This window comes from Bradyrhizobium sp. USDA 3240 (genome assembly GCF_054063295.1).
On sequence record NZ_JBSSGD010000002.1, the window covers coordinates 165,294 to 388,653 of the forward strand.

223 protein-coding genes, 4 tRNA genes and 7 pseudogenes (1 of these 234 running past the window's edge) are annotated in these 223,360 nt (G+C 64.4%); 101 read left to right on the forward strand and 133 right to left on the reverse strand.

All coding sequences use genetic code 11. The features are described 5' to 3' along the window. The 5 genes and pseudogenes from ACVIGA_RS01205 to ACVIGA_RS01225 form a co-directional block, all read left to right on the forward strand. Positions 1-467: the 3' portion of a fimbrial biogenesis chaperone gene (locus ACVIGA_RS01205; RefSeq protein ID WP_456664999.1), read on the forward strand. Its footprint begins 262 nt before the window's first position; only the last 467 of its 729 coding nucleotides appear in the window; its start codon lies off the left edge, out of view; its stop codon occupies positions 465-467. Then, positions 436-2,853 (forward strand): fimbria/pilus outer membrane usher protein, encoded by a 2,418-nt coding sequence (locus tag ACVIGA_RS01210; protein WP_456665000.1) that lies wholly within the window; start codon positions 436-438, stop codon positions 2,851-2,853. The genes ACVIGA_RS01205 and ACVIGA_RS01210 overlap by 32 nt, the downstream gene beginning before the upstream one ends. Continuing rightward, the gene (locus tag ACVIGA_RS01215; RefSeq protein ID WP_456665001.1) at positions 2,850-3,806 is read left to right on the forward strand and encodes a Csu type fimbrial protein; all 957 of its coding nucleotides are present in this window, start codon (positions 2,850-2,852) and stop codon (positions 3,804-3,806) included. Before ACVIGA_RS01210 ends, ACVIGA_RS01215 begins: the two co-directional genes overlap by 4 nt. A 201-nt stretch (positions 3,807-4,007) precedes the next feature. Further along, a pseudogene (locus tag ACVIGA_RS01220) lies at positions 4,008-4,289 on the forward strand (SOS response-associated peptidase); the annotation flags it as partial. A 98-nt stretch (positions 4,290-4,387) separates the two neighbouring features. Further along, a complete protein-coding gene (locus ACVIGA_RS01225) occupies positions 4,388-5,137 on the forward strand; it encodes a fatty acid desaturase CarF family protein (protein WP_456665002.1) in 750 nt (249 codons plus the stop codon). A gap of 5 nt (positions 5,138-5,142) precedes the next feature. On the opposite strand, the gene ACVIGA_RS01230 is transcribed toward ACVIGA_RS01225, so the two are convergent. Both ACVIGA_RS01230 and ACVIGA_RS01235 read right to left on the reverse strand, forming a co-directional pair. After that, a complete protein-coding gene (locus ACVIGA_RS01230) occupies positions 5,143-5,634 on the reverse strand; it encodes a DUF4442 domain-containing protein (protein ID WP_456665003.1) in 492 nt (163 codons plus the stop codon). Between the two features lie 586 nt (positions 5,635-6,220). Then, a pseudogene (locus ACVIGA_RS01235) lies at positions 6,221-6,448 on the reverse strand (IS256 family transposase); the annotation flags it as partial. A gap of 267 nt (positions 6,449-6,715) precedes the next feature. On the opposite strand from ACVIGA_RS01235, the pseudogene ACVIGA_RS01240 reads away from it, so the two are divergent. After that, positions 6,716-7,934: pseudogene (locus ACVIGA_RS01240) on the forward strand (IS110 family RNA-guided transposase). A 273-nt stretch (positions 7,935-8,207) separates the two neighbouring features. Here the strand turns inward: ACVIGA_RS01240 and ACVIGA_RS01245 are convergent. From ACVIGA_RS01245 to ACVIGA_RS01255, 3 genes and pseudogenes are all read right to left on the reverse strand, one after another. Next, positions 8,208-9,304 (reverse strand): annotated as a pseudogene (locus tag ACVIGA_RS01245) (IS256 family transposase); the annotation flags it as partial. A 559-nt stretch (positions 9,305-9,863) separates the two neighbouring features. Beyond that, a complete protein-coding gene (locus tag ACVIGA_RS01250; protein ID WP_456665004.1) occupies positions 9,864-10,094 on the reverse strand; it encodes a hypothetical protein in 231 nt (76 codons plus the stop codon). Between the two features lie 13 nt (positions 10,095-10,107). Next, on the reverse strand, positions 10,108-10,497 hold the full coding sequence (locus ACVIGA_RS01255) for a hypothetical protein (protein ID WP_456665005.1): 390 nt from the start codon (positions 10,495-10,497) through the stop codon (positions 10,108-10,110). Positions 10,498-10,534: 37 nt separating this feature from the next. On the opposite strand from ACVIGA_RS01255, the gene ACVIGA_RS01260 reads away from it, so the two are divergent. Then, positions 10,535-10,732, forward strand: a complete 198-nt coding sequence (locus tag ACVIGA_RS01260; protein WP_456665006.1) for a hypothetical protein — start codon at positions 10,535-10,537, stop codon at positions 10,730-10,732. Positions 10,733-10,764: 32 nt separating this feature from the next. Here the strand turns inward: ACVIGA_RS01260 and ACVIGA_RS01265 are convergent, their stop codons facing one another. From ACVIGA_RS01265 to istA (ACVIGA_RS01290), 6 genes are all read right to left on the reverse strand, one after another. Then, positions 10,765-11,289: a hypothetical protein gene (locus ACVIGA_RS01265; protein WP_456665007.1), complete on the reverse strand. Its 525-nt coding sequence runs from the start codon at positions 11,287-11,289 to the stop codon at positions 10,765-10,767. A 2-nt stretch (positions 11,290-11,291) separates the two neighbouring features. Then, on the reverse strand, positions 11,292-11,531 hold the full coding sequence (locus tag ACVIGA_RS01270) for a hypothetical protein (RefSeq protein WP_456665008.1): 240 nt from the start codon (positions 11,529-11,531) through the stop codon (positions 11,292-11,294). Beyond that, positions 11,528-11,794, reverse strand: coding sequence for a hypothetical protein (locus tag ACVIGA_RS01275; RefSeq protein ID WP_092114372.1), 267 nt, complete (start codon positions 11,792-11,794; stop codon positions 11,528-11,530). The genes ACVIGA_RS01270 and ACVIGA_RS01275 overlap by 4 nt, the downstream gene beginning before the upstream one ends. 9 nt (positions 11,795-11,803) lie before the next feature. Beyond that, complete coding sequence (locus ACVIGA_RS01280; protein ID WP_456665009.1) at positions 11,804-12,493, reverse strand: hypothetical protein; 690 nt, start codon at positions 12,491-12,493, stop codon at positions 11,804-11,806. Between the two features lie 80 nt (positions 12,494-12,573). Further along, positions 12,574-13,437 carry an IS21-like element helper ATPase IstB gene (gene istB / locus ACVIGA_RS01285; protein ID WP_166107168.1) on the reverse strand — a complete coding sequence of 288 codons (864 nt, stop codon included), beginning with the start codon at positions 13,435-13,437 and terminating at the stop codon, positions 12,574-12,576. Further along, entirely contained in the window at positions 13,437-14,936 is a 1,500-nt protein-coding gene (gene istA / locus ACVIGA_RS01290) for an IS21 family transposase (protein WP_166309211.1), read from the reverse strand. The genes istB (ACVIGA_RS01285) and istA (ACVIGA_RS01290) overlap by 1 nt, the downstream gene beginning before the upstream one ends. Before the next feature lie 210 nt (positions 14,937-15,146). Here istA (ACVIGA_RS01290) and ACVIGA_RS01295 point away from each other — a divergent pair, with 210 nt between their 5' ends. Genes ACVIGA_RS01295 through ACVIGA_RS01335 form a run of 9 tightly spaced genes read left to right on the forward strand, consistent with a single transcriptional unit; the run spans position 15,147 to position 21,741 of the window. Continuing rightward, positions 15,147-15,644: a zinc-finger-containing protein gene (locus tag ACVIGA_RS01295; RefSeq protein ID WP_456665010.1), complete on the forward strand. Its 498-nt coding sequence runs from the start codon at positions 15,147-15,149 to the stop codon at positions 15,642-15,644. Beyond that, a complete protein-coding gene (locus ACVIGA_RS01300; protein WP_456665011.1) occupies positions 15,637-16,038 on the forward strand; it encodes a hypothetical protein in 402 nt (133 codons plus the stop codon). Before ACVIGA_RS01295 ends, ACVIGA_RS01300 begins: the two co-directional genes overlap by 8 nt. Before the next feature lie 16 nt (positions 16,039-16,054). Further along, the gene (locus ACVIGA_RS01305; protein WP_456665012.1) at positions 16,055-16,885 is read left to right on the forward strand and encodes a hypothetical protein; all 831 of its coding nucleotides are present in this window, start codon (positions 16,055-16,057) and stop codon (positions 16,883-16,885) included. Next, positions 16,882-17,250, forward strand: coding sequence for a hypothetical protein (locus tag ACVIGA_RS01310; protein ID WP_456665013.1), 369 nt, complete (start codon positions 16,882-16,884; stop codon positions 17,248-17,250). The genes ACVIGA_RS01305 and ACVIGA_RS01310 overlap by 4 nt, the downstream gene beginning before the upstream one ends. Next, positions 17,243-17,986, forward strand: a complete 744-nt coding sequence (locus tag ACVIGA_RS01315) for a DNA N-6-adenine-methyltransferase (RefSeq protein ID WP_456665014.1) — start codon at positions 17,243-17,245, stop codon at positions 17,984-17,986. The genes ACVIGA_RS01310 and ACVIGA_RS01315 overlap by 8 nt, the downstream gene beginning before the upstream one ends. Then, on the forward strand, positions 17,983-18,555 hold the full coding sequence (locus tag ACVIGA_RS01320; protein ID WP_456665015.1) for an NUMOD4 motif-containing HNH endonuclease: 573 nt from the start codon (positions 17,983-17,985) through the stop codon (positions 18,553-18,555). The genes ACVIGA_RS01315 and ACVIGA_RS01320 overlap by 4 nt, the downstream gene beginning before the upstream one ends. Beyond that, positions 18,552-19,460, forward strand: a complete 909-nt coding sequence (locus ACVIGA_RS01325) for an exonuclease domain-containing protein (RefSeq protein WP_456665016.1) — start codon at positions 18,552-18,554, stop codon at positions 19,458-19,460. Before ACVIGA_RS01320 ends, ACVIGA_RS01325 begins: the two co-directional genes overlap by 4 nt. Further along, complete coding sequence (locus ACVIGA_RS01330; RefSeq protein ID WP_456665017.1) at positions 19,457-20,035, forward strand: DUF1643 domain-containing protein; 579 nt, start codon at positions 19,457-19,459, stop codon at positions 20,033-20,035. The genes ACVIGA_RS01325 and ACVIGA_RS01330 overlap by 4 nt, the downstream gene beginning before the upstream one ends. Beyond that, entirely contained in the window at positions 20,032-21,741 is a 1,710-nt protein-coding gene (locus tag ACVIGA_RS01335) for an ATP-binding protein (RefSeq protein WP_456665018.1), read from the forward strand. Before ACVIGA_RS01330 ends, ACVIGA_RS01335 begins: the two co-directional genes overlap by 4 nt. Positions 21,742-22,385: 644 nt before the next feature. Here ACVIGA_RS01335 and ACVIGA_RS01340 read toward each other — a convergent pair. The 4 genes from ACVIGA_RS01340 to ACVIGA_RS01355 form a co-directional block, all read right to left on the reverse strand. Then, on the reverse strand, positions 22,386-22,715 hold the full coding sequence (locus ACVIGA_RS01340) for a hypothetical protein (RefSeq protein WP_456665019.1): 330 nt from the start codon (positions 22,713-22,715) through the stop codon (positions 22,386-22,388). Next, positions 22,716-23,129: a hypothetical protein gene (locus ACVIGA_RS01345; RefSeq protein ID WP_176396289.1), complete on the reverse strand. Its 414-nt coding sequence runs from the start codon at positions 23,127-23,129 to the stop codon at positions 22,716-22,718. It abuts the gene before it with no gap. A gap of 287 nt (positions 23,130-23,416) precedes the next feature. Beyond that, positions 23,417-23,493, reverse strand: a tRNA-Val gene (locus ACVIGA_RS01350). 92 nt (positions 23,494-23,585) lie between these two features. Beyond that, a complete protein-coding gene (locus ACVIGA_RS01355) occupies positions 23,586-23,990 on the reverse strand; it encodes a GFA family protein (RefSeq protein WP_456665020.1) in 405 nt (134 codons plus the stop codon). Between the two features lie 201 nt (positions 23,991-24,191). Between ACVIGA_RS01355 and ACVIGA_RS01360 the strand changes: the two genes are divergently transcribed. Then, positions 24,192-24,860 carry a GntR family transcriptional regulator gene (locus tag ACVIGA_RS01360; RefSeq protein ID WP_097673524.1) on the forward strand — a complete coding sequence of 223 codons (669 nt, stop codon included), beginning with the start codon at positions 24,192-24,194 and terminating at the stop codon, positions 24,858-24,860. A 1-nt stretch (position 24,861) separates the two neighbouring features. Then, positions 24,862-26,073, forward strand: a complete 1,212-nt coding sequence (locus ACVIGA_RS01365) for an MFS transporter (protein WP_456665021.1) — start codon at positions 24,862-24,864, stop codon at positions 26,071-26,073. A gap of 95 nt (positions 26,074-26,168) precedes the next feature. Here ACVIGA_RS01365 and ACVIGA_RS01370 read toward each other — a convergent pair whose 3' ends face one another. From ACVIGA_RS01370 to ACVIGA_RS01395, 6 genes are all read right to left on the reverse strand, one after another. Continuing rightward, on the reverse strand, positions 26,169-26,693 hold the full coding sequence (locus tag ACVIGA_RS01370; RefSeq protein ID WP_456665022.1) for a cupin domain-containing protein: 525 nt from the start codon (positions 26,691-26,693) through the stop codon (positions 26,169-26,171). Between the two features lie 222 nt (positions 26,694-26,915). Then, the gene (gene lon / locus ACVIGA_RS01375) at positions 26,916-29,345 is read right to left on the reverse strand and encodes an endopeptidase La (RefSeq protein WP_375774986.1); all 2,430 of its coding nucleotides are present in this window, start codon (positions 29,343-29,345) and stop codon (positions 26,916-26,918) included. Positions 29,346-29,664: 319 nt separating this feature from the next. Next, positions 29,665-30,939: an ATP-dependent Clp protease ATP-binding subunit ClpX gene (clpX, locus tag ACVIGA_RS01380; protein ID WP_024583449.1), complete on the reverse strand. Its 1,275-nt coding sequence runs from the start codon at positions 30,937-30,939 to the stop codon at positions 29,665-29,667. Between the two features lie 454 nt (positions 30,940-31,393). After that, a complete protein-coding gene (locus ACVIGA_RS01385) occupies positions 31,394-32,029 on the reverse strand; it encodes an ATP-dependent Clp protease proteolytic subunit (RefSeq protein WP_223967219.1) in 636 nt (211 codons plus the stop codon). Between the two features lie 197 nt (positions 32,030-32,226). Beyond that, positions 32,227-33,585 carry a trigger factor gene (gene tig / locus ACVIGA_RS01390; protein ID WP_456665023.1) on the reverse strand — a complete coding sequence of 453 codons (1,359 nt, stop codon included), beginning with the start codon at positions 33,583-33,585 and terminating at the stop codon, positions 32,227-32,229. A 166-nt stretch (positions 33,586-33,751) separates the two neighbouring features. Next, a tRNA-Leu gene (locus tag ACVIGA_RS01395) sits at positions 33,752-33,836 on the reverse strand. A gap of 135 nt (positions 33,837-33,971) precedes the next feature. Between ACVIGA_RS01395 and ACVIGA_RS01400 the strand changes: the two genes are divergently transcribed. The 4 genes from ACVIGA_RS01400 to ACVIGA_RS01415 all read left to right on the forward strand — a co-directional run bounded on the left by ACVIGA_RS01400 (position 33,972) and on the right by ACVIGA_RS01415 (position 37,299). Then, positions 33,972-35,303, forward strand: a complete 1,332-nt coding sequence (locus tag ACVIGA_RS01400; RefSeq protein ID WP_456670714.1) for a multicopper oxidase family protein — start codon at positions 33,972-33,974, stop codon at positions 35,301-35,303. 31 nt (positions 35,304-35,334) lie between these two features. Beyond that, positions 35,335-35,730, forward strand: a complete 396-nt coding sequence (locus tag ACVIGA_RS01405; protein WP_456665024.1) for a hypothetical protein — start codon at positions 35,335-35,337, stop codon at positions 35,728-35,730. A 63-nt stretch (positions 35,731-35,793) separates the two neighbouring features. Then, entirely contained in the window at positions 35,794-36,420 is a 627-nt protein-coding gene (locus tag ACVIGA_RS01410) for an enolase C-terminal domain-like protein (RefSeq protein WP_456670715.1), read from the forward strand. Positions 36,421-36,588: 168 nt separating this feature from the next. Then, positions 36,589-37,299 carry a hypothetical protein gene (locus tag ACVIGA_RS01415; protein ID WP_456665025.1) on the forward strand — a complete coding sequence of 237 codons (711 nt, stop codon included), beginning with the start codon at positions 36,589-36,591 and terminating at the stop codon, positions 37,297-37,299. Positions 37,300-37,326: 27 nt separating this feature from the next. Here ACVIGA_RS01415 and ACVIGA_RS01420 read toward each other — a convergent pair whose 3' ends face one another. Then, entirely contained in the window at positions 37,327-38,109 is a 783-nt protein-coding gene (locus tag ACVIGA_RS01420) for a tetratricopeptide repeat protein (RefSeq protein WP_456670716.1), read from the reverse strand. 327 nt (positions 38,110-38,436) lie between these two features. On the opposite strand from ACVIGA_RS01420, the gene ACVIGA_RS01425 reads away from it, so the two are divergent. Continuing rightward, the gene (locus tag ACVIGA_RS01425; RefSeq protein WP_456665026.1) at positions 38,437-38,838 is read left to right on the forward strand and encodes a hypothetical protein; all 402 of its coding nucleotides are present in this window, start codon (positions 38,437-38,439) and stop codon (positions 38,836-38,838) included. 37 nt (positions 38,839-38,875) lie between these two features. Here the strand turns inward: ACVIGA_RS01425 and ACVIGA_RS01430 are convergent, their stop codons facing one another. Beyond that, entirely contained in the window at positions 38,876-39,841 is a 966-nt protein-coding gene (locus ACVIGA_RS01430) for a LysR family transcriptional regulator (protein ID WP_456665027.1), read from the reverse strand. A gap of 100 nt (positions 39,842-39,941) precedes the next feature. Between ACVIGA_RS01430 and ACVIGA_RS01435 the strand changes: the two genes are divergently transcribed. Continuing rightward, positions 39,942-40,769: an oxidoreductase gene (locus tag ACVIGA_RS01435; RefSeq protein ID WP_456665028.1), complete on the forward strand. Its 828-nt coding sequence runs from the start codon at positions 39,942-39,944 to the stop codon at positions 40,767-40,769. A 54-nt stretch (positions 40,770-40,823) separates the two neighbouring features. Here ACVIGA_RS01435 and ACVIGA_RS01440 read toward each other — a convergent pair whose 3' ends face one another. From ACVIGA_RS01440 to ACVIGA_RS01455, 4 genes and pseudogenes are all read right to left on the reverse strand, one after another. Continuing rightward, the gene (locus ACVIGA_RS01440) at positions 40,824-41,114 is read right to left on the reverse strand and encodes a DUF1330 domain-containing protein (RefSeq protein WP_375774994.1); all 291 of its coding nucleotides are present in this window, start codon (positions 41,112-41,114) and stop codon (positions 40,824-40,826) included. A 198-nt stretch (positions 41,115-41,312) separates the two neighbouring features. Then, the gene (locus ACVIGA_RS01445) at positions 41,313-42,929 is read right to left on the reverse strand and encodes a B12-binding domain-containing radical SAM protein (RefSeq protein ID WP_456665029.1); all 1,617 of its coding nucleotides are present in this window, start codon (positions 42,927-42,929) and stop codon (positions 41,313-41,315) included. A gap of 168 nt (positions 42,930-43,097) precedes the next feature. Beyond that, positions 43,098-43,561 (reverse strand): annotated as a pseudogene (locus tag ACVIGA_RS01450) (GNAT family N-acetyltransferase). After that, complete coding sequence (locus ACVIGA_RS01455) at positions 43,536-45,035, reverse strand: NAD(P)H-hydrate dehydratase (protein ID WP_456665030.1); 1,500 nt, start codon at positions 45,033-45,035, stop codon at positions 43,536-43,538. The pseudogene ACVIGA_RS01450 and the gene ACVIGA_RS01455 overlap by 26 nt, the downstream one beginning before the upstream one ends. Positions 45,036-45,389: 354 nt before the next feature. Here ACVIGA_RS01455 and ACVIGA_RS01460 point away from each other — a divergent pair, with 354 nt between their 5' ends. From ACVIGA_RS01460 to ACVIGA_RS01470, 3 genes are all read left to right on the forward strand, one after another. Further along, positions 45,390-45,728: a P-II family nitrogen regulator gene (locus ACVIGA_RS01460; protein ID WP_011441447.1), complete on the forward strand. Its 339-nt coding sequence runs from the start codon at positions 45,390-45,392 to the stop codon at positions 45,726-45,728. A 150-nt stretch (positions 45,729-45,878) separates the two neighbouring features. Then, the gene (gene glnA, locus ACVIGA_RS01465) at positions 45,879-47,288 is read left to right on the forward strand and encodes a type I glutamate--ammonia ligase (protein WP_223967647.1); all 1,410 of its coding nucleotides are present in this window, start codon (positions 45,879-45,881) and stop codon (positions 47,286-47,288) included. Between the two features lie 196 nt (positions 47,289-47,484). Next, the gene (locus tag ACVIGA_RS01470; protein ID WP_456665031.1) at positions 47,485-47,934 is read left to right on the forward strand and encodes a GNAT family N-acetyltransferase; all 450 of its coding nucleotides are present in this window, start codon (positions 47,485-47,487) and stop codon (positions 47,932-47,934) included. A 204-nt stretch (positions 47,935-48,138) separates the two neighbouring features. On the opposite strand, the gene ACVIGA_RS01475 is transcribed toward ACVIGA_RS01470, so the two are convergent. Further along, complete coding sequence (locus tag ACVIGA_RS01475; protein WP_456665032.1) at positions 48,139-48,402, reverse strand: tautomerase family protein; 264 nt, start codon at positions 48,400-48,402, stop codon at positions 48,139-48,141. 151 nt (positions 48,403-48,553) lie between these two features. Between ACVIGA_RS01475 and ACVIGA_RS01480 the strand changes: the two genes are divergently transcribed. Further along, positions 48,554-49,531, forward strand: a complete 978-nt coding sequence (locus ACVIGA_RS01480; protein ID WP_456665033.1) for a GlxA family transcriptional regulator — start codon at positions 48,554-48,556, stop codon at positions 49,529-49,531. A 65-nt stretch (positions 49,532-49,596) separates the two neighbouring features. On the opposite strand, the gene ACVIGA_RS01485 is transcribed toward ACVIGA_RS01480, so the two are convergent. The 4 genes from ACVIGA_RS01485 to ACVIGA_RS01500 form a co-directional block, all read right to left on the reverse strand. Further along, on the reverse strand, positions 49,597-50,493 hold the full coding sequence (locus ACVIGA_RS01485) for a haloalkane dehalogenase (RefSeq protein ID WP_456665034.1): 897 nt from the start codon (positions 50,491-50,493) through the stop codon (positions 49,597-49,599). A gap of 57 nt (positions 50,494-50,550) precedes the next feature. Continuing rightward, on the reverse strand, positions 50,551-51,618 hold the full coding sequence (locus ACVIGA_RS01490; protein WP_456665035.1) for an ABC transporter substrate-binding protein: 1,068 nt from the start codon (positions 51,616-51,618) through the stop codon (positions 50,551-50,553). 90 nt (positions 51,619-51,708) lie between these two features. Beyond that, positions 51,709-52,767: a dipeptidase gene (locus ACVIGA_RS01495; protein ID WP_456665036.1), complete on the reverse strand. Its 1,059-nt coding sequence runs from the start codon at positions 52,765-52,767 to the stop codon at positions 51,709-51,711. A 152-nt stretch (positions 52,768-52,919) separates the two neighbouring features. Then, positions 52,920-55,193 (reverse strand): PAS domain S-box protein, encoded by a 2,274-nt coding sequence (locus tag ACVIGA_RS01500; protein WP_456665037.1) that lies wholly within the window; start codon positions 55,191-55,193, stop codon positions 52,920-52,922. A 343-nt stretch (positions 55,194-55,536) separates the two neighbouring features. Between ACVIGA_RS01500 and ACVIGA_RS01505 the strand changes: the two genes are divergently transcribed. Continuing rightward, a complete protein-coding gene (locus tag ACVIGA_RS01505) occupies positions 55,537-56,595 on the forward strand; it encodes an NF038122 family metalloprotease (protein ID WP_456665038.1) in 1,059 nt (352 codons plus the stop codon). Positions 56,596-57,886: 1,291 nt separating this feature from the next. On the opposite strand, the gene ACVIGA_RS01510 is transcribed toward ACVIGA_RS01505, so the two are convergent. Continuing rightward, positions 57,887-58,657 carry a gamma-glutamyl-gamma-aminobutyrate hydrolase family protein gene (locus tag ACVIGA_RS01510; protein ID WP_456665039.1) on the reverse strand — a complete coding sequence of 257 codons (771 nt, stop codon included), beginning with the start codon at positions 58,655-58,657 and terminating at the stop codon, positions 57,887-57,889. Positions 58,658-58,935: 278 nt separating this feature from the next. Here ACVIGA_RS01510 and ACVIGA_RS01515 point away from each other — a divergent pair, with 278 nt between their 5' ends. Further along, positions 58,936-60,081, forward strand: a complete 1,146-nt coding sequence (locus ACVIGA_RS01515; protein ID WP_456665040.1) for an AI-2E family transporter — start codon at positions 58,936-58,938, stop codon at positions 60,079-60,081. 7 nt (positions 60,082-60,088) lie between these two features. Here ACVIGA_RS01515 and ACVIGA_RS01520 read toward each other — a convergent pair whose 3' ends face one another. The 6 genes from ACVIGA_RS01520 to ACVIGA_RS01545 all read right to left on the reverse strand — a co-directional run bounded on the left by ACVIGA_RS01520 (position 60,089) and on the right by ACVIGA_RS01545 (position 63,765). Beyond that, positions 60,089-60,385 (reverse strand): antibiotic biosynthesis monooxygenase family protein, encoded by a 297-nt coding sequence (locus tag ACVIGA_RS01520; protein ID WP_456665041.1) that lies wholly within the window; start codon positions 60,383-60,385, stop codon positions 60,089-60,091. Between the two features lie 110 nt (positions 60,386-60,495). After that, positions 60,496-60,732, reverse strand: coding sequence for a hypothetical protein (locus ACVIGA_RS01525; protein ID WP_223967636.1), 237 nt, complete (start codon positions 60,730-60,732; stop codon positions 60,496-60,498). Positions 60,733-60,778: 46 nt separating this feature from the next. Then, positions 60,779-61,996, reverse strand: coding sequence for a diguanylate cyclase (locus tag ACVIGA_RS01530; protein WP_456665042.1), 1,218 nt, complete (start codon positions 61,994-61,996; stop codon positions 60,779-60,781). A gap of 246 nt (positions 61,997-62,242) precedes the next feature. Next, positions 62,243-62,719, reverse strand: coding sequence for a 30S ribosomal protein S9 (gene rpsI / locus ACVIGA_RS01535; RefSeq protein ID WP_223967634.1), 477 nt, complete (start codon positions 62,717-62,719; stop codon positions 62,243-62,245). After that, positions 62,719-63,183, reverse strand: coding sequence for a 50S ribosomal protein L13 (gene rplM, locus ACVIGA_RS01540; RefSeq protein ID WP_050405657.1), 465 nt, complete (start codon positions 63,181-63,183; stop codon positions 62,719-62,721). Before rplM ends, rpsI begins: the two co-directional genes overlap by 1 nt. Positions 63,184-63,336: 153 nt before the next feature. Next, entirely contained in the window at positions 63,337-63,765 is a 429-nt protein-coding gene (locus ACVIGA_RS01545) for a PaaI family thioesterase (protein ID WP_097673498.1), read from the reverse strand. 71 nt (positions 63,766-63,836) lie between these two features. Between ACVIGA_RS01545 and ACVIGA_RS01550 the strand changes: the two genes are divergently transcribed. The 8 genes from ACVIGA_RS01550 to nadC all read left to right on the forward strand — a co-directional run bounded on the left by ACVIGA_RS01550 (position 63,837) and on the right by nadC (position 71,755). Continuing rightward, positions 63,837-64,664: an enoyl-CoA hydratase gene (locus tag ACVIGA_RS01550; RefSeq protein WP_456665043.1), complete on the forward strand. Its 828-nt coding sequence runs from the start codon at positions 63,837-63,839 to the stop codon at positions 64,662-64,664. Between the two features lie 106 nt (positions 64,665-64,770). Further along, positions 64,771-65,355 (forward strand): CoA-binding protein, encoded by a 585-nt coding sequence (locus tag ACVIGA_RS01555; protein ID WP_456665044.1) that lies wholly within the window; start codon positions 64,771-64,773, stop codon positions 65,353-65,355. A 147-nt stretch (positions 65,356-65,502) separates the two neighbouring features. Further along, positions 65,503-66,783 (forward strand): O-acetylhomoserine aminocarboxypropyltransferase, encoded by a 1,281-nt coding sequence (locus ACVIGA_RS01560; protein WP_375775010.1) that lies wholly within the window; start codon positions 65,503-65,505, stop codon positions 66,781-66,783. Positions 66,784-66,940: 157 nt separating this feature from the next. Further along, positions 66,941-67,345 carry a hypothetical protein gene (locus ACVIGA_RS01565; protein ID WP_456665045.1) on the forward strand — a complete coding sequence of 135 codons (405 nt, stop codon included), beginning with the start codon at positions 66,941-66,943 and terminating at the stop codon, positions 67,343-67,345. 14 nt (positions 67,346-67,359) lie between these two features. Further along, positions 67,360-68,319 (forward strand): NUDIX hydrolase, encoded by a 960-nt coding sequence (locus ACVIGA_RS01570; RefSeq protein ID WP_456665046.1) that lies wholly within the window; start codon positions 67,360-67,362, stop codon positions 68,317-68,319. 54 nt (positions 68,320-68,373) lie between these two features. Next, a complete protein-coding gene (gene nadA, locus ACVIGA_RS01575) occupies positions 68,374-69,360 on the forward strand; it encodes a quinolinate synthase NadA (protein WP_456665047.1) in 987 nt (328 codons plus the stop codon). Beyond that, on the forward strand, positions 69,357-70,907 hold the full coding sequence (locus tag ACVIGA_RS01580; protein ID WP_456665048.1) for an L-aspartate oxidase: 1,551 nt from the start codon (positions 69,357-69,359) through the stop codon (positions 70,905-70,907). Before nadA ends, ACVIGA_RS01580 begins: the two co-directional genes overlap by 4 nt. Beyond that, a complete protein-coding gene (nadC, locus tag ACVIGA_RS01585) occupies positions 70,904-71,755 on the forward strand; it encodes a carboxylating nicotinate-nucleotide diphosphorylase (protein ID WP_456665049.1) in 852 nt (283 codons plus the stop codon). Before ACVIGA_RS01580 ends, nadC begins: the two co-directional genes overlap by 4 nt. Before the next feature lie 4 nt (positions 71,756-71,759). On the opposite strand, the gene ACVIGA_RS01590 is transcribed toward nadC, so the two are convergent. Then, positions 71,760-72,845: a COX15/CtaA family protein gene (locus ACVIGA_RS01590; RefSeq protein WP_456665050.1), complete on the reverse strand. Its 1,086-nt coding sequence runs from the start codon at positions 72,843-72,845 to the stop codon at positions 71,760-71,762. Between the two features lie 188 nt (positions 72,846-73,033). Here ACVIGA_RS01590 and ACVIGA_RS01595 point away from each other — a divergent pair, with 188 nt between their 5' ends. Then, positions 73,034-73,243 (forward strand): DUF2842 domain-containing protein, encoded by a 210-nt coding sequence (locus ACVIGA_RS01595; protein WP_050422561.1) that lies wholly within the window; start codon positions 73,034-73,036, stop codon positions 73,241-73,243. On the opposite strand, the gene ACVIGA_RS01600 is transcribed toward ACVIGA_RS01595, so the two are convergent. After that, positions 73,240-74,268, reverse strand: coding sequence for a polysaccharide deacetylase family protein (locus ACVIGA_RS01600; protein WP_456665051.1), 1,029 nt, complete (start codon positions 74,266-74,268; stop codon positions 73,240-73,242). The two genes, ACVIGA_RS01595 and ACVIGA_RS01600, sit on opposite strands and share 4 nt — an antisense overlap. A 182-nt stretch (positions 74,269-74,450) precedes the next feature. Between ACVIGA_RS01600 and ACVIGA_RS01605 the strand changes: the two genes are divergently transcribed. Further along, a complete protein-coding gene (locus ACVIGA_RS01605; RefSeq protein ID WP_456665052.1) occupies positions 74,451-75,644 on the forward strand; it encodes a GNAT family N-acetyltransferase in 1,194 nt (397 codons plus the stop codon). A gap of 19 nt (positions 75,645-75,663) precedes the next feature. Here ACVIGA_RS01605 and ACVIGA_RS01610 read toward each other — a convergent pair whose 3' ends face one another. Then, the gene (locus ACVIGA_RS01610) at positions 75,664-76,599 is read right to left on the reverse strand and encodes a LysR family transcriptional regulator (RefSeq protein WP_456665053.1); all 936 of its coding nucleotides are present in this window, start codon (positions 76,597-76,599) and stop codon (positions 75,664-75,666) included. 285 nt (positions 76,600-76,884) lie between these two features. Between ACVIGA_RS01610 and ACVIGA_RS01615 the strand changes: the two genes are divergently transcribed. Then, positions 76,885-78,222, forward strand: a complete 1,338-nt coding sequence (locus tag ACVIGA_RS01615) for an MFS transporter (protein ID WP_374707966.1) — start codon at positions 76,885-76,887, stop codon at positions 78,220-78,222. An 84-nt stretch (positions 78,223-78,306) separates the two neighbouring features. Here ACVIGA_RS01615 and ACVIGA_RS01620 read toward each other — a convergent pair whose 3' ends face one another. After that, positions 78,307-80,643, reverse strand: coding sequence for a GumC family protein (locus ACVIGA_RS01620; protein ID WP_456665054.1), 2,337 nt, complete (start codon positions 80,641-80,643; stop codon positions 78,307-78,309). Between the two features lie 174 nt (positions 80,644-80,817). On the opposite strand from ACVIGA_RS01620, the gene ACVIGA_RS01625 reads away from it, so the two are divergent. The 4 genes from ACVIGA_RS01625 (at position 80,818) to ACVIGA_RS01640 (ending at position 85,662) form a co-directional block, all read left to right on the forward strand. Then, positions 80,818-81,456 (forward strand): polysaccharide biosynthesis/export family protein, encoded by a 639-nt coding sequence (locus ACVIGA_RS01625; protein WP_456665055.1) that lies wholly within the window; start codon positions 80,818-80,820, stop codon positions 81,454-81,456. Positions 81,457-81,459: 3 nt separating this feature from the next. Beyond that, entirely contained in the window at positions 81,460-82,599 is a 1,140-nt protein-coding gene (locus ACVIGA_RS01630; RefSeq protein WP_456665056.1) for a glycosyltransferase family 4 protein, read from the forward strand. A 115-nt stretch (positions 82,600-82,714) separates the two neighbouring features. Continuing rightward, positions 82,715-84,250: an undecaprenyl-phosphate glucose phosphotransferase gene (locus ACVIGA_RS01635; RefSeq protein WP_456665057.1), complete on the forward strand. Its 1,536-nt coding sequence runs from the start codon at positions 82,715-82,717 to the stop codon at positions 84,248-84,250. A gap of 143 nt (positions 84,251-84,393) precedes the next feature. Then, positions 84,394-85,662: an O-antigen ligase family protein gene (locus ACVIGA_RS01640; RefSeq protein ID WP_456665058.1), complete on the forward strand. Its 1,269-nt coding sequence runs from the start codon at positions 84,394-84,396 to the stop codon at positions 85,660-85,662. Here ACVIGA_RS01640 and ACVIGA_RS01645 read toward each other — a convergent pair. Then, on the reverse strand, positions 85,634-86,128 hold the full coding sequence (locus tag ACVIGA_RS01645; protein WP_171948162.1) for a MarR family transcriptional regulator: 495 nt from the start codon (positions 86,126-86,128) through the stop codon (positions 85,634-85,636). The genes ACVIGA_RS01640 and ACVIGA_RS01645 overlap by 29 nt on opposite strands. A gap of 123 nt (positions 86,129-86,251) precedes the next feature. Here ACVIGA_RS01645 and ACVIGA_RS01650 point away from each other — a divergent pair, with 123 nt between their 5' ends. Then, positions 86,252-87,451 carry an FAD-dependent monooxygenase gene (locus ACVIGA_RS01650; RefSeq protein ID WP_375775022.1) on the forward strand — a complete coding sequence of 400 codons (1,200 nt, stop codon included), beginning with the start codon at positions 86,252-86,254 and terminating at the stop codon, positions 87,449-87,451. 101 nt (positions 87,452-87,552) lie between these two features. Here the strand turns inward: ACVIGA_RS01650 and ACVIGA_RS01655 are convergent. The 4 genes and pseudogenes from ACVIGA_RS01655 to ACVIGA_RS01670 all read right to left on the reverse strand — a co-directional run bounded on the left by ACVIGA_RS01655 (position 87,553) and on the right by ACVIGA_RS01670 (position 91,768). Continuing rightward, positions 87,553-88,723: pseudogene (locus tag ACVIGA_RS01655) on the reverse strand (IS481 family transposase). A gap of 128 nt (positions 88,724-88,851) precedes the next feature. After that, positions 88,852-90,027 (reverse strand): saccharopine dehydrogenase family protein, encoded by a 1,176-nt coding sequence (locus ACVIGA_RS01660; RefSeq protein ID WP_456665059.1) that lies wholly within the window; start codon positions 90,025-90,027, stop codon positions 88,852-88,854. A 67-nt stretch (positions 90,028-90,094) separates the two neighbouring features. Next, the gene (locus ACVIGA_RS01665) at positions 90,095-90,880 is read right to left on the reverse strand and encodes a DUF169 domain-containing protein (RefSeq protein ID WP_342728746.1); all 786 of its coding nucleotides are present in this window, start codon (positions 90,878-90,880) and stop codon (positions 90,095-90,097) included. Positions 90,881-90,973: 93 nt separating this feature from the next. After that, the gene (locus tag ACVIGA_RS01670; protein ID WP_456665060.1) at positions 90,974-91,768 is read right to left on the reverse strand and encodes a YdcF family protein; all 795 of its coding nucleotides are present in this window, start codon (positions 91,766-91,768) and stop codon (positions 90,974-90,976) included. Positions 91,769-91,834: 66 nt separating this feature from the next. Here ACVIGA_RS01670 and ACVIGA_RS01675 point away from each other — a divergent pair, with 66 nt between their 5' ends. The 4 genes from ACVIGA_RS01675 (at position 91,835) to ACVIGA_RS01690 (ending at position 95,578) form a co-directional block, all read left to right on the forward strand. After that, a complete protein-coding gene (locus ACVIGA_RS01675) occupies positions 91,835-92,776 on the forward strand; it encodes an acetamidase/formamidase family protein (RefSeq protein ID WP_456665061.1) in 942 nt (313 codons plus the stop codon). 86 nt (positions 92,777-92,862) lie between these two features. Next, complete coding sequence (locus ACVIGA_RS01680) at positions 92,863-94,689, forward strand: AMP-binding protein (protein ID WP_456665062.1); 1,827 nt, start codon at positions 92,863-92,865, stop codon at positions 94,687-94,689. Between the two features lie 173 nt (positions 94,690-94,862). After that, positions 94,863-95,063, forward strand: a complete 201-nt coding sequence (locus tag ACVIGA_RS01685) for a hypothetical protein (RefSeq protein WP_016844973.1) — start codon at positions 94,863-94,865, stop codon at positions 95,061-95,063. A gap of 47 nt (positions 95,064-95,110) precedes the next feature. Then, positions 95,111-95,578 (forward strand): GcrA family cell cycle regulator, encoded by a 468-nt coding sequence (locus tag ACVIGA_RS01690; RefSeq protein WP_456665063.1) that lies wholly within the window; start codon positions 95,111-95,113, stop codon positions 95,576-95,578. A gap of 73 nt (positions 95,579-95,651) precedes the next feature. On the opposite strand, the gene ACVIGA_RS01695 is transcribed toward ACVIGA_RS01690, so the two are convergent. The 11 genes from ACVIGA_RS01695 to ACVIGA_RS01745 all read right to left on the reverse strand — a co-directional run bounded on the left by ACVIGA_RS01695 (position 95,652) and on the right by ACVIGA_RS01745 (position 105,023). Then, on the reverse strand, positions 95,652-96,614 hold the full coding sequence (locus ACVIGA_RS01695) for an SDR family oxidoreductase (protein WP_223967610.1): 963 nt from the start codon (positions 96,612-96,614) through the stop codon (positions 95,652-95,654). Positions 96,615-96,953: 339 nt separating this feature from the next. Further along, positions 96,954-97,133 carry a hypothetical protein gene (locus ACVIGA_RS01700; protein WP_456670717.1) on the reverse strand — a complete coding sequence of 60 codons (180 nt, stop codon included), beginning with the start codon at positions 97,131-97,133 and terminating at the stop codon, positions 96,954-96,956. Positions 97,134-97,496: 363 nt separating this feature from the next. Next, positions 97,497-98,360, reverse strand: a complete 864-nt coding sequence (istB, locus tag ACVIGA_RS01705; RefSeq protein WP_166107168.1) for an IS21-like element helper ATPase IstB — start codon at positions 98,358-98,360, stop codon at positions 97,497-97,499. Continuing rightward, positions 98,360-99,859, reverse strand: coding sequence for an IS21 family transposase (gene istA / locus ACVIGA_RS01710; RefSeq protein WP_166309211.1), 1,500 nt, complete (start codon positions 99,857-99,859; stop codon positions 98,360-98,362). The genes istB (ACVIGA_RS01705) and istA (ACVIGA_RS01710) overlap by 1 nt, the downstream gene beginning before the upstream one ends. A gap of 313 nt (positions 99,860-100,172) precedes the next feature. Then, positions 100,173-100,250, reverse strand: a tRNA-Pro gene (locus tag ACVIGA_RS01715). A 99-nt stretch (positions 100,251-100,349) separates the two neighbouring features. Continuing rightward, entirely contained in the window at positions 100,350-100,946 is a 597-nt protein-coding gene (locus ACVIGA_RS01720; RefSeq protein WP_223967607.1) for a MerR family transcriptional regulator, read from the reverse strand. 128 nt (positions 100,947-101,074) lie between these two features. Beyond that, positions 101,075-101,410: an integration host factor subunit alpha gene (locus tag ACVIGA_RS01725; protein WP_223967606.1), complete on the reverse strand. Its 336-nt coding sequence runs from the start codon at positions 101,408-101,410 to the stop codon at positions 101,075-101,077. A gap of 130 nt (positions 101,411-101,540) precedes the next feature. Then, positions 101,541-102,518, reverse strand: coding sequence for a beta-ketoacyl-ACP synthase III (locus tag ACVIGA_RS01730; RefSeq protein ID WP_223967605.1), 978 nt, complete (start codon positions 102,516-102,518; stop codon positions 101,541-101,543). Further along, entirely contained in the window at positions 102,515-103,576 is a 1,062-nt protein-coding gene (plsX, locus tag ACVIGA_RS01735) for a phosphate acyltransferase PlsX (protein WP_375775031.1), read from the reverse strand. Before plsX ends, ACVIGA_RS01730 begins: the two co-directional genes overlap by 4 nt. Before the next feature lie 311 nt (positions 103,577-103,887). Then, on the reverse strand, positions 103,888-104,475 hold the full coding sequence (locus tag ACVIGA_RS01740) for a YceD family protein (protein WP_456665064.1): 588 nt from the start codon (positions 104,473-104,475) through the stop codon (positions 103,888-103,890). After that, complete coding sequence (locus ACVIGA_RS01745; RefSeq protein WP_456665065.1) at positions 104,472-105,023, reverse strand: ubiquinol-cytochrome C chaperone family protein; 552 nt, start codon at positions 105,021-105,023, stop codon at positions 104,472-104,474. The genes ACVIGA_RS01740 and ACVIGA_RS01745 overlap by 4 nt, the downstream gene beginning before the upstream one ends. A gap of 137 nt (positions 105,024-105,160) precedes the next feature. Here ACVIGA_RS01745 and ACVIGA_RS01750 point away from each other — a divergent pair, with 137 nt between their 5' ends. Together ACVIGA_RS01750 and ACVIGA_RS01755 are read left to right on the forward strand one after the other, a co-directional pair. After that, complete coding sequence (locus ACVIGA_RS01750; protein ID WP_092125664.1) at positions 105,161-105,640, forward strand: outer membrane protein assembly factor BamE; 480 nt, start codon at positions 105,161-105,163, stop codon at positions 105,638-105,640. A 94-nt stretch (positions 105,641-105,734) separates the two neighbouring features. Next, positions 105,735-106,742: a Bug family tripartite tricarboxylate transporter substrate binding protein gene (locus ACVIGA_RS01755; RefSeq protein ID WP_456665066.1), complete on the forward strand. Its 1,008-nt coding sequence runs from the start codon at positions 105,735-105,737 to the stop codon at positions 106,740-106,742. Positions 106,743-106,816: 74 nt separating this feature from the next. Here ACVIGA_RS01755 and ACVIGA_RS01760 read toward each other — a convergent pair whose 3' ends face one another. The 9 genes and pseudogenes from ACVIGA_RS01760 to glyA all read right to left on the reverse strand — a co-directional run bounded on the left by ACVIGA_RS01760 (position 106,817) and on the right by glyA (position 115,403). Continuing rightward, positions 106,817-106,972 (reverse strand): hypothetical protein, encoded by a 156-nt coding sequence (locus ACVIGA_RS01760; protein ID WP_223967599.1) that lies wholly within the window; start codon positions 106,970-106,972, stop codon positions 106,817-106,819. Between the two features lie 167 nt (positions 106,973-107,139). After that, the gene (locus ACVIGA_RS01765; RefSeq protein ID WP_223967598.1) at positions 107,140-109,260 is read right to left on the reverse strand and encodes a sodium-translocating pyrophosphatase; all 2,121 of its coding nucleotides are present in this window, start codon (positions 109,258-109,260) and stop codon (positions 107,140-107,142) included. Positions 109,261-109,483: 223 nt separating this feature from the next. Further along, positions 109,484-110,485 carry a thiamine-phosphate kinase gene (gene thiL / locus ACVIGA_RS01770; protein WP_456665067.1) on the reverse strand — a complete coding sequence of 334 codons (1,002 nt, stop codon included), beginning with the start codon at positions 110,483-110,485 and terminating at the stop codon, positions 109,484-109,486. Between the two features lie 138 nt (positions 110,486-110,623). Further along, positions 110,624-111,118 (reverse strand): transcription antitermination factor NusB, encoded by a 495-nt coding sequence (nusB, locus tag ACVIGA_RS01775; RefSeq protein WP_097673462.1) that lies wholly within the window; start codon positions 111,116-111,118, stop codon positions 110,624-110,626. A gap of 2 nt (positions 111,119-111,120) precedes the next feature. After that, complete coding sequence (gene ribH, locus ACVIGA_RS01780; protein ID WP_456665068.1) at positions 111,121-111,612, reverse strand: 6,7-dimethyl-8-ribityllumazine synthase; 492 nt, start codon at positions 111,610-111,612, stop codon at positions 111,121-111,123. 202 nt (positions 111,613-111,814) lie between these two features. Continuing rightward, positions 111,815-112,423 carry a riboflavin synthase gene (locus tag ACVIGA_RS01785; protein WP_456665069.1) on the reverse strand — a complete coding sequence of 203 codons (609 nt, stop codon included), beginning with the start codon at positions 112,421-112,423 and terminating at the stop codon, positions 111,815-111,817. Then, positions 112,423-113,596: pseudogene (ribD, locus tag ACVIGA_RS01790) on the reverse strand (bifunctional diaminohydroxyphosphoribosylaminopyrimidine deaminase/5-amino-6-(5-phosphoribosylamino)uracil reductase RibD). Before ribD ends, ACVIGA_RS01785 begins: the two are co-directional and overlap by 1 nt. Next, a complete protein-coding gene (nrdR, locus tag ACVIGA_RS01795; RefSeq protein WP_176530931.1) occupies positions 113,593-114,075 on the reverse strand; it encodes a transcriptional regulator NrdR in 483 nt (160 codons plus the stop codon). The pseudogene ribD and the gene nrdR overlap by 4 nt, the downstream one beginning before the upstream one ends. A 26-nt stretch (positions 114,076-114,101) precedes the next feature. Next, positions 114,102-115,403, reverse strand: coding sequence for a serine hydroxymethyltransferase (gene glyA, locus ACVIGA_RS01800; protein WP_456665070.1), 1,302 nt, complete (start codon positions 115,401-115,403; stop codon positions 114,102-114,104). A 624-nt stretch (positions 115,404-116,027) separates the two neighbouring features. On the opposite strand from glyA, the gene ACVIGA_RS01805 reads away from it, so the two are divergent. Further along, positions 116,028-118,307 carry a TonB-dependent siderophore receptor gene (locus ACVIGA_RS01805; RefSeq protein WP_456665071.1) on the forward strand — a complete coding sequence of 760 codons (2,280 nt, stop codon included), beginning with the start codon at positions 116,028-116,030 and terminating at the stop codon, positions 118,305-118,307. Between the two features lie 254 nt (positions 118,308-118,561). Here ACVIGA_RS01805 and ACVIGA_RS01810 read toward each other — a convergent pair whose 3' ends face one another. The 4 genes from ACVIGA_RS01810 to ACVIGA_RS01825 all read right to left on the reverse strand — a co-directional run bounded on the left by ACVIGA_RS01810 (position 118,562) and on the right by ACVIGA_RS01825 (position 121,947). After that, on the reverse strand, positions 118,562-118,843 hold the full coding sequence (locus tag ACVIGA_RS01810; RefSeq protein WP_456665072.1) for a hypothetical protein: 282 nt from the start codon (positions 118,841-118,843) through the stop codon (positions 118,562-118,564). A 139-nt stretch (positions 118,844-118,982) separates the two neighbouring features. Then, positions 118,983-120,482, reverse strand: coding sequence for a tripartite tricarboxylate transporter permease (locus tag ACVIGA_RS01815; protein ID WP_456665073.1), 1,500 nt, complete (start codon positions 120,480-120,482; stop codon positions 118,983-118,985). Then, positions 120,482-120,982, reverse strand: a complete 501-nt coding sequence (locus tag ACVIGA_RS01820) for a tripartite tricarboxylate transporter TctB family protein (RefSeq protein ID WP_456665074.1) — start codon at positions 120,980-120,982, stop codon at positions 120,482-120,484. The genes ACVIGA_RS01815 and ACVIGA_RS01820 overlap by 1 nt, the downstream gene beginning before the upstream one ends. Next, the gene (locus ACVIGA_RS01825; protein ID WP_456665075.1) at positions 120,979-121,947 is read right to left on the reverse strand and encodes a Bug family tripartite tricarboxylate transporter substrate binding protein; all 969 of its coding nucleotides are present in this window, start codon (positions 121,945-121,947) and stop codon (positions 120,979-120,981) included. Before ACVIGA_RS01825 ends, ACVIGA_RS01820 begins: the two co-directional genes overlap by 4 nt. Positions 121,948-122,356: 409 nt before the next feature. On the opposite strand from ACVIGA_RS01825, the gene ACVIGA_RS01830 reads away from it, so the two are divergent. The 5 genes from ACVIGA_RS01830 (at position 122,357) to ACVIGA_RS01850 (ending at position 124,798) form a co-directional block, all read left to right on the forward strand. Beyond that, positions 122,357-122,590: a hypothetical protein gene (locus ACVIGA_RS01830; RefSeq protein ID WP_456665076.1), complete on the forward strand. Its 234-nt coding sequence runs from the start codon at positions 122,357-122,359 to the stop codon at positions 122,588-122,590. Positions 122,591-122,701: 111 nt separating this feature from the next. After that, positions 122,702-123,091, forward strand: coding sequence for a PRC-barrel domain-containing protein (locus ACVIGA_RS01835; protein ID WP_456665077.1), 390 nt, complete (start codon positions 122,702-122,704; stop codon positions 123,089-123,091). 670 nt (positions 123,092-123,761) lie between these two features. Then, the gene (locus ACVIGA_RS01840) at positions 123,762-124,142 is read left to right on the forward strand and encodes a hypothetical protein (protein ID WP_456665078.1); all 381 of its coding nucleotides are present in this window, start codon (positions 123,762-123,764) and stop codon (positions 124,140-124,142) included. A 319-nt stretch (positions 124,143-124,461) separates the two neighbouring features. Further along, on the forward strand, positions 124,462-124,665 hold the full coding sequence (locus ACVIGA_RS01845; RefSeq protein WP_456665079.1) for a hypothetical protein: 204 nt from the start codon (positions 124,462-124,464) through the stop codon (positions 124,663-124,665). 10 nt (positions 124,666-124,675) lie between these two features. After that, the gene (locus ACVIGA_RS01850) at positions 124,676-124,798 is read left to right on the forward strand and encodes a hypothetical protein (RefSeq protein ID WP_456665080.1); all 123 of its coding nucleotides are present in this window, start codon (positions 124,676-124,678) and stop codon (positions 124,796-124,798) included. A 319-nt stretch (positions 124,799-125,117) separates the two neighbouring features. Here the strand turns inward: ACVIGA_RS01850 and ACVIGA_RS01855 are convergent, their stop codons facing one another. The 4 genes from ACVIGA_RS01855 to ACVIGA_RS01870 all read right to left on the reverse strand — a co-directional run bounded on the left by ACVIGA_RS01855 (position 125,118) and on the right by ACVIGA_RS01870 (position 127,434). Continuing rightward, entirely contained in the window at positions 125,118-125,339 is a 222-nt protein-coding gene (locus ACVIGA_RS01855) for a hypothetical protein (RefSeq protein ID WP_092114742.1), read from the reverse strand. A gap of 20 nt (positions 125,340-125,359) precedes the next feature. Beyond that, on the reverse strand, positions 125,360-125,590 hold the full coding sequence (locus tag ACVIGA_RS01860) for a hypothetical protein (RefSeq protein WP_223967582.1): 231 nt from the start codon (positions 125,588-125,590) through the stop codon (positions 125,360-125,362). 200 nt (positions 125,591-125,790) lie between these two features. Next, positions 125,791-126,309 (reverse strand): transcriptional regulator LdtR, encoded by a 519-nt coding sequence (ldtR, locus tag ACVIGA_RS01865; protein ID WP_018271925.1) that lies wholly within the window; start codon positions 126,307-126,309, stop codon positions 125,791-125,793. A 663-nt stretch (positions 126,310-126,972) separates the two neighbouring features. Beyond that, entirely contained in the window at positions 126,973-127,434 is a 462-nt protein-coding gene (locus ACVIGA_RS01870) for a DUF6163 family protein (protein ID WP_050422596.1), read from the reverse strand. A gap of 197 nt (positions 127,435-127,631) precedes the next feature. Between ACVIGA_RS01870 and hemB the strand changes: the two genes are divergently transcribed. Further along, a complete protein-coding gene (hemB, locus tag ACVIGA_RS01875; RefSeq protein ID WP_456665081.1) occupies positions 127,632-128,696 on the forward strand; it encodes a porphobilinogen synthase in 1,065 nt (354 codons plus the stop codon). 5 nt (positions 128,697-128,701) lie between these two features. On the opposite strand, the gene ACVIGA_RS01880 is transcribed toward hemB, so the two are convergent. Further along, positions 128,702-129,340 carry a DUF6151 family protein gene (locus ACVIGA_RS01880; RefSeq protein ID WP_456665082.1) on the reverse strand — a complete coding sequence of 213 codons (639 nt, stop codon included), beginning with the start codon at positions 129,338-129,340 and terminating at the stop codon, positions 128,702-128,704. A gap of 157 nt (positions 129,341-129,497) precedes the next feature. On the opposite strand from ACVIGA_RS01880, the gene ACVIGA_RS01885 reads away from it, so the two are divergent. Further along, a complete protein-coding gene (locus ACVIGA_RS01885) occupies positions 129,498-130,040 on the forward strand; it encodes an RDD family protein (protein WP_223967579.1) in 543 nt (180 codons plus the stop codon). An 86-nt stretch (positions 130,041-130,126) separates the two neighbouring features. Then, on the forward strand, positions 130,127-130,903 hold the full coding sequence (locus ACVIGA_RS01890; RefSeq protein WP_212013383.1) for an arginyltransferase: 777 nt from the start codon (positions 130,127-130,129) through the stop codon (positions 130,901-130,903). 18 nt (positions 130,904-130,921) lie between these two features. Here ACVIGA_RS01890 and ACVIGA_RS01895 read toward each other — a convergent pair whose 3' ends face one another. After that, positions 130,922-132,295: an Nramp family divalent metal transporter gene (locus ACVIGA_RS01895; RefSeq protein ID WP_456665083.1), complete on the reverse strand. Its 1,374-nt coding sequence runs from the start codon at positions 132,293-132,295 to the stop codon at positions 130,922-130,924. Between the two features lie 657 nt (positions 132,296-132,952). Between ACVIGA_RS01895 and ACVIGA_RS01900 the strand changes: the two genes are divergently transcribed. Further along, complete coding sequence (locus ACVIGA_RS01900) at positions 132,953-134,194, forward strand: MFS transporter (RefSeq protein ID WP_456665084.1); 1,242 nt, start codon at positions 132,953-132,955, stop codon at positions 134,192-134,194. Between the two features lie 53 nt (positions 134,195-134,247). On the opposite strand, the gene ACVIGA_RS01905 is transcribed toward ACVIGA_RS01900, so the two are convergent. The 3 genes from ACVIGA_RS01905 to ACVIGA_RS01915 form a co-directional block, all read right to left on the reverse strand. Then, positions 134,248-134,757: a hypothetical protein gene (locus tag ACVIGA_RS01905; protein WP_456670718.1), complete on the reverse strand. Its 510-nt coding sequence runs from the start codon at positions 134,755-134,757 to the stop codon at positions 134,248-134,250. A 5-nt stretch (positions 134,758-134,762) separates the two neighbouring features. Beyond that, positions 134,763-135,569 carry a phytanoyl-CoA dioxygenase gene (locus ACVIGA_RS01910; RefSeq protein WP_456665085.1) on the reverse strand — a complete coding sequence of 269 codons (807 nt, stop codon included), beginning with the start codon at positions 135,567-135,569 and terminating at the stop codon, positions 134,763-134,765. Between the two features lie 264 nt (positions 135,570-135,833). Beyond that, positions 135,834-137,087 (reverse strand): adenylate/guanylate cyclase domain-containing protein, encoded by a 1,254-nt coding sequence (locus tag ACVIGA_RS01915; RefSeq protein ID WP_456665086.1) that lies wholly within the window; start codon positions 137,085-137,087, stop codon positions 135,834-135,836. 126 nt (positions 137,088-137,213) lie between these two features. On the opposite strand from ACVIGA_RS01915, the gene ACVIGA_RS01920 reads away from it, so the two are divergent. Next, positions 137,214-137,456 (forward strand): hypothetical protein, encoded by a 243-nt coding sequence (locus ACVIGA_RS01920; protein ID WP_456665087.1) that lies wholly within the window; start codon positions 137,214-137,216, stop codon positions 137,454-137,456. On the opposite strand, the gene ACVIGA_RS01925 is transcribed toward ACVIGA_RS01920, so the two are convergent. Then, positions 137,457-138,335: a DMT family transporter gene (locus ACVIGA_RS01925; RefSeq protein WP_456665088.1), complete on the reverse strand. Its 879-nt coding sequence runs from the start codon at positions 138,333-138,335 to the stop codon at positions 137,457-137,459. It abuts the gene before it with no gap. 79 nt (positions 138,336-138,414) lie between these two features. Here ACVIGA_RS01925 and ACVIGA_RS01930 point away from each other — a divergent pair, with 79 nt between their 5' ends. Beyond that, the gene (locus ACVIGA_RS01930; protein WP_456665089.1) at positions 138,415-139,236 is read left to right on the forward strand and encodes a helix-turn-helix domain-containing protein; all 822 of its coding nucleotides are present in this window, start codon (positions 138,415-138,417) and stop codon (positions 139,234-139,236) included. Here ACVIGA_RS01930 and ACVIGA_RS01935 read toward each other — a convergent pair. The 12 genes from ACVIGA_RS01935 to rpoZ form a co-directional block, all read right to left on the reverse strand. Beyond that, positions 139,227-140,030, reverse strand: a complete 804-nt coding sequence (locus ACVIGA_RS01935) for an N-acyl homoserine lactonase family protein (RefSeq protein ID WP_456670719.1) — start codon at positions 140,028-140,030, stop codon at positions 139,227-139,229. The genes ACVIGA_RS01930 and ACVIGA_RS01935 overlap by 10 nt on opposite strands. A 150-nt stretch (positions 140,031-140,180) precedes the next feature. Continuing rightward, positions 140,181-141,173 carry a cation diffusion facilitator family transporter gene (locus tag ACVIGA_RS01940; protein WP_456665090.1) on the reverse strand — a complete coding sequence of 331 codons (993 nt, stop codon included), beginning with the start codon at positions 141,171-141,173 and terminating at the stop codon, positions 140,181-140,183. A 115-nt stretch (positions 141,174-141,288) separates the two neighbouring features. Beyond that, positions 141,289-143,544, reverse strand: a complete 2,256-nt coding sequence (parC, locus tag ACVIGA_RS01945) for a DNA topoisomerase IV subunit A (protein ID WP_456665091.1) — start codon at positions 143,542-143,544, stop codon at positions 141,289-141,291. Between the two features lie 72 nt (positions 143,545-143,616). Then, positions 143,617-144,366 carry a DNA repair protein RecO gene (gene recO / locus ACVIGA_RS01950; RefSeq protein ID WP_456665092.1) on the reverse strand — a complete coding sequence of 250 codons (750 nt, stop codon included), beginning with the start codon at positions 144,364-144,366 and terminating at the stop codon, positions 143,617-143,619. A gap of 157 nt (positions 144,367-144,523) precedes the next feature. Next, the gene (locus ACVIGA_RS01955) at positions 144,524-144,904 is read right to left on the reverse strand and encodes a hypothetical protein (RefSeq protein ID WP_176530905.1); all 381 of its coding nucleotides are present in this window, start codon (positions 144,902-144,904) and stop codon (positions 144,524-144,526) included. Positions 144,905-144,948: 44 nt separating this feature from the next. After that, the gene (gene era / locus ACVIGA_RS01960; RefSeq protein WP_092114759.1) at positions 144,949-145,872 is read right to left on the reverse strand and encodes a GTPase Era; all 924 of its coding nucleotides are present in this window, start codon (positions 145,870-145,872) and stop codon (positions 144,949-144,951) included. Next, entirely contained in the window at positions 145,865-146,686 is an 822-nt protein-coding gene (gene rnc, locus ACVIGA_RS01965; RefSeq protein WP_456665093.1) for a ribonuclease III, read from the reverse strand. The genes era and rnc overlap by 8 nt, the downstream gene beginning before the upstream one ends. Further along, positions 146,683-147,444 (reverse strand): signal peptidase I, encoded by a 762-nt coding sequence (gene lepB, locus ACVIGA_RS01970; RefSeq protein WP_092114761.1) that lies wholly within the window; start codon positions 147,442-147,444, stop codon positions 146,683-146,685. The genes rnc and lepB overlap by 4 nt, the downstream gene beginning before the upstream one ends. Positions 147,445-147,727: 283 nt before the next feature. Beyond that, a complete protein-coding gene (gene acpS / locus ACVIGA_RS01975) occupies positions 147,728-148,144 on the reverse strand; it encodes a holo-ACP synthase (RefSeq protein ID WP_223967569.1) in 417 nt (138 codons plus the stop codon). Further along, complete coding sequence (locus ACVIGA_RS01980) at positions 148,141-148,914, reverse strand: pyridoxine 5'-phosphate synthase (protein ID WP_456665094.1); 774 nt, start codon at positions 148,912-148,914, stop codon at positions 148,141-148,143. Before ACVIGA_RS01980 ends, acpS begins: the two co-directional genes overlap by 4 nt. Positions 148,915-149,007: 93 nt before the next feature. Continuing rightward, positions 149,008-151,296 (reverse strand): RelA/SpoT family protein, encoded by a 2,289-nt coding sequence (locus ACVIGA_RS01985; protein WP_456665095.1) that lies wholly within the window; start codon positions 151,294-151,296, stop codon positions 149,008-149,010. Positions 151,297-151,513: 217 nt separating this feature from the next. Then, positions 151,514-151,906, reverse strand: a complete 393-nt coding sequence (gene rpoZ / locus ACVIGA_RS01990; protein WP_016844003.1) for a DNA-directed RNA polymerase subunit omega — start codon at positions 151,904-151,906, stop codon at positions 151,514-151,516. Between the two features lie 360 nt (positions 151,907-152,266). Here rpoZ and ACVIGA_RS01995 point away from each other — a divergent pair, with 360 nt between their 5' ends. Continuing rightward, a complete protein-coding gene (locus ACVIGA_RS01995; RefSeq protein ID WP_028340981.1) occupies positions 152,267-152,899 on the forward strand; it encodes a LabA-like NYN domain-containing protein in 633 nt (210 codons plus the stop codon). Further along, the gene (locus tag ACVIGA_RS02000) at positions 152,880-153,539 is read left to right on the forward strand and encodes a uracil-DNA glycosylase (RefSeq protein WP_375781168.1); all 660 of its coding nucleotides are present in this window, start codon (positions 152,880-152,882) and stop codon (positions 153,537-153,539) included. Before ACVIGA_RS01995 ends, ACVIGA_RS02000 begins: the two co-directional genes overlap by 20 nt. Positions 153,540-153,594: 55 nt before the next feature. Here the strand turns inward: ACVIGA_RS02000 and ACVIGA_RS02005 are convergent, their stop codons facing one another. From ACVIGA_RS02005 to dapA, 4 genes are read right to left on the reverse strand one after another with little or no spacing between them, the layout of a single operon-like run. Next, a complete protein-coding gene (locus ACVIGA_RS02005; RefSeq protein WP_456665096.1) occupies positions 153,595-154,176 on the reverse strand; it encodes a peroxiredoxin in 582 nt (193 codons plus the stop codon). A 49-nt stretch (positions 154,177-154,225) separates the two neighbouring features. Then, positions 154,226-154,699 carry an SsrA-binding protein SmpB gene (gene smpB / locus ACVIGA_RS02010; RefSeq protein ID WP_456665097.1) on the reverse strand — a complete coding sequence of 158 codons (474 nt, stop codon included), beginning with the start codon at positions 154,697-154,699 and terminating at the stop codon, positions 154,226-154,228. 1 nt (position 154,700) lies between these two features. Continuing rightward, the gene (gene mscL / locus ACVIGA_RS02015) at positions 154,701-155,117 is read right to left on the reverse strand and encodes a large conductance mechanosensitive channel protein MscL (protein WP_456665098.1); all 417 of its coding nucleotides are present in this window, start codon (positions 155,115-155,117) and stop codon (positions 154,701-154,703) included. Between the two features lie 59 nt (positions 155,118-155,176). Further along, on the reverse strand, positions 155,177-156,067 hold the full coding sequence (gene dapA / locus ACVIGA_RS02020; protein WP_456665099.1) for a 4-hydroxy-tetrahydrodipicolinate synthase: 891 nt from the start codon (positions 156,065-156,067) through the stop codon (positions 155,177-155,179). A gap of 309 nt (positions 156,068-156,376) precedes the next feature. On the opposite strand from dapA, the gene ACVIGA_RS02025 reads away from it, so the two are divergent. The 6 genes from ACVIGA_RS02025 (at position 156,377) to ACVIGA_RS02050 (ending at position 161,431) form a co-directional block, all read left to right on the forward strand. Further along, positions 156,377-158,863: a transglycosylase SLT domain-containing protein gene (locus tag ACVIGA_RS02025; protein ID WP_456670720.1), complete on the forward strand. Its 2,487-nt coding sequence runs from the start codon at positions 156,377-156,379 to the stop codon at positions 158,861-158,863. Positions 158,864-159,111: 248 nt separating this feature from the next. Further along, positions 159,112-159,204: transfer RNA gene (locus ACVIGA_RS02030), tRNA-Ser, on the forward strand. A gap of 234 nt (positions 159,205-159,438) precedes the next feature. Next, the gene (locus ACVIGA_RS02035; RefSeq protein ID WP_456665100.1) at positions 159,439-159,720 is read left to right on the forward strand and encodes a hypothetical protein; all 282 of its coding nucleotides are present in this window, start codon (positions 159,439-159,441) and stop codon (positions 159,718-159,720) included. Between the two features lie 157 nt (positions 159,721-159,877). After that, complete coding sequence (locus ACVIGA_RS02040; protein WP_456665101.1) at positions 159,878-160,048, forward strand: DUF3606 domain-containing protein; 171 nt, start codon at positions 159,878-159,880, stop codon at positions 160,046-160,048. Positions 160,049-160,294: 246 nt separating this feature from the next. Further along, the gene (locus ACVIGA_RS02045) at positions 160,295-161,032 is read left to right on the forward strand and encodes a hypothetical protein (RefSeq protein ID WP_456665102.1); all 738 of its coding nucleotides are present in this window, start codon (positions 160,295-160,297) and stop codon (positions 161,030-161,032) included. Between the two features lie 135 nt (positions 161,033-161,167). Continuing rightward, positions 161,168-161,431, forward strand: a complete 264-nt coding sequence (locus ACVIGA_RS02050; RefSeq protein WP_456665103.1) for a hypothetical protein — start codon at positions 161,168-161,170, stop codon at positions 161,429-161,431. Between the two features lie 144 nt (positions 161,432-161,575). Here the strand turns inward: ACVIGA_RS02050 and ACVIGA_RS02055 are convergent, their stop codons facing one another. The 3 genes from ACVIGA_RS02055 to ACVIGA_RS02065 all read right to left on the reverse strand — a co-directional run bounded on the left by ACVIGA_RS02055 (position 161,576) and on the right by ACVIGA_RS02065 (position 165,227). Then, the gene (locus tag ACVIGA_RS02055; RefSeq protein WP_456665104.1) at positions 161,576-161,800 is read right to left on the reverse strand and encodes a hypothetical protein; all 225 of its coding nucleotides are present in this window, start codon (positions 161,798-161,800) and stop codon (positions 161,576-161,578) included. A 471-nt stretch (positions 161,801-162,271) separates the two neighbouring features. After that, positions 162,272-163,999 (reverse strand): hypothetical protein, encoded by a 1,728-nt coding sequence (locus ACVIGA_RS02060; RefSeq protein ID WP_456665105.1) that lies wholly within the window; start codon positions 163,997-163,999, stop codon positions 162,272-162,274. A gap of 292 nt (positions 164,000-164,291) precedes the next feature. Further along, positions 164,292-165,227, reverse strand: coding sequence for a DMT family transporter (locus ACVIGA_RS02065; RefSeq protein ID WP_456665106.1), 936 nt, complete (start codon positions 165,225-165,227; stop codon positions 164,292-164,294). 67 nt (positions 165,228-165,294) lie between these two features. On the opposite strand from ACVIGA_RS02065, the gene ACVIGA_RS02070 reads away from it, so the two are divergent. Next, positions 165,295-166,083, forward strand: a complete 789-nt coding sequence (locus ACVIGA_RS02070; RefSeq protein ID WP_375775065.1) for an AraC family transcriptional regulator — start codon at positions 165,295-165,297, stop codon at positions 166,081-166,083. Between the two features lie 18 nt (positions 166,084-166,101). Here ACVIGA_RS02070 and gcvA read toward each other — a convergent pair whose 3' ends face one another. Then, positions 166,102-167,004: a transcriptional regulator GcvA gene (gene gcvA, locus ACVIGA_RS02075; RefSeq protein ID WP_456665107.1), complete on the reverse strand. Its 903-nt coding sequence runs from the start codon at positions 167,002-167,004 to the stop codon at positions 166,102-166,104. 195 nt (positions 167,005-167,199) lie between these two features. On the opposite strand from gcvA, the gene ACVIGA_RS02080 reads away from it, so the two are divergent. The 4 genes from ACVIGA_RS02080 (at position 167,200) to ACVIGA_RS02095 (ending at position 170,585) form a co-directional block, all read left to right on the forward strand. Next, positions 167,200-167,706, forward strand: coding sequence for a PaaI family thioesterase (locus ACVIGA_RS02080; protein WP_456665108.1), 507 nt, complete (start codon positions 167,200-167,202; stop codon positions 167,704-167,706). Then, positions 167,703-168,965, forward strand: coding sequence for an MFS transporter (locus ACVIGA_RS02085; RefSeq protein ID WP_456665109.1), 1,263 nt, complete (start codon positions 167,703-167,705; stop codon positions 168,963-168,965). The genes ACVIGA_RS02080 and ACVIGA_RS02085 overlap by 4 nt, the downstream gene beginning before the upstream one ends. A 59-nt stretch (positions 168,966-169,024) precedes the next feature. After that, positions 169,025-169,747 carry a helix-turn-helix domain-containing protein gene (locus ACVIGA_RS02090; protein WP_456665110.1) on the forward strand — a complete coding sequence of 241 codons (723 nt, stop codon included), beginning with the start codon at positions 169,025-169,027 and terminating at the stop codon, positions 169,745-169,747. A gap of 73 nt (positions 169,748-169,820) precedes the next feature. Then, positions 169,821-170,585 carry a sulfite exporter TauE/SafE family protein gene (locus ACVIGA_RS02095; RefSeq protein ID WP_456665111.1) on the forward strand — a complete coding sequence of 255 codons (765 nt, stop codon included), beginning with the start codon at positions 169,821-169,823 and terminating at the stop codon, positions 170,583-170,585. Between the two features lie 93 nt (positions 170,586-170,678). Here the strand turns inward: ACVIGA_RS02095 and ACVIGA_RS02100 are convergent, their stop codons facing one another. From ACVIGA_RS02100 to gatC, 7 genes are all read right to left on the reverse strand, one after another. Next, a complete protein-coding gene (locus tag ACVIGA_RS02100) occupies positions 170,679-170,945 on the reverse strand; it encodes a hypothetical protein (RefSeq protein ID WP_223967548.1) in 267 nt (88 codons plus the stop codon). 1,502 nt (positions 170,946-172,447) lie between these two features. After that, positions 172,448-173,935 (reverse strand): Asp-tRNA(Asn)/Glu-tRNA(Gln) amidotransferase subunit GatB, encoded by a 1,488-nt coding sequence (gatB, locus tag ACVIGA_RS02105; protein ID WP_456665112.1) that lies wholly within the window; start codon positions 173,933-173,935, stop codon positions 172,448-172,450. Positions 173,936-174,052: 117 nt separating this feature from the next. Beyond that, positions 174,053-175,414, reverse strand: a complete 1,362-nt coding sequence (locus ACVIGA_RS02110; RefSeq protein ID WP_456670721.1) for a patatin-like phospholipase family protein — start codon at positions 175,412-175,414, stop codon at positions 174,053-174,055. 165 nt (positions 175,415-175,579) lie between these two features. Continuing rightward, on the reverse strand, positions 175,580-175,861 hold the full coding sequence (locus tag ACVIGA_RS02115; protein WP_456665113.1) for a hypothetical protein: 282 nt from the start codon (positions 175,859-175,861) through the stop codon (positions 175,580-175,582). A gap of 3 nt (positions 175,862-175,864) precedes the next feature. Next, positions 175,865-177,340: an Asp-tRNA(Asn)/Glu-tRNA(Gln) amidotransferase subunit GatA gene (gene gatA / locus ACVIGA_RS02120; RefSeq protein ID WP_456665114.1), complete on the reverse strand. Its 1,476-nt coding sequence runs from the start codon at positions 177,338-177,340 to the stop codon at positions 175,865-175,867. Further along, positions 177,337-177,579, reverse strand: coding sequence for a hypothetical protein (locus ACVIGA_RS02125; protein WP_223967544.1), 243 nt, complete (start codon positions 177,577-177,579; stop codon positions 177,337-177,339). The genes gatA and ACVIGA_RS02125 overlap by 4 nt, the downstream gene beginning before the upstream one ends. Before the next feature lie 24 nt (positions 177,580-177,603). Then, positions 177,604-177,891, reverse strand: a complete 288-nt coding sequence (gene gatC, locus ACVIGA_RS02130) for an Asp-tRNA(Asn)/Glu-tRNA(Gln) amidotransferase subunit GatC (protein ID WP_207829947.1) — start codon at positions 177,889-177,891, stop codon at positions 177,604-177,606. A gap of 375 nt (positions 177,892-178,266) precedes the next feature. Here gatC and ACVIGA_RS02135 point away from each other — a divergent pair, with 375 nt between their 5' ends. Further along, positions 178,267-178,443 (forward strand): hypothetical protein, encoded by a 177-nt coding sequence (locus ACVIGA_RS02135; RefSeq protein WP_456665115.1) that lies wholly within the window; start codon positions 178,267-178,269, stop codon positions 178,441-178,443. A gap of 27 nt (positions 178,444-178,470) precedes the next feature. Here the strand turns inward: ACVIGA_RS02135 and ACVIGA_RS02140 are convergent, their stop codons facing one another. The 3 genes from ACVIGA_RS02140 to ACVIGA_RS02150 all read right to left on the reverse strand — a co-directional run bounded on the left by ACVIGA_RS02140 (position 178,471) and on the right by ACVIGA_RS02150 (position 181,090). Next, positions 178,471-178,785, reverse strand: a complete 315-nt coding sequence (locus tag ACVIGA_RS02140) for an NIPSNAP family protein (RefSeq protein ID WP_375775076.1) — start codon at positions 178,783-178,785, stop codon at positions 178,471-178,473. Between the two features lie 102 nt (positions 178,786-178,887). Then, the gene (locus tag ACVIGA_RS02145; RefSeq protein WP_456665116.1) at positions 178,888-179,964 is read right to left on the reverse strand and encodes an NAD(P)H-dependent flavin oxidoreductase; all 1,077 of its coding nucleotides are present in this window, start codon (positions 179,962-179,964) and stop codon (positions 178,888-178,890) included. A gap of 109 nt (positions 179,965-180,073) precedes the next feature. Then, positions 180,074-181,090 (reverse strand): NAD(P)H-dependent flavin oxidoreductase, encoded by a 1,017-nt coding sequence (locus tag ACVIGA_RS02150; RefSeq protein WP_456665117.1) that lies wholly within the window; start codon positions 181,088-181,090, stop codon positions 180,074-180,076. Positions 181,091-181,206: 116 nt separating this feature from the next. On the opposite strand from ACVIGA_RS02150, the gene ACVIGA_RS02155 reads away from it, so the two are divergent. From ACVIGA_RS02155 to ACVIGA_RS02165, 3 genes are all read left to right on the forward strand, one after another. Further along, entirely contained in the window at positions 181,207-182,097 is an 891-nt protein-coding gene (locus tag ACVIGA_RS02155; protein WP_456665118.1) for a LysR substrate-binding domain-containing protein, read from the forward strand. A gap of 75 nt (positions 182,098-182,172) precedes the next feature. Beyond that, on the forward strand, positions 182,173-182,655 hold the full coding sequence (ruvX, locus tag ACVIGA_RS02160) for a Holliday junction resolvase RuvX (RefSeq protein WP_456665119.1): 483 nt from the start codon (positions 182,173-182,175) through the stop codon (positions 182,653-182,655). Between the two features lie 2 nt (positions 182,656-182,657). Further along, positions 182,658-183,584 carry an AEC family transporter gene (locus tag ACVIGA_RS02165; protein WP_456665120.1) on the forward strand — a complete coding sequence of 309 codons (927 nt, stop codon included), beginning with the start codon at positions 182,658-182,660 and terminating at the stop codon, positions 183,582-183,584. A 47-nt stretch (positions 183,585-183,631) separates the two neighbouring features. Here ACVIGA_RS02165 and ACVIGA_RS02170 read toward each other — a convergent pair whose 3' ends face one another. The 7 genes from ACVIGA_RS02170 to ACVIGA_RS02200 all read right to left on the reverse strand — a co-directional run bounded on the left by ACVIGA_RS02170 (position 183,632) and on the right by ACVIGA_RS02200 (position 189,849). After that, positions 183,632-184,843 (reverse strand): ABC transporter substrate-binding protein, encoded by a 1,212-nt coding sequence (locus ACVIGA_RS02170; protein ID WP_456665121.1) that lies wholly within the window; start codon positions 184,841-184,843, stop codon positions 183,632-183,634. Between the two features lie 228 nt (positions 184,844-185,071). Continuing rightward, positions 185,072-185,443 (reverse strand): Imm1 family immunity protein, encoded by a 372-nt coding sequence (locus ACVIGA_RS02175; protein WP_456665122.1) that lies wholly within the window; start codon positions 185,441-185,443, stop codon positions 185,072-185,074. Positions 185,444-185,518: 75 nt separating this feature from the next. Further along, positions 185,519-186,289, reverse strand: a complete 771-nt coding sequence (locus ACVIGA_RS02180) for a CPBP family intramembrane glutamic endopeptidase (RefSeq protein ID WP_456665123.1) — start codon at positions 186,287-186,289, stop codon at positions 185,519-185,521. Between the two features lie 10 nt (positions 186,290-186,299). Beyond that, entirely contained in the window at positions 186,300-187,943 is a 1,644-nt protein-coding gene (locus tag ACVIGA_RS02185) for an isovaleryl-CoA dehydrogenase (protein WP_456665124.1), read from the reverse strand. A gap of 134 nt (positions 187,944-188,077) precedes the next feature. Beyond that, the gene (locus ACVIGA_RS02190; RefSeq protein ID WP_456665125.1) at positions 188,078-188,530 is read right to left on the reverse strand and encodes a hypothetical protein; all 453 of its coding nucleotides are present in this window, start codon (positions 188,528-188,530) and stop codon (positions 188,078-188,080) included. Positions 188,531-188,556: 26 nt separating this feature from the next. Continuing rightward, positions 188,557-188,967, reverse strand: coding sequence for a hypothetical protein (locus tag ACVIGA_RS02195; protein WP_223967532.1), 411 nt, complete (start codon positions 188,965-188,967; stop codon positions 188,557-188,559). Positions 188,968-189,096: 129 nt separating this feature from the next. Further along, a complete protein-coding gene (locus ACVIGA_RS02200; protein WP_456670722.1) occupies positions 189,097-189,849 on the reverse strand; it encodes a M15 family metallopeptidase in 753 nt (250 codons plus the stop codon). A gap of 247 nt (positions 189,850-190,096) precedes the next feature. Here ACVIGA_RS02200 and ACVIGA_RS02205 point away from each other — a divergent pair, with 247 nt between their 5' ends. The 3 genes from ACVIGA_RS02205 (at position 190,097) to plsY (ending at position 193,179) form a co-directional block, all read left to right on the forward strand. Then, positions 190,097-191,050 carry an aspartate carbamoyltransferase catalytic subunit gene (locus ACVIGA_RS02205; RefSeq protein WP_456665126.1) on the forward strand — a complete coding sequence of 318 codons (954 nt, stop codon included), beginning with the start codon at positions 190,097-190,099 and terminating at the stop codon, positions 191,048-191,050. 4 nt (positions 191,051-191,054) lie between these two features. After that, on the forward strand, positions 191,055-192,356 hold the full coding sequence (locus ACVIGA_RS02210; RefSeq protein WP_456665127.1) for a dihydroorotase: 1,302 nt from the start codon (positions 191,055-191,057) through the stop codon (positions 192,354-192,356). Positions 192,357-192,582: 226 nt separating this feature from the next. Then, entirely contained in the window at positions 192,583-193,179 is a 597-nt protein-coding gene (plsY, locus tag ACVIGA_RS02215) for a glycerol-3-phosphate 1-O-acyltransferase PlsY (protein ID WP_456665128.1), read from the forward strand. Between the two features lie 115 nt (positions 193,180-193,294). Here the strand turns inward: plsY and ACVIGA_RS02220 are convergent, their stop codons facing one another. Next, complete coding sequence (locus tag ACVIGA_RS02220) at positions 193,295-194,533, reverse strand: amidase (protein WP_456665129.1); 1,239 nt, start codon at positions 194,531-194,533, stop codon at positions 193,295-193,297. A gap of 115 nt (positions 194,534-194,648) precedes the next feature. On the opposite strand from ACVIGA_RS02220, the gene dprA reads away from it, so the two are divergent. Beyond that, on the forward strand, positions 194,649-195,764 hold the full coding sequence (gene dprA / locus ACVIGA_RS02225; RefSeq protein ID WP_456665130.1) for a DNA-processing protein DprA: 1,116 nt from the start codon (positions 194,649-194,651) through the stop codon (positions 195,762-195,764). 153 nt (positions 195,765-195,917) lie between these two features. Here dprA and ACVIGA_RS02230 read toward each other — a convergent pair whose 3' ends face one another. Continuing rightward, entirely contained in the window at positions 195,918-196,313 is a 396-nt protein-coding gene (locus tag ACVIGA_RS02230; RefSeq protein WP_342711596.1) for a winged helix-turn-helix transcriptional regulator, read from the reverse strand. A gap of 99 nt (positions 196,314-196,412) precedes the next feature. Between ACVIGA_RS02230 and ACVIGA_RS02235 the strand changes: the two genes are divergently transcribed. Then, positions 196,413-197,021, forward strand: coding sequence for an FMN-dependent NADH-azoreductase (locus tag ACVIGA_RS02235; protein ID WP_456665131.1), 609 nt, complete (start codon positions 196,413-196,415; stop codon positions 197,019-197,021). A gap of 57 nt (positions 197,022-197,078) precedes the next feature. Here ACVIGA_RS02235 and ACVIGA_RS02240 read toward each other — a convergent pair whose 3' ends face one another. Together ACVIGA_RS02240 and ACVIGA_RS02245 are read right to left on the reverse strand one after the other, a co-directional pair. Continuing rightward, entirely contained in the window at positions 197,079-197,243 is a 165-nt protein-coding gene (locus ACVIGA_RS02240) for a hypothetical protein (protein ID WP_456665132.1), read from the reverse strand. Between the two features lie 156 nt (positions 197,244-197,399). Further along, entirely contained in the window at positions 197,400-198,173 is a 774-nt protein-coding gene (locus ACVIGA_RS02245) for an SDR family NAD(P)-dependent oxidoreductase (RefSeq protein ID WP_375775093.1), read from the reverse strand. 109 nt (positions 198,174-198,282) lie between these two features. Here ACVIGA_RS02245 and ACVIGA_RS02250 point away from each other — a divergent pair, with 109 nt between their 5' ends. After that, positions 198,283-198,756 carry a winged helix-turn-helix transcriptional regulator gene (locus ACVIGA_RS02250; protein WP_223967523.1) on the forward strand — a complete coding sequence of 158 codons (474 nt, stop codon included), beginning with the start codon at positions 198,283-198,285 and terminating at the stop codon, positions 198,754-198,756. A gap of 286 nt (positions 198,757-199,042) precedes the next feature. Here the strand turns inward: ACVIGA_RS02250 and ACVIGA_RS02255 are convergent, their stop codons facing one another. After that, positions 199,043-199,294: a hypothetical protein gene (locus ACVIGA_RS02255; protein WP_456665133.1), complete on the reverse strand. Its 252-nt coding sequence runs from the start codon at positions 199,292-199,294 to the stop codon at positions 199,043-199,045. A gap of 229 nt (positions 199,295-199,523) precedes the next feature. Here ACVIGA_RS02255 and topA point away from each other — a divergent pair, with 229 nt between their 5' ends. From topA to ACVIGA_RS02275, 4 genes are read left to right on the forward strand one after another with little or no spacing between them, the layout of a single operon-like run. Beyond that, positions 199,524-202,304, forward strand: coding sequence for a type I DNA topoisomerase (topA, locus tag ACVIGA_RS02260; protein ID WP_456665134.1), 2,781 nt, complete (start codon positions 199,524-199,526; stop codon positions 202,302-202,304). Further along, positions 202,305-204,677, forward strand: a complete 2,373-nt coding sequence (gene rnr / locus ACVIGA_RS02265) for a ribonuclease R (protein ID WP_456665135.1) — start codon at positions 202,305-202,307, stop codon at positions 204,675-204,677. Further along, on the forward strand, positions 204,668-205,105 hold the full coding sequence (locus tag ACVIGA_RS02270) for a DUF983 domain-containing protein (protein ID WP_456665136.1): 438 nt from the start codon (positions 204,668-204,670) through the stop codon (positions 205,103-205,105). The genes rnr and ACVIGA_RS02270 overlap by 10 nt, the downstream gene beginning before the upstream one ends. A 36-nt stretch (positions 205,106-205,141) precedes the next feature. After that, positions 205,142-205,891: an NUDIX hydrolase gene (locus tag ACVIGA_RS02275; RefSeq protein WP_456665137.1), complete on the forward strand. Its 750-nt coding sequence runs from the start codon at positions 205,142-205,144 to the stop codon at positions 205,889-205,891. A gap of 28 nt (positions 205,892-205,919) precedes the next feature. Here the strand turns inward: ACVIGA_RS02275 and ACVIGA_RS02280 are convergent, their stop codons facing one another. Next, a complete protein-coding gene (locus ACVIGA_RS02280) occupies positions 205,920-206,435 on the reverse strand; it encodes an SGNH/GDSL hydrolase family protein (protein WP_223967517.1) in 516 nt (171 codons plus the stop codon). A gap of 147 nt (positions 206,436-206,582) precedes the next feature. On the opposite strand from ACVIGA_RS02280, the gene ACVIGA_RS02285 reads away from it, so the two are divergent. The 3 genes from ACVIGA_RS02285 to ACVIGA_RS02295 all read left to right on the forward strand — a co-directional run bounded on the left by ACVIGA_RS02285 (position 206,583) and on the right by ACVIGA_RS02295 (position 208,845). Continuing rightward, positions 206,583-207,908, forward strand: a complete 1,326-nt coding sequence (locus ACVIGA_RS02285; RefSeq protein WP_456665138.1) for an LLM class flavin-dependent oxidoreductase — start codon at positions 206,583-206,585, stop codon at positions 207,906-207,908. A gap of 128 nt (positions 207,909-208,036) precedes the next feature. Further along, positions 208,037-208,204 carry a 50S ribosomal protein L33 gene (rpmG, locus tag ACVIGA_RS02290; RefSeq protein ID WP_018271988.1) on the forward strand — a complete coding sequence of 56 codons (168 nt, stop codon included), beginning with the start codon at positions 208,037-208,039 and terminating at the stop codon, positions 208,202-208,204. A gap of 110 nt (positions 208,205-208,314) precedes the next feature. After that, entirely contained in the window at positions 208,315-208,845 is a 531-nt protein-coding gene (locus tag ACVIGA_RS02295; protein ID WP_456665139.1) for a hypothetical protein, read from the forward strand. Here the strand turns inward: ACVIGA_RS02295 and ACVIGA_RS02300 are convergent. The 3 genes from ACVIGA_RS02300 to ACVIGA_RS02310 form a co-directional block, all read right to left on the reverse strand. Next, positions 208,842-208,970: a hypothetical protein gene (locus ACVIGA_RS02300; RefSeq protein ID WP_256520374.1), complete on the reverse strand. Its 129-nt coding sequence runs from the start codon at positions 208,968-208,970 to the stop codon at positions 208,842-208,844. The two genes, ACVIGA_RS02295 and ACVIGA_RS02300, sit on opposite strands and share 4 nt — an antisense overlap. A gap of 69 nt (positions 208,971-209,039) precedes the next feature. After that, positions 209,040-210,437, reverse strand: a complete 1,398-nt coding sequence (locus ACVIGA_RS02305) for an ammonium transporter (RefSeq protein ID WP_456665140.1) — start codon at positions 210,435-210,437, stop codon at positions 209,040-209,042. 432 nt (positions 210,438-210,869) lie between these two features. After that, positions 210,870-212,102: an MFS transporter gene (locus ACVIGA_RS02310; protein ID WP_223967514.1), complete on the reverse strand. Its 1,233-nt coding sequence runs from the start codon at positions 212,100-212,102 to the stop codon at positions 210,870-210,872. A 133-nt stretch (positions 212,103-212,235) separates the two neighbouring features. Between ACVIGA_RS02310 and ACVIGA_RS02315 the strand changes: the two genes are divergently transcribed. Beyond that, on the forward strand, positions 212,236-212,838 hold the full coding sequence (locus ACVIGA_RS02315; RefSeq protein WP_456665141.1) for a TetR/AcrR family transcriptional regulator: 603 nt from the start codon (positions 212,236-212,238) through the stop codon (positions 212,836-212,838). 128 nt (positions 212,839-212,966) lie between these two features. Further along, a complete protein-coding gene (locus ACVIGA_RS02320; RefSeq protein ID WP_456665142.1) occupies positions 212,967-214,172 on the forward strand; it encodes a serine hydrolase domain-containing protein in 1,206 nt (401 codons plus the stop codon). Positions 214,173-214,266: 94 nt separating this feature from the next. Here the strand turns inward: ACVIGA_RS02320 and ACVIGA_RS02325 are convergent, their stop codons facing one another. Then, positions 214,267-215,682, reverse strand: a complete 1,416-nt coding sequence (locus ACVIGA_RS02325; protein WP_456665143.1) for a sulfatase family protein — start codon at positions 215,680-215,682, stop codon at positions 214,267-214,269. Between the two features lie 134 nt (positions 215,683-215,816). On the opposite strand from ACVIGA_RS02325, the gene ACVIGA_RS02330 reads away from it, so the two are divergent. After that, positions 215,817-216,596, forward strand: coding sequence for a helix-turn-helix domain-containing protein (locus ACVIGA_RS02330; protein ID WP_456665144.1), 780 nt, complete (start codon positions 215,817-215,819; stop codon positions 216,594-216,596). 37 nt (positions 216,597-216,633) lie between these two features. Here ACVIGA_RS02330 and ACVIGA_RS02335 read toward each other — a convergent pair whose 3' ends face one another. Continuing rightward, entirely contained in the window at positions 216,634-218,007 is a 1,374-nt protein-coding gene (locus ACVIGA_RS02335) for a PleD family two-component system response regulator (RefSeq protein ID WP_212318641.1), read from the reverse strand. Between the two features lie 15 nt (positions 218,008-218,022). Next, positions 218,023-218,388 carry a response regulator gene (locus ACVIGA_RS02340; protein WP_016845968.1) on the reverse strand — a complete coding sequence of 122 codons (366 nt, stop codon included), beginning with the start codon at positions 218,386-218,388 and terminating at the stop codon, positions 218,023-218,025. Positions 218,389-218,616: 228 nt separating this feature from the next. On the opposite strand from ACVIGA_RS02340, the gene ACVIGA_RS02345 reads away from it, so the two are divergent. Both ACVIGA_RS02345 and ACVIGA_RS02350 read left to right on the forward strand, forming a co-directional pair. Further along, a complete protein-coding gene (locus ACVIGA_RS02345; RefSeq protein ID WP_050425563.1) occupies positions 218,617-218,916 on the forward strand; it encodes a DUF3572 domain-containing protein in 300 nt (99 codons plus the stop codon). Next, a complete protein-coding gene (locus ACVIGA_RS02350) occupies positions 218,895-220,211 on the forward strand; it encodes a DNA polymerase IV (RefSeq protein WP_456665145.1) in 1,317 nt (438 codons plus the stop codon). Before ACVIGA_RS02345 ends, ACVIGA_RS02350 begins: the two co-directional genes overlap by 22 nt. 97 nt (positions 220,212-220,308) lie before the next feature. On the opposite strand, the gene ACVIGA_RS02355 is transcribed toward ACVIGA_RS02350, so the two are convergent. Together ACVIGA_RS02355 and ACVIGA_RS02360 are read right to left on the reverse strand one after the other, a co-directional pair. Beyond that, entirely contained in the window at positions 220,309-220,710 is a 402-nt protein-coding gene (locus tag ACVIGA_RS02355; RefSeq protein WP_375775108.1) for a RidA family protein, read from the reverse strand. Positions 220,711-220,936: 226 nt separating this feature from the next. Next, positions 220,937-221,800: a cell envelope integrity EipB family protein gene (locus ACVIGA_RS02360; RefSeq protein ID WP_375775109.1), complete on the reverse strand. Its 864-nt coding sequence runs from the start codon at positions 221,798-221,800 to the stop codon at positions 220,937-220,939. A gap of 262 nt (positions 221,801-222,062) precedes the next feature. Here ACVIGA_RS02360 and ACVIGA_RS02365 point away from each other — a divergent pair, with 262 nt between their 5' ends. After that, positions 222,063-222,530, forward strand: a complete 468-nt coding sequence (locus tag ACVIGA_RS02365) for a RidA family protein (protein ID WP_021078295.1) — start codon at positions 222,063-222,065, stop codon at positions 222,528-222,530. 3 nt (positions 222,531-222,533) lie between these two features. After that, complete coding sequence (locus tag ACVIGA_RS02370) at positions 222,534-223,286, forward strand: glycerophosphodiester phosphodiesterase (protein ID WP_456665146.1); 753 nt, start codon at positions 222,534-222,536, stop codon at positions 223,284-223,286. Positions 223,287-223,360 lie beyond the last annotated feature (74 nt).

A 223,360-nucleotide genomic window follows, 5' to 3' on the forward strand; every position in this document is an offset into this window, starting at 1 on the left:
GACCCAACGCCGATTACGTTGTCCGCATCGTTCGTGTCAGCAAGCAACCTGTCGAGGGCGAGGAGAGCTACCGTGTTGTGGTCGACGAGCTTCCCGATCCGGCGCGGCGACGGCATGGCGTGGTCAATCTCGCACTGCGCTATTCCGTGCCGGTCTTCTTTCGTGCTCCTGATCTGCGTCAGGCGCAGATATCTTGGACCGTTGGGCGAAGCGGCAACGGGCTCGCGGTAACGGCGAGGAATGCCGGTCAGCAACGGCTTAAGATCGCAGACCTCAAGCTGATCGATGGCACGGGGCAAAACATCATACTCGGCAAAGGGCTTGTCGGCTATGTGCTTGGCAACGCCACGATACAATGGTCATTTGCCGCGCACGGCGCCAACCTGTCGGGTCGCTCCGTGACCCTCTCCGCCCAGAGCGATACCGGACAGGTCAATGCGACGGCTGCGGTTCAACCCGGCCGTTGAGATGGCCATCCTGTTGGTTGGTCTCGCTGCGCCGGCAACGAGCGCGCAGGCTGAAGGACTGATGGATATTCCGAAACCGACCGATAGGGTAGCCGTGACAGCGGAGCGCAGCCTGCAGCTCAACGTCGTGATCAACGAGAGCCCTGTCAACCTCATCGGATCGTTTCAGCTACGGCCCGACGGTTCGCTGGCGGCGACACCACAAGAACTTCGGGAAATCGGGCTGATTCCTACCGACGAAGCAATCGGTTCAGACAGTCTCGTGCGTCTGGATCGCTTGCCCGGCGTATCCTACCGAGTTGACGAAGCCAAGCAGACGGTCCGGATCACTGCGCCTGATGCGGCCCGGGCTCCGCACATCGTCAATGTGCGTCCGAAGGCCGATGGGCACATCGGGCCGCAGAGGAGTTACGGTGGAGTGCTGAACTATACGCTTTTTGCTAGTTCCGACGGCGCGTTCTGGCGTGACCTGAAGAGTTTTCAGGGATTGTCAGGAGCCTTCGATGGCCGGGTGTTCAGCCCATACGGGACGTTCAGCCAATCGGCCATCGCGAGCACGGTATCGCCGGAGTTTGGCGGTCTGACGCGCCTCGACTCCACGTGGACGTATTCGGATACGGAGAGCCTTATTACCTATCGTGGAGGCGATACGATCTCGGGCGGCTTGTCATGGACGCGATCAGTGCGGCTTGGCGGCGTGCAAATGCAAACCAATTTCGCGCTTCGTCCCGATCTCGTGACCCTGCCGATACCAGCCCTGTCCGGCAGTGCGGCGGTGCCCTCTACCCTCGACGTCTATACACAGAATGTGAAGACCTACACCGGCTCAGTGCCGGCGGGACCATTCCAAGTCACCAATCTCCCGATTGCCACCGGCGCAGGGACGGCAAGCGTGGTGCTGAACGATGCACTCGGCCGACAGATTGTTACGACGCTGCCATTCTACGTTTCCAGTCAACTGCTCAGGGTAGGCCTCTATGATTTCTCGGCCGAGCTCGGCTTCGCGCGCCGGTTCTACGGGATCGAATCGCACAACTATGACGCTCGCCCGGTCGGATCAGCGAGCGTGCGTTACGGCTTAACCAATTCGCTGACGCTCGAAGGCCATGCCGAAGGCGGGGCCGGCCTAGTTAACGGAGGTCTGGGTGCGGCATTCTCGCTGGGGGCTTTCGGCGCAGCCTCTTTTGCCGTAGCCGGCAGTCAGGTTGGCGACCGGGCTGGTGGTCTGTTCAATGCTTCCCTTGAGACGAGCTTCTGGGGGCTATCGCTCTATGCCCGCACGCAACGGACGTTTGGCAATTACGGCGACATCGCGTCGGTGACCGCGCCGATCCTCGATCCGAAATTCGGTAACTCTTCTTTCTTCAGCGCCCTGGTACCGAAGGCTCTAGACCAAGTCACCTTCAGCATGCGGCTGCCGTTCGATCGCTCGAATCTCGGTCTCAGTTATACGCAGCTCGAAAGTGCTTTGGGAGACCGCAACCGCATCGTTGGACTGTCATTCAGCCGCACCTTCTTTCGTGACAGCACGATCTTTGCCACCGCGTTCAAGGATATCGATGCCCCCAGGAGTTTCGGTATTTTCGCCGGAATTTCGGTGCCATTCAGAAATGACGTCACGGTATCGACCGGCGTGCAGAGCGGTCCGACCGGAACTTCGGTGGTGACCGACGCGATGAAGTCCGAGAGGCTTGAAACGGGAAGCTACGGGGCGCGCGTGCGCGACGCCGAGGGCTCCATTCCCGATCGCTCCGCGAGGGCGAGCTATCGCGCATCGTTCGGCCGCATCGAAGCCGGCGTGCAGCAATACGGCAACGCCACACGCGCTACCGCGCAGATCGATGGCTCCATCGCATTTGCTGGAGGTGGGGTCTTTTTCGGCAACCGCATCGATGATGCATTTGCGGTCGTGAACGCCGGCGCGCCCAACGTCGCGGTGCAATACGAGAACCGGCCGGTCGGCGTGACCGATAGCCGTGGGTTGCTCCTCGTTCCCTATCTGAACTCGTACCAGAAGAACAAGATTTCGATCGATCCGAAGAACTTGCCCGTTGATGCCGACGTGCCGAGCACCCATGAAGCGGTGGTGCCGGCCGACCGCAGCGGCGTGGTGGTCAATTTTGGGATATTGGAAACGCCGAGGGCGGCGCTCGTCACGTTCACCGACGGCAAAGGTAAGCCGCTCGCGGTGGGAGCGCAGGGCCATCTGGAGAGCGGCCAGCAGACGTTCGTCATCGGTTACGACGGGCAAGGTTATGTCCAGGGCTTGACCGATCAGAACATCGTCGCGATTGACCTTCCGGACAGCGGTTCGTGCCGCGCGGCGTTCGGCTACGCGCCGAAGCCCGGTGAACAGGTTGCGCTCAAGGATGTAGTTTGCCAATGAGACGGACCGCCCCATCGCGATGGCTGATTGCTGCATTTCTGGTGGTCGCTCCGTCAGCCGCCAAGGCACTCACTTGCAGTTACAACGTGTCGAACGTGAGTTTCGGCTCGGTCGATGTGCTTGCAGGCAGCGCTGTCGACACGACCGCGACGATCGGCATCAACTGCAGTGGCTTGTTGTTGGAGCGAGTTCGGCTCTGTCCCAACCTTGGAGCCGGCAGCGGCGGCGCGACGGCGTCGGCACGACAAATGGCAAGCGGCGCCCCCCAGCTCAACTTTCAGCTTTATCAGGACTCCGCCCGAACGACGGTGTGGGGTTCATATCTTTGGTCCTTCTCGGCCCGACCGCCGACCCTCACGTTGGACCTGAACGTCCTCGGCAACGGCTCGCTTACTCCAACTATCTATGCCCGCGTGCTCAGTGGGCAGTCGACCGCTGCCACCGGATCTTATCTGTCGTCGTTCTCTGGAACTGACGCACAACTGCGCTATGAGACCTGTCCTCTGGGTGTCTGTCCGGCCTGCAGCGCTTCCTTGGCGGGATCAACCAATGCAAGCTTCACGGCCAATGCAACGGTGCTGAACAACTGCCTGGTCTCGGCTCAGAACATCAACTTCGGCGCAACCGGTGTCTTGAGTACCAACGTCGATGCGACAGGTCAGCTCACCGTCACCTGTACGCCGACGACGAGTTATACTGTTGCCCTAAATGGGGGCACTACGGGTTCCCCACCTGCCAGCCGCAAGATGTCCAAGGGATCGGAGACTGTAACCTACGGCCTCTACAAAGACGCCGTGCGTACGCAGGTATGGGGTGACACAACGGGCAACAACGTGCCCGGAACGGGCACGGGCCTCGCTCAGAATCTCATCGTGTACGGCCGCGCGCCGCCGCAGGCCACGCCGTCACCAGGGGTGTACTCTGATACGGTTGTTGTAACTGTCACTTACTGAATCGGCAGAGGTACCGAATGTGCGAGCGTGATGCCTTCTTGAGCGCGACACCAGCATCTTCGCCTGTAGCAGGAAAAATTGGCTCTTCAGCGATACCGTTGATGGAGCCAGGGCCAGTGCCGTTGTCTATAGCCTAGCTAGAGGAGGTCCATGAGAGCGGCTTTCGCGGATGACCCAAGCCGGCAAGGATCTGTTCGCCTGATGTGCAACCTCTATTCGATCACGACCAACCAGGCGGCGATCGCCGACCTCTTTCGGCTCGTCAACCGCTATGTCGGCAACCTGCCCGCGATGCCGAGCGTATTCCCAGACTATCCGGCACCGGTCATCCGCGCCGGCGGCCGCGAGATGACGTTGATGCGCTGGGGCATGCCCTCACCGCCGCAATATGGCGGTCCGCCGGTGACCAACATCCGCAACGTGAAGTCGCCTCATTGGAAGCGCTGGTTGAAGCCGGAAAGCCGCTGCCTAGCTCGCTGTAATATTTCTCAGTCTGGAAGGTGCGCTCTGGACACAATACACGCTCCACGATAATATTGCCGTTGATACTGGTGGTATCAACGGTAAACGGGAGGGGCGTGATGTCGACGCTAGAACTTCCTAGATCTTCTAAGACCCTGGTTGCTGTTTCCGCATTCTCTATCGTGGCGGCAGGCGTTCAAGTTGCTCATCACGAAGGTGCGAGTTTGCTTCTGGTCGGGCTGGCTTTTTTCTTAAGCGGGTTCGTTGCAGACGCATTTACTGGCCTAGCCCATTTCGGGTTCGATTACGTCTTTCCCGACAGGATGCCGATACTGGGCCCCATAGCGCGGGAATTTCGCGAGCACCACGAATATCCGACACTAGACCCCTCAAATTATGCAGAGAATCTGACGAAGGGTTCCTATTGCAGCTTGCCGCTTTCAATCGTCGTGTTTTATTTGGCCGGTGCGCACTCATTAGGTGGCACATGGTTCGCCGTTATTGCCACCCTCTTCGGAATGAGCGTGTGGGCTTTCTTCTTTCACCAGATCCACTCGTATGCCCACATGGGCTCAATCCTTCCGCCGGAAGAATTGCATGGGTGCATCGCTCGCATCCGTCTGCTTTCATCCACGGAGCAGCAAGTTACCGAATTTTCAAAGCTATTCGAAACTGTACCGATTCCAGTTCCTATAAGGATCCTTCAGCGAAGTCGGATCATCTTGAATCCAGCAACGCACAATCTTCATCATGTTCTTTTTGAATCTGATTTTTCCAGCGTGAACGGCTGGTCTGATCCATTACTAAATCTCGTTTTGGGGCCAATTGCTCGCCGTAAGAAAGCAGCGTTTGCTGCAATTCAGAGGTAAGAAAACTACTTCTTGTTACTCACATGCCATGACACGGTGACCTGTCCAACATCCGTACCCGCAGCGTCGCGCAAATTCACGGCAACATTGAACACAACCTTACCATCTCGCTCGAGTGTTTCTCTCAGCTCCTTCGAGCCCAAACTTGTTTTTGCGAACGCGGCGAGGTCTGTCCGGGCAATTTTGGAGAACTCCACGGTTGCACTCGCAGCTACCGGTCGTATCGAAGTCGCCACCGGTGCAAAAGCGCCAGACATGGCGCCTCCTGACGCTGCCTCAGCTAGGCCAAAGATCGCCGTCGCGTGAACCGACCCGATATGGTTTGTGATCTCGGGTCTGAAAGGTAGTCGCGCCTCAGCGATACCGTCGCCAATCGAAACTATCTCAATGCCCACAAGGCTATTGAAAGGAATGATGTCTGACATACGGGATTTTATCACGCCATAGACCAGAGAGGGCTTCACCGCAAAAGCTATCGAAAGTGCGTATTTAAGCATAGAAAATCCTCACTCAGCAAGAATGTCGGAGAGTGAGTGCGCAATCAAACCACTTGCTCTCTCAACATGCATATTTGCGTCCAAGCTTCTCGCGCCGCAGCCGCCCACGCAAACCAGGTTCATGGACTATACAGGAGTTGGACTCCTGTTTTCCCATCAAACTTACGGTATAGCTCTGATGGTCACATTCTTTTGCAAAGTGTGTTTCGAACAGGATGGCATCGTCTCAGATACTGTCATCGAATGAAGGTGGCAATGACATCACGGTGACACGTTCGGGTAGTGGTGTTCGTGGGGTAGATGCTGGCTGCAACACCTTCACCGACTCCGAATCCGGGCGGGCTAACGGAAAGCGTCAGGGTTCCGCTGCTGCTTTTGCTTAATTGTCCTCCGGCACCCACTCCCAATCCAACGTTAACACTGGCGGTACCTGACAAATTCGCCAGATCATTCGCGGTATTTGGATTAGTGACGCCAAACAATATCCCTGCACCCACCCCCCTACAATAACTCCCCCTTGAGACAAAGTGCCAACGGGATTGGTCGGGTCTGAGTGAGCTATGCGGGATTTTGGGTGACGAGGCGATCAGGCGGCGTGGTTTGCCGGCATGCGGATGACCTCGATGCCGTCGTTGAATCTGACACCTGCAATCACCTTGGGCAACTGATTTGTGCCTTTGAGCCGCCGCCAGGTTTTTGATGCGGCGATGACCAGCTTGAACACCATCAGCCTGGCGGTCGTTGACGACAGCGATCCTTTCGTGCGCACGGTTCTGTGCCGCACGGTCGCGAACACGCTTTCGATGGGGTTGGTAACCGGTATGAGATTTCTCGGTGCCGATGTTCCGCTGCGATATTCAAGATCGTAGCGTATGGTGCGACCATCGGGACAGAGGCACCGGGAGCACGAAGGTGCGGGCAGGCCGATGCATACGATGAGCCGCGAGCTCGAGTTAGTAGCTGGCCGCCTCTGCGACTCGCCCGGTTGCGCTGAGAGCGCGACTCCGTAGTTGTCGTGTCGCCCGTAGCTCCCGTCATGTATTCTGATTGGCAGGAGGTGCGAATGCGACGGGTGATTGGCATCGACGTCCGCCGAACTTTCGGGGAGATGGTGGTTTGGGAGGACGGCAGGCTCCGACATGCGGGCCGCATTGATATGACGCGGACTGCGTTGGAGGGATTTGACAAGACCCTGCTGGCCAGTGATGAGGTGGTAGTCGAAGCGACCGCCAACAGCATGGGGGTGTCGCGGGTTCTGGCGCCGTTCGTGGCACGGGTGATTGTCGCCAATCCGCTGCAAGTGAAGGCGATCGCCCAGGCTCACGTCAAGACCGACAAGATCGATGCCGGCACGCTCGCCAGTCTGCAGGCGGCCGGGTACGTGCCGCAGATCTGGACGCCTGACGCGGAGACCGAACGCAAGCGTCGGCTGGTGGCGCGGCGCTATCAGGTCGTGCGGCATCGCACGCGGCTCAAGAACGAGGTGCATTCGATCCTGCACGCGCACCTGATCCCAAAGTGCCCGCATGCCGATCTTTTCAACGGCCGCGGCCGGGCGTGGTTGGCCGCTCAACCGTTGCCAGACGATGAGCGCGCGGCGATCGATCGGCACGTCCGCGAGCTTGACCGGCTGGCGGAAGATCTGGCCCTGCTCGACCGCGAGATCGCGCAGGACGCCATCGACGATTCCGCGGTCAACAGATTGATGACGATCACCGGCGTCAACTTGGCGGTCGCCGCCGGCATCGTGGCGGCGATTGGCGACATCAGCCGGTTCAACGGCCCGCAGAAGCTGGTGAGCTATTTCGGGCTGAACCCGCGGGTCCGGCAGTCCGGACTGGGCGCCGCCCATCACGGCCGCATCAGCAAGATCGGCCGCAGTCACGCGCGCGCCATGCTGGTCGAGGCGGCATGGGCAGCGGCCAAGGCGCCCGGTCCGCTGCATGCGTTTTTCGTGCTTCATCCGCGCCCGGCGCGGCCATCAGATCGCCGCGGTGGCCGAGGCCCGGAAGCTCACCGTGCTTTGCTGGCATTTGTTGACGAAGGGCGAGGATTACCTGTGGGCGCGACCGGCACTGGTCGCCATCAAGACCCGCGCGATGCAGCTTCAAGCCGGACATCCGCAACAGAAAGGCAGCCGGCGTGGGCCAGCGTATGCCTACAACATCAAGGCATTGCGCGACCGCGAGATGTTGATTGCCGCCCAGGCAGAGCAAAGCTACGAGCGCTTGGTGACGCAATGGAAACCACGGCGGCCAAAAACCGGCGCGCGGGCGCCTCAGCTCGGCAGGACAAAATAGGGCAACCTGGTGGCGCTTGCAGCCGATGCGCCACGCTTCGCCACGAGGTCGCCCGCGCCCGCCAAGGATAATCCCGCCTGACGGCAAGTGCCAGCCAGGAATGCAGTCCCGTTCCACGCCAGCATGCCGCCGTGCTCGGGCCGGTCAAGGCCAAGCCTTGCGGTGGCCGCAAACGCGGCCAGCCTTGACCGCCCCTGCGCGCGGCGGCTGCGAGATCGGTGGCCGGGACGGAAGAATGGCCCGCGGCGCAGCCGAGCAAAAGAATGGACGTACGCGATTTCTGCAATCGTCATCTCGGTCATTAAAAAATCGCTTGTCCATCTCATCCGTCGTGCGCAAGTGATCCCAATGCTCGGCAGGGAAGTCGTAGAAGGCCAGCAGCGCGTCGCGGTCCTTGGCGAGGCATTCGACCGCCCGGCCGTACTTGGCGCGGTATTTCTCGGCGAAGACGTCGATCGCCGCTTCGGCGGCCGCCCGGTTCGGCGCCCAATAGACCTCGCGCAGGTCCTTCTTCATGGTGGCCTGGACCGAGAGCGGGACCTTGTCCAGACGTTGACGGTCTTGTGCCACCAGCAGCGCTGGTGCCGCGTGCCGGGAAAGACCTCGTCAAGAGCCTTCCAGAAGCCGAGCGCGCCGTCACGAACGGCAATTTCCGGGGCGATTTGCAACCCGCGCTGCTTCACGTCGATCAGGAGCTCACGCCAGCTCTGCGCGCTCTCCCGGACGCCGACCTGAAAGCCAATCAGTTCCTTCTTCCCTTCCGGCGTCGCGCCGATCAGCACCAGCATGCATTCGCCGTGGTCTTCCATGCGCGCCTGCAGGAAGACGCCATCGGCCCACACATACACGTAGCGTCGCGCCGACAGATCGCGCTTCTGCCAACGCTCGTACTCGCCCTGCCACTCGGCCGTCAGCCGGGAGATGACCGCCGGCGACAAGTTCGGCGCGTCCTTGCCCAGCAGGGCCGTCAACGCCTCCTGGAAATCGCCGGTCGAGATGCCGCGCAGATACAGCACCGGCAACAGCGCATCCAGGCTCCGGGTGCGCCGCGCCCACAGCGGCAGGATCGCCGAGCTGAACCGGATCCGCTCGCTATCGCCGGCCGCCCCGCGGTCCCGAATCTTTGCCCGCGCGACCTCGACCGGTCCGATGCCGGTCGCAATCGTTCGCGCCGGGCCGTAACCATGTCGCACGACACGGGCGCGCCCGTCGGCCAGCTTCAAATCCTTCACCGTGGCAAGAAACGTCTCGACTTCGATCTCCACGGCCTGCGCCAGAAGCTCCCGAGCACCAGCTCGCAGAATATTGGTCAGTGGATCGTCGCTATCGTCGGGCTGACGAAGGGCAACAATATTGCTAGTCTCGTTCATGGCGTATCGCTCTCCTTGAGAGGTTCTGGCAGGCTCGACACCCGCCTCGATACGCCGCCTATCTCATTCCGTCATCACCCACTTTCCCGCATAGCTCACCGGTAGTTCGATAGACCTCAGCCCCTCGAAGGCTGAGAACCCAGCTACCGCAAGACGGCGAGACCTCAACCCATGGCCCCCAGCGGCCGAGCTCTCGCGTCGGCGTAGTCAGCGCGGGCCGCTCGCTATTGCGCGATGAGAGCGCCGACCTCGTAGGCGAGCGCGAGCAGGCTGATGCCAACCAGCAAAATCATTGCGGCCGGAAACAGTGATGTGGACTTGGAAATCACGACATCGCTCATGCAACCAGACATAGTCTCGGCCGGTCGCCGATCATATCCGGACTGATACGGAGAGCGTCCAGAAACGCAAAAAGCCCGGTCATCCCTCTCGGGACAGCCGGGCAAGGTTGCAGTTTGGGTCGCAGGTTCGGGAAGCGTATCGCTACGCGACGCCCCTTGGTTTCCGTCACAACTTGGAGGGCAACGACGGATTCATCGCGGCGCGGGCATGAACCGGATCAGTTCTCCCTATGCGTCGAGGGTGCACCGGAGTCGCAGGCGCCGTCACAGGCCGATGCCTTTGTCACGCTGGCGAGCACAAGACACAGCGCGAGGATGAGCACGCCAAGCAACGCTGAGCCAAAGCCGAGATTGACGTCATCGGCCGACGTCGAAACGTTCACGACCACGAAGCCGACTGCGATCGCCGCGGATCCAAGCAAGACGAGTCCCCACAGAACGAGGTCCATCGCGGCAAATCCATCAGATGTAGAAGAATGCCGCGGCAAGACCCGCCGCGATCAGAGACGAGATCAACCAGACGTTCCGCCCCCAACTGTCCGGAGCGAACACTCTGATGACGCAGACTATGCCGAGGATCTCGCCGGCCGCGCTCACGATGAGGATCGACCGGAGTTCGTCCCAGTTCACCGCAACGCCAGCGCTCTCGATGTGGCACATCCACCAGACCGGACCGAAGATCAGCGCTTGAAAGAAGAGCAGCACAAAGATCGAGATCGCGGCTTGGAGCCTGGTCCGGTGAAACCCGCTTTGCAGGATCTCACGCGTCATGTAAGCCACGAACATCGTGCAAGCGAACACCAACAGGAAGAAGAGCGTTCCGCTCAATCCCTCGATCAACCTGGACGTCATTTCAATTCCTGTGAGGTTGGCCCGACGACCTCATGTCGTGGACGAGTTGGGCGATTGGGTCCGACTGCCTCACGCTCGAGGTTCGGGAAAACTCGATGGAATCACGCAACTTGCCTTGCGCTTCACCGATGTTCCGATCTGCGGCATCGAGCCGACGCATCGTGACGTTATGATCGTGGAGCGCATTCTCCGCGGACGCTTTCTCAATCTCGTCATGATCAAACGGATCGATTAGATACAATTGACGTAAAATGGTCTGCAGAAGGTTCATCGCCCCCTCCGCGATACCATTCCATCCAGTTTCACAGCGAGCTGCGCCAGCATCGCCTTCATTTCGACTACAGTATTGAAGGAGGACTGCACCCCATTCCTGGCGTCGGTGACCATGCCGGTGTTCACCCTCACCGCCTCGGCCTGCGCCCCAATCGCTAGCGCAACGTCCTTCAGCTTTTCGATGTTGCCGTTGTGGTAGAATTCGATCCGCTGGTTGACCATCTCGAAAGCCGTGGCCTGCACTCTGATTGCTTCGGCGAGCGCTTCGGTGACCTTGTTTCGCTCTTCGGTCGACTCTGCGACCTTGGTCAGTGCCGCGTTGTTGGCCTCGACCAGCTTGCTGAATGTGGCGAGCTCCGTCTTCCGCTCGGCGTGCAGCCTGTTGTTGATCCGGAAAAGGACGACAAGGCCTGTGACAAGCGCTGCGATCGTGCTCAGAAGCACGGTAATGACGGCACCAGCGAAGCCCATGCCGGCAAGCGTCTGGGTCACAATCTCCGGCGTGCCGGCGGCGCCCATCATCACTTCCCCGCCTTCTTGCGCCCAGCGCAGGCCCGGGCGATATCGCGGTCACCGATCGCCTGCACCGCGACCGCGGCGAGCGCGCTGTTCGGCGCCGCCCGGAGCTCGGTGGCAACCAGTTTCTGGAAGTCCTGGGACCAAGCGCGGACCGGCGGACAAACGACCGCCGGCGCCGTGTCTGGCATCGTGCAGGTAAGCTGGACAGCGATGAAGGCCCAGCCCGTACAGGTGAATGTCACGCTGAGCCCTCCTCGAGCCGCTTGATGGCGTCGTCGACCGATTTCGGGGCGTTGGCTTGCGCCTCGAGCTCGGCTTGTTGCGCATCAATGGTGGCGTTCTGCTGCTGGACCGTGGCCTGAGCCGCGCCGAGATCCTTGGCGTTCTGGTCGGCACGCTGCCGCGCCAAGTAATCGTTGAGCGAGCTCCCGAAGGCGTTGAAGAACGCCTCCAGGAGCGGCTGCAGGGCGGTCAGGACGGCGGCTAACGTTGCCCCGCTGAACATGACGCGCCCTTACGTTTTGGAGACGCTCGAGACCGCGGCGGTGACGTCCGGGACGGCATCCGGCGCCAGGTTCAGGCGGGCGATGATCTTCTGGGCGATGGCATCCGGACCACCCATCCAGGAGGTCAGCCGGTCCGGCGAGTGGTCAAGGACGTACTGCAGAGCCTGTGCCAGCACCTGGTTGTGCACGTCGACGGTCAGTGCCTTATCCTTCGTGGCGTCCTTCACCATGTTGATGGCGTAGTCGATCCCCTTCGAGATGAGCTGATCGGCGCGCATGGAGACGATGACGGCGTAGATCTGCGCCGGGAGCTTCCGGAGCAGCCAGGTCACGAAGGCGAGGATCAGCGTCCCGATGGCGCTGGCCCACTGCGAGATCGCGGCTCCATATGCCCACGTCACCTTGGTGGTGTCGCTGGTTGCCTGAGCGACGGTCTCGGGAGCCGCGGCATCGGCCGCGAAGGCGACGTCGATCGCAAGGGATGCGCCGACAAGCACGGCAAACACGAGCGCGAACGGCCGCACACTCCGCGGCAGGACGACGGCGGCCAGCACCAGGCCGAGCAGCACGACGATCAGGGTGCCGGTCGGATAGAAGGCTTGCCCCACGGCAGCGAAGGGCGACTTGGAGCCTGCCAGCGCCAAGCTCGGCGCAAGCAAAAGCGGCGCGGCAAAAGCCGCGCTGTAGATGCGGTTCATATTTCACCTTTTTGGATGTGGAAATGCGCGAGGTCCGTCGCGCGGCGGGCTATGCGACCTCAAACGGATCGGCGAGATTGTCAATCGGCGTTCGACTGGGACCCCCTATCGGCATCCAAAAGGGACCCCTTTGATCGGCGTGCTCTGCTGGTAGCGCTCGGGTCGTCGGAGCTGGTCGGGGTTGCGGAGACGGCGCGAGCGCGGGTTGTTTGAACATCGTCGCGGCTTTTGAATCGCCAGCTGTCGTTGCCGGTCTCGACGATGTCGCAGTGATGGGTCAATCGGTCGAGTAGCGCGGTGGTCATTTTGGCATCACCGAACACACTGGGCCATTCGCCGAACGCAAGATTGGTGGTGACAATGATGGAGGTGCGCTCGTAGAGCCGGCTGATGAGATGGAACAGGAGCTGACCGCCGGATTGCGCGAACGGCAGATAGCCCAGCTCGTCGAGAACGATGAAGTCCATGCGGGTCAGATGCTCGGCGAGCCGTCCCTGCCGACCGTTGCGGGTCTCGGTCTCGAGCCGGTTGACGAGGTCGACGACGTTGTAGAAGCGTCCTCTGGCGCCATCGCGGATGCAACTTCTGGCGATGGCAATCGCCAGGTGGGTTTTGCCTGTACCGGTGCCGCCAACCAGCACGACGTTGCGTTGTTGGGCGATGAAGCCGCCGCCAGCGAGATCATTGACGAGAGTCTGATTGATCGGCGTGCCGTCGAACTGGAAGTCGGCGATGTCCTTGGCGAGCGGCAGCTTTGCAATGGTGAGCTGGTATTTGATCGACCTGGCTTGCTTCTCGTTGATCTCGGCGTTGAGCAGGTCGCCGACAATGCGTTGAGGCTCGTGCTGGCGCTTGACGGCAGTTGCCATGATCTCGTCGAAGGCAGCCTTCATGCCGTAGAGCTTAAGTTCGCCCATGAGGTCGAAGATTTGGGTTCGTTCCATCAGATGGTCCTCCGGAGGTTGTCGTAGCGGGCACAATCGGCGATCGGTGCATGACGGAGCGTCAGTGCGGCCGGCGTCATGATGTTGGCCGGTGGGGCGGGTTCACGTTGACGGGCCAGGATATTGAGAACGACATCGGCGGAATGGACGCTGTGACTGAGCGCTTCGGCACAAGCCGCTTCCACCGCGGACAGACCGTCAGTCAGCACCGCGGTGAGGATGTCGACCATCTGCCGATTGCCATCGTCGGTGCTGGCCAGCTTGCGCCGGATCCGCTCGATCGCGGCCGGCAGCACCCAGTCTTTGAAGGGAGCACCGTTGCGCAAGGCGCCGGGTTTGCGGGCGAGCACCGGCACATAATGCCAGGGGTCGTAGACGGTATCGCCGCGGCCAAAGGATCGCGGGTGCTCGGCAACGATACGTCCATCCTGACGGATCACGATGCGATCGGCATAGGCTTGAACCTCGACCGGTCGTCCGACTGCACTGGCTGCGACCGAGTACTTGTTGTTGTCGAAGCGCACCAGGCAGGTCTTCGAGACCGATGCTGTCACCGCATGGAAGCCGTCGAAGCGGCCGGCATAGGGAACGAGTTTGGGGCGTTCGGCTTCGAACACGTCCCAGATCGTCTGATCGACCAGCTCCGGATGGCGATGAGCCTTGGCGTAGGCGATGCACTTGTCGAGCAGCCAGGCGTTTAACTCGTCGAGGTTTTTGAACCGCAGCCGCGGCGTGAAGAAGCGCTCCCGGACCAGCCCGACCTGGTTCTCGACCTGCCCCTTCTCCCAGCCCGACGCTGGCGTACAGGCGACCGGATCGACCAGATAGTGGCTGCACATCTGCAGGAAGCGGCGATTGTAGAGACGGCCTTTACCGACAAAGATCGTCTCCACCGCGGTCTTCATGTTGTCGTAGATGCCGCGGGTGCAGGTGCCTTTGAACAGGGCGAATGCCCGGTCGTGGGCGTCGAACACCATCTCCTGCGTCTCCCGCGGATAGGCCCGCACGAACAGCATGCGACTGTGACAGAGCCGAACATGAGCAGCCTTCACCATCACCGTGGTGCCGCTCAGCAGGACCACCTCGTGGCTCCAGTCGAACTGGTAGGCTTCGCCTGGTGCAAAGCTCAGCGGCACATAAGCCGACGCTGTCGAGGTGCCGCGTTCCTTGGTCCACCGTCGGGCGTATCGACGAACCGCATCATAGCCGCCGGCATAACCCAGGCCGCGGAGTTCCTCGAATAGCCGGATCAGCGTCAGCCGTTCCCGCGCCGCCTTGCTCTCATTCCCTGCCAGCAACCGATCAAGCTCGGCACTCCAGGCACCCATCTTCGGGAGCGGCTGCGTCTCGCGCTCGTACCGGAACTCCGTCGCTTGAGAACGAATGACCTTGCGAACCACCTTCCGCGATACGCCAAGTTCTCGGCAGATCGCCTTGATCGGACGACCATCAACAAAGTAGGCGCGACGGATCTTACCAATCGTCTCCACCACCAGCATCCCAACCTCGGCTTCCATGACTCGATGGAAGCCACTGTGGACCCTTATCCCGGGGTCCCGATTGGATGCCGATCACCCCGAAACGGGGTCCTTATTCCATGCCGAAACACACCTCCACCGCAAAGGCTCTTGGGACGAAAACCCCGAGGTCGTCGCCCTCACCTTCCAAGTCATCATGGCGAACATCGATGAGCCGGAGGCACGCGCAGCATGACCGAGACCGCTCCAATCTGTTGCGGAGTCGCCACTCGTCTGACGACCGGCACCGAGATCTATCCGCACCGCCGCCGCGACCTTCACTGGAAGCACTTCTATAAGTGCGATCGCTGCGGCGCCTACTGCGGCTGCCACCCCGGCACCACGAAAAGCCTCGGCACGCCGGCGAACGCTACCACACGCGCTGCGCGATCGAACTTGCACGACAACGTCTTCGATCCGATCTGGAAGAGCGCGCTTGAAACCGGCCATTACTCACCGGAGGACCACCGGGCCGAGAACCGGATCAAGAAGGCCGCACGATCGCGGCTTTACCGCTACCTGGCGCACCACCTCGGGATCGATCGCGATGACTGCCATTTCGGCATGTTCACGCTGGAACAGTGCCAGCGCGCGACCGAGATCTTGACCGGGCTGACCTATCGAGCGGTCCGGGATTGGCATTACGCACAGGTCAAGCAGAACAGCAAGGCGGAGACCGCCCATGGCTGACGTCACAGGGCCTATCTCCACCCTTCCCGGCTCCGGGCACCGTCTGCCGGACGGCACTATGTGCGACCGGCACTCAGACCGGCCGGCTGTCGCTCGCATTCAAGGCGAGACCGACTCCTTCGGCTCGGAGATGAATGATCTCTGCCAAGAATGCCTTGAGGCGCACCGCTCTTATGCACGATCGCCGGAGGCGCGGTCCGGCCGGTGTGACTGGTGCAAGCAGAGCGCAACGGACCTGCGCAACGCCCGCGACATCGACGAGGGCTCCGCAGGACCGGTCTATCGCATCTGCGGCGCCTGCCACCAGAAGCAGCACGAGGCAATCCAGGAAGAATTGCGCCAGCACGAACACGACTTCCCTTGGGACGACGGCGACTACGATGAATACGACTGAAAGCAGATCGACATTGGTGCCGAGCGAGGTCGTCACGGCCCTGAGCCTGCTCAACTGCCACGCCCGCGACCACGGCTGCGGGCGCGACGCGATCTACCATTACAAGGGCCTCGTGGCGATGATCTACGCTGCGGTGGGCCAAGCTAATGCGCGGCCGGTCGGCGTGATGGCGAAGTGCCACAATTGCTTCGGAACCAGAAAATTCTATTGCCAGTACAACGGCCAGACCGAGGAGTGGTGCCGGACCTGCGCGCGCACCGGATACGTATTCCTGCGATTCACGGAGACGACGATCCAAGGCCACGGCTGGCACCATCCGTGGATCACGGTAGGCGAAGAGATCTATCGCAAGTCCAGCGCGGCGACGGCCACGCAATACGATGCCGCGCCCCGATCGTTGTGGGTGACGAAGCCGGACCAACAGCCCGAGAACATCGCCTTTGGCTCCGTCGGCGATTGGAAACCGAACATCCCTGGCGAGAAGCTTGTCGGCGAGCGCGCCGCCGAACTGCTCAACTTAGTCGAGGACTGGCTGTTTTTGGACGAACTACGGGTCGAGCCGGCTCTTCGCTGGCGGCTCGAGCAGGCCCAACGCGCCGCGGTTGAATACAGCCTCGCCCTCGGCTCGCTCGGCGATCGCTGCCACTATTGCGACGATCAATCTCGATCTGGCCAGGGTCACTACAAGAAGCCGTTCCAATGGACGGTCCGGTGCTGCGAGGTCCATCAGAAGATGGACGTTGCGACATGGGATTGCGCCGTCCCGTCTACAGCGCTCACGCCGGCCGTCTTGAAATGGGCTGAGCGCCGCTGCTGGTCGGTGGAGCGGTCTGGAGCGTCGCCATGAGCAGGTCTCGCTCGCAGGAGCCTGATTACGACCGCGACCGGTTCGTTAGCGACCCATCGTATCGCGACGGCGTGAGCGACGGCGTCATTTTCATGGCCGCATCGGAGGAAAGAGAAAGAGCGCGGAGAGCAAAGGAGAACTGGGCTCGGTGGGAGGAAATGCTTCGCTCCCGACTGTTCGGTTGGGATGGCGAAAGCTGGGTCTGCTACTTCTGGCGCACCGGTTGGGACCATTTCTCTTTCGGGCTCCCCATCTGTTTCGGAGCGCCGAACATCGAGATCCATCTCCCGTTCGGCTTTCTCAGGATCGGCCGGCGGACTGATCGACGCGAGCGGCGAGCAGTGAAGGAGGCGGCGGATGCATAGCGCCCCTCTCTTTGCCGGCATCGGCGGCCACCAAACTCCGCGGCGCGGCCGCACGGACAACTGGCTGACTCCGCCTTGGCTGCTGCGCATGTTCGGCGGCTGGGAATCCTTCGACTTGGATCCGAGTGCGATGGTCGACCAGCCGTGGCCGACTGCCCGCCGCCACTACACGATTGCCGACAACGGGCTGCTCCTGCCTTGGGAAGGCGACGTCTGGCTCAACCCGCCCTATCTGCGCGGGCTGCTCGGCCGCTTCATGGCGCGAATGGCGGCGCACGGCCGCGGCGTCGCGTTGATCTTCGCCAGGACGGAGACATCGACATTCTTTCGTTACGTCTGGGATCGCGCCACCGCGGTCCTGTTCCCCCGCGGCCGGATCGACTTCTGCACGCCAGACGGCGGCGCCGCCGGCGACTCCGGCGCGCCGTCGGTTCTGTGCGCCTATGGCGATCGACATGCCGAGGTGCTGGCTTCCGTCGATCGCAACTTCGGCCAGTTCGTGCCGCTGCGCCTGCCTCGGAGCGTCGTTGTCCTCGCGCTGGCCAAAACCTGGCGCGACGCGATCACGGATTGGCTGCGCGCGCAGCGCGGTCCCGTCGCCCTCTCCGACATTTACCGCGCCTTCGCGTCCCATCCAAAGGCGGCGGCCAACCCGAATTACCAAGCCAAGATCCGGCAGGTGCTCCAGCTGGGCGCCGGCGTGCGGGTCGGCCGTGGACAATGGAGCGCAGCTTGACCGAACGCTGGCTTCCAGTTGTCGGCTTCGAAGGGAAGTATGAGGTCTCTGAGCTCGGCCGTGTCCGAAGCCTCGACCGCATCGAGACCTATGTCCGGCGCGACCAATACAGCGGCCGCGATCTAACAATCCGGCGAAAGCATCGTGGCCGGATACTTCAGCCTGGCCCGCAAGTGAGCGGCCATCTCACCGTTGTGCTCGGGCGAGAGGAAGGCTCTCGGCTCGTCCACCACCTCGTGCTTGAGGCTTTCGTCGGGCCGCGCCCGGCCGGACATGAAGGGTGCCACCGCAACGACCTTCCCGACGACAATCGTCTCAGCAACCTGACCTGGGGAACGCGCTCGCAAAACGTGAAGGACGCTGTTCGGAACGGGAAGCGCCAATCAGGCGGTAGGTACAAGGCGAAACTGCTCCCAGAACAGGTTTCGGAAATCCGGCTGACGATCGGCATCCGACCCAAGGGGGCGAAGGGGAAACCTTCCATCGCATCCGTGGCGGCAAGTTACGGCGCAGGCGAGTCCTGCATCCGGAAAATCATCAACCGTCAGCACTGGAGAAGCCTTCAATGATTATTCGCTCGACGGATCTGGAAACGACCGGATTGGACGAACGAGCCGAAGTGATCGAGATCGGCGCGCACGACATCCGCGACGGCAAGCTCTATTCGCTGCCGCGACGTACCTTCGTGAAGCCGGCGGCGCCCATTCCGCCGAGCTCGTCTGGCATTCACCACATCATGGACGCCGACGTCGCGGATGCGCCAGCGTGGAACACCGCCTGGCGGATCCTCGTCGAGATGGAGGATGATGGCGAGGAGCTGCAATTCGCGGCGCATATGGCGTCCTACGAGAGGCAATTCCTCGACCCGCTCATCAAGGCGCACTGGATCTGCACATGGAAGTGCAGCTTGCGACAGTGGCCCGATCTCGACAGCCACTCTCTCCAAGCGCTGCGCCATGCGCTCAAGCTGGAGCCCGCCGACCCGACGCTTGCGATGCCGCCGCACCGTGCCGCGCCGGACGCCTATGTCTGCGGGCTCCTGGTGCTCGAACTCCTGAAACATCAGACCGTGGAAACGCTGGTGCAGTGGAGCAACGAACCGGCTGTCTTCACGAAATTCGACTTCGGGCAGTTCGACGGCAAGCCACTGTCGGCTGCCGATGACGGCTACATGGATTGGCTCGCCAACAAAGACCACAAGATGGGAGAGGATTGGCGCTGGAACGCTCGCCGCGAGATCGAGCGGCGCGGTACCGTCAAGCGGAAACAAGCGCTGGATCTCCTGCTGCCCGCGATCGCCGGCGCCGCCACCGTCGCCGATCTCGAGAACTGGTACCACGGGTCGGGCCCCTATCTGGCCAAGCATGCCATCCTGATCGGCTCGCCCGAGTACGACACGCTGATCCAAGCCTGCGCGGCCCGGAAGAAGGCCCTGATCGAAGGCGGCCAGCCGCAATTCGGGACGACGTCATGAACGCGGCGCTCCACAATCCGGGCGGCAAGGTCAAGCTGCGGCTCGCCGATGGCGTCGCCGGTGACGCCATGTTCTGGGGCGAGAACGATTGCTATCGGCCGATGCTGACCCGCAAGTGGGTGAACCTGTTTACTGCTGGCACTAGGCTGCCGAACAACTTCGTCCTTTGGATTGGCATGAACCCGTCGGTCGCCGATGCCAACGTCGACGACCCCACCATGAACAAGGTGATCGACTTCTCGATGGAGTGGGGTTTCGACGGCCTCGCCATGATGAACGTCTGCGACTACCGCGCAACCGAACCCGCCGCGCTTCTCAAGCCCGGCGTAGCACCGCGGAGCAAGGGCAATCTGCCGCTTATCCGCGACACCGCGAAGCAAGCCGCCAGGATCGTCTGCGCCTGGGGCAACCTTCACCGCAACCTCGTGCATTTCGCGGTGGATGCCGAAGACGCTTTGCTTCGTGACGGACACGAAATGTGGTGTCTGGGCCTTAACAAAGGCGGCACGCCGAAACACCCGCTCTACGTCAGAGGCTACACGCCCCTCATTCGTTTTAAGGAGGTTCCTCTATGACTTTCGTATTCCCGCGCACCGTTTTGGAGCAGCACACTGCATTCCTAGGCAAGACGGGCTCGGGCAAGACATCCACGGCGAAGCTCGCGGTCGAGCAGATCCTCACCGCCAACCCGGCCGCTCGAGTCTGCGTCCTCGACCCGATCAAGTCGGATTGGTGGGGCATGACATCGAGCGCCGACGGTCAGCGGCCCGGCCTGCCGTTCTACATTCTCGGCGGTCCGCGCGGTCATGTCCCACTGCATGACTCTGCCGGCAAGGCGATCGGCGAGCTCGTCGCCACCGGCGATCTTCCGCTGTCAATCATCGACATGGCGGACTTCAACGCTGGCGGCCTCCAGAAATTCTTCAATGACTTCGCCCCCCCTGCCCTGATGAAGCGGATGCGCGGCGTCGTCTATCTCGTGATCGAGGAAGCGCATGAATTCGCACCGAAGGAGCGCGCCGGCATCGGTGCCGAGAACCTCGCGATCCACAACGCCAAGAAGCTGGCGACCGCGGGCCGGTCGAAGGGTATCCGCCTGATGGTGGTGACCCAGCGCACCCAGGCGCTGCACAACGCCGTGCTCGGCAGCTGCGACACCATGATCGCGCACCGCCTAACGGCGCCGGCCGATCAGGATCCGGTCAAGAAGTGGCTGAAAGCGAACGTCGACAAGGTGACCTTTGAGCGGGTTTCGTCATCCCTCGCCTCGCTGAAGACGGGCACCGGCTGGATTTGCTCCGGTGAGGCGCAGGTCGCCGACATGGTGCAGTTTCCGAAGATCTCGAGCTTCGACAATTCCGCGACACCGACGGACGGCGACGCCGAATTGCAGGTGAAGACCGCGGCGGTCGATCGCGATCGGCTGCGCGCCATCATCGGAGACGCTGTCAGGCTGGCGGAGGAGAATGATGTGCCGCGGCTGCGGGCCGAGATCGCGCGGCTCGAGTCCCAACTCGGCACGGCCGCTGGGGCTGCGCCGCAGGCGATCGCTGCGGCGCGCCAGGAAGGCTTCGAGCGCGCGTGTCGAGAGGCGCGCGCAGATCTCGCCGCCCGTATCAGCCATCTGGGCATGGAATTTCGAGCCGCGCTGCACGAGCTCGAGGGCCGCTTCATCACTTCGCTCAGCACGATCCGGATCGAAGTCGTGGACACCTTCGCTAAGAAGACTGATACGCCCGTCAGCCCGGTGTCGCCCGCGCGCGCTTCACCGCCCGCGCAGAAGCCGCAGACCCCCAACGCAACCGGCAACCTTCCGGGCCCCCAGCAGCGCATCCTGAATTCGCTGGCGACCTGGGCCAAGATGGGCCACGACGCGCCGGCCAACGCGCAGGTGGCATGGCTCGCGGGATACAGCCCGACTTCTTCATCATATGCGAACCCGCGAAGCGCGCTGAAGACTGCAGGCCTAATCGATTATCCGCGCCCCGATTGCCTGACGATCACGCCGGCCGGTCGCGCCGCGGCCAATCCGATCAAGCTGACCGGCTCGCTGCTCGATTTTGTCCTTGGCAACCTGGGCGGCCCGGAAAGCAGGATCTTGGGCGCGATCGCCGCGCATCATCCGAAAGCGATCCCGAACGCGAAGGCCGCGGAAGGCGCGCAATACTCGGCGACCTCGAGCAGCTACGCCAATCCGCGGAGCGCGCTGCGCACCAAGGATCTCATCACCTATCCCGAGAAGGACCACGTCCGCGCCGCGGACTGGCTCTTTGCGTCTTGAAGGCACCTCCATGTCTCGCGCCCTCACCATCCTCAACGAAACCGGCGACGTCACCAAGCGCCCCGGGATCGACCCGGTCGCGCGCGGCGTCGAGACGGTGTCGCCATGACCACGCGCGTAATCACACCAGAGAACTACCTGACTGAGGATGAAGTTCTCGCGCAATGGCCGATGCTGAAAGCCAGCGAACTCCGAAAAGCCCGGAGGACAAAGGCGGTCGACTTCTATGCGTTCCGCTCGGGCCCCTGCTACACTGCCGAGCAGGTGCAGGCCTACATCGACAAGACTTACCTACGGAAAGGCGATCAATGCGAGACAACCAGCACCATGGCGCCGGCACCGGAAACGTCCAGCCCACCGACGGCGCCGAAGAGGCCTTCAGTCTCGATGGATGGTACCTCGACCGCCCGTACCCACAGCGCGGTAACGGCGTCTATGCCTGCCGGTATGACGCCGGAACTGGCGTCGTCCGCCGCCGCTCTCTTAGAACAACAGATTGGGAAGTCGCCAAAGTCAGACTCGCCGCGCTCATCCTCTCGGCGCCGGCCACCGCAGGGGCCACCATCCCTGGCCCTGATCAGGTAATGACCACGGCCGCACTCGCGAGCTACATCAAGGGACACGCCACGACCATCAGGTCGGAGTCAGATGCGATCCGGGCCGGCGAACTTGCAAAGCAATATTTGAACGACCAAGCCAAGGCGCCCATGGCGCCCGTTTCGTTCTGGACTCCGGCGCGCCAACTCGACTTCGCGAAATGGCTGCACACGAAGTTCGGTCACACGCCCGCGTCGATCGAGCGGCGGCTTGATGTGCTGTGCTCCGCCTTCAATGAAATGACCGAGGTTAAGCTGCGCAAAGATCCGTTCGACCAGGACGTCGAAACCGCGCTGATGACCCACGCGCCGAAGTTCGTTTACAAGCGCGACCGGATCGCGAAGGAATTGAAGATCCCGCCGTCGAAGCCGCGGCATTCAACCAGCACTATCGAAGATATCGCGCGCGTCCTCGACGCGATCGAGCACGAACATCTCTTCCGTTACGCGATCCTCGCCCTCAACACTTGGGCGCGGCCCGAGGCAATCTTCGACTTCTCGCCGCGCGTGCAGCGAGAGCATGGTCTGATCTATCTCAACCCGCCGGACCGCTTCCAGACCAACAAGCGCCGTGCGACGATCCTCGAGACGCGGTGTCTCGGCGGCTGGCTGGACCTTTGGGCTGCGATCGACGCAAGGGCGCGTCGCGAAGCGGTGCTGGCGGGCGAGCCGCCGCCCCCTGAGGCGTTGCTGGTCTTCCAGGGTGAGCGAGTGCGGGCAGTGAAGAAGTCGCTCAAGAGCGCCGTGAAGGCCGCTGGCGTGACCAAATTCAGCCCGGGCTCGTTCCGCCATTTCATGGCCAGCAAGATCCGACCGATGTGCCGCGGCGTCACTCGCGAACAGCGCTCGATCTGGCTGGGCCACTCCCTGAAGGAAGGGTCACGGACAACCGACAACTATGAGGCCTTCGATCCGGAATTCCTTTCCGACGTCGCTCTCGGCATCGACTTCATCATGCAGCAGATCCAGAACCACTGCCGACGGGACCTGTTTGCTGTTGAAGTTCGGTTGAATGCGCGCGAGCTCGCTCGCATCGGCGCCAAGCCAGAGAAGAAAATCAAGGCAAATCAGGAAGGTAGTGGTGGGCGGCGAGAGATTCGAACTCCCGACCCTCTCGGTGTAAACGAGATGCTCTAACCAGCTGAGCTAGCCGCCCTTACCTGCGCGCCTCTTTAGCCTCGCCCGCCCCTCGGGCGCAAGGTCGCGAGGGCCGCAAGGCCCCAATCCGTAGGCTTCAATCCTTGGGTTTCAATCCTTGGGCCGCGCCGGCAATCCCTTGAGATCATTGATCCAGGGCGCGGCGGAGCGGCACCAGACCTGGCGTCGCGGGGTCAATTCGCCGCGCTGGCGAATGCTGCCCCAGCGGATGCCCCAATCGTCGGGACCGCCATCCTCGCCGCTGGTGAACAACGGGGAACCGCAATCGCCACAAAAATGCTGGAAGCGGATCCGGCCGTTATCGCCCCGCTTGCCATAGATCTTCGGAGCACCTCCGGTCAGCCGGACCTGCTCGGCGGCGCAGATCACCGTGACGCGATAGGGCGAGCCGGTCAGCGCCTGGCAGTCCGTGCAATGGCAGATCGACACCCGTTCGGGATTGATCTCGGCTTGATAGGTCACGGCGCCGCAATGGCATTGCCCGTCGATCTGCATCCGCGCTCTCCCAATTCGGCGCCGCGCAACAAGGCGGTCGCCCAAGAGGTCGTTCCCGAGGATGCGGCCCGCAAGGCATCCGCGACACGGTGTGGTGCCCGTTGGGACAATGCTGGTATCCCAAAATGGGATTGTTTGGGATACCAATTCGGGATACGTCGACAGGGTTCTAAAACTATACTCCCACACCGGCAGACCGCCTTGTCGCAGATGCTTCAGATCCACGACCAGCTCCGGGAGATGATCCTCTCCCTCGACCTCGGCCCGGGCGAGCGGCTGACGGAGCGCTGGCTCGAGAGCCGGTTCGAGGGATCGCGCACGCCGATCCGCGCCGCGCTGGTGCGGCTCGAAGGTGAAGAGCTGGTCCGCCGCGACGGCCGCAACTGGATCGTCGCACCGATCGACCTCGGTGAGCTGGAGGCGCTGGCGGAGTTCAGGATCCCGCTGGAGACGACGGCCGTCCGCCTCGCCTGTGCGCGGGCGAGCGCGGCCGACATCGCCGGCGTCGAGGAGATGCTGGATGCCTGCCAGTCCGGCGCGCCGCGCGAGGAATGGCACCGGGTCGGCACCGACTTCCATGTCGAGATCGCTCGCCTCTCCGGCAACCCCTTCATCGTCAAGGCGATCGCGGGCGCCATGACCCGGCTGTCGCGGGCGCGCTGGCTCGAGGTGTGGACCGAACCTTCGCGCGAGCAGGCCTGGCGCGAGCACCGGCGCATTCTCGGCTTCATCAAGGCCAACGATCCGGATTCCGCTGCGCGCGAGGCCGCCGATCACATCACCGACACCCGGGATCGCCTGCTGCGTTCGCTCAACGAGGACCGTCGCGGCCTACGGGCGCGTGGCTTCGCCGTGATCGGGCTGCGCTGACATGAACATGGAGATCGATCGCGAGGCGGCCCTCGACGCCGGCCCCTGGAGGCGCAACCTCGTCGCCTGCGTGATCGGATCCTTCACGACCATCGTGGGGATGACGCTGCTGTTGCCGTTCCTGCCGCTTTATGTCGAGCAGCTCGGCGTGACCGACCATGCCGCCATCGTGCAATGGTCGGGCGTAGCCTACGGCGCGACCTTCTTCAGCGCGGCGCTGACGGCGCCGCTGTGGGGACGGCTTGCGGACCGCTATGGCCGCAAGCTGATGCTGATCCGCGCCAGCCTCGGCATGGCAGTCGCCATGTCGCTGATCGGCATGGCGCACAATGTCTATGAGCTGGTCGGCTTGCGGCTGTTGACCGGCCTGCTCGGCGGCTACGCCTCGGGCTCGACCGTGCTGATCGCGTCGCAGACACCGAAGGCGCGCTCCGGCTGGGCGATCGGCGTGCTGTCGGCCGGCATCATGGCCGGCAGCCTAGTCGGCCCCTTGGTCGGCGGCGTGCTACCGGGCCTGATCGGCATCCGCGCGACCTTCTTCCTGATCGGCGGCGTCATCTTCATCACCTTCCTCGGCACCACCTTCCTGATCCGCGAGGAGGCGCGTCCGAAGACAGCGAAAGGCGCCAAGGCGCGTGGCAGCTGGTCGCTGGTTCCGGACAAGCGTCCTGTCGTCGCGATGTGGGGCACCGGCCTGCTGCTGATGATCGCCAACATGTCGATCGAACCGATCATCACGGTCTATGTCGCGCAGCTGGTCGAGACGCCGCAGGTGACGTTCGTCGCCGGCCTCGTGATGTCGGCAGCGGCGTTCGGCAGCCTGCTGTCGTCGTCGCATCTCGGCAAGCTCGCCGATCGCGTCGGCCATTGGCGGATCATCACCATCTGCCTAGCCGCATCCGCACTGCTGCTGATCCCGCAGGCTTTCGTAGTCAGCGGCTGGCAGCTGATCCTGCTCCGCTTCCTGATGGGGCTCGCGCTCGGGGGCCTGCTGCCCTGCATCGCAAGCGTGATCCGGCACAGCGTACCCGACACGGTCACCGGCAGCATGCTGGGCTACTCGATCTCGGCGCAATATGCCGGCCAAGTGATCGGCCCGCTCGCCGGCGGATTCATCGGCGGCCATATCGGCATGCGCGCGGTGTTCCTCGGCACCAGCGTGCTGATGGCGCTCGGGGCGATCGGCAATTTCCTCGTCGAGAAAAAGGAGTAGTTGCGCACGGTGGTGCATTGGCAACCCTGCGCACCTCGCGGCGCACAGGGCAACCCGCTAGCCTGATCTGGCGGCCCGCGGCGAGACCAGATGCCTCATGCCAATAGTTCGGTCCGGTATTTCGCGGACAGTGCCTTTGCTCTTTCAATGCGTTCAGCTCGCTCGGCCTGACTGAGGGTTGGCGGCGGCGCAGTACGACTCGCGACCGGATCGCCCACTGCCAAGAATAACTCCTCCTGGCCTGCCGGCGTGCACATGCAGAGCATGCGGACCGGCTTGTCGGACCTGTTCTTGAACGCGTGAGGCGCGTTGGCAGGGATGTTCACGGTCGAGCCGGCGCCTGCCCGATATGGTTGCCCCCGGAAGATCAACTCAACCTCGCCGTCCAGAATGGTGAACATCTCCTCGAACTCGTGACGGTGCGGCGGCGGGCCGCCGCCGGGCGGCACCAGCATGTCGATCAGACAGTAGCGGCCGCCGGTCTGCTCGCCGGACACGAGGATGGTGTAGGTACCGCCGACGATCGAGACATGGCGAAGCATCGGATCGTCGAAATGCGCCAGCGTAAGGTTCCGGTTGATATCGTCAGGAGGCAGTGGCGCTCCAGGCTGCGTGGTCATCTGATCGCTTCCTTCTGATCTGGGATCGGCTTCAGAAACGCTTCTTGTCGAAGGCCAGACCGCATCAAACGATTTCGTCCGCGATGTGACGCCCTGACCGCCAGACGGCATTTATTGTCAATGCATGGTCTCGTGCGCGAGATCGGCCCCCCCTTCCGCACCAGAGCCAAAACAAAAACGGCGCCCGAAGGCGCCGTTTCATTATTTCGATTGGAGTTTCGCTCAGTGCGCCGTCAGGCCACCGGACGCCTCATCCGAAGCGTCGGGCTTGACGTCGACCTTGCTGGTCTCCTCTTCCCAGACGATCGGCACGGGCACGCGGGTCAGCGCCTTGGCAACGACCTCATCCAGCCGCGAGACCGGAATGATCTCCATGCCGCCCTTGATCGCATCGGAAATCTCCGTGAGATCCTTGGCGTTGTCCTCGGGGATTAGCACCGTCTTGATGCCACCGCGCGCGGCAGCCAAGAGCTTCTCCTTCAGACCGCCGATCGGCAGCACGCGGCCGCGCAGCGTGATCTCGCCGGTCATCGCGACATCGTGGCGGACCGGAATGCCGGTCATGACCGAGATGATCGCGGTGGCCATCGCCACGCCGGCGGACGGACCGTCCTTCGGCGTTGCGCCCTCCGGCACGTGAACGTGGATGTCGCGGCGATCGAACATCGGCGGTTCGATGCCGTAGACGATCGCGCGCGAGCGGACGTAGGACGCCGCCGCCGAGATCGACTCCTTCATCACGTCGCGCAGATTGCCCGTGACGGTCATCTTGCCCTTGCCGGGCATCATGACGCCTTCAATGGTCAGCAGCTCGCCGCCGACATCGGTCCACGCCAGACCGGTGACGATACCGACCTGATCCTCGTCGTCGATCTCTCCGAAGCGATACTTCGGAACGCCGAGGAACTCTTCGATGTTCGCCTCGGTGACCTTCACCGACTTCTTCTTGGAGATCATCAGCTCCTTCACCGCCTTGCGGGCGAGTGTGGAGAGCTCACGCTCAAGGTTACGCACGCCCGCTTCGCGGGTGTAGCGGCGGATCATCAAGAGCAAGGCCGCGTCGTCGATCGACCATTCCTTGGAGTCCAGACCGTGCTTGGAGATCGCGCTCGGGATCAGATGCTTGCGCGCAATCTCGACCTTCTCGTTCTCGGTGTAGCCGGCGATCCGGATGATCTCCATGCGGTCCATCAGCGGTCCCGGAATATTCAGCGTATTCGCGGTCGTGATGAACATCACGTTGGACAGGTCGTAGTCGACCTCCAGGTAATGGTCGTTGAAGGTCGAGTTCTGCTCGGGGTCCAGGACCTCCAGCAGCGCCGACGACGGATCGCCGCGGAAATCGGCGCCCATCTTGTCGATCTCGTCCAGCAGGAACAGCGGGTTCGAGGTCTTCGCCTTCCGCATCGACTGGATGATCTTGCCGGGCATCGAGCCGATATAGGTGCGGCGGTGACCGCGGATCTCGGCCTCGTCACGCACGCCGCCGAGCGACACGCGCACGAACTCGCGGCCGGTCGCCTTCGCGATCGACTTGCCGAGCGAGGTCTTGCCGACGCCGGGAGGCCCGACCAGGCACAGGATCGGTCCGGTCAGCTTGTTGGCGCGCGACTGCACCGCGAGATACTCGACGATACGGTCCTTGACCTTCTCCAGCCCGTAGTGATCGGAGTCCAGCACCGCCTGCGCGGCCTCGAGGTCCTTCTTGACCTTGGACTTCTTGCCCCACGGAATCGACAGCAGCCAATCCAGATAATTGCGCACGACGGTCGCTTCCGCGGACATCGGCGACATCTGACGCAGCTTCTTCAGCTCGTGCTGGGCCTTCTCGCGCGCTTCCTTGGAGAGCTTGGTCTTGGAGATCTTCTCCTCCAGATCGGCCAGCTCGTCGCGACCTTCGTCGTCGCCGAGTTCCTTCTGGATCGCCTTCATCTGCTCGTTCAGATAATACTCGCGCTGAGTCTTCTCCATCTGGCGCTTGACGCGCGAGCGGATGCGCTTCTCGACCTGCAACACCGAGATCTCGCTCTCCATCAGGCCGAGCACCTTCTCCAGGCGCTGGGTGACGGACAACGTCTCCAGGATCGCTTGCCGATCGGCAATCTTGACCGCGAGATGCGAGGCAACGGTGTCGCCGAGCTTGGCGAAATCGGTGATCGCCTGAACCACGCCGACGACTTCGGCGGAGATCTTCTTGTTCAGCTTCACATAGCTTTCGAAGTCGGACACGACTGAACGCGCCAAGGCCTCGGCCTCGACCGAGGTGGCGTCCGCGTCGGCGAGTGCGACCGCGGTCGCTTCGTAATACTCGCTGCGGTCGGAATACTTCTCGACACGCGCGCGCTCGAGGCCCTCGACCAGCACCTTCACGGTGCCGTCGGGCAGCTTCAGGAGCTGCAGCACGCTGGCGAGCGTACCGGTCTCGTAAATTGAATCGGGAGCCGGATCGTCATCGGACGCGTTCTTCTGCGTCGCGAGCATGATCAGCGCGTCGTTCTTCATCACCTCTTCGAGCGCGCGGATCGATTTCTCGCGGCCGACGAAGAGCGGCACGATCATGTGCGGGAAGACGACGATGTCGCGGAGCGGCAGCACCGGATAGGAGTGGCTTTCGCCGTGGACGATCGTTGGCCGGGGTTTTGATGTCGTCATGGCCTTATCCTTTTGTTTTGCCCCCTTGCACGCAGTCCGCCTGCTTGCGCAACCGCCACAAGGTGCCTTGGTGATCCGGAATTAGATTGCCGTCAGCAGCCGCATATTCCGCATCGTAAAGCGACGAATCTCAGCACATGAGATCCCTCACCGATAGCATTAGGTGGCTATCAGGCGGGGGGGTGTCAAGTCTGAGAAGTGCCGGGAAATATAGGCTAAACAGGCATTTACTGCGACGCGAAAATGGCCTGCTGCTGCGCCACAACGGCCGCCGGATCGCCCGGCAGCCGCATGAATTGCGACGACAGAAAGTTGCGCCTTAGGCGCTCGCGCTGCTCTCGACGGCGCGGTCGGAACGATCAGCATAGATGTAGAGCGGACGCGCCGTGCCCTCGACGACCTCGCGCGAGATCACAACTTCCTCGACACCTTCGAGGCCCGGAAGGTCGAACATGGTCTCGAGCAGGATGCTCTCCAGGATCGACCGCAGGCCGCGCGCACCGGTCTTGCGCTCGATCGCCTTGCGGGCGACCGCGCCAAGCGCCTCGTCGGCGAAGGTGAGCTCGATGTTCTCCATCTCGAACAGCCGCTGGTACTGCTTCACCAGCGCGTTCTTCGGATCGGTCAGGATCTTCTTCAATGAGGCCTCGTCGAGGTCTTCCAGCGTCGCGACGACGGGCAGACGGCCGACGAATTCCGGGATCAGGCCATACTTCAGCAGATCCTCCGGCTCCACGTGACGGAAGATCTCGCCGGTACGGCGATCCTCCGGCGCGAGCACCTGCGCCGCGAAGCCGATCGAGGTCGAACGGCCGCGCGCGGAGATGATCTTCTCGAGGCCCGAGAAGGCACCGCCGCAGATGAACAGGATATTGGTGGTATCCACCTGCAGGAACTCCTGCTGCGGATGCTTGCGGCCGCCCTGCGGCGGGACCGAGGCCACCGTGCCTTCCATGATCTTCAGCAGCGCCTGCTGGACGCCCTCGCCCGACACGTCGCGGGTGATCGAGGGATTGTCGGACTTGCGGCTGATCTTGTCGATTTCGTCGATATAGACGATGCCGCGCTGCGCCCGCTCGACGTTGTAGTCGGCGGCCTGCAGCAGCTTCAGGATGATGTTCTCGACGTCCTCACCGACATAGCCGGCCTCGGTCAGCGTCGTGGCGTCAGCCATGGTGAAGGGCACGTCGAGGATGCGGGCCAGCGTCTGCGCGAGCAGCGTCTTGCCCGAACCGGTCGGACCGATCAGCAGGATGTTCGACTTCGCTAGCTCGACGTCGTTGTGCTTGGTCTGATGGTTAAGCCGCTTGTAGTGATTGTGGACGGCGACCGACAGCACCTTCTTGGCATGGCTCTGGCCGATCACGTAGTCGTCCAGGACCTTGCAGATTTCCTTCGGTGTCGGGATGCCGTCGCGCGACTTCACCAGCGAGGACTTGTTCTCCTCGCGAATGATGTCCATGCAGAGTTCGACACACTCGTCACAAATGAAGACAGTCGGTCCGGCAATCAGCTTGCGAACTTCATGCTGGCTCTTGCCGCAGAACGAGCAATATAGCGTGTTCTTGGCGTCGCTCGTGCCGACCTTACTCATTCATTATCTCCGTCCGCCGTTCGACCTCGTTTGCCAGATCGACCCAATCCGGCACAAAACCGGAGTATTGGGTAGATAGAGCAAATTCCGTACCAAAAAAGACCCTACGCAATACTGACCGTGTGGATCACGGTTTATTCGAATCTCCGCGATCATAGCCGATGCATTACAGCCAACCATGCTGGCACCCGACTATCAAGAATTCGCTAATCGGGGGGCAGGCTCAAGACCGTGACAATACCGTGATTTTCCACGATCGTACGTGGAATACGCGTCGAAATCCATGGAACGTTGCGGGATTACCACGCCGGGCCATGAGCACGAAAGCGGAACTTTCTGGCCCCGCGTATGCGCTTGCGAGGTACTCCGCCGTCCTGCTTTGCCGACTATGTGAGGCGTCAATGTGGAGATCACACCGACGCCCCGGGTCGCCTGTCCAGATCAGCCGGCGTCGTCAGGCAGCTTTGGCCGCCGACGGGTCTTCCGGCCGCTTGTCGATGACCTTGTCGACGAGACCGAACGTCTTGGCATCCTCGGCAGTAAGGAATTTGTCGCGCTCGAGCGCGTCCTCGATCGCCTTGTAGGTCTGGCCGGTGTGCTTCACGTAGATCTCGTTGAGGCGCTTCTTGAGATTCAGGATCTCCTGAGCGTGCAGCATGATGTCGGTGGCCTGGCCCTGGAAGCCGCCGGACGGCTGGTGCACCATGATGCGCGAGTTCGGCAGCGAGAAGCGCATGTCCTTTTCGCCGGCAGCCAGCAGCAGTGATCCCATCGAGGCCGCCTGCCCCGTGCACAGCGTCGATACCGGCGGACGGATGAACTGCATGGTGTCGTAGATCGCAAGGCCCGACGTCACCACGCCACCCGGCGAGTTGATGTACATCGAGATTTCCTTCTTCGGATTCTCGGCCTCAAGGAACAACAGCTGCGCGACGGTCAGCGTCGACATGCCGTCCTCCACCGGACCGGTGACGAAGATGATGCGCTCTTTCAGCAGGCGCGAGAAAATGTCGTAGGCGCGTTCGCCGCGATTGGTCTGCTCGACGACCATCGGCACGAGGTTCATGTAGGTTTCAACGGGATCGCGCATGAAAGAACCCAAGGGTTAGGGGTGATGCAGAACGTTAAGGCTTAACCCAGATATGGGCCAATTTCCGGCCGACAAGACCGGCACTAGCCAACTGGGCAGGTCGCAGAAGTTCAAGCCGATTCGCGTCGGCGCGCCTAGCGACGGAGGCCCGTCGCAGGCGTGCTTTCACGGTTCATCATTAACGCGAGGTGCCGCAATTAAGCGGCAGTTTTCTCGGCGTCTTCATCCTTGAACAGCTCATCCTTCGAGACCTTCTTCTCGGTCACGTTGGCGAGCTCCAGGACGAAGTCGACGACCTTGTCCTCGTAGATCGGGGCGCGGAGCTGGGCCAGCGCCTGGGCGTTGCTGCGGTAGTAATCCCAGACTTCCTTCTCGCGGCCCGGCATCTGGCGCGCGCGCTCGATGACAGCGCGCGAGACCTCGTCGTCGGTCACGGTGATCTTGTTCTTCTCGCCGATCTCCGAGAGCACGAGGCCGAGGCGGACGCGGCGGTCGGCGATCTTCTGGTACTCGTCCTTGGCCGCATCCTCGGTGGTGTTCTCGTCGGCGAAGGTCTTGCCGGTCGAGTCCATCTCGGCCTTGATCGAGTTCCACATCAAGTTGAACTCTTCCGCGACAAGCGACGGCGGGGCCTCGAACTTGTGGCTCTCGTCGAGCCGATCGAGCAGCGCGCGCTTGACCTTCTGGCGGGTCGCACCGGCGAACTCGGCGGTCAGGCGCTCGCGCATCAGCTCCTTTAGCTTGTCGAGCGACTCGAGGCCGAGCGTCTTGGCGAATTCGTCGTCGACCGTGACCTCACCGGGCGCCTCGATCAGCGTCGCCGTGGTCTCGAACTCGGCCGGCTGGCCGGCGAGCTTTTCATTGAGGTAGTTCTTCGGGAACGGGACCTTCAGCGTGCGGGTCTCGCCCGTGCCGATGCCGATCAGCTGCTCCTCGAAGCCCGGAATGAACTGACCGGCGCCGATCACGACCTGGATGCCCTCGCCGGTGCCGCCCTCGAAGGCTTCACCGTTGATGGTGCCCTTGAAGCTGATGGTGACGCGGTCGCCCTTCTCCGCCGCCCCTTCGGCCTTGGCATTGTACGGACGGCTGCCCTCGGAGACGCGCTTGATGGCATCGTCGACGTCGGCGTCGGAGACATCGACCACCGGCTTCTCGACCGAGAACGACTTGAAATCGGCGAGCTGGATCTGCGGCACGACCTCGATCGCGACCGTGTAGGTCAGGTCGGTCTTGCCCGACAGCAATTCCTCGACCTGGTCCTTCTCGGTCGGCATCGTGATCTTCGGCTCGCCGGCGAGGCGGAAGCCGCGATCTTCGAAAATCTGCCGGTTGGTGTCGCTGATGGTCTGGTCGATGGTCTCGGCCATGACCGAGCGGCCGTAGATCTTCTTCAGGTGCGCAACCGGCACCTTGCCGGGACGGAAGCCGTTGAGACGGACCTTGTCCTTGAGGTCGACCAGCTTGGCGCCCGCCTTGGCATCGAGATCGGATGCCGGAACGCTGATCTTGAATTCGTGCTTCAGTCCCTCGTTGAGGGTCTCGGTGACCTGCATGGTATCAATCTTCTTCCGCTTTTGCCGCGGCCCGAGCGGCCGTGGCAGTGTCCAGTCTGTTCGACGGTGAGCCTTGCGGCCTAACGTCTGTGGGTTCGGCGAACCCTCGTCCCCTTCGGGGGCCCAAGGTTCTCCAAGAATTCGTCATGCAAACGCTGTAAGCGCTTGGTGCGGGCGGAGGGACTCGAACCCCCACAACTTTCGTCACTGGAACCTAAATCCAGCGCGTCTACCAGTTCCGCCACGCCCGCGCGAAAAGCATCCAGTCCGGCCGCGATGCCGCGGGCGGCCGGGCTTATAACATGCGCCCACCGGTTCGCAGCAAAAAAATGGCCGCTGGAGAGCCCGCCCTGCGACCGATCGCGACTGGACAGGTACACTTGAAAATGGTCCGCATCGGCCGGATGGCAAGCCCTGCAGCAAGTCCCGAATTTTCCCTCACCCGACGCGACCTGATCGCCGGCCTCGGCGCCGCGGCGCTTTGCCCCGCTTGGCCGAGCCCCGGCTGGGCACAGGGCCGGACGGCAGTCGCGTTGCAGGCCAAAACCGACCGCATCCTGCTTCGTCCGGGCACCCCGGAGACCCCGGTCTGGTCGCTCGGCAGTGGCGACCTCCGCTTCAAGCGCGGCGAGGTCCTCGACGTGACGTTCGGCAACGAGCTGCCGGTTGCAGCCGCACTTGATTGCCGCGGGCTCGATGGCGTCCCGGCCGCGGAGCCGCTGGCCTCCCGGGCGCCCCTTGCCGCCGGGGCAAAGGATACCTTTCAGCTGCCGCTTCTGCATGCCGGCACGTTCTTGTGCGAGCCGCTGTTCGGGGATGGCACGGCGCCGGCACGACCGCGCCCGCTGATCGTGACCGGCACCTCGCCGGTGGCGGTCGATCGCGACGAGGTCCTGCTGATCGAGGAGTGGCGCCTGCAGTCCGATGGAACCGCGGTCCCGCCCGGAAGGGATCCGAAAGATTCGACGCAAATTCATACAATTAACGGCAAGACCTCATACGATATCTCGGCACCGGCCAATGCCCGTCTCAGACTCCGCTTTATCAATGGCAGCCAACGCAGTGTGCTGGCGGTCAAGCTGGAGAACCTCGACGTCCGCGTGATGGCGATCGACGGCCAGCCGGCCGAACCGTTCCCGGCCCGCAACGGTGCGCTGATCCTGGCTCCGGGCGGCCGTACGGACGTCTTTGTCGATGCGACCGGTCCGGCCGGAACCAGATTCCCGATCCTGCTGCACGACGGCAAGCAGGCCCGCCCGGTCGGCAAGCTGGTTGTCTCGGACGAACCGCCGATCCGAACGGCGCCGTTCCCGCCGGCCCCGCCGCTGCCGGGTAATGACATGCCCGCCCAGCTCGATCTCAAGAGTGCAGCGAGATTCGATCTGGCGCTCGGCACGCCAACCGATTGGTTCCGCCCGGCGGAGTTCAAGCCCTCCACCGCCCCGGCTTTTCAGGCAAAGGCAGGCCGAACCGTCGTGCTGGCCCTGACCAACCCGAGCGCAATCGCCAGCGCCTTTCATCTGCACGGCCATCACTTCCGTCTGCTCGACCGGCTCGACGATGGCTGGAAGCCGTTCTGGCTCGACACGCTCGCGGTCGAACCGGGCCAGACCCAGCGCATCGCCTTCCTCGCCGAATATCCGGGCCGCTATTTGATCGAGCAGGTCGCGACCGATTGGGCCGCGCCGCGGCTGCTGCGATGGTACAGTGTCCAATAACAAGAAGTGGAAACCGCCAAAGGAAGCACCGATGAGCCAGACAGTTGCAGCGATTCGCGGAGTGAAGGCACGAAGCGTCGTGGTGCCGCTCAAGCGTCCTGTGAAGACCGCGTTTGGCGTGATCGATTCCGGTCCGCTGGTGCTGATCGATGTCGAAACCGATCAAGGAGTTATCGGCCGCACCTACATCTTCGCCTACAGCAAGCTCACACTTCACCCTCTCTGCTATCTGATCGAGGAGATCGGTCGCGAGCTGATCGGCAGGCCGGTCGCCCCGTTTGATCTGATGAAGGCGATGGATGCCAAGTTCCGGCTGCTCGGCGCGCAGGGTCTGGTCGGTATGGCCGTGTCGGGCCTCGACATGGCCTATTGGGATGTGCTCGGTCAGCTCGGCGGCCGGCCGCTGGTCGCGCTGCTCGGCGGCTAGGCGAGGCCGATCAAGGCCTATGACAGCTATGGCGCGGTCGATCCCGTAGCGGACGAGCGCGCGCTGCGCCGCTCGCTCGACCAAGGCTTCAAGGGCATCAAGATCAAGGGCGGCGACGGCGATGCCGCCAATGACGAGCGCGTCGTGAAGGGCGTGCGCGCCCTGCTCGGCCCCGACATCGCGCTGATGATCGATTTCAACCAGTCGCTCGATCCGGCGGAAGCCACCCGCCGCATCGCCCGCCTTGCGCCCTACGATCTGCACTGGATCGAGGAGCCGGTACCGCAGGAAAGCCTGTCCGGCCACGCCAGGGTCCGCGAGACCTCGCCGACGCCGATCCAGGCCGGCGAGAACTGGTGGTTTCCCCGCGGTTTCGCCGAGGCGATCGCGGCCGGCGCATCCGACTTCATCATGCCCGACGTGATGAAGGTCGGCGGCGTCACCGGCTGGATGCAGGTCGCGGGACAGGCCGATGCCGCATCGATCCCGATGTCGAGCCATCTGTTCGCGGAAGTCAGCGCGCATCTGCTGGCGGTGGCGCCGACCGCGCACTGGCTCGAGTTCCTCGACTTCGCCGGCGCGATCCTCGCAAGGCCCGCCGAGATCATAGACGGCGCAGTGACGGCCCGCGGTCCCGGGCTCGGCATCGAATGGAACGAGCCGGCGGTGGCGAAGTATCTCGTGAGCTAGCGCGTGCGGCGTTTCCCGTTTGCTTCAGATTGTGTGTGCCCCTGCTTCCGATGAGGGCGGCAACGGATTGGCGTTTGTCTGACGCATGGCTGAGGTCGCCATCAATCGATCGTGAGCGAGAATTCACGACATCATCATGTAGGTCGATCGGGCGCACTGGAGCGCCCAATGACGAACAACAACAAGCTGACGCTCAAATTTCGCTGTCCGAAACAGCTCGAAGGACTGATCCCGCGACCGGTCCCGGCAGCGCAGGGCGTTCCCGACTGGCTCAAGACCATGCCGGCGACGGCCTTCTCCTCGATCAACCTGCACGACGAGGACACCATCAAGCGCTGCCCGCCGTTCGTTGACGCGATGACCTGCGGGTACCTGCTGCCACTGGTCTGCGATCTCAAGGTCGAGGACGGCGAAATCACCTGGGATCACGACCTGCCGCCGGGAGGCACACCCGAATTTCCGCGCTCGCCGATCGGATTTCACGACCCGGGTCAGGTCAGCGGCACGCCGTTGTTCGAAGCGGGCCGCTTCTTTCTCAAATTCCACAATCTATGGACCGTCGAGGCGCCCGACGGCTACGCAATCTACTTCACGCATCCCGTCAACCGCTTCGACCTGCCGTTCACCACGCTCAGCGGCCTGGTCAATTCCGACCTCTATGCCGACAACTGGGTGCACTTCCCGGCGTACTGGCACGACCGGAATTTCCGAGGTGTCCTCCCCAAAGGCACCCCCATCGCGCAATGCATTCCGGTCAAGCGCGACGACTGGACTGCGCAGGCATCGTCATTCACCGCGGAAGAGGCCAAGCGCGTCGGCGAGTTCAGGGGTGAGCTCAAGCGACAGCCCAACCTCTACCGGAGAAACTTCAGGGCCTGAGGCGCGACGAGATTACGTCCGATCCGCTCAGCCTGCTTCCCCGCCGAGGAATCGCGCAGCGTCGCTCCGCGCGAAGAAGAAGCGGCCACGCGATCCTGCGGCCATAACGAACGCCGCGCGTCCCAGAAGCTGGGGCTGACCACGAATGACGGAGCGCAGCGCCGCCTCGGCAGCGTCGCGCTCACCCTGCTCGAAGAGCGATGTGGCAAGGTAGGCGCGGGTCGAGCGATCGTCAGGGTACTGGGCGAGCACGCGGCGGAAAGCATCCGCGGCCGCGGCGTAGTCGCCATGCAGGACCAGGACCCGCCCGAACTGGTTGAGAATATCGGGGCGTCCCGGCGCAGCATCGCGCGCGGCGGTCAGGACATGCGCAGCCCGCGCGAAGTCATCGGTATCATGCAGCAGCCGCCCGAGATCAAGCTTCAGATCGACGCTGTCGGGGGCCAGCGCGAGGCCGGCCTCGACCGTGCTGATCGCCTCGTCGTATTGACCGGCCTTGGCAAGCTGCCCGGCGAGTTCCTGAAATGAAGGGAGATATGGCGGGCGGCGTGCAACCGTGTGCCGAAGCTGTGCCAAGCCGTCCGTGGCCCGCCCCGCACCACACAACAATGCGCCAAGCAAGGTCTCGACCTCGCCATCGTCGCCGCGGCGCGCAACCCGCTCGAGCGGCGCAATCGCCTCGGCTTCCCGCTTCTGTCCCCTCAAAGCATGGGCGAGCAGAAGCGCTGCGTTCCTGTCTGTGCGGCTGGATTTCAGGATGTTGGCCGCAATCTGCTCCGCCTGAGCGAACTGCTGCGTTCGGAGCGCCATTGCGCCCTGTTGCAGCGCCTGAGCGAGGAAATCGTTTTGCCTGCCACTCACGGGACAGTTTCCGGATGATACGAGAGAGAATGTCGTTGGGCCTTAGCCCGCGCCTCTCCGCGCGTCCATCAACAGTCTCGTGAAAACACGGCGCGTTTCATTTTGTTTCCAGCCGATCAATGCCGGCTCTTCTCATGCGAGAGACGCGGCATTTCCGATTCGTCTCTGGCAACAATCTTGGGCAATAAAACGTAACGTGCCGTTCGCCGGGAAGTGTTCCAGTATGGCCGAGCCCGATGCGGGCACCGAATAGCCCTTGCAGGCAAGATCCTTCTGATGTCTCGAACCTCGATCGTCATTTTCTACGTTGCGTTGCTGATCCTGTCGGTGTTGGCGACCGGCATGGCCAACGCGAGAGGAGGCTTCAACGCGAATTGCCGCGTCCCAAGGATCAGCCTCTGCCCGGACTGTACCGTCGCCGTCAAAATTATCGTGCTGCAAGATCACGTTTGCCGGATCAACTATGGTTCGATGGGGCCGATGCGCCCGCAGAAGATTCTCGTCAGCCCCAAGCGCGGAAAATATTGGGCCGACAATGAGACCAGCACCGCCTACAGCCCGAACAAGGGCTTTCTCGGCGGCGACTATTTTGAGACGCGATTTTCCTACGAGCTGATGAACGGCACACCGGCTTCAGCACTCCTCAAGGCGAACGTCGAAGTGGTGCCACATCTGTAGATGGCCTCATGTTGGCCCGATCTCTGAGTTCGACGACTCAAGCCCGCCTGCGATGATCGCCCGATCGCTTGGCCGGAGGTGAACGGACCACCCCACCCCTGGCGGCCGACTTCGTATCTTCCCGTATCATGTCGACGAAAGCACGAAGCCCCGCCGTCATGTGCCGGTGTCTCGGATAGTAGAGGCGCAAGCCGGGAAAGGGCGGCGTCCAGTCGTCCAGCACGGCTCGCAGGGTACTGGCGGCGAGATGCTCCATCACCCAGAAATCGCTGACGAACGCCAGTCCCAGGCCGTCGAGTGCGGCTTCAACCATCAGGCTGTCACTGTCGAGGGTCAGCCTGCCCCGGACATCCACCACCATCTGCTCGCCGCCGCGCTTTTCGAACTCCCAGTGATAGAGCTTGCCGCTCGGCATCCGCCTGCGAATGCATTCATGGGCGAGCAGATCAAGCGGAGACCGCGGCACGGAAGCGCGTGCGAAATAGTCGGGCGCGCCAACGACGATGAAGCGCGTGTCCGGGCCGCAGGGGATCGCGACCATGTCCTGCGGCACGGCTTCGGCCAGCCGGATGCCGGCATCGAAACCTTCCGCGACAATATCGATGGGACGTCCCTCCAGTGTCAGTTCGACGTTCATGTCGGGATAGCGCCGAAGAAACTTTGCAACGACCGGACGGAGGATCTGGTGCGCGGCGCGCTCCTTCAAATTGATGCGCAGCGTTCCTGCGGGCGTATCCCGGAACTCGTTCACATCCTCCATCGCGCCGGCAATCTCGCGCAACGCGGGGCTGACCCTGGCGAGGAAGCGCTCTCCGGCTTCCGACAGCGCGACGCTGCGCGTCGTCCGGTTGATGAGGCGCACGCCAAGCCGCTTTTCCAGGGCGGCGATCGCATGGCTCAACGCCGAGGGCGAGATGCCGAGTTCAGTCGCGGCCGCACGAAAGCTGCGATGCGTTGAAATCGCGACGACGGCGTTCAGCTCGAAAAGGCCAGCGTGCTGCATTGTTCGATTATCTGCATCAGGTCATGCCATTCTATGCCGATTATTGCACTAATCAAGTCGCCTATATCGAGCCTGCAATCTCGATCTGAAGGACATCTCCATGGCAAAGACTTTCCTCATCACGGGCGTTTCGTCCGGCTTCGGCCGCGCGTTGGCCGAGGCAGCATTGGCCGACGGCCATACCGTCGCCGGCACCGTGCGCAACGAGAACGACAAGCGGAAATTCGAAGCGCTCGGCGCAGGTGCGCGCCCGGTGGTTCTTGACGTCACCAACACCGAGGCCATCGCGCCCGCGGTCGCCGATGTCGAGCGCAGGATCGGCGCGATCGACGTTCTCGTGAACAATGCCGGCTATGGCCACGAGGGCATCTTGGAGGAATCATCGATCGACGATCTGCGACGCCAGTTCGAGGTCAACGTCTTCGGCGCGGTCGCGATGATCCAGGCGGTGCTGCCCTTCATGCGCAAGCGGCGCGCCGGGCACATCCTCAACATCACGTCGATGGGCGGGATCATCACGATGCCCGGCCTCAGCTACTACCATGGCAGCAAGTTCGCGCTGGAAGGGATATCGGAAACCCTCGGCAAGGAAGTCAAGGACCTCGGCATCAAGGTCACCGCCGTCGAGCCGGGCGGCTTTCGCACCGACTGGGCCGGACGATCGATGGTACGAGCCGAAAGGTCGATCGCAGACTATGACGCCGTCATCGACCCGATCCGCAAACGCCGCATGGAACTGAGCGGCTGGCAGGTCGGCGATCCCCAAAAGGCCGCGCACGCGATGTTGAAACTCGCACTGTCGGCCGATCCGCCGGCGCATCTGCTGCTCGGCAGCGACGCCGTGCGGCTGGTCGAGGACAAAATGAAGCTGCTGCAAGCCGAATTCGATGCGTGGAAGAGCGTCTCGCTTTCCACCGACGTTGCCTGAGTCGAAGCAGCGCCACCCACGCGCCGGTGTGGCCCTCGTCCTTGCTCACAGCGGCTACGGCAGCCCCTTCACCAGCAGTGACAGCACGGTCGCGCCAGCGATGCGATCCCTGGATATTTCCTGATAGGCCGGCGAGTCGAGAAAGCGGGTCGCCTCCGTCTCATCGGGAAATTCCATGATCACGACCTTGTCGCGGGTCCACTCGCCGTCGAGAACCTTCGGCCTCTCATCGGCCGCCAGCAGGCGGCCGTTGAAGGCCTTGAACACGCCGGCAAAGCGGGACTGATAACGGCGGTAGTATTCCTCCTGCGTGAACTTCACCAGTGCGATCACATAGACGGTCATTCGCGGTCCTCATTCTTGAAATGGCGTGGATTGGCGCAATCGATACCGTCCGGACGGCGGCGGCGCGCTGATGCGATGAAATCGGCGAGACGCACGGGCTGCTCAATCGTGATCCTGCTGCGCCGCTTGGAGATCAGCGACAGCTCGCGGGCTGGCGCATGCAGATCCCGCGGCCCCGCCGGCGAACTTTGCCGTCCATCAAACGGCGTCCAGCCGAGCTCGCGGCACAAGCTCCGCGACCCTTACCGGAGGCTTGGCATCCAGTTCGGCAATCCGGCGGTCAATCTCACCGATCACGTGCTTCGAGAACGGCCCGAAATGCAGGTACAGCGCCATCAGCATCACAATGTAGCGCAGTGCGCCTGGGTTGGACTTGGCGACCTCGACGAAGGTCTTCCAGAACGGCTCGCGAACCTCCGGCAGGGTCCGCATGATCCTGTGTACGCCCTCGATGCCGCCAAGCTTCGTGCGCACGTCGCCATCGGGCAGATCGCGGCGCCGATCGGACCGGTCGAGCATGACGGAAAGCCGCGACAGCCGCCCTGCATATGCCGCCGGGCTGAACACGTGCCCGAGCACAGCCTTGTAGTCCACAAGGATGTCACGAAGCGGACGCTTGGTTTCGAAATTGCAGCCGAGCGTGCATTGGTCGCCCGCCTGTTCGACCTTCATGAGATCATGGCCTTCGTGCAGGCGGCCTTCTTGGGCCAGCCGCCGAGTCAGCTGTGTGCCAGGCAGCGCATAGAGCAGTCCAACCATGCAGACTGGAATGCTCGCCTCCTCGATGAAGTCGATCATCGCCTGCGCCATCGAGACCTTCTCGGTATCGAACCCGACGATGAAACCCGCGGTGACGAACATGCCATAGTCGTAAATCTTGTGAACGCTCTCGGCGATGTTGCGCCTGGTGTTCTGCTTTTTCTTCATCTGCACGAGGGTCTCTGGATCCGGGCTCTCGATGCCGACGAAAATTCCAAAGAAGTTCGCGTCCTTCATTGCCTGCAACAGCTCGCTGTCATCGGCGATGTTGATCGAGGCTTCGGTCGAGAACTCGAACGGATAGTCTCGCTCTTCCAGCCAGGCTTTGAGCCGCGGCAGTAAGATGCGGAGGTTTTTCTTGTTGCCGATGAAATTGTCGTCGACGAAATCAACATGCCCACGATAACCATGATCGTAGAGCGCTTGCAGCTCAGCAAGAATCTGATCGGGGGTCTTGGTGCGCGGTACGCGCCCGTACAGCTCGATAATATCGCAGAACTCGCAGGTGAACGGGCAGCCACGCGAATATTGCACGCCAATAAAGAGATAATGATCGAACTTGATCAGATCGTAGCGGGGCATCGGGCTTAGCGTGACGTCGATCTTGAATTTCTCGGCGGTGAACACGCCCTTGCGCTCACCGCGTTCCCAGGCGGCGATGAATTCCTTGATGATGTGTTCGGCCTCGCCGATCACCTGGAAGTCCGCATCCGCGTAAAGGTGCGGGCTCGAGGAGACATCAGGCCCACCGACACATACCAGCTTGCCGTGCCGGTGGGCGAGATCGATCAGGTGGAGAAAATCAGGCTGCTGGTTGAGCATGCCGCCGATCATGACGAGGTCGGCCCAGTCAAGGTCCGCGTCGGTCGAAGGCTCGGTGTTACGGTTGACGAGCCGAACCTCCCAATGCTTCGGCAGCATGGCGGCGACGGTGATCAGTCCGAGTGGCGCCGCCGGATACTTCGCGCCGACGAGTTCGCAAGCTTCCGTATAGTTCCAGAACGAGTCTGGAACGAACTTCGGATAGATCATTAGAACGCGGCAGGGACTCGTCATGTTGCTCCGGTCCGTACCACGCAGCCTCGAGGCTCAAGGGTACATTCGCTCGTCGATACAGGCATTAAGTGCTCAAATGGTGGCCGATTGCCAGATGATCTTTCGCCCCGCCGTGAGCCCCGTCCTGTTCCCCGGATCCGCCTGGGGTCAGTCAATCCGATCAATATGTCATCCGCCGGCCCTGCGCGCCCAGAGATAGCGCACGTCCGGCTCCCTCTCCTCGTTGCGGCTGCCGTCGGTTTGCTCGACCGCGGCAAAGCCGCGCGCCTCGTAGAAGCGGCGCGCCCGCGCGTTGCGCTGGAAGGTCCAGAGTTGCAGCCGGTCCGCACCCTGCTCTGCGATCTCGAGCAGCGTGCCGCCGATGCCGCGGCCCTGCGCGGCCGGCAACACGTAGAGCTGCTCGATCCAGTCGTCGTGGAACGCGATCACGCCGCTCATCGCCCCGCCGTCGAATGCGCCCCACACCGTGCAGGTGGCAAACATCCGCTCGCGATAGAACCAGCGGTCTTCGTCGGGCGTATGCAGCCCGCGAGCGAGGGCAGCGCATTGTCGAACGCCGCGCGGTGCACACGCGCGGCGGCGTCCATTTCGGCAAGCGTGAGCCGCTTAATACTCAATCCCGAACTCGTCATAGAGGCGGCGGAACACGGCCGGCAGCACCTCGGTCAGATCCTCGGCGATCAGGCCGGGCCCCGCCTCGCTGGCGCTTTCGCCGTGCAACCACACACCGATGCTGGCGGCCTCGAATGCCGCGACACCCTGCGCCAGGAAGCCCGCGATGAAGCCTGCCAGCACGTCGCCGGCGCCGGCGGTGGCAAGCCAGGGCGGCGCGTTGCCGGCGACGGTGGCGCGGCCGTCCGGAGATGCGATCACCGTATCGGCGCCCTTCAACAGCACCACCGCACCGGAGCGCTCGGCCGCCGCGCGGACGCGTTCGAGCTTGGAGCGGCCGGGATGCTTGTTGGAGATATCGCTGAACAGGCGCGGGAACTCGCCCTCATGCGGGGTGAGCACCACGCCAAGACCGTCGGAGGCCTTGATCGCCTCGAACAGCCGGTCCGGCGAACCGGCAAAGCTGGTCAGCGCGTCGGCGTCGAGCACCAGGTGTCGCCGCGCCGACAGCGTGGTGTGAACGAAGTCGCGGGTGCGCGCGCTGACCCCGGCACCGGGCCCGATCACGCAGGCATTGAGGCGCTTGTCGTCGAGCAGTTCGGCGAACTGGATCGGGTTATCGACCGCGCGCACCATCACCGCGGTCAGCGCCGCCGCGTTGACGGCAAGCGCATCGCGCGGCGAGGCCAGCGTCACGAGGCCGGCGCCTGCGCGCAGCGCCGCGCGCGCGGCGAGCCGCGCCGCTCCGGTCGAAGCGATGTCGCCGGAGACCACGACGGCGTGGCCCCTTGCGTATTTGTGGCCATCGATCCGGGGCACCGGAAACGACCAGCGCCAGGCCTGCGGCACGTTCTCCGCGGTCAGCGGCTTGATCTCGTCGAGCACCTGCGGATCGATGCCGATGTCGGCGACGCGCACCCGGCCGCAATACATCCGGCCGGGCAGCAGCAGATGCGCCGGCTTCTTGCGGAAAAAGGTGACGGTCTCGGTCGCCTGCACGGCCGCGCCCATGACAGCGCCCGATGTGCCGTTGATACCGCTCGGCAGGTCGACCGCCAGCACCGGCGTACCGTTGGCGTTGATGGCCGCGATCATCTCCAGCGGGTCGCCCTTGACCGGGCGATTGAGCCCAGCGCCGAACAGCGCGTCGATGATCAGTGCCGGCTTGCCGATCGCCTGCGGGTTGAACGGCAGCACGGGATATTTCCAGCCCTTCGCTGCCAGCGCCGCGTCGCCCTGCAGGCTGTCGCGCTCGCAAAGCAGGATCACCGACACCTCGCGACCGCGCGCGGCGAGCTCGGCGGCGGCGACAAAGCCGTCGCCGCCATTGTTGCCGCGGCCGGCGACCACGACGATGGGCCCCTCCTCGACCAGGTCCATCGCGGCTTCGGCGACGGCCTGGCCGGCGCTCATCATCAGCGCAAAGCCCGGCGTGCCGGCTGCGATGGTCAGCCGATCGGCGCGCTCCATCTCGGTGGTGGTCAGAACGTCCATGCCGAATCCTCAATCGCTTCGCCTTTTCGAGAGGCAATTCCTGTGACGTTCGCGCGGTTTCTACTGGCCGACTGCATACGGATTGATCTATTTGCCTATTTGTTAGGCTTGGATATCATAGCCCATGTGGTTCGATATCAGCCGACTGCCTGTTAAAAGGCTGATAACATTCCGAAATCGGGGGCGTTAACAACTTGGCATAGACCCTGCTTTTGAGGAAGCCGCGCACAATGCCGCCCGATGCGACCATTGCGCGTGTTTCCGGCCACCCGCCGGAAGGCTTAAGACCAACCAGACTGCGCCCCACGCGCATCGAAATCGACCCTGCAATCTGCAATGCCCGGGAGGCGCTCAGTGAAGAAGATTGAAGCCATCATCAAGCCCTTCAAGCTCGACGAGGTGAAGGAAGCGCTCCAGGAAGTCGGACTGCAAGGCATCACCGTGACCGAGGCCAAGGGATTTGGCCGCCAGAAGGGCCATGCCGAGCTCTATCGCGGTGCGGAATACATCGTCGACTTCCTGCCCAAGGTGAAGATCGAGATCGTGATCGGTGACGACCTGGTCGAGAAGGCGATCGACGCGATCCGCCGCGCAGCCCAGACCGGGCGGATCGGCGACGGCAAGATCTTCGTCTCCAACATCGAGGAAGCCATCCGCATCCGGACCGGCGAATCCGGGCTGGACGCTATTTAAGGGCGGTGCTATCCGGATTTTCTGACGGCAAAAGAGAAAAAAGGCTGCTTCGGCAGCCTCATTTCGTTTCGGCAGTCACACGAACTCGCCAAAAGCGGGAATAACGTCGCTCTCCGCTGGAAACCACCCGCACATCCATAAGGGGTATTCATGAAGACCGCCAAAGACGTCCTGAAATCGATCAAGGACAACGACGTCAAATACGTCGACCTGCGCTTCACCGATCCGCGCGGCAAGTGGCAGCACGTCACCTTCGACGTCAGCATGATCGACGATGACATCTTCGCCGAGGGAACGATGTTCGACGGATCGTCGATCGCCGGCTGGAAGGCGATCAACGAATCCGACATGTGCCTGATGCCCGACCCGGTCACCGCGACGATCGACCCGTTCTTCGCCGAGACCACCATGGTCATCACCTGCGACGTGCTCGAGCCGACCACCGGCGAGCCCTACAACCGCGACCCCCGCGGCATCGCCAAGAAGGCCGAGGCCATGGTGAAGTCGATGGGCGTGGGAGACACCGTGTTCGTCGGCCCCGAGGCCGAGTTCTTCGTGTTCGACGACGTGCGCTATTCGGCTGACCCCTACAACACCGGCTTTCGCCTCGACTCCTCCGAGCTGCCGATCAACTCGGCGACCGAGTATGAAGGCGGCAACCTCGGCCACCGCATCCGCACCAAGGCCGGCTACTTCCCGGTCCCGCCGCAGGACTCGGTGCAGGACATGCGCTCCGAGATGCTCGGCGCGATGGCCAAGATGGGCGTCAAGGTCGAGAAGCACCACCATGAAGTCGCTTCGGCCCAGCACGAGCTCGGTATGAAGTTCGATACGCTGACGCTGATGGCCGACCATATGCAGATTTACAAGTACTGCATCCACCAGGTCGCGCACATCTACGGCAAGACCGCCACCTTCATGCCGAAGCCGGTTTATGGCGACAACGGCTCGGGCATGCACGTCCATCAGTCGATCTGGAAGGACGGCAAGCCGACCTTCGCCGGCAACAAGTATGCCGATCTGTCGGAAACCTGCCTGCACTACATCGGCGGCATCATCAAGCACGCCAAGGCGATCAACGCCTTCACCAACCCGTCGACCAACTCCTACAAGCGTCTGGTCCCGGGGTACGAGGCGCCGGTGCTGCTCGCCTACTCCGCGCGCAACCGTTCGGCGTCCTGCCGCATCCCCTATACGGCGAACCCGAAGGCCAAGCGCGTCGAGGTGCGTTTCCCCGATCCGATGGCCAATCCCTATCTCGGCTTCGCCGCGATGCTGATGGCCGGCCTCGACGGCATCAAGAACAAGATCGATCCGGGTCCGGCGATGGACAAGGACCTCTACGATCTGCCGAAGGAAGAGCTGAAGCAGATCCCGACCGTGTGCGGCTCGCTGCGCGAGGCGCTCGAGAGCCTCGACAAGGATCGCGCGTTCCTCAAGAACGGCAGCGTGTTCGACGACGACTTCATCGACGCCTATATCGAGCTGAAGATGACCGAGGTCGCCCGTTTCGAAATGACCCCGCACCCGGTCGAGTTCGAGATGTACTACTCGCTGTAAGCTTTACGGCACGTCACGAATGCAAAAGGCGCTTCCACCGGAAGCGCCTTTTATTTTTGGTTGAACGATGCGTAGGATGGGTAGAGCCAACGGGTCCGCGCAACGCGCGGCCCGATGATAAACTCCGCGAAACCCATCATCTCAAGGCTTGCACTGGCGCGATGGGTTGCGAAGCCATGATCCCTGGAATCAGTCCATGACCGAAGCGATCGTCCGATCTGCGGCAGCGCACGAACTGCCCGAGCTGTTGGAGCTTTACCGACACCTTCACCCGCACGATCCTGAGCTGAAGACAGCCGCTGCCGAGCGTGTCTGGTCGAATTTGCTTGCATCCAGCTTCATGACCGTGATCGTGGCGCAAGCAGCGGAGCTGCTTGTCTCCTCGTGCACGCTCGCGATCGTGCCCAACCTGTCGCGAGGCGGCAGATCATATGCCGTGATCGAGAACGTCGTCACTCACGCCGACTACCGTCGGCAGGGGCTCGGCGGACGGGTTCTTGCGCACGCGCTCGATGTTGCCTGGCAGGCCGACTGCTACAAGGTTCTGTTGGCGACGGGCTCGAAGCGGGAGACCACCCTGCGCTTCTATGAGGAAGCGGGCTTTGAGCGTGGGGGCAAGACCTACTTCGAAGTGCGCCGTCCATAGCTACCGTCTCGAACAGATCGTGCCGCGTGCAAAAGGCGCCTCCACCGGAAGCGCCTTTTGTCTTTCAGCGATCTTGTAGGATGGGTAGAGCCAAGCGAAACCCATCATCTCGAAGCTTGCACCGGCGCGATGGGTTTGGCGGAGTTTATCATCGGGCCGCGCATTGCGCGGACCCGTTGACTCTACCCATCCTACGAACTGCCGCTAGGCTTTCGCCTTCGCGACCCGCCGTCCGCCGGCGTCGAGCGCCCCGAAATTGCCCGCGATCATGTCGGGCGTCGGGATCATGCCGCCGAGCGACCAGCTCGCCGGCTCGCCCTCCTCGATCTTGACCCAGACGTTGCGGCGGAAGTTCGGGTTACCCTGCCCCTCGACCTCGACCATGAGATCGGTAACGCGCTGCAGCAGCGCCTGCTTCTGCGCGACATCGAAAATGCCGCGGACGGTGGAAATGGTGACGTAAGGCATGGTCTCTCTCCATTGCTGAGGTTGTGACAACGCAACGAAGATGGACCGGCGCGCTACGATCAGGCAGTGTCCGATCGGACAGAGATCGGGCAATATCTGCCACGGCCGCCTGCGCCAATCGGTTAGGATGACGGCAAATTTCGGAGGTCCCATGAAGCTCGCGATCCTCGCGCTGGAAGGCTGCATGCAATCGGCGGTCGCCGGCATCGCCGACATCCTCACGCTCGGCAACCATGTGATGCAGTTGCGCGGCGGCAAGGCACGGTTCACCTGGCAGACGCTCTCGCTCGACGGCAAGGCGGTGCGCGCCGGCGGCGGCAAGTTGCTCGCCGTCGACGGCGCGGTCAGCAAGCGCGCGGCATTCGACGCGATCATCGTGCCGGGCAGCCTGGTCGATCATCTCACCGCCGAGCGCCTGCAACCGCAATATGACCGCGCCGGCGCCTGGCTGCGCCAGCAACATGCGAGCGGCCGCCTGATCGGCGCCTTCTGCAGCGGCGTGCTGCTGCTCGCCAACGCCGGCCTGCTCGACGGCCGCCGCGCCACCATCACCTGGTGGCTGCAAAGTGAACTCCGCCGCCGCCATCACAGGATCGATCTCGCGAGCGATGCCGTGCTCACCCAGGCGGATCGCCTGGTCTGCGCCGCCGGCCCGATGTCGTGGGTCGATCTGTTGCTGCGGCTGATCGAGCTCCTCGAGGGCCCGGAGGTCGCAAAGGTCTGCGCCGACTATGCGGTGATCGACACCGCGCAGCGCACGCAGGCGATCTTCATGCCGCTCGGCTACATGCTCGCCCAGGACCCGCTGCTGATGAAGGCCGACATGCTGGTGCGCCGCACCGGCAAAGCGCCGATCACGGTACGCAGCCTTGCGCAGGCGCTGGGGTTGAGCGAGCGGACGCTGAACCGCCGCTTCCGCGAACTGACCCACGAGCCGCCGCAGGCCTTCATCATGCGCCGCCGCGTTGAGCACGCCCGAACGCTGCTGGAGACGACGGCGCAACCGATCAAGGCGATCGCCCGCGCCTCCGGCTACGAGGACGAGAGCAGCTTTCGCAAGGCCTTCCGCAAGCTGACGCTGCTGTCGCCGCAGGCCTATCGCGCACAGCGGACGATGCGTGCGGCCTGAGATTACCGATCAGTTCAAGCTTTGCAGCGCGGCTGCGATTGCCCGTCTCTGCCCATCCTCCGTGGTCAGGACAGCAGCGGCAGCGCGCCCTTCAGGACATCCTCACCCCATTCCTGCACGAAGTGTCCGGCTGCGGTGAGCGTGACCGGCTCGGGGCAATTGCGGACCGTTTGCCGCATCTTCGCCATCACGGCCGGCCCGAGCACCGGGTCGGTCATGCCGATCACCATCGCGGTCTTGCCGCCGTATTCGCTTCGCCACCATTCGCGCGCCTTGCGCGAGATGGCCGCGCCGCCGGCATCGGGCTGGTCCGGCACGAGATTCGGGAAGCGGCGCACACCGGATTTGTAGCTGGCGTCAGGGAAAGGCGCGTCATAGGCCGCAGCCTCCGCGGACGAGAGATGCGGGCAGGCGCGCGCCATCAGCTTGCCGACCGCCATGTCGGGATTCGCGTTGCTCCACGCGCGCCAATCCATGAAGCCCTTCGTCAGCGGCCGATCACCGGTCGCGAGCATGGTGTTCATGACCAGCAGCGCTTCGAAGCGATCGGCCATGTCCATCGGGATGGTAAGGCCGAGCAGACCGCCCCAGTCCTGGCAAACCAACGTGATGCGGCCGAGATCGAGCGCACGGATCAGGGAGATCAGGCTCTCGCGATGGAAGTCGAAGGTGTACACGGACTCCTCGACAGGCTTGTCGGAGCGACCGAACCCGAACATATCGGGCGCGATCACCCGATAGCCGGAGGCGACGAGGCCGGGAATCATCTTGCGATAAAGGTAGCTCCAGGTCGGCTGGCCATGAAGGCACAGCGCTACACGGGCATTGCCCCGTCCCTCGTCGAGATAGTGCATGCGCAAACCGGCATAGCCGGGAAGATCGTCACGATAGTTGGGCGCGAACGCATAGCCGGGCAGGCCATCAAAGCATACATCCGCGGTCCGCAAAGCTCCGATCGCCATTGTCCAATGCTCCTCGTCGTTGACCTCGCTCGCAGGATGGGAGGCGAGGACCGGCTGTCACACCCGGAACAGCTTCGCGTAGCGCGCCTTGATCTCCTCGCTCTGCGCCTGCACCTGAGCCGGATCGGCCTTGAGCATCTTCAGCTTATCGAGCGGCACGTGCCCGGCCTTTTCCTTCACCTTGGCGTGGAACGAACGGTGCGCGAATTCGTCAGCCAGCATCTGCTGGGTTTCGGCGCTAAAGAAATAGCTCTGGAACAGCCGTGCCGCGTTCGGGTTCGGCGCGCTCTTGAAGATACCGCTGGGCACGATGATCAGCGGCGCGCCCTCAGTCGGGTAGACCACCTCGACCGGCTTGCCCTGATCCTTGGCCAGCACAAGGTTGTAGTCGTTGCCGTCGGCCATGACCGCGCGCTCGCCGAGCAGGATCTTCTTCGGTGGATCGGCCGCCGACTGCACCTGCATCACCCGCTGCTGCGAAAGCTTCTCCAGATACGGCCAGCCGAGATCGCGCGCCAGCACGAAGGTCGCGGTCATGATCGCGCCGGAGTAACCCGGGTGTCCCTTGACGATCTTGCCGCGCCATTTTGGGTCGAGCAGATCGGCGTAGCTCTTCGGCGCCTCCTCGCGCTTCACCTGCTCGGTGTTGTAGCCGATCACCTCGAACCAGGCGCAGGATGTCGCCGACGTACCGTCGGGATCGATCTGATCGGCGGGAAAATGCCTGGCGACCTCTTCGGGCAGATAGGCCGCGAGCCAATCGTTCTTCTTCCAGTCGAGGTAATGCGCGGGATCGGTCGAGTTGGCGACGTCGACGGCGTGGATGCCGCTGCCCTGCTCCTGCGCGATGCGCTGGAAGATGCGCTCGGCGCCGGAGCGCTCGACGCGGACGCTGATGCCGGGAAATTTCTGCTCGAAGTCGCGCGCGAGACGCTCCGCCGTGTTCAGTTCGAGCGCGCTGTAGAACGAGATCTTGCCTTCCTTCTTGGCGGCTGCGATCAGCTCCGGCGTCACGGCCTCAGTCGGCGGCGGCGCCGCCCGCAGCGGTTCGGCGAACACCATGCCTGCAGCCGTCGCCGCCATCGCCTTGAGCCAATCGCGTCTCGACCGTTTGCGGTCCTGCATTTCGCGCTCCCCGAATCGGGCCGTTGACCGGCCGCGCCGTTGTTGTGCAGCTACAATAGATCACGATCGATCGAAAGCGTGCAGCTGTTTTCACCGCCAGCTTTGACGGAACACCCGCATCCAATTGTCGAATGCGATCTTGCGCAACGTGGCCTCATCGAAGCCGTGCGCGCGCAGGCCCTGGATCAGGTTCGGGAGGTGGCTTGCGTCCTTCAACGGAGCGGGCATCAGCGCGCCGTCGAAATCTGACCCCAGCGCAACGTGGTCGTCACCCATCCGTTCGACCACGTAGCTGAGATGGTGGACGACGGCCTCGATCGGGATGTCCGGATCGCGGTGCCCGTCCGGGCGGACCTCGGACACACTGAAATTGAAGCCGACGACGCCGCCCGTTGCTCTGACCGCGTCGAACTGCCGGTCGGTCAGGTTGCGGGTCGCGGGGCAGACCGCATGCGCACAGGCGTGGGTCGCCACGATGGGAGCGGTGCTGACCGCTGCCAGATCCCAGAAGCCGCGCTCGTTGAGGTGAGCCGCGTCCAGCATGACGCCGAGCTCGTTGCAGGCCTTCACCAGCGCCTTCCCCGCGTCAGTCAGACCGGGGCCGGTATCCGGCGAGCGCGGATAGGCGAACGGCACGCCATGGCCGAAGATGTTGGGCCGGCTCCAGACCAGGCCAAGCGAACGCAGGCCGCGGGAATAAAGCTGCGCCAGCCCGTCCAGATCGGCGTCGATCGCTTCGGCGCCCTCGATGTGCAGCACAATTGAAAGCGCTGCGTCCCGGCGTGCCGCCTCGATTTCATCCACGGTCGTCGTGCAGCGGATTTTTCCGTCGGCGCGGGCCACCATGGTCTCGAGTGCGCTCAGCTGGGCATCGATGGTACGGCGCGCATAGGCAGCATCGAGCGGCTCCGCAAGGCGCACCTCGTACCCGTCGGCGGTTCGGGTGAAATCGCCTTGGCGCGGGTGTTCTGCCTTGGCATACATCGCAAACAGGCCGCCGACCATGCCGCCTTCCCGGGCACGCGGCAGATCGAGATGACCATCCTCGGAGCGCACGAGAAAATCCCGCCCGCCTTCCCGGTATTCTGCCAGGTGCTGAGCTGCGTCGTTGTGGCCGTCGAAGATTGCGATCTTGCTGTGATCCTGCACCGCACTGTTCTCCTGCGCCTAGCCTGCGTCGAGCAGCGTAGCGCGCAGGATGGGTTGAGCCAACGGGTCCGCGCAACGAGCGGCCCGATGATCAACTCCGCGATATCCATCGCGTGTCGGGGCTTGCGAAAGTGATCAGTCCGCGCTGCGGACTAATTCTTCTCAGGCGGGTTCTCACGCAGGAAGCGTTCGAGATCGGGCTGCACGGAGTAAGGCTGCGGAACCGGATCGCCCTGAAAATCGACCTGAAGATCGAGGCAGCGCCGCAGCATCCGCGCCAGCTCGCTGCGCCGGTAGGGCTTGGTCAGCAGCGGAATGCCGTGGCCGCCACGGCCCTGTTGCGCCGGCAGCGCGCCGTCGCTGTAGCCCGAGGTGAACAGCACCCGCAGCGCCGGTCGCCCGGCCATCAGCGTCTCCGCCAATTGCCGGCCGTTCATGCTGCCGGGCATCACGATGTCGGTGAACAAAAGATCGAACGCGGTACCGCGGCTGACGATCTCGAGCGCGGCATCTGCGTTCGCCGCAACCAGCACGCTGTAGCCGAGGCTTTCGAGCTGGCCGGTCACGTAGTCGCGGATCGTGGGGTCGTCCTCGACGCACAGGATGGTCTCGTTGCCGCCCCTGACCGGCAGCTCTTCCTCCTCGACCGCGCGCTGCGCGGTGCCGTCCGCCTTGGGCAGATAGATCCTGAAGATGGTGCCGCGCCCCTGCTCGCTCTTGACCTCGATTCCGCCGCCGCTCTGCTTGACGAAACCGAACACCATGCTGAGCCCGAGCCCGGTGCCCTGCCCGACCTCCTTGGTGGAAAAGAACGGATCGAAGATCTTCTCCAGATGCGACGGCGAAATTCCGGTACCGGTATCGCTCACCTCGATCACCAGATGATCGCCGGCGCGCTCCACGCCGTGCGCCACGGCATCGGGAATCCCGAGTTGCATGTTGCGGCTCGCAAAGGTCAGCGTACCGCCCTCAGGCATCGCATCGCGCGCATTGATGGCGAGATTGACCAGCGCCGCGCCGAGCTGGCTGCGGTCGACAAAGGCGAACCAGGCGTCGCGGCCAAGCTCCGTCCTGATCTCGGTCTGCGACCCCAGCGTCTGCGACAGCAGCCGGACCACTTCGCCGATCAGGTCGTTGACGTTGGTCTCGGCCGGCTGCAATGGCTGCTTGCGCGCGAATGCCAGCAGGCTCGAGGTGAGTTGCGCACCGCGATCGGCGGCGTCGCTGATCAGCTTGGCGATCGCGGCAAGCTGCGGGTTATCCCTGACGCCGTCGGCGAGGATCTCGATCGTGCCGGTGATCACGGTCAGCATGTTGTTGAAGTCGTGCGCGATGCCGCCGGTCAACCGCCCGAGCGATTCCGTCTTCTGCGCCTGGATCAATTGCTCTTCGGCGCGCCGCCGCTGGGTGACGTCCCTGACAAAGGAATTGATGATCCAGCCATCGCCACGGCGCAGCGCATTGAGCGACACCTCGACATAGAACCGGTGGCCGTCGCGGTGCATGGATGCGGTTTCATAGCGCATGCCCATGCCGCCGGTCGCGGTCTCCTGCAGGAAGCGGGTGATCCGCTGCCGGTGTGCAACCCGCAGCTCTTCCGGAAAGACCAGTTCGACCACGCGCCGGCCGACCGCCTCGGAGCGCGTCCAGCCGGTCAGCGCTTCGGACTGCGGGCTCCAGTCGAGCACGATGCCGTCCTGGTCGGTCTGGACGAAGGCGTCGAGCGCGGTCCTGACGATGGCCTGCGCCATCTGCTCGCTCTCCACCAGCGCCCGATGCGCCTGACGCTCCGCGGTGACATCGCGCAGCACGATGACCGCGCCGCGCAAATTGCCGGCATCGTCGCGCAGCGGCCTGGCGTTGGCGACAAGGCAGACAGCCGGTTCCGGCCGCAGCGGTTTGACGATCAGTTCGCAATCGTCGATATCCTCGCCGCGCAGCGCACGCGCCATCGGCGTCTCTGCGATCGGCATCACGGTCGTGCCGTCGGCATAATAGTTCTGGAAGGTGCGAACCCCGGTCAGGGTGTCAAAACCGGGTTCGACACGGTACAGCCGCCGCGCCGCAGCGTTGACGATCACGATCATCGCATGCTCGTCGGCGACCACCACCGGATCGCGGATGCTCTCGACGGTCTTCTCCAGCAGATGCTGCCGGCTGCCCAATTGCGCGGACAGTTCGGCAAGCGTCGCAGCGAGCTGAGCGGCCTCGTCGTCGCCACTCGGGCGTATCGAGAGCTGCTCGCCGCGCGACAGGGCCTCCGCCGCCCGTACCAATTGGGCGGGCGTTCTGGACTGCGACCTCGCAATCATCTCAGCCGTCATCAACACCACCGAAACCACACCACCGGCGAGCAGAATGCCCGGCCAGGTGATGCCATGGATGAAACCCAGCGCCAGCAGGAGTGTGACGACGGGAAGCATCATCCCGGCCGCCAGTCGGCCCGACAAATTCATCCCGACCAACTCATCGTGAGCAGCTGCACCGGAAAATGGAAAAGCAAAATAATATCGGAAAGGATCGTCGGCGCCGGGGCAATATCGGGTGGCTTGCGCCTTCTTGCTTAGCCGAGTCCGGCCCTGCAATCCGCCACTTTCGTATCCGTATAAGTACGGAGAAGACCCGCGCCGGCACCCGCCGATGCCGGTTGAACCACCTCCAGCGCCGGGGAGTCCAAGCCGGCGGTTGCGATTCGGGGCATCTTGGCCGCAGGCGTGCACGAGCCGCCGGCGCTCCGCAAAGTCGCTCGCCGTCTCCCGGGAGGCATCGGTGCAGATCAACGTCATCTACGACCCGAGCGTCGCATCCGCGCCGTCAGGCTTCAAGACCGCGGTCGCCTATGTCGTCAACCTGCTCGACACCGCCTTCACCAATAACGTCAGCCTCAACATTCATGTCGGCTGGGGCGAGGTCGGCGGCTTGGCAATCTCGTCCGGTTTCCTTGGTGAAAGCGAGGAGGCAAAGGCGCCGGCCTATGACTACACCACGATCAGGGATGCCTTGATCGCGGACGGCACCTCCAGCGCCCAACTCGCGGCCTTCGCGACCTTGCCCACATCGGATCCGACCGTCGGTGAAACGTTCGATATCGGGCGCGCGGAAGCCAAGGCGCTCGGTCTGATCGGCGCCAACGATCCGGCCAATGACGGCTGGGTCGGCTTCGACGCCACGGCAAACTGGTCCTACGGACCGACCGCCACGCCGGGAAGCAATCAATACTATCTGGTCGGCTCGATCGAGCACGAGATCACCGAAGTGTTGGGTCGTGACTCGCTGCTCGGCGTCAATGGCGAGCACTATGCCAATGGTTGGGGCGTCCCCGACCTGTTCCGCTTCTCGGCGCCCGGCGTCCGCGAGCTCGCGCCCGGCGCCGTCCACTCCACCGGCTATTTCTCGATCGACAATGGCGTAACCAGCCTCGCAAGCTGGAACAACCATGTTGCCAAGGGCGATCTCGGCGACTGGGATTCCGGCTTCGGCTCCGGCGGGGGTCCGGGCCCGTTCGGCGACGACGCCTTCAACAATGAGAGCAATTCCGGCGTCATCAACGGCTTTACCCAGACCGATTTCATCCAGATGCAGACGCTCGGATGGCGGCGCCGGACAATTTCGTGTTCAACGGCGAGATCTATTTCGTCGCGGCGAGCCATACCGCCAGCAACCTCGTCGTGCAGGCCGGCGGCACGCTCGACGTCGCGGGTACCGCAACCGCCGTTGCGCTTGATGGCGGCAATGCCGAGATTGACAACGGCGGTGCGATCCACGGCATCATCGTCGATGCCGGCAGCACGCTCACCGTCGATTCCAGAGGCACGGCCGACGACGTGACCATCGCGGGCGGGCTGGTCGATATCGCGAGCGGCGCCCTGACTGGCGGCACACCGATCGTGTTCCAGGGCACCGGCGGCACACTCGAGATCGACGGGCACACGCCGCCGCCCAACATTATCAGCGGCTTTGCAATCGGCGACACCATCGATTTCTATGGCGTCAGCATCGGCAGCAATGCCACGGTCACGCTGCTGCCCGGCAATTTGCTCGAGCTCACCGAGCACAACAAGACCTTCGACTTCCAGCTCGATCCGAACGACAATTTCGCCGGCCGGACTTTTGGTGTCGGCGGCGACGGCTTTGGCGGCACCGCGATCTTCCTGCTGCCGTCGGTGCTGTCGGTTGCGACCAGCGGCGCCGGCATCTCAAATGGCAGTGGCGACCTCAGCGCCGGCCACGCCGTCACCTTTACGCTCAACATGAGCGACGCCGTCACCGTGGACACCATCCATGGCGCGCCGACCTTGCTGCTCAACGACGGCGGTGTCGCGACGTTTACGGGCGGCAGCGGCAGCGATGCCCTGACCTTCAGCTACACGGTCGCTGCCGGCGACAACACGGCCGATCTCGCGGTATCAGGTCTCCTGCTGCACGGCGCGTCGCTGACGGACAGCTACGGCCATCATGCGAGCCTCGTCGGTGCGGTGACCAATCCTGGCGGCATCCTGCAAATCGACACCACCGCGCCGGAAGCCTCCGGGATCAGCGCGGCGCCGGCGACCGGCATCGAGACCGCGGGCGCGTCCGTCACCTTGGCGCTGGCTTTCAACGAAGCCGTCACGGTGTCCGGCGGCACGCCGGCGCTGGCGCTCAACAACGGCGCGAACGCGATCTTTGATGCGGCAGCGACCGCGGCGCTGCACGATCCAACCAAGCTCGCCTTCGACTATCTCGTCTCGGGGACCGACAATCCCACCACGACGCTTGCCGTCACGGGCCTCAACGCGAACGGCGCCACGATCGCCGACCTTGCCGGCAACGCCGCCGACTTTTCGCATCTGAATGCGAGCTTTACCGGCCTTTCCATCAATGACGCGCCGGCCTTCTCGGCCGACGGCCTGAGCCGCCCCGAGCTGCATTTCGGCACCGCAGGCAACATCGTCCTCGACGCCAATGCGTCCAGCTTCGCGGCGACCTACGGCCTCGAATATCTCTATCTCGGCCTGCCGGCCGGCACGCCCTACCCGCCGGTGCCCGACACAAGCAGCGGGTTTCATCTGGTCTAGGCTCGCTTGAAACGTTTGCGGCTGACGATACCGCAGCCCAAACTGTGCGGTGAGCGGGCCAGCTACGCTGCCCGCCGCCGCCCGCGCAGGGCGTCGCCGAAGGCCTCGAACAGCGCGCGGTTGATCGGGTTGCGCTGCGGATCATATTCGGCGTGCCATTGCACGCCGAGCGCAAAGCCGGGAGCATCGGCGATGCGGATCGCCTCGATGGTGCCGTCCTCGGCGATGCCCTCGATCACGACGCGCTTGCCGGGCTGGAGGATGCCCTGGCCGTGCAGCGAATTGACCCGAATGGTCTCGCAGCCGAGGATCTTCGCGAAGGCGCCACCCGGCGTCAGCGCGACGTCGTGACGGTCGGCGAACACCACGGTGGGATCGGGATGGATATCGCCGTTCTCCAGCCGCGGCATCCGGTGATTCATGCGGCCCGGGATCTCGCGGATCTCCGGATGCAGCGAGCCCCCGAAGGCGACGTTCATCTCCTGCAGGCCGCGGCAGATGCCGAAGATCGGCACGCCGCGCGCGACGCAGGCCTCCGACAGCGCCAGCGCGACGTCGTCGCGGTGGATGTCGTAGGGCTCGTGAGCCGCGCAGGGTTCGGTGTTGAAGCGGGTCGGATGAACGTTGGCGCGGGCCCCGGTCAGCACCACGCCGTCGACCACGTCGAGCAAGGCGGCGACCTCGGTGATCTCGGGGCTGCCAGCGAACATCAAGGGCACGGCGCCCGACACCTCGGCAACCGCGCGAAGGTTGCGCTCTCCGACCATCTGGACTGTGAAACGATTTTCGATGCGATGGGCGTTTCCGATCACGCCGACCACGGGCCGTCTCATTATTGAAGTCTCGCGCAATGATTCTTCTAAGTTTGCGACTTTGCGGAGACGATCATGCCTTCGAGTTTCCCCCGGATCAACTGTCTATATCTGCACAGGGGGGCTTGCGATCCTGCACAGATTCGCAGCCCTCGGGGGCCCAAACCCGGCCTGGCGCCCAACGGTCGCGGCAGGACCACGGCACGTCAGCGGCAAACCGGCACGGTCCGCCCAGCTTGATCCCGGCGGGATTTTCGCCAAAGACTGCTCCAGACACTGTCGCGAAGGGGGAATCACCCGTGACTGACCCGGCTGACAATCGCCTGCAGGCCCGCAACGACATGGCGTGGGCGATCGCCGTCGGCGGCATCGGCATAGTGCTGTTCGCCGCCCTGCTGACGTTCGCCTGGCAGTTCGCCGCGACCCTGTTCCTGCTGTTCGCGGGCATGCTGCTCGGGGTCGCCCTCAATGCCATGGCCACCCTGCTCGGCCGGCTGACCGGGCTGCCTCACGCGTTGCGGCTTGCGATCGTCTGCCTGGCGATGGCTGGGCTATTGTCCGGCATCGTGTTCCTCGGCGGCACCACGATCGCACAGCAGGCCACGGTGCTGAGCAACACGATCAAATCGCAGCTCGGCAACGTCAAGGAGTTCCTCGAGCAGCGCGGCGTCGATACCAGCTATCTCGACTTCACCAATGCCGCCGGCGAGGCGAAGGGCGAAGGCTCCGCTGTGACGACGCCGACGACAACGACGCCGCCAGCGTCGCAGTCGCACGGCATCCCCGGCGCCGGCGCGCTGGCCTCCAGCGGCGGCGCGATCATCAGTCAGACGCTGAAGGTGCTGCTCGGCACTGTGAGCGTCGTCGGCAACTTCTTCATCGTGCTGTTCCTCGGCCTCGCCTTCGCGGCCCAGCCGAGCATTTACCGCGCCGGATTGCTGTTCATTGCACCGGCCAAATACCGCGCGCAGGCGACCGTCATCGTCGACCGCATCGGCGAGACGCTGGAACGCTGGCTGATCGCGCAGATCATCACCATGACCGCGGTGTTCCTCGTCACCTGGATCGGGCTCGCCATCATCGGCATTCCGAGCTCGTTCATCCTTGGCATCCAGGCCGGCCTGCTCGCCTTCATCCCGACGGTCGGCGCGATCTTGGGCGGGCTGATCGTGGTGCTGGCGAGCCTGGCGAGCGGGTGGATCGCGGCGCTGTCGGCCTTCATCCTGTTCCTCGGCGTGCATGCGCTGGAAAGCTACGTGCTGACGCCGATCATCCAGCGCCAGGCGCTCGATATCCCGCCGGCAACACTGTTCGCGTTCCAGATCCTGCTCGGCGTCGTGTTCGGCATCTGGGGGCTGGCGCTGGCGCTGCCGCTGATGGCGATTGCCAAGGTGATGATCGACCACTTCAAGGCGGAGGATCAAGCGCCGGCGCAGGCAGCGTAAATCCTCCTTAGGTGGTCAAGACGGTCTCGGTGTGCTCGACCTCGGGCGCGGCGGCAAAATAGGGACCGACCAGCGCGCGCCAGGCGGTGAAATCCTCGGAGCCGCGGAAATCGACGGTGTGGTTCTCCAGCGCCTCCCATTTGGCCACGAGGCGATAGCGCGACGGCTTCTCGATCGAACGGTGCAGTTCGAACCCCTTGCCGCCCTTGGCACGCAGGAACAGCGGGCGCGCCTTGGCCACCGCCGCCTCGAAATCCTTCTCGCTACCGGGCTTGACGTCGATCTGTGCGATTTCCGTGATCATCGAGCTCTGGCCTCCCTTGTTGGTTTCCCTTGAGGCCCGTCTCTAGCCCAGCCCGCCCAAAAGCAAAAGGCGCCCGCGTTGGGCGCCCGATCCGGCAATCACGCGGCGGTTCAGTTGAACAGCAGCACCGTACCGACGACCATCAGCATCGCGCCGAGCAGCATCACGATCGGCCAGCGGCTCCTCGGTGGCTGGTATCGTCCCTGCGCGCGGCGTTCGGCGATCAGCGCGGTCTCGTATTCACCGGAGTCCGAGAACAGGCAAGCGAAGCCCCTGCGCGCCGAAGCCGCGTCGGCTTCGAGCGACATCAGGGCTGAATGGGGGTTGCGTGTTCGGATCGATTCCATGCCCGAAAGCATGGGATCGAACGGCTAACCAGTCGTTACCGCGCACTCACGCGCGGGCGGGCGTGGGCTTTTGCCGCGCCGATGCCGGCAGGCCCGCGGTCTTGCGCCGCCAATTCTCCAGCGACAGCGGCAATTCCTCCGCCGCCTCGACACGGTTGCGGCCGCTGCGCTTGGCCTGGTAGAGCGCCGTGTCGGCCGAGGCCAGCAGCACCTCGAGTTCGGTCCCGGCAGGTCCACCGGCCACGCCGATGCTGACCGTGGTATCGACCGAACCTTCCTCGCAACTGATGTTGCTGTTCTCGAAGGCTTCGCGGACGCGCTCGGCGACCAGGACGCCCTCCTCCAGCGAGCACGGCAGCAGCGCCGCGAACTCCTCGCCGCCGATCCGGCCCGACAGATCGCTGATCCTGAGGCTGTTGACCACCACGGCGGAGAACAGTTTCAGGATCTCGTCGCCCGCGGGATGGCCGAACCGGTCGTTGATCGACTTGAAGTGATCAAGGTCGAAGATCATCACGGTGACCGGCCGGCCGGCCGTGGCCTCCCGCTCGATCACCCGCGCGCAGGCTTCGGTAAATCCGCGGCGGTTGAGCATGCCGCTCAAGGGATCGATCGACGCAGCGGTCTTGTGCACGGCCACCGCGCGGTCCGACACCATCATGAAGATCACGAACACCGTGCCGATCGCGTACAGCACGAGCTCGATCGAGAATAGCGTGACCCAGAAGCTGCTGACGAAGTTCTGGCCGTTCAGCCGCAGCAGGTCGCCGACCAGGATCGGCAGCATCAGGACGCAGCCATGTGCGACCGGGATCGCGATCGCAATCCAGCGACGTTGCATCGCTCGGCGGCGCTCGCTCCAGAGTTCGGAGGCGGTCAGCGCGGCGTAGATCGCAACGATCCCTGCGCCGATGGTCAGGCGCAGCGCCGGATCCGCGATTGACGTCACGGCACCGATCCACACGATCGGGCCGAGCACGAGACCCGGCAGGTTGGCCTTGCGGCCGTGGAAGATACGCGCAGCATTCCAGACCATGCCGCAGGCGGCGAAGCCGATCGCATTGAGGCCCAGCAGGACCATCGGATCGAGCGTCGAACTGCCGACCGTCCACAGCGCGACAGAGGCCGCACCGAGCAGATAGGCGGTGCCCCACCACTTCAGCGCGGGAATGTTCTCCTGCCTGCCGAACAACCAGAGCATGGCGCCGAGCATGCCCGCGACCATGGTGGCGAACAGATAAAGCGTCGATGGATCGAACGACATAGTGTCACCCCAGCCCGGTGATGCAACGTTCGCAGGCGCAAATAATACGGTGATGCAGCGCCAGTGCGAGCCCGCAAGCTAGAAGGCCCGAGTTCCAATTTCGTTTGCACGCACACGCAAGTTTTCATGAAAAACTGCGTTAATTCGCGTCGAAGCACGCGCTGTTGGGCGCAGCAAAAAGGGCGCCTCGCGGCGCCCTTTGCAACTCGATGCACGCGGCAATTGCCGCGAATTTGAGAACTCGAATTAGCGCTTCGAGAACTGGAAGGACTTGCGGGCCTTGGCCTTGCCGTACTTCTTGCGCTCGACCGTGCGGCTATCGCGGGTCAGGAAGCCGCCCTTCTTGAGGACGCCGCGCAGTTCGGGCTCGAAGTTGGTCAGCGCCTTCGAGATACCGTGGCGGACCGCACCGGCCTGGCCGGACAGACCGCCGCCGGCGACGGTGCAGATCACGTCGTACTGGCCGTTACGGGCGGCAGCGACCAGCGGCTGCTGGATCATCATGCGCAGCACCGGGCGGGCGAAGTAGACTTCGATGTCGCGGGTGTTGACCGAGATCTTGCCGGCGCCCGGCTTGATCCAGACGCGGGCGACCGCGTCCTTGCGCTTGCCGGTGGCGTAGGCGCGGTTGAACTTGTCGATCTTCTTGACGTACTTCGGCGCGTCGGGAGCCGCCGGCTTGACCTGCGAGAGCTGGTCGAGGGACTGCAAAGTATCGGACATTATGCGGCCCTCGTGTTCTTGCGATTCAGGGAAGCGATATCGACCTTCTCGGGGCTCTGGGCCTCATGCGGATGCTCGGCACCTGGATAGACGCGCAGATTGCCCATCTGCATGCGGCCGAGCGGACCGCGCGGGATCATGCGCTCGATCGCCTTCTCGACGACGCGCTCGGGGAAGCGACCCTCGAGGATCTGCTTCGCGGTGCGCTCCTTGATGCCACCGATGAAGCCGGTGTGCTTGTAGTAGACCTTCTGGTCGCGCTTGCGACCGGTCAGCACCACATGCGCGGCGTTGACGATGATGACGTTGTCGCCGCAATCGACATGCGGGGTGTAGGTGGGCAGGTGTTTGCCGCGCAGGCGCATCGCGACGAGCGTGGCGAGACGACCGACGACCAGACCCTTGGCGTCGATCACAACCCACTTCTTCGTCACTTCGGCGGGCTTGGCCGAGAACGTGCTCATGTGTGAAATCCGTGAAAAGGAAATCGGCGCCGAATGCGCCGAACTGCGTGGGTTTCTAGAGAAGCCGCGGGCGCGCGTCAACGCCAATACGCGCAATTTATATCAGCAAAAACAATCGCTTGTAAATATGGTGCAATAATACCGTAGAGAAGACTATTGATTTGGAATGGAATAGGTCGCCGTGACATGGGCGATCGGATCGGGTGAAGTGCCGGACAGCAGGTTCACCTCGCCGACCGCAAGCCGTTTGCCGAGCTTCAGCAGCTTGGCCACCGCGAGCACGTCCTGCCCCGGCTGGCCCTTCCGCAGGAAGTTGATGTTGAGGTTGGTGGTGACAGCAAGGCCGATCGGCCCGATCGCGGACAGCAGCACCACATACATCGCGAAATCCGCCAGCCCCATCAGGGTCGGTCCGGACACCGTGCCGCCCGGCCGCAGCATGCGCTCGCTGAAGCGCTGGCGCAGCAGGGCAGTCTCGCCGTCTGCGCTCTCGATCCGGATGTCGTCGTGGGTGAACGCCTGCGGAAATTCCTTGCGCAGGAACTCCTCCAGATCAGCCACGCTCATTTTCGCAATCGCCATGCGGTCCCTGCCCTCGCTTCAGCCTGCCTGTTACATTAAGTTGTCATAGAGACCAAAGTGGAATTTTTGCCATGTCCGCCCAAGCCGCCCGCGCCGAAGCGCCGCAACAGCAGCCGATCCTGCTGCGCGAGACCGCGGGCAGTATCGCGCTACTGACGCTCAACCGCGTCGCGGCGCGCAACAGCCTTTCCGAGGGCCTGATCGGCGAGTTGCACGCTGCGCTGGACGATATCGGCGCTGACAAGAGCATCCGTGCGGTCGTGCTCGCCGCCAACGGCCCGGCCTTCTGCGCGGGCCACGACCTCAAGGAGCTCACCGCGCGCCGCACCGACGCCGACCGCGGCCGCGCCTATTTCGCAGAGATCATGAACGCCTGCAGCGCAATGATGCAGGCGATCGTGCACCTGCCGAAACCGGTCGTGGCGTCCGTCCAGGGCATCGCAACCGCGGCGGGCTGCCAGCTCGTCGCGAGCTGCGACCTCGCGGTTGCCTCCGAGGCCGCGGCGTTTGCGACGCCAGGCGTCGACATCGGGCTGTTCTGCTCGACGCCGATGGTGGCGCTGTCGCGCAACGTGCCGCGCAAGCAGGCGATGGAGATGCTGCTGACCGGTGAACCGGTCTCCGCAGCAACGGCGCAGAGCATTGGCCTCGTCAACCGCGTGGTGCCGGCAGGTACCGAACGCGACGCCGCGATCGCGCTGGCCGAGAAGGTCGCACTGAAATCGGCCTACACCGTCAAGCTCGGCAAGGAGGCGTTCTATCGCCAGGCCGAGATGAGCCTCACTGAGGCCTATCGCTTCGCGGCCGAGGTGATGACTGAGAACATGATGGCGCGCGATGCCGAGGAAGGCATCGGCGCCTTCATCGAGAAGCGCGACCCGAAGTGGCAGGATAAATGACGCCCTCTTAGGCGTCATTCCGGGGCGATGCGCAGCATCGAACCCGGAATCTCGAGATTCCGGGTTCTCGCTTCGCGAGCCCCGGAATGACAAACCCGGAAGACAGATGAATCACGACGCGTACGACGACAACTACATCCGCAGCATCCTGAACAACGTGAAATCGATCGCAATGGTCGGCGCGTCGCCGGTCAATGTGCGGCCGAGCTATTTCGCGTTCAAATATCTGGCGCAGCGCGGCTACGACATGATCCCGGTCAACCCGGGCCATGTCGGCAAGGCGCTGATGGACAAGCCGTTCGTCGCATCGCTCGCGGACATCGACCGCCCGATCGACATGATCGACATCTTCCGCAATTCGAGCCACATCATGCCCGTCGTCGAGGAGGCGTTGAAGTTGTCGCCGCTGCCGAAGGTGATCTGGATGCAGCTCGGCGCACGCGACGATGCCGCCGCCGAAAAGGCGGAGGCCGCAGGCCTCAAAGTGGTGATGAACCGCTGTCCGAAGATCGAGTACGGCCGGCTGTCGTCGGAGATCTCCTGGATGGGCGTCAACTCGCGCACGCTGAGTTCCAAGCGCGCGCCGATCCCGACCCAGGGCATGCGGCTGTCGCTCAACCGCACGAGTTTTGGCGGCGGCCAGACTGCGGCATCCGACCGCGCGGCAAAAAACAAGACCGAGACGACCTGACATCGCAGCGGAATAATCGCTCCGATCATCCGGTATAGCCCGGGATGCCCCTCCCAAAACCGGCGGCGTGCCCAACTCGCTTGACGGCGGACGCCGCCGCCATCAGCATGCCGCGCGTTTCGACCAGGCCACAACAGGACACAAAGAATGACCGATCGCCTTCCGGGATTTTCCACCCTCGCCGTGCACGCCGGCGCACAGCCTGATCCCACCACCGGCGCGCGGGCGACGCCGATCTACCAGACCACGTCATTCGTCTTCAACGACGCCGACCATGCGGCTTCGCTGTTCGGCCTGCAGGCCTTCGGCAACATCTATACCCGCATCGGCAACCCGACCAACGCGGTGCTCGAGGAACGCGTCGCAGCGCTCGAGGGCGGCACGGCAGCGCTCGCGGTTGCCTCCGGCCACGCCGCGCAGCTCGTGGTGTTGCAACAACTGCTCCGGCCCGGCGACGAAATCATCGCCGCGCGAAAACTCTATGGCGGCTCGATCAACCAGTTCACCCACGCCTTCAAGGCGTTCGGCTGGAACGTCGCCTGGGCCGATCCCGACGACGTCGCAAGCTTCGAACAGGCGGTGACGCCGCACACCAAGGCGATCTTCATCGAGTCGATCGCCAACCCCGCCGGCAGCATCACCGATATCGAGGCGATCGCGGCCGTCGCGCGCAAGGCCGGCGTGCCGCTGATCGTCGACAACACGCTGGCCTCGCCCTATCTGATCAAACCGATCGACCATGGCGCCGACATCGTCGTGCACTCCCTGACCAAGTTCCTCGGCGGTCACGGCAACTCGCTCGGCGGCATCATCGTCGACGCCGGCACCTTCGACTGGTCGAAGGACAACAAATATCCGATGCTGAGCGAACCGCGCCCGGAATATCACGGCATCCGGATCCAGGAGACTTTTGGCAATTTCGCCTTCGCGATCGCCTGCCGGGTGCTCGGCCTGCGTGACCTCGGTCCAGCGCTGTCGCCGTTCAACGCCTTCATGATCCTGACCGGCATCGAAACGCTGCCGCTGCGCATGCAGAAGCACTGCGACAATGCCAAGGCGGTGGCGGAATTCCTCTCCACCCACCCCGCCGTCTCGGCGGTGAACTACGCCGGCCTGCCCGGCGACAGGTACAACGCCCTGCAGCGCAAATATGCGCCGAAGGGTGCCGGCGCGGTCTTCACCTTCAGCCTCAAGGGCGGCTACGACGCAGGCGTCAATCTGGTGTCGAACCTGAGGCTGTTCTCGCACCTCGCCAATGTCGGCGACACCCGCTCGCTGGTGATCCACCCGGCCTCCACCACCCACAGCCAGCTCGACGACGCCGCCAAGGTGAAATCGGGCGCCGCGCCCGAGGTGGTGCGGCTGTCGATCGGCATCGAGGACAAGGAAGACCTGATCGCGGACCTCGACCAGGCCCTGCGCGCCTGATCCCGACGTTGGTTCCGGAGCGGTGCACCCGCATCGCTCCGGCAACCTTGCCCGAAACGACCGTCTCGTTAACGCTTAATACCGACGGGTCTCTCGTTAACGCTCAATCCGGCATAAAGTGGCAGTGATAGGCTCCGGATGATTCGGGAGACCATTGATGCTGCGCTGGATATTGCCGCTCGCGATCGCGCTGTTTGCGATTTCGCCTGCTGACGCCGCCGACGGCCCTGTCGTCACCAAACGCGCCACCGTCAAGGCCGCGCGCCAGTTGCCGGCCGGCCTGCCGCACCCGCACTACGCCTACCGCACCACCATCACGTCACCGACCTATGTGCGGCGCGGACGCCAGCTCGTGGTCGTCGAGCCCAAGGTGATCCCGCTCAACTCAGAGCCGTACATCCCGTACATGCAGGGTGAACCGCTGCTGCCTGGATCGTCGTCATTGCCCGGCTATTACGGCAACTGGCACTCCTACAATTATTACGGCCCCTATTACGGCGGCGCCTATGTGACCTACTGGGACCGCCTGCCCTACGCCTGCGGCGTCTACGGCTACTGCTAGCCCGGGACACGCGCGTGGCCAGATCGCCGCAGAAGAAAACCAGCGCACCGGCTTCGGGCAACGCTGTCACCGCCGACCTCGTCGCGGTGCTGGTCGCCGTCACCGACGGCACGCCGAGGATCATGACCATCGCCGGCGGCTCCGCGCTGCCGAGCGGGCCGTTCGAGTTCACCCATCGCTCGCTGCAGACCGCGCTGCGCGCCTGGGTCGAGGCGCAGACTGGCCATCCGCTCGGCTATGTCGAGCAGCTCTACACCTTTGCCGACCGCGGCCGGTCCGGCGACGCCAGGACGCCGCACAGCGTCTCGATCAGCTATCTCGGCCTGACCCGCGAGGACCAGGTCGGCGAAGGTTTTGAGGCACATTGGTCCGGCTGGTACGACTATTTTCCCTGGGAGGATCATCGCGCCGGCACGCCGGTCTGCCTTGCGAAGATGATCGCGCCGAAGCTGAAGACGTGGGCGAAGGCGGCACCGTCACCAACGCTGCAGCGCGAGCGCTGGCAGCGCTGCGCCATTACCTTCGGCCTCGAGGATCGTGGCTGGAACGAGGAACTGGTGTTGCAGCGCTACGAGCTGCTCTACGAGGCGTTGCTGATCCCGGAAGCCGGGCGCGCGCATGACCGCGAGGCGCCGATCGTGCCGGGCAAGCCGATGTCGGCGGATCATCGCCGCATCCTCGCGACCGGAATCGCACGGCTGCGTGCCAAGATCAAATACCGTCCGGTGGTATTCGAATTGATGCCGGCCGAGTTCACCCTGCTGCAACTGCAACGCAGTGTTGAAGCGCTCGCAGGCCGGCTGGTCCACAAGCAGAACTTCCGCCGGCTCATCGAGCAGCAGGAACTCGTTGAAGAGACTGGCGCAATGGCCGCCGATACCGTCGGACGGCCGGCCAAGCTGTTCCGCTTCCGCCACGCCGTCTTGGCCGAACGGGCCGTCGCCGGCACCAAGCTCCCGCTTTCGCGCACTTGACATGCCTTATGCTCAGGATAAGTATAAGCCATCTTATGCTCAAGGAGAGTATAAATGGTTGCACTCGATACCGATCTGCTCACCCGCACCGCGCCGCTCTATGAGCGCGTCAAGCGCGTCATCCCACCGCTCGAATGGGCTACTTTCGCCGAGGACGTCGACGCGATCCTCGAACTGAAACGCCGCCGCAACGCGGTGGTGTTGGCGCACAACTACCAGACGCCGGAGATCTTCCACGGCGTCGCCGATATCGTCGGCGACAGCCTGTTGCTCGCGCGTGAAGCAACCAAGGTCGACGCCGATGTCATCGTGCTCGCGGGCGTGCACTTCATGGCCGAGACGGCGAAGCTCTTGAACCCGGCCAAGACCGTGCTGATCCCGGACCTCAAGGCCGGCTGCTCGCTGGCGGACTCCATCACGCCAGCCGACGTGCGGCTGATGCGCGCGCGCTACCCGGACGCGCCCGTGATTGCCTATGTCAACACGTCGACCGCGGTTAAGGCGGAGTCAGACATCTGCTGCACGTCAGGCAATGCGCTCAGGATCGTGGAATCGCTCGACGCCGAGCGCGTCATCATGCTGCCGGATGAATATCTGGCGCAGAACATCGCCAAGCAGACCAGCAAGAAGATCATCGCCTGGAAGGGCCATTGCGAGGTGCATGAGCTGTTCACCGCCGACGACGTGCGTCAGCTGCGTGAGAATTATCCCGATGTCACCGTTCTGGCGCATCCGGAATGCCCGCCCGAGGTGGTCGCCGAAGCGGACTTTTCCGGCTCGACGGCTGCGATGCAGTCGTTCGTCGAGACCAAGCGTCCGCCGCGTGTGGTGCTGCTGACGGAATGCTCGATGAGCGACAACATCGCGGCCCGCAATCCCGATGTCGACTTCGTCCGGCCCTGCAATCTCTGTCCGCACATGAAGCGGATCACGCTGAAGAACATCCGCCACGCGCTGGAGACCAATCAGCACGAGGTCACGATCGATCCCGCGATCGCCGATCGCGCGCGCAAGAGCGTCGAAAGGATGCTGGCGATATGAGTGTTGATATCTCCGATCTCAACGGCCGCCCGGTGATCATCGGCGGCGGCGCCGCGGGGCTGATGACCGCGCTCCAGCTCGCGCCCGAGCCGGTCGTGCTGCTGTCGAAATCGCCGCTCGGCGCGGAAGCCTCCAGCATGTGGGCGCAGGGTGGCCTCGCCGCGCCGGTCGGCGCGGATGACACTCCTGCCCTGCATCTCGCCGATACGCTCGCCGCCGGCGCCGGCCTCTGTGATGCGGCCGCAGCATCCCGGATCGTCCACGCCGCGCCTGCCGCCGTGGAGCATCTGGCCGAGCTCGGCGTCGCCTTCGACCGCCGCGCCGACGGCAGCTGGCGTCTCGGGCTCGAGGCCGCGCACGGCCGCAACCGCATCGTGCACGCCACCGGCGACGGCACCGGCCGCGAGATCATGCGCGCGCTGATCGCGGCGGTCCGCCAGACGCCATCGATCACATTGCTGGAAGGCGTCGAGGCGCGCCGGCTGCTCGTCGAGGACAATGCCGTCAGGGGCGTGCTCGCAGCCAGCGACCGCGGTACGCTAACGATAGCCACCAACCGCGTCGTGATCGCGACCGGCGGCATCGGCGGGCTGTTTTCAGACAGCACCAACCCGGGCGGATGTTTCGGCCAGGGGCTCGCGCTCGCCGCCCATGCCGGCGCAAAGCTGTCGGATCTCGAATTCGTCCAGTTTCATCCGACCGCCTTCGACGGGCCGTCACGGCCGATGCCGCTGTTGACCGAGGCGATCCGCGGCGACGGCGCGACCCTGATCGACGAGACCGGCCAGCACTTCATGGCCGATCAGCCCGGCGCCGAGCTCGCGCCACGCGACATCGTCGCGCGCGCCGTCTGGCGTCACCGCGCTGCGGGACATCGCACCTTCCTCGATGCGCGCAAGCATCCGGGCGCGGATTTTGCGCAGCGCTATCCCGTGATCAGCGCGTTCTGCAAGATGGCCGGCATCGATCCCGCAAACGATCCGATCCCGATCCGGCCGGCGGTCCACTACCACATGGGCGGCATCGCGGTTGACGGCTATGGCCGTAGCACGGTGCAAGGCCTGTGGGCCTGCGGCGAGGCCGCGCGCACCGGGCTGCACGGCGCCAACCGGCTCGCCAGCAACTCGCTGATGGAAGCGATCGTCTGCGCGCGTTGGGTCGCCGAGAGCATCGAAGGCGTCAGCGCAGGTCCACGCGCGATGTTGAGCGAACACACGATGCCGCCCGCCTCCGATCCTTCCGCCGTACGTCCGATCCTCACCCAGGGGCTCGGCGTGCTGCGCGATCACGACGGTATCGCACGCGCGATCCGGAGCCTCTATCCGCTCGCACGCAGTCCCAGTGCGGCATCCGACGCAGCTTTGGTCGGATTGATGATCGCGATTGCCGCCATCAGGCGCGAGGAAAGCCGCGGCGGTCATTTCCGCACCGATTTCCCCCACACCGCTTTGTCGGCAGCGCCGTCTTCCCTCACCCGTGCGGAAGCGCTCGCCGCCGCGCACGACATCGTTGAATCCAAGCTATCAGCCAGGAGTGCCCGCTCATGACCCTCAATCCCCTGTTGCCGCTGCTGTATGAGCCGATCGTGCAAACCGCCTTGCGCGAGGATCTCGGCCGCGCCGGCGATATCACGGCAGACGCCATCGTACCTGCCAGCCAGCAGGCCCGGCTGGTGATGCGGGCGCGACAGCCCGGCGTGATCGCCGGGCTCGACATCGCGCGCACCGTCTTCCAGACGGTGTCGCCGGCGGTCGAGTTGCGCGCCGAGCGGCCCGACGGCAGCGCTGTCGAACCCGACGATGTCATCGCGATCATCGACGGGCCGGCCCGCAGCCTGCTCACCGCGGAGCGCACCGCGCTCAACTTCCTCTGCCATCTGAGCGGCGTCGCGACCGCAACCGCCACGCTCGTCAAAGCCGTCGCAGGTACGCGCGCGCAGATCGTCTGCACCCGCAAGACCACGCCGGGACTGCGCGCGCTGGAGAAATACGCGGTCCGCGCCGGCGGCGGCGGCAATCACCGCTTCGGTCTCGACGATGCCGTGCTGATCAAGGACAACCATATCGCGCTCGCCGGCGGTGTCCGTCCTGCGATCGAACGTGCCAAGGCCAATACCGGTCATCTCGTCAAGATCGAGGTCGAGGTCGACACGCTGGCGCAGCTCGAAGAGGTGCTGGCACTCGGCGTCGACGCGGTCCTGCTCGACAACATGACGACGGAGCAGCTCGGCCAGGCGGTAGCAATGGCGCGCGGCAAGGCGCTCACCGAAGCCTCCGGCCGCATCACGACTGCGACCGCCGCGGCGATTGGCGCCACCGGCGTCGATTTGATCTCGGCCGGCTGGATAACCCACAGCTCGGCCACGCTCGATATCGGGCTCGACTATCTGTCCTGATGGATCAAAGCGACTGGCCGACCGGAACCAGATTCGGCTGGTCCCGTTCGGTCCGCCGCGCCGCGAAGCGCTCGGCCTGCAGCACCGCGAGCGTCAGCACGACGATCGCGACGGCCTGGTGCGTCAGCGCCAGATCAATCGGCACCTGATGCAGCAGCGTCAGGATGCCGAGCGTCGCCTGCAGCGTGATCGCGGCCACCAGCCACCAGGCGCCCGCTATCACCGCACCTCCGGAGCGGGCGCGCACGGCATCGATCGCATGCGCGATCGCCAGCCCGAACAGCAGATAGGCAGTCATGCGGTGCTCGAACTGCACCGTCAGCGTGTTGTCGAACAGATTGCGCCACCACGGCGTCTCGAACCAGAGACGGTCGGCCGATGGAATGAAGCCGCCGTCAATATCGGGCCAGGTGTTGTAGACCCTGCCCGCGCGCAGGCCGGCGACCAGCGCGCCGAAATAGAGCTGCACAAAGGTGAGCACGAGTAGCACCGCGCTCGTGATCTTCAGCCTGACCGGTGCAATGACCGACGGACGGTCCGTCAAGCGCCGCAGCGTCCAGACGATCGCCGCGAAGATCAGGAGCGCCAACACCAGATGCGTCGCCAGCCGATATTGCGACACCTCGACGCGCTCCGAGAGGCCGGACGCCACCATCCACCAGCCGACGCCGCCCTGCAGCGCACCGAGACCGAAGATCACCCACAGCCGCCGGCCGAGCTCGCCGCTCACCGCGCCGCGCCACAGGAAATACAGGAACGGCAGCAGATAGGCGGCGCCGATCACCCGGCCGAGCAGCCTGTGGCTCCACTCCCACCAGAAGATCGTCTTGAACTGATCAAGTGTCATCCCGGCGTTGAGCTCGCGATATTGCGGGATGGTCTTGTAGCCCTCGAAGGCCTTCGTCCACTGCGCCTCGGTCAGCGGCGGCAGCGCGCCGGTCACCGGCTTCCATTCGACGATCGACAGGCCGGACTCGGTGAGCCGCGTGGCGCCGCCGACCAGGACCATCAGCGCGATCAGGGCGGCGACCGCGATCAGCCAGACCCTGACGGCGCGGAGCTGCGATGGTTGTGCGGAAATACCGGCCATTTCGCCCTGACTTGATTGGATTTTCGGGCCCCTTATAGTCCGCCGCGCCGGCCGCGCAAGCGCCGCCCGGAGCCGCGTTCCGATCGATCCGGAACGAGCTCCAGAACCTTGTTTTGACGCGTTTTCTAGCGCGAACCGGTACCCACTTCGCGCGAAAGCACTCTGGATCACGAGTTTACATCTCCGCCATGGCCATACGCACCCGCAAACTGCTCGGAACCATCTTCCTGCTGATCCTGGTCGTGGTGTGGTCGCTGCTTGGCATGACGATCGCCCAGACCCCGTGGCTCGCCAATTCAGGACTGCTCCAGGCGATTTTCTATGTCGTCGCGGGACTTGGCTGGGTGCTGCCGGCGATGCCGATCGTCTCCTGGATGTCGCGGCCCGACCGCGCCTAGATCGCGCCCTCGTCGCGCCCGTGCCGGGTCGGCCGCACCGGTGCGAACATCACGCCCGAGAGCAGCACGCGCATCATCCGCAGCGACCGCACGCGGCCGTCCCATGCGACGCGCGGCAGCGCGTAGAGATTGGTGCGCCCCTGCGCCTCGACCACCCCTGATATGGTCGACACCGCGCTGGCAAAGCCGGCCTCCTCGGCCATCACGACATGCGGACGGCGGAATGCGTCGCGGTCCCCGAAGGGGAATGCGAAATGCTTGATCGGGCGCCGAAGCGCGCTCTCGGCAACCGCCTTCCCCATCGCCATCTCGCGCTGCGCGTCGCTATCCCTGAGATTGGACAGGACGGAATAGTTCACGGTCGCGCTGCCGAACGTCACGTTCGGATCATCCGTAAGCTTCGCCAGATCCTGCCAGTCGAGCGACGCGTTGCGTGACAATTGCGCCGCATCGGCCGAATAGCGCCGGCTGAGATCGTTCACCGCATAGGACAAATCAGGCGGCGACAGCTTGCGCAGCCAGCCGGACAGGAAATCGAACAGCTCGTATTTGTCCGACAGGCTCGAGACCACGAAGTGCCGCTCCCTGCCGTCGATAACAAGGCTGATGCGGCTCTCGCGGGCGATGATGTCCTCGAGCACAAGCCACCACGCCGCGCCCACGCCATCCGGGAAAGCAGTCGGCAGATAGAGGGTAAAGGGGACGCCGTGCCTGGCGAGCACGGGATAGCCATGCGTGACGAAGTCCTTGCTGGCGCCGTCGAAGGTCAGGCAGACAAAGCGCCGGCGCTCCGGCATGGTCACCGCGCGGCGGCAAGCCTCGTCGATCCCGACGATGTCGTACTTCCAGCGCTTCAGCGCGCGAATGGTGCGATCGAGGAAGGCAGGCGTGATCTCCTCGAACTTCAGCGGCTGGAACCGGGCCCGGCGCGCGGGACGGACGCGCGCGAAGCGCAGGATCACCCCGGCGCCCCCGGCCTCGCGTTCCCGCAACCTGAAGGCGCCGCTGAAATAGGCAAGCTCCATCCGGGCCCGCCGCAAAATCCTGTTGTCCGGCGCCAAAATCCCCGCCTCTGCCCGGCGGTTCCCACACACGCCGCCAAGCCCCCTGCCGAGCCATTCTTATTACTCTTTGTTGACATTTCCCTGCGAAGGTCGGCCCCAGCCGAGACCTGTAAATTAATACCTTAAAAAATTTGGGTTCCGAGATGATCATGGCGGCGGCAGTTGAAGGCCAGACGGCGGGGACGCGACCATGGTCGAACGCAATTCGCGTCGCCGGCGTCGACATCTTTCATGATCTCGCTGCCGCCGAGGCGACCTGGCGCAGTCTCGAGACACCGCAACACAGCTACACGCCCTATCAGCGTTTCGATTTCCTCGCCAACTGGCAACGCCAGGTCGGCGAGCGCGAGGGGCTGCGGCCCTTCATCGTCGTGGCCCATGACAGCGAACGCCGTCCGCTGCTGCTGCTGCCGCTTGCCATCGAGTCTCGCCTGGGCGCGAACTGCGCGAGCTTCATGGGCGGCAAGCATGCGACCTTCAACATGGCGCTGTACGACAAGGACTTCGCCGCCAACGCAACCGAAGCCGACATCACGGCTTTGATGAGCTCGATTGCCGAGCGGTCCCGCGTCGACGCGCTCGTGTTGTGCCAGCAGCCGCTGCGCTGGCAGGACCAACCCAATCCACTGGCGTTGCTGCCGCACCAGGCTTCGGTGAACGACTGTCCGCTGCTTGTGATCGAGCCCGGCGCCGCGCCCGCAGCGCTGATCAGCAATTCGTTCCGCCGTCGCCTCAAGGGTAAGGAACGCAAGCTGCAGCCGCTGCCCGGCTACCGCTATCACGTCGCGGCCGACAGCGCCGACGTCTGCCGCCTGCTCGACTGGTTCTTCCGCGTCAAGCCGCAGCGCATGGCCGAGCAGAAGCTGCCGGACGTGTTCGCCGAGCCCGGCGTCGAGCAGTTCATCCGCAGCGCCTGCCTTGCGCCGCGTGCCGACGGCAAGGGCTACGCGATCGACATCCACGCGCTGGAGTGTGACGAGGAAGTGATTGCGATCTACGCCGGTGTCTCCGACGGTCATCGGTTCTCGATGATGTTCAACACCTACACGATGTCGGCCAACTCCAAGTTCAGCCCCGGCCTGATCCTGATGCGCGACATCATCGATCGCCATGCCGGCATGAACTACCGCGCCTTCGACCTCGGCATCGGCTCGGACGAGTACAAGCGGCTGTTCTGCAAGGACGACGAAGCGATCGTCGACAGCTTCGTTCCGCTCAGCCTGCGCGGCAAGCCGGCGGCAAGCGCGCTTTCGGCCATAAGCCGCGCCAAGCACGCCGTGAAGCAAAATCCGGCGCTGTTCGAAATCGCGCAGAACCTGCGCAGCATGTTCCGCTGAGGACGCCCACGGTGCGACGTTAGATAGAGCTGTCGGACGCCTGCCGTCCGCTCTCGACGCCAAGCCGCATCATCGCATCGAACACCAGCATCGCGGCCGGCGACAGCGCCCGCCTGCGCAGCTTGATCAGCCCGTAACTCTCGAGCATCAGCTGGTCGCGGATCCGCAGCATCTTGAAGCGCTGCGGATCGAGCAGATCGAAGATCAAGAGGGGCACCGGCACGATCGCATCGATCCCTGCGGCAATTCCGATCGAGGCGGAGAAGGATTCGGTGTTGATCATGCGCTGCGGCGGCGCAATGCCCCGGCTGTGGAACAGCCGCTCGAGCGCCTGGCGCATGAAGGATTCCCGCGGCTGGCAAATCCATTGGAGGTCGACCGTGTCTTCCAGATTGACGCTGTCGAGCGCGGCCAGCGGATGCTCGGCGCGAACCAGCAGGCCGGCTTGCTCGGCGCCGATCTCGTGATAGTCGAACTGCCCGGGATCGACGCCGGCGGGTATCCGCGCAACGATGAAATCCAACTCAAGCGCGAGCAGCCGCGCAACCAGCGGCGGGCTGGTGCTGACATCGAGCGAAATGTTCACCCGGTGCAGCTTCTCGCCTAGATACTGCATCACATCGACGACGAGGTCGATGCTGGGCTTGGCGACCGTTCCGACCGACACGGTGCCGAGTTCGCCGGACCGGTAACCGGCGAATTCATTGGTGACCCGGTCAAGGTCGGCCAGCACGCTCCTGCCGCCCCGGATCAGGATCGAGCCATAGGCCGTCGGCTCGACGCCGCGCGCCGTCCGCTCGAACAACGGAACCCGTGCCACGGCCTCGATCTCGGCCAGCATCTTGGATGCCGCCGACTGGGTGATGTTGAGGCGCTCGGCGGCCAGCTGCAGCTTGCGCTCGCTGTCGAGCGCGACCAGCAGGCGCAACTGGCGCAATTTCAGATTATTGATCACGGCCCGCCACCATCCTGGCTCTTGAATCTATCTTGACGCGCTTTTCCTGCCGCGAACCGGCATCCATTTCGCTGGAAAACGCTCCAGGGTTCCCGCGTTCATACCGCGGTGCATCATGACAGTTTCGCCGTGGCTCCATTCCCAAATGCCATTAGTCACGCGGCGGTCGATTACACAACAATGAATGCAATACTTGCAAGGGCAAGGCGACGAACCGCTGCGGCTGCACGAAGGTGCCGCCCGGACAGCGCGATCACCGTGCGCCGAATCGAAAAACCGGAAGGGATGGGAACGATGAGCGACGATGTCGAGAAGCGCGCAATCGGAAAGATGATGCGGCGGCTGATTCCGTTCCTCATCCTGTGTTACTTCGTGGCCTACCTCGATCGCGTCAATGTCGGCTTTGCCAAGCTGCACATGAACACGGCGCTTGGGCTCAGCGAAGCCGCCTACGGGCTCGGCGCGGGCCTGTTCTTCATCGGCTACTTCTTCTTCGAAGTGCCCTCCAACATCCTTCTGGAACGGTTTGGCGCGCGGCGCTGGATCGCCCGCATCATGATCAGCTGGGGCATCGTCTCGGCGGCGTTCGCGTTCATCCCGCAGATGTCCGCGGCGAGCGGCCTCTCGAGCGAATGGATCTTCTACTTCCTTCGCCTGCTGCTCGGTGCCTGCGAGGCCGGCTTCTTCCCCGGCATCATCTTCTATCTGACCCTCTGGTTCCCGACGATCTATCGGGCCCGCGTCATCAGCCTGTTCATGCTCGCGATCCCGATCTCGAGCATCATCGGGGCGCCGATCTCGGGCCTGCTGCTCAACCTGTCCGGAGGCGGTCTGACCGGGTGGCAGTGGCTGTTCATCTGCGAAGCACTGCCGTCGGTGCTGGTCGGCTTCGCCGTGCTGGCGATGCTGCCGGACTTCCCGCGTCAGGCGAGCTGGCTGCAGCCCGACGAGATCAAATGGGTGCAGAACACGCTTGAGATCGAGCGGCAGAAGAAGGAAGCCGTGGAGCACATCTCGGTCATGCAATCGCTCACCGACTCGCGGGTGCTCTCCTGCGCCCTCGTCTACTTCTGCCTCAACGCCGCCAGCTACGGCGTCGCATTCTTCCTGCCCACCATCATCAAGGCGTTTGGCGTCACCGACACCCAGACAGGCTTCATCGCCGCCCTGCCCTTCGTGTTTGGCGCGGTCGGCATGGTGCTGCTGGGCCGCCATTCCGACAAGACCGGTGAGCGGCGCTACCATGTCGCCGGCGCACTCGTGCTCGCCGCCGTCGGCATTGGCCTGGCCGGACTGGTCTCCAGTCCCGTGCTGATCATCGGCCTGCTCTGCATCGCGCAGATCGGCGTTTCGGCGGTGCCGCCGATGTTCTGGCCGATGCCGGCGAGCATCCTGAACGGCGCCTCGGCCGCGGCGGGCATTGCCGCGATCAATTCACTCGGAAATCTGTCCGGCTTCGCGGGCCCGTTCGCGATGGGCTATCTGAAGGACCTGACCGGTGGATTCACCGCGGGCCTGCTGCTGCTCGCGGTCGTCGGCTTGATCGGCGCGCTGGTCACGATCAGGCTGCGGATCGATCCCGTCCTCGAGCGGGCCGCGCGTGAGCCCATGCTCGCGCACTGAGGCGCCATCTAGAGGCGAGAGGCGCTCTCCGAAGAGAAGCGCGATGACGACTCAACCTGAGCTCATCGCGCCTTGAAGGTTTCGTCAGGCCGCCACCACGCGCGGACCCGTCACGACCGTTTCCGACGGCGCGCAGGGCTTGCTCAGCATCGTGACTTCGGAGAAGCCGACGGCCCTGAGCTGATCGACCATCGAGCGCCGGGCATCCTGCGCCATTCCAGCGTCGGGCACGACGACAGCTTGCGCCTTTGCGGTCAGCAGCTCGGCCGGCAGGTCGACGGCCGTGCCGGCGTCGAGCAGCACGTGGTCGTAGACCCGGAGCAGCGCATCGATCGCCAGCGCCAGCCGCGGCGATTGCAGATGCGAGCGATCGAAGCCCGGACGACCGGCGCTGACGATCTGAACCCGCGACTGCCGATCCTTGGTGATGATCTGTGCGAACGTCGCCTCACCCTGCATAAGTTCGGCAAGGCCGGGCGCGCCGGGATCGACGGTTGCCGCCGTCAGCGCGGGTGAAGACGCGACGAGATCGACCACCACGACCTTGGCCTGACGCGCCATCAGACGGGCCAGCGTCAGCGCAGTCAGCGTGACGCTCTCGCCGGCGGCCGGGCCGAGCACCGTGACCTTGTGGGCGGCGGGACCGGCCGCGACCAGACGCTCGGCCAGCTCATCGATCTCGTTGGCCGTCCGGGCGGGCATAGGCTGCGGATCGTTGATGACGGGCTCATATGCAACGGCGGGTTCGGGCCTCAGATCAGGCTCGGGCGACAGGCTGGGCGCGAGCGGCGACGCGAGCTCAGGTTCAGGCGGCAGCGTCAGTGCCGGCTCGTCGACAGTTGCGGTCTCCATGACCGGCTCGCGGCGCCGGATCACTGCGGCGGCCGGTGCGAAGGCACGGCCCACCGCGCCCGGCGCGGAGATGCGCAGCAGCTCGCCGGTGATGATGATGCCCGACGACAGCAACAGCGTCGCCAGCGTGGCGATCAGCACGATCGGCAGCTTCTTCGGATAGGCCGGCGTGTTCGAAACCGTGGCGCGCGAGATAATGCGGCCGTCGGTCGGTGCCGCCTCGATGTTCTCGCGTGCGGTCGCCTCGCGATACTTCGCGAGATAGGCTTCCAGCAGATCGCGCTGCGCCTTGGCTTCACGCTCGAATCCGCGCAGCTGGACGTCCTGGCTGTTGCTCGACGACGCCTGCTTCTTCGATTGATCCAGGCCCGCCTGCTGCGCCTGGACGCGAGCATCGGCGACGCGGGCATCGTTATCCAGCGAGCGCGAAATCTTGCCGGCTTCCTCGCGCAATTGGCGGTCGAGGTCGGCGATCTGCGCCTTCAATTCCTTGATGCGCGGATGGTTGTCGAGCAGCGTCGACGACTGCTCGGCGAGCTGCGCGCGCAGCGTACCGCGCTGTTCGGCGAGCCGGCGGATCAGCTCGGAATTGAGCACTTCGGAGGCCTCGATTGGCTTGCCGCCCTGAAGCATTTCGCGGATCAGCCGCGCCTTGGTCTCGGCGTCCGCCTTCAGCGCACGGGCATTGTTGAGCTGCGTGTTCAGCTCGCCCATCTGCTGGTTCGACAACGGGATGTTGTTGGTGCCGACGAACAGGCTCGACTTGGATCGGAATTCCTCGACCCGCGAATCCGCTTCCGCGACCTTGCTGCGCAGCTTGTCGATCTCGCCCAATAGCCAGGTGCTGGCGGATTTGGCCTGGTCCTGCCGCGCCGCCTGCTGCAACACCAGATAACCGTCGGCAATCGAGTTGGCGACGCGCGCCGCAAGCTCGGGATCCTCCGACTGGAATTCGATCACCATGACGCGCGACTTGTCGACCGCATAGGCCTGGAAGCGCTCGTAATAGGAATCGAGCACCCGCTCTTCCGGGGTCAGACTGAACGGGTCACGGCCGATGCCGAACAGCGCCAGCAGCGACTTCAGCGGGGAAAAGCCCCGCAGCACCGGATCGAACTCCGGGCGCTCGGCGAGATTGTTCTTCTTGATGATGTCACGAGCGAGATCACGCGACAGCAAAAGCTGGACCTGGCTCGTCACGGCCTCGGCGTCGAGCGAGGTGCGTTCGAGGTCGCGCTCGCCGTTCGGGCGCAGGAAGGCGTTCTCGCGATTGTCGATCAGGATTCGCGCTTCCGACTTGTAGCGCGGCGTCACGACGTTGACGGCGGCAAGCGACACCGCAAACACGAGCACGGTCGGCACGATGATCCAGCTTCGCTTGCGCGCCAGCGCGCGTCCGAGCACATGCAGATCGATATCCGTCGTCTCCGCCGGACGCGTCGGCTCGTCAGGAGCTGATATCGGTGCAGCCGGCCTCGCAACGGCTTCGGCGGCAACCGGCGCAGACTTCGGCAACGCCCGTTGCACCGCGGCCTTTTCCTTGCCTCTACGCCAGAATGCAAAACGCATAACGAACTCCCGCGGACGCCGCGATTCCATCTCAATGGCCGCGATTACAGTCCATTAAGGTTGCTGCTGGGTTAATCGGCGGAGTTGGTGGATGCGGCGGCCACCACCGGCCGTCATCGTTTGTTAACCATGAGTGCCGTTAATCGACGCCGATATTGTTGCGGGATTCCTCACATGCGCGACCTGCGCGCTCCCCTCGTTTGTCTGATTGCTGCGCTCGCGTTGTCGGGCTGCATGGGCCGAACGTCGCCGGTTGCCGGTGACCCGGCCCTCGATTCGATGGCGTATGGGCAGCCAGACTTTGCTGCGCCAGCGCCGATGGCCGTGGCCTATGCCGATCCCGCGCCGACGCGTGAGGCCTATAATCTCGGCCCCGGCGACAGGCTTCGCGTCGTGGTCTATGGCCAAGAGGGCCTGACCAATTCCTATGCGATCGATGCGGCCGGCGCGATCACCATGCCCCTGATCGGCTCGGTGCCAGCACGCGGCCGGACGCCTGCCGGGCTTGCCGCCGAGATCACCGCACGGCTGCGCAACGGCTTCATCCGCGAGCCTTCGGTGGCGGTCGAGATCGAATCCTACCGGCCATTCTTCATCCTCGGCGAAGTTCAGGCCCCCGGCCAATATCCCTATGTACCCAACATGACGGTCGAGAGCGCAGTGGCGATCGGCGGCGGCTTCTCGCCGCGCGCCAGGCGCGACGAGGTCACCCTCACCCACACCGATGCATCGGACGCCGGCCGCTTCGTCGCTCCCCTGGGCACGCCGATCGGGCCCGGCGATACCGTCTTCGTCGGCGAACGCTGGTTCTGAACGATGGCACAGGATCAAAATCAGGAACGGCCGCTCCGCATCCTGCATGTCGTCCGCGCCCCCGTCGGCGGCATCATCCGTCACATCCTGGATGTCGCCAACGGCCAGATCGAACGCGGCCACCATGTCGGCATCGTCGCCGACAGCCTGACCGGCGGCACGCGGGCCGACGCGGTCCTCGCAGAGATCGAGCCGCGCCTCAAGCTCGGCGTCCACCGGGTGGCTATCCGCCGCGAGCCGCGCTTCGCCGACTTCATAGTCTGGGCGCATATCGCCGGCCTGATCCGGAAGCTGAAACCCGATGTCGTGCATGGTCATGGCGCCAAGGCCGGCGCCTATGTCCGGCTGCGGCGGCGATCGGACAAGGTGATCCGGGTCTACACGCCGCACGGCGGCTCGCTGCACTATCCGCTCGACACCTGGAAGGGCCGCTTCTACAGCCAGCTCGAGCGTACGCTGATGAACAGCACCGACCTGTTCCTGTTCGAGAGCGCGTTCGCCCGCGACACGTATCAGCGCACGGTGGGCAAGCCCTCAGGCCTCGTCCGCTGCGTCTTCAACGGCGTCACGTCGGAGGAATTCGAACCGGTTCCCAAGGCCGACGACGCCTCCGACGTGGCCTATGTCGGCGAATTCCGGCGCATCAAGGGCGCCGACCTCCTGATCGATGCGGTGGCGAAACTGCGCGCCGAGGGCAAGCCGGTGACGCTGACGCTCGGCGGCGACGGCGAGGAGTTCGAGCGGCTCAAGGAGCAGGTGAAGCGGTTGTCGCTCGGCGACGCCGTCTGCTTCATCGGCCACGTCAAGGCGCGTTACGGCTTCTCGAAGGGCAGCGTTCTGGTGGTTCCCTCGCGTGGCGATTCGATGCCTTATGTGGTGATCGAGGCCGGCGCGGCCGGTGTTCCGATGATCGCAGCCAATGTCGGCGGCATCCCGGAGATCTTCGATACCCAAACCGACGCGCTGTTCGCGCCCAGCAATGCCGGCGCGATGGCCGACGCCATCAAGGCCGCACTCGACAATCCCACGGCGACCGCTGCGCGCGCGCAGAAACTCCGCGAACGGATTTCCGAACATTTCTCGCAGAGCGCAATGGTCGAGGGCGTGCTGGCCGGCTATCGCGACGCATTTGCCAAACGTTAACCATTTCTTACACACGTAACCGTTTCTTCCGATTTGTCCCCTTAACTCATATCCAGGGGAATTTCGGTGCTGCGCGCGGATGCCCATCTGCACGCGCAGAAATGGACGTGGACTCGTGGAACCGTTTAACGCACGCTCGATGCTGGATGCCGCTGCGTCTGCGACGGCCGCTCAGCCGCAGGTCGAACGCCGCCGCCGCCTCTCGCCGGCCGCGCTCGCTATTACCAATCAGAAAGTCCGCAGCGCCTACTCGCCGGTCGTGATCGCCGGCGTGGTTCGCCTCGCCGACTTCGTGCTGCTCAGCCTGGTCGGCGTCGCACTCTATTTTGCCTATGTCAGGCCGATCGCCATCCATTGGGGATATATCGCATCGATCCTCGGCATGTCGGCTGCGGCGGTGGTCTGCTTCCAGGCCGCGGATATCTACCAGGTACAGATCTTTCGCGGCCAGCTCCGCCAGATGACGCGGATGATCTCGTCCTGGGCGTTTGTGTTCCTTCTGTTCATCGGGGTCTCCTTCCTGGTCAAGCTCGGCGGCGAGGTCTCGCGGTTCTGGCTGTCGTCGTTCTTCTGCGTTGGCCTTGCGGTGCTGATCGCCGAACGGCTCGCGCTGCGCTCGATGGTACGCGCCTGGGCGCATGATGGCCGGCTCGACCGCCGCACCATCATCGTCGGCGCCGACCAGAACGGCGAGAAACTGATCGAGGCGCTCAATGCCGACGATGATTCCGACATCCACGTGCTCGGCGTGTTCGACGACCGCAATGACGCCCGCGCCATGGAGACCTGCGCCGGCTCACCGAAGCTCGGCAAGGTCGACGACATCGTCGAATTCGCCCGCCGCACCCGCGTCGACCTCGTGCTGTTCGCGCTGCCGATCTCGGCCGAGACCCGCATCCTGGCGATGCTGAAGAAGCTCTGGGTCCTGCCAGTCGACATCCGCCTGTCGGCTCATACCAACAAGCTGCGCTTCCGCCCCCGCTCCTATTCCTATGTCGGCAAGGTACCGACACTCGATGTGTTCGAGGCGCCGATCACCGACTGGGATCTGGTGCTCAAATGGCTGTTCGACCGCGTGGTCGGCGGCCTGGCCTTGCTTGCGGCACTGCCGGTGCTCGGCCTGGTGGCGCTTGCGGTGAAGCTCGACAGCCCCGGCCCGGTGCTGTTCCGCCAGAAGCGCTTCGGCTTCAACAATGAGCGGATCGACGTCTACAAGTTCCGCTCGCTCTACCATCACCAGGCCGATCCCACCGCCTCCAAGGTGGTGACCAAGAACGATCCGCGCGTCACCCGCGTCGGCCGCTTCATCCGCAAGTCCTCGCTCGATGAACTGCCGCAGCTGTTCAACGTCGTGCTCAAGGGCAATCTCTCGCTGGTCGGTCCGCGTCCGCACGCCGTGCAGAGCAAGCTGCAAAACCGCCTGTTCGACGAGGCCGTCGACGGCTACTTCGCCCGCCACCGCGTCAAGCCCGGCATCACCGGCTGGGCGCAGATCAACGGCTGGCGCGGCGAGGTCGACACCGACGAGAAGATCCAGAAGCGCGTCGAATTCGACCTCTATTACATCGAGAACTGGTCGGTGCTGTTCGACCTCTACATCCTGCTCAAGACCCCGTTCTCGCTGCTGACCAAGAACGAGAACGCGTACTGAGGCCTAGACTTACTGCCGTCATTGCGAGCGCAGCGAAGCAATCCATATCGCAGCTCGGGGATTGGTGGATTGCTTCGTCGCTTCGCTCCTCGCAATGACGAAGCATCCGTTGTGTGTTTTGTATCGAGTTGCGTGAGTATCCGATGGCCTATGCGGCGACAGCCGGGACGTCCCATTCGCCGACATCGGCGCCATCAGGCGTGCTGGCGCTGCAGCGGGCGCTGGTGTGGCTCGCCGGCGCCTCGATCGCCATCGTGTTCATCGAGCCGAGCCCGTATGAACTCGTCACGCTGACCGCCTGCGTGCTGTTCTTTGCCACGGGCCTGCGCATGCAGCTCGTGTTCATGCCGCTGTTGTTCGCGCTGATCGTGCTCAATGTCGGCTACAGCATCGGCGCGGTGCCGTTCCTCGACAAGCCGGAGGTGGTGAACTGGGTCCTGACCTCCTGGTACATGGCCGTCACCGTCATCTTCTTCGCGATGGTGATGTCGGAGGACACCGAAGCACGGCTCGACATGCTGCGCCGCGGCCTGATCGTCGGCGCGATGATCGCCTCGCTTGCGGGCATCGCCGGCTACTTCCATCTGGTGCCCGGCGGCTATGATCTGCTGACCCTGTATGATCGTGCCCGCGGCACCTTCAAGGATCCGAACGTGCTCGGCGCGTTCCTGATCCTGCCGGCGCTGTTCACGCTGCAAAGCGTGGTCACCGACCGCTTCGGCAAGGCGTTCCGCAACGCCATCGCCTTCGGCATCATCTCGCTTGCGATCCTGCTGTCGTTCTCCCGCGCCGCCTGGGGCGGCTTGATCGTCACCGCGGCCTTCATGCTGGCGCTGATGGTGTTCACCAGCCGCTCGCAGGCGCAGCGCTCGCGCATCATCGTGATGACCCTGATCGCCGCGATCCTGGCCGTCGCACTGGTCGCGGTGCTGCTGTCGATCGGCTCGGTCGCCGACATGTTCAAGCAGCGCGCGAGCTTCGACCAGAGTTACGACGAAGGCCGCTTCGGCCGCTTCGGCCGCCACATCCTCGGTGCCCAGATGGCGCTCGAGCTGCCGTTCGGCATCGGCCCGCTGCAATTCCACACCTACTTCCCCGAGGACACCCACAACTCCTTCCTCAACGCCTTCATGTCGGGCGGCTGGATCTCGGGCATCTGCTATCCGGCGCTGGTGTTCGTCAGCGCGATCATCGGCTTCCGCTACATCTACAAGCGGGTGCCGTGGCAGCGCGACTATCTCGCGATCTTCTCGGCATTCCTCGGCATCGCCGGCGAGAGCTTCATCATCGATACCGACCATTGGCGGCATTTCTGGATGATGCTGGGCACGATGTGGGGCATGTACGCGGCCACCGAGCGCACCCGCGCGACACCAGCCGAGGTCAGCGACGAGACTTCGGCGGCAGCTTGAGCTCGGCGCGCTGCTCCGGCGGCATGTCGATCACCGTCTTCAACGCGCCGGTCGCTTCCAGCACACCCTTGTAGCCGTCATTGGCGAAGCGCAGCAGCAGGCGCAGTTCGTCGTCGGTGTAACGGCTCCAGAGCTTGAGCATCGCCTCCTGCATCGGCACGTAGAACTTGCCGATCTCGGCCGCCTTTTCCTCCACCACCGAGATGAAGACCTTGCGGCGGTCGCTCTCGTCCCGCTCGCGGCGCACGTAACCCGCCTTCTCCAGTCGATCGACCACGCCGGTGATCGCGCCGGTGGTCAGCCCGGTGACTTCGGCGAGACGGCCCGCGGTCACCCGCCCTTCGAGGTGCAGGATATCCATGCATTCCATGTCGGAATTGGAGATTCCGGCCATGTTTGCAACGGCTTGGCCGTACATCACGCCCTGCGCGGATGACCGTCGCATCGCCTCTTCAAGTTCCTGCATCAGCGCCGCGCGCGACTTCCCGCTTGACAAAGCTGCTCCCATATCTTACTCGCCAAATATCTTATCTTCTAAGATAATTAGCAACTGACCTTTCGTACCCCACACGGATGCATGGAGCAAGGCATGACCTCACGTCCCCGTAAAGCTCTGATCATCGGCGCCGGCATCGCAGGTCCCGTGACCGCGATGTTCCTGACCCGCGCCGGCATCGAGGCCGAGCTCTATGAAGCATGGCCCTACTCCACCGGGATCGGCGGCGGCTTGCAGATCGCGCCGAACGGCATGCATGTGCTGGCGGAGCTCGGCCTCGCGGACGAGCTGATCCGCAGCGGCTCGATCGCGGAGTCGTTCGATTTCTATTCGCAGGCCGGCAAGAAGCTCGGCTCGCTCAATCAGAACATGCAGCAGCGCTTCGGCCAGCCCGCGGTGAACATGTGCCGTGCGACCTTGAACGAGACGCTGATCGACAAGGCCTGGGCCTCCAACGTCTCGGTGTTCTTCGAGAAGAAGCTGGTGAAGATCGAGGATCGCGGCGACCAGCCGGTCATCGCCTATTTCAACGACGGCACCACCGCCGAGGGCGATTTCGTGATCGGCGCCGACGGCGTGCATTCGGCGGTGCGTCGGCACGTGATCCCGGACGGTCCGACGCCGTTCGATACTGGGTTGATCGGTTTCGGCGGATTCGTGCCGCGGGCCATGTTCGAGCGCCTCTCGATCGGTCAGAAGCTCGAGACGACGTTCGGGCAAAGCGGCTTCTTCGGCTACGGCCTGTGCAGCCCCGATCCGGACACGGGTGGGATGTGGTGGAGCACGCAGCCCTCGCACGGCATGACCGCGGCGGCCTACCGGCTGCAGAGCCAGGACGCGATCAGGCAGCATCTGCGCGATTTCCATGCCGGATGGCATGCGCCGATCCCCGAGATCATCGAGGCCGCCGAGAACATCGTGGTGACCGACACGCTCGACGTCGCGACACTGCCGACCTGGTCGCGCAAGCGCACGCTCCTGATCGGCGATGCCGCGCACGCCACCAGCCCGCATGCCGGCCAGGGCGCCTCGCTCGCGCTCGAGGATGCAATGCGGCTCGGCATGCTTATGCGCGACGGTCAGGAGCTCGGCCTGACGTTCCAGGCCTTCGAGCACGAGCGGCGCCCGCGCGCCGAGAAGATCGTGGCGATCGCCCGCCGCAATGGCAACAGCAAGCGCGAGTTCGGCCCGACCGGCGCCTGGCTTCGCGATCACATGCTGAAGCTGCTGCTGCCGGTGTCGTCCAAGGGCATGGACTTCATGTACGCCTACAACCCGCGCGCGGCGGCGTAGCCGTTGCCGTCATGCTCCGCGAAAGCGGGGCATCCAGTACGCCGCGGCGTATCCGCTCAAGCACAACAGTCTCTGGAATACTGGATCGCCCGGTAGAGTGTTCAGCCCGGGGACATGACCGACGGGTGTTCGGAGACATAGCCGACACTTTTTCCGCTCGCCAAATCAATGATAGCGACCTGGTGGGCGGCGAAGAAGACCCCGTATTGCGCACTGTTTGGCGAGGGGCGAATGGCAAGGCGCTCACCGCGGAAGGCCTGCGGGACCTTCCAAAGGCATCCCTTGAAGCTGATGTAGGCCTTGGTCGTGGAGACGTGGCGCACGATCTCGTGGCTGTCATATTCGACCTCCGGCAAGCGATCGGGCATGGCCCGCTGGCTCGGCCGGTATCGACTGGCCGGCACCTGCTGTCCAAGCGCCTCATGCGGCCGTTCGAAGTTGTAGACCTCCCGCCAGGCGTCAAAGGCGCGCTGTGTCTCCGCGAGATCACGGAACTGCCGTAGCGCGAAGACCTCAGCGGCGAGCGTGCGATGGAACCGTTCGTTCTTGCCACGGCTTTGCGGGTGATAGGGGCGACTGTGGATGACCGCGATGCCGAGCTTGAGCAGCCAGACCGAGAACCGCGTCCACCGCTCGCCAGAAGGGTCGCCCCACGGTGAGCCATTGTCGACGAAGAAGGCCTCCGGCAGACCGTAATGACGGAAGGTCTTCTCCAGGCGACTACGCACCGTATCGGTGCGTTGATCGGCGCAGGGCCTGCAGGCACAGATCATAGCGCGAGTGGTCGTCGACCACGGTCAGAGGATGGCATTGAGCGTCATTGCCGAGCCGAATCCAGCCTTTGAAGTCCATCTGCCACAACAGATTGGGGGCCGGCATCTCGAAACGCTGGCTTGCCACTGCGCCGCCGAGCGGAGGCTTGATGCGGCCTGCTCGACGCAAGATCTCATGGACCGTCGAAACTGCTGGCGCATGATAGCCTTCCCGTTCCAGACAGCGAGCGATCTTGCGAGCTCCCCACGCCGGATGAGCATCGCGTACTGACAAAATGCGCTCTTCGAGCTTGCAATCAGTTCGTCCTGGGCTCGAATGCGGCCGGCGCGATCGGTCCGCGACGGACTGATCCGCCTGCCATCGTGCGAGCCACTTGTAAGCCGTGTCGGGATGAATGTTGAACCGACGGCAGAGCTCGCGTCGGTTCGCGCCCTCCTGCATCGCAAGCCGTACAAACTCGCGCCGTTGATCCATCACCGACACCTCACGCCATGGCATGGACTTGGCCTCCCACTTTGCCAAATCCCTGCACTATGATGTGTCGGCTATGTCTCCGAACACCCGTCGGTCATGTCCCCGGGCTGAACATCGAGCCGGGCGATGACATCTATCGCGATCGCGCGAAGCTACTTCTCGACCTCGAACGTCAGCCCGGCGTGATCGACCAGGCGCTTGATCAGCTTGTGCTGCATCGCTGCTCCCGGCGTCCAGAAGCCGGCGGCGAGGTCGGGCGTGTCGCGCAACAGGCAGATCGCGCATTCCGAGATCATCTTCGAGGTCGAGCCGTAGCCGGGATCGCGATCGCCCTTGATGCCGGCGCGGACCATGCGGCCGTCAGGCGCGACTGCCAGATAGAGCAGATCGTAGCGGCCGTTCTCGCGCTCTTCCTTCGACGGCCCCTCGCCCGGCTTCGGCGCGCTTGGTCCGGTCTTCTCGGAATTCAGCGCCATCACGCGCTTGGCGATCGCTTCGCCCTTCTCGCCGGGACCGGTCAGAACCATCTCGTCGTAGACGAACTCCTTGCCGTACGGAAAGCCCATCAGCATGTTGGAACGGTGGACGTTGCGCGTGTTGATCAGCGCCATCATGAACGGCGCGGTCCATGAGTGCAGGTCGTCCTCATAGGCCGGCTTGCTGCCGCGCGGCTGCTTTGGGCCCTCGAAGCCCGGCGTCAATGCAAACGGGTTGTTGAGGATCGCAACCAGGCTCAAATCCTTGGCGACCGCATCGAACGTTGCCTTGGCGCTCGCGGCCGTGCCGCCGGACAGCGTGCCGCGCATGTCGCGGACCCGGCCTTTGACTCGCTGCGCCGGCGCACCGAATATGCGTTTGGCTTCCTCCTGGACGAAGAAGGCGCCGAGCTCGAACGGCACGGAATCGAAGCCGCACGAGAACACGATCCGCGCGCCGCTGGCCTTTGCGGCGGCCTCGTGCTTGTCGATCATCTGCCGCATCCAGACCGGCTCGCCGCAGAGATCGAAATAATCGGTGCCGCTGTCCACGCAGGCCGCGATCAGCTCATTGCCATAGAGCTGATACGGACCGACCGTAGAAATGACCGACTTGGTCTGCGCCAGCATCGCCTTCAGCGATGCGGCGTCGCCGGCATCGGCAACGATCAGCGGCGTGTCGGCGGGCGCGCCGATCGCATCACGGACCGAGGCGAGCTTGTCCTTGCTGCGCCCGGCCATCGCCCATTTCAGGCTGCCGTCGCGATAATGCGCCGCGAGATATTCGGCGACGAGCTGGCCGGTGAAGCCGGTTGCGCCATAAACAACGATGTCGAGTTTCAACGAGGACATGGATCGGGCTCCCTGCTCAGCAAAATGGGCGCCCCTTTTGTCATCGCGGGCGCGGCGACGCAATCAGCTATTTCTTGGCATAGGACACGCCCATGCCGGCGCGCACGTCGGCCTGGATGCCATAGGGTGCGATCGGGTAGCGCAGGCCGTTCTTGGCGAGTTGCTTCATCCCCGCGATCGCCTTCACCAGATAGGCCGGCGGCAGCGCCATCAGCATCTCCTCGTCGGGCACGCCGCCATAGCGGCGTTCGGCGAAGCACGGCAGCGACAGGCTCGGCTCGCCGGTCTTCAGCGCCCGCCCCCACGAGTCCGCGCACGCGGTTTCGCCGACCACGCCCCACTCGAACTTCTTGTAGCCGGTATACTGCAGCCCGTTGATCAGGATGATCATCTGCCCCGGCGTTGCGTAGACGAGGCAGATGTCGGGCGGATTGAGACGTCCGCTGGTCAGCGGGCTCACCGCCATCGCCTGGTACTGGCCGTAAGGCACCACGTCGAGCGCCTCCTGGCGCTTGCGCGCGTCTTCGGCCGTGCCGTGCCAGACGCCGACATAGTTCTCGCCGGCAAGCCACTTCTCGTCCTGCGGCGCGAGCCCGATCACCGCACGGCATTGCGCGCCGACCAGATCATCGCCGGTGATGCCGACGGTCCAGCCGAGCCGCGAGGCCATGCTGACGATCTGGTCCGTGGTATGGACCGCCGACGGGCGGCGGATCTTCGGGATCGCCTCCATCTCCTCGACGCGCGCGAACATCTTGATGCCGATGACCGTGGTCTTCAGCCGCAGCAGGTTGTTCAGGTCGGCCACGATTGCGGAGAGGTCGAACTGTTCCGGCGGTGTCTGCTGTTGCATGGCGAAAAACTCCCGTGATCGGCGGCTTGGCGCCGCCTGTTGCTTTGATGTTAGCCGGATTGGCCGAGGGAAGCGACAAGCTCGTGGTACGGCTCAACGTGCGACTGGTCCCGGCAGCAAATCATCGGTCTTGCCCACCAGATGATAGGCGATGAGCCCGATCCACTCCCGCGCGCCGAGATCGGTGCGCGACAGGCCCTCGATCGCGAGTGTCGCGAAACCCATGACATTGCCGACACGCCAGTCGACCGGATAGGCCTCGACGTTGAATCCCGCCTTGCGGAACAGCCCGATCGACCGCGGCATATGATAGGCCGACGTCACGAGCAGCCAGCGCTCACCCGGCTTGGGATCGACCAGCGCCTTGGAGAACTCGGCATTCTCCACCGTGTTGCGCGAGCGGCGTTCGATGATCCATCGCGATTTGGCAATGCCGAGGCTCTCGAATATCTCGGCGGCGTAGTCGGCTTCACGCGCGTCATTCGAGATCAGGTTCGCGCTGCCGCCGGTGAACACGAGGCGCGCGTTCGGATATCTGCGCGCGAGCGCCGCCGCCGCGATGACGCGATCCGCCGCAGTGCGCACCACCGGCGTGCCGTGCGCAACCGACAGATCGGCATCGATCGAGCCGCCGAGCACGATGATGCCGTCGGGCGCGCCGCGCGAAGCGTCCCATGGCGGAAAGCGCTGCTCCAGGATGGAGATCAGGACATTGCCGAGCGGCGAGAAGCCGCAGATCGCAAGCAGCAGCGCTGACGCCACCATCAACCTGCGGCCGAGCGGGGCAAACCGCGTCAGCAGCAGAACGGCGCCGATCGCGCCGATACCGATCAGGAAATTGATCGGCAGCAGCAGGATGCCGAGCGTCTTGGAGAGCACAAAAAACAAGCGAAGCCTCTGCGAAGTTCTGCTACAGCGTCATACGCTGTCGGGAATGCAATAAAAAGCAGTCACATGACCCATCATCATCTGAAGTCCAGTCCCGAAACCTGCCATTGGGGCTTCTTCGAAGCAAAGCTGAAGCCGGTCCTGACCCTTGCGAGCGGCGACGAGGTCACGATCGAGACCGTCAGCGGCGGCCCCGACGTGGTGCCCGATCGCGGCAAGTTCGTGGTGCCTCCGGAGCTCGACGACATTCATGCGAAATGCGAGCGGATGGTGCCCGGGCACATCCTGACCGGCCCGATCGCGGTCAGCGGCGCCGAGCCCGGTGACGTGCTCGAGGTCGATATTCTCGACGTCCAGCTCCGGCAGGACTGGGGCTACAATCTGATCAAGCCGCTGTCCGGCACCCTGCCCGACGATTTCCACGAGACCCGCATCCTCAACATCCCGCTCGATCGCGCGCGCATGGTCGGCCGCATGCCGTGGGGGCTCGACCTGCCGCTGAAGCCGTTCTTCGGCGTGATGGGCGTGTCGCCACCGCCGGCCTGGGGCCGCATCTCCTCGCTGATCCCGCGCGCGATGGGCGGCAATCTCGATAACAAAGAGCTTGGGGCCGGCGCCAAGCTGTATCTGCCGGTGTTCGTGCCGGGCGCGCTGTTCTCCTGCGGCGACGGTCATGGCGTGCAGGGCGACGGTGAGGTCTGCGTCACCGCGATCGAGACCGCGCTCACCGGCCGCTTCCGCCTGACCCTGCGCAAGGACCTCAAGCTCGCCTATCCGCGCGCCGAGACCGCTGACCATTACATGACCATGGCGATGGATCCCGATCTCGACCAGTGCGTGGTGCGCGCGCTGCGCGACATGATCGTGCTGCTCGGCGAGAAGCGCAATCTATCGCGCGAGGACGCCTATACGCTGTGCAGCCTGGCCGCCGACTTGCGCGTCACGCAGACCGTCAACGGCTCCAAGGGCATTCACTGCATGATCGCCAAATCGGTCGTTCACGGCTGACGCCGGTCGATAAGCCGCACTTGTGTTCCGCAAGTGCGGCTCGATACAATCCCCCTCCCAACGAACAAAAATGGACGGGGACGGATATGCTCAAGGACAGGCTTTCGCCGGCCGACGAGGCTGCGCGCGACAAGGAGATGCAGGAGACGCTCGCCGCCTGCCCGCGCATCCTCGATCTCATTGCCCGCGGCCCCCAGGGCGCGCCGGACGCCGAAGCCGCGATCTATCTGCGTTCGCCGCTCGATCCCAACCCGGTCGTGATCTCGAACGATTATTTGATGGGCTGCATCAAGGCGGCTGAAAACTATTTCCGCGGCCAGGGCATCGGCAAGGACGATGCGGTCGCCGTCCTGGTGCCGGCGTGCCCGGCGACCGTGGTTGCGATCTTCGGCGCAGCCGCCTGCGGCGTCGCCGAGCCGCTCAATCTGCTGTTCACGCGCGAGGCGATCGTCGCCCAGCTCAACGCCATCAAGGCAAAACTGTTGCTGACCCCGCCGCCGGGCATGCCGGGCGGGCTCTATGAGCGGGTCGAAGGCTTGCAGCGCGAGGTGCCGTCGCTCCAGCGCATCGTGATCGTGCCGCTCGACGGCAGCATCGCGTTCGACGGCGAGCTGCTGCGGCCTGATCCCGCGTGGCGCGACGACTACGGCAAGTCGAAGGACATGAGCGAGGCCGACCGTGTCGCGGTGATGCTGCCGACCGGCGGCACCACAGGTCATCCCAAGGTGGCGCGGCTCACCAACCGCGCGATGGTCGCCTCCACCGTGTCCTCGCGCATGGCGCTCGATTTCCATCGCGGCGAGCACGCGATGATCACGATGCCGCTGTTCCATGTCGGCGGCCTGTTCTGCACGACGGCCAATTGCCTTTCCGCCGGCACGACGATTTTCATCCCCGGCCCGGCCGGCGCGCGCGATCCGGCGCTGATCACGCATTTCTGGAAGATCGTCGAGAAATACCGCGTCAACATCTCCGGCAACGTGCCGACCACGCTCGGGGCGCTGGCAGACATCCCGGTCGCGGACAGCGACATCTCGACCCTGCGCGTCACTGCCACCGGCGCCTCGATCTGCCCGCCGGAGATCGAACGGCGTTATCTTGCGACCTGGGGCGGCCCGTGCATCCAGCAGCTCTACGGCATGACCGAGCTCGCCGGCGCCATCACGCATGACGTACACGGCGTGAAGCCGCGCGCCGAGAGCGTCGGCACCCGCAATCCGCTGGTCGAGCTCGCGATCCTCGACGGCGGCAAGCTCAACACCGGGCCGTGGCCCTCGCCGGTCGGCGAGCTCCTGACCCGGGGCCCGCAGGTGTTCGCCGGCTACGTCGACGGGAAACAGACCGAAGAGGCGTTCCGCGACGGCTGGCTGCGCACCGGCGACATCTGCCGGATCGATGCCGACGGCTTCGTCTACATCCTGGGCCGCGCCAAGGACGTCATCATCCGCGGCGGCCACAACATCGATCCGCGCGCGATCGAGGATGCCGCATTGGCGTTTCCGGGCGTGGCGCTGGCCGCGGCCGTCGGACGTCCCGACACCTATGCCGGCGAGGTGCCGATGCTGTTCGTCTCGGCGCAGCCCGGCGCCCATATCGATCCGAACGCGCTCGCCGCCTTCGTGCAGGACAACATCCTGGAGCCGCCGGCGCGGCCGCGCGTGGTGTCGGTGATCCCCGAGATGCCGGTCACGCCGGTCGGCAAGATCTTCAAGCCGAAGCTGCGCGAGATCGCCGCCGGCGAGGCGGCACGCGAGCTGCTGGCTCGAGAAGGCCTGTCTGGCGAGGTCAGAGTCGAGGCCATCACCGACCCATCTCGCGGGCTGTACCTGAGTGTGAGCGCGCCGGCGGACAAGGCCGAAACAGCTGAGCGGCTCCTCAAGAAGTTCCCGGTCAAGGTCGAGTTACGATCCTAATACACTCATTTACCTAGCTCATTTGACTGCAACGCCGCGCCGGAACTAGCCTCCGGCGCGCGCGAACGTGCGCGTCCAGTTTCGCAGCCCATGGCTTGACGGACCGCCATATTCCTAAATAGACTCTAAATAGATACTTTTCAGTATCTGCGTTCAGGGTTAAGCGTTTTCTCATGGCTACAGAAAAAGCCGAAACCGACCGCGTCCCGGTCACGTTGGCGCTCTCGACGATTGGTTACCTCGAGAAGCTGGTGAGACAGGGCACCCACGGCACGAGCGTCCCAGGCGTCGCACGGACATTGATCGAGGAAGGCATTCGGCTCGCCATCAAGGACGGGTTGCTTGCAATCCGCGACAACGGCCGCACGCCTTGACGGCGCGCGCGTCGGCGCGGCGGTTCAACAGAACGTGGAACCGTCAGATGATTACCATCGAACCGACCTGGACGCCGGAGCGCGTCGACCAACTCAAGATCTACTTTGAAGCCGGCCTCTCCTGCCGCGACATCGCCGTCAATATCGGCGTCAGCCGCAATGCGGTGATCGGCAAGCTGTCGCGGCTGAACCTGACGCGCACGACGCCGGACGAACGCCGTGCCAGGCGGAAGAAATCCACCGCCCACGCCGCGCAGCGGACGACCGCGAAGCAGCAGCTCCGGTTACTTCAGGCGGTCTACGAACAAGTGCCCGACGATGCGCCGATCGTCAGCGCCAACAACTGCTCGCTGTTCGAGCTGAGCGAGCAGCGCTGCCGCTGGCCGATCAGCACACCTGGCGCCGATGATTTCTGCTTTTGCGGCAACACGCCGCTCGGCGGCATGCCCTATTGCTCCGGGCATTACCGCCTCGCCTATCAGGCGGGATCACGCCAGCGCGCGATCCGCGGGTAGCGTTTCGCGCGACGCGCACCGCGTCGAAACGGGGAGCAGGTCCGGTCCTGATCGATCAGAACCGGACCGCTGATCACCCGACCTTCCAGCCGGTCGCAGCCACGATGCCCTGGTAGAACTCCGGCGTGTAGGCCTGCTCCGGGGTGTTGCGCACGCGCTCGTCGAGCAGATGCGCATCGTCACCGACCAGGATGCGCCAGCGATCGGCCTTCACGCCATCGAGGATGATCTTGGCGGCGGCAGCCGCCGTGGTCGGTGCCTCGTCATGGAAGATGCGCGCACGGTCGAGCGCGAGCTGCTGGATGTCGGCATCCGACATCTTGGCGACGTCGATGCCCTGCCCTTGCAGACGCTGGCGGGCCTGCCTGAGCTCGTCGGGATTGAGCTGGTCGGCGCCATTCTGCACCTTGCGCGAGTTCGACACGATCGAGGTGCCGATGTGGCCGGGCATCACGACCGAGCATTTGACGTGCGGCGCGTTGAGGCGGAGATCGTTGATCATCGCCTCCGTGAATCCCTTCACCGCGAACTTCGCCGCGCTGTAGGCGGTGTGCGATACGCCCATGCCGACCGAGGCCCAGAAGCCGTTGACGCTCGAGGTGTTGACGATGTGCGCCTCGTCGGCCTTCACCAGCAGCGGCAGGAAGGTGCGGACGCCGAGATAGACGCCACCCCAGCAGATGTTGAAGGTGCGCTCCCACTGCTCACGCGTGTTGGTGAACAGGCTGCCGCCACCGCCGATGCCGGCGTTGTTGAACAGCAAATGGATCTTGTCGGTCGCCTGCTGCTCGACCAGCTCATCGCGAAAGCGCTTGTAGTGATCCTCGATCGAGACGTCGGCGACATGGGTGGTGATGCGCAGGCCCTGCGGCAGCTTCTCGACCTCGCACAGCCGCTTGGTCTCGGCCATCGCTTCCATCGAGACGTCGCACATCGCCACATTGCATCCTTCAGCAACGAGCTGCCGCGCCAGCTCGCGCCCCATGCCCGTGCCGCCACCGGTGATGACGGCAATCTTTCCGGCAAAATCCTTCATGTGAGATCCGTTCCTTCCTTGATTCTTCTTGCCCTGCTTGTTCTTGGTTTCGGCTGGAGCGCGGATCGCAGTCGCAGCCGCTTGGCTGCGGCACTCTACATCACCGAATTGTCGCGCAGCAACGGCGCCCACCGACCACGCGCAAGTGTGCCGCCGACAGCAGATCAAATTCATTCCGCGTAGCGAACATTCCGATATCGACAAGCGCAGAAGCGGCGTGGCCCGATACATCGTCATCGCATGCGCGCTGCTCGGATGCTGCGATGATGTCGCTCGAATCTCGAACGCTTGTCCGCGAATTCGGTGAGCGAGATGTCGGAGCGCGGAACCGCTCGCGCGCTATTCGGCTGTCTCGATCTGCACAGGCGCGCGCCGCCGCAGAACGCCGGTGCCTGCGCTCAAGACAAGCTTGAGCATGCCGCGCCACGAGAAGTCGACGACAACTTCATGGTGCCGCAACCCCTTGCCGCCCTTCACCAGGCCGAGATCCCGGATCAAGCAGTAATGGCCGCTGCTCATCCGAGCCAGGCGGCTGTTCTTGAAGCGTCCCATGAGTAACGAGAATGCACTGCGGATCGATTCCGTCAAATCTTGACGGCGTCGAATCGGCGAGACGGTGTGAGCCCTGCTTGCGAGCAACTGTTTGCGACGGCCGCACGCATCACGATCGGCGGCGACGCCGGCCGGTGCCTTGAATCAAAAACCTCCGGCAGGGCATTGCCGGAGGTTTGGGAGGCTTAGCATGAGCTAAGAGCCATCATTCAATGTGTTGGCCGCCACGTATATAGTTTAGTAGATCAGGTAAGTAAATAAATTTGCCGCGAATGAATCGCATGGCACGTCTTCGTTGTTCGCCTGGACCGAAATGACGCAGCCAATCTGTCAATCGGCGTTCGACTGGGACCCCCTATCGGCATCCAAAAGGGACCCCTTTGATCGGCGTGCTCTGCTGGTAGCGCTCGGGTCGTCGGAGCTGGTCGGGGTTGCGGAGACGGCGCGAGCGCGGGTTGTTTGAACATCGTCGCGGCTTTTGAATCGCCAGCTGTCGTTGCCGGTCTCGACGATGTCGCAGTGATGGGTCAATCGGTCGAGTAGCGCGGTGGTCATTTTGGCATCACCGAACACACTGGGCCATTCGCCGAACGCAAGATTGGTGGTGACAATGATGGAGGTGCGCTCGTAGAGCCGGCTGATGAGATGGAACAGGAGCTGACCGCCGGATTGCGCGAACGGCAGATAGCCCAGCTCGTCGAGAACGATGAAGTCCATGCGGGTCAGATGCTCGGCGAGCCGTCCCTGCCGACCGTTGCGGGTCTCGGTCTCGAGCCGGTTGACGAGGTCGACGACGTTGTAGAAGCGTCCTCTGGCGCCATCGCGGATGCAACTTCTGGCGATGGCAATCGCCAGGTGGGTTTTGCCTGTACCGGTGCCGCCAACCAGCACGACGTTGCGTTGTTGGGCGATGAAGCCGCCGCCAGCGAGATCATTGACGAGAGTCTGATTGATCGGCGTGCCGTCGAACTGGAAGTCGGCGATGTCCTTGGCGAGCGGCAGCTTTGCAATGGTGAGCTGGTATTTGATCGACCTGGCTTGCTTCTCGTTGATCTCGGCGTTGAGCAGGTCGCCGACAATGCGTTGAGGCTCGTGCTGGCGCTTGACGGCAGTTGCCATGATCTCGTCGAAGGCAGCCTTCATGCCGTAGAGCTTAAGTTCGCCCATGAGGTCGAAGATTTGGGTTCGTTCCATCAGATGGTCCTCCGGAGGTTGTCGTAGCGGGCACAATCGGCGATCGGTGCATGACGGAGCGTCAGTGCGGCCGGCGTCATGATGTTGGCCGGTGGGGCGGGTTCACGTTGACGGGCCAGGATATTGAGAACGACATCGGCGGAATGGACGCTGTGACTGAGCGCTTCGGCACAAGCCGCTTCCACCGCGGACAGACCGTCAGTCAGCACCGCGGTGAGGATGTCGACCATCTGCCGATTGCCATCGTCGGTGCTGGCCAGCTTGCGCCGGATCCGCTCGATCGCGGCCGGCAGCACCCAGTCTTTGAAGGGAGCACCGTTGCGCAAGGCGCCGGGTTTGCGGGCGAGCACCGGCACATAATGCCAGGGGTCGTAGACGGTATCGCCGCGGCCAAAGGATCGCGGGTGCTCGGCAACGATACGTCCATCCTGACGGATCACGATGCGATCGGCATAGGCTTGAACCTCGACCGGTCGTCCGACTGCACTGGCTGCGACCGAGTACTTGTTGTTGTCGAAGCGCACCAGGCAGGTCTTCGAGACCGATGCTGTCACCGCATGGAAGCCGTCGAAGCGGCCGGCATAGGGAACGAGTTTGGGGCGTTCGGCTTCGAACACGTCCCAGATCGTCTGATCGACCAGCTCCGGATGGCGATGAGCCTTGGCGTAGGCGATGCACTTGTCGAGCAGCCAGGCGTTTAACTCGTCGAGGTTTTTGAACCGCAGCCGCGGCGTGAAGAAGCGCTCCCGGACCAGCCCGACCTGGTTCTCGACCTGCCCCTTCTCCCAGCCCGACGCTGGCGTACAGGCGACCGGATCGACCAGATAGTGGCTGCACATCTGCAGGAAGCGGCGATTGTAGAGACGGCCTTTACCGACAAAGATCGTCTCCACCGCGGTCTTCATGTTGTCGTAGATGCCGCGGGTGCAGGTGCCTTTGAACAGGGCGAATGCCCGGTCGTGGGCGTCGAACACCATCTCCTGCGTCTCCCGCGGATAGGCCCGCACGAACAGCATGCGACTGTGACAGAGCCGAACATGAGCAGCCTTCACCATCACCGTGGTGCCGCTCAGCAGGACCACCTCGTGGCTCCAGTCGAACTGGTAGGCTTCGCCTGGTGCAAAGCTCAGCGGCACATAAGCCGACGCTGTCGAGGTGCCGCGTTCCTTGGTCCACCGTCGGGCGTATCGACGAACCGCATCATAGCCGCCGGCATAACCCAGGCCGCGGAGTTCCTCGAATAGCCGGATCAGCGTCAGCCGTTCCCGCGCCGCCTTGCTCTCATTCCCTGCCAGCAACCGATCAAGCTCGGCACTCCAGGCACCCATCTTCGGGAGCGGCTGCGTCTCGCGCTCGTACCGGAACTCCGTCGCTTGAGAACGAATGACCTTGCGAACCACCTTCCGCGATACGCCAAGTTCTCGGCAGATCGCCTTGATCGGACGACCATCAACAAAGTAGGCGCGACGGATCTTACCAATCGTCTCCACCACCAGCATCCCAACCTCGGCTTCCATGACTCGATGGAAGCCACTGTGGACCCTTATCCCGGGGTCCCGATTGGATGCCGATCACCCCGAAACGGGGTCCTTATTCCATGCCGAAACACACTCGTAGCGAAAGAAACCTGAACACACAACTTGGCCGATTGGCGAGTGGGTATCCTGTTGGAAGACGATTAACATAGCCCTCAGCAACCGCGGACCAAAGCCGCCTAAGAACGCCAGGCGAACAGAATTGGCAACCAAATGGCAACGGGCGGTTTGATGGCAACCGCCCGCTTGAAATCGCCATTGAATGTATTGAGAAAAATGGTCGGAGCGAGAGGATTTGAACCTCCGACCCCTAGTCTCCCAGACTAGTGCGCTAACCGGGCTGCGCCACGCTCCGATGCCGTTCCATTAGCTGCGATCCCGCGTTCGCGCAAGGCAAAGCAAGCCCTCAAAGGGAGCAATCCGGGGCCCGGTTCCCCATGGCAGCCTCCTTGGCTCAGCCGTCCTTCATCGCCGCATCGATCAGCTGCCGGCAGGCGACCAGCTCCTGCAGCGCGCGTTCGAGCTTCTCCCGGTCCACTGGAGGGACGGAGGGACGCACCGGCGGTGCGGCCGACGCCTTGCCCGGATGGGCGTGCGCCTTCTTGTAGGTCGACAGGATCGGGTCCTCGTCGGGATCGACGAATCGGTAGTCGATGCCCCCCTCGTCGCCGTCGCCTTCCTCGCCGTCGAAATCGAGGCCGTCATTGCTCTCGAGGTCGTCGGGCTCGGCCATGCTGTTGCCGACCGCCTCCTCGACCGCGCCGAACGAGACGGCGGCGGTCTGGTCGGCGATGCCCTGCACCGACTTGATGCCGTGCTCTTTCAGGATCCGCTGCACGCCGCGGATGGTGTAGCCCTCGCCGTAGAGCAGCCGGCGGATGCCCTTGAGCAGGTCGACGTCGTCGGGGCGATAATAGCGGCGTCCGCCGCTGCGCTTCATCGGCTTGATCTGCGCGAAGCGCGTTTCCCAGAATCTCAGCACATGCTGGGGAATATCGAGCTCATCTGCGACTTCGCTGATGGTACGGAACGCATCCGGCGCCTTGTCCAAATGCCCGCTCCTCTGGCTTCAATGCCCAGAGCCCCTTCTGTTCCGGTTGAATTGGAACGGGGCTCTCGATTCTAGTTTTGGCGCGTCTTCTTCACGCGAACCGGGTATCCACTTCGCTTGAAAACGCCCTAGTCGGCCTTGCTGCCATCGCCGTTGGTGACGACATGGCCATTGATCCGCTGCTTCAGGATCGCCGACGGCTTGAACACCATCACACGCCGCGGCGAGATCGGCACCTCGGTGCCGGTCTTTGGATTGCGCCCGATACGCTGGCCCTTCTTGCGCACCATGAAGGAGCCGAATGAGGACAGCTTCACCGTCTCGCCCTTTTCCAGGCAATCGGTGATCTCCTTCAGCACCAACTCGACAAACGCCGACGATTCCGTGCGCGACAGACCTACCTTTTGGTAGACCGCCTCACACAAATCGACGCGCGTCACTGTTTTTCCAGTTCCATTGGTCATCGCCTGCCCCGCACTCTCGGCGAACAATTTCTTGACTGAAATTAAAAGCTTAGCGCGCAATGGTCAACAGCGACCAGCATCCGGGCGCCGGAAAGATGCCGGCAACCTGCCGATACTCTTTGACGATGCGCTACCAGCGGACGAGCGCCGAGCCCCAGGTGAAGCCGCCGCCCATCGCTTCGAACAGCACCAGATCGCCCTTCTTGACGCGTCCGTCCTTCACAGCGACCGACAGCGCCAGCGGGATCGAGGCCGCCGAGGTGTTGCCGTGCTTGTCGACTGTCAAGACCACCTTCTGCGGCGCAATATGCAGCTTGTGGGCCGATGCATCGATGATTCGCTTGTTGGCCTGGTGCGGAATGAACCAGTTGATGTCGTCGGCCGTAAAGCCGGTGGCCTTGAACGCATCGACGATCACATCGGTGATCATGCCGACGGCGTGCTTGAATACCTCACGGCCTTCCATCCGGAGATAGCCGACCGTCTTGGTCGAGCCGGGACCGCCATCGACGAACAGCTTCGACTTGTGGCGCCCGTCCGAGCGCAAATGCGTCGTCAGCACGCCGGGATCGTCCGTCGTGCCGGAATGCTGCTGCGCTTCCAGCACCACCGCGCCGGCGCCATCGCCGAACAGCACGCAGGTGCCGCGGTCGTTCCAGTCAAGGATGCGCGAGAAGGTTTCGGCGCCGATCACCAGCGCCCGCTTGTGGGCGCCGGCGCGCAGGAAATTGTCCGCGGTGGTCAGCGCAAAGACGAAGCCGGAGCAAACCGCCTGCAGATCGAACGCGACGCCGTGGTTGATGCCGAGCGCGTGCTGGACGGCGACCGCGGTCGCCGGAAAGGTGTTGTCGGGCGTCGAGGTCGCCAGCACGATTAGGTCGATCGACTGGGCGTCGATCTTGGCATCGGCGAGCGCGGCGCGCGCGGCATTGATCGCGAGATGCGAGGTGAACTCGTCATCGGCCGCGATGTGCCGCTCGCTGATACCGGTGCGCTGCACGATCCAGTCATCCGACGTATCGATGCGCTGAGCCAGTTCGGCATTGGTCAAAACCCGCTCCGGCAAATATGAGCCGCAGCCGAGCACTACCGAACGTATCGTAGTCACGAGACAGCCTCCTGCGCGGTCTGCGCCTTTACCAGGGCGCCGCCGTCACGGTTGAGCATCTGATTGATCTTGGTGAGGAGATCGTAGTGGGCCATCTCATAGCCAACATCCACCGCATAGGCAAAGCCTTCCGCGTTGGTGCCGCCATGGCTCTTGACCACCACGCCGTTCAGGCCGAGCAGCAGGCCGCCATTCGACTTGTTGGGATCGAGCTTGTCGCGCAGCTTCTGGAACGCGCCGCGGGCAAACAGATAACCGATCCGCGCCAGCAAGCTCGACGACATCGCCTCGCGCAACAGCGTGAACATCTGGCGCGCGGTTCCCTCGGCGGCCTTGAGCGCGATATTGCCGCTGAACCCTTCCGACACGATCACGTCGGCGAGCCCCTTGCCGATCGCATCGCCCTCGACAAAGCCGATATAGTTGAACTGCGGCGCGTTCATCGCGCGCAGCATCTCGGCGGCCTCGCGGATTTCCCCGTGGCCCTTGATCTCCTCGGACCCGATATTGAGCAGGCCGACGGTCGGCCGCTCGAGATTGAACAGCACGCTCGCCATCGCGCTGCCCATCACCGCGAGCGTTGCCAGATGGCGGGCGTCGCCGCCGATCGAGGCTCCGAGATCGAGCACCACCGAATCGCCTCGCAGCGTCGGCCACGCCGCAGCGAGCGCCGGGCGGTCGACGCCCGGCAACGTCCGCAGATTGATGCTGCCCATCGCCATCAGCGCGCCTGAATTGCCGGCGGAGACCGCAACGTCGGCCTCGCCGTGCTTCACCGCATCGATCGCCAGCCACATCGACGACGCCCTGCGGGTCCGCCGCAGCGCCTGGCTCGGCTTCTCGTCATTCTTCACCGCGACGTCGGTATGGATCACCTTCGATACCGCCTTCAGCGCCGGATGTTTCGCAAGCTCCGGCTCGATCTGGGCCCGGTCCCCGACCAGCAGGAATTCGCTGTCGGGATGACGGCTCAACGAGATCGCGGCGCCGGGAATGACCACCGATGCGCCGACATCGCCCCCCATGGCGTCAAGCGCGATTCGAACCTTATGAGGCATGAACGTCCCGGAAGCCTGCTCTCCCACAGCCCTTCAGAAGAAGACCGCGAGCTTGAAGTCACCGCCGTCAACGGCGCGCGGCGAAACGCGAACTCGCGTCCCGGCCGGGCCGCGACAATAGCGTGTCCGCGGTCCGACACAACCTCTTGACCACAAACAACCGAGGCGCCGAACCGTCACGCAACACATCAAGACCTACCAGAAATACATTACATTTCAAACCATTATGGCGCACACTTGAAGTAACCGGGAATACGCCTCGCGCAGGCCCGCAGCCAAGCCATCCCCTCAAATGTTGGCGCTGGCTTCTCTCAACTCCCCTTCGGCTTCTTGCCGTCGGCCTTGTCCTTCAGCGCCTTCAGCGCGGCGAACGGATGATTTTCCGGATCAGGCGCTTCAACCTCTTGTTCAAAGACCGCATCCGCCTTGCGCGGATAGGGGTCGATACCGAGAAACAGCGCATCGGTGGCGAGCCGGCCGATGTCGATGAAACCGCCGACGATCGGCTCCGGCGGGTCCGGAGTCTCCTCGTCGCTTTCCTCGGCGTCGTCGACGAGGTCGGCCATCTCCGGGATCTGCTCCGGCGGCGCGAACACCACATCGATCGGCTCAATGACCTCGCTCTCGATCGGATCGAGCGTCACCACGCAGGTCTGCCCAACCCTCGCCTGAACCCTGCCGGTGACGTGATAGCTGCCGTCGCGCTTGGGCTGCAGATCGAACTCGGCGTGTGCCGAGACGACCTCGCGCAGTTCGGCGACCTCGGCCATCGCCTTGCGCGTCGCCTCGTCGGCCGCGATCTCGCGATGCAGCCCGGTATCCGGGATCTGCGCGACATTGACGAGAACGCGCCAAGGGTCCCGCGCGGCATTTGATCGCCCTGTACTGCCGCCGCTCATGCCGTGGTCCTCGCAGCTTGCGGCGCTTGGAAGCGCCATGCCCCCCGGGTCAGCGCCGCGAGGTCGGCGCGCGCCAACTCGGCCATCGCCTGGCGGGCATAGACGGCCAGTTCGCGGGCCTTGTCGAGGTTCTGACCATTGAGGATGTTCTTGCAGAACGACTGCGCCAGGGCCTCGTCGCCGTTGGTCAGCGCCAGGTCATAGGCCGCGGTGCGGCCATAGAAGGCCTCGCCGAACGCCTGCATCCGCTTCGGCACTGTGAGGTCGCCGACGCCCATTTCTCTGAGATTGTCGTCCATGTCGATGCAGAAATGATCGAACAGGGCCTGGGACAGCTCCACGCCGCCTTCCGCGGATTTCAATCGCCGCAGCACCACCCACAGATGCATCAGAAGCAGGTCAAAACGGCCATTAACCGTGTCCGGAACGCCCAAGTCACGGTAAAACAACGGTTCTCGCGCCTGCGTCACGATCATGCCATAGATGGTCTCAATGGTGCTGCGCGCGGGCACCCGGGGTCTTCTGAAGTGATTGAACGGCCAAAGCATAGCGGGTTCCGGCTGCCGGTCCCCAAAGGGACGCCTGTTGAGGGGGCGCCCGTCGGACGCCGGCATGATTGCAATCCATTGAGCTGCCCGGTACGTCAATGCCCCGGCCGATGCAAGAGGACGGATCAGATCCGCCGATGAACCACACCCTTTCACGACAGTCTCGCGCGGCTTCCGCGCGCGGGTTCCTTTCGCGCTTCCGCGCTATCGCGGTCGTTGGTCTGTTCTGCGCCGCTGCGCTCGGCGGCTGCGCCGGCGAGCAATTCCAGAAGGGCTACATCCTGCCCGACGGCGCGCTCGAGCAGATTCCGATCGGCGCGAGCCAGGATCAGGTGCTGATCGTGCTCGGCACGCCCTCGACGGTCGCAACGCTCGACGGCGAGGTGTTCTATTACATCTCGCAGCGGACCTCGCGTCCGGTCGCCTTCATGAACCAGCGCGTGGTCGACCAGCGCGTCATCGCGGTCTATTTCGACAAGAACCGCCAGGTGCGCCGGCTCGCCAATTACGGCCTGAAGGACGGCAAGATCTTCGACTTCGTCAGCCGCAGCACGCCGACGTCGGGCCAGGAAATGTCCTACCTGACACCGCTCTTCAAGCTGCTGAGCTTCAACTAGAGCTTAAGGACTGCGCCAGTTTGTCGCTTGCCCCACGGGCAAGCGGTCCCCTAGGCTTGCTCGCAAACAAGAAGCCTGAGCAGGGGGTAAGCGCGTGAGAGCGAAGAGATTTTCCCGTCGTACGGTATTGTCGGGCACGGCCGCGTTGGCGGCCGCGTCGATCCTGCCACGCGCCAGTCTCGGAGCCGGCGACTGGCGGCCGACGGAAACGGTTCGGATCATCGTGCCGGCCGCAGCCGGCGGCTCGACCGACGTGATGGGGCGGCTCTTGGCGGCGCATTTGCAGCCGCTCTGGGGCCAGTCGGTCGTGGTGGAGAATCGCTCCGGCGCCGGCGGCACCATCGGCACCGCGGAGGTTGCCCGCAGCAAAGGCGACGGCCACACCATCCTGATCGGCAATCCCGGCCCGAACGCGATTGCCTTCAGCATCTTCCGGAACCTGACCTACAAGGCCGAGCAGTTGCAGGCGGTCTCCAACATGATCCGGATCCCGAACATCGTCTCGGCGCATTCATCGACCGGCATCAAGTCGATCCCCGAATTGATCGCCTATCTGAAGAAGAATCCCGACAAGCTCACCTATGGCTCGTCCGGCACCGGGCAGAGCCCTCACCTCACCGGCGCCTGGTTCCTGCAACTCACCGGGCTGAAGATGACGCATGTGCCGTTCCGCGGCGCCGGCCCCGCATTGCAGGCCGGACTCGCCGGCGACATCCAGATCCTGTTCGACAATCTCTATCCGTCGCTGCCGCAGGTCCAGGACGGCAAGCTCAACGGGCTCTGCGTCACCACGGCAGACCGCAGCGAGTCCGCACCCGATCTGCCTGTGATGCGCGAGGGCGCGCCGGAGCTCGCCAAATTCGACGTCGCGTCCTGGTTCGGCGTGTTCCTGCCGAAGGCCGCACCCGCACCCGTGGTCGACGAGCTGAACCGTCAGATCAAGGCGATGCTGGAGCGCGACGACGTCAGGAAGAACATCAGTGGCATGGGCGCCCGCGCCGACTACGGCACGCCGCAGCAATTCTCCGATTTCGTCGATGCCGAGACGAAGAAGTTCGCCGCCATCATCGAGAAGGAAGGCTTGCAGATGGAGGTGAAGTGACGGCGCAGCCGTCATTCCGGGGCGATGCGAAGCATCGAACCCGGAATGACAGGAAGAGCACGGCGCGGCTCATGCTACGATGACTTGTTGATCTTCTTGATCTTGGCGTCGGTTGCTTCCATCGACATCGCCAGCTCCATAATCGCCTGCGACAGCAGCTCGATGGCCTCCTTCTGATCCTGCGACTTGGAGGCGCGGAGCGCATAGTTCCGTGCGGATGAGAGCGACATCGATAGATCTCCGTTCTGTTCGCGTCTGGTTGTCGGCGGATAGCGTTGGCGGGAAGCCGATCAATCCGGCAGTACACCGAACGAAGTCCATGCAAAACAAAAACCCCGCGGCTCGCACCGCGGGGTTTTGCATTCCTTCGTTTGGCGCCGCTCAGTGCGCCAAGAACTTAGTGCGCCAGGATCGCCAGCAGCAGCAGCGCCACGATGTTGGTGATCTTGATCATCGGGTTGACCGCCGGGCCCGCCGTATCCTTGTAGGGATCGCCGACGGTGTCGCCGGTCACCGCGGACTTGTGGGCGTCAGAGCCCTTGCCGCCGTAGTGGCCGTCCTCGATGTACTTCTTGGCGTTGTCCCAGGCGCCGCCGCCCGAGGTCATCGAGATCGCGACGAACAGGCCGGTGACGATGACGCCGAGCAGCATGGCGCCGACCGCGGAGAACGCCGCCGACTTGCCCGCCGCGCCGCCGCCAGCGATCGCATAGATCAGGAAGTAGACGACGATCGGCGACAGCACCGGCAGCAGCGAGGGGATAATCATCTCCTTGATCGCCGCCTTGGTCAGCAGGTCGACCGCCTTGCCGTAATCCGGCTTGTCGGTGCCCTGCATGATGCCGGGCTTCTCGCGGAATTGACGGCGCACCTCTTCAACGATTGCGCTGGCGGCGCGTCCCACCGCCGTCATGCCCATCGCACCGAACAGATACGGCAGCAGGCCGCCGAACAGCAGGCCGACCACGACGTAGGGGTTGTTGAGCGAGAAGTCGGGATTGACCCCCTTGAAGTAGAGGTGGTTGGCGGAGTCTGCGATGAAGAATTTAAGGTCCTCATTATAGGCCGCAAACAGCACCAGCGCACCGAGACCGGCGGAGCCGATCGCGTAGCCCTTGGTCACCGCCTTGGTGGTGTTGCCGACCGCATCGAGCGCGTCGGTCGACTTGCGCACCTCCTTGGGCAGACCCGCCATCTCGGCGATGCCGCCGGCGTTGTCGGTGACCGGGCCGAAGGCGTCGAGCGCGACGATCATGCCGGCCAGCGCCAGCATGGTGGCGGTCGCGATCGCGATACCGAACAGGCCGGCCAGGCTGTAGGTGACCAGGATGCCGGCGATGATGACGATCGCAGGCAGCGCGGTCGCCTCCATCGAGATCGCGAGGCCCTGGATCACATTGGTGCCGTGACCGGTGACCGAGGCCGCCGCAATCGACTTCACCGGGCGATAATCGGTGCCGGTGTAGTACTCGGTGATCCAGATGATCAGGCCGGTGACGACGAGACCGACCACGCCGCACTCGAACAGCGCCATGCCGGTGAAGCTGACGCCATCGAGCTTGCCGAAGCCGATCAGCCAGTTGATCACGGCCGCGACGCCGACCAGCGACAGGATGCCGGTGGCGATCAGGCCCTTGTACAGGGCACCCATGATCGATTGGCTGGCGCCGAGCTTGACGAAGAAGGTGCCGATGATCGAGGTGATGATGCAGATGCCGCCGATCGCGAGCGGCAGCGTCATCATGTTCACCAGGATCGGGGTCTTGGCGAAGAAGATCGCCGCGAGCACCATGGTGGCGACCGCGGTCACCGCGTAGGTCTCGAACAGGTCGGCCGCCATGCCGGCGCAGTCGCCGACATTGTCGCCGACGTTGTCGGCGATGGTGGCCGGGTTGCGCGGATCGTCCTCGGGGATGCCGGCCTCGACCTTGCCGACGAGGTCGCCGCCGACGTCAGCACCCTTGGTGAAGATACCGCCGCCGAGACGGGCAAAGATCGAGATCAGCGAAGCGCCGAAGCCGAGCGCCACCATGGCGTCGACCACGGTGCGGCTGCCGGCTTCCAGCCCCATGAACTTGACCAGCACCATGAAGTAGATGGTGACGCCAAGCAGCGCGAGACCGGCAACCAGCATGCCGGTGATCGCACCCGCCTTGAAGGCGAGTTCGAGGCCGCCGGCGAGCGAAGTGGTCGCCGCCTGCGCGGTGCGGACGTTGGCGCGCACCGAGACGTTCATGCCGATGAAGCCGGCCGCACCCGACAGGATGGCGCCGATCGCAAAGCCGATCGCCACCAGTAGGCCAAGGAAATAGGCCAGCACCACGAAGATCACGATACCGACCATGCCGATCGTCGTGTATTGCCGCCGCAGATAGGCTTGTGCGCCCTCGCGCACCGCGCCCGCGATTTCCTGCATGCGGGCACTGCCCGCATCCGCGTTCAAGACCGACTGCGTCGCCCAGATCGCGTAGACGATGGAAAGCGCCCCGCAGAGCACAATCAACCATAAAGCTGTCATTGAATGTTGCCTCAGATCCTTGATGTAACCCCCGCGCCTTCTTTGTGCCGCTAGGGGGCGGCAGGCGCTTATTTTGCGAGGACAATCCTCCCCAAAAACGGATTGCCTCAAATCGGGCGCGACCTTGCCAAAATCGTTACCGCTGTGCAACGCCACCTGCGGCCGAAAACGCCGATATTGGCAGGTATTTAGAGGGAAATTCGGCGCGTTTCGGCCGGACGTTCTAGAAATGGCTGTAGGACAGCCGCTTCAGCGCCAGTTCCCGGCCCTGTCCGTCGAGGAAGCTTGGCGGTGACAAGCCAGCAATGAGGCCACCGATCGCGGTCACGGCGACCTTGGCTTGCCGTGCCTCCCGCACAAAGGCGTCTGCGCGATCGCCCGGGACCGCGCACAAGAGTTCGTAGTCATCGCCGCCGGCGACCAGGGTCTCGATCCCGATCGCCTTGCGCGCGAGCAGCCCCGCGGCCGCCGGCGACAATGGGATGCTCGGCACGTTGATCACGGCCGTCACGCCGCTGGCTGCGCAAAGCTTGGCCAGATCGCCGGCGAGACCGTCGGACACGTCCATTGCCGCGCTGGCGTAACTGCGGACGGCCTTGGCAAGGGCGTTGCGCGGCTGCGGAACACGGTAGCGGCCGGCAAGAAAATCCCGGCCGGCGGCATCGTCCGCCAGCGCCGCCGCGACCGGGCCACCCCGGAGCACATCGAGGCCGAGCGCGGCATCCCCGATCGTGCCGGTCACGAACACGCGGTCGCCGGCCCTTGCCCCCGCGCGGTGCAACATCTTGCCCTGCGGCAGCCGCCCGAACGCGGTGATCGAGATCATCAGCGGCCCCGGCGTCGAGACCGTGTCGCCGCCGAGCAGCGGGCAGCCATAATGGCTGGCGTCCTCGCCGAGCGCGCGGGCAAACGGCTTGAGCCAGGCCTCCTCGGCGTGGCGCAGCGCCAGCGTCAGCACGAAGCCTGCCGGCGCTGCCCCCTTGGCCGCGATGTCGGACAGGTTCACCCGCAGCGCCTTGCGCGCCAGCGTGTCCGGCGGATCATCGGCAAGGAAATGAACGCCCTCGACGATCGCATCCGTGGTGACGACGATGTCCTCGCCGGCCGCCCGCAGCGCGGCCGCGTCGTCGTCGAGCCCGAACGCGCCCGGGTCGGTCGCCAGCGGCTTGAAGTAGCGCGCGATCAGGGAGTCTTCGCCGGAGGGACTGTCGTGACGCTCTGGCATATCGCGCGCGTTCCCCTCAGCTGTCATCGCCCGGCTTGACCGGGCGATCCAGTACGCCGCGGAAGCTGTTGTTGCCAATAACCGCCGCGGCGTACTGGATCACCCGCATGCGCGGGTGATGACGGCGGAATACGTGGTTTAGCTCCGCACAAACTCGTCGCCGCGGAACTGGCGTGCGATCTGGTCGAGCACGGCGTTGACCATGCCGGTCTCGTCCTTCTCGACAAAGGCGTGCGCGACGTCGACATATTCGGAAACCACCACACGGCCCGGCACGTCGCGGCGGTGCTCGAGCTCATAGGACCCGGCCCGCAGCACCGCGCGCAAAATCGCGTCGATCCGCTTCAGCGGCCAGCCCTTGGACAGCGCCTCGTCGATCAGCGGATCGAGCTTGGCCTGGTCGCGCACCACGCCAGAGACGACGTCGCGGAAGAACGCCGCTTCCGCCGGCAGGTACTTCTCGCCCTCGACCTCGTTGCCGAGCCAGTGGCTCTCGAACTCGGCGAAGATGTCGTTGATGCCCGCGCCGCCAATGTCCATCTGGTAGAGCGCCTGCACGGCCGCGAGCCGTGCCGCGCCGCGCCGGTTGGCTTTCCTGTCGGGGGCTTTCGCTGGCTTCTTGTTGTCAGCCATGGTCAGGCCTTTGCCAGACGGCGTTTGATCCGCAGCATCGCGATCGCCGCGCGCGCGGCGTCGCCGCCCTTGTTCAACTCGCTGGCACGCGCCCGCGCCCAGGCTTGCGCCTCGGTGTTGACGGTGAGAATGCCGTTGCCGATCGGGAATTTCCGGCTCACCGCCAGATCCATCAATCCACGCGAGGATTCCTGCGAGACGATCTCGAAATGGATGGTGTCGCCGCGCACCACGCAGCCGAGCGCGATCGCCGCGTCATAGGGCTTGCCGTTCGCCGCCGCCGCATCGATCGCAATCGCGATCGCGGCCGGAATCTCCAGCGCACCCGGCACCGTGATCACGTCGTGGCTGGCGCCGGCCGTCTTCAGCTCGGCGAGCGCGCCTTCCAGCAGCGCATCCTGGATGTCGTCATAAAACCGGGCCTCGACGATCAGCACGCGTGCGCCTGTGATGTCGGTCTGGTCCTTCAGGGGTGCGCGCCGCGCGTCAGCCATTTAGGTATCCATTTCATTTTGTTGACATTCACCGATAACGTTGCATGTCAACGTTTTGCGAGTTTGTAGTCGCCCCAACGACTGAAGCCAAGCAGGAATGCTTCAAACACGGTCATTCCGGGATGGTCCGTAGGACCAGACCCGGAATCTCGAGATTCCGGGCTCGATGCTGACGCATCGCCCCGGAATGACGGCTACGCCGTCATTTCATCTCGGACAGCCGCGCCGCATAGCGGGCCATCAGATCGACCTCAATATTGACCTCACTGCCGGCCTTCCAGCCGCTCAGGGTCGTGACGGACAGCGTGTGCGGGATGATCAGCACCGAAAAGGTGACGTCATCGACCGTATTCACGGTCAGCGACACGCCGTCCAGCGTGATCGATCCCTTTGCCGCGATGAAACGCGCCAGTTCGCGGGTGGTTTGCAGCACGAACCGCGCCATGTCCGGCAGATCGTCGCGCTTGACGATGGTCGCGATGCCGTCGGCATGCCCGGCCACGATGTGACCGCCGAGTTCGTCGCCGATCTTGAGTGCGCGCTCGAGGTTGAGCCGGCCACCCTGCGCCCAGTGCCTGGCGGTGGTCATGCCGAGCGTCTCGGCCGCGGCATCGACATCGAACCAGGTCTTGCCGTCAGCCGTGCCGGAGGCGACCACGGTGAGGCAGACGCCGTTGCAGGCGATCGAGGCGCCGTCGGCGATCGTGGTCTGGTCGTAGTCGCAGGCAATCCGCAACCGGTGCAGCTGCCCCTGCGCCACAGGCTTCAGGCTGATGATCTCGCCGATATCGGTGACAATTCCGGTAAACATTACGCACGCTCGTAGATCGTGAGACTGTCGTTATCGAGGGTTTCGCTAGCACGAACCTTGAAGCCCGGCGACTGCGTGATTGCGTCGAGCGGCATTGCGTCCAGCGCGGGAACACCATCGGCGCCGATCGGTTCGGGTCCGCGCAACAGCCAGATTTCATCAACCAGGCCCGCTGCCACGAAAGAATTTGCCACCCGCGCGCCGCCTTCGACCATCAGCCGCGTGACGCCCTTCTCCGCCAGCGCATGCAACACCGCCGGCAGGTCGAGCCCCGGTTGCGCGGCCGGACGCAACGCGGATCACCTCCGCCCCGGCAGCACCGAGCATCATCGCGGCCGGCGCCTCGGCAAGATCCGACGTCATCACCCAGAGCGGCGTCTCGCGCGCCGAATGCACCAGGCGGCTGTCGCCCGAGATCCGCAGCGCGCGATCCAGCACCACCCGCACCGGCGAGCGCGCCGCCATGCCGGGGAGCCGGCAGGTCAGCATTGGATCGTCGGCCCTGACCGTGCCGATGCCGATCAGGATCGCATCGCTCTGCGCGCGCAACAGATGCACACGGGTTCGCGCAGCTTCGCCGGTGATCGCAACTGGCTCATGTCCGCCGGCGGCGATCTTGTCGTCGGCGGACACCGCAAGCTTGAGGATCACATGCGGGCGCTGGTCCGTGATCCGGCGGAAATGCCCGGCATGGTCGCGCGCGGCCTCGGCGGCGCACAGCCCGACATCGACAGCGATCCCAGCGGCGCGCAGTTTCGCATGCCCCTTCCCACCGACGTCCGGATTGGGGTCCTCGATCGCCGAAACCACGCGGGCAAGCCCGGCTGCGACGACGGCATCCGCGCAAGGCGGCGAGCGGCCGAAGTGCGAGCAGGGTTCGAGCGTGACATAGAGCGTGGCGCCGCGCGCGGCGCTACCTGCCCGTCTCAGCGCCTCGACCTCGGCATGCGGGCGGCCGCCGGGCTGGGTCCAGCCGCGACCGACAATCACGCCGTCCTTGACGATGACGGCGCCGACCGCCGGATTGGGCCAGGTGCGCCCCAGCCCGCGACGGCCGAGCGCGAGCGCGAGCTGCATGAAGCGCAGATCGGCGGCCTTTGCCGTTTCCTTGGCCGCTTCCTTCGCCTCTTTGGCCTTCTGCCCGAGCTGCTCTTCCAGAATGCGGAAGATCATTTTCGCAACGTCGCGATCCGCGGGTCGTCTTCGCCGGTCAGCTCGTCGAGCACGGCCTCGAAGTCCTTGGCCTCGCGGAAATTACGATAGACCGAGGCGAAGCGCACATAGGCGACGTCGTCGAGCTGGCGCAGATGCTCCATCACGATCTCGCCGATCGCCTCCGAGGAGACCTCCGCCTCGCCGCCGCTTTCGAGCTCGCGGACGATGGTCGACACCATCTTCTCCACCCGCTCCGACTCCACCGGGCGCTTGCGCAATGAGATTTGCAGCGAGCGCACCAGCTTGTCGCGATCGAACGGCACGCGGCGGCCGTTGCGCTTGATGACGGTGAGCTCGCGCAGCTGCACCCGCTCGAAGGTCGTGAAGCGGAAGTTGCAGGCCATGCAGACGCGCCGCCGGCGGATGACGGCGGAGTCCTCGGTCGGACGCGAGTCCTTGACCTGCGTATCGAGAGAATTGCAGCTCGGGCAGCGCATCCGACGGGACCTTTACGAGCGAACGGCTACTGGTAGATCGGGAAGCGGTCGGTCAGCGCTTTGACGCGCTCCTTGATCGCAGCCTCGACCAGCGGCGCCTTGCCGTCCGGCGATTGCGCCAGCGCGTTCAGCACTTCCGCGATCATGCCGCCGACCTGCTTGAACTCGGCGACGCCGAAGCCGCGCGTGGTCGCCGCCGGCGTACCGAGACGCAGGCCCGAAGTGACGAACGGCTTCTCGGGATCGAACGGGATGCCGTTCTTGTTGCAGGTGATCGCAGCGCGCACCAGCGCCTTCTCGGAGATGTTGCCCTTCAGGCCCTTCGGCCTGAGGTCGACCAGCATCAGATGGTTGTCGGTGCCGCCGGACACGATGTCGAGGCCGTGGCTGCGCAGCGTCTCCGCCAACGCCTTGGCGTTCTCGACCACGTTCTTGGCGTAGACCTTGAAGTCCGGCCGCAGCGCTTCGGCGAACGCGACCGCCTTGGCGGCGATGACGTGCATCAGCGGGCCGCCCTGCAGGCCGGGGAAGATCGCCGAGTTCAGCTTCTTGGCCAGCGTCTCGTCATTGCTGAGGATCAGGCCGCCGCGCGGACCGCGCAGCGATTTGTGCGTCGTGGTGGTGGTGACGTGGGCGTGCGGCACCGGCGAGGCATGCACGCCGCCAGCGACGAGGCCCGCGAAATGCGCCATGTCGACCAGCAGATACGCGCCGACCGAGTCGGCGATCTCGCGGAAGCGCTTGAAGTCCCATGCGCGCGAATAGGCCGAGCCGCCGGCGATGATCAGCTTCGGCTTGACCTGCTCGGCCTGCTTCTGGACTTCGTCCATGTCGATGATCTGGTCCTCTCGGCGCACGGTGTAGTGCGCGGCCTTGAACCATTTGCCGGACATGTTGACCGGCGAACCGTGGGTGAGATGGCCGCCGGCGGCGAGGTCGAGGCCCATGAAGGTGTCGCCGGGCTGCAGCAGCGCCAGAAACACCGCCTGGTTCATCTGGCTGCCGGAGTTCGGCTGGACGTTGGCGAAGCCGGCGCCGAACAGTTTCTTGGCGCGCTCGATCGCCAGGTTCTCGGCTACGTCGACCCACTCGCAACCGCCGTAGTAGCGCGCGCCCGAATAACCTTCCGCATATTTGTTGGTCATCACCGAGCCCTGCGCCTCCAGCACCGCGCGGCTGACGATGTTCTCGGAGGCGATCAGCTCGATCTCATGGCGCTGCCGGCCGAGCTCGCCCTTGATCGCGGCGGCGATCTCGGGATCGGCCTCGGCAAGGGTTGCCGTGAAGAAGGAATCGGGCGCGGAAGCGGTCTTGGAGGATGAGGTCATCGGCGAAATATCTCCACCGCCGCAAACCTTTACATGGGATGCGGACGGTCACGAGTGGCGGTCGAAGCTGGTTTCAGAGCGTTATCACATCACCCCAAAATGGCCAAGCGGTTGCGGTCCCCGGCGGTCAATTATGCCAGATATGGTGGGGATGCCGGGGATTGCCAGCCGGCCGGGCCGGCCCGCCCGTGACCCGCTTCCGATCCTCCCGGACGGCATGGCCGCGGCAGCCTGCGGGGCGGACGTGCGCCCTCTTTCCCGAGCGCCCGCCCCATCGGGGCTGACGCCTCAAGGCGCAAGCAACACCCTCGAACTTCGCCAGCGCCGGTCCCCCAATCACGCTTCACTCAATCACGCGACGGCCGACTCTCTGGATCATCACACGCGCGATCATGATGCATCGAGTCACGAGACGATTTTGAATCGTTCGATTTTTGAATCGTTCAACACTGGATCGATTCAAGCCTCTCACGCGATGCGTGCAAATGTACGACGTACTCCGTTGTCTCTCAGTCACACACACCGGCTTTGCGCACAGCTTCGATAGCTTCTAACCGCGCGCACGCTGTTCGCGAAAATCACCGTGATAACGACGCCGAAGACAATTCTCTTTGGGGGCGTTGAATGACGGACGGATGGATTCGGCCGCAGCGGCTTGCTGCTGCGGCTCTGGTGGTGCTTTCGGTTGCTGGGGCGGACGAGGTCTTCGCGCAGACGCAATTGCCGTCCGTGACGGTCGATGCGCCGCAGCACCGGCAAGCGGCGCGATCGCAGCAGCCATCGCAACGGACCACACGCGCGCGCAGCGCGTCGCGTCGCACGACGGTCGCGCCAGTGGGCGCGCAGCCACAGGCGGCACAGCAGGCCGCAGGCTCAGGCGGCGGACACGAGCGCGCCAACGGCCCGGTCACCGGCTACCTGGCGCGGCAGAGCGCGAGCGGCACCAAGACCAGCACGCCGATCATCCAGACACCGCAATCGGTAACGGTCATCAGCGCCGAGCAGATCCGCGACCAGAAGATCGTCAGCAAGTTCGACGAGGTGCTGCGCTACACGCCTGGCGTCATCGGCGGCACCTATGGCGCCGATTTCCGCAACGACTGGTTCATGATCCGGGGCTTCCCCGCGCAGAACGAGTCGCTGTTCCTCGACGGCCTGCAGCTGTTCTACACCTCCTATGCAAGCTGGAAGCTGCAGCCGTTCAATCTCGAGCGCGTCGAGGTGCTGCGCGGTCCCTCCGGCATCCTGTATGGCGGGTCGGCGCCGGGCGGCCTCGTCAACGCCGTGAGCAAGCTGCCGCAGGCCGAGCCCGTTCGCTACATCGAGACCGGCGTCAACAATTTCGGCAACGCCTATACCCAGTTCGACATTGGCGGCGCGACGGCGCAGCCCGGCGGCGGCCAGGTGCAGTATCGCCTGGTCGGCCAGGCCCAGGGCGGCGGCACCCAGACCGACTATGTCTACGACAACAACTTCTTCTTCGCCCCGTCGGTGACCTGGCGGCCCGATGCCGACACCAGCCTCACGGTGTTCGGCATGGCCTCCCACAGCAACACCCGCGCGCTGAACTTCCTGCCCTATGTCGGCACCGTCACCAACGCGCCGTTCGGCCGGATTCCGACCAGCCTGTTCGTCGGCGACCCCAGCGTCGACCAGTTCCGCCGCGACCAGGAGATGGTCGGCTACCAGTTCCAGAGGAGCGTGACCGACAACGTCGACTTCCGCCAGAACGCGCGCATGGCGCATGTCGACGTCTATTACGCCGGCCTCTACGGGCTCGGCTACGCGACGACGCCGGCGGCCGCCGACATCAACCGCGGCAACTTCTACACCCGCGGCATCGCCACGCAGCTCAACCTCGACAATCAGCTTGAATATCGCTTCTCGACCGGCGCGCTGCAGCACACCGCGCTGGTCGGCGTCGATCTGAAATATTACGGCATCGACGACCGGCAGGGTTTTGGCATGGGCACGACTCTCAACGCGCTCAATCCGGTCTACGGCAACAACATGCCGTATAGCGGCCCGCTATATCAGAACGCGTATCTGACCCAGGGCATGGCCGGGCTCTATCTGCAGGATCAGGTCAAGCTCGACCGCCTGACGGTCGTGCTGTCGGGGCGCCAGGACTGGGTCGATCTCACCAACAACAACCGGATCGGTGCTTCCCAGGGCCGCGACGACAGCAAGTTCTCCGGCCGGGTCGGCGCGATCTACAATTTCGACAGCGGTGTCGCGCCCTACGTCTCCTACATGACCGGCTACAATCCGGTCATCGGCACCAATGCCGCCGGCCAGTTGCTGCTGCCGGAGACCTCCGAGCAGACCGAGGTCGGCGTCAAGTACGAGCCGGTCGGGCTCAATGCGCGGTTCGGCGTCGCGCTGTTCGATCTGAAGCGCAAGAACGCACTGACGACAGATCCGAACAACACGCTGTTCCAGACCCAGAACGGCGAGGTCACCTCGCGCGGCGTCGAGCTCGAGGCGGTGGCGAACATCACGCGGGATTTCAAGCTGGTGGCGAGCTACACCAATTACGAGCTGTTCGTCAGCAAGGACCTCAATGCCGCGCTGGTCGGCACCGTGCCGACCAGCACGCCGCGGCAGCTCGCCTCGGTCTGGACCGACTACACCTTCCGCGACGGCCCGCTGAACGGCTTCGGCTTCGGCGGCGGCGTACGCTATGTCGGCTCGTCCTTTGCCGACACCGCGAACACCGCGCGCGTGCCGGGGGTCGTGCTCGGCGACCTCGCCTTGCACTACGAGTGGGACAAGAACTGGCGCGCGGCGCTCAATGTGGTGAACGTCACAGACAAGATCTACGTCGCGAGCTGCGCGACGATCAGCTCCTGCTACTACGGCGATCGCCGGCGCATCACGGCAAGCCTCGCCTACAAATGGTGAGCACGCCGCGCAACATTCCGTTCACAAATCCATTATCGAGACAGTGAGGCGGCGTGCAACCGCCTCTCCTTTTTTGACCGCCGTCAGGGTGGTGTCAGCATGTCGCGCTACGTTCGCGGCGCGGCCAGACTTGCCGCGCCCAGACTGGCCCGCTCCGAATTGCGAGCCCCGGAGCGGGCCTTTTACATGCCGATGGTTTCCCGCGGCAGCCCAAGGGCATGCGAGCCCGTCGCACGACCGCCCGCGGGCCGAACTCAGAATGCACTCTTGAACTGCGCGACATAGTCTGGGCTGCCATAGACCCACATCGGCTCGTTGCATTGCCGTGGGCCTACGTCGTTCATGCAGGCAGCACTCCACGGCGGAGCCGCGATCTGACGACCGACGATCCTGTAGCCTAGCAGTCCGCCCCCAATCGTCGGTCCTGTGCCGACATGCACGCGATCGCTGCCTCTGCCGGTTCGCGTATGAGCAATGGCTTGGGTCGCGAGAGACGGCGCCAGCATGAGCGCCGCCAGAAGGTAGATCGTCTTCATCGTTCAGCCGCCTTGATTGTGCCTCGCGCAAGCGAGGCATGTGCGTTGCTGTAAGGAAGACCGAGATCGGAGTTTGGATATTTCCCGATCACGCAAATGTTGGCGGCGTTGCCGCCTGGCAGATTGATCGATTCACGACCTAATCTTCAGTGGCCTTGAACCGCCCGAGTCCCCTCAGCACGAACGGCGCCAGCAGCGCGATCAGCGCGACGCCGAGCAGCGTTGCCGACATCGGGCTTTGCAGCAGCACCATGGGATCACCAAGGCTGATCGCGAGCGCCCGGCGCAGCTGGCTTTCGGCGATCGGCCCGAGGATCAATCCGATCACGACAGGCGCGATCGGGAAATCGAACCGCCGCATCAGGAAACCCATCACGCCGAACGCTGCCAGCATCGACAGCTCGACCACCGACGGCTTTGCTGCGATCGTACCCATGGTCGCGAACACCAGGATGCCGGCATAGAGCCATGGCTGCGGGATCGCGAGCAGCCTCACCCACAGCCCGACCAGCGGCAGATTGAGCACCAGCAGCATACCGTTGGCGATGAACAGGCTCGCGATCAGGCCCCACACCAAATCGGGCCGTTCCGCAAACAGCAGCGGCCCGGGATTGAGGCCGTATTGCTGGAAGCCCGCCAGCATCATCGCCGCGGTGGCCGAGGTCGGCAGCCCGAGCGTCAACAGCGGCACCAGCGTGCCGGCGGCGGAGGCATTGTTGGCGGCTTCGGGTCCGGCGACGCCTTCGATCGCGCCCTTGCCGAACTCCTCCGGATGCTTGGTCAGCCGCCGCTCGGTTGAATAGGACAGGAAGGTCGGGATCTCCGCCCCGCCGGCCGGCAGCGCGCCGATCGGAAAGCCGAACAACGTGCCGCGCAGCCACGGCTTCCACGAGCGCCGCCAGTCTTCCCGCGTCATCCACAGCGAGCCGCGCACCGGCTCGAGCTTCTCCTCGGCGTGATGGCGGCGCGAGGCGACATAGAGCGCCTCCCCCACCGCGAACAGGCCGACCGCGAGCGTCGTCACCTCGACGCCGTCGAGCAGCTCGGGGATGCCGAAGGCAAGCCGCGCCTGCCCGGTGAGCTTGTCGATGCCGACCAGACCGAGCGTCAGGCCGATGAACAGGCTGGTGAGGCCGCGAACCGGCGAGTCACCAAAGGTTGCGGATACCGTGACGAAGGCGACGCACATCAGCGCGAAGTAATCCTCCGGCCCGAACCGGACCGCGAAGTCGACCAGCCACGGCGCGAGGAATGCGAGGCCGATGGTGGCGATGGTGCCGGCCACGAACGAGCCGATCGCCGAGGTCGCCAGCGCCGGTCCGCCGCGGCCGGCCTTGGCCATCTTGTTGCCCTCGAGCGCGGTCGCCATCGACGCGCTTTCGCCCGGCGTGTTGATCAGGATCGCGGTGGTCGATCCGCCATACATGCCGCCATAGTAGATGCCGGCGAACATGATTAGCGAGCCGCCGGGATCGAGCTTGTAGGTCACCGGCAGCAGCAGCGCGACCGTCAGCGCCGGACCGATGCCCGGCAATACGCCGACCGCGGTGCCGAGGAACACGCCGATCAGGGCGTAGAGCAGGTTCATCGGCTGCATGGCGACCGCCATGCCGTGAGCCAGCGCGGCGAAAGTGTCCATCACAGCAGTCGCTCCAGCGGGCCGGCGGGCAGGCTCAGCGTCAACAGTTTGTCGAACGCGAGATAAATGAGGGTCGTGATCACGAGCGCGATGGCAGTGTCGGCCGGGACAGCACGCCGGCCGAAGGCAGCCGAGGTAGTGACGAACAGCGCCGAGGTGGCAAGGATGAAGCCACCACCGAAGCCGATGATGGCGATCAGGAGCGCGAGGCCGCCGATGATCAGCCACACCGGTTTCGGATCCATGCTTTCGCGCGGCGGCAGGTTGCCGCGCAGCGCGTCGATCAGATTGCCGACAGCGAGGATGACGAGGCCGATCGCGATCACGATCGGCATCGCCTCCGGGCCCATACCGTACATCGTGGTGGCCGGCAGCTTGCTGGCGTCCCACACCAGCACCGCGGCAAGGACAGCAAGCGCGACCGCGATGGCGACGCCCGCGCGATCGACCCGCCGCGCCGGCGCGCGCGGCAGGTTGTCGGAGGCCGTGTCCGACGTCATGACTTCACGAGGCCGACGGACTTCAGCACCTCGGTGACGCGCGTAATCTCCTTCTTCAGGAAATCGGCGAACGCATCGCCGCCGAGATAGGCGTCATCCCAGCCCTTCTGCTTCAGGATGTCCTTCCAGGCATCGGATTTCACCATCTTCTCGACGGCATCGCTCAGCACCTTGCGCTGCTCGGGCGTGATGCCGGGCGGCGCCACCACCGAGCGCCAATTGGCCAGCACCAGCTCGATGCCCTGCTCCTTGAAGGTCGGGATATCGACGCCGGGCAGACGCTGCGCCGAGGTTACGCCGAGCGCGCGCAGCTTGCCGGCCTTGATCTGACCTTCGTATTCGCTGAGGCCGGAAATGCCGGCCGTAACCTTGCCGCCGAGAATGGCGGCGAGCGACTCGCCGCCACCCGAGAACGGAATGTAGTTGATCTTCTTCGCGTCAGCGCCGACCGTGCCCGCGAACAGCGCCGCCATCACGTGGTCGACGCCGCCGGCCGAGCCGCCGGCAAAGGTCGCCTTGGCGATATCGGCCTTGAGCGCTGTGGCGAGATCCTGCGCCGTCTTGATCGGCGAACTCGTCGGCACCACGATCACCTGGGTCTCCTCGGTCAGGCGCGCGATCGGCGTCACCTGATCCAGCGTCACCGGCGACTTGTTCATGGCGAGCGCACCCACCATGACGAAGCCGTTGACCATCATCTGGTTGCCGTCGCCCTTGGCGCCGTTGACGAACTGCGCGATGCCGACGCTGCCGCCGGCGCCGGGCACGTTGGTGACCTGGACGCTACGCGCGACACCGGCGGCGACCAGCGCCTGCTGCATCGAACGCGCGGTCTGATCCCAGCCACCACCGGGCGCAGCCGGCGCCATCAGCTTGAGCTCGAGCTGCTGCGCAGGCGCCGGACCGTTCGCCCCAAGCAACAGCGCGACGACCGCGCCGAACAGGCGCATGTAGGACGAGATCATGGGGCTTCCTCCTGGATTTTCAGACGCGGCCCGCCGATCGCCGGCTGCGTCCAGTCGCGTGGTCGCATCGCCAATCGAAACGCGCGAGTCCCATCGGGTTATGGAATCGCGCGCCGAGCTCGCGTCTGCGCATCCTTAGCGACCATTTGCCACAACCTTGGGCAAGCCCGCGGCGCAGCTACACCGTGCAGCAAATCGCCGCACCTCGCTGATTGCTTTTCGTTTGCTATGATTTGAGCCGGGGGCCGGCCGGCTCGCTCGAAGTCGGCTTAGCTAATGTCGCAGATCAAAATCCCTTCGCGACAGCACACCGCGCAGCATGGTGCCGCCGGCCCGTCCAACTCTAGGAACCATTGCGATTTCTTCCCGTTCCACCTCCGCCGATAGATACGGCATTGGAGGAGAGAACATGAACGTTAAAACGATTGTCGCGGCAGCGTTGCTTGCCGCTTTTGTCACGCCGGCATTTGCGGCGGACGAATTCTACGTCGTGCAGGACGTGAAGACGAAGAAGTGCACGATCGTCGATCAGAAGCCGGTCGATACGACGACCACCGTCGTCAGCCCGTCGGGCACGATCTACAAGACACGCTCCGAAGCCGAGACCGGCATGAAAACCGTCAAGATCTGCACGTCCGACTGACAGGCGCTGAGCACGCCAGTCACCATACTTTGGGCCGAGCCGGCAGTCGTCATCCTCGGCGGTGGCGTCTGCCTGGTCGGTCATCTCCACTGAAGGCGAGGAGTTTCTCTTATGAAGAAGTTTGCTATCGGCTGCATCTTGGCTGCGGCGTTCGCTACTGCTGCGCATGCGGCGACCACGATGCCCGCCGCCCCGACGGACAGCTGGACCATCACCAACTACTACAAGCAGAATGTCTATGATCCGAAGGAATCCAAGATCGGGACGATCGACGATGTGCTTGTCGACAAGGCAGGCAAGGTGACCGGCCTCGTCATCGGCGTCGGCGGCTTTCTCGGCGCCGGCGAGAAGGACGTGATCGTGCCGTACACGGCCATCAAGTCGCAGAAGAAGGACGACAAGTGGTGGCTCACGCTCGACGAGACCAAGGACAGCCTGAAGGCTGCACCGGGCTTCACGTACGATCGGGCCAGCACGACCTGGAAGCCTGAGAACAAGTGACGCCGAAAGCCCGTCTGCTCGGCAATGCATTGCCGATCACGCAGCCGGACGAGCAAAGCGGAAACACGAGCCCCGGCGCATTCCCGCGCTGGGGCTTCTGCTTGCGCCTCGAACTTCGCCGCAGCCGGGCGAACAAGACGCAGTGAAGCCGGTTTCGCGCGTTGATGACGATACCGCTAGCGGAAGACAACGAACACAATAGACCAACCAACCCTTGGGCGTGTTTCGGTTTCAAGATTGTTTGCTTGATCCGCAAACCAACGATCCCCGGGCGCCGGAGGTTTCACAGCGCCGGGGATCGCTACTCCCGGAGGGCTTGGGGGCAAAGGCCGGGAGCTGCGAGTCTACGCTGTCGATTTTCGTTGGTTCCTCGACAGAACAAGGGCCGCGGACCGTCAGGGGTCAGCGGCTCTGCTGGGTGTCGATCCGTTTGGATATGTTTCCCTCGCCGCTGCGCGGGCCGCATGTGAGCGATCTCACCAAAGATCAGACCGGTCAGGCGCGAGGCTCCGGCAGCTTCCCGTCTTCCTCTTCAGACCACGGCGTAGATCGCCGAGGGGCAAAGCCGTCGTCCGACCGTGGGGCGGCCGCGCGTAAGGGGACGCAAAGGAACCATGCTCCTCGGGGTCGGTTGTCGGAAAGCATCCATCCATCCACACAAAGTATGGTCATGGCGTCACGACTGCTTTCGCTCATGGGTTTTCCGCTTCTGCTTGTTCTGAGCGGTTGTGGCGATCCGTTCGAGTGCGATTCGATCGATACCCGAAAGGCCGTGCTCCAGGCCGTTGCCGATGACCATCGCAATCCGCTGGTCAACTACGCCGCCAGGGAGTCGACGGCCAAGCCCGATCCGCAAAACTTGCAGCCACAATACCTGCTCGGGGAAAGAATCGTAACGACCTCGACGAGCAAGGACAAGCGAACCCTGCAGTGCAGCGGCGGGATTTCGGTATCCGTCGGCGACGTCAAGGCGTCGAAAGAAGTGGAATTCACCGCGCAAAAATCAGCCGACGGAAAACTGTCCGTTTCGGTTGCTCCATTTCAGTTTTGACATCGCAGCGGCGGCGTGTGGCCCGCCAATATGACGGCGGATCGCATCGACCGTCGTTTTGCCAGGAACCAGAACGGCAAGCACGGAGTTGTCGTCATGGTCCGGAAGCGCGGAGAAAATTCCGTCCCGGCAATTTTCAATTCGGAAAGCAGGCCGCTTCATTCATTCGCGCTCGCATCGCGAAGGGACGGTCATGCATGCCGACGAAGCGGCATCATGGATAACTGACATGAGCGTTTCGAGATCAAGGGGATCAACCATCAGGCGGCATACAGCCTCGATGGCGCGTGCACTGACATGGCTGAATGAAGGAAAATGCATGGTACAGATCCGCCGCCGCGTGAAGCAGGCCGATACGCTCGAAATCCGGCTCACCGAAGGAGCGAAAGAACTTCGCGACCGTGCCGGGCAACTTCCCGCCGGCCAAGACCGTGACGCGCTGCTCCAGCGGGCGCAGCATAATGAAGCCGCCGCGCACATGACGGAATGGCTGATGTCCCCGGGTCAACGAACGCCCATCTAGGAGGGCGACGATGCAGGCGAACCATCACCAGAACCATCACCATTACGACGGAGTGGAGCTGGCCTTTGTCTGCGCCGCGGCGGTGTCGCTGATGGCCCTGCTTGCCAGCGTGGCGTGGCTCCTGCTGCGGTGAGCAATCGAATCGAAAAGGACCGTCACACGGGCGGTCCTTTTCTGCCGGTTGGAATGGATCTGTAAAAACTCACAAGTTAAAAAATGCTCTGTAAACAAAAGTAGTGCCGGCAGAGTTGTATTACGGCCATCCTGGCTTGCGATGAAATCCGGGTCAGTACGGTGTTCCGGCGACGGAACCAGGCCAGCGGCGTTTCCGGGACACACAATTGCTGCGCGACGCTGGGGCCACAGCCCTCTTCAACAACACGACCCTGTGGTCATGGGTCCCTGCTCCCGTGCGCAATTGCGCACCAGGCAGGGACGACAAAAAGTACGCCCTACAGCCCGGTAAACCCGGCCTTCACATGGTCGGTGCTGCCGTCGAGCTGGCGCAGATAGGTCAGCCCGCACACCGTCAACCGGTGCGTATCGCGCTCGCCGGCCTCGAACAGCGTCTGCACGTACTCTGTCACCTTCGCCCGCGCTTCGTCGCTTGCCGCGGACGTGCGGTTGAGCAGCAGGTCATACGTCTGCATGATCCGATCGATCGCGGCTTCCATTGAAGTCTCCGGGTTGACGCTCAGGCGACCACCAGCGTCTCGGCCTCGAACTTCGCGATCGCCTTGTTGGCGAGGCGGAGTCGGTTCAGCTCACCGCGCTGGAACAGCTTCACGATGATGCCGAGCAGGCGCTCATTGGTGGCGAAAGTGTCGGGAATGATGCCGGATTTGCGCAGATAATTCGAGGCGATCGCGTAGGCGTCACCGACGACCTCGACGTTCAGCACCTCAATCCCGCGCTCGACCAGCATATCCCTGCCTCTCTGTTGGGAGACGGGATAAAGCGCAGGAAGCGGCTTGGTTCCTCGCCGGGACCTATTTATTTTCGCAGGTGCAGCATGAAAAACGCATCGGCCGGGCATGACCGATGCGTTGACTGCAAGGCTGGACTGGAGGGAGGCTGCCGGTCTTCTGGGTGGCCGGCTTGGCCATCAGGCAAGGAGAGGAAGGCTCAGAGGCGATACAGGATCTGGTCGGTCCAGAAGCGCTCGAGGCGGTGCAGCGACTTGTTGAGGCTCGCGAACTCCTCGTTCGAGATGCCGCCGACCTGCTCGACTGTCTTGACGTGCTTCTGATAGAGCGCATCGACGATCTTGCGGACTTCCTGGCCCTGCGGGGTCAGGCGGATGCGGACCGAGCGGCGATCGACGCGCGAGCGCTGATGATCGAGGAAGCCGAGCTCGACGAGCTTCTTCAGATTGTAGGAAACGTTGGAGCCGAGATAGTAGCCGCGGGTGCGCAGCTCGCCGGCGGTCAGCTCCTTGTCACCGATATTGTACAGGAGCAGCGCCTGCACCGAGTTGATGTCGGCACGGCCACGACGATCGAATTCGTCCTTGATGACGTCGAGGAGACGGCGATGCAGCCGCTCCACCAAAGTCAGGGCTTCGAGATAGAGCGGCTGCACCGGAGCTTGACCGGTAGCGCGATCAGCGGCATCCGCCGCCGTTGTCGCAACGGCTTTCATCATGACACTTCCCCTGTTTGTCGTTTTTATCGACTTTATTTCGACGAAACTTGTGTCCCGCCTGATAGGTCCAACGTAAGGGGGCCGTTTGAATATCCGCTTAAATAAGAGAATAAAGAGATCATGAATTTAAGACAGTGAATCGTGGATTAAGCCCATGGATCAAGGACTTTTCGCAACTTTTCATTGACGGTGGCAGGCCCCTGTTCACGCTTCGTGTGCCTTACCTGTCACATTCGGAAACAGCAGCGTCCGAATTCGAAACGGTGCCGTAACGGGTATGAGGGAACCCTTTACGGTGACCGATCGGTTACCGGAAAATTCTTCGAAAATTTTATGAGAGCGCGTTGGGGCGGGACGCGCGTGATGTGCGCAAGCGACCTCATTGGTCGCCGCGGCCAGATCGGTTCCGCCGTCGGCCCGCGAAAAGCCGGCCGGCACACGCGCCGAGATCCGGTGAAATGGGTCCCGACGGCAGGTCCCGCAAAGGCGCTGCCGAGATGGGACGCCTTAAATGGGGATGCGATCTGTGGCATCCACCTAGCATAACCAGCGACGCTGTCTTCTCGCTGCGCGCACGACTGCGATATATTGGCTGCCACCGTCGGCTATTCGCCGCGCTGTCGCAGCCAGGCAACAGTGCTCAAGCCATCACGGCGCGCGGGCCTATGGCGGGCGTTCGCGCGCCGACATCCAGGCCAGCGCCAGATAGGCCGCGAGCATCACGGCCTCGAGCCCGACCACGGTAAGGCTGCCGCCATAGATGCCCGGAAACATCAGCTCGATGACTGCCATCGACACCACGGTGGTCAGCCAGACCACGGCGCCCCACGGCGTCGCGAGCCAGAGCCCGACGGCGGCGACGAGCTCGATGACCGCGAAATAGATCGTGGCGGTCTGCCAGGCCATCGACTGGTTCTCGAAGGCCTCCTCCTCGCCGCCGACGAAGCCCGTCACCTGGGCCCAGTGATAGAGGCCCTTGGCGACCGAGACGACCGCCATGATGCGCAGGAAGATGACGAGGCGCCGCGTCCACGCGTTGTCGTCCGGCTCGATCCGGTCGGACGAGATCGCGCTCACCGAGATGGCGTTGTCGCGCGCCTGATCGCGTGCAGAGGTGTCAGACATCCGAATCGCCGCACAACGGCTGCAAAATGGGGTTCATGGCGCAGTCTTGGCCCGCCGGGGCGGCAAAATCAATTGCCGTTACGGCAAATCGAGGGCGCCAAAGGCGCAACGGTTGGCGCAATGACGGGGCCCCTGACAGGTGCTAGAACCGGTCTTATATCAGGTCCAGACCAGCCGTCCGTCGAGGAGAACAAGACATGGCGATCAAATTCGGGCGCCCGATCGAACTGCGCGATACGCCGCGGCGCCAGACTGACGCCCTCGCCTCCCCCTCGCTCGACCTCACGATCCGGATGCGCCGCAATCGGAAGTCCGAATGGGCCCGTCGCCTGGTGCGCGAAAACGTGCTGACCACCGACGACCTGATCTGGCCGATGTTCGTGGTCGATGGCCACAACACCCGCACGCCGGTGGCCTCGATGCCCGGCGTGGAGCGGCTCACCGTCGACCAGATCGTCCGCGACGCGGAGCGCGCCGCAAAACTCAACATCCCCTGCATCGCGCTATTCCCCTTCACCGAGCCGGCGCTGCGCGACGAGCACGGCTCGGAGGCGCTCAACCCCGACAATCTGGTCTGCCAGGCGGTGCGCGCGATCAAGCAGGAATTTCCCGACATCGGCGTGCTCTGCGACGTCGCGCTCGATCCCTTCACCAGCCACGGCCATGACGGGCTGATCGAGGGCGGCAAGATCCTCAACGACGAGACGGTCGCGGTGCTGGTCAAGCAGGCGCTGACGCAGGCCGAGGCCGGCTGCGACGTGATCGCGCCGTCGGACATGATGGACGGCCGCATCGGCGCGATCCGCGAGGCGCTCGACGACAACGGTTTTGGCGACGTCCAGATCATGTCCTATGCCGCGAAATATGCCTCGGCGTTCTATGGCCCGTTCCGCGACGCGATCGGCTCGGCCAAGACGCTGACCGGCGACAAGCGCACCTACCAGATGGACAGCGCCAATTCCGACGAGGCGCTGCGCGAAGTCGAGCTCGACATCGCCGAGGGCGCCGACATGGTGATGGTGAAGCCGGGCATGCCCTATCTCGACATCGTCCGCCGCGTGAAGGACCATTTTGCGATGCCGACCTTCGTCTACCAGGTGTCGGGCGAATACGCGATGATCGCGGGCGCCGCCGCCAATGGCTGGATCGACGGCGAGCGCGCGATGATGGAGAGCCTGGTCGGCTTCAAGCGCGCCGGCGCCGACGGCATCCTGACCTATTTCGCGCCGCGGGCCGCCGAGAAGATCAAGGCGGAATCGTAGCAGCGCTACACGGGTCCGGCCGGCGCGGTTGGACGTGGACCGCAGAGCGGGCGCAAGGCCTCGCGCTCGCGCTGCGACAGCACCCTCAGCGGGTAGACCGGCTCATTTGTCTCGCGCTTGAAGAACGGATGCGGCCGGGCCTTGCCGCGCAGGCGCCAGCCCAACACCTTGCCGATCGCGCGCAGGATCAGCGACGGGTTGAAGCCGGTCGATCCCTTCGGGGCTTCGCCGATCGCATATTTGCCGAGGATTGCGCCGGTTGGCTTGCCGAACACCTCGTCCACGCGCGCCGCGCCGCCCTCGAAGGCCTGCACTGCGATTCCGACGAATGGGATAGCAGGCGTCAGCGAGTTGCCCACCGGCGAATTGCAGCAGGTGGTGTGCCATCGGTACAGCCCCTTGGGCGACAGCCGCAGCCCGGCGATCTTGTCATGCCCCTGCGCGAAGCTGAGCGACGCCGGGGCGACCTGGACGATGTCGGTACCGCCGTGGACATCGAGCAGATCGGCCCGGCCGATCCGATGCATGAACGCCTGGCAGTCGTCGCAGTAGCAGACGACGCGATTGACGGCCGTCGGCGCGGCGTTCGTGACCACGCCTCGAACCTCTCCACAGCGGCAGCGCAACCCGATCTGTGTGCCCATATGTCCCCCGCCGTCACGCAACCTCCAGCCTACACCGAGGCGGGCACTTTCCGCCGCCGAATCGCCGGAATATTTCGGCTAGTTAATGTCCGCGCAGCCTTGGCAGGCGCGCCCCGTGCTCCCATGTCCTGCGCGGGAGTTTCATCGGAGGTTGGTCATGTCCTACGGCAGTGACGGTAGCGCCTGGCGCAACGACGGCGGCGTTCCCCCGCATGCGTTCGATCCGCTGATGCAGCCGGAACTGTTCCGTGGCGTGCTGACGCGGCGTGTCTTTGCGTTCCTGATCGACCTCTTCGTGCTGTCGGTGCCGGTGATCCTGGCGGTGATCTTCATCGCGATCTTCGGCATCGTCACGCTCGGCCTCGGCTGGGCGCTGTTCTGGCTGGTCTCGCCGGCTTCGATCGTCTGGGCCATCGTCTACTATGGCGCCTCGATCGGCGGGCAGCACTCGGCCACGCTTGGCATGCGCATGATGGACCTGGAACTGCGCACCTGGTACGGCGCGCGCGGCTATTTCGTGCTCGGCGCCATCCACGCGGTGCTGTTCTGGGTGACGATCTCGTTCCTGTCGCCGCTGGTGCTCTTGGTCGGACTGTTCAACGGCCGCCGCCGGCTGCTGCACGACATCATCCTCGGAACCGTCATCATCAACAGCTCGGTCCGGACCCAGGTCACCCCGGCCGCACGGGCCTCTTATTAGGCCCGCCTAAACCAATTGACCGTTAGCCTCCGGGGGGCGATGCTAACTCGGCTGCCTGTATTGTATGTGGAGCCCGACGATCAGACGTGACCCAGCACTCGCGTGATACCCCCCAGTTCTATCTGACGGCGCCCTCACCCTGCCCCTATCTGCCGGGCCGGCATGAGCGGAAGGTTTTCACGCACCTGGTCGGTGACAAAGCGGGCGATCTCAACGACTTGCTGACCCATGGCGGCTTCCGCCGCAGCCAGTCGATCGCCTACCGCCCGGCCTGTGACCAGTGCCGGGCCTGCGTCTCGGTCCGGGTGGTCGCCAACGAATTCCGCCCCTCCCGCAATTTCCGCAAGGTGCTGGCCCGCAACGCCGACATCATCGGCGAGCAGCGCACGGCGGTCCCGACCTCCGAGCAATATTCGGTCTTCCGCGCCTATCTCGACCGCCGCCACCGCAACGGCGGCATGGCCGACATGACCGTGCTGGACTACGCGATGATGGTCGAGGACAGCCATGTCGAGACCCGGATCATCGAGTACCGCAAGCGCAATGCCGACAGCGCCATCACCGGCCGCGGCGACGAACTGATGGCGGTGGCGCTGACCGACGTGCTCAGCGACGGGCTGTCGATGGTCTATTCGTTCTTCGAGCCGGGGCTTGAGGCCCGCTCGCTCGGCACCTTCATGATCCTCGACCACATCGCCCGCGCCCGCCGGCAGGGCCTGCCCTATGTCTATCTCGGCTACTGGATCGAGGGCTCCAAGAAGATGGACTACAAGGGCCGCTTCCTGCCGCAGCAGCGGCTCGCGCCGTCGGGCTGGCTGCGCGTCGACGCCTCAGGCGAGGCGCTGGCCGAGCCGCAAGACTAGCACTTTCGGTCAGACGCTCTAGGTGCCGAAGATGGTGTCGTAGAGCAGCTTCACATTCAGGACCACGATCAGGCCGGCGACGATCCATGCCGCGACCGCAACCGGACGCGAGATCGCGAATGTGCCCATCTTGCGCTTGTCGGACACGAAGCGGACCAGCGGGATCACCGCGAACGGCAGCTGCATCGACAGCACGACCTGGCTGAACACCAAAAGCTGCGCGGTGCCGCTCTCGCCATAGAGCGCGGCGACCACGATCACCGGGACGATCGCGATGCCGCGGGTCACCAGCCGCTGCAGCCAGTCGGGCAGCTTGAGGTCGAGAAAGCCCTGCATCACGATCTGGCCGGCCAGCGTCGCCGTCACCGTCGAGTTGAGGCCGGACGCCAGCAGCGCCACGGCAAACAGCGTCGAGGCTATGCCGAGGCCGAGCAGCGGCGACAGCAGCTCGAAAGCCTGATCGATCTCGGCGACATCTGAGTGGCCGCTCTTGTGGAAGGTCGCGGCCGCCAGCACCAGGATCGCGGCGTTGACGAACAGCGCCAGCATCAGCGCGATGGTGGAGTCCGTGGTCGCCCATTTGATTGCGTCGCGCCGGCCCTCCTCGGTGCGCGGATAGGCGCGAGTCTGCACGATCGATGAGTGCAGATAGAGGTTATGCGGCATCACGGTGGCGCCGATGATGCCGATCGCGATGTAGAGCATCTCCGGATTGGTGACGATCTCGCGCGACGGCATGAAGCCGCCGATCACGCCGGCAATCGGCGGTGCGGCGGCGGCGATCTGGACCGCGAAGCAGACCGCGATGACGATCAGCAGCCCAATCACGAAGGCCTCGAGGAAGCGGAAGCCGCGGTTCATCAGGAGCAGCAGCAGGAACGCATCGAGCGCCGCCAGCAGCGCGCCGCCGATCAGGGGAATGCCGAACAGGAGCTTCAGCGCGATCGCGGTGCCGATCACCTCGGCGAGGTCGCAGGCGATGATCGCGGCCTCGCAGGCGAGCCACAGCAGCAAATTCACCGGCCGCGAATAGGTCGCGCGGCAGGCCTGCGCCAGGTCGCGGTCGGTGGCGATGCCAAGCCGGGCCGAAAGCGCCTGCAGCAGGATCGCCATCAGGTTCGAGAGCAGGATGACCGACAGTAGCGTGTAGCCAAACTTCGATCCACCCGCGAGATCGGTCGCCCAATTGCCGGGGTCCATATAGCCGACCGAGACCAGGTAGCCCGGCCCGGCGAAGGCCAGCAGCCGGCGCCACCACACGCCTGTGCTCGGCACCGCGACGGTCGCGTTCACCTCGGGCAGGCTGCGCGCATGCCCGGCATCGCCGCGCCAGCCGTCTGGCACGGCGTCAGGAACAGAAACGGAAGACATTTCAGGAGTCCGAGCGTCCATCCCGGAAGGATGGCCGATCTCTCCCGTTATTGCAACTCATTTGCAACTGCATCTAGACTCACGAAAATGATACCGGTCGCCTCCCACCCTAGCCCTCCCCCGCAAGCGGGAGACGGGAATGCAGCTCCGATACGGCTGCTCGTCCTCACTTGCACGAAAGCGTGATGGCAGTAGGTTCGATAGCCTGATCGTGCAGCAGACCGTGCTGTCCACGCCTGTTCCGGCGCATCGTCGAAATAGGTGCACGTCGTTGCCTCGAGCGTCGGCTCCCATGCTTGGACCTGTTTGATCTCGCGCACGATGCTGCCGGCAGAACTGCTCCCGTGACGCCTGCAAGGGCGATGCTCAGGAGCCGGCGACGCTCCGGATCAGGCCGGCCTTCAAAACTCTCGTAGGGGCTTGGCTCATGATGTCTCGTCTCCTGGTGATGGAGTTCGCATAGCGACTGGACTGCTTGCGCCAATTCGACGCCGCGCGATTCCAAGTCGCAATTCCCCCATAGGGTGAATCGAGTTGAGAACGAGACGGAAATGAAATTGCGCCGTCACGCGGGCCTTTTGTTTTTGGTGTTTTTTGCGTTGTCGGGAAACGGGTGGGATCGGGCGTCTTCCGACCACACACTATGGCCAGATCGAATTTTCCCTCAAGGATTCTGCCATGTCCGCCGATACGCCTCGCCTGCCAAGCACCTTCAATCGCCTGGCCTGGTCCAACCTCGCCGCGCAATCGGCCGAGCAGATCGCGCTTGCGGCCGCGCCCATCGTCGCCGTGCTGGTGCTCGGCGTCGGCGAAGGCCAGACCGGCCTGCTGCAGACCGCACTGACGCTGCCATTCATCCTGTTTGCTATACCCGCCGGCCTGCTCGCCGACCGCGTGTCGCGGCGCTGGGTGATGGCGGGCTCCGAGGCGCTGCGCGCGGCGGCGCTTGCAGCGATCCTGCTGTTGCTGTGGGTCGGCGCAATGACCTTGCCCTTGCTCGCCCTGCTCGGCTTCATCGCGGTCTGCGGCACGGTTGCCTACAGCGTCGCAGCTCCGGCGCTGGTCCCGTCCCTGGTGACGTCGCAGCAATTGCCGGCCGCGAATGCCCGTATCGAACTTGCGCGCACGGTTGCTTTCGCCAGCGGACCCGCGCTCGGCGGCGTGCTGGTCGGCTGGGTCGGCGCTGCGCCCGCATTCGGGTTTGCCGCGGCGCTGTCGGCAATCGCGGTGGTGCTGCTCGCCGGGATCTACGAGCCGGCACGCCGGCCTGCCCCGCGACGACATCCGTTGCAGGACATCAAGGAAGGCGCGGCCTTCGTGATGCATCACGCTCTGCTGCGGCCGGTGTTCATCACCCAGTTCATCTTCAACACCGCGTCGTTCCTGCTGCTCGCCGTGTTCGTGCCCTATGCGGTGCGCCACCTCGGGCTCAGCGCCACCGGTGTCGGTACGACGCTCGCGATGTACGGCGTCGGCATGGTGGTCGGCGCGCTGTTCGCAACCCGCGTGATGAAGCGGCTGGCCTTTGGCACCGTGATCGGGCTCGGCCCGGTCACCGGCCTCGTCGCCTCGCTCGTGATGGCGCTGACGACCTGGATCGCGACGCCGCTGCTCGCGGGCCTCGGCTTCTTCCTGCTCGGCGTCGGCCCGATCCTGTGGGTGATCTCGACCACCACGCTACGGCAGTCGGTGACGCCGCCCTCGCTGCTCGGCCGCGTCTCGGCGATCAACATCATGAGCTACGGCGCCCGCCCGCTCGGCTCCGCGCTCGGCGCCGTCGTCGGTGGCCTCTACGGCGCCGAAGCCTGCCTCTATCTCGCGGCCGCGATCTTCGCCGCCCAGGCTTTGGTGATCCTGATGTCGCCCGCGGTGTCGCTCAGGCGGCAGCCCGACATGGTCGGCGAACCCGCGCGCTGTTGAACGATCGTCATCGCGAGGAGCCACCCGTGACCGGCTCCTCGCAACGACCGTGCTTACGCCGACGTCAAGCGTGCACAGACCAGCTCGACGCAGCGCTCAAGCGAGAGCTCGGATGTATCGAGCACTTCATGTCCCGACTCGTTGGCCTCCTTCCGCAGGTATCTCGCCCAGTTCATCATCTCCGGGGTGGCAAGTTCAGGCTGGCCACGCTCCGTAATCAGACGGCGCGCCCTGATCGCCTCGTCGCAATCCACCAGGATCACGCAGGCATCCGCAATGCCGGCTACAAGCAAGGCCTCGCGCACGAACGCCAGCCGCATCTGCCCTTCAAAGAGCACCCGGTGATGTTTGCCACGTAGCGCTGCGACCCGCTCCATCCAGCTCAGCGTCATCGCGCGCTGCCACGCACCGTCCGGCCCCCACGTCCGCCTGACTTCAGGCGAAGGCACGCCGATGCTGTCAAAGTGCAGCACCTCGGCCAGGTCGGGCCGCCCGATCCTGATCGACTCGGCAATGGCGGTTTTTCCGGAACCGGACGCTCCGCTAAGGATTACCAGGCGCATCGCGATCACCCCCGCCCTTCCTGCAACGCGAGCCGGATCGCGATTTCGACCGGCGAATAGCTGCCATCATCCCGGACGAGCCTCAACGGTTCGGCCGGCGCGAGCGGCGGTTGAGCCAGAAAGCGCGGCTCCGTGCCACGATGCATTTGCGCTGCGTGGATCAGGAACGGGTGGCACAAATAGACCGAGCCGGCTTCACCGGTCGCCAGCGCCTCGGGCCGGTCCAGCGCCGCACCCAATTGGTCAAGCTCGGCGTGAGACAGGCCCGCATCGCCGGCCGGTTCGAGTGACCGCGCGATGTCACGATGCGATCCGACCTTGATGCGCGTGGGCGCATCGCACGCGCCCACGTCGGAGAACAGAAACAGCATCAGCAGCGCGCGGCCGCGCGAGGTGACATTCGACCGCCGGGACGAGAAGTCACTGGCCACGCTGCGAAAGCCCGCGTCGATATGCCAGCCGGCATCGCCCGGATCGCGCGGGCTCGGAAATCGCACCGGAAACGTTCCGAGGTTGGGTCGGGGGAGCCAGCGCCCCTTGCCGACCAGTTGGTCGAATGCCGCATAGAGCACGGGCGTGTTGGCCGCCTGCTTGAACGGCTCATCGCCGTAGTGACCCAGACGGACGACCGGGCGCGTCCAGGTCGCCGGATCGGCCGGATCGCATGGCAGATCACGCCACAGGATGGCCCGGCCTTGGTCGGCCAGCGCCCTTGGAAAGGCGTGGTCGATCCTGACAAATCCATCCTGGATGAATTGCTGTATCTGCGCGTCGCCAAGGGCGCGCACGGGTTCGTCGTCCCGGGGTGGCATGAAGTCCTCATATCGTTCAACCAACGACGTTCGTCTGCGCGAAGCAGAACGGTCGGGCTCATTCGGTCCAGAGAAATGCCTCAGGCCATGCGGCCATCAGCACATTCGTCTTCCAACCGCTTGGAAAAGCGGTGCCGTCACAGGCTCAGGAAGAAGACCGATGCGATATTGAGGATGCGGGTCATCATGGTGGATCGAATCTACACCGGACAACCTTGGATTGGCAACGGAGCAACAACGGAAGCGCCATGCCTCCCCTGACCCCTACCCCGCCAGATAGCGCTCGTACTTGCCGCCGATGACCTCGTCGGCGGTGACGGCCGGATCCAGCGTAAAGAGATCCTGCGCATGGCCGATGCCGCGCAGGACGAAGCGGCCAGTGGAGACCAGATAGTTGCGGCCGGCGGCGTCGAGGCCGGTGCGGAAATCGGTCGAGGTCAGCAGCTCCCGATCAACCGAGGCGCACATCGAGGCAATCCGGCTGACCTCGTTGACGGCGGGTCCGACCACGGTGAAATCCAGCCGGTCTTCGCTGCCGATATTGCCGTAGAAGACCTCACCGACATGGAGGCCGACATAGGCCGTGGTGGTCGGCCGGCCCTCGTTCTCGCGGCGATCGTTCAGCACGCGCATGTTATGGCGGAATCTGTGCTCGGCGCGCAGTGCCGCGCGCCTGGCGCTCGCCATGTTCTCGCCGGTGAACATCGCCAGCACGCCGTCGCCGATCAGCTTCAGCACCTCGCCGCCGGCATCATGGATCGCGTCGATCGAGGCCTGCGCGTAGTCGTTGAGGAACGGGATGATCTCGTCCGGGCCGATGCGCTCGCTGATCGCGGTCGAGCCGCGCACGTCGGAGTACCACAGCACGGCCTTGATCTTCTCGGTGATGCCGCGCTGCATGCGCCCGCGCAGCACCTGCTCCGCCGTCTCGCGGCCGAGATAGACCCGCCCGAGCGTGCGGGCGATCTCGACCTGGGCAGCCGATTTGATCGCGAGCCCGAGCACCGGCACCAGGTCGCGCAGCGCCGACATATGATTCTCGTCGAAGCCATCCGAACGGCGGGTGGTGTAGTAGGAGTAGAAGCAGTCCATCTCGCCGATCGTGCCGGCCTCGCCGAAGCGATGCACGAATGCGGCGAAGTGTTTGTGGCCCTTCTCGGCGAGGTCGCCGATCATCGAAAAATCGTGCGAGCCGTTGAGGTCGATCACCATCTCGTCATGGCCGTTTTCGAGCATGTGATGGAACGCCGACCGCCGCCAGTTCTGGCTGGCCTCGCCGCTGCTGGTCGAGCCGTATTCGAAGATGTCGGCCTCGTTGCTCTCGCCGTCGTTCCAGCGGAAGCCGCGGCCCTCGAAGATCGGGTGCAAGGTGTCGATGAAGACGATCGCCCGAGACAACGGCATGCCGGCGGCCCGGCAGCGCTCGCAGAAGCCGCGCAGCAGGTCGTTTTCCGGCAGGCCGGTCAGACCCTGGCGGACCAGCCAATTCATGAGGCGCAAACGGGGCGTGAGTTCCATACGCAGGATTATGCCGGGCAATTGGTGCGGGAGGAAGGGCCGGTCGTTCGCGTGACAGATGCGGACGCTCGTGCGGCATTGCAAGCCGTCCCTCTTCATCATTTTCGGGCGGAACGACGCCGTCGAATGCCGGCGATTCCGCTTCCCTTTGCCCCGGCCTTCGCGCACAAGAGCCGCATGGAAAACGACGCCGGCCAGCCGAATCCGATCCGACGCCTCATGCGATGGGCGATCACCCCGCCGCAATCCTATGGGGTCTATCTGGCCGGCATCATTCTGGTCTACGCCCTGTCGTTCTACGCCGGCACGATGAAGCCGAAGCACACGCCGGCTCCGCCGGTGACCGCGCCGTCCGCCCCGCGCAGTTGATCAGGCCGGCTTGGTCTCCGACGTCGCGATCCAGATCCCGGCGAAGACCGCGATCAGACCGACGACCAGATTGGCCGTGATCGGCTCGCCGACCAGCTGCTTCGCCAGCAGCCCGGCGGCGATCGGATTGACCGTCATGGTGTTGGCTACACGAGTCGGCGAGGCCCGCTCGAGCGCCAGCACCCACAGGATGAAGGCCAGCGCGCCGCCGGCCATCCCGAGATAGAGCCCGGCGATCCACTGCGATCGGCCGAATTCGCGCAGCGTCGCCAGGCTGCCGGTGAACATCCCGACCGCCACCAGCGCCGCCGCGCCCGCGCCCATGCCCACCGTGAGGAAACCGAGCGCACTGGAGCGGCGGATGAACGGTCGCGACAGCACGTTGTAGAACGCCATGCAGAACACCGCGGCAGCCATGATCAGCTCGCCGCGCCATGCCCCCGCCGGCGCCGCCGACAGCCCGGATGCGAGCGCGGCGGCCACGCCGAGCACCGCAATCGAAACCCCGGCCGATTTGCGCATCGTCAGCGGCTCGATGCCGAGCAAGGCACCGACCACCATGGTGGAGAGCGGCAACGTCGCCAGCGCAAGGCTGGCGCGCGCCGCCGTCGTGTAGGACATCGCGATGTTGTAGAGTACGAAGAACACGCCGAAGAAGGCGATCCCGAGCGCAGCGACCGCAAGTAAATCCTCGCGCCGCGGCCACTTCGCGCGAAGCAGGACCGCGGCGGGAAGCACGCAGAGAAAGCCGATCACCCAGCGCAGGATCGCAAGCGTGATCGGGTCGGCATTGCCTGCCAGATAACGCGTGATCGCCGCCGCGGTGCCGCCGAGACAGCTCGAGACCAGTGCAATCGCAACGCCGATCCACTCGCCCATTCCGGCCCCCATGCGTTTCATACCTGCTTGTGGCATCTTGCCTGGCGAGATCATTCCGGCAACTACCTGGTAGGTATTCATGTCGCAGCAGCGCGATTTTGCAGCCAGCTTGCGCTGGTGGCGGCAGCGCAAGGGCCATTCGCAACTCGAGCTCGCCGGACGCGCCGATATCTCGCAGCGCCATCTAAGCTTCCTCGAGCTCGGCCGCGCCGCACCGAGCCGCGACATGGTGATCCGGCTCGCCGCGGCGCTCGACGTGCCGCTGCGCCAGCAGAACGCACTGCTGGTCGCGGCCGGTTTCGCACCGGTCTGGCGGCAAACCGACCTTGCTTCGCCTGAGCTCGCGCAGATCCGTTACGCGCTCGATTTCATATTGGCGCAGCAGGAGCCCTTCCCTGCGGTTGTGGTCGACCGGCACTGGAATCTGCTTCTCGCCAATACAGGCGCCGGGAAGCTGGTGGAATTCCTGGTCGGGCCGCTGGTATCAGGCACAGCGGTCAATCTCGCCGATGCACTGGTCGCGCCCGGCGTGCTGCGGCCCTATCTCACCAACTGGACCGAGGTCGCCCGCTACTTCATCCGCAGCGTCGAGGCCGATGCCGCCGCCGACGGCACCAGCGCAACGGCTGACTTGCTCAAGCGCCTGCTAGCCTATGACGGCGTCGAGGCTGCGTTGGCCGCGCCGCCTGCGGGGCCCGCGTCCGGGCCAGTGCTGCCGATGCTGTTCCGCAAGGGCGACATCCACCTGCAGCTGTTCACAACCATCGCAACGTTGGGAACGCCCCAGGACGTCACCTTGCAGGAGCTGCGCATCGAGAGCTTCTTTCCGATGAACGATGCGACTGCGCAGATATTTCGAAACTGGTCGAAAGCGCGCGGCCGCGAAGCCGCTCAGTCATAGAAATCCGGCGACAGCTTCAGCCCGTCGCGCTGCGCCTTGTCGTGGTTGATCCAGAGCTGCGCCTTCTCCTTGGTCAGCGTGTCGGCGATCTTCTGCATCGAGGCCAGCGTCTGCTCCTTGCTGGCATTTGCGCTCGGCACACGACGATTGTCCCAATTGTCTCTGAAGTGGACGGCATCGCCGGTCAGCACGACCGCACCGGTGTTCGGCAGCTTCACCAGCAGCGACTGATGGCCGGGCGTGTGGCCCGGCGTCGACAGGATGGTGACGCTGCCGTCGCCGAACACGTCGCGATCGCCCTCGAGTTTGGTGACGGGATGCTCGGGCCTGAAGCGCGGCGCGTTGTTGGCGCCGGGCCAGTCATACTCCGCCTTCTGCACATAAAGCATCGCGGCCGGGAACATCTCGACATTGCCGATATGATCGGGATGGGTATGCGAGACGGCGATAGCCTTGATGTCCGACGGCTTCACGCCGAGCTGGTCGAGCTGCGCGGCCAGCGTCTTCGGCCGCCGCCAGGTCACGGCCTTGGGATCGGCAGGCGCAAGGCCGTTCGGCATCGCCGCCACTGCGTCGGGAATGCCGGTGTCCCAGAGGAACCAACCCTGCGCGTGCTTGATCAGATAGCAATTGTCGACGAAGTCCATCGACTTGCCTTCATTGACGCCAGGCGACCAGCGTGAAATGTCGCCTGCAACGCCTTCACCGCAGTTGAGGATGTAGAGTCGCTCGACACCTGTTTTCACCGGCTGGGCGTCCGCGGGCAGCACCGCGCCCACGACCCAGAGCAACATCGCAAGACCGATAGCCTTCTTCACGTTGCCCTCCATTGATCGAGCCCGCTCTACGCGCGCGGCCGCAATGTGCCGTCTCAGCGGCGGGCGTGGAAGACACGGACGTGGGTTGATCGATCAATTGAACGCGAGTGAAGCGGCCGCAGCCGGTTAGACCATTTCCGCTGGCGCCAGCAGGCAGGTCTCGCTGCTGATCTCGACCTGCAGGGTCGCGTGGTGGATGCTAAACCGTTCCGACAGCTCGCCGCAGACGCGATGCAGGAAGACATCGTCATGTCCGCCGGGCCGCACCAGATGCGCAGTCAACGCCGTCTCGCTCGTGCTCATCGCCCAGATGTGCAAATCGTGCACTTCGGTGACGCCCTCAAGCGCGACGAGATAATCCCTCACCTGCTTGAGATCGATGCCTCTCGGCACCGCGTCGAGCGCGAGGTTGACGCTGTCGCGGGCAAGCTCCCAGCCGCTCAGCAGCACGACCGCGGCGATGGCCAGGCTGATCGCCGGATCGAGCCATTGCCAGCCGGTCGCCATGATCAGCAGCGCGGCGATCACGACGCCGAACGAGACGCCGGCATCCGCCGCCATGTGCAGATAGGCGCCGCGCACATTGAGGTCGCTGTCGCGGCCGCGCATGAACAGCAGCGCGGTGCCGCCGTTGATCAGGATGCCGAGCGCCGCGACCCAGACCACGGTCCAGCTTGCGACTTCGGCCGGCTCGCGAAAGCGGTTGATCGCTTCGACCGCGATGCCGCCGACCGCGATCAACAGCAGCCCGGCATTGAACAATGCCGCGAGGATCGAGGCACGGCGGTAGCCATAGGTGTGAGTGTCGGTCGGGCGCCGGCCGGCGAGCCACGCCCCGCCCCAGGCCAGCAGCAGCGCGATGACGTCGGAGAGATTGTGAACGGCGTCTGAGACGAGTGCCAACGAGTTGGCGGAATAGCCGAAGATCAGCTCGGCGATGACGAACGCGGTGTTGAGCGACGCGCCGACCGCAAAGGCCGTGCCAAAGCTCGCGGGCGCATGGCTGTGCCCGGCATGGGAATGCCCGGCATGCGAGTGACCGGCGTGTGCGTGCCCGGCATGGGAATGTCCGTGAGAATGACCGCTGTGGTCATGGTCGTGGTCGTGATTGTGCGCCATGGCAACCGTCGCCCGATATCGTTGGCGACGGTTATAGCGCGGTGAAATGTGGATACTATCACACCGCGGCTGTCGAACGGCGGGTTACGGCTTGCGCCTAACCCGCCCTACGCAACTACTCCACGCCGCGATTGAACTTGTTCGACTTCGGCAGGCCATGGGCGAGCCGGCCGGCATCAGCGCGGTTGCCGCGCCAGTCGGCCAGTTCCTTCAAGGTCATGCTGTGCTCGCGGCCGGCGGAATCCTTCCAGGTCAGGCCGGCCTTGGCATCGAACACCGCGACATCGGACAGCTCCGAGCTGCTGTATTTCTGCAGCCGAACGCCGCGGCCGCGCGCCATCTCCGGCACCTGGTCGAGACCGAACAGCACCATCTTGTGGTTGGTGCCGATCACGGCGACGGTGTCGCCGGTCACGGTCGTGATCGCACGGGCCTCGTTCGGCATCTCGACATTGAGCACCTGCTTGCCCTTGCGGGTGTTGCCGACGCAGTCCTCTTCCTTGACGATGAAGCCCTGTCCCTCGCTGCTGGCGATCAGGAACTTGCGCTCGCCCTTGTTGACGAACAGCGAGATGATCGCTGCGTCCTGCTCGAGGTCGATGAACATGCGGATCGGCTCGCCATGGCCGCGGCCGCCCGGCAGCTTGGCGACATCGAGCGAGTAGAACTTGCCGTTGGTGGCGAACAGCAGCAGCTTCGAGGTGGTCTCGGCAAAGAACGAGTGCTCGAGCTTGTCGTCGGTCTTGAAGGCGAGCCCCGAGAGATCCTCGACGTGGCCCTTCAGCGTCCGCACCCAGCCCTTCTCGGAGATCACGACCGTGCACGGCTCGCGCTCGACCAGGGCTTCCTCGATCGCGGCGAGATCATGCTCGGGCGCGTCGGCGAAGGTGGTGCGGCGCTTGCCGAGCGGCGTCTTCGGCCCGAAGATATCGCGGACCTTGCGGACCTGATCGCTGACCTTGGCCCATTGCTCGGTCTCGGAGCCGAGCAGGCCCTCGATGCCCTTCAGCTCCTTGCGGAGATCCTTGTCCTCGGTGCGGATCTCCATCTCCTCCAGGCGGCGCAGATTGCGCAGGCGCATGTTGAGGATGGCATCGGCCTGGACCTCGGTGAGGTTGAAGGTCTTCATCAAGACCGGCTTCGGTTCGTCCTCGGTGCGGATGATCTTGATCACCTTGTCGAGATTCAGATAGGCGACGAGGTGGCCGCCCAGCACTTCCAAGCGGTGCTCGATCTGCGTCTTGCGGAAGTTGGAACGACGGACCAGCACGTCGCGCAGATGGTCGAGCCATTCGCGCAGGCACTCGGCAAGGCCGACCACCTTCGGGATGCGGCCCTTGATCAGCACGTTCAAGTTCAGCGAGATCTTGCTTTCCAACTCGGTCAGCCGGAACAGCGACTCCATCATCAGCGCCGGATCAACGGTGCGCGATTTCGGCTCGATCACGAGGCGGATGTCTTCGGCGGACTCGTCGCGGACATCGCCGACCAGCGGCAGCTTTTTCTCGTTGATGAGTTCGGCGATCTTCTCGACGATCCGGGACTTCTGCACCAGCCACGGAATCTCGGTGACGACGATCACCCAGGTGCCGCGCGCACCCTCCTCCTGGGCCCAGCGCGAACGGGTGCGGAACGAGCCGCGCCCCGTGGTGTAGGCCTCGATGATCGATTCCTTGGAATCGACGACGATGCCGCCGGTCGGGAAGTCCGGGCCCTTGACCCATTTCAGCAGCGCCTTCGACTTGGCGTCGGGCTTCTCGATCAGATGCAGCGCGGCGTCGCAGAGTTCGGCCGCGTTGTGCGGCGGAATCGAGGTCGCCATGCCGACCGCGATGCCCTGCGCGCCGTTGGCGAGCAGGTTCGGGAAGCCGCCCGGCAGCACCACCGGCTCTTTCGTCTGGCCGTCGTAGTTGAGGCGGAATTCAACACCGTCCTCGTCGATACCTTCGAGCAGGAGCCGCGCGACCTCGGTCATGCGCGCTTCGGTGTAGCGGTAGGCGGCCGCGTTGTCGCCATCGATATTGCCGAAATTGCCCTGGCCGTCGACCAGCGGGTAGCGCGAGGAAAAATCCTGCGCCAGGCGCACCATGGCGTCATAAATCGCCTGGTCGCCGTGCGGATGGAACGAGCCCATCACGTCGCCGACGATCTTGGCCGACTTCTTGAACGCCGCGCGCGGGTCGAGCCCGAGCAGGTCCATGCCGTAGAGGATGCGCCGGTGCACCGGCTTCAGCCCGTCGCGGGCATCCGGCAGCGCGCGATGCATGATGGTCGAGAGCGCATAGGCGAGATAGCGCTCCTCGAGCGCATCACGCAGCGGCACCTCGTGAATTTCGGCCGGCTTTTCCGGCGGTACCTGTCGTTTTCCCATGGGGAGGCGTTAAACCTTGGCGGTGAATCGGGCAAGCCGCGAATCACCGGGAATTTAGGGCCCGAATCGGCCTTACGGAACCGCCGTTCGGGTCCGCGGCCTCGTCACAGCGTTGATAAACCCCTCGCGAGCGTCGGAATGGCCCTGACCGCGGGGCTCCAGCACGTGGCGGAGCAGGAACAGGCCGGTGATCTGGAAACCGTCGCGCAGGTCCTGCTCCGACCAGCCGTTGGCGCCGCCCTCGCCTTCGCGCAGGAACGCCGGCAGCGGCAACAGGCGGTCGCGCCACGGCTCGCCGGCGGCGCGGGACACGGCGCCGCCGGATTTCGGCGACACGTAGATCAGGTCGGTGGTCTCTCCGGTCGCCGCGCAGTTTTCCAGATCGAGCCCGAAGCCGAGCTCGGTCAGCATGGCGAGCTCAAACCGGATCAGGTGCACGGCGGCAACGCCGGCATCGTCGAAATCGTCGAGCGTCCCCTGCAGCATCTCATAGATATCTTCATGCGGATCGCGCTCCGGCAGCAGCCGCGCCAGCGCCGCCAGATGCGTCACGCCATAGACCGCATGCGACGAGGCGAGCAGCGTCGCCGCCCGCAACCGCGTGCCTTCCAGCGCGTACATGCCGAGATGCTCATCGAGCCGCGCCCGCCACACCGCCGTGACGCTGTTGCCCGGCTGCAGCAGCGGCCGCATCCGCGAACTGGCGCCGCCGCGCACGAGACCGAGATGGCGCCCGTGCTCGCGCGTCAGGAGCTCGACGATGGCGGAGGATTCGCCATGCCGCCGCACGCCCAGCACGATGCCTTCGTCGGTCCATTCCATGGTTGAAGTCTATCAGGATTCCGAGGATGAACGCAGCGATCTCGACGCGTCATTCCGGGGCGATGCAAAGCATCGAACCCGGAATCTCGAGATTCCCCGGTGCGCAATTGCGCATCCGAGGTTCGTGCTTCGCACGCCCCGGAATGACGTCGGTTGCCTACGCGTTGAACCAGCCCTGCGCGTCGCCAGTGAAGGAGTAATACAGTCCGGCCGCGGTCAGGATACAGGACACCACCTCGATGGCGCTGTCGAGCTCGAGGCCTTTTTCGCCGATCACCTGCACCAGCGAGATCACCGACAGCACCAGCATCGCGCCCAGCGCCCAGCGCGGCCAGTTCTTGCGGTGCTGCGCCGCGAGCCGGACGAAATACACCAGCAGCAGGATCATGCAGCCGGCGGTCAGCGTCTCGCCGGTGATCATCTGATCGGTCCGCACGTCGGTCGGCGTGCGGTCCTGGAACGCCACTGACAACGCGTCGAGCGTCAGCGACAGATAGAGCAGCACCTCAAACCACAGCACATTTCTGGGCACGTTCATTGCTTTGGGCACGCTCACTGCTCTGGGCACATTCGGGCGCCGGCTCATTCCTTGGGGAAGTCCAGTCCCATTTCCTTGTAGCGGTCGGGATCGTCGCCCCAGTTCTCGCGCACCTTGACGAACAGGAACAGGTGCACGGGAACGCCCATGATCTCGGCGATCTCGGCACGCGCCTGCGCGCCGATCGACTTGATGGTGGCGCCGCCCTTGCCGAGCACGATCTTGCGCTGGCTCTCGCGCTCGACAAAGATCGTCTGCTCGATGCGGATCGACTTGTCCTTGCGGTCGGTCCAGCTGTCGGTCTCGACCGTCGACTGGTACGGCAATTCCTGGTGCAGATGGCTGTAGATCTTCTCGCGGGTGATCTCGGCCGCCAGATGCCGCATCGGCGCATCCGACATCTGGTCCTCGGGATAGAGGAACGGTCCCGCGGGCACCAGCTTGGCCAGCGCTTCGCGCAGGTCGGCAACGCCGTCGCCCGACAGCGCCGAGATCATGAAGGTGTGCTCGAAGCGCATCCGCTCGTTGGCGGCCTGCGCCAGCGCCAGCAGCTTCTCGCGCTGCACGAGGTCGACCTTGTTCAGCACCAGGATCTTCGGATGTGCGACGGTTTCGAGCTTGGCCAGGATCGCGTTGGCCTCCTCGTCGATGCCCGACTTCGCATCGAGCAGCACGCAGACGAGATCGGCGTCGTGGGCGCCGCTCCAGGCGGTCGACACCATGGCGCGGTCGAGCCGACGCCGCGGCGCGAAGATGCCGGGCGTGTCGACCAGGATGATCTGCGCGTTGCCCTCGATCACGATGCCGCGGATCAGCGCGCGCGTTGTCTGCACCTTGCGCGACACGATGGTGACCTTGGAGCCCACCAGCGCGTTGACCAGCGTCGACTTGCCGACATTGGGCGCACCGATCAGCGCGACGAAGCCACAGCGCGTCGCGTCTCCCTGCCCTTTGGGTTCGTCAGTCATTGGTGCCGACGCCTTCACGCTCGATCATCGCGGATGCTGCTGCTTTCTCGGCCGCGCGCTTGTTGCCCCCGAGGCCCTCGGCGGAGGCCAGGCCCGGCAGGTCAACCGCAACGCGGAATTGCGGATCGTGGTGCGGGCCGGTGCGTTCGACCTCGCGATAGACCGGCGTCGGCAATCCCTTGCCTTGCGCCCATTCCTGCAACACGGTCTTGGGATCGCGCAGCGGCCGGCGCAGCTTGTGCATCCGCTCGGTCCAGTTGCGCTCGACGAACTGGCGCGCGGCTTCGTAGCCGCCGTCGAGAAAGATCGCCCCGATCACCGCCTCGCAGATATCGCCGAGCACGGATTTTCGCAGCCGCGCGCCCTCGACCGCCTTCACCATACCGAGCTTGATGTCCTCGAGCAGCCCGAGCGACTTGGCGACGTCGGCGCAGCTTTCCTTGCGCACGAGATCGGCGAGCCGCTTCGACAATTCGCCCTCATCGGCCTTCGGGAACGCCCGGAACAGCATGTCGGACACGATCAGCCCGAGCACGTGGTCGCCGAGGAATTCCAGCCGCTGATAGCTGTCGGCGCGGTTGCGGGTGGCGGGCTTCAGCGCGGAGACGTGGGTGAACGCAGTGGTCAGCAGCGCGGCATCCGAGAACGTATACCCGATACGCGCCTCGGTGCCGGCGATCGCGGCCTTCTCTTCAGCCGCCTTGGCACCCTTGCTGCGCCGCTTCTTCGGCGCGGCCGTGCTTTCGGCGGCGGGCGTCTGGCTCGGCTCGCCGGTGGGCGCTTGATCGTTGATGGCTGCGGTATCGTCGTTCATCGCACGATGGAGAATAGGCGATTCCACCGCACGGCGAACGGCCAGCGCCAGATCATCCAGGCCTGCTCGCCCTCGGCGATCGAGAAGAAGATCATCTGGGCACGCCCGATGATGTTCTCGAACGGCACGTAGCCGACCTGCGACAAGAAGCGGCTGTCGGTGGAGTTGTCGCGGTTGTCGCCCATCATGAAGAAATGCCCGGGCGGAACGGTGTAGACGATTGTGTTGTCCATGTAGCTGTTGTCAGTGCAGTCGAGCGACTCATAGCTGACGCCGTTCGGCAGCGTTTCCTTCCAGCGCTTGACCCGGGCGGTCGCGTCCGCCGAGCCGCAGGGATCCTCGCCGACGAAATCGCTCAGCCGCTCGCGCTTGATCGGCTCATCGTTGATGTAGAGCAGCCCATTGCGGACCTCGATGCGGTCGCCCGGCAGTCCGATGACGCGCTTGATGTAGTCGGTGGAGTCATCCCGCGGCAGGCGGAACACCACGATGTCGCCGCGGTTCGGCTCCGAGCCGAAGATGCGTCCTGAGAAGATGTTCGGCGAGAACGGGATCGAGTAGTGGCTGTAGCCATAGGAATATTTCGAGACGAACAGGTAGTCGCCGACCAGCAGCGTCGCCTTCATCGACCCCGAGGGGATGTTGAACGGCTGGAACAGGAAGGTGCGGATGACAAGCGCGATCAGAAGGGCATGGATGACGACGCGGATGGTCTCGCCCAAGCCGCTCTCAGATTTGGTGCCGGTGGTCGCGCTCATTGCTTTCCCAATTTCCGCAGGCCCAGATGCCCACGCGGTGGCAGAACGTTCTCTCCACGCGAAGCGTTCGACCCTCCGCGTGAGGAAAATGGCCTTGATTCTGATCTTGAGGGCAAATTCCGGCCGGAACCTGGAATCCGCGTCTCGCTCGATACCCTGCGGCGTTTTAGACGGTTGTTCGCAGGGGCGCAATCAAGCGCCGCCTCAAAACTTCGCAATTCATTGAAATGTCAATGATTTTTTAGTTTGCTGAAGTTTTCTGGCAGATTCCGGCACCGCCCGCTCATCTGGCGGGAGCAACCGCCGAAATTATGACGAAGGCCTGCGCCAGCGGCCAATCGTCCGTGATCGAAAGGTCGATCTGCGCCTGCATGCCCTCGGGCGTGAGCTCCTGGAGCCGGGCCAGCGCCCCGCCGGTCAGCAGCATCGACGGCCGCCCGCCCGGCAGGTTCACCACCCCCATGTCCTTCCACCACACCCCGCGCCGGATACCGGTGCCGAGCGCCTTGGAGCAGGCCTCCTTCGCGGCGAAGCGCTTGGCGTAGGTTGCGACCACCATCTTCTCGCTGTTGGCACGGCGCAACGCTTTGGCGCGCTCGGCGTCGGTGAAGATCCGATCGAGGAATCGTTCGCCGTGCCGCTCGATCACCTTCGCAATCCGGGTGATATCGATCAGGTCGGAGCCAATGCCGATGATCATGCGCTGACGGCGCCTTGCGCCTTGGCACGGCCGCGGTCCATTGCCGCACGCATCTCGCGCACCGTGGCGGCGATGCCGACGAACAGCGCCTCGCCCATCATGAAATAGCCGATGTTGAGCTCGCGGATTTCTGGCAGCGCAGAGATCGTCTCCGCCGTCTCGTAGTCGAGCCCGTGGCCGGCATGGACCTCGAGCCCGGCCGCCTGCGCGAGCCTGGCGCCGGCGACGATGCGCTTCCACTCGGCCTCCGCCTTGTCCTTGTGACCGTCGACTACGGCGTCGCACCAGCCGCCGGTGTGGATCTCGATCACGGGCGCCTTCAGCTGCGCGGCCATCTCGATCTGCCGGGGATCGGCGGCGATGAACAGCGAGACCCGGATGCCGGCATCATTGAGCCGTGCGATGAACGGCGCCAGCGCATTGTGCTGGCCGACCACGTCGAGGCCGCCTTCGGTGGTGAGCTCCTGGCGCCGTTCCGGCACCAGGCAAACCGCATGCGGCTTGGTGGCGAGCGAAATCCGCAGCATGTCGTCGGTCGCCGCCATCTCGAAATTCAGCGGCTTGGAGATCTCGGCCTTGAGCCGCGCCATGTCCTCGTCGCGGATATGACGGCGATCCTCGCGCAGATGCGCGGTGATGCCGTCGGCGCCGGACGCGATCGCGGCAAGCGCCAGCCGCACCGGGTCGGGCCGCGCGCCGCCCCGCGCATTGCGCAGGGTCGCGACGTGATCGACGTTGATACCGAGACGGAGTGGAGGAGCCTTCGACATGTCTCTAACCTGCAATTCTAGCGTGTCATGCGCGGGCATAGCCGTCCGACGGACGGCGTCGCGTCCACTCGCCGATGCCCTGCGCATCCAGCTTTACCCATTGACGCGCTCGACCTTGGCGACGACGGCCTTGGCGCGCAACTGCGCGATGATAGCGCTGAGATGCTTGAGGTCATAGACCTCAAGATCGACGGTCAGCTCCGTGAAGTCCGGCGACTGGCGCGACATGTGGATGTTGTCGATATTGCCGTCGTGCTCGGCGATCACGGTCGCGATCTGCGCGAGGCTGCCTGGCTCGTTGACATTGTGGATCAGGATGCGCGCGGGGAAGCGCTGCGGCATGGTCTCATCGATGTCCCAGCGCACGTCGAGCCAGCGCTCCGGCTCCTCCTCGAAATCCTTCAGCGCCGGCGACTGGATCGGATAGATCGTGATCCCCTCGCCCGCCGTAACGATGCCGACGATCCGATCGCCCGGCACGGCGCCGCCGTTCGGCGCAAACTTCACCGGCAGGTCGGAATTGATGCCACGCACCGGGATCACCGAGGCGGCGCGAGCCGGATGCGCCGCCGGCTGCGTCTTCAGCTTGGCGGCCATACCCTTCGCACCGTAGCGCAGCAGCCGCTCTTCCTTGTAGTCGGGATACATCGCGCGCGCGACGTCGGAGGCCTTGATCTCGCCGCGTCCGACCGAGGCCATCACGTCCTCGATCGAGGTGCGCGCGAGCCGCGGCAACGCGCCCTTCAGCTTGTCGTCGGCATATTCGATCTTGGCGCGGGCAAACAGGCGATCGACGATGCGGCGGCCGAGGCCGGCATACTGGTCGCGAACCGCGTCGCGCGTGGCACGCCGGATCGCGGCGCGCGCCTTGCCGGTGCGGGCGAGCGCTTCCCAGGCCGACGGCGGCGCCGACTGCGCCTTCGAGGTCAGCACCTCGACCTCGTCGCCATTCTGCAGCTCGGAGGACAGCGGCGCGAACTTGCCGTTGATCTTGCAGCCGACCGCGCTGTTGCCGACACCGGTGTGCACCGCATAGGCGAAGTCGATCACGTTGGCGTTGCGCGGCAGCGCGATCAGCTTGCCCTTCGGCGTGAAGCAGAACACCTGGTCGTGGAATAGCTCGAGCTTGGTGTGCTCGAGGAATTCTTCCGGGTTGGAGCTCTCCGAGAGGATGCCGATGGTGTGGCGCAGCCAGGCGAAGGCATTGGACTCGTGCTTCAGCCGCTCATGCGGCGAGCCCGCCCCTTCCTTGTAGAAGGCATGCGCGGCGATGCCGAACTCGGCGATCTGGTTCATCTCCTCGGTGCGGATCTGCAGCTCGACGCGCTGCTTGCCCGGGCCGATCACGGTGGTGTGGATCGAGCGGTAGTCGTTCTGCTTCGGCGTCGAGATGTAGTCCTTGAAGCGGCCCGGCACCACCGGCCAGGTGGTGTGGACGATGCCGAGCGCGCGGTAGCAGGCGCCGACATCGTCGAGGATGACGCGGAAGCCGTAGATATCGGACAGCTGCTCGAAGCCGACCGATTTGCGCTCCATCTTGGTCCAGATCGAAAACGGCTGCTTGCGGCGGCCGAACACCCGCGCGGTGATGCCGTTCTTCTGCAGGTTCTTGGAGAGCTGGGTTTCGATCTCGCCGATCAGGTTGCGGTTGCGCTCGGCCAGTGAATCGAGCCGCTGCTTGACCACTGCATAGGCCTCGGGATCGAGCACAAAGAACGACAGGTCCTCCAGCTCCTCGCGCATCTCCTGCATACCCATACGGCCGGCCAGCGGCGCATAGATATCCAGCGTCTCCTCGGCGATGCGGCGGCGCGAGGCCGGCGGCACGAATTCCAGCGTGCGCATGTTGTGCAGGCGGTCGGCGAGCTTGATCAGCAGCACGCGGACGTCGTCGGCGATCGCCAGCAGCAGCTTGCGCAAATTCTCGGCCTGCTTGGCCTCGCGCGACACCAGCTCCAGCCGTTTCAGCTTGGTCAGGCCTTCGACCAGCGCGCCGATCTCATGGCCGAACACATGGTCGATCTCGGCCCGCGTCGCCTCGGTGTCCTCGATCGTGTCGTGCAGCAGCGCCGCCACGATCGTGGCGTCGTCGAGCTTGAGGTTGGTGAGGATCGCGGCGACCTCAAGCGGATGCGAGAAATAGGGATCGCCGGAGGCACGCGTCTGAGTGCCGTGCGCCTTCATGGCGTAGACGTAAGCGCGGTTGAGCAGGTCTTCGTTGGTGTCGGGGTTATAGGACCGGACGCGCTCGACAAGGTCATATTGTCGCATCATTCGGGCCCGCGGCTTGGCGGGCCTCTCCGCCGCGGGCGACGCCGGCGCGACCGCGACCGTTTCGGTTGCAGCCTGCATCTGGATGGAACTGCGGCGTCGATACGCCATGAACTCGCTGCCTCTCGCGCGGGACCGGAACGTCCCGTCTCCTCAATCTAGTGCGCTTTCGAACGAAGCAGCACCCCGCGCGGGCCCTGGAACCGTTCAATTTCCCGCGCCCGCATAGGACGCACCGTAACAGCGAAATTGTCAACAAAAGCAAAGGCCCGGAGCAATCTCCGGGCCTTTGGCAAATTGATCCGAGATGCGGAGCCGAATGAAGAGCCTACTCGTCTTCCTCGGGCTGCTCTTCCGGAGGCGCCAGGCCCTCGAGGCCCTTCAGCAGCTCTTCCTCGGTCATGCGCTCGACCGCGACCTCGGTGTCGTCGGCGTCGACGCTGGCACCGGCGGAACCGATCAGCGGCACAGTGTCCGGCTCGGGCTCGTCGACCTCGACGAACTTCTGCAGGGAGTGCACGAGTTCCTCTTTCAGGTCCTCCGGAGAGATCGTCGAATCGGCGATCTCCCGCAGCGAAACGACCGGGTTCTTGTCGTTGTCGCGATCAACCGTGAGTTGCGATCCCGACGAGATCATCCGGGCACGATGCGCGGCCAACAGGACGAGGTCGAAACGATTGTCGACCTTATCAATGCAATCTTCGACGGTGACGCGAGCCATCTCGAGGCGCTCCGTGGTAAAAGGGACCAAACATGTAGGTTATGAGGGTTAGTTATAGGGCTAGTCCCCGTTTCGCAAGGTAAAATTTGTGATTTGCCTTCCCAACAGGCTCTGATAACCCCCTCTGCCGGGGCCAGAACGGCCGGAGCGTCTGACGACATGGCTAGGTTGCTGTCCCAGGCAAGTAAATCTCTTCATTGCAATGTCAAAGGTCTAGGCTTTTTGCCCTCGCCTCACCATAATTGCGGTGGTGACTGTCGTGGGGAAAGATTCACAGAACTTTAGGCAGCAACGCCGGAAATTACGCGCGGTTGATCACCGCCGCGCTAAGAACACTAACAACCACGCGAGAACACTTTGATGTCGTCACCTGTTTCCAACAAGATCGCGCTCTTCATCGATGGAGCCAATCTTTATGCAACTGCAAAGACGCTCGGCTTCGACATCGACTACAAGCGCCTTCTCAAGGAATTCCAGAGTCGCGGCACGCTGCTTCGTGCGTTCTACTACACGGCGATCATCGAGGATCAGGAGTATTCGTCGATCCGTCCGCTGATCGATTGGCTCGACTACAACGGCTACACCGTGGTCACCAAGGCGACCAAGGAATTCATCGACGCCAGCGGCCGCCGCAAGGTGAAGGGCAACATGGACATCGAGCTCGCCGTCGATGCCATGGAGCTGGCCGAGCACATCGACCAGATGATCCTGTTTTCCGGCGACGGCGACTTCCGCTCTCTGGTCGAGGCCGTGCAGCGCCGCGGCGTTCGCGTCACCGTCATCTCCACCATTGCGAGCCAGCCGCCGATGATCGCCGACGAGCTGCGCCGCCAGGCCGACGTCTTCACCGACCTCGTCGAGCTGCAATCCAAGCTTGGCCGCGATCCGTCCGAACGTCCGGCCCCGCGCGAACCGCGTCACCACTCCCCGCAATTCCTGCAGCGCGCGACCACCATGGCCCCCCGGGGAGCTGATGACGAATTCGACGAGTAATCTCGTCGCCGCCCCGACGCGTCCCGACAGCAACTGTCAGCTCTGTCCAAGGCTGGCCGATTTCCGCGCAGAAGCCCGCGCGCGCAACCCCGACTGGTTCAACTCGCCGGTGGAATCGTTCGGCGATCCGAATGCTCGGCTGCTGATCGTGGGCCTGGCGCCGGGCATGCAGGGCGCCAACCGCACCGGCCGTCCGTTCACCGGCGATTATGCCGGTGACCTGCTCTACGCGACCTTGCTCGAATATGGTTTTGCCAGCGGCGTCTATCGGGCGCGGCCCGACGACGGCATGAAGCTGGTCGACGCGCGGATCAGCAACGCGGTGCGCTGCGTGCCGCCGCAAAATAAGCCGCTGCCGGTTGAGATCAACACCTGCCGGCAGTTCCTCCGCGCCACGATCGCCGCGATGCCAAAGCTGCGCGCGATCGTGCTGCTCGGGCGAATCGCCCACGAATCAACATTGCGGGCGCTGGATGTTCGTTTGGCTGCCGCGCCCTTTGTGCACGGCGCCGTGCATAGCGCGGGCACTTTCAAGCTCTACGACAGCTACCACTGCTCGCGCTACAACACGAACACGGGCGTGCTGACGACCGACATGTTCCGCAAGGTCTTCGCGACCGTGCGCAAGGAGCTCGGCTAGCGCCTTCTGCCGCATCCACTTCGCGAAGCGCGTATCCAGGTCGTTCGAAAACGTCTTAGCCCTTCGGCGGATTGTCCTTCAGCCATTCCAGCACGTCGCCGGCGTTCCGGTCGGGCGGGAACACCGGATAGAACACGTGCGTGATGCGCGCATCGTCGATCACAAGCGCGAGCCGCTTGATCAGCGTCAGGCCCGCCACCGACATCGTCGGCAATCTCAGCGCGTGCGTCAGTTCCAAGGCTTCGTCGGACAGCACCGGGAACGGCAGATGCAGGCGCGACGCCATCTCGGTCTGGTACGCATTGCTCTGCGTCGACAGCCCGAACACCTGGGCGGCACCAGCCGCCTTCAGTTCGGCGAACAGGTCGCGGAAGGCGCAAGTCTGCGGCGTACTGCCGCGGGCCCCCGGAATCATGTCCCAATCGTCGACCAGCCCGATCTTGCCGGGCTCGCCGGTTCGCGGATAGGCGAACACCACGGTGCGGCCCTCGAGCGCCGACAACGCCACCGAGGTGTCGTCGGTGGCGCGCAGCCTGACCGGCGGGATCGTCATGCCGGTCAGATGCGCCGCGCCGCCGTCGTCCATGGGCGCCGGGATCTTGCTCCAGTCGACATCAGTAAGGCTGCTCTGGTTCATCGGACCAATCTCCATCCGCCGTCGTCGCAGTGCCGGCGCTCCGAGCGCCCTAGCCCCGCGCCCGCATCAGGCGGCCCTTTTCGCGGCTCCAGTCGCGCTTCTTTTCGGTCTCGCGCTTGTCGTGCAGCTTCTTGCCCTTGGCGACCGCGAGCAGCAGTTTGGCACGGCCGCGCTCGTTGAAGTACAGCTTCAGCGGAATGAGCGTCATGCCCTCGCGGTCGACGGCCCCAAGCAGCTTGTTGATCTGTTTGCGATGCAGCAGCAGTTTTCGCGGCCGCTTCGGCTCGTGGTTGAAGCGGTTGGCCTGCAGATATTCCGGGATATTGGCGTTGATCAGCCAGATCTCGCCGTCCTTGGAATCCGCATAGGACTCCGCGATCGTGCTCTTGCCGAGGCGGATCGATTTGACCTCGGTGCCGGTCAGCGAGATGCCGGCCTCGATCGTATCCTCGATTGCGTAGTTGAAGCGGGCCTTTCGGTTTTCAGCGACAACCTTGATCGGACGTTCGTTCTTGTCGGCCACGTTAGCCCTTCTTGAGGAGGTCGCGGATTTCCGTCAGCAGCACGACCTCGCCGGACGGCTTTGGCGGCTCGGCGGGCTTGGCCTCATCCTTGCGCTTGAACTGGCTCATGACGCGAATGACCATGAACAGCACGAAGGCGACGATCAGGAAATTGAGCGTCAGCGTGAGGAAATTGCCCCAGGCCAGCACCGCGCCCTGCTTCTTGGCGTCGGCCAGATTGGTCGCCGTCACGGTCTTGGAAAGTCCGGTGAAATAATTGGAGAAGTCGAGGCCACCCGTGATCGCGCCGATGATCGGCATGATGACGTCGCCGACCAGCGAGGTGACGATCGCGCCGAAGGCTGCACCGATGATGACGGCGACCGCGAGGTCGACGACATTGCCCTTCATGGCGAAATCGCGGAATTCCTTCAGCATGCCCATCCCCTTCTGTTCAACATTGCGCACAGTATTGTTCACGGCGGTACCGGCCCGGTTCAGTTGATCAGGCCGGCATGCACCATGGCGCTGCGGACGGCCTGGCGGGTCGATTCAGAGACCGGCACCATCGGCAGGCGCAGCTTCTCGTCCAGCTTGCCGAGCAATGACATCGCATACTTCACCGGCGCAGGATTGCTCTCGATGAACAGGTTGGTGTGCAGCGGCATCAGCTTGTCGTGGATCTTCAGCGCGGTGGTGACGTCGCCCTTTTGCCAGGCGGTCTGGAACTCCGAACACAACCGCGGCGCGACGTTCGAGGTCACCGAGATGCAGCCATGGCCGCCATGCGCCATGTAGCCGATGATGGTGGCGTCCTCGCCCGACAGTTGATTGAAGTCGTCGCCCATCGCGGCGCGCTGCTGCGACACCCGCACCATACTCGCGGTCGCATCCTTGACGCCAGCGATGTTCTTCAGCTCGAACAGCCGCGCCATGGTGTCGACCGACATGTCGATCACCGAGCGCGGCGGGATGTTGTAGATGATGATCGGAATCCCGATCGCATCGTTGATGGCCTTGAAGTGCTGGTACATGCCTTCCTGGGTCGGCTTGTTGTAATACGGCGTCACGACCAGCACCGCATTGGCCCCGGCCTTCTCGGCGTGCTCGGCGAGCTCGATCGCCTCCTTGGTCGAATTCGAGCCGGCGCCGGCGATCACGGGCACCCGGCCCTTGGCCTCCTCGATGCACCACTCGACCACGCGCTTGTGCTCGTCATGGCTTAGCGTCGGGCTCTCGCCCGTGGTGCCGACCGGCACCAGGCCGTGCGTACCCTCGGCGATCTGCCAGTTCACGAGGCCGCGGAACGCCGCCTCATCCACCGCGCCGTTTTTGAAGGGCGTCACCAAGGCAGTGAATGATCCCCGGAATTTTGTCTTGGCTGCCATGGACTTCCTCCAAACGCTTCAGGCTAAAGGCAAGGTCGACGGACCCTTGTTGTTGTCTTGCTTCACGTCCGTGCAACCGGCATCCGGTTGATGCGAAACGCCATGAAAGGCAATTCATATCGGGTCTGACCGACAGGCGAAAGGGCCGTACCGAACCTACTCCCAGCCGGTTCCAGCCGCGATTTCGCCGTTGTGCTGGCGCAAACAGCCGCACCGGCAGGCTTCTTAGTATTTTGTCTACGTTTTCAATCAAATAAGAACCGATGGCCCAAACGACCAGATGATTCGGGGCCGCGGAGGACTTCTGTGATCCGTTCCGCCCGCGCAGGCATATTGCGATCGACGGCGCTGGCGACGAGCCTCGCGCTCGTCGTCGGCTTGGCCGTCATCACGGCCGATGCATGGGCCGCCGAGGATGTTCCAGTCGCAACGCCGGCCGCCCACGACGCGGCCTCCAAGACGGCTGCCTCGAAGAGCGCGGCTTCCAAGGGCGCCGCTGTCAAGACCGACGCTTCCAAGGCCGGCACCTCGAAGGCGCATGCTTCAAAGCCAGCCGCCGCCAAGAACGGCGAGACCAAGACCGGCGGGACCAAGACGGATGCCGCCAAGGCGACTTCTTCGAAATCCGGCGCCGCGAAGGCCGACGGCGCCAAGGCCGCTTCTTCCAAAACCGACGCTTCGAAGGCCGCCGCGTCAAAGAGCACCACGTCCAAGTCCACTGAGGCAAAGACCACTGCGTCGAAGCCCGCTACTCCGGCTGGGACAGGAAGCCTGCCGAACAAGCCGGCGCCCGTCCGCGCCGCCGCCCCCGCGCTGGTTCCGGCGACCCGCCAGCATGCCGCGCCGCTCGCGCGCAAGCCGGTGCTGCCCGCGGCCGTGGCCGCGACATCGTCGACGTCGCAGTCCGACAAGGAGGCGCTTGCGAGCGTCGTCGAGCTGCTGCGCAAGCGCAAGGCGGCAGACGCCACCGAGGCCGAGGCCTCGATCTCCGATCCGGTTGCGCGCAAGCTTGCCGAATGGCTGATCCTGCGCAGCGAGGACAATGGCGCCTCGGTCGAGCGCTACCGCGCCTTCCTCGACGCCAATCCGAGCTGGCCCTCGCAGACCTTCCTGCGCCGCCGCATCGAGGCATCGCTATGGGACGACCATCGCGACGATTCCGCGGTGTGGGCCTGGTTCCAGAATGAATCGCCGGTCTCGGCCAAGGGCCGGCTCGCACTCGCCAAGGTGATGATCGGACGCGGCGACCGCGGCAATGCCGAGCGCCTGGTGCGCGAGGCCTGGCGCAACGACCCGATGAGCGAGGACACCGAAAGCACCGCGCTCGACCTGTTCGGCTCGTTCCTGACCGCCGGCGACCACAAGGCGCGCATGGACACCATGCTCTACGGCACCGACAACGAGGCCGCCGGCATCCGCGCGGCCAGGCGTCTCGGCTCCGGCTATCTGGCGCTCGCCAAGGCGCGCATCGCGGCCAACCGCAAGGGCTCGAACCTGCGCGCGCTGCTCGAAGAGGTGCCGCGCGAACTCTCCGGCGACACCGGCTATCTGTTCGCCAGGATCCAGCTGCTCCGCCGCGAGGAGAAATTCACTGAGGCCGCGCAGCTGATGCTGAGCGCGCCGAAGGACGCCGCGCGGCTGTTCAACGTCGACGAATGGTGGGTCGAGCGCCGCCTGCTGGCGCGCAAGATGATCGACGTCAACGAGTTTCGCACCGCCTATCTGATCGCGCGCGACGCGGCGCTGCCCGCCCGCGACATCTACAAGACCGAGCAGGAATTCACCTCGGGCTGGATCGCACTGCGCTTTCTCAATGACCCCGCCCTCGCCGCCCAGCATTTCGCGCGGATCGGCGTCGGCAGCGCCAACCCGACCGCGCTGGCGCGTGCCGGCTATTGGCAGGGCCGCGCCGCGGAAGCCGCCGGCCGCGGCCAGGAGGCGCGCGCCGCCTACGCACGCGCAGCCGAGCAGTCGACCAGCTATTACGGCCAGCTCGCGCGCGCCAAGCTCGGCCTGCCGCAGATCGAATTGAACAGCGCGCCGCGTGGCCGCGGCGCCGACCGGCTGGAAATCGTGCGCGCGGTCGGGCTGCTCTACGAAATCGACGCGCGCGAGCTCGCGATCCCGATCTTCGGTGACATGGGCGACAATGGCGATCCGGAAGCGCTGGCCGGCCTCGGCGAGCTCACCGCGCGCCATGGCGATGCCCGCGGCATGTTGCTGATGGGCAAGGCTGCGCTCAATCGCGGACTGCCGTTCGACCACTACGCCTATCCGGTGAACGGCATTCCATCGTTCCGCCAGGTCGGACCGGAGGTCGAGCAGAGCGTCGTCTACGCGATTGCGCGCCAGGAGAGCGCGTTCAATCCGGCGGTGGTGTCGCCGGCCCAGGCCTACGGCCTGATGCAGGTGACGCCGGACGCCGGACGCTATGTCTGCAAGCGAGCCGGCATCGGCTTCGATCTCAACCGGATGAAGACCGACCCGGTCTACAACGCGATGCTCGGCGCGGCCGAACTCGGCGGCCTGCTCGAGGATTATCGCGGCTCCTACATTCTGACCTTCGCTGCCTACAACGCCGGCCGCGGCAGCGTGAAGAAGTGGATCGAGCGCTATGGCGACCCGCGCGATCCCAAGGTCGACGCGGTCGACTGGGTCGAGCTGATTCCGTTTTCGGAGACGCGGAACTACGTCCAGCGGATCATGGAGAACCTGCAGGTCTACCGCGCCCGGTTCGGCGGCGGCACCAGATTGCAGATCGACGCCGACCTGCGCCGCGGCGCCAGCGTGGAATGAGCCGGAGCGGCCGGATTTCAACAATCTTGCGAGGGGCTGCGTTCAGGCCTTGCGAAAATCAAACTAACTCATTGTTATAGCTAGAATTTAATCCATTGGTCGGGCCCACACCTGCAAGCCGCTGCCCTATATAGAGGCTCTGCGCCCGCTCCGGGGCGGCCGGCGGCTGAGCTGCCACCAAATCACCTTGTCGCAATCTGAATCTGCCGCTTGCGGCTCAGCGCCCACTCGGGCATATCGGCGCCATTGGAGAGGTGGCCGAGTGGCTGAAGGCAACGCTTTGCTAAAGCGTCATACGGTCTCAAGCTGTATCGAGGGTTCGAATCCCTCCCTCTCCGCCACCCTTCGTCTGTTGAGCAGGCCCCGGTAGCGTCTGCAGACCGGGTGCCGCTGATATCCGACGCCCCACTTCGATCCGATGGTTCGCTAGCCGCCCAAGCCCCCGTTTGGCGCTGACCGGTCGTCACCTCCGCGTGAACGAAACATCATTCCCGGCGCGTCGAAGCGAGCGCGAAACAAACCGCGCGCAGCATTCCCTGAGTTTTTCATCACCTGAATGTTTCCGGAGTAAAGCCATGCAGCAGGACAGTGGCATTCAATTCCAGGATATCGACCAGGTTTTGCGTAACGCCCAGCTTCGCCGATCCGCCGATCTGGCTCCCTGGTTGCGGCAGCACTTCTCATCCAAGGCCCGCAGGTTCGTCATCGCAACTTCGCTGGCTTGCATGGTTGTTGTGCTGGCGATCGTTGCTGCCCCACGCCCCGTCTCGAGCGCTGCGCTTGGCAGCGATTGGCAATGCAGCAAGGCAGCGTTTGTGATGACGACCTGTCGTCAAGCCGACCCAGCTCGCTCTTAGCAGGCGGCGGCGTTGATGGAACGTTGCCCTTGGCCCGGCGTTGCGTAGGCGGCGACGGCACGCTCGCGAGGGCAACCGGTCCCCTCGTCGACCGATCGATGTCGACGCAATGCCGCAACATCGCGAGCAACATATATCCTTTGCGAGCCAAGCTCCCATGAACAAGCACAGGCAAACCTATTCTCGCAATTCGCTGGATCTGCGCGACAAGGTCCAAGTCAAAATATTGAGGAAGCGCCTCAAGGTCTCCGATCAACAATTTGCTTCAATCGTTCGAAAATCGGGTCCCTCAATTGCCGCTATCACCAAGGAAGCAAAGGTGACCTGAGCCACCAGTTCGAAGAGGTCGGACGGTCGCGACGTCAATTGGCTGGCGAAACCATCTGGCCGGCAAAACCGTAGCTGGACAGCCGGCCGCATTCTTCCATTTTGGTCCTGTGGGCCGGCTGAGGCCGTTCGGTCTGTCCCAGTCACGGACGGCCTCACTTTTAAGTTCATCGATGAATTGCGTCCGGGAGAGCCGAGGTGGCAGTCGCAGCTTCCCATCGGCTTGATTATTTGGCATCAAATCATCATGAAGCCCGCACGAGGTATCCGCCGGCTGGTCGAGATCGGGCTGAAGGCGAAGAAACAGATGGATGGCCCGAGTGCTCTCAGGTTAGCGGTCTGCTTCGCGCTGGCCATTGTCCTGCCTGCTGCCCAGACGCCGCCAGCGGTGCATTCGCCGGACGAGCGGCGTGTGGTCGACAAGGAATGTCGTGATGTCCTGCCTGCCCAGGCAAAGATACAGGCGTGCCTCAACCTGCTGAGCGATCGTCGGCTCTCGAATGCCTATATTGTGCCGATCAACGGCGAAATATCGAGCACCTTCCAAAGCCTGCGGGACTACGACAACGCCATCAAATACAAGAAGATCGAAATTGAACGCGCGCACAGCGCGGCGAAGCAACCTGCTTCTTCGGCCGAAGCACTTCCTGCAAGTTTCGGCGCGATGTCTCAACGTTACACCGAGCTTGGAACACTCCAGGCGCTCAATCGCCTGACCAACTTCAACAGTCAGTCGGATGAAGCGCGCCGAGGCGCCGCTGAGGAGCAAAGCAACTACAATATGGCGCTTCAGTACAACCCGATGAACTACAGGGCATATCGATACCGGGCTGAAATTCACAGCCTGTTCTGCGATAGCGCGTCTGCCTCTCAGGACATGGAGGCAGCGGTCAAGTTTGCTGAACAATCCGGAGATCAGAATGCCGCCCGAGACTACAAGCGCGTCACGTTAGGTGCTTGCGTTCCGGCTTGGCGCCGGGAATAGCCTGCGAGACCCATCGGATTTTCGTCCGGCCGTATTCTTACGGCCCGCTCCTGGCAAGCGACTTGCGATGTGCCCGTGAATAGTTCGGCGCCGGCTGTTCGCGGTGTACCGAACTCGCACATTCGGAGCACGCACATGAACATGCATCATCGTTTTGAGACAGCTCGCACAAGCACCGGACGAGAGTCGACGGTCAGGAAGATGCTGTCCGATCTTGTCCTGGCCTGCCAGCAGATCGAAGCCGACATTGCGACGGAGGAAGCACGCGCGGGAGTTCACGACCGATCGGACACAAGGTATCCGATTTTGGCGAGGTCGCTCCACGAGCGGCACGACAATCTCAAGGGAACCATCGCCATGCTCGAAGAGCGTGTCACGAGCGATCTCTGCACAAGTTGATCACCGACGCAGCATCGCTCGATCCGTTGACCAACCTCCTGTTCGATGGAAGAGAGAGGTATCCGTCCGTCTCCGCTAGCCCCTTTGCAACCGGTACAGAGTCTCAGAAGCAAAAGGGCCTGCCTGAAGCAGGCCCCTGCCACCTCACTGCACTCCGAAGCGCTGCCGCTTGCCGTCGTTGGGGCAGTAGAAGCAGGCTTTCGACGAGCAACCCGACAGGTCTCCAGCCTTGTTCAGGGTATAGTTGCATCCTGCGGTTCTGTCGCACGCCTTCACGACTGCACCGATGGGGGCGGCGGAAGCCGACTGACCGAACGTGAACAGAGCAATCGCGGTTGCGACGGCGAAGCTCAGTGAAACTGAACGCATGATTTGCCCTCCTCCACAATTGGGCCGACGCACCATTGCATCGCCTTGGCCGACACACTCCCAGAACTGCTCTGCGAGCGATGTGAGGCGGGTCACTCAGCGACGCGGCACCGGCGTCAGCCGCTACCACGGGTGGATGGATCGAGATTCCGGTTCTCGCCTGGCGGGATCGGCCCGTAGCCGGGATATCTGTACCAGCCAGGTGCGACCACCTCTTCGCTCGGGCGAATGATGAGGTGTTGTCGCACACGCCGGTGATGTGCAGGTGCCGCGTCGGCAACCGCACTCCACAGGATCACAAGAGGCAACGTCAAGACCAAGGCACCACGCATCGCGATCACTCCGTTTCACCGAACAAGTGACCGCCGAGCCCGGCGCTCTATTCTGGCCCGGCCCTTCACATGTGATCAAAACCGCGAGATCGCTGATGTAGAGCCTGCGCGTTATCACGCAGAGTGAGCCCGCTGACGTCTAGGGGCGCGCCTGTGCCGAGCGAGGCGTTGATGCCCATTCTGCCCAGTACTTCAGGAGCGGGATCGCGCTGCCAACCCAGCCTCCCGCCATCTTGGCCTCTTCCTCGCGATCCAACATGCCCGCGGCAGCAGAAAGTTCGCCGATGGAATAGCGCCGCGATGGACACAGGATTTCACTCGCTTGCGCCCAGCAATCCCACTCGCCAATCGTTACGCCACCCAGCGCCCCCGTCTTGCGGTTATAGAGAACTGCCTTGGGTGATGAATTGGAAACGATGGCAAGCCAGTTTGGGTCGCTCGCGATGCCGGTCGCGTAAAAGGTCGACTCGTCGCCAAACAGGTCTCCGCGGGCGGGCATCATCAACAGCGTGCCGTCACTCGCCGCCAGCGCGCCATAGGCTGCACGCACAGTCTTGTCGAACATCCGATAGCTCGGCGCATCGAACTGGACGGTTCCGCGCGACGTCACCGAGGGGTATCGATATTGCGATTGATCAGCGATGTAGTTCCATCGCGGGTATCCGAACTCGAAAGAGGTTGTCGCCCCTTCGTTGATAGCAATAAGCCGGTCTTGGTAGGTCGACAGGATATAGGCTGCGTCCTTGTCCCGATAGGCACAGAACGGCGCGGACAGGTTTGCATGGGTCGGACCGTTCGCGCCGTACACGTCCTTCAGTTGAAGGCTCTTCGTCATCGTGAAAACGACGCCGGACATCGGATCCGAACCGATCAGATCGCCCGTGCTCTCGTCTTCATTGATGCAGGTGGCAAATTGAATCGGCTGAGGACCGATGTTTGCGGTCTTCGCAAGCTCTTGCCCGGTTTCAATCGACAGCTTGACAATGCTGCCCTGGCCCGAGGCGAAAGCCTCGTCTCCGATAATCGTGATGCCGTGAGAGGCCAGCAGATCCCGCTTCCAGCGCAGAATCCATTTATCATCGACGCGTTCGAACATGGAGACCACGTTGCCGTCGTAGTCCGCCACGCCCATGAATCGACCTCCTCGCGAGATCGCCACTCCCTCCGCTCCCTTGATGCCGGCATCCGCTATCCGCTCGGTTAAATGAAGCTTTGCACCGGACGGCGTACGCTCGAGCTGGGCGACGATAATGTCCTCTCCAACGTAGTTCGCGATGAAGATCCTGTCGTAGAAGGCCGAATAGAACACGGCCGTTGGACTCCAGACAGGCAGTGCGACGTCGATCTCAAGCCGTACCGCGGTGCGCCGATCCTGGTCGAAGAGAAAAACATCCCGGTAGTTGGCGATCAGAAATTCTCGCGCCGAGATCTTGGTCATGGAGACCGGTGTCATCGGTGCATATTCGCTTTGAGGCAGCGAAACTTGGATCGAATTGCCCTGCAGATCGGGCGCAGGCTGACCGCGCTTCTGCGTGTCGATCACCGCACCAATATCCGCCCGCTGCTCGTTGACGGTCTGCTCCAGCTGATTTGCGGTCTGCTCCAGCTTGTTTGCAGCCTCGTCCTGCTTGCTCGCAGCCTGCTCCTGCCTGCTCGCGGCCTGCTCTTGTCTGTTCGCCGTCCGCTCTTGCTTGTTCGCGGCCTGCTCCTGCGCGTCCAGGCGGCTGATGATGGTAGCTGTGCGTTGACCGCTGAAGAGCAGCGTCTCCGTCAGGAGATTTGCGGCGATCCTGATTTTGTGCGCGAACAAAGCCAGGACGATTGCGCCAACCAGAATCGCACCATACGCGATCTTCTTCTTTTTCATTACTCGCTCAAGATAACTATCGATGACGCGAGCAAACCGTCACGACTCGAAGTGAGAAGCTAGATATTCTTTAGTTTGATCGCGCTCGATGTGAAGCTCATGATCCAAATGGGCTATCAAACAAGCCGATTGGTAGTGATCGAACATCACTCAGAAAAGATTGGAAACATTTTCTCGCCTGTGGAGCTCCCGAGTTGTGCCCGCGCGATGTCACGCCGCCCGCACAGCTGAAAATGGATCAGTCATCACTATGACGATAAGTCACAGCGATGGGATGATCGCGTCGTCATGCTCAAGCACGCTGCGCTCGCAACAGCGGCCGCGGAAACGCCTGCGCGCAGGCGACGCCGAGCAGCGCGAGGCCGCCGCCGATAACGTGGAAGGACCTGACGGGCTCACCCAGCATCACGATCGCGGCCGCAGCCGTCAGCACCGGCAGCAGGTTCATGAAGATCGCGCAGCGGTTCGGGCCAAGCTGCGCGACCCCACGGATCCACAGGAACGGCAGCACCACCGAGGCCAGCGCGCCGGCATAGACGATCAGCGGCCAGGTCGCCGCGTTGACCTGCCGCAGCGGCGCCGGTGTCGCGAGGAACGCGGGAAACATCACGGCGAGCGCGCACAGTGCCTGCATGTAGGTGGATTGCCACCCGGTGATCGGTAGATTCCAGCGTTTCAAAAGCACTCCGTACAACGCATAGACGATCGCGGCCAGCAGCATCAGTGCGTCGCCCGCATGCACGCCGTTCTGCAACAGCGACGACAATTCGCCGCCGCTGACGAGATAGACGAGGCCCGCGAACGACAGCGGCGCGCCGCAGATCATGCCAAGCGTCGGCTGCTCGCCGAGCAGCGCGGCGCTGAGCGCGACCGTCAATAGCGGCGTCAGCGCGGTGAACACGGCCATGTTGGTCGCAGTGGTAGTCTCGGCAGCGAGATACGACAGGCTCTGGAACAGGCACATCGCAAGGAAACCGAGGATCGCGAGCGGCCCGAGATGCGGCCAGATCGCGCGACGATTGCGCCAGGCTGCGCGCGCCACGAACGGAGACATCAGGAGCACCGCGACCAGCAGGCGATAGAAGGTAATTGCCTGCGGACCGATCGTGTGGGCAGAGAGACGCGAGACGATGACGTTGCCGGCCCACAGCACGATGGCAACGAAGGGATAGAGAAGTGCAGCATTCTTCTTGAGCATGATCCGGCAGGGCGTTGGTGAAGGATACACCAGCAACTACCTGTCGCGCCAAAGTCCGTCTCACGCTAGAATGACCTCAACCTAGCGAGATTGGGACATGCGAGATGAAGACGTGTTGGATGAGCTGATCACACGGCACCTCGATTATCACGCCACGGCGCGGCCGATGGCGGCGATGGAGATCGACTATCCGAGCGGCACATCGACCGGCCTGCATGCGCATCCGCGCGGCCAGCTGCTCTACGCGATCGAAGGCGTGATGATCGTGCGCTGCGCCGAGGGCACCTGGGTGGTGCCACCCAATCGCGCGGTGTGGCTGGTAGCCGGTCTCGCGCACGAGGTCCGGATGTGCGGCGCGGTCAAGATCCGCACCGTGTTCGTCGATGCCGACGCGGTCCCCAATCTGCCGCAGACCAGCTGCGTGTTCACGGTCTCGCCGCTGCTGCGCGAATTGTTCGTCGCCGCGATGGGTGTGCCGCTGGATTATGCGCCCGCGACGTCCGACGAGCGCCTGATGCGCGTGCTGCTCGACCAGTTGCGCGAGATCGATGTGCTGCCGCTGCATCTGCCGATGCCGCGCGACCAAAGGCTGGCGCGGATCTGTGCGGCGCTGGTGGCCCGTCCGGACGACGCCTCCACCGCCGAACAGTGGGCGCGCCGGCTGAAGCTGACGTCGAAGACGATCTATCGTCTCTTCGCCAAGGAAACCGGCATGACGTTCGGCGAATGGCGGCAGCAGGCCCGCCTGCTGTTCGCACTCGAACGCCTCGCGCGCGGCGCGCGGGTGGTCGATGTCGCGCTCGATGCCGGCTATGCCAGCCAGAGCGCCTTCACCGCGATGTTCCGCAAGCATTTTGGCGTGCCGCCGAACGCGTTCTATCGGTAGAGCGCGGCGGCGAGATAGCTAGCGGTCCCCAAGCGCTGACTGCGCCACCGGCCCCAATATCCATTCCCTAAACGCTGCGATCTTCGGAAGCCCCTGCCGGTTGTCGGGGCAGACGAGATAGTAGGCGAACTCCTCCAGATGCGCGGTCTCCAGCAACTGGATCAGTTCGCCGCTCTCGATCTCATTTGCGACCATCGCCGCCGGCAGCAGGCCCGCGCCCTGCCCGGTCAGCACAGCCTTCAGCAGCAGACCGCTGTCGTCGAACGAGGGACCGCGCGGCGTGCGCACCTCGGCGATGCCGTTGGCCTGAAACCACAGGCTCCACCCCTTGCGATCGGCGTCATGAACTTGCGGCCAGCCTGCGAGATCGCTGGGAGATGTCGGCCGTCCGAGACGCGCAGCCAGCGACGGCGAGGCGACCGCCACCATCTCGACCGTGACGACGCGATCGCTACGCAGCCCCGGATACCGGCCGAGGCCGTGGCGCACCGCGACGTCGACGCCGCTGCGCGAGAAATCGACCAGCGTGTTGCTGGTGACGATCTGCAGATCGATCTCGGGATGCGCCCCCTGAAACGACGCCATGCGCGGCACCAGCCAGGCCGACGCAAAGAACGGCGTGACGCTCACCGTCAGCGTACCGACGTCGACCGACGCAGCGACGCGGCGCGAGGCTTCCGCGATCTGGCGAAACGCATTGCGGATCGACGGCAGATAGTCGCGCCCGGCGTCGGTGAGATAGATGCCGCGCGGCACCCGCTCGAACAGCTTGACGCCAAGATGGGCCTCGAGCGTCTTGAGCATCTGGCTCACCGCGCCCGGCGTCACGCACAGCTCCTCGGCCGCGAGCTTCACCGAGAGATGGCGGGCGGCGGACTCGAACGCCTTGAGCGCGTTCAGGGGTGGAAGCCTGCTCTCCATGATTTAGATTTCCTAATCTCAATCGCGCAGCAAATCTGGTTTGCCAACGGGGCCTTCCCGGGGCTCAATTAGCCTAATGTAACGCCGAGAGCCGCGTCAACTCAGAGAAATCCGGGCCAGTAAAGTTAGATTTTCTAATCTTTATCACAGCTCGCAACGGCGACTCTTGGTTCCCTGATGGAGCCGGAACAGGACATGACCGAGGTCCCAAACAGACTCGCTTTGCACGAGATCGGTGCAGGCAGCGATACCCGCCAACGCATCGACCGTATCAACGCATCGCAAGCCGGCAGCCTGCCCGGTCTGCTGAACTTTCAATGGCTCGAAGCCGAACGCGGCCATATCCGCGGCCGCTTCGAGATTGCCGGGAAGCACTTCTCGCCGCACGGGCTGTTGCACGGCGCAAGCATCGTCGCGCTGGCGGACACCGCGTGCGGCTTCGGCTGCCTCGCCTCCTTGCCGGACGGTGCGACCGGCTTCGCAACCGGCGAGTTGAAGACGAACTTCATCGGCGCCGCGCGCGAGGGCGGCGTCAGCTGCGAGGCGCACCTCGTTCACACCGGCCGCACCACCCAGGTCTGGGATGCCGATATCCGCAGCGAAGCGACGGGCAAGACCATCGCGCTGTTTCGCTGCACGCAGATGCTGCTCTATCCGCCGGCCAAGGCAGGCGGCGGCGCGTCACAGGGAGAACGATCATGAGGAACGCCGTCATGCATGCCGGGTATCAGAGAGCAAAGCCGTTCTATGGCTGGTATGTCGTCGCAGCCGCCTTCGTCGTGACCTTGATCGGCTTCGGCAGCGCCTACACGTTCTCGTCCTTTGTCGAGTCATTGCAGCGGGAGTTCGGTACCTCGCGCGGCTCGGTCTCGCTGGTATTCTCGTTCGCGGGCTTCCTGTATTTCGGTCTCGGCATCGTCTCCGGCCCGCTTGCCGATCGCTGGGGCGCACGCAGGCTCGCGGTCCTTGGAATGGCGCTGGTCGGTCTCGGGATGGTGCTGGCGGGACAGGCGCAGACCATCCTCCAAGTCTATGCCGCCTACAGCATCGGCATCGGAGCCGGCGTCGGTTGCGCCTATGTTCCGACCTTGGGCGCCGTGCAGCGCTGGTTTGTGCGTCGGCGCGGTTTTGCGTCGGGCCTCGCCGTCAGCGGGATCGGGGTCGGGACACTGGTGATGCCGCCGCTCGCAACCTGGCTGATCACGAGCCTCGGCTGGCGCGATGCCTATGTCGTGTTGGGCGTTGTTGCTGCCGTCGCAGGGATCGGCGCATCGCTCCTGATCGCCGACGATCCGCGCCGCCATGGCACCGGACCGGATGGCGATCCGCTTGAAGCGGCTTCGGGCGCGCCGCTCCGCCAGGGCGTCTCGATCCGCGGCGCGGTGCGAACTGGCCGGTTCGCCGGGCTCTATGCGGCCTGCCTGATCAGCGCGTTCGGGGTGTTCGTACCCTTCGTGCACCTGGTGCCGTTCGCCGACGACCATCAGGTGGCGCCGACGCTCGCCGTGCTGCTGCTCGGGATGATCGGCGTCGGCAGCACCGCCGGCCGCTTCTTCCTCGGCGGCATCGCCGACCGGGTCGGCCGCGATGCGTTCCTGATCGCGATGTATCTCGGCATGGCGGTCTCGCTGGCGATCTGGGCGATCGCCGGCAGCTTCTGGTCGCTTACGGTCTTTGCGCTGCTGTTCGGTGTGTTCTATGGCGGCTGGGTCGCGATCCTGCCCGCCGTCGTCACCGACCATTTCGGCGGCCGCAATGTCGGCGGCATCATCGGCATCCTCTACACCAGCGTCGCTTTCGGCACGCTGTTGGGTCCGAGCGCCGCCGGCTTCGCGTTCGACGTCAGCCACAGCTACTTCATCCCGGTGGCAATCAGCGCGGCCGCCAACCTCGTTGCCGCCCTCATCGCCGTCGCGACAATGCGAACGGCCTCACCGATGGCTTCAGTCGCGCAGCCGTGACGGTCGGTGGACCCCCGTGCTATGCTCGGGGATCACTCACCCGCCGGTTCGAGACTTCTGTGATCACCCGGTTCGCCATGACCAAAGCCTGGAACTACCGGCGCGCCGACCGTGACGACATCGTCGAGCTGGCGTCGTGGCGCGGTGCCGGCTCGCTCAGCCTCCGACCGCACTTCCATGACGAGAGCCAGATCGTGCTGGTGCTGTCGGGGTCGCGCGCCTTTCGCATCGACGGCGCGACCGTCACCGTGCCTGCGGGCCATGCCGCGCTGATCCCGGGGGGAATGCTGCACGCACCGGTGGCGACACCGGGTGAGGAGACGGCTTGCCTGAATGCCTATGTTCCGCCGGGCCGCACCTGCTCGTCGCTCCGGATCATCAATGTCGGGGACCGCTGGCGGAGCATCGACGAGATATCGCCCGAGCACATCAGCGAGATCGCCAACGACATCCTGTCGCGCGAGCCGCCGGGCTCGACCGAGCAGACTGGCAGAGCCAAGCTCGGCACGGCCTTGACGGAGAGCCTAGAGCCGATCGGCGAGATCGCCGCCAGCTTCGGGCGAAGCCGCGAAGGGTTCAGCCGCATGGTGAGACGCGAGCTCGGCGTCGCGCCGCATGCCTTCCGCCTGCTCGCCCGGCTCAATCTTGCCCGGCAGTTGCTGCGCGCCGGCGAGCCGATCGCAGCCGTTGCGGCGGATGCCGGCTTTTCCGATCAGAGCCACCTCACCCGTCTGTTCCGGCGCACCTTCGGCACGACGCCGGGCGTCTACTGGCGCGATTGAGGCGGCGTCACAGACGTTCCAGACCGGCCGCTGCTCCGCCCGCTAGCCTGCTCACCCTGCAAAGGGGTGAAGGATGGATACCGGAACAAGTCTTCTGCTGCTCGCGGCCGGTGGCGCGGGGGGCGTCATCAACGCATTGGCGGGCGGCGCGACGCTCATCACCTTTCCGGCGATGCTTGCCGCAGGCCTGCCGGCGGTCATCGCCAATGCGTCGAATGCGGTGGCGATCTCGCCGGGGCATTTGATCGCAGCGCTCGCCGATCGCGGCAAGCTGCCGCCGCCGACGCGGCGCACGATCAGCTTCGTCTCCGTCTCCACGGTTGCAGGCGGAGTCGGTGCCGGCATCCTCTTGTTGCTTCCCGAGCGGCTGTTCGTCCTGCCGGTGCCGGCCCTGATCGCATTCGCAACGCTGCTGTTTGCCTTCGCGCCACAGATCCAGACGTGGACCACCGGACATCAGAAGGCCGCAGCTCTGCCCTCGACCGGCGCGAGCAGTGCTGTCCTGGGATTGGCGTGTGTCTATGGAGGGTTCTTCGGTGCCGGGCTCGGCGTCATCCTGACCGCGGTGCTGTCGATCACGGAACCCAACGACATCAGGGCGATCAAGGCATTGAAGAACCTGCTCGCGACCTGCGTGTCGCTCGCCGCAACGCTGATCTTCATCGTGCAGGGAGCGGTACGGTGGCCGGAGACATCTGTGATGCTGCTCGGCGCCATGGTCGGCGGCTATGCCGGAGGCCACCTGATCCGGATCCTGCCGGCTCACATCGTCCGGCAGTTCGTCATCGCCGCCGGAGCGTTGATGACCGCGATCTACGCCGCGCGATACTGGTTCTAGATGGAGCGAGGGAGCCGAGGCTCCCAGCTCGAGCTGCGCGGTTTCGAGCGAAGTGGATTACGGTTCGCGAAGAAAACGCGCCAAAACGAAAGCTTAGTGCGTCGTCATCCAGGCGCGGGCTTCGCGCTGGGCGGCAGCGATCTCGACGTCGGACATCTGCTCGGCGACTTCGCGGCGGTGCGCGATCGCGTCGGTACGTCCCTTGAGCGCCGCCAGGTTGAACCATTTGTGCGCCGCGACGAGGTTGACCACGCCGGAGCGGCCGCTCGCCCAATACATGCCACGCTCGAACAGCACGTCCTGGATTGCAGTCGCAGCAACCGGGACAGCGCCTTCGTGATCGATGACCCCCTGAAACATTGTCGTCATTCCCCTTTTTGTTGTTGGCCGCCCTCCCCCGAGCGCGGCCCCCGTCCACTGTTGAAACGCCTTGTTATGTCCGCGCTGATCCCTAGGGATCGTCGCTCGCCGTTTGCCGGCTTGTTGGGATGATCATGGCCCATCAAATTTGAAGAGCGGTTTAAGTATCGCGATGAACGGGATGTAAATCGGGGCCGCCGGGCGCATTCCCCGGAATCGCAGAAGTGCCTGTGCCGCAGGCATTTCCGTGCATTCGTGAACGCCGGTTTACCCTGGTGCTTCGGACATCGATAACCATCGCGGACAATGGCCGCGGGCGCTGGCCGGCCCCGGCCGCCGACGCATCTGATCAGTCGATGAGTTGACGGCGGGCTGCCACGCCTGGCGGACGGTCCGCGAGGCCGCGGTACGGTCGCGCGCGCAAAAGAACGCGAGCCCGTCAGGCCCGACGTCGATCCAGAAATTGGGATGTGGAAAGTGGCTGCCGGGCGCGGACTGCGCGGGCCGCCGGAACGAGGGGGTCGGCGAACACGTCAGGACCAGATTTCAGCTCGGCATTCTCGCCGGTGAAATTGCGGAACCAAGCCGGCCCCGCACCGAACGAAGAAATCTCTGTTTCTTCTGCCGGACCGCTTTTGGGAAGGTTGCCCTCTCCGAAATTCGATCCAGCCGTTTGACCTGATGTCTCGCCGACACCCTCTTTCGTCAGCCAGAGCCTTGGGGTGGGATGTGCCTCTCAGCAGTCCGTCCGCTGGCTCTCGCGACGTGCCGGCATCAAGCCGCCGGCAATCCTCTCAAGGCGAGAGGCTTACTTCTTCTTGGCGACCTTGCGGGTCTTCTTCGCAGTCTTCTTCACTGCGCTCTTCGCCTTCTTCGCCTTCTTCGCCTTCTTTGCCTTCTTAGCCATGTTGCCCTCCAGTATGTGAGATGGCTCTCGCTGCGTGCACTCGGGAATCGATATGCACTACTTCCCGAATACACCAACAGACTGAAAAAAACAGTGTCCCGCTTAAGGAAGTGTTGACGCAGCGGTGGCAGTGCGCACAGCGCGCGTCGCCGATCAAATCGGCATTGCATTCACGCGACGATGCAAGAAATGCAAGAGCTGCCGACATCGGCATTTGTCAACGTTGCAGGAAACGCCTGTATTGCAGGCACTTCTTGAATTCGCATTCGAACGATCGACGCGTGACCGTCATTGCGTTGAGTCGCAAGCCGTGACGAAAAGCGGCGCCACGCCAACGCCGAGTCGTAATTTTTGGCAACGAAAAAATTTTCGTGGGTAAGACGACTTTTGCCTCGTTTGAGGTCACCCGGACCGGATTCGCGAACGAATCGCAGCTTCGGCGATTCGGCGCGGAAGGCGTCAGTGCGACCATCGAGGGAGGGTGTGAGGCAGGATCACGCCGCGTTCACGCGCGCGCGACGACGCCGATGGTGACGGCACGAGAGCATGATCCGGCTGGATCATGCGCCAAGGACAACATCATTGTCCTGTTCGTTCAGACGCCGAGCTTGGACTTCAAGAGCTCGTTGACCGCCTTCGGGTTCGCCTTGCCACCCGACGACTTCATCACCTGACCGACGAACCACTGAAGGGCTGCGGGCTTCGCCTTCGCCTGCTCGACCTTGTCAGGATTGGCCGCGATGATGTCGTCGACCACCTTCTCGATCGCGCCGAGGTCGGTGACCTGCTTCATGCCGCGCGCCTCGACGAGCGCGCGCGGATCGCCGCCCTCCTGCCAGACGATCTCAAACAAGTCCTTGGCGATCTTGCCGGAAATCGCTCCCTCGCCGATCAGATCGACGATCGCGGCGAGTTGCTCCGCCGACACCGGCGAGGCTGCGATCGCCACGCCCTCCTTGTTGAGACGGCCGAACAGCTCGTTGATCACCCAGTTGGCGGCGAGCTTGCCGTCACGCGCCTTGTCGGCGAGACGAGCGAGCACCGTCTCGTAGAACTCTGCGCTCTCGCGCTCGGCGACCAGCACGCTCGCATCATAGGACGACAGGCCGAAGCCCGTAATAAAACGGGACTTCTTCTCGTCCGGCAGTTCCGGCAGCTGCGCCTTGAGTTCGTCGACGAAGGCCTGGCTGAATTCGAGCGGCAGCAGGTCGGGATCGGGGAAGTAACGGTAGTCGTGCGCCTCTTCCTTGGAGCGCATCGAGCGCGTCTCGCCCTTGTTCGGGTCGAACAGCCGGGTTTCCTGGTCGATCGAGCCGCCGTCCTCGATGATCTCGATCTGGCGCCGCGCCTCGTATTCGATCGCCTGGCCGATGAAGTTGATCGAGTTCATGTTCTTGATTTCGCAGCGGGTGCCGAGCGCGGTCTCGCCATGGCGGCGCACCGAGACGTTGACGTCGGCGCGCAGGCTGCCCTTCTCCATGTCGCCGTCGCAGGTGCCGAGGTAGCGCAGGATCGAGCGCAGCTTGGTGACGTAGGCCTTGGCCTGCTCGGCGTCGCGGATGTCGGGCTTGGAGACGATCTCCATCAGCGCGACGCCGCAACGGTTGAGGTCGACATAGGTCATCGTTGGCGACTGATCGTGCAGCAACTTGCCGGCGTCCTGCTCCAGGTGCAGCCGCTCGATCCCGATGGTGACGCTGCGGCCGCCATCGAGCTCGAGCACCACCTCACCCTCGCCGACGATCGGCGACTTGTACTGGCTGATCTGGTAGCCCTGCGGCGAGTCCGGATAGAAATAGTTCTTGCGGTCGAACACCGAGCGCAAATTGACCTGCGCATTCAGCCCGAGACCGGTGCGCACCGCCTGGCGGACGCACTCCTCGTTGATCACGGGCAGCATGCCCGGCATCGCGGCATCGACCAGCGAGACATGAGAGTTGGGCTCGCCGCCGAACGCGGTCGACGCGCCCGAGAACAGTTTTGCGTTCGAGGAGACCTGGGCATGGACCTCCATGCCGATCACGACCTCCCAATCGCCGGTGGCGCTCTTGATCAGTTTGTGAGGGGCAGCAGATGCGGTCATGGATCTCGGTTTCCGGACAAGTATTATCTGGGATGGATTGGGCTTCGCGCAACCGACAGCGCCAGTCAAGCCGCCTTGCAGCCCCGTTGCGGCTCGCATCGGCGCATCTGGCACAGATCAGAGGCCGCGCCGGAACTGCTGATAGGCCTTGCTCGAGCGCAGCGCGTCCGCGCCGCCCGTGATCAACTGGTCGACCTGCTCGGCCGGCAGCGAAAGCCGCGTCGGGATGGCGTTCAGGATGCCGGCGCGCTCCGGTCCGAGCCGGTCGAAGCCGAGCCGCTCGACATAGATCGCGACGTCACCGCACTTCCAGCCGGCGCCGACGCCGAGCCTGGTGCGATCCGCCGCCGACAGGCCGCAGCGCCAGCGCTTCAACTTGCCGGACCAGTCGCTGGCGAGCGACGTGAAGGCGGCGTAGCTCGAGCGCACGCTGGCATCGATCGCGGTGTCGGCGGCCGCCGACACCAGCTCGACGCCGCTCGGCCCTTCGAGCGTCTGCACGAAGTCGCCGGAGATGCCGCGGCCGGCGTCGACCACCAGGAACAGGATGCGCCTGAGCTTGGCCGCCTGCCGTTCGCTGAGCGGCTCGTAGGGGCGTTGCGCGGCAAGCAGGCCGATGCTCAGCCCTGACAGGCCGTAGTTATCAACCAGGCCGCCATCGAGCAGCTTGACGTAGCGCATCGAGCCGTCGCGGTAGCGTGCCTGGGCCTCGGCATAGGAGCGCAACAGCGGCTGAGCGTTCGGATCGTTACGCACCCGGTCCAGCCAGGACGGCAGCGGCGCAGCGCAGCCGCCCGGATAGGTTTGCAGCACGATCGGGGCGAACGCCAGCGGCACCGCGGCGGACGCCGCCACCGCTTCGGCGACACGATAGGAGCGGATGTCGCTGCACAGCGCGTCGAACGACGTCTTGCCGAACACGAACGGTGTGCGGTTGTAGATGTCGGAGGCGTTGATCCAGACCCGCGGCCGGCGATCGTCCGGCAACGCCTCGAACCGCGCACCGTCGAACAGGTTTTGATCGAGCCAATCGGTGAACTGGCTGTCGTTGACGCCGCCGCCCAGCGCGCGCCCGATATTGCCGAGCGAGATCCTGGTCTTCAGTCCCTCCTCGGCATTGCGCAGCAGGAAGCGCTCGCGGAAATCGTCGAGCGCCGCGCGCCGCTTCAATCCGAAATAGGCCGCAGTGACCGATCCGCCGGAGACGCCGGAGACGAAGTCGACGCGATCGAGCAGCGTCTTGGTGCCGGCGGCGCTGGAGCGCACCCGGTCGAGCTCTTCGAGCACGCCGAACGAAAACGCCGCGGCGCGCGTGCCGCCGCCGGAGAACGACAGCGCAAGCAGCAGGTCATCTTCGTAAGTCGGAATATCGCTGACACCGTTGGTGTCGGCAGCCGCGGCACCGAGCGGCACATTGCCCGGGAGATTGTAGACGGTTGCGCAGCCGGCCAAGCCCACCGCCACCGCAGCCACCAGCAACGCTGACAGCCATCCCCCTATGCCCGACCCACGCACGAATGCTCTCTTTGCCACTGGCCCCCGCCCGGTTCCACCAGCCTATCACGGCCAATCAGGGCGGCGGCATGGCGGCCGAAACAGGGTTAATGCTCGCGGTGCCAAGACACCGCGCCTGGCACCGGTTGTTCAGACCAAAAGCGCGGAAACGATCCGATCCCACTCGGCCTCAACTGCGTCCTTTGCGACCGGCTGGCCGGCCCGGCGATACCAGTAGCCGGCATTGCCGAGATCGCCCTCGACGCGATGCAGATAGGCATGCACCCAGGCCGAATTGGCGTCGCTCTCGTCCTGCACGATCTTGTGCGCCTGGTCCCAGTCACCCTTCCTCGCCCACCACAATGCGGCGAGCGGCGGCGCCAGAGTCGTCTCCGGCGCAGCGTCAGCGAGACTGGCGCGGAAATCCGCCATCGTTCACCACCATTTTGGCGCCGGAAAGCGGCCGGCCGCCTGCTCGATCACCTCGCCGAGCGAGAACAGCGTCTCCTCGTCGAACGGACGGCCGATCAGTTGCAGGCCGAGCGGCAGGCCTTGCGTGTCCTTGCCCGCGGGCACGGCGATGCCCGGCAGGCCCGCCATGTTCACGGTCACCGTGAAGATGTCGTTGAGATACATCTCGACCGGATCGGCGCCGCCCTTCTCGCCGATGCCGAACGCCGCCGACGGCGTCGCCGGCGTCAGGATCGCATGCACGCCCTTGGCGAAGCAGTCCTCAAAGTCCTTCTTGATCAGCGTCCGCACCTTCTGCGCACGCAGATAATAGGCATCGTAGTAGCCGGCCGAGAGCACATAGGTGCCGATCAGCACGCGGCGGCGCACCTCGTCGCCAAAGCCGTCGGCGCGGGAGTTCTCGTACATCTCGATGATGTTCTTGGCCGGCTCGCGCAGCCCGTAGCGCACGCCGTCATAGCGCGCGAGGTTCGAGGAGGCCTCCGCCGGCGCCACGATGTAATAGGCCGGCAGCGCGTATTTGGTGTGCGGCAGCGACACTTCGACGAGCTCGGCGCCTGCGGCCTTCAGCCACTGCGCGCCCTCGCTCCAGAGTTTCTCGATCTCGGCCGGCATGCCGTCGAGCCGGTACTCCTTCGGGATACCGATCTTCATGCCCTTCACGGACTTGCCGATCGCCGCCTCGTAATCCGGCACCGCGATATCGACCGACGTGGTGTCCTTGGGATCGTGACCGGCCATCGAGCGCATCAGGATCGCGGCATCGCGCGTCGTGCGCGCGATCGGGCCGGCCTGGTCGAGCGAGGATGCAAACGCCACGATGCCCCAGCGCGAGCAGCGGCCGTAGGTCGGCTTGATGCCGACGGTCGCGGTGAACGCGGCGGGCTGGCGGATCGAGCCGCCGGTATCGGTCGCGGTCGCGCCCATGCAGAGCAGTGCCGCCACGGCCGAGGCCGAGCCGCCGGACGAGCCGCCCGGCACCAGCGTGGTGTTGGAGCCTTCGCGCCGCCACGGGTTGGTGACCGGGCCGAAGCACGAGGTCTCGTTCGACGAGCCCATCGCGAACTCGTCATTGTTGAGCTTGCCGAGCAGCACCGCGCCGTCGCGCCAGAGCTGCGAGGTCACCGTCGACTCGTAGGGCGGGATGAAATTGCCGAGGATCTTCGAGCATGCCGTGGTCCTGATATCGCGGGTCGCGAACAGGTCCTTGATGCCGAGCGGAATGCCGGCCAGCGGCCCGCCCTCGCCCTTCGCGATTTTCTCGTCGGCCGCCTTCGCCATTTCGCGGGCGCGGTCTGGCGTCTCGAGCACATAGGCATTGAGCACGCGCGCGGCCTCGATGGCGGCGAGATGCGCATCGGTCAGATCAACGGCGGTGAAAGACTTGCTCGCCAGGCCCTCGCGGGCCTCGGCGATCGTCAGCGATGTCAAATCGGTCATTTATTGATCGGGCTGCAGAAGAACGGAGACAGGGTCTTGTCGTTGGCGGGGTCGTCCTGCCGGGGGCTCATATTTCTCCGGGCATTTTCCTTGGCGCGGGCGGCATCGAGCGCCTCGAGATGGTCGAGCACCGCGTCCATCGCCGCATTGGGATCGGCGACCTTCCCCTTGCGCTCCATCGCATCGAGGAAGTCCATATAGGCCTTGTAGGCCTTTTCATCGTCGCAGAGCAGACACATCGCCATCGTCCCAGAACAGAGAAACTACTCGACCACCTTCGGCACCAGGAAGAAGTGGTTGGTCGTATCGGGCGCATTGCGGACGATGTCGTCGGCGATCTCGCCGTCATTGACCACGTCGGCGCGCTTCTTCATCTCCATCGGCGTCACCGAGGTCATCGGCTCGACGCCGTCGACATTTACCTCCGACAGCTGCTCGACAAAGGCCAGCATCGCGTTCAGCTCGCCCTGGAGATGGGGAACTTCGGCGTCGCTGACCGCGATCCGCGCCAGATGCGCGATGCGGCGGACGGTTGTGGCGTCTACGGACATTATATAGGGCCCCGGATCCAAAAGGTCAGGCTGAAAGGTCAGCCCGCCGTATAGCAGAGGCCGGTTTTGCGCCGCAACCGCGCGAATCCCTCAGCCCCGGGGCTTCCGCACCCCTGCCGGGCACCCAGGTGAGACATTCCGGCGCGCATCCGGGCCGCAAAAGCCTGCGACGAAACCACTTTGCGGCTGCCACGAAGTGGTGCCGAAACATTCGGGGCGCCTACTCCCTCCAAATCAAAAGGTTCGGAGTGCGTCATGCAAACGCTGGAAAACCGCCCCCGGCCGGAGGGCTGGGATCCCGCCCTGTGGTCGATCGGCACGGTGCTGGGGATTGCGATCCTCTACGTGGCCTGCCTGGTCTGAGCGAGGCGAGCGATGGCCAAGTCCCAGGCAAAAGCTCTGCAGGAAAAGGCCGAGATGTTCGAGCGCCGCGCCGAGCGCGCTACGGATCCGATCTCCCGGCAGCATTACAGGGAAATGGCCGCGCATTATCGCAGGCTCGCGACCGAGCATCTGGAGATCAACCAGAGCGAGCCCGCACGCCAGGCCTGAGAGTGCGATCCGGCCCGCCGCGGTCGGCTAGGCCTGCTTCGGCAGCAACGGCCGAAAGAACGACCGCTCATAGCGGACAAAGCAGCGCGTCTCCCTCGCGAAGGCGATGGCCTTCTGAACGTCGGGATCGAGCGCTGAGTCCTTGCGGTACTGTTCGTAGGCCGCAAGGCTCGGAAAGCTGAAAATCGCCAACGCGACGTCGCTAGCGCCCTCGGACGGCAGGAAATAGCCGTGATGAGTGCCGCCAAACCGCGGCACCAGCTCCAGCCACATCGCACCATAAGCCTCGAATTCGGCGAGCTTGTCCGGACGAACTTCGTATCGCAGATAACAGGTGATCATGCCGTGGTGCTCCTGCGCCAATTGAACTGCCGTCTCTCGATAGCCGGATATCGGAGGCGGCAGTCCGGGGCATACACCGAAATTGCGCAGATGGAGGTGAAATCAGCCCGCCATCTTGCCCATCCGCGCCAGCGCGGCGCCCGCCAGCGCGCGGGTCAGCTCGGCGGCCGGCATCTCCTTGCCCATCCGCACCGCCTGCCCGGCCCAGAGGTTGGTGAAATCGACCTTGCCTTGTTTTTCGGCAGCCGCCTTCAGCGGCCCGAGGGCGGTCGCCGCATGCGGGAACGCCGGCGCGTCTGGTGAGATCGGGCCGACCTCGCGCATCACGCGGTTGGCGACGCCGCGCGCCGGGCGGCCCGTCATCACATTGGTGATCACGGTCGATTCATCGCTCGCCTGCGCCAGCGCGACACGGCCCGCCGCGCTGACCTTGGATTCCGGACAGCGCAGGAACGCCGTGCCGATCTGCACCGCGGAGGCGCCGAGCGCAAAGGCCGCGGCGATCCCGCGTCCGTCCGCGATGCCGCCGGCCGCGACGACCGGCACCTTTACCGCGTCGACCACCTGCGGCAGCAGCGAGAACGTGCCGGGCTGCTCGGCGATGTCATCGGTCAGGAACATGGCGCGATGGCCGCCGGCGTCGGCGCCTTGCGCAATGACGACGTCCGCACCGTTCTCCTCGAGCCAGATCGCCTCCTTCACCGTGGTCGCCGACGACATCACGATGGCGCCCGCTGCCTTCACCCGCTGCAACAGCTTCGGCTCCGGCAGGCCGAAATGGAAGCTGACGACTTCGGGCTTCAACTCCTCGACCACGGCGCAGAAGGCCGCATCGAACGGCGCGCGGTTCGCCGCATTGATCGGCGCATCCGGATCGAGGCCGTGTTCGCGATAGTACGGCCCCAGCCGCTGCCGCCATGCCGCCTCGCGCGCCGGATCGGCGTCGACCGCCTTGTGGCAGAAGAAGTTGAGGTTGACCGGCGCCGACACGCGCTGGCGGATGATGTTGACCTGCTCACGCGCCTTCTCGGCCGAGAGCATCGCACAGGGCAGCGAGCCGAGCCCGCCGCCCTGCGCCACCGCGATCACGAGCTCCGCATCCATCACGCCGGCCATCGGCGCCAGCACGATCGGGAATTCGGTCTTGAAACGATCGATCAATCGACGGTCCGGCCACATGGTGTGTCTCTTTCCTGGCTTGCTCAGAATTACCCTCTCCCCTTGTGGGAGAGGGTGCGCTCGCAAAGCGAGCGCGGGTGAGGGGTTTGCCTCCGCGGATACAGACCCCTCATCCGGCGTGGACTGCGTCCACGCCACCTTCTCCCACAAGGGGAGAAGGGAAAAAGTTGCGCCGGCCCTGCAACGTCTGCTCGGCCTCGGCGACGATGCGGCCGACGATCTCGGCCGCCGGGACGATATCATGGATCAGCCCGACGGACTCGCCGGCGAACACCGCGGCAACGTCGAAATTGGCCGCTTCCCTCGCGGCGGCGTATTCCACCGCGACCTCGTCGGCGCGCTGCATCAGCTCGATCTCGCGGCCAGACCAGCGCCGCAGATGATCGTTGGAGAGCGAGCGCGCGGTGAACGGCGCCGGCCACATCAGCTTGCGCGACCAGTCCATCACCACGCCGCGCACCGTCTCGCCGCTCTTCGCGGCGCAGATCAGCTGCTTCGCCCGCTCGGGCGCATCGGCCTCGGCGCTGGCATAGAACCGCGTTCCCATCAGCACGCCGGATGCGCCAAGCATCATCATCGCCGCGAGGCCGCGGCCATCGGCGATGCCGCCGGCTGCCACGACAGGGACGCGCCCTGCCGCGAAATCGATGATCGCAGGCACGATGTCGAGCGTGGTGCGCGAGGCGCCGTGACCGCCCGCCTCCGTGCCCTGCGCAATCAGGATGTCGGCGCCGCAATCCAGCGCTTGTTGCGCCATCTCCTCGCTCTGCACCTGGCAGATCAGCAGCGCGCCCGCGGCCTTGATCCTGGCCGCGAACGGCGCGGGATCGCCGAATGACAGCATCACCGCGCGCGGCCGCGCCTCCAGTGCGATCTCGATCAGCTCCGGCTGCTTCGCGAGGCTCCAGGTGATGAAGCCGATCCCGAACGGGCGATGATATCGCCTGAGCACCGCGGTCTCCGCCTCGAGCCAGGCCCGGTCTCCATAGCCGCCGCCGAGAATGCCGAGGCCGCCCGCGTCGCTCACCGCCATGACCAGCCGGCTTCCCGTGATCATCGCCATCGGCGCCGCCAGGATCGGATGCGCGATGCCCAGACGCGCCGTCAATTCGGTGCCGATCGGCATGCGTTGCTCCCTGTTCTGGACTGCTGTTCTGGACTCGCAGCCTAAGCGGGCCTAACATTCTCGGAAAATGAATACTAGAGAACGCTACCATCTCTAAAATGAAACGGTGGTCCCAGATGGAATTGACCGACCTGCTCACCTTTTCCACGGTCGCCCGGCTCGGCGGCATCACCCGGGCCGCCGACGAGCTGAACACCGTGCAGTCCAACGTCACCCAGCGCATCAAGGCGCTGGAAGCCGAGATCGGCACGGCACTATTCGAGCGTCACAGCCGCGGCATGTCGCTGACCGGCGCCGGCCGCCGCCTGTTGCCATACGCGCAGCGTATGGCGGCGCTGTTGCGCGAAGCCGTGCTCGCCGCGCGCGACGATGGCGAGCCGAAGGGGCCGCTGTCGATCGGCTCGATGGAGACGACCGCCGCGGTGCGGCTGCCGACGCTGCTTGCCGAGTTTCATCGCCGCTATCCGGCGGTGCGCCTGACCTTGCGCACTGCACCGACCGCTGACCTCGTCGCCGCCGTGCTCGACGGCTCGCTCGACGGCGCCTTCGTCGCCGGTCCGATCGAGCACGCCGAACTGTCGGCGACAACAGCCTTCACCGAGGAACTGGTGCTCGTCACCGCGCAGCGCTGGAAATCGCTCGCGGCCTTGCGCGCCGGCACGCCGGAGTCGGGCCCGACCGCGCTGGTGTTCCGCACCGGCTGCACCTACCGGCAACGGCTCGAACAGGTCTTCACCGAGTTCGGCTGGCCGTCGGCCGCCCGCTTCGAGCTCGGCACGCTCGACGGCATGGTCGGCTGTGTCGCCGCCGACATGGGCGTCACCTTGCTGCCGCGCGCGGTGGTCGAGCGCGACCACGTCCAGCGCGACATCAAGATCCACAAGCTCAGTCCGCAGCATGCGCATGTCGAGACGCTGTTCATCCAGCGCCGCGCCACGCACCAATCCAGCGCGTTGCAGGGACTTGCCGCATGCCTTTCCGGCGACGATCGGGTGATCGCCGCCTGACCGGCGTTTTCGCATGGACGGCTGCTTGCCGCCGGGCTTTGCCTCGGCGCGCGGGTGCGTGCTAAGCGCAAGGTCATGCCCGCCCCCATCCTCCCCCTGATCGAAGCTGTGCCGCATTGGCCCGAGCGCGGCGCGCTGGTCGGCCTCGACCTCGGCACCAAGACCATCGGCGTTGCCGTCTCCGATCCGGACCGGCGGCTCGCGACCGGCGTCGAGACCATCCACCGCAAGCAGTTCAAGGCCGACGCCGCGCGGCTGTTCGCGATCGCGGCCGAGCGCAATGCCGTCGGCTTCGTGCTGGGCCTGCCGATCAACATGGACGGCAGCGAGGGCCCGCGCGCGCAATCGACCCGGGCATTCGCCCGCAACCTCGCAGGCCTCACTGCGCTTGCAATCGGGCTGTGGGACGAGCGGCTCTCGACCGCAGCGGTCGAGCGCGAGCTGATCGGGATGGATGTCAGCCGCGCCCGGCGCGCCGAGGTGATCGACGAACACGCCGCGATCTTCATCCTGCAGGGCGCACTCGACCGGCTGGCGAAGCTGCGCGGAGACCGCTGACGATGGCCGTGGTGATCGCGGCGCTGTTGCCGGTATTTTTGCTGATCGTGCTCGGCTTCATCCTGAGACGCACGCTGATTCGGCTCGACACCCAATGGCACGGGCTGGAACAGCTCACTTACTACGTGCTGTTCCCGGTGCTTTTGGTACAGACGCTGGTCAAGGCCGATCTGACCAAGGTGCCGGTCGCGGGCGTCGGCGGCGCGCTGCTGCTCGCGGCGCTCGTGATGTGCCTGCTCTGTCTTGCGCTGCGCGGCCCGCTCGCGCGCGTCGGGGTCGACGGCCCGGCCTTCTCCTCGATCTTCCAGGGCGCCACCCGCTGGCAGACTTATGTCGCGCTGTCGGTGTCGGGCAATCTCTATGGCAAGGTCGGGCTGGCGGTGGCCTCGGTCGCGATGGTCGCGATCATTCCGCTGGTCAACGTCTTCAGCGTCGCCGTGCTGGCGAAATATGCCTCATCCGGGAAGCGGTCCGCGGGCGCCATCGTGATGACGGTCGTGAAGAACCCGCTGATCTGGGCCTGCGTCATCGGGCTCGTCATCAACGTCACGCATATCCCGCTGCCGAAAATCTGGCACGACGTCGCCGACGCGCTCGGCGGCTCGTCGCTGGCGATCGGCCTGCTCGTGACCGGCGCCGGGCTGCATCTGGCAGGCATCTTCCGTCCTAGCCTCGCCGCCAGCATCGCGCTGGTGCTGAAGCTGGTCGCGATGCCCGTCCTGACCGTCGCGCTCGCGGTGTGGTTCGGCGTCACCGGCGCCAACCTCGCCATCGTCGCGGCCTGCGCCGCGGTGCCGACCTCGCCGTCAGCCTATGTGCTGGCGCGCCAGATGGGCGGCGATGCCCCCCTGCTCGCCCAGATCATCACGCTGCAGACGATTTTGGCCGCGATCACGATGCCGATCGTGATCGCCGCGGTCGGGCAGTAGCATGCGGCCTGCGCTTGCACAGGTTCGGCTCGCTACGCTGATCGTCGCTACTTCCCGCTCGAACCGGTGAACGCCGTATCGAGCACGTCGCCGATCGGCTGCCAGCTGCGGCCATCAAACTGCAACAACCGCAATTGCTCGACCGGTCGGAACTGACCGCTGTTGATCTTGATGCCCGGGAGCAAGGCGGACGCCTGATAATCCCTGAGCGCCGCGGCCTGCTTCATGACGTTTTCGCGCGACAGGTCGTTGCCGCATTGCCTGAGCACCTGGACCATCGTCTCAGCCTCCGCGTAACCATAGACTGCGGCCGCGTCGTCCTTGCCGCCGGCCTTCGTATACTTGTCGAGGAAGCTGTGCCAGGCGCCCTGCTCTTGCCTCCAGGCCGGATCGCTCGCATCCTTCAGGAAGGCGGCGGTGATGACGCCGGTTGCATTCTCGGTGCCGGCCGGCTTGAGCACCGTCTCGATCGATGACGCCATCTGGTTCACGACAAACACCGGCCGCCAGCCGTGTTCGGCCGCCGCCCGGATCACCTTGGTGGCATTTTCCGGCACTCCGGCAAACACAAAGACCTCGGCGCCCGATTGCTTCAGGATCGAGATGTGGCCGTCCAGATGCTGGTCGTCGACATCATAGGCAATGTCGACCCTGATGTTGTGGGCGACGTCACCCAGCCCCTGCACCAGCCCCTTGAACAATTCCCTCCCGAACTGGTCATTCTCCCAAAGCGCCACGATTTTCTTTCCGGGATAGAAGGCCTGGATGTAGTTGGCGTAGATCCGTCCCTCCTCGCGGTACGAGGGCTGCCAGCCCATGGTCCAGGGATAGAGAGACGGCTCGCTGAGGTCCTGATCGCCGGAGACAACAAAGAGTTGGGGGATCTTCAGTTCGTTGAGATACTTCCGCACCGCGAGATTCCCGGGCGTGCCGAACGAACCGAACATCAAGAGCACATTGTCGGTCTCGACCAGAATGCGCGTCAGGTCCATGGCGTTGGACGCATCCGACAGATCGTCATAGGACATGAAACGGATCTTGCGGCCATTGATGCCGCCGCGTTCGTTGATCATCTCGAAATAGGCGGCTTCCGCCTTGCCGATCTGGCCAAAGATCTCGAGCGCGCCGCTGTACGGCATCAGATTGCCGATACGGATTTCGGTGTCGGTAGCGCCCTGGTCGCGCACCTGCTGCGTAATGGCGCCAAGGGACGCCAGCGCGACGACGCCGGCCAAGAGCGTTCGGATCAATCTAGCCATGAGAAGAGCTCGCACGACGGCAGCCGCCGCTGCCTGGTTTCGGTCCGGCCCGCGCTCGTTCATTGATCTAGATCATAGCACTCCGACGGGACGCTGACACGCTCTTCGTCAACGTTCCGGTGGGCGGCAACGCACCACTGCTTGTTCCGGATCATCGCGCTGCACACCTGGCCGCGATCATAATGCCGTCGCGATCGCGGCGGTGGGGCTTTAGGCGTGGAGCGTACGTCAGGCCTTTTGCCAAGAAACGAATTCAGGACGAGCGCCATCGTTGACGAAGAAGTATGCGATCGCCTTGTAACACTGCTCCAGATCGAGGCACCAAGAGAGCGGATGCTCATCGATCTGTCCGTTTGCCAGCCGGTAGGCGACGACCTGCCTCCCATTATCTTCGCCCTTGGTGACAAAGCCATCGTCACCATTGAAGCGTAGATACATGAGCCAAGCATAGCCTCCGTTGCGAAGCATCACGATGGCTGGGCCAGTTGGCGCTGATAACCACAACTCGAACTGCTGCTCCTCGTGGAACCGATCTAACGCAAGGCCTAGCTCCTCGACAGAGCCAACTACAGTGTCAGTCGCGTTAAAGGATACGTTCATGAAACGTCTGTCACGTAGCAGCTAGTCTCAAGGTCGCGCCGAATCCAAGCCACCGTCTGCAGACACATCGACCGATCACCCCGCCAGCCACCAGGTCTGCAGCGTCGCGGCGAAATTGTTCAGCCCGTGCAGCAGGATGGTTAGCCAGGTCGAACCGGTGCGGAAGCGCAGATAACCGAACAGGAACCCGATCGACAACACCTCGCAGAGGAAGAACCAGTCGTACTGTAGGTGCATGAAGGTCCAGACGATCGACGACAGCAGGATCGCGCCATACGGGCCGAGCCGGGATTCCGACCAGCCGCGATAGAGCCAGCCGCGCGCGAACAATTCTTCCCAGAGCGGCGCGGCCACGGCAAAGGCGATCACCAGAAGCCACAGCGCGCTGTGCTCCTGTGCCGATTTCAGCACGTCGCCCATGAAGCCCGGCGTCACCTCGCGGCCGGCGGCGCGGGACACCATGTCCCAGGCGCCGACCAGCACAACGAGCGCGACGACGCCGATGATCACGTTCTTCCACGAGGTCCCGCGCAGCCCGAGGTAATCGGCGAACGGGATCCCGGTGCGGCGGATCGCGAACCACAGCACCAGCAGCACCATCGGCAGGCCGGCGAGGACCGAGAGCGAGATCGTCAGACCGTCGGCGACCACATGGGTGATGCCGGCCGCCGACAGTTCTCCGCCCTGCGCAATGATGCGGTAGACGATGACCGCGACCTGGCCGAGGAACATCGCGGCGAAGATCAGAAGGCCCCACAGCGCGGTGCCCCAGAACTTCCAAACCCGAGGGGGACGTGGCGGCGGTTCGATAGCAGCCGGCGGGGTATCGGGATTGAGTGCGTCCATCAGCAAACTTTCATGGCAGCGCCCGCGCCAGCAGCGCGCGCTGATCGGCATCGGAAAGGTCCACCGCGCCGTACATGCCGGCGTGGCGTTCGGCAAGCCGTGTCGCCGCAAACAATTCGGCGTTCCCCGGCGAGACCTGGTTGAGCGCCGCGGCGGCGGCCAGCAGCGCCAGCTTCTCGACGGCAAGCCGCGCGATGCGCTCGCTGTCCGGCCGGCGGAAGGATTGTCCAATCGACGTAACCGCCTCGGCGGCGCCAGGCAGGCCCCTGGTCTCCTCGGCGAGTGCACGCAACACCGCAAGCGCGGCATCGGCCTCGCGGCCGAGCGCGCGGAGCACGTCGAGGCACATCACGTTGCCGGAGCCTTCCCAGATCGCATTGACCGGCGACTCCCGGTAATGCCGCGCGAGAATGCCCTCCTCGACATAGCCATTGCCGCCGAGGCACTCCATCGCCTCGTAGAGGAAGCCGGGTGCGCTCTTGCAGGTCCAGTATTTGATCGCCGGCGTCAGCAGCCGCATATAGGCGGCCTCGCCCGCATCGGTGGGTGCGCGATCGAAGGCGCGGCAGAGCCGCATCACCAGTGCGATCGACGCCTCGACATGCAGCGCCATGTCCGACAGCACCGCCTGCATCAGCGGCTGGTCGGCGAGATGCTTCTGGAACACGCTGCGATGCCGCGCGTGATTGAGCGCGTGCGCCAGCCCCGAGCGCATCAGGCCGGCGGATGCGATCGCGCAATCCTGCCGAGTCAGCTGCACCATCCGGATGATGGTGCGGATGCCCTTGCCCTCCTCGCCGATCAATTCGGCATGGGCGCCGTGGAATTCGACCTCCGAGGAGGCATTGGAGCGGTTGCCGAGCTTGTCCTTCAGGCGCTGGAAGTGGATCGCGTTGACCGTGCTATCGGGCGCAAAGCGCGGCATGAAGAAGCAGCTCAGCCCCTGCTCGGCCTGCGCCAGCACCAGGAACGCGTCGCACATCGGCGCCGACATGAACCATTTGTGCCCGGTGATGCGCCAGGCGTCGCCGTCGCGCTCGGCGCGCGTCATGTTGGCGCGCACATCGGTGCCGCCCTGCTTCTCCGTCATGCCCATGCCGAGCGTCATGCCGCGCTTGGTCCACCATGGCGCAAAGCTCGGGTCGTAGGCACGCGTAGCGATGACCGGCATCGTCTTCGCCAGAATATCGGGCTGCGAGGCCAGCGCAGCGACCGAGGCGCGCGTCATCGTGATCGGACAGAGATGACCGGTCTCGACCTGGGACGCGATATAGAACCTTGCCGCGCGCACCACCTCGGCGGCCCCGCCTGCCGGCTTGCCGTCGGCGGTCCAGGTCGAGTTGTGCACGCCGGCATGGGCCGAGTGCGCCATCAGCTCGTGATAGGCCGGATGAAACTCGACCTCGTCGCGGCGGTTGCCCCTGGCATCGAAGGTTCGCAGTTTCGGTGTGTTCTCGTTGGCGACCCGGCCGCGCTCCGCCATGACGGCCGAACCCCAATGCTTGCCGAAATCTGACAGCTCTGCGCTGGCCGCCGCCCCGCCATTGGCGGCCACAGCGGCCGCGAGCGGCGCGTCCGCGGTGAAGAGGTTGACGTCCTCAAAGGGCGGCGACTGGTTGAACACATCGTGGGTGGCGAACGGAGCCTGCGTCATGGTCTCCCCGGCGATTGGTCGCACTGCGCGCGATGCCCGGACAACGGTCTTCGTTGGCAGCAGCAGCGCCGCAGCTGGAATCGGGGGATCATAAGCCTGCAAGCCGGCACGGGGCAGCGAAAAGTACACGTCCGCTAGATGCTTCCATGTTTCGGCGCATGACGGCCGAGCCAACGGTCGACCCAATCATTGGCGCGGGTCCGGTTCGCCTCCTTCCTGGAAGCCTGGACCGGAAAAATGTCGCCGCTGCTCAGTTGCCGGTTATCGGGATACTCAGCCAATTGCAGGTTCGACTCGTGCGCGGCCCCGTCCGCCGGAGAGATGTAGGCAAACCGGATCTCGATCTTGTGCTTGATGTCGGAGCCCTGCCATTTCGGATGGTGGCGCGCCAGAAGTTCGGTGAGTTCGCAAGGCAACAGATCGGAGGTCGAGCTCCGATTGTCCTCGGTCTTCTCCAGATAGCATTGCTCCTTGACGCTGCTGACGCGCGCGTCGATCGGCCGGAAGTTCATCCGCTTGTCGAACTCGATGTAGGCATAGAGGCCCGCGACGCCGATAGCGATGATGCCGTAGAGCCCCAGACGCATGGTCGAACTCCCATCCTCAGTGACGGTCAGATCATGCGCGTCTTGTCTGCCTTGGTCTTGGAGGCCAGTACGGGAAAAACCTCACCGGCGCGCAGCGGCTTGCCGCTGGGGAAGTACGACATCTCCAGGCTCGACTGGTGCGAGACGCCATCGACCGGCGAGACATACACGACGCGCACCTCGATCTTGTGCATCACGTGATAGCCCTGCCACTTCGGATGCTCCTTCCGCAGCAGCTCGGCGGTTTCGCAGCGAGTGAGGTCCGACGTGAACGTCGTCTTGGTGACGACGCCGCGCTCGACCTTTTCCAGATAGCACTGGTCATTGACGCTGCTGATGCGCGCATCGACGCGCTGATAGTTCGCGCCCTTGTCGTACTGGTCGTAGATCGCGATGCCGAACGCACCGACGGCAACAATGACAACAGCCCAACGCATGTTTTCTGCTCCCGCAATGCCCGCACTTCATACGGCCACAATTAAGGAGTGTTGAAAGCGCATTCGGCTACTTTTGCGATGGCAAGCCTTGTCTTACGAAAATGTCCCGGATTTGAAGAAAATCCTGCACTAGCGCGCCCGCGCGATCGGGAAATCATAGGCTGCCGCGCTCGCTCCCGGCAGCGAGAAATGCCACCATTCCTTTGAATAGTTGGCAAACCCCTGGCGAGCCATCGCCGCGACCAGAAGGTTGCGCCAGCGCTTCTGCGCCGGTGTGATCGCGCCGGAGGCGGTATGGCCCTTCACGTCGGAACAGTCATAGCCGGTGCCCATGTCGACGCTGCCCTCGGGGGCGCGCGCGGCGACCGGCGCGGTGCAGTCGGCATAGTCCTTGGCCGGATCGAACTTGCGCGAATTGTCCGCGGTCAGGTCAACCAGCGTGAGATCGACCGCGGCGCCGGTCGAATGCCCCGAATGCGTGGCGATGTAGCCGAGGCGGAACAGATCCGTCTTCGAGAACGCCGGGTTGTAGCGCCGCTCGGCGGCGGTCTCCTTGCCGTTCCTCGACCACGCCACCATGTCGGCGACCGCGCGGGCCGGCCGGTAGCAATCGAACATCTTCAGCGACAGGCGTTGCCGCGCTAGTTCCTGCTGCACGGCCTTGAGCCGTAGCCCCACATCCCGCTTCACCACGCAATCCGGCGCGCCATAGCCCGCGATCGGCCGCCCCATGAAATTGTTGGAGGTCGCGTAGCGGATGTCCTGGATGATGGTCGGATCGATCTCACGCAGGAACACGAAGCCGCCGGGCAGGCCCTGAGCGAAGGCGGAAGAGATCGCCCCCAAGATCACCCCGAAGACCAGCAATGCGATCACGGCGATTTTCACGAATTCTCGCTCCGCTGTCTTGCCTGCATGGCCGTCCAAGGACCACCTCGCCTATGCTCCGCCCGGGCCCGGCCGTGCACGTCTTGTTCCCGAAAAACCAGCAAAAGCAAGGCCCGGACAGATCGCAACAAGCCCGGGCATGTCCGCGGAGAAACCCCGCCCCATCTTACTCGGGGAAAACTCCTGCGGGCCCTCTTCGCGCTTGCCCCACCGGCCATCCGCGCCTATAGCTCTCGCTTTAATGACCCCATCATTGAAATCGACTTTTGTCCTCGGTCACCGGCATCTGCTGGGCATCGAGGGCCTTTCCGCTGACGACATCACGGGCCTGCTCGACCTCTCCGAGGAGTATGTCGAGCTCAACCGCCAGGTCGACAAGAAACGCGCCAGTCTGCGCGGCCGTACCCAGGTCAATCTGTTCTTCGAGGCCTCGACCCGGACCCAGTCCTCGTTCGAGATCGCCGGAAAACGCCTGGGCGCCGACGTCATGAACATGTCGGTGTCATCGATGTCGACCCGCAAGGGCGAGACCTTGATGGACACCGCGGTGACGCTGAACGCGATGCACCCCGACATCCTGGTGGTGCGCCACCACGCCTCCGGCGCGGTCGAGCTGCTGGCGCGCAAGGTTGACGGTTCCGTGATCAATGCCGGCGACGGCGCCCACGAACACCCGACCCAGGCGCTGCTCGATGCGCTGACCATCCGCCGCAACAAGGGCCGGCTCGAGGGGCTGACGATCGCGATCTGCGGCGACGTGCTGCATTCGCGCGTGGCGCGTTCCAACATCTTCCTGCTCAACACCATGGGCGCCCGCGTCCGCGTGGTGGGCCCCTCCACGCTGCTGCCGCGCGGCATCGAGCGGATGGGCGTCGAGGTCGCGCGCGACATGCGCGAGGGGCTGAACGGCGCCGATATCGTGATGATGCTGCGGCTGCAGCGCGAGCGCATGAATGGCTCCTTCGTGCCGTCGAGCCAGGAGTATTTCCACTATTTCGGCCTCGACCAAAAGAAGCTCGCATACGCCAAGCCCGATGCGCTGGTGATGCATCCGGGCCCGATGAACCGCGGTGTCGAGATCGACACCTTCGTCGCCGACGGCGCGCAATCGCTGATCCGTGAACAAGTCGAAATGGGTGTGGCGGTGCGCATGGCAGTGCTCGAAGCGCTCGCCCGCAACCTGCCGAACGCGTGACGCCATGCTGACTGACCGCCGCCCCATCCTGCTCGCCAACGCCCGCGTCATCGATCCGTCCCGCGACTTCGACGGTCCGGGCGACGTCCTGATCGCCGACGGCGTGATCCGTGACGCCAAGCGCGGCATCGGCGCCGCCGGCGTCCCCGAAGGCACCGACATCGTCAATTGCGCCGGCAAGATCGTGGCCCCCGGCCTGATCGACATGCGCGCCTTCGTCGGTGAACCCGGCGCCAGCCACCGCGAGACCTTTGCATCCGCGAGCCAGGCCGCCGCCGCCGGCGGCATCACCACCATCATCTGCCAGCCCGACACCTCGCCGGTCATCGACAATTCGGCGACCGTCGATTTCGTGCTGCGCCGCGCCCGCGATACCGCGATCGTCAACATCCACCCGATGGCGGCGCTGACCAAGGGCATGCAAGGGCAGGAGATGACCGAGATCGGCCTGTTGAAGGCCGCCGGCGCCGTCGCATTCACCGATGGCGACCGCAGCGTCACCAACGCCCAGGTGATGCGACGCGCACTGACCTATGCCCGCGATTTCGACGCGCTGATCGTGCATCACACCGAGGACCCGCATTTGGTGGGCGAAGGCGTGATGAACGAGGGCGAATTCGCCACGCGGCTCGGGCTCGCCGGGATCCCGACCGCCGCCGAGGCGATCATGCTCGAGCGCGACATGCGGCTCGCGGGGCTGACCGGCGGCCGCTATCACGCGGCGTCGCTGACCTCGATCGAGTCATTGGAAATCCTCAAGCGTGCCCGCGACAACGGGCTCCACGTCTCGGCCTCGGTCTCGATCAACCACGTCACGCTGAACGAGAACGACATCGGCCCGTACCGCACCTTCCTCAAGCTGGCGCCGCCGCTGCGCACCGAGGAGGACCGCAAGGCGCTGGTCGAAGCCCTCGCCTCCGGGCTGATCGACGTCGTGATGAGCGATCACAATCCGCAGGACGTCGAGGTCAAGCGGCTGCCGTTCGCGGAAGCGGCGAGCGGCGCGGTCGGCCTGCAGACCATGCTGCCGGCAGCACTGCGGCTGATCCACAATGGCGAGATGGACTTCAAGACGCTGATCCGGGCGATGTCGACACGGCCGGCGGAACTGCTCGGCCTGCCCGGCGGCACGCTGCGCGCCGGCGCCCCGGCCGACGTGATCGTGATCGACGCCGACACCCCCTGGGTGCTCGACCGCGACGACCTCAAATCACTATGCAAGAATACGCCGTTCGACGACGCCCGCTTCTCGGGCCGCGTGACCCGGACGATCGTCGGCGGACGGACGGTGTACGAACACGTCTAAGTCGGCGCGGAACTCAGCGCGCCGCGAGTTGCGACATCGCTTCCATCGTCGTTCCAACGACGATGGCCGCGACGTAAACCACAAAGAAAACCTGCTCCAGCCGCCTGCGAACAGAAGCCATGATAAGCTCCCTCATTTCCAAGGTGATGGTGCGGATCGATGGTTAATATTTCATTGACGGGATTGTCCAAAATGGACCTAACCGACCGTCCGGGGAGCCACCGCGATGTCCGCTGACGCGATGCTGCTGGTCGCCTTCCTGATCGGCTATCTCCTGGGTTCGATCCCGTTCGGCATGATCCTCACCAGGCTCGCCGGCACGCAGGATCTGCGCACCATCGGCTCGGGCAATATCGGCGCCACCAACGTGCTGCGCACCGGCCACAAGGGCCTCGCCGCGGCGACGCTGATCGGCGACATGCTCAAGGGCACGGTCGCCGTCATCATCGCGGGCTCGATCGACGGCCCGAACGCGGCGATGCTCGCGGCGCTCGGCGCATTCCTCGGCCACCTCTTCCCGGTCTGGCTCAGATTCCGCGGCGGCAAGGGCGTCGCGACCTATATCGGCGTACTGCTCGGCCTGTTCTGGCCGGCGGCGCTGATCTTCGCCGTGATCTGGATCGGCACCGCCACCACTACGCGCTACTCGTCGCTGTCGGCGCTGATCGCCGCGTTCGTGACGCCGCTGTTCCTGTGGTGGTTCGGCCACAACGCGCTCGCCTCGCTGTTCGCCGTGCTGACGCTGCTGCTGTTCTACACGCACCGCGAGAACATCAAGCGCCTGCAGGCCGGCACCGAAGGCAAGATCGGCGAGAAGAAATAACTCTCTCCGTCATTCCGGGGCGATGCGCAGCATCGATCCCGGAATCCATTGGGCCGCATCTTCGCTGTGAAATGGATTCCGGGTTCTCGCTTCGCGAGCCCCGGAATGACGGCGGTTATTTCCTCAGCGCGTCCTCGACAAAACTCGCCGCCGCCAGCGCCTTCGCGTCATCACCAAAACCCGCGATCACGGTCACGCCGACCGGCAGTCCGCCCTCGGCAGTCAGCGTCGGCACGTTGACGCAGGGCACGCCCATCAACGTCCAGAGCCGGTTGTAGCGGGGATCGCCGGTCGAGGCCAAGCCGTTCGGCGCGGCGCCCGGCGCTGACAGCGTCAACAGCACATCGACCTCGCCAAAAATCGCTGACAGCGCCTGCCGCGCGCGCAGCGTGACGTCCATCGCTGCGTCGTACTCGGCGGGCGTGTCGCCCTTGCTCTCGTCGAGCCGGCCGCGCAGCAGCGGCGGCATCGCATCGTAGTTCTGGCCATACTCCCAGGCGAGCGACTGGTGTGCCTCGAACTCCTGCACCACCGGATGGATCCGCCACGCCTCGGCGATGATCTCTGATATCGCAAGCTCGCTCACGGTTGCGCCCGCCTGCTCCGCCGCCCGCGCGGCCTTCTGCAACGCCTCCGCGCCGGATGGTTCCGGCGCGCCGGCGAAGGCCTGCGTCACCACGCCGATGCGCGGCGCCGCGACGGCAGACGGCACGACCAGGTCAGGCCGCCTGGTCATCGCAGCCAGCCCCAGCGCGACGTCGCGCACGCCGGCGCCGAACAGCCCGACGGTATCCAGCGTCCACGAAAAACACTTCACCCCGACGGTCGGCAACAGCCGGTAGCTCGGCTTGATCGCGGCGACGCCGCAGAATGACGCCGGCCGGATCACCGATCCACCGGTCTGCGTGCCCAATGCCAGCGGGATCATCCCGGCGGCGACCGCGGCTGCCGAGCCCGACGATGATCCGCCCGGCGTGTGCGCGTGATTGTGCGGATTGAGCGTTGCGGTCGGATCGTTCGCCGCGAACGCGGTGGTCGTGGTCTTGCCGATGATGGTGGCGCCGGCCTGCTTCAGCGCCATCACCACCGGCGCATCGGCCCGCGGCTGATGGCCGCGATAGATCGCAGCCCCCATCTCGGTCGGGAAACCGGCGGTATCGATGATGTCCTTGATGCCGACAGCAATGCCGTGCAGCGGCCCGGCACCTTGCGCACGCGCCTTCTCGTCGTGGCGGACGAATGCACCGATGGTCTTGTCCTGCGCCGCGATGGCGTCCTGCGTTTGCATGATAGCGGCATCGGCGGACAATTCGCCGGAGGCGATGCGGCGTTGGAGATCGGCAAGCGAAATCATCGGCAGACTTCCTGTTTCTTGACGGCTTCTTGGCAAGCGCTTGTAGCGCGTCGCGCGTCGCTGCGCCAACGTCGCAGTTGATCACAATCCCAGGTTGGGCGAAGCTGGCCCCCGCATGCATGACCGGTCTCCCAGCACCACTGAACTGACCGACACCGAACGGCTCAACCGGCTCCGGTTGATCCGCTCCGACAATGTCGGCCCGCGCACCTTTGCATCGCTGCTCCGCCATTTTGGCGATGCGGCGCATGCGCTGGAGCGCCTGCCGGATCTCGCGCGCCGCGGCGGCGCATCGGGACCCGGGCGCATCACGAGCGAGGCCGATGCCGCCGCGGAGCTGGCGGCCTGTGCCAAGTTCGGCATCGACCTCGTCGCGCCGGAGGAAGTCCACTATCCGGCGCGGCTTGCCACCATCGACGACGCGCCGCCGCTGCTTGCCGTGCGCGGCGCGCGCGACACGCTGATGCGCCCGATGATCGCGATCGTCGGCTCGCGCAATGCCTCCGGCGCCGGGCTGAAATTTGCAGGCCAGCTGGCGCGCGATCTCGGCGATGCCGGCTTTGTCGTGATCTCGGGCCTTGCCCGCGGCATCGACCAGGCGGCGCATCGCGCAACCGTTGCAAGCGGCACGGTGGCCGTGCTGGCCGGCGGCCATGACAGAATCTATCCGCCGGAGCATGAGGATTTGCTCGCTGCCCTGCTTGCGCGCGGCGCGGCGATCTCGGAGATGCCACTCGGCCACGTGCCGCGGGCGCGCGACTTCCCGCGCCGCAACCGGCTGATCTCGGGCGCATCGCTCGGCGTCGTGGTGGTGGAGGCCGCGCACCGTTCGGGCTCGCTGATCACGGCGCGGATGGCCGCCGAACAGGGCCGCGAGGTGTTCGCGGTGCCGGGCTCGCCGATCGATCCGCGCGCCGCCGGCGCCAACGATTTGATCAAGCAAGGCGCCACGCTGGTCACCGAAGCCGCCGATGTCATCAACGCGGTCACGCCGATCATGGAGCGGCCCGTCATGCTGTCCGCCCGCGAAGATGACGAGCCGATGGATTTTGTCACCGATGCGTCCGATCGCGCCCGCATCATCAATCTGCTCGGACCGAGCCCGATCAGCCTCGACGATCTGATCCGGATGGCCGATGTCTCGCCCGCGGTCGTCCGCGCGGTACTGCTGGAGCTGGAGCTCGCCGGCAGGCTCGAGCGTCACGGCGGCGGACTGGTGTCGATGATCTGACGCGGCAGCTTGGGTGACTTATTCCAATCCGTCACCGTCATCCTGAGGAGCCTGCGCAGCAGGCGTCTCGAAGGATGCACGGCCCGGCTGGTGGCCGTCGACCCTTCGAGACGCGCGCAAGAGCGCGCTCCTCAGGGTGACGGATAACACTCCCTACTCGTTGCGTCCGTCAAACCGTGTCCGCGCGCCCTCGATCTCCGGCAGATGCGCGAAGGCCCATTCGCCGAGCGCCTTCACCGGCTTCGCCAGGCCGCGGCCAAGGTCCGTGAGCTCGTAGTCGACCCGCGGCGGAATGGTCGGAAACACCGTGCGCGTCACCAGGCCATCGCGCTCGAGCCCGCGCAGCGTGAGCGTCAGCATCCGCTGCGAGATGCCGTTGATCATGCGCTTCAGCTCGTTGAAGCGCTTCGGCCCCTCCATCAGCATCATGATCACGAACACGCTCCATTTGTCGCCGACCCGCGCCAGCACGGAGGCGACCGCACGGCAATCGCTGTGGTCGGGACTCGGCCGCGGCGGAGCAGTCACATGGATGTTCTCAGGTCTCATTGCTGTGCTCGGGTTTCAAAAATGTGCGTTCTTGCGGACATTTAGGGCAGTCACTCATATAGCGCCAGTTACAAACCTATACCAAAGGTGACCCCAGCCATGAAACTTCTGCACATCGACTCCTCGGTCCTCGGCCCCCACTCCGTCAGCCGCCAAGTCTCTGCCGCCGCTGTCGAGCGGCTGCGCCAGGCCAATCCGGGCCTGGTCGTGAGCTACCGCGATCTCACCCAGACCCCGCTCGCCCACCTCTCCGGCCTGCACCTCGCCGCCGGCCAGGGCGCGGCACCAGACCCGTCGGTGCGCGATGACATCGCGACCGGACAGGCGGTTCTCGACGAGTTCCTTGGCGCCGACATCGTCGTGATCGGCGCACCGATGTACAATTTCACCATTCCCTCCCAGCTCAAGGCCTGGATCGACCGCGTCGTGGTCGCAGGCAAGACCTTCAAATATGGCGCCGCCGGCGTTGAGGGATTGGCCGGCAACAAGCGCGTCGTCATCGCGATCTCGCGCGGCGGCTACTATGGCGCCGACACGCCGATGGCCGCGCTCGAGCACCTCGAGACCTATTTGCGCGGGGTGTTCGGCTTCATCGGCGTCAAGAATCTCGAGCTGATCCCCGCCGACGGCATCCAGGTCGGTCCCGAGCATCGCGAGAAGGCCGTTGCAGGCGCGCTCCAGGCCGCCGGCAGCCTGAACGCCGCCTGACGTGATCACATTCCTGCCGTCACCTCGGTGGCGGCAGGGCGCTTCGGGTGGATGACGTCAGAACCAGGCGCCTTGAATGCCGAAGATGACGGCGACGAGCGAGATCAACAGACCGATGCCGGAAAACAGCGCGACCGTCACAAACTGCGCTGAGTCTGAATTTTCATTTTCGGACGTAGACGAAACCGGGATCGGCGTCGCAATGCGGGCTGCTTTCGGCATGAAGGAACTCCAAAATGATTCCGTGGTGAAAAAATTCCCGCCCATTCAGGAGTCCGGCGAGTACGTCAAAGGTTCAATACGCGCGATAGTAGTCGCGCGCGAAATCGGCCGGTGTGAACTGCTTCACACCGGCCGTTCGTTACAATGCGAAACAAACTAGCCGCGATAGATCGGCGCGCCCGCAGGCGATGCCGTTGCACCGCCATCGATGAACAGTTCCTGCCCTTGCACATGCGCCGCGTCGTCGGACGCGAGGAACAGCACGGTCTTCGAGATGTGATCGGGTTCACCGATGCGTCCGAGCGGCGTGGACTTGCCGATGCGCTGCTCGAACGCCTTCTCGGCCTCGGGCGTTGCGATCGCCGCGCCCCAGATCGGCGTACGCACAGCGCCCGGAGCCACCACGTTGACGCGGATGTTGCGCGGCGACAGCTCTGAGGCCATCACCCGCGCCATCGCGCGCACACCGGCCTTGCTCGCCGCATAGGCCGAATAGCCGGGATTGCCGAGCACGGAAATCACCGAGCCGTTGAGGATGATGGACGCGCCGTCGTTCAGATAAGGCGCGACCGCCTGCACGGTGAAGAACACGCCGGTGAGATTGGTGCGGATCACATTTTCGAATGCGGCGAGCGTGGTGCCGCCAACCGGCGTCTGGCCGGGAATGCCGGCATTGGCGAACAGCACGTCATACTTGCCGAACTTCTCCGCGCCCTGCTTCACCGCGGCTTCCAGCGCAGCGACATCGGTGGCGTCAGCCACCACCGCGAACGCGTTCGGCCCGAGCTCCCGTGCCGCCGCCGCGAGCGTCTCCTTGTTGCGCCCGGTGATGACGACCTTGGCGCCTTCGGCGACGAACAGCCTTGCTGTCGCAAGCCCGATGCCGCTGTTGCCGCCGGTGATCAACGCCGTCTTGTTCGCCAATCTCATGTCCGCCTCCAGTTGGTTGCATTATTAAACTTCGTTGCCTACCTAGGGCATCAGGTTTAATATTGCAACCACACAAGACCGTGATGGCCCAACTTTCGGAGCGTGCGTCGTGAAACGAACCAGCCTTGCAGGCGACAGCTGTCCGGTGGCCCGCGCGCTCGACGTGTTCGGCGACTGGTGGTCGCTCCTGATCATCCGCGACGCCAGCCTCGGCCGGCGCCGCTTCGGCGAATTCCAGGCCAGCCTCGGGCTTGCGAAGAACATCCTCACCACCCGGCTGCGCACACTGGTCGAGCGCGGCATCCTGAAGACGGTCCCCGCCTCCGACGGCAGCGCCTATCAGGAATATGTCCTGACGCCGAAGGGCCACGGCATCTTTCCGATCCTGGTCGCGCTCCGGCAGTGGACCGAGGAGTTCGACGACCATCCGGACGAGATCGCGACCATCATGGTCGACCGCGACAAGGGCAAGCCGGTGAAGAAGCTCGCGCTGTTGTCGCAGGACGGGCGCGTGTTGGGTGCGGCCGATACAACGTTGAAGCCGCGGCCCGCCGTGAAGCGCGCGCGGCGCGTATCGGCGTAAACGCCATCCTTCGTCATCGTCGCGAGAGCGCGAAGCTTGGCCTCATCCACAACTGTCATCGCCCGGCCTGTGCGCAATTGCGCACATGGACCGGGCGATCCAGTACGCCGCGGCTTCTCAGTTCAAGCACTCCTGCCTCTGGAATACTGGATCGCCCGGTCGAGCCGGGCGATGACACCGAGATGAGGTGCGCAGATCACGGCGCGTCGTAGCGAATGAGACCCATCCTCGCCGTCGTCCTGGCGAATGGAGAGAGCCCTGATGCAAGGCCGGCCCTGTCATGCCCTCACGACAGCTTCCTTCGGCTACGCGCGCGCAATTGCTCGTCGGCCTCAAGGCGGGTCATCGCGAGCAGATGGTCGAGGACTTCGAACTTGTGGCGCTGGGCGAGTTTGGCGAGCTCGGTCGCGGCCGCTGCGATCAGGACCAGGGCGTCATCCGGGCCGCCCTCCCCACCTGGCTCCCCATCTGGCTCGTCGCCCTCCGGTCGCCGTCGGCCGGACCGCTTGGGCTTGCGCCCGCCCCCTGTGCTGCTCAAAAGGCCTAATCCGATTCCCACCCTATATATAAAGAGATACGCCGTTTCCGGGCGCAACTCTAGGACGTATTTTTCAACCCTTGGGATAGAGACTCCACAGCTTGAGCCCTCCCTTCAATATCTGGCGATTTGACACCGACCGCCCCAGCACCCATGTTCGCCCCGACACGGCGGGCCGCGAGTCTAGCGGAACCCACCTTCAAGTTTTCCCATAAGCCATTGGAATGACATGAATATCGTCATTGTGGAGTCGCCTGCCAAGGCCAAGACGATCAACAAATATCTGGGGTCCTCCTACGAGGTCCTGGCGTCGTTTGGCCATGTTCGTGACCTCCCGGCCAAGAATGGTTCGGTCGATCCGGACGCCAATTTCCAGATGATCTGGGAGGTCGATGCCAAGGCCGCCGGCCGGCTGAACGACATCGCCAAGGCGCTCAAGGGGGCCGACCGCCTGATTCTCGCAACCGACCCCGATCGCGAGGGCGAAGCGATCTCCTGGCATGTGCTGGAGGTGATGAAGGAGAAGCGCGCACTGAAGGACCAGAAGGTCGAGCGCGTCGTGTTCAACGCCATCACCAAGCAGGCGGTCACCGACGCCATGAAGGCGCCGCGCCAGATCGATGGCGCGCTGGTCGACGCCTATATGGCGCGACGCGCACTGGACTATCTAGTCGGCTTCACGCTCTCGCCCGTGCTGTGGCGCAAGCTGCCCGGCGCCCGCTCCGCCGGCCGCGTGCAGTCGGTCGCGCTGCGGCTGGTCTGCGACCGCGAGCTCGAGATCGAGAAGTTCGTGCCCCGGGAGTACTGGTCGCTGGTCGCGACGCTGCTGACGCCGCGCGGCGACGCCTTCGAGGCGCGGCTGGTCGGCGCCGACGGCAAGAAGATCGCGCGGCTCGACATCGGCTCCGGCGCGGAAGCCGAGGACTTCAAGAAGGCGATCGAGGCCGCGCTGTTCAAGGTCGCGACCGTCGAAGCCAAGCCGGCGCGGCGCAATCCGCAGGCGCCCTTCACCACCTCGACCCTGCAGCAGGAAGCCAGCCGCAAGCTCGGCTTCGCGCCGGCGCACACCATGCGCATCGCGCAGCGGCTCTATGAGGGCATCGACATCGGCGGCGAGACCACCGGTCTCATCACCTATATGCGAACCGACGGCGTGCAGATCGATCCGTCCGCGATCACCCAGGCCCGCAAGGTGATCGGCGAGGATTACGGCAACGCCTATGTGCCGGATGCCCCACGCCAGTACCAGGCCAAGGCCAAGAACGCGCAGGAAGCGCACGAAGCGATCCGCCCGACCGATTTGTCGCGTCGCCCGGCCACCATCGGCCGCAGGCTCGATGCCGACCAGGCGCGGCTCTACGAATTGATCTGGAAGCGCACCATTGCGAGCCAGATGGAATCGGCCGAACTCGAGCGCACCACCGTCGACATCGAGGCCAAGGCCGGCGCCCGTGTGCTGGAGCTGCGCGCCTCCGGCCAGGTCATCAAGTTCGACGGATTCCTCGCGCTCTACCAGGAAAGCCGCGACGACGAGGAGGACGAGGATTCACGCCGCCTGCCCGCGATGAGCCAGGGCGAGGCGGTGAAGCGCCAGAGCCTTGCTGTCACCCAGCACTTCACCGAGCCGCCGCCGCGTTTCTCGGAAGCATCATTGGTGAAGCGGATGGAAGAGCTCGGCATCGGCCGTCCCTCGACCTACGCCTCGATCCTGCAGGTGCTGAAGGACCGCGGCTACGTCAAGCTTGAGAAGAAGCGGCTGCACGGCGAGGACAAGGGCCGCGTCGTGGTCGCGTTCCTGGAGAACTTCTTCTCGCGCTACGTCGAATACGACTTCACCGCCGACCTCGAGGAACAGCTCGATCGCGTCTCCAACAACGAGATCTCCTGGCAGCAGGTGCTGAAGGATTTCTGGAGCGGCTTCACCGGTGCGGTGAACGACATCAAGGACCTGCGCGTCTCCGAGGTGCTCGATGCGCTCGACGAGATGCTCGGCCCGCATATCTATCCGCCGCGCGCGGACGGCGGCGACGTCAGGCAGTGCCCGACCTGTGGCACCGGCCGGCTCAACCTCAAGGCCGGCAAGTTCGGCGCCTTCGTCGGCTGCTCGAACTATCCGGAATGCCGCTACACCCGCCCGCTCGCGGCCGACAGCGCCGAGAGCGCCGATCGCGTGCTCGGCACCGATCCCGACACCGGGTTCGACGTCACGGTGAAGGCCGGCCGGTTCGGCCCCTACATCCAGCTCGGCGAGCAGAAAGATTACGCAGAAGGCGAGAAGCCGAAGCGCGCCGGCATTCCAAAGGGCACCTCGCCTGGCGATGTCGATCTCCAACTGGCGCTGAAGCTGCTGTCGCTGCCGCGCGAGATCGGCAAGCATCCGGAAACCGGGGAGCCGATCACCGCCGGCCTCGGCCGGTTCGGGCCGTTCGTGAAGCACGAGAAGACCTATGCCAGCCTCGAGGCCGGCGACGAGGTGTTCGATATCGGCTTGAACCGCGCCGTCACGCTGATCGCGGAGAAGATCGCCAAGGGCCCGAGCGGCCGCCGCTTCGGCGCCGATCCGGGCAAGCCGCTCGGCGACCACCCGACGCTCGGCGCCGTCGCGCTGAAGAACGGCCGCTACGGCGCCTATGTCGCGGCCGGTGGCGTCAACGCAACGATCCCGAGCGATCGCACCCCGGACGAGATCACGCTTCCGGAAGCGATCGCGCTGATCGACGAGCGCGCGGCCAAGGGCGGCGGCAAGAAGGCCAAGAAGGCGAAGGCGGAAAAGCCTGCCAAGGCCAAGAAAGCCAAATCTGAAAAGACAACGTCTGAAGAGACCGACGGCGACGCCGAGGCCAAGCCTGCCAAGAAGGCTGCGTCGAAGAAGGCGGCTGCGAAGCCGAAAGCGGATGCGACCAGCAAGGCGCGCGCGCCGGTCGCCTCCGGTGCCAAGACCTCGCCTGCAAAGTCATCGGCACCCGCGAAAGCGCCCGCAAAGAAGAGCGCCGGCAAGGCAAGAGGATAAGTGAAACGAAAACCCGACCATGGCTTTCCGGGCCGGGACGCCATCGTCGCCTTCATTCGCGCCAATCCAGGCAAGGTCGGCACCCGCGAGATCGCGCGCGAGTTCGGCCTGAAGAACGCCGACCGCATCGAGTTGAAGCGGATCCTGCGCGAACTCGCCGACGACGGCACGGTCGCCAAGCGCGGCCGCAAGATCCACGAGCCGGCGGCGCTGCCGCCGACCGTGCTCGCCGACATCACCGGCCGCGACAGCGACGGCGAGCTGATCGCCACCCCCGCCGAGTGGGACTCGGACGACGGCATCGCCCCGAAAATCCGCATCGAGACGCCGCGGCGGCCGAAGCCCGGCACCACTGCCGGCGTCGGCGACCGCGCGCTTCTCCACGTCGAGGTGACCGACGAGAACGACGACACGCCCTATCGCGGCCGCGTCATCAAGGTGATCGACCACGGGCGCAGTCGCATCCTCGGCATCTTCCGCAAGAACCCCGATGGCGGCGGGCGCCTGATCCCGGTCGACAAGAAGCAGGCCGGGCGCGAGCTCAACATCGCCAAGGCCGACAGCGGCGATGCCGAGGACGGCGACCTCATCAGCGTCGACCTGATCCGCACCCGCGGCTACGGGCTTGCCTCCGCCCGGGTCAAGGAGCGGCTCGGCTCGATCGCGAGCGAGAAGGCGATCAGCCTGATCGCGATCAACACCCACGACATCCCGCAGGTGTTCTCCGCCGCCGCCGTACGCGAATCCGAGGAAGCAAAACCCGCGACCTTGCAAGGCCGCGAGGACTGGCGCGACGTGCCGCTCGTCACCATCGATCCGCCTGACGCCAAGGACCACGACGACGCCGTGCATGCCGAGATCGATTCCGATCCGAACAACAAGGGCGGCTTCATCGTCCACGTCGCGATCGCCGACGTCGCCTTCTATGTGCGGCCCGGCTCGGCGCTCGACCGCGACGCGCTCCAGCGCGGCAACTCGGTGTATTTCCCCGATCGCGTGGTGCCGATGCTGCCCGAGCGCATCTCCAACAATCTCTGCTCGCTGGTGCCGGGCGAGCCGCGCGGTGCGCTCGCGGTGCGCATGGTGATCGGCTCCGACGGCCGCAAGCGCTCGCACACCTTCCATCGCGTGCTGATGCGCTCGGCGGCGAAGCTCGCTTACGCGCAGGCGCAGGCCGCGATCGACGGCAGGCCCGACGACACCACCGGTCCCCTGCTCGATCCGATCCTCAAGCCGCTGTGGTCGGCCTATGAACTCGTCAAGCTCGCACGCAACGAGCGCGATCCGCTCGATCTCGATCTGCCCGAGCGCAAGATACTGCTGAAGGGCGATGGCACCGTCGATCGGGTGATCGTGCCGCAGCGGCTCGATGCGCACCGGCTGATCGAGGAATTCATGATCCTCGCCAACGTCGCCGCCGCCGAGATGCTGGAGAAGAAGGCGCTGCCGCTGATCTACCGCGTGCATGACGAGCCGAGCCAGGAGAAGGTGCACAACCTCCAGGAATTTCTCAAGACGCTCGACCTGCCCTTCACCAAGCAGGGCGCGCTGCGTCCCGCCCAGTTCAACCGTGTGCTGGCACAGGTCTCCGGCGAGGATTACGAGCCGCTGGTCAACGAGGTCGTGCTGCGCTCGCAGGCGCAGGCCGAATACTCCGCCGAGAACTACGGCCATTTCGGCTTGAACCTGCGCCGCTACGCGCACTTCACCTCGCCGATCCGCCGCTACGCCGATCTGATCGTGCATCGCGCACTGATCCGCGCACTCGGCCTTGGCGAAGGTGCCTTGCCGACCGACGAGAGCGTCGAGACGCTGGCCGAGATCGCCGCGCAGATTTCCGTCACCGAGCGACGCGCGATGAAGGCGGAGCGCGAGACCACCGACCGGCTGATCGCGCATTTCCTCGCCGACAAGGTCGGCGCTTCGTTCCAGGGCCGCATCTCCGGCGTGACGCGCGCCGGCCTGTTCGTGAAGCTCGACGACACCGGCGCCGACGGCCTGATCCCGATCCGCACCATCGGCAGCGAGTATTTCAATTACGACGAAACCCGCCACGCGCTGATCGGCACGCGCAGCGGCGCGATGTATCGGCTCGGCGACGTCGTCGACGTGCGGCTGGTCGAGGCCGCGCCGGTGGCGGGCGCGCTGCGTTTTGAGCTATTATCCGAAGGTCAGCCAATTCCGCGCGGCAGAAAACGCGAGGGCGTCGGAACCGAGCGCCGCAGCGCGGGATTTGGCAAGGGGCCAAATAAAGGACTAGGCAAGGGGTCCGGCAAGAAGGCACACAAGGAACGGAAGGCGCGCAACAAGAAGGATCGCAAGCCGGCGAAGCAGAAGTCCGGCAAATCGAAGCGAGGCAAGTCATGGAAGTGACACCGCCTACGGTGGTTTGGACTCGCGACGCGGCGGAGCCCGAGAAGCGCGACGTGTGGACCGCGATGAAGCGCGGGTTCCGCAGCCGTTGTCCGCGTTGCGGAAAAGGCCGGCTGTTCCGCAAGTTTCTCAAATGCGACGGCCATTGCCCGGTCTGCGATCTCGATTTCACGCCGCATCGCGCCGACGATCTGCCCGCTTATCTCGTCATCGTCATTGTCGGCCATATCGTGGTACCGACCGCGCTGTGGATCGAGACCGACTATTCGCCGCCGGTGTGGCTGCAACTAGCGATCTATCTGCCGTTCACGCTGTTCGCATCGCTGGCGCTATTGCAGCCGGTGAAGGGAGCCGTGATCGGCTTGCAATGGGCCCTGCGCATGCATGGCTTTGACGAGAATCCCCCTAGCGACATCCCGCCGGTCTAGCTAAACCGGCCACCAAGAAGAAATGAAAGGGATGAAATGACTGAAGCTGCCGCACCCGCCGCCGTCGTCCACCAGGGCGACAAGGAAGCCGATCACCACGCGTACTTCCGGCCGAAGGATGCGGCGACGCTGATCCTGATCGATCGCTCCGGCGCCAAGCCGAAGGTCTTGGTCGGCAAGCGCCACGACAAGGTCGTGTTCATGCCCGGCAAGTTCGTCTTCCCCGGCGGCCGCGTCGACAAGGCCGACAACCGCGTACCGGTCGCGGCTCCGATCACGCCGGAGCTCGAAGCCAATCTGTTGAAGGGCAGCCCGAAGATCACGCCCGGCCGCGCGCGTGCGCTCGCCAACGCCGCGATCCGCGAAGCCTGCGAAGAGACCGGGCTCTGCCTCGGCCGCAAGGTCGAGAAGACGACGAAGCTCGACGGCCCCTGGGCGCCGTTCACCGATGCTGGTCTGCTGCCCGATCCGTCCGGCCTGTTCCTGATCGCGCGTGCGATCACGCCGCCCGGCCGCGTCCGCCGCTTCGACACGCGCTTCTTCACCGCCGACGCCTCGACGATCGCGCATCGTGTCGAAGGCGTGGTGCATGCCGATGCCGAGCTGGTCGAGCTCGTGTGGGTCGAGATCGGCTCCGAGCCGCTCGCGGACGCGCACGCCATGACCAAGAACGTGCTCGCCGAGCTCGATTGCCGCCTCGCCACCGGCCCGCTTCATCACGACGCGCCGGTGCCGTTCTTCCATTTCTACGGCGGCAAGATGCAGAAGGACGTGCTGGGGGCGTGACCCCAGCACGACAGGACGCAGCGTCAGCTCAGCGCACCGCACTCATCACCGCGGGCAGCATGTGCGCTGCGACCACCCTGTGTCCCTCCGCCGTGAAGTGAATCTGGTCCGGCTGGAGATAATTGCGCAGCACCTCATTCCACCACATCGGGATCACGCGGATGTGCCGGCTGTGCAGCCGAGCCTCGATCGCAGCCAGTTCGGCATTCTGATCTCCCTGCCCGCGTCGACGCGCATTCCAGCCGCCGCCGCGGCGGTCGAGCAGCACGATCCTGGTCCCTTCGGGGACCGCGGAGTCGAGCCGGGCCAGCATGCCCGCGTTGGTATCGCCTGATATCCCCGCGTTGGTCACGTGAACGCTTCGGCCCTTCGCGGCGAGCATCCCCTCGAGCTGGGCCGGCCAGGCTTCCGAACTGCTGACGCCCTTTCCTGCGACGTTGCTGGCGCCGATCGCAACGATCTGCGCCCGCGCCGGGCTTCCAACGCAGAGCACCATCGCGACCAGAACGCCCGCGATCAGCAACAGCCTTCCCGGATAGACCATGTCCCCCTCCCCGATGACAAAGGTGCCGGGTTGAAAATATCCTCTGCTCGTCGCCCAGATTGCAAGATTCTTCTTGAGGACCCTCATGGCGTTGCCGCCCAGCCTCCCTATCTGTTCCGCTAACGACATCAAGAACGGAACGGGGCAATGGCGAAGCGTCAACTCAAGCTCGGCGCATTCATGCGGCCGATCAGCATCCACACCGGCGCCTGGCGCTATCCCGGGGCCTGGCCCGACGCCAATTTCAACTTCGACCACATCAAGACGCTGATCCGCAAGCTCGAGGCCGGCAAGTTCGACGCCTTCTTCATGGCCGACCATCTGGCCGTGCTGAACATGCCGATCGACGCGCTGAAGCGCAGCCACACCGTGACCTCGTTCGAGCCGTTCACGCTGCTGTCGGCACTCGCGGCCGTCACCGAGAATATCGGCCTGATCGCGACCGGCTCGACCACTTTCGATGAGCCCTATCACGTCGCGCGGCGCTTCGCCTCACTCGATCACATCTCCGGCGGCCGCGCCGGCTGGAATATCGTCACCACGTCCAATCCGGACGCGGCGCTGAATTTCGGCCTCGACGATCACATGGAGCACGCCGAGCGCTACAGGCGCGCCCGCGAGTTCTACGATGTCGTCACCGGCCTCTGGGATTCCTTCGCCGACGATGCGTTCGTGCGCGATGTCGAGTCCGGGCTGTTCGTCGATCCCGACAAGATGCATGTGCTCAACCACAAGGGTAAGTATCTCTCGGTGCGCGGCCCGCTGAACATCGCCCGCCCCGTGCAGGGCTGGCCGGTCATCGTGCAGGCCGGCGCATCCGACGACGGCAGGCAGCTTGCGGCCGAGACCGCGGAGGCCGTGTTCACCGGCGGCGGCAGCCTTGCGGATGGACAGAAGCTCTATGCCGACATCAAGGGCCGCATGGAGAAGATCGGCCGCGATCCCGAGCATCTGAAGATCCTGCCCGGCGCCTTCGTGGTGGTCGGCGACAGCGTCGAGGAAGCAAAAGAGAAGCGCGCGCTGCTCGACAGCCGCGTGCATTACGACAGCGCGATCGCCTCGCTCTCGGTGGTCCTCGGCACCGATGCGTCCGCCTTCGATCCCGACGGGCAATTGCCGCCGATCCCGGAGACCAATGCCAGCAAGAGCGGCCGGCAACGCCTCGTCGATGTCGCGGCGCGCGACAAGCTCACCGTGCGCCAGCTCGCCCAGCGCGTCGGCGGCTATGGCGGGCTCGCCTTCGTCGGCACGCCGCAGACCATTGCCGACCAGATGGAGGAATGGCTGACCGGCCGCGGCAGCGACGGCTTCAACATCATGTTCCCCTATCTGCCGCAGGGCCTGTTCGAGTTCGTCGACAAGGTGGTGCCGGAACTGCAGAAGCGCGGGATTTACCGCACCGAGTACGAAGGTCGGACCCTGCGTGAGAATTTGGGCCTGCCGCGGCCCAAAAATCAGTTCTTCGGGGGGTAATCGGCTCGGAATCGGGGTGGTTTTGGCTTGGAAATCCTTGACTTTGGGTGGTTTCTGGCTAGTTTCCCGGCCAAACGCGGGCCGATTTGGCCGGCTCCCGATATCCCTGCATTTTCGAGGTTTTGCACATGGCCAAAGCGGTCACCATCAAGGTCAAGCTCGTGTCGACGGCCGATACCGGCTTCTATTACGTCGCCAAGAAGAATTCGCGCACCATGACCGACAAGCTGGTCAAGAAGAAGTACGACCCGGTCGCGCGCAAGCACGTCGAGTTCAAGGAAGCCAAGATCAAGTAAGATCGCCTGCTTCTGACGTTTCAAAACGGGGCCCTCGCGGCCCCGTTTTTGCTTTGTAGCCTAGCGTCATCCCGCATGATTCCCGGACAAGTCCCGGGCGCAGGGCTCAGATGATCGCAAGCTTGGACGAGGGAAACGTCGGCGGCTACTCGGTCGCCTACGGCCGCGAGGACACCTACTTTCCGGTCTATGTCACGGCAGCCCTCGCCGCGATCTTCCTGACCGCGAGCTGGATCACCGGCGCGCTGTATTGGCTGGCGCCGGCGGCGGCAGCAGGCGGCTTCACCTATTACAACATCCCCCTGCTGGAGGCGGGTCGTCCGACCATCGGGGCCAACCAGTACGGCATCTTCATCCAGGCCTTCGGGCTGATCCGCTGGCGCGCCATCACGCGCATCGATCTCGTCGAGATCGCCGAGCGCGCGATGACCGTTCACGAATTGCAGATCGCACTCGATGGGCCGCTCGGCAGCGCGCTGGTGGCCGATTGGCGCAAGCGGCCGGCCTATCGGCTCTTGATGCGCTTGCCGTGGCGCATGGACCACCGTGGCGTGGTCCGCGTCAGTCTCGAGCCATTCGATCGGACGCCCGACGAAATCCACCGGACGTTCCTCAGGATGTGGCGCTACTACCGGAGCTAGCCCTTGAACGCCTCATCGCGCAGATGCGCGTCCGCGATCTCTGCATCCGGATTGTGTGTGATGGTCATGAACCAAACGAGGCTGAAGAACAGCGACCACGCTGTGTTCCAATAGAACCAGTTCATCGGATCACCTCGAACAGCTTTGATCCGCGCCAGCCGGCGATCGCCGGCTTGCGCGGAATGCCGCCAAGTCTACTGCACGACCTCGCCGTGCAGTGCCAGATCCAACCCTTCGCGCTCGATGTCGCGCGTCACGCGAAGCCCGACGAAGAGATTGATCACGAACAGGATGATCAGGCTCACGACGGCATCATACACGAAAACCGTCGCGACGCCGATGCATTGATTGATGAACTGCCCGGGATTTCCCTCCAGAACGCCAGCCGTACCACCATACTGCTCGACCGCGAACACCCCGGTCAGCAGCGCCCCGACGATGCCTCCGAGGGCATGGACGCCGAAGCAGTCCAGCGCGTCATCGTAGCTGAACATGCGCTTCAAGCCGGTGCAGCCCCAGTAGCAGCAGACGCCGGCGGCGATGCCGATGGCGAACGCGCCGACCGGCCCGACGAAGCCGGAGGCCGGCGTGATCGCGACGAGGCCCGCGACGGCACCGGAGCAGATTCCCACGACGGTCGGCTTGCCCTTCAATGCCCACTCCACCAGCATCCAGGTGAAGCCCGCCACTGCTGTCGCGATCTGGGTCACCAGCATGGCCATGCCCGCCTGCATTCCGGCCGTGACGGCGGAGCCGGCGTTGAAGCCGAACCAGCCGACCCACAGCAGCGAGGCGCCGATGAAGGTCAGCACCATGTTGTGCGCCGGCCCGGTCTCGACGCGCTTGCCGAGCATGATGGCGCACATCAGGCCCGCCACGCCCGCATTGATGTGCACCACGGTGCCACCGGCGAAATCGAGAACCTTGACATACGCAGCGTCGTTGCCCGCCGAGAAGATCCCGTCGGGCCCCCAGACCCAATGTGCGATCGGCGCATAGACGAAGATCGCCCACAGCCCGATGAACCAGAGCATCGCCGAGAACTTCATCCGCTCGGCAAACGCGCCGGCAATCAGCGCCGGCGTGATGATGGCGAACGTCATCTGGAAGCAGATGTAAACCGACTCAGGGATGGTCGCGGCGAGTGGATTGGGATTGCCGATGCCACCTTTGCCGATGTCGCTCAGGATGTCCTTGAGGAACAGGCGATCCAGACCGCCGATAAACGGCGTGCCGGCACGAAACGCCAGGCTGTAGGTGACGACGGCAAACAAGATCGTGACCAGGCAGGTCACGGCGAAGCTGGTCATCACCGTGTCGCCGACATTCTTCTTGCGCACCATGCCGCCATAGAACAAGCCGAGCCCCGGGATCGTCATCATCAGGACGAGCGCGACTGACGTGAGCATCCAGGCGGTGTCACCGGAATTCGGCGTGCACTTCTCGAGGATCTTGCCGCCGCAGGCCGGCGGCGCCGCCGCATCCTCAGCCAGCGCAAGGTCGCTGAACAACAGGCAAAGAAACGCCACTCCCAGCAGCGCAACCAGGATTCTCACGAGCTTCGGGCGCGTGTATGTCGTAGACTCCATCATCGTCCTCCCATCACAAGAAATGCTGGTGTTCGGAATGGGCGCAGCACGCTCCGGGGCATTTGCGCCGAAGTCGGCGCGGCATCAGGCCGGACGCGAGGCACAAGCGCCCCCTGCTCGGCGGCGCGGCGAAGGCCGTGGTGCGCGGATGGCTGGAGAATGACGGCGACTAGCCTCATCGCGGCCAGCCCTTCCCATGGGTCCCCAGGCCGGAACCTCAGCGACGGGTTCCGGCACGATTTCTAGCCAAATTGAAACAAGATTCGTGCCACGAAAGCGTGCCGCGTAACGTTTTGAAAGCACTGCTACTTCGATCTGCGGCCGGAACGGCTTCGCGCTCCATTGCACGTTCCAGCAGCAAACGATCGATGGAAAAATAGGCAGCAACCGGCGACTGCCCTCGCAGGGGCAGTCGCCGGTGGCCGGAATCGGAAGCTAGGCGGTCTTGAGCAATGGCGGCTGCGCTGGCCGGATCAGCGCGAACGCGACCTGGATGATGCCACCGGCAAGACCGAGCGCGACACCGATCCGCCAGGCCATGGTGTAGGAGCCGAGCGAGTCGTAGATCACCCCTCCGCCATAGGCGCCGAGGAAGCTGCCGACCTGGTGGCTCATGAAGGCAAGGCCCTGGATCATCGCCTGCCAGCGCAGACCGAACATCTCGGCCACCGCGCCCGCGACCAGCGGACCGACGCCCATCCAGAGGAAGCCCATGATGGCGCCGAACAGCAAGGTCGAGCCCGGCGTTGCCGGCAGCATGAAGTACCAGGCGAGCGCCAGCGAGCGCAGGATGTAGATGCCACCAAGCAGCGCGAGCTTGTTCCAGCGCTGGCCGGCCCAGCCGAAGAACAGCGAGCCCAGCACGTTGAAGCCGCCGATCATGCCGAGCGTCTGCGCGCTCAGCATCGGATCGAGCCCGCAGATCGCCAGATACGACGGCAGATGCGTGGTGAGGAAGACGAGCTGCATGCCGCAGACCATGTACGCGCAGGTCATCACCACGAAGGATGCGTTGCCGAATGCGGTCTTCGCCGCGGTCGCCGCCGTGGCGTTGCCGATATCATCGGCCGCCGGCTTCGGCAGCGGGATCTTGTCGACGCGACCGGCGTACAACGCGGCCGGAATCATCCCGATCGACAGGATGACGAATCCGGCAAGCCCGACGCGCCAGCCGAACCCTTCGTTGAGCATCTGGCCGATCGGCGCCGACAGCAGTGCACCGAGCGAGCCCGCGGCGGAGACCATGCCGAGCACGGTCGAGCGCACCGTCTCCGACACCGCGCGCGCCGCGACCGACATGGCGATCGCATTCGCGGTGCAGGCGAGCGAAAGGCCGATCAGCACACCGGCGCCGATCATGATGGCGACGAGACCATGCGCCGTCGTCATCAGCACGAGGCCCGCGATATAGGCCAGCGCACCGACAACCATGATCGGTCGGAAGCCGTAGCGCACCGTCATTGCGCCCGCGAACGGCTGCAGGAAGCCCCAGGCGAGGTTCTGCACCGCCAGCGCCAGCGTGAAATGCGACACCGAGATCCCGATGTCGTGCGTCAGCGGCTGCATGAAGATGCCGAGGCTCTGCCGCAGCCCCATGCTCAGCGTGAGCATGATGGAGGCGCCGATCAGAATGGGAAGCGTGGGACGCAGGACCTGCAACAGGGGCATTGTTCTTATTCTCCCATGACGGCGCGGCACGAGTGCCACGGCCTGCGATTCACGCATGTTTTGGTTACACAGACCTGTGTACTTAGGCTATACAGGGGGCCAACTGTCAAGCGAAGAGGATCACCGCCGGCGCATGGCTTCCCCGCCTCCCAAACAGACCATGAAAGAGCGGATCCTCGAGACCGCCGACAAACTGTTCTACCTGCAGGGCATTCGCGCCATCGGGGTCGACACCATCGCGGCCGAGATCGGCATCAGCAAACGCACCCTCTACAATCATTTCCCGTCCAAGGACGCGCTGATCGAGGCCTATCTGCAGCGCCGCTTCGTGCAGCCCCGCCCCTCCGACAAGCCGCCGGCCGAGCAGATTCTCGCAACCTTCGATTCGCTGGAGCGGCGGTTCTCGGCGAAGGATTTTCGCGGTTGTCCTTTTGTGAACGCGGTCGCCGAGCTCGGACCGGACGACGAGGACCGCACCGTGCGCAATATCGCCGTCGCCTTCAAGGAAAGCCGCCGGGTCTGGTTTCGCGATCTGCTGCGGCAGCTCGGCGTCGCGGAGGCCGAGGCACTTGCGACCCAGTTGACGCTGCTGGTCGACGGCTCGATCGCGCAGGACCTGGTGCGCGACGATCCGGCCATGGCGCGCGCGGCCAAGGAAGCCGCCCGCGTGCTGCTGAAGAATGCGGGGGTCAAGGTCGGCGGCCCGGCGCCTGCGGACAACAAGCGCACTGGATAAATCGGGTTGCGTACACAAGTCCGGTTTGGTTGGTAGCGTAACGGCATGCGACGGCATACCCGATTGGATATTCCGTCCGGCGAGATTGACGACCGCGCGACAACCTGCGGCACAACTGGGGAACAACCATGGAAGATCTGAAGGTGACGGCCACCGGCTACGATTTCGCGCCGGCGCGCGCCGCCATGCAGCGCTATATCGACAACAATCTGCTGTCCGGAATCTCCTGGTCGGTTCTGGTCGGGCGCGACATCGCCGACACGGGCTGCGTCGGATGGGCCGACAAGGAAGCGCGGACCCCGCTGCGCACCGACCACATCTTCCGGGTCTTCTCCAACACCAAGCTGATCACTTCCTGCGCGGCGCTATTGCTGTTCGAGGATGGCCGCTTCCAGCTCGACGATCCGATCGAGAAATTCATCCCGCAGCTCCGCAACCGCAAGGTCCTGCTGAAAGGCGCGACGTCGATCGATCAGACCGAGCCCGCGAAGAGTTCGATCACCATCCGCCAATTGCTCAGCCACAGCGCCGGCTTGAGCTACGGTTTCTTCGATCCCGGCACCGTCATCTTCAAGGCGCTCAACGAGCGCGGCGTGCACAATCCCAATACGACCCTGGCTGAAATGGTCGACGTGCTGGCCGATTTGCCGCTGATCTATCAGCCCGGCACGTCGTGGGAATACTCGCTCGCGATCGACGTGGTGGCACGCCTGGTGGAAGTGGTCAGCGGCCAGACCTTCGACAAGTTCATCAAGGCGCGCATCCTCGATCCGCTCGGCATGGTCGATACCGGCTTCGTCGTTCCGCAACAGGATCAGGGGCGCCTTGTCGCGTATTACGCCGGCGCCGATCTGATGGAGCCGATGAAGCCGGGCCTCACCCGCACCGACAATGCGCCGTTCCCCGGCGCCTATCTGCGCCCGGTCGCCAGGCTCAATGGCGGCGGCGGCCTGGTGTCGACGATGCCCGACATGGTCGCGTTGATCCGCAGCCTGCTGCCCGGCGGACCGACGCTGCTGAAGCCGGACACGATCGCAATGATGATGTCCAACCAGCTGCCCGAAGGACAGTGGATACGCTTCGCGATGATGGGCGAGCAACCCGGCAAGGCGCACGGACTTGCCGGTGGCCTGATCCTCACCCCCTCGCCGATCGATCATCCCGAAGCGGCCGGCGAATTCTACTGGGGCGGCGTCGCGGGCACGCAGTGGTGGATTTCGCCGAAGACCGGGATGGCCGGCGTCATGATGGCGCAGCGCCAGATGGCGTTCGTCCATCCGTTCTCGTTCGAGTTCAAGCGGCTGGCCTATGACGCGGTAAAGCGCGGACGGTAGGACAGCTCCTCCAGTGCTGGGTCACCCTCGCGAGAACGGGCGACCCAGCCCTCACCGTTGGCCCTGCTGCGGAAACGTCTTTTCGAGATCAGGCTCACCGCTGGCCTTCTGCGCGCCGAAATGATCGGCGAGCTGGCCGCTGTCGAAACTGTCCGTAAAAACTCTCGCGCACTTCCGGCAGCATGTCCTTGTTCCACTCGGTCCATTCCGCGACCATGCGGTCGTAGATGTCACGGTGCCGATCCCTGAGATTGGCGCGCTCCAGCGGATCGGCCACGACATTGAACAGGAAGGTCTTGTCGAGCATCTTGAGGATCTTCCAATCGCCGTCACGCGCCGCACGCTGCGCATTCGCCTTGTAGCGCCAGAACAGCTTGCGCGGTACCGGCGCCGGATTGGCGGTGAGTACGGGCAGCAGGTTCATGCCGTCCGACGGATACGCTGGATCCGGCGCCGCGCCCGCGGCGGCCAGCAGCGTTGGCAGCCAGTCCATGCTGGCCATGACCTGCTCATGCGTCCGGCCTGCGGATATCCTGCCGGGCCAGCGGATCACGGCCGGGATGCGCAGCCCCCCTTCCAGCAGCTCGGTCTTGCGGCCTGTGAAAGGCCAAGTGTTCGAGAAGCGTTCACCGCCGTTGTCGCTGGTGAAGACCACGATGGTGTCGTCGACGATGCCCTTCGTCTCGAGGGTGCGCAGAATGCGGCCGATCTGGGCATCCATCGCCTGAACCATCCGTCGATAGGTCGCGAGCGAGCCGCCGTCGAAGTCGAACAGGGACTTCGCCGCGAGACGCTGCGACTCCGCCTCATCGCCCGGCGCCTCCCACGGCCAGTGCGGCGCGTTGAAATGCAGACTGAGGAAGAACGGCTGCCTGGCCTTGGCATACCCCTCGATGACGCTGATCGCGCGATCGCCGAACAGCTCCGTCGAATAGCCGACCTTGTGGATCGGCATGTCGTCGTCCCACAGGTCGTCGTGATGATCCGGCCCCTGGTGCGCGTAATAGTCCAGCGCGCCGCCGCGAAAGCCGCAGAAGTGATCATAACCGCTCTGCAACGGGCCGAATTTCGGCAGCTCTCCCATATGCCATTTGCCGACCAGCGTGGTGCCGTAGCCGAGCTTCTTCAGCAGCGAGGGGATGGTCGGCATCTCCGGCGGCAGACCGACGGTTTTGCCGGCGCCGGCGAGCGGCTCTTCCAACCCGAGGCGAAGCCGATATTGATAGCGGCCGGTGATCAGCGCGGTGCGCGTCGCCGAACAGACGGCCGAATTGGCATAGGCCTGAAGGAAACGCAGACCGCCCGCGGCGATCCGGTCGATATTCGGCGTGTGCATCTCGGACGGGCCGTAGCACGATAGATCCGCATATCCGAGATCGTCGGCGAGGATGAAGATGATGTTCGGCTGCTTCGGCGGCGTCCGTGCGAATGCCCCCTGCTGCCCGAGAGCCAGCGTGACGGACGTTGCGGCTGCCGAGTTGATCAATTTCCGGCGGGTCATTTTGGGCATCGAAACCTCCCACATTGCATGGCAGCGAACGTAGGAGGCCCCGTGGCGCCCATCAATTGCTCTTGAACCGGCGTTCCGGAGAGTGGAACGTGAGGATGTAGAGACATCCCCACCGGCGACGGAAGAGCTGAGAGATGGAGCAAGATGCGGTCAGGGCCTTGTCACGCGGCCTCGGTGTTCTGGACGCACTCGAGACGCGTGACGCGATGGCACTGCGCGACTTGCATCGGATCACGAGGCTCCCGAAGCCGACCTTGCTGCGCCTGCTGTCGACGCTCGAACGCCACGGCTATGTCAGCCAGCGGCTGGCCGATGGCTGTTGGCGACGCACGTCGCGGGGACGCTTGTCGGCAGCTTCCGAGGCAAAGGAGCAGTTGCTCGATTGCAGTACGGCGGTGCTGCACGACCTGTGCCGCGACGTCATATGGCCGTCGGACGTGGGCGTCTATCGCGATGGCACAATGGAGATCATCGAGAGCAATCGCGCCCTCACCCCGCTGCCGATCGCCCGGGTGCCCATCGGGCTGCGCGTCTCGTTGCTGGGGTCCGGCCTCGGCCGTGCCTGGCTTGCGTATTGCGGCGACGCAGAAAGGCGGCAGGCGATCGCCGACGCCTGTCACGTAGCGGACCGGAGCACACGCGCTGGCGCCGGACTCCGGCGGAACATCGAGGCCGTCCTCGAACACACGCGACAAAAGGGCTATGGCTGCCGGGCCGCAACCGGTGTCTCCGCGCCGGCAGGACAGGGCGACATCGGCATTGCGGTGCCAATCCTCAGTACTGGGCGCCTGCTTGGCTGCGTCAATATCGTGTGGCGATCGACGGCGATGAGTGAGGCCGTATTCGCCGACCGCTATCTGCCGCGTCTGCAGCAGGCGGCCACGGCGATCGGCGCGCAGATATCGGCATCATAGCGCGGATGGAGCGAAGCGAAATCCGGGAAAGTTCTAATTACGCCGCCGCTGAAACCACGCGGTTGCGGCCGTCGTGCTTGGCGCGATAGAGCGCAGTGTCGGCGCGCTTGAGCACGTCGGTGACCTGCTCGCCCTTGCGCTCCAGCGTGGTCAGCCCGATCGAGATCGTGACCGTGATCCGCTTGCCGCCCTTCTCGACGGCAAACGGCTCGCCCGCGATCGAGCGGCGCAGCCGCTCGGCGACCATGCCGGCGACATGCAGGTCGGTCTCCGGCATCACGATCACGAACTCCTCGCCGCCATAGCGGCAGGCGAGATCGATGCCGCGGATCGACTTGCGGATGCGGACGGCGAATTCGCGCAGCACGTCGTCGCCGGCGTCGTGGCCGTAGGTGTCGTTGATCGCCTTGAAGTAATCGATGTCGAGGATCATCAGCGCCAGCGGCTTGCCGCGGATCGAGGCCTGCTCCGCCAGAGTCGCAAGATGACTCTCCATGTAGCGCCGGTTATTGAGGCCGGTCAGCGCATCCGTGATCGCCATCTCGATCGAGTTCTGCACGTTGTCGCGCAGATGATCGGTGTAGCGGCGGCGGCGGATCTGGGTGCGCGCCCGCGCCAGCAGCTCGTTTTTGTCGACCGGGCGCAGCAGATAGTCGTTGACGCCGATCTCGAGCCCGCGCATCAGCCGCGCGTTATTGTCGGCGTCCGAGACGGCGAGGATCGGCACCTGGCGCGTGCGCTCGAGCGAGCGAGCCTGGCTGCACAGCCGCAGGCCGTCGAAATTGTCGAGGCTGAGCGAGACGATCAGGAGGTCGTAATTGCCCTCGGCGGCGTGGAACAAGGCTTCCGCCGGATTGGTCTCGACGTCGACGGTGTGCTCGGCGGACAGGATCGGCGCGAGCTTCTCGTAGGACGACGGCCGGTCGTCGACCAGCAGGATGCGGCCGCCCGTGCCGCGGTCGGCGATCGCGCTGCGCTCGGGCGCCTGCATGCCGATCTCGAGCGAGGTGATGGCGCGCATGCGCAGCTCATCGGTCATCATCTTCAGCCGCGTCAGCGAGCGCACGCGCGCGATCAGCACGACGTCGGACACCGGCTTGGTCAGAAAATCATCGGCGCCGGCTTCAAGGCCGCGGACGCGATCGGCAGGACTGTCGAGCGCGGTGACGATGACGACGGGGATGAAGTGGGTCGCCGGATTCGACTTCAAGCGGCGGCAGACCTCGAAGCCGTCCATATCAGGCATCATGACGTCGAGCAGGATGATGTCGCATTCGGCGCGCGCGCAGATGTCCAGCGCCTCGGTCCCGTTGGAAGCGGTCAGCACATCGAAATATTCGGCTGACAGCCGGGCTTCCAACAGCTTGACGTTCGCCGGAACGTCATCGACGACGAGGATACGCGCGGACATGGCACCACAACTCCCCTATCCGATAAAGCGTCGGACAGTCTCAATAAATTTGCCGACCGAGATCGGCTTGGACAAATAGGCTTCGCAGCCGCCCTCGCGGATGCGTTCTTCGTCGCCCTTCATGGCGAAGGCGGTGACCGCGACCACCGGAATCGTGCGCAGATCGGGATCGTCCTTGATCCAGCGCGTGACCTCCAGGCCGGAAACCTGGGGCAGTTGAATATCCATCAGGATGAGATCGGGGCGCAGCTTGCGGACGAGATCAAGCGCTTCGAAGCCATTGCTGGTGCCCGAAGTCTGATAGCCATGCGCTTCCAACAGATCGCGAAAGAGCTTCATATTGAGCTCGTTGTCCTCCACGATCAGGACGGTTTTGGCCATCCCGTCCCTCCCAGACTTAGGAAACAGGCCCGGCTGCGGCACCTCACGCACCGCGCGCGGAGCGCGTCGAAAATGTGAATTCAAACTAGCGCCAGAATCGCTCTAACCCGTTAACCCGATATCCAACTTCCGCAGCGTGGTTTCCGTTGCTTGAACACATGCGGAAGACTCGGGCATGATGGGCCTCTCATTAGAGACCATAAGTTAACGGAAAGGCAAACCGGCGCGTTGAAAAAGCCTGTTCACAACCCCCGGGAAGTCGCTGAAATCGTTGCGATTCAGGCGCTGGGCTTCATTGCCGGCGATCCCGAGCGGCTGGGCTTGTTCCTGGCCGAAACCGGAATCGGTCCGGAGACGCTGCGGAACGCGGCCTCCAATCCTCAATTTCTTGCGAGCGTGCTCGATTTCGTGATGCGCGACGATGCCACCGTGAAGGCGTTCGCCGCCGCCTCCGAACTGCACCCGACCAATATCGCTGCCGCCCACCAGGTCCTGGGCGACCCGAAATGGGAGCGCGACGTGCCGTGACGACGGCGGCGCCAGCTTCCGACGGCCCCCTCAGTTTCTGCCGAGACTGCCTCGGCGATCTCGACATCAAGGTGAAGCGATGCAGCCATTGCGGTTCACCGCGGCTGGTGCGCCACCGCACCCTACCCGCGCTGGCGCTGGCGCATATCGACTGCGACGCGTTCTATGCCACCGTCGAGAAGCGCGACAATCCTGAGATCGCCGATCGCCCCGTCATCATCGGCGGCGGCAAGCGCGGCGTGGTGTCGGCTGCCTGCTACATCGCCCGCACCTTCGGTGTCCGCTCGGCGATGCCGATGTTCAAGGCGCTGGAACTCTGCCCCGACGCGACCGTGATCCCGCCCGACATGGCAAAGTATGTCCGGGTCGGGCGCGAGGTGCGCCAGGCGATGCAGGCACTGACGCCGCTGGTCGAGCCGCTGTCGATCGACGAGGCCTTCCTCGATCTCTCCGGCACGCAGCGCGTCCACGGCATGATCCCGGCCAAGGTGCTCGCCAAGTTTGCCCGCGACGTCGAGCGCGACATCGGCATCACGGTGTCGGTCGGGCTGTCCTGCAACAAGTTCCTCGCCAAGATCGCCTCCGACCTCGACAAGCCCAGGGGCTTCGCTACGCTCGACCAGGACGAGGCGCGCGAGATGCTGGCCAGCAAGCCGGTCGGCTTCATCTACGGCGTCGGGCCTGCGACGCAGGAGAAACTGGTGCAGCGCGGCTTCCGCGTCATCGCGGACCTGCAGCGCGCCGACGAGAACGAGCTGATGAAGCAGTTCGCCAGCGAAGGCCGCAGGCTGTGGCGGCTGGCGCGCGGCATCGACGACCGCAGCGTGGTGCCCGATCGCGGCGCCAAGACGATCTCGAGCGAGACCACCTTCGAGACCGACATCCGCGATTTTGCAGTCCTGGAAAAACTGCTCTGGAAGCTGTCGGAGAAGACCTCGGCGCGGCTGAAGAGCAGCGACCTGTCGGGCTGCACCATCACGCTGAAGCTGAAGACCGCCGACTTCCGCCAGCGCACGCGTTCGCAATCGATCCAGACGCCGACCCAATTGGCCGCTAAGATCTTTGCGGTGACGCGCGAGATGCTGGCCAAGGAGATCGACGGCACCGCGTTCCGCCTGATGGGCGCCGGCGTCAGCGCGCTGCGCCCGGGCTCGCAGGCCAACGATTCCGACATGCTCGACCGCCGCTCGGCCCACGCCGAACGCGCGATCGACAATCTGCGCAAGAAGTTCGGCAATGCCGCCGTGATCCGGGGCATTGCCTATGAGGGGCCGGGGAAGAGCGCGGAGGAGTAATCGATCGTCATGGCCGGGCTTGACCCGGCCATCCATCCAGAAAGATTCTTTGAAGAGTGATGGATGCGCGGGTCAAACCCGCGCATGACGACCTGCATCAATCCGCGACGGCCACCGCCTCGATCTCGATCAGCCATTCCGGGGCCGCGAGCGCGGTGACGCCGACGAGCGTCGAGGCCGGCGGCTCCATGCCCTCGAAGAACGCCGAGCGCGCCTTGCCGATGATCGGGCGAAGCTCCGGTTTGTATCCCACCACAAAGGTCGTGATCTTGACGATGTTGGAATAGTTCGCCCCGGCGGCTTTCAACGCCATGCCGAGGTTCTGCATCACCTGCGTCGTCTGCGCAGCGAGATCGCCGGCGCCGACCACCCGGCCCTCCTCGTCGGTGGAAACCTGTCCGGAAATGTAGATCGTGCGCGCACCCGTCGCGACGACGACGTGGGAGTAAGCCGGATTGTGATGCAGGCCGCTGGGGCGCAGATGGTCTGATTTGCTCATGATGTGCCTCCCTGACACGCGTGTTTTGGGAAGCGTACTCGTGTCTGATGGTTCCGGCCAGTGCGGTCTCCGCCGTCGTCCCGGCGAAAGCCGGGACCCATCACCACAGGGTTGAGTTGTTGAAGGAAGCTGTGGCCCCAGCGTTGCGCAATAACGACCTTCGGTGGCTATGGGTCCCGGCCTTCGCCGGGACGACACCGAGTGAGTGGGTGGCGAGCGCCAGCCGTCACTTGCAGGGCTTGGAATCCCTGACGTCGAACTTGTCCAGTGCGCCCGAGATCACGAAATCGTTGTAGTCCAGGACCAGCGCGCGGGAGACACCGTTCTCGTAGAGTTCGAACGACATCGCATAGACTGGCGTCTGCTCGCCATCCTTGGCCCGCGCGTCGCTGTCGTAATAGCTCACCGTCACCGGCCAGCGCGTCATGGTTTTCATCGCATCGCTCGCGGTCGACGGATCGGGCGATGACGGCGCGCGGTCGCCGGCGATCGGCCGGCCGATCACGGTCAGCGTGTTGTAGACTTTCTCGCCATTGTCGGAGCCGTCATAGACGGTCTGTTCGAGCACCGATTTGCCGTCGCGGGCGGCGGCGATGATGTGCTGGATCTGCTCGGTCGGGAACACGATCTTGCCGTCGAGATTGAAGGTCTTCTTCACCGGCTGGGTCAGCTTCACGGTGATATGATCGCCCACGCGCTCCGCAATCCCGTCGACCGGCGACGAGTCACTGTCGTTCATCCGCGTGTCGATCTTGAAGCGGTAGCTCTTGCCCGACGCGTCTTCCCAGGACGAGGAGCGCAGATCGGACAGCGTCACCTTGCCCTCACCGCTGTCGAGCTCGGACACCTGGCGGAATTCGGAGGTGTAGCCTTCGCAGGAGCTGCCGGAGAAATTGTAGAGGATGCGCCCGCGCGCATCGCTGACCGAATTGGAGCCGCGCGACTTCACGAGGCTCAGATCGTACAGCGCCTGATGCGCCAGAAACGGCCCGCCGGCCGCAGCGGCAGACCCTTGAACCAGACCGGATCCTGCGGCAACGGCGATCGTGAGCACCAGGGCACGCGACGAATTCCGAAACGGCAAGGTCATAGGTTTTCCTCGAGGAGGCAGGGATTCGCCACAATAGTGACGGTGGTATTGCGCCGCAACTGGGGCAAGTCTGACAAAATAGCAATGCAAGCAGCGTATTTGCCGTCCTTTCCGGCAGTTTTCCGTACGATTCCGCACGTCACCGCCGCGCCGCCCTCACCTTACCGTCGCTTGCAACCGGCGGCACGATGCGCGAAACAAACGAAACAAACTTGGCCCTGACCGCGTTTCAGGCTTCGTGCAAATCCAATTGGGGAACAAAATGGCGGGTACCGTCGAACAGAAACTTGCGTCACAGGGCATCACACTTCCCGAGCCGACCTCCCCGGTCGCGAATTACGTCCCCTTCGTCCGCAGCGGCAACCTGTTGTTCGTCTCGGGCCAGGTCTGCTTCAACGCCGAAGGCAAGCTGATCGCCAAGGGTAAGTTAGGGGCCGGCGTCACGCTCGAGCAGGGCGTCGCCGCCGCGCAGGGCTGCGCGATCAACCTCCTGGCCCAGGTCAAGGCGGCGCTCGGCGATCTCGACAAGGTCGTGCGCGTGGTGCGGCTCGGCGGCTTCATCAACTCGGCGCCGGACTTCTTCGACGGACCGAAGGTGCTGAACGGCGCTTCCGATCTGATGGTCGCGGCGTTCGGCGACAAGGGCCGCCATGCCCGCACCACCGTCGGCGTTGCCTCGCTGCCCGCGGACGCCGCGGTCGAGGTCGAAGGCGTGTTCGAAGTCGCCTGAGCGATGCGCGCCCCTGATTGGCTGACCAAGCGGCCGGTCGCCCATCGCGGCCTGCACGATGCCGCACGCGGCGTCATCGAGAACATGCCGGCCGCGGCTACCGCCGCGGTCGCAGGCAATTTCGCCATCGAGTGCGATATCCAGCTCACCGCCGACGGCGAGGCGATGGTGCATCACGACGATGCGCTCGGCCGCCTCACCGAGGGTTCGGGCCTGCTCTCGGCCAAGACCGCAGCCGAGCTGAAGGCGGTGAAATTCAAGAACACCTCCGAGCAGATGATGACGCTCGGCGATCTCTGCACGCTGGTCGCCGGCCGCGTCCCGCTGGTGATCGAGGTGAAGAGCCATTTCGACAGCGACCGCAAGCTGGTTCGGCGGATGGCCGAGGTGCTGGCGTCCTATTCCGGCCCTGTCGTCGGCATGTCGTTCGATCCGGACCAGGTGCTGGCGCTGCGCGAGGCCATGCCGAACCTGCCGCGCGGCATCACCGCCCAGCGGACCTATGACGACAGTTCCTGGACCAAGCTGACGCCGGCGCAGCGGGACCGCATGCTGTATCTGCGCCACGGCTTCAAGACCGAGCCGCATTTCGTTGCCTTCTGGGTCAACCAGCTGCCGGCGCCGGCGCCTTGGATCGCCCGCAACGTGTTCGGCTGCCCGCTGCTGGCGTGGACCGTGCGCACCGCGGACCAGCGCGAGCGCGCGGCCCGCTACGCCGACCAGATGATTTTCGAGGGGTTTGTGCCGGGAACCTGACATGTCGCAGAGACTCTTGAACTCGTCGCTGCGACGCACGATCTTGTCGGGAGTTGGTCGTCATCAGCGATGGC

Bases quoted from the DNA above. Each gene is read 5' to 3' on its own strand.
- ACVIGA_RS01435 (WP_456665028.1), top strand. From the start codon at position 39,942: ATGGCAAAGACTTTCCTCATCACGGGCGTTTCGTCCGGCTTCGGCCGC.
- tig (WP_456665023.1), bottom strand. From the start codon at position 33,585: ATGCAGGTCACCGAGACCCTCAACGAGGGACTGAAGCACGAATTCAAG.
- gatA (WP_456665114.1), bottom strand. From the start codon at position 177,340: ATGACCGATTTGACATCGCTGACGATCGCCGAGGCCCGCGAGGGCCTG.
- ACVIGA_RS01840 (WP_456665078.1), top strand. From the start codon at position 123,762: ATGGCGTCACGACTGCTTTCGCTCATGGGTTTTCCGCTTCTGCTTGTT.
- ACVIGA_RS01480 (WP_456665033.1), top strand. From the start codon at position 48,554: ATGAAGCTCGCGATCCTCGCGCTGGAAGGCTGCATGCAATCGGCGGTC.
- acpS (WP_223967569.1), bottom strand. From the start codon at position 148,144: ATGATCATCGGCATTGGCTCCGACCTGATCGATATCACCCGGATTGCG.
- glnA (WP_223967647.1), top strand. From the start codon at position 45,879: ATGAAGACCGCCAAAGACGTCCTGAAATCGATCAAGGACAACGACGTC.
- ACVIGA_RS02080 (WP_456665108.1), top strand. From the start codon at position 167,200: ATGACCGAGGTCCCAAACAGACTCGCTTTGCACGAGATCGGTGCAGGC.
- ACVIGA_RS01490 (WP_456665035.1), bottom strand. From the start codon at position 51,618: ATGCAGGACCGCAAACGGTCGAGACGCGATTGGCTCAAGGCGATGGCG.
- ACVIGA_RS01555 (WP_456665044.1), top strand. From the start codon at position 64,771: ATGAATCACGACGCGTACGACGACAACTACATCCGCAGCATCCTGAAC.
- ACVIGA_RS02305 (WP_456665140.1), bottom strand. From the start codon at position 210,437: ATGATGGAGTCTACGACATACACGCGCCCGAAGCTCGTGAGAATCCTG.
- ACVIGA_RS01560 (WP_375775010.1), top strand. From the start codon at position 65,503: ATGACCGATCGCCTTCCGGGATTTTCCACCCTCGCCGTGCACGCCGGC.
- ACVIGA_RS02150 (WP_456665117.1), bottom strand. From the start codon at position 181,090: ATGCCGATCGGCACCGAATTGACGGCGCGTCTGGGCATCGCGCATCCG.
- ACVIGA_RS01310 (WP_456665013.1), top strand. From the start codon at position 16,882: ATGAGCAGGTCTCGCTCGCAGGAGCCTGATTACGACCGCGACCGGTTC.
- ACVIGA_RS01810 (WP_456665072.1), bottom strand. From the start codon at position 118,843: ATGAAGACGATCTACCTTCTGGCGGCGCTCATGCTGGCGCCGTCTCTC.
- ACVIGA_RS01620 (WP_456665054.1), bottom strand. From the start codon at position 80,643: ATGCGTTTTGCATTCTGGCGTAGAGGCAAGGAAAAGGCCGCGGTGCAA.
- ACVIGA_RS01295 (WP_456665010.1), top strand. From the start codon at position 15,147: ATGACCGAGACCGCTCCAATCTGTTGCGGAGTCGCCACTCGTCTGACG.
- rplM (WP_050405657.1), bottom strand. From the start codon at position 63,183: ATGAGCACGTTCTCGGCCAAGCCCGCCGAAGTGACGAAGAAGTGGGTT.
- ACVIGA_RS01275 (WP_092114372.1), bottom strand. From the start codon at position 11,794: ATGTTCAGCGGGGCAACGTTAGCCGCCGTCCTGACCGCCCTGCAGCCG.
- rpoZ (WP_016844003.1), bottom strand. From the start codon at position 151,906: ATGGCTCGCGTCACCGTCGAAGATTGCATTGATAAGGTCGACAATCGT.
- rpsI (WP_223967634.1), bottom strand. From the start codon at position 62,719: ATGTCCGATACTTTGCAGTCCCTCGACCAGCTCTCGCAGGTCAAGCCG.
- ACVIGA_RS01785 (WP_456665069.1), bottom strand. From the start codon at position 112,423: ATGTTTACCGGAATTGTCACCGATATCGGCGAGATCATCAGCCTGAAG.
- nusB (WP_097673462.1), bottom strand. From the start codon at position 111,118: ATGGCTGACAACAAGAAGCCAGCGAAAGCCCCCGACAGGAAAGCCAAC.
- ACVIGA_RS02115 (WP_456665113.1), bottom strand. From the start codon at position 175,861: ATGGCGGATTTCCGCGCCAGTCTCGCTGACGCTGCGCCGGAGACGACT.
- ACVIGA_RS02360 (WP_375775109.1), bottom strand. From the start codon at position 221,800: ATGACCTTGCCGTTTCGGAATTCGTCGCGTGCCCTGGTGCTCACGATC.
- ACVIGA_RS01850 (WP_456665080.1), top strand. From the start codon at position 124,676: ATGCAGGCGAACCATCACCAGAACCATCACCATTACGACGGAGTGGAG.
- ACVIGA_RS01895 (WP_456665083.1), bottom strand. From the start codon at position 132,295: ATGGACGCTCGGACTCCTGAAATGTCTTCCGTTTCTGTTCCTGACGCC.
- ACVIGA_RS01340 (WP_456665019.1), bottom strand. From the start codon at position 22,715: ATGCCGCGGCTTCGACGGCGGGATCTTCAATTCCTTCGCGATCCGGTC.
- ACVIGA_RS01885 (WP_223967579.1), top strand. From the start codon at position 129,498: ATGTCCTACGGCAGTGACGGTAGCGCCTGGCGCAACGACGGCGGCGTT.
- ACVIGA_RS01805 (WP_456665071.1), top strand. From the start codon at position 116,028: ATGACGGACGGATGGATTCGGCCGCAGCGGCTTGCTGCTGCGGCTCTG.
- ACVIGA_RS01455 (WP_456665030.1), bottom strand. From the start codon at position 45,035: ATGGACGTTCTGACCACCACCGAGATGGAGCGCGCCGATCGGCTGACC.
- ACVIGA_RS02185 (WP_456665124.1), bottom strand. From the start codon at position 187,943: ATGACGCAGGCTCCGTTCGCCACCCACGATGTGTTCAACCAGTCGCCG.
- ACVIGA_RS02350 (WP_456665145.1), top strand. From the start codon at position 218,895: ATGGGAGCGCGACGTGCCGTGACGACGGCGGCGCCAGCTTCCGACGGC.
- ACVIGA_RS02300 (WP_256520374.1), bottom strand. From the start codon at position 208,970: ATGAACTGGTTCTATTGGAACACAGCGTGGTCGCTGTTCTTCAGCCTC.
- glyA (WP_456665070.1), bottom strand. From the start codon at position 115,403: ATGACCTCATCCTCCAAGACCGCTTCCGCGCCCGATTCCTTCTTCACG.
- ACVIGA_RS02095 (WP_456665111.1), top strand. From the start codon at position 169,821: ATGGATACCGGAACAAGTCTTCTGCTGCTCGCGGCCGGTGGCGCGGGG.
- plsY (WP_456665128.1), top strand. From the start codon at position 192,583: ATGTCCGCTGACGCGATGCTGCTGGTCGCCTTCCTGATCGGCTATCTC.
- ACVIGA_RS01915 (WP_456665086.1), bottom strand. From the start codon at position 137,087: ATGGAACTCACGCCCCGTTTGCGCCTCATGAATTGGCTGGTCCGCCAG.
- ACVIGA_RS01545 (WP_097673498.1), bottom strand. From the start codon at position 63,765: ATGGCGATTGCGAAAATGAGCGTGGCTGATCTGGAGGAGTTCCTGCGC.
- ACVIGA_RS01845 (WP_456665079.1), top strand. From the start codon at position 124,462: ATGGTACAGATCCGCCGCCGCGTGAAGCAGGCCGATACGCTCGAAATC.
- ACVIGA_RS02230 (WP_342711596.1), bottom strand. From the start codon at position 196,313: ATGAGACCTGAGAACATCCATGTGACTGCTCCGCCGCGGCCGAGTCCC.
- ldtR (WP_018271925.1), bottom strand. From the start codon at position 126,309: ATGATGAAAGCCGTTGCGACAACGGCGGCGGATGCCGCTGATCGCGCT.
- ACVIGA_RS01330 (WP_456665017.1), top strand. From the start codon at position 19,457: ATGAACGCGGCGCTCCACAATCCGGGCGGCAAGGTCAAGCTGCGGCTC.
- ACVIGA_RS01530 (WP_456665042.1), bottom strand. From the start codon at position 61,996: ATGTCGTTCGATCCATCGACGCTTTATCTGTTCGCCACCATGGTCGCG.
- ACVIGA_RS01440 (WP_375774994.1), bottom strand. From the start codon at position 41,114: ATGACCGTCTATGTGATCGCACTGGTGAAGTTCACGCAGGAGGAATAC.
- ACVIGA_RS02220 (WP_456665129.1), bottom strand. From the start codon at position 194,533: ATGATTTCGCTTGCCGATCTCCAACGCCGCATCGCCTCCGGCGAATTG.
- dapA (WP_456665099.1), bottom strand. From the start codon at position 156,067: ATGGCAGCCAAGACAAAATTCCGGGGATCATTCACTGCCTTGGTGACG.
- recO (WP_456665092.1), bottom strand. From the start codon at position 144,366: ATGGAATGGACCGACGAAGGCATCGTGCTGGGCGTGCGGCGGCATGGC.
- ACVIGA_RS01420 (WP_456670716.1), bottom strand. From the start codon at position 38,109: ATGGCGCTCCGAACGCAGCAGTTCGCTCAGGCGGAGCAGATTGCGGCC.
- ACVIGA_RS01355 (WP_456665020.1), bottom strand. From the start codon at position 23,990: ATGCAGATCGACGGGCAATGCCATTGCGGCGCCGTGACCTATCAAGCC.
- ACVIGA_RS02315 (WP_456665141.1), top strand. From the start codon at position 212,236: ATGGCTTCCCCGCCTCCCAAACAGACCATGAAAGAGCGGATCCTCGAG.
- ACVIGA_RS01565 (WP_456665045.1), top strand. From the start codon at position 66,941: ATGCTGCGCTGGATATTGCCGCTCGCGATCGCGCTGTTTGCGATTTCG.
- ACVIGA_RS01935 (WP_456670719.1), bottom strand. From the start codon at position 140,030: ATGTTGCTCTGGGTCGTGGGCGCGGTGCTGCCCGCGGACGCCCAGCCG.
- ACVIGA_RS01430 (WP_456665027.1), bottom strand. From the start codon at position 39,841: ATGCAGCACGCTGGCCTTTTCGAGCTGAACGCCGTCGTCGCGATTTCA.
- ACVIGA_RS01590 (WP_456665050.1), bottom strand. From the start codon at position 72,845: ATGGCCGGTATTTCCGCACAACCATCGCAGCTCCGCGCCGTCAGGGTC.
- nadA (WP_456665047.1), top strand. From the start codon at position 68,374: ATGGTTGCACTCGATACCGATCTGCTCACCCGCACCGCGCCGCTCTAT.
- ACVIGA_RS01665 (WP_342728746.1), bottom strand. From the start codon at position 90,880: ATGCAACAGCAGACACCGCCGGAACAGTTCGACCTCTCCGCAATCGTG.
- rpmG (WP_018271988.1), top strand. From the start codon at position 208,037: ATGGCCAAAGCGGTCACCATCAAGGTCAAGCTCGTGTCGACGGCCGAT.
- ACVIGA_RS02100 (WP_223967548.1), bottom strand. From the start codon at position 170,945: ATGTTTCAGGGGGTCATCGATCACGAAGGCGCTGTCCCGGTTGCTGCG.
- ACVIGA_RS02140 (WP_375775076.1), bottom strand. From the start codon at position 178,785: ATGATCACCTGTTATCTGCGATACGAAGTTCGTCCGGACAAGCTCGCC.
- plsX (WP_375775031.1), bottom strand. From the start codon at position 103,576: ATGCCTCATAAGGTTCGAATCGCGCTTGACGCCATGGGGGGCGATGTC.
- ACVIGA_RS01925 (WP_456665088.1), bottom strand. From the start codon at position 138,335: ATGGGCGAGTGGATCGGCGTTGCGATTGCACTGGTCTCGAGCTGTCTC.
- ACVIGA_RS02280 (WP_223967517.1), bottom strand. From the start codon at position 206,435: ATGGTCTATCCGGGAAGGCTGTTGCTGATCGCGGGCGTTCTGGTCGCG.
- ACVIGA_RS02210 (WP_456665127.1), top strand. From the start codon at position 191,055: ATGCTGACTGACCGCCGCCCCATCCTGCTCGCCAACGCCCGCGTCATC.
- ACVIGA_RS01870 (WP_050422596.1), bottom strand. From the start codon at position 127,434: ATGTCTGACACCTCTGCACGCGATCAGGCGCGCGACAACGCCATCTCG.
- ACVIGA_RS02310 (WP_223967514.1), bottom strand. From the start codon at position 212,102: ATGCCCCTGTTGCAGGTCCTGCGTCCCACGCTTCCCATTCTGATCGGC.
- ACVIGA_RS02275 (WP_456665137.1), top strand. From the start codon at position 205,142: ATGACTGAAGCTGCCGCACCCGCCGCCGTCGTCCACCAGGGCGACAAG.
- ACVIGA_RS01280 (WP_456665009.1), bottom strand. From the start codon at position 12,493: ATGAACCGCATCTACAGCGCGGCTTTTGCCGCGCCGCTTTTGCTTGCG.
- ACVIGA_RS01470 (WP_456665031.1), top strand. From the start codon at position 47,485: ATGACCGAAGCGATCGTCCGATCTGCGGCAGCGCACGAACTGCCCGAG.
- ACVIGA_RS01830 (WP_456665076.1), top strand. From the start codon at position 122,357: ATGAACGTTAAAACGATTGTCGCGGCAGCGTTGCTTGCCGCTTTTGTC.
- ACVIGA_RS01400 (WP_456670714.1), top strand. From the start codon at position 33,972: ATGGTCCGCATCGGCCGGATGGCAAGCCCTGCAGCAAGTCCCGAATTT.
- ACVIGA_RS02070 (WP_375775065.1), top strand. From the start codon at position 165,295: ATGCGAGATGAAGACGTGTTGGATGAGCTGATCACACGGCACCTCGAT.
- parC (WP_456665091.1), bottom strand. From the start codon at position 143,544: ATGGGAAAACGACAGGTACCGCCGGAAAAGCCGGCCGAAATTCACGAG.
- ACVIGA_RS01365 (WP_456665021.1), top strand. From the start codon at position 24,862: ATGAACATGGAGATCGATCGCGAGGCGGCCCTCGACGCCGGCCCCTGG.
- nadC (WP_456665049.1), top strand. From the start codon at position 70,904: ATGACCCTCAATCCCCTGTTGCCGCTGCTGTATGAGCCGATCGTGCAA.
- ACVIGA_RS01600 (WP_456665051.1), bottom strand. From the start codon at position 74,268: ATGGAGCTTGCCTATTTCAGCGGCGCCTTCAGGTTGCGGGAACGCGAG.
- ACVIGA_RS01580 (WP_456665048.1), top strand. From the start codon at position 69,357: ATGAGTGTTGATATCTCCGATCTCAACGGCCGCCCGGTGATCATCGGC.
- ACVIGA_RS01210 (WP_456665000.1), top strand. From the start codon at position 436: ATGCGACGGCTGCGGTTCAACCCGGCCGTTGAGATGGCCATCCTGTTG.
- mscL (WP_456665098.1), bottom strand. From the start codon at position 155,117: ATGCTGAAGGAATTCCGCGATTTCGCCATGAAGGGCAATGTCGTCGAC.
- ACVIGA_RS02370 (WP_456665146.1), top strand. From the start codon at position 222,534: ATGCGCGCCCCTGATTGGCTGACCAAGCGGCCGGTCGCCCATCGCGGC.
- ACVIGA_RS02145 (WP_456665116.1), bottom strand. From the start codon at position 179,964: ATGTGGCCGGACCGTCGATTGATCGATCGTTTCAAGACCGAATTCCCG.
- ACVIGA_RS01750 (WP_092125664.1), top strand. From the start codon at position 105,161: ATGAACCACACCCTTTCACGACAGTCTCGCGCGGCTTCCGCGCGCGGG.
- rnc (WP_456665093.1), bottom strand. From the start codon at position 146,686: ATGAACGACGATACCGCAGCCATCAACGATCAAGCGCCCACCGGCGAG.
- ACVIGA_RS01345 (WP_176396289.1), bottom strand. From the start codon at position 23,129: ATGGCGGAACGAGCCCGGGCTGAATTTGGTCACGCCAGCGGCCTTCAC.
- ACVIGA_RS01550 (WP_456665043.1), top strand. From the start codon at position 63,837: ATGTCCGCCCAAGCCGCCCGCGCCGAAGCGCCGCAACAGCAGCCGATC.
- ACVIGA_RS01700 (WP_456670717.1), bottom strand. From the start codon at position 97,133: ATGAGCAGCGGCCATTACTGCTTGATCCGGGATCTCGGCCTGGTGAAG.
- ACVIGA_RS01680 (WP_456665062.1), top strand. From the start codon at position 92,863: ATGCTCAAGGACAGGCTTTCGCCGGCCGACGAGGCTGCGCGCGACAAG.
- ACVIGA_RS02335 (WP_212318641.1), bottom strand. From the start codon at position 218,007: ATGTCCGCGCGTATCCTCGTCGTCGATGACGTTCCGGCGAACGTCAAG.
- ACVIGA_RS02055 (WP_456665104.1), bottom strand. From the start codon at position 161,800: ATGCGTTCAGTTTCACTGAGCTTCGCCGTCGCAACCGCGATTGCTCTG.
- ACVIGA_RS02180 (WP_456665123.1), bottom strand. From the start codon at position 186,289: ATGGACGCACTCAATCCCGATACCCCGCCGGCTGCTATCGAACCGCCG.
- ACVIGA_RS01930 (WP_456665089.1), top strand. From the start codon at position 138,415: ATGTCGCAGCAGCGCGATTTTGCAGCCAGCTTGCGCTGGTGGCGGCAG.
- ACVIGA_RS02330 (WP_456665144.1), top strand. From the start codon at position 215,817: ATGGAGCAAGATGCGGTCAGGGCCTTGTCACGCGGCCTCGGTGTTCTG.
- ACVIGA_RS01425 (WP_456665026.1), top strand. From the start codon at position 38,437: ATGTCTCGAACCTCGATCGTCATTTTCTACGTTGCGTTGCTGATCCTG.
- ACVIGA_RS01475 (WP_456665032.1), bottom strand. From the start codon at position 48,402: ATGCCTTACGTCACCATTTCCACCGTCCGCGGCATTTTCGATGTCGCG.
- ACVIGA_RS01615 (WP_374707966.1), top strand. From the start codon at position 76,885: ATGGGAACGATGAGCGACGATGTCGAGAAGCGCGCAATCGGAAAGATG.
- ACVIGA_RS01265 (WP_456665007.1), bottom strand. From the start codon at position 11,289: ATGGGCGCCGCCGGCACGCCGGAGATTGTGACCCAGACGCTTGCCGGC.
- ACVIGA_RS01920 (WP_456665087.1), top strand. From the start codon at position 137,214: ATGCCGGCGATTCCGCTTCCCTTTGCCCCGGCCTTCGCGCACAAGAGC.
- ACVIGA_RS02285 (WP_456665138.1), top strand. From the start codon at position 206,583: ATGGCGAAGCGTCAACTCAAGCTCGGCGCATTCATGCGGCCGATCAGC.
- ACVIGA_RS01300 (WP_456665011.1), top strand. From the start codon at position 15,637: ATGGCTGACGTCACAGGGCCTATCTCCACCCTTCCCGGCTCCGGGCAC.
- ACVIGA_RS01815 (WP_456665073.1), bottom strand. From the start codon at position 120,482: ATGGACACTTTCGCCGCGCTGGCTCACGGCATGGCGGTCGCCATGCAG.
- ACVIGA_RS01645 (WP_171948162.1), bottom strand. From the start codon at position 86,128: ATGCAGGAACTTGAAGAGGCGATGCGACGGTCATCCGCGCAGGGCGTG.
- ACVIGA_RS01500 (WP_456665037.1), bottom strand. From the start codon at position 55,193: ATGATGCTTCCCGTCGTCACACTCCTGCTGGCGCTGGGTTTCATCCAT.
- ACVIGA_RS02005 (WP_456665096.1), bottom strand. From the start codon at position 154,176: ATGAACCAGAGCAGCCTTACTGATGTCGACTGGAGCAAGATCCCGGCG.
- istA (WP_166309211.1), bottom strand. From the start codon at position 99,859: ATGCTGGTGGTGGAGACGATTGGTAAGATCCGTCGCGCCTACTTTGTT.
- ACVIGA_RS02170 (WP_456665121.1), bottom strand. From the start codon at position 184,843: ATGGCTAGATTGATCCGAACGCTCTTGGCCGGCGTCGTCGCGCTGGCG.
- hemB (WP_456665081.1), top strand. From the start codon at position 127,632: ATGGCGATCAAATTCGGGCGCCCGATCGAACTGCGCGATACGCCGCGG.
- ACVIGA_RS01725 (WP_223967606.1), bottom strand. From the start codon at position 101,410: ATGACCAATGGAACTGGAAAAACAGTGACGCGCGTCGATTTGTGTGAG.
- ACVIGA_RS02000 (WP_375781168.1), top strand. From the start codon at position 152,880: ATGACGAATTCGACGAGTAATCTCGTCGCCGCCCCGACGCGTCCCGAC.
- gatC (WP_207829947.1), bottom strand. From the start codon at position 177,891: ATGTCCGTAGACGCCACAACCGTCCGCCGCATCGCGCATCTGGCGCGG.
- ACVIGA_RS01910 (WP_456665085.1), bottom strand. From the start codon at position 135,569: ATGCCACCCCGGGACGACGAACCCGTGCGCGCCCTTGGCGACGCGCAG.
- ACVIGA_RS01985 (WP_456665095.1), bottom strand. From the start codon at position 151,296: ATGGCGTATCGACGCCGCAGTTCCATCCAGATGCAGGCTGCAACCGAA.
- era (WP_092114759.1), bottom strand. From the start codon at position 145,872: ATGACTGACGAACCCAAAGGGCAGGGAGACGCGACGCGCTGTGGCTTC.
- ACVIGA_RS02175 (WP_456665122.1), bottom strand. From the start codon at position 185,443: ATGAACGTATCCTTTAACGCGACTGACACTGTAGTTGGCTCTGTCGAG.
- ACVIGA_RS02355 (WP_375775108.1), bottom strand. From the start codon at position 220,710: ATGAGCAAATCAGACCATCTGCGCCCCAGCGGCCTGCATCACAATCCG.
- ACVIGA_RS01955 (WP_176530905.1), bottom strand. From the start codon at position 144,904: ATGAACGTGCCCAGAAATGTGCTGTGGTTTGAGGTGCTGCTCTATCTG.
- ACVIGA_RS01695 (WP_223967610.1), bottom strand. From the start codon at position 96,614: ATGAAGGATTTTGCCGGAAAGATTGCCGTCATCACCGGTGGCGGCACG.
- ACVIGA_RS01625 (WP_456665055.1), top strand. From the start codon at position 80,818: ATGCGCGACCTGCGCGCTCCCCTCGTTTGTCTGATTGCTGCGCTCGCG.
- ACVIGA_RS01630 (WP_456665056.1), top strand. From the start codon at position 81,460: ATGGCACAGGATCAAAATCAGGAACGGCCGCTCCGCATCCTGCATGTC.
- ACVIGA_RS01605 (WP_456665052.1), top strand. From the start codon at position 74,451: ATGATCATGGCGGCGGCAGTTGAAGGCCAGACGGCGGGGACGCGACCA.
- dprA (WP_456665130.1), top strand. From the start codon at position 194,649: ATGCATGACCGGTCTCCCAGCACCACTGAACTGACCGACACCGAACGG.
- ACVIGA_RS01860 (WP_223967582.1), bottom strand. From the start codon at position 125,590: ATGCTGGTCGAGCGCGGGATTGAGGTGCTGAACGTCGAGGTCGTCGGT.
- ACVIGA_RS01510 (WP_456665039.1), bottom strand. From the start codon at position 58,657: ATGAGACGGCCCGTGGTCGGCGTGATCGGAAACGCCCATCGCATCGAA.
- istB (WP_166107168.1), bottom strand. From the start codon at position 98,360: ATGGAACGAACCCAAATCTTCGACCTCATGGGCGAACTTAAGCTCTAC.
- ACVIGA_RS01995 (WP_028340981.1), top strand. From the start codon at position 152,267: ATGTCGTCACCTGTTTCCAACAAGATCGCGCTCTTCATCGATGGAGCC.
- topA (WP_456665134.1), top strand. From the start codon at position 199,524: ATGAATATCGTCATTGTGGAGTCGCCTGCCAAGGCCAAGACGATCAAC.
- ACVIGA_RS01335 (WP_456665018.1), top strand. From the start codon at position 20,032: ATGACTTTCGTATTCCCGCGCACCGTTTTGGAGCAGCACACTGCATTC.
- ACVIGA_RS01690 (WP_456665063.1), top strand. From the start codon at position 95,111: ATGATTACCATCGAACCGACCTGGACGCCGGAGCGCGTCGACCAACTC.
- ACVIGA_RS01370 (WP_456665022.1), bottom strand. From the start codon at position 26,693: ATGACCACGCAGCCTGGAGCGCCACTGCCTCCTGACGATATCAACCGG.
- ribH (WP_456665068.1), bottom strand. From the start codon at position 111,612: ATGGCTGACGCGCGGCGCGCACCCCTGAAGGACCAGACCGACATCACA.
- ACVIGA_RS02040 (WP_456665101.1), top strand. From the start codon at position 159,878: ATGAACAAGCACAGGCAAACCTATTCTCGCAATTCGCTGGATCTGCGC.
- ACVIGA_RS01385 (WP_223967219.1), bottom strand. From the start codon at position 32,029: ATGCGCGATCCCGTTGAAACCTACATGAACCTCGTGCCGATGGTCGTC.
- ACVIGA_RS01745 (WP_456665065.1), bottom strand. From the start codon at position 105,023: ATGCTTTGGCCGTTCAATCACTTCAGAAGACCCCGGGTGCCCGCGCGC.
- ACVIGA_RS02325 (WP_456665143.1), bottom strand. From the start codon at position 215,682: ATGCCCAAAATGACCCGCCGGAAATTGATCAACTCGGCAGCCGCAACG.
- ACVIGA_RS02155 (WP_456665118.1), top strand. From the start codon at position 181,207: ATGGAATTGACCGACCTGCTCACCTTTTCCACGGTCGCCCGGCTCGGC.
- ACVIGA_RS02135 (WP_456665115.1), top strand. From the start codon at position 178,267: ATGGCCAAGTCCCAGGCAAAAGCTCTGCAGGAAAAGGCCGAGATGTTC.
- ACVIGA_RS01445 (WP_456665029.1), bottom strand. From the start codon at position 42,929: ATGACGAGTCCCTGCCGCGTTCTAATGATCTATCCGAAGTTCGTTCCA.
- ACVIGA_RS01660 (WP_456665059.1), bottom strand. From the start codon at position 90,027: ATGTCCTCGTTGAAACTCGACATCGTTGTTTATGGCGCAACCGGCTTC.
- lepB (WP_092114761.1), bottom strand. From the start codon at position 147,444: ATGAGCGCGACCACCGGCACCAAATCTGAGAGCGGCTTGGGCGAGACC.
- istB (WP_166107168.1), bottom strand. From the start codon at position 13,437: ATGGAACGAACCCAAATCTTCGACCTCATGGGCGAACTTAAGCTCTAC.
- ACVIGA_RS02340 (WP_016845968.1), bottom strand. From the start codon at position 218,388: ATGGCCAAAACCGTCCTGATCGTGGAGGACAACGAGCTCAATATGAAG.
- thiL (WP_456665067.1), bottom strand. From the start codon at position 110,485: ATGCCAGAGCGTCACGACAGTCCCTCCGGCGAAGACTCCCTGATCGCG.
- ACVIGA_RS01980 (WP_456665094.1), bottom strand. From the start codon at position 148,914: ATGTCGAAGGCTCCTCCACTCCGTCTCGGTATCAACGTCGATCACGTC.
- ACVIGA_RS02235 (WP_456665131.1), top strand. From the start codon at position 196,413: ATGAAACTTCTGCACATCGACTCCTCGGTCCTCGGCCCCCACTCCGTC.
- ACVIGA_RS01650 (WP_375775022.1), top strand. From the start codon at position 86,252: ATGACCTCACGTCCCCGTAAAGCTCTGATCATCGGCGCCGGCATCGCA.
- istA (WP_166309211.1), bottom strand. From the start codon at position 14,936: ATGCTGGTGGTGGAGACGATTGGTAAGATCCGTCGCGCCTACTTTGTT.
- clpX (WP_024583449.1), bottom strand. From the start codon at position 30,939: ATGAGTAAGGTCGGCACGAGCGACGCCAAGAACACGCTATATTGCTCG.
- ACVIGA_RS02295 (WP_456665139.1), top strand. From the start codon at position 208,315: ATGATCGCAAGCTTGGACGAGGGAAACGTCGGCGGCTACTCGGTCGCC.
- gcvA (WP_456665107.1), bottom strand. From the start codon at position 167,004: ATGGAGAGCAGGCTTCCACCCCTGAACGCGCTCAAGGCGTTCGAGTCC.
- ACVIGA_RS02060 (WP_456665105.1), bottom strand. From the start codon at position 163,999: ATGAAAAAGAAGAAGATCGCGTATGGTGCGATTCTGGTTGGCGCAATC.
- ACVIGA_RS02190 (WP_456665125.1), bottom strand. From the start codon at position 188,530: ATGCGTCTGGGGCTCTACGGCATCATCGCTATCGGCGTCGCGGGCCTC.
- ACVIGA_RS02165 (WP_456665120.1), top strand. From the start codon at position 182,658: ATGGCCGTGGTGATCGCGGCGCTGTTGCCGGTATTTTTGCTGATCGTG.
- ACVIGA_RS02085 (WP_456665109.1), top strand. From the start codon at position 167,703: ATGAGGAACGCCGTCATGCATGCCGGGTATCAGAGAGCAAAGCCGTTC.
- ACVIGA_RS01835 (WP_456665077.1), top strand. From the start codon at position 122,702: ATGAAGAAGTTTGCTATCGGCTGCATCTTGGCTGCGGCGTTCGCTACT.
- ACVIGA_RS01640 (WP_456665058.1), top strand. From the start codon at position 84,394: ATGGCCTATGCGGCGACAGCCGGGACGTCCCATTCGCCGACATCGGCG.
- ACVIGA_RS01525 (WP_223967636.1), bottom strand. From the start codon at position 60,732: ATGGAATCGATCCGAACACGCAACCCCCATTCAGCCCTGATGTCGCTC.
- nrdR (WP_176530931.1), bottom strand. From the start codon at position 114,075: ATGCGCTGCCCGAGCTGCAATTCTCTCGATACGCAGGTCAAGGACTCG.
- ruvX (WP_456665119.1), top strand. From the start codon at position 182,173: ATGCCCGCCCCCATCCTCCCCCTGATCGAAGCTGTGCCGCATTGGCCC.
- ACVIGA_RS01595 (WP_050422561.1), top strand. From the start codon at position 73,034: ATGGCCATACGCACCCGCAAACTGCTCGGAACCATCTTCCTGCTGATC.
- ACVIGA_RS02045 (WP_456665102.1), top strand. From the start codon at position 160,295: ATGAAGCCCGCACGAGGTATCCGCCGGCTGGTCGAGATCGGGCTGAAG.
- gatB (WP_456665112.1), bottom strand. From the start codon at position 173,935: ATGACCGCATCTGCTGCCCCTCACAAACTGATCAAGAGCGCCACCGGC.
- ACVIGA_RS01820 (WP_456665074.1), bottom strand. From the start codon at position 120,982: ATGACGTCGGACACGGCCTCCGACAACCTGCCGCGCGCGCCGGCGCGG.
- ACVIGA_RS01900 (WP_456665084.1), top strand. From the start codon at position 132,953: ATGTCCGCCGATACGCCTCGCCTGCCAAGCACCTTCAATCGCCTGGCC.
- ACVIGA_RS01255 (WP_456665005.1), bottom strand. From the start codon at position 10,497: ATGACGTCCAGGTTGATCGAGGGATTGAGCGGAACGCTCTTCTTCCTG.
- ACVIGA_RS02050 (WP_456665103.1), top strand. From the start codon at position 161,168: ATGAACATGCATCATCGTTTTGAGACAGCTCGCACAAGCACCGGACGA.
- ACVIGA_RS01230 (WP_456665003.1), bottom strand. From the start codon at position 5,634: ATGCTTAAATACGCACTTTCGATAGCTTTTGCGGTGAAGCCCTCTCTG.
- ACVIGA_RS02245 (WP_375775093.1), bottom strand. From the start codon at position 198,173: ATGAGATTGGCGAACAAGACGGCGTTGATCACCGGCGGCAACAGCGGC.
- ACVIGA_RS01325 (WP_456665016.1), top strand. From the start codon at position 18,552: ATGATTATTCGCTCGACGGATCTGGAAACGACCGGATTGGACGAACGA.
- ACVIGA_RS01415 (WP_456665025.1), top strand. From the start codon at position 36,589: ATGACGAACAACAACAAGCTGACGCTCAAATTTCGCTGTCCGAAACAG.
- ACVIGA_RS01880 (WP_456665082.1), bottom strand. From the start codon at position 129,340: ATGGGCACACAGATCGGGTTGCGCTGCCGCTGTGGAGAGGTTCGAGGC.
- ACVIGA_RS01215 (WP_456665001.1), top strand. From the start codon at position 2,850: ATGAGACGGACCGCCCCATCGCGATGGCTGATTGCTGCATTTCTGGTG.
- ACVIGA_RS01675 (WP_456665061.1), top strand. From the start codon at position 91,835: ATGACCCATCATCATCTGAAGTCCAGTCCCGAAACCTGCCATTGGGGC.
- ACVIGA_RS02195 (WP_223967532.1), bottom strand. From the start codon at position 188,967: ATGCGTTGGGCTGTTGTCATTGTTGCCGTCGGTGCGTTCGGCATCGCG.
- ACVIGA_RS01315 (WP_456665014.1), top strand. From the start codon at position 17,243: ATGCATAGCGCCCCTCTCTTTGCCGGCATCGGCGGCCACCAAACTCCG.
- ACVIGA_RS01905 (WP_456670718.1), bottom strand. From the start codon at position 134,757: ATGCGCCTGGTAATCCTTAGCGGAGCGTCCGGTTCCGGAAAAACCGCC.
- ACVIGA_RS01825 (WP_456665075.1), bottom strand. From the start codon at position 121,947: ATGATCTCGTCCTACATGCGCCTGTTCGGCGCGGTCGTCGCGCTGTTG.
- ACVIGA_RS01485 (WP_456665034.1), bottom strand. From the start codon at position 50,493: ATGGCGATCGGAGCTTTGCGGACCGCGGATGTATGCTTTGATGGCCTG.
- ACVIGA_RS01740 (WP_456665064.1), bottom strand. From the start codon at position 104,475: ATGAGCGGCGGCAGTACAGGGCGATCAAATGCCGCGCGGGACCCTTGG.
- ACVIGA_RS01685 (WP_016844973.1), top strand. From the start codon at position 94,863: ATGGCTACAGAAAAAGCCGAAACCGACCGCGTCCCGGTCACGTTGGCG.
- ACVIGA_RS01765 (WP_223967598.1), bottom strand. From the start codon at position 109,260: ATGACAGCTTTATGGTTGATTGTGCTCTGCGGGGCGCTTTCCATCGTC.
- ACVIGA_RS02240 (WP_456665132.1), bottom strand. From the start codon at position 197,243: ATGCCGAAAGCAGCCCGCATTGCGACGCCGATCCCGGTTTCGTCTACG.
- ACVIGA_RS01250 (WP_456665004.1), bottom strand. From the start codon at position 10,094: ATGGACCTCGTTCTGTGGGGACTCGTCTTGCTTGGATCCGCGGCGATC.
- ACVIGA_RS01405 (WP_456665024.1), top strand. From the start codon at position 35,335: ATGAGCCAGACAGTTGCAGCGATTCGCGGAGTGAAGGCACGAAGCGTC.
- lon (WP_375774986.1), bottom strand. From the start codon at position 29,345: ATGACGACATCAAAACCCCGGCCAACGATCGTCCACGGCGAAAGCCAC.
- ACVIGA_RS02320 (WP_456665142.1), top strand. From the start codon at position 212,967: ATGGAAGATCTGAAGGTGACGGCCACCGGCTACGATTTCGCGCCGGCG.
- ACVIGA_RS01940 (WP_456665090.1), bottom strand. From the start codon at position 141,173: ATGGCGCACAATCACGACCACGACCATGACCACAGCGGTCATTCTCAC.
- ACVIGA_RS02035 (WP_456665100.1), top strand. From the start codon at position 159,439: ATGCAGCAGGACAGTGGCATTCAATTCCAGGATATCGACCAGGTTTTG.
- ACVIGA_RS02205 (WP_456665126.1), top strand. From the start codon at position 190,097: ATGACCCCATCATTGAAATCGACTTTTGTCCTCGGTCACCGGCATCTG.
- ACVIGA_RS01855 (WP_092114742.1), bottom strand. From the start codon at position 125,339: ATGGAAGCCGCGATCGATCGGATCATGCAGACGTATGACCTGCTGCTC.
- ACVIGA_RS02125 (WP_223967544.1), bottom strand. From the start codon at position 177,579: ATGTGTCTGCTCTGCGACGATGAAAAGGCCTACAAGGCCTATATGGAC.
- ACVIGA_RS02270 (WP_456665136.1), top strand. From the start codon at position 204,668: ATGGAAGTGACACCGCCTACGGTGGTTTGGACTCGCGACGCGGCGGAG.
- ACVIGA_RS02365 (WP_021078295.1), top strand. From the start codon at position 222,063: ATGGCGGGTACCGTCGAACAGAAACTTGCGTCACAGGGCATCACACTT.
- ACVIGA_RS01760 (WP_223967599.1), bottom strand. From the start codon at position 106,972: ATGTCGCTCTCATCCGCACGGAACTATGCGCTCCGCGCCTCCAAGTCG.
- ACVIGA_RS01225 (WP_456665002.1), top strand. From the start codon at position 4,388: ATGTCGACGCTAGAACTTCCTAGATCTTCTAAGACCCTGGTTGCTGTT.
- ACVIGA_RS01520 (WP_456665041.1), bottom strand. From the start codon at position 60,385: ATGATCACGGAAATCGCACAGATCGACGTCAAGCCCGGTAGCGAGAAG.